The organism is Nocardia sp. BSTN01, from assembly GCF_015354405.1.
GTDB lineage: Bacteria > Actinomycetota > Actinomycetes > Mycobacteriales > Mycobacteriaceae > Nocardia.
In genome coordinates, this window is the sequence record NZ_JADKYP010000002.1 from 1 (window position 1) to 228373 (window position 228373).

Annotated in this window: 212 protein-coding genes, 1 tRNA gene, 3 pseudogenes and 1 riboswitch; of the genes and pseudogenes, 115 read left to right on the forward strand and 101 right to left on the reverse strand. The window is 68.5% G+C overall.

Going from position 1 to position 228373, the window contains the following annotated elements:
• The first annotated feature begins 402 nt into the window (after positions 1-402).
• On the forward strand, positions 403-1398 hold the full coding sequence (locus tag IRT45_RS01640) for an SMP-30/gluconolactonase/LRE family protein (protein WP_228533342.1): 996 nt from the start codon (positions 403-405) through the stop codon (positions 1396-1398).
• Between the two features lie 36 nt (positions 1399-1434).
• Here IRT45_RS01640 and IRT45_RS01645 read toward each other — a convergent pair whose 3' ends face one another.
• Positions 1435-3198 (reverse strand): serine/threonine-protein kinase, encoded by a 1764-nt coding sequence (locus IRT45_RS01645; protein WP_194804103.1) that lies wholly within the window; start codon positions 3196-3198, stop codon positions 1435-1437.
• Between the two features lie 105 nt (positions 3199-3303).
• Entirely contained in the window at positions 3304-4566 is a 1263-nt protein-coding gene (locus tag IRT45_RS01650; RefSeq protein WP_194804388.1) for an MFS transporter, read from the reverse strand.
• 520 nt (positions 4567-5086) lie between these two features.
• Between IRT45_RS01650 and IRT45_RS01655 the strand changes: the two genes are divergently transcribed.
• The 3 genes from IRT45_RS01655 (at position 5087) to IRT45_RS01665 (ending at position 12854) form a co-directional block, all read left to right on the forward strand.
• Positions 5087-6958 (forward strand): amino acid transporter, encoded by a 1872-nt coding sequence (locus tag IRT45_RS01655; RefSeq protein ID WP_228533392.1) that lies wholly within the window; start codon positions 5087-5089, stop codon positions 6956-6958.
• 543 nt (positions 6959-7501) lie between these two features.
• Positions 7502-11482, forward strand: a complete 3981-nt coding sequence (locus IRT45_RS01660; RefSeq protein WP_194804105.1) for a Pls/PosA family non-ribosomal peptide synthetase — start codon at positions 7502-7504, stop codon at positions 11480-11482.
• Positions 11483-11495: 13 nt separating this feature from the next.
• Positions 11496-12854 carry a M1 family metallopeptidase gene (locus IRT45_RS01665; RefSeq protein ID WP_194804106.1) on the forward strand — a complete coding sequence of 453 codons (1359 nt, stop codon included), beginning with the start codon at positions 11496-11498 and terminating at the stop codon, positions 12852-12854.
• Positions 12855-12900: 46 nt separating this feature from the next.
• On the opposite strand, the gene IRT45_RS01670 is transcribed toward IRT45_RS01665, so the two are convergent.
• Entirely contained in the window at positions 12901-13740 is an 840-nt protein-coding gene (locus tag IRT45_RS01670) for a patatin-like phospholipase family protein (protein ID WP_194804107.1), read from the reverse strand.
• Between the two features lie 110 nt (positions 13741-13850).
• On the opposite strand from IRT45_RS01670, the gene IRT45_RS01675 reads away from it, so the two are divergent.
• Both IRT45_RS01675 and IRT45_RS01680 read left to right on the forward strand, forming a co-directional pair.
• Positions 13851-14471, forward strand: coding sequence for a TetR/AcrR family transcriptional regulator (locus IRT45_RS01675; RefSeq protein ID WP_194804108.1), 621 nt, complete (start codon positions 13851-13853; stop codon positions 14469-14471).
• A 43-nt stretch (positions 14472-14514) separates the two neighbouring features.
• The gene (locus IRT45_RS01680; protein WP_194804109.1) at positions 14515-15168 is read left to right on the forward strand and encodes an enoyl-CoA hydratase-related protein; all 654 of its coding nucleotides are present in this window, start codon (positions 14515-14517) and stop codon (positions 15166-15168) included.
• Between the two features lie 50 nt (positions 15169-15218).
• Here the strand turns inward: IRT45_RS01680 and IRT45_RS01685 are convergent, their stop codons facing one another.
• Positions 15219-18194 (reverse strand): crotonase/enoyl-CoA hydratase family protein, encoded by a 2976-nt coding sequence (locus tag IRT45_RS01685; RefSeq protein WP_309240753.1) that lies wholly within the window; start codon positions 18192-18194, stop codon positions 15219-15221.
• Between the two features lie 99 nt (positions 18195-18293).
• Between IRT45_RS01685 and IRT45_RS01690 the strand changes: the two genes are divergently transcribed.
• The 3 genes from IRT45_RS01690 to IRT45_RS01700 all read left to right on the forward strand — a co-directional run bounded on the left by IRT45_RS01690 (position 18294) and on the right by IRT45_RS01700 (position 19749).
• On the forward strand, positions 18294-18665 hold the full coding sequence (locus IRT45_RS01690) for a helix-turn-helix transcriptional regulator (RefSeq protein ID WP_194804110.1): 372 nt from the start codon (positions 18294-18296) through the stop codon (positions 18663-18665).
• Positions 18662-19147 (forward strand): SRPBCC family protein, encoded by a 486-nt coding sequence (locus IRT45_RS01695; RefSeq protein ID WP_194804111.1) that lies wholly within the window; start codon positions 18662-18664, stop codon positions 19145-19147. The genes IRT45_RS01690 and IRT45_RS01695 overlap by 4 nt, the downstream gene beginning before the upstream one ends.
• 284 nt (positions 19148-19431) lie before the next feature.
• Positions 19432-19749, forward strand: coding sequence for a hypothetical protein (locus IRT45_RS01700; RefSeq protein ID WP_228533345.1), 318 nt, complete (start codon positions 19432-19434; stop codon positions 19747-19749).
• A 182-nt stretch (positions 19750-19931) separates the two neighbouring features.
• On the opposite strand, the gene mshC is transcribed toward IRT45_RS01700, so the two are convergent.
• From mshC to IRT45_RS01720, 4 genes are all read right to left on the reverse strand, one after another.
• Entirely contained in the window at positions 19932-21170 is a 1239-nt protein-coding gene (mshC, locus tag IRT45_RS01705) for a cysteine--1-D-myo-inosityl 2-amino-2-deoxy-alpha-D-glucopyranoside ligase (RefSeq protein ID WP_194804112.1), read from the reverse strand.
• A 189-nt stretch (positions 21171-21359) separates the two neighbouring features.
• A complete protein-coding gene (locus IRT45_RS01710; RefSeq protein WP_194804113.1) occupies positions 21360-22202 on the reverse strand; it encodes an SCO1664 family protein in 843 nt (280 codons plus the stop codon).
• A 6-nt stretch (positions 22203-22208) separates the two neighbouring features.
• Entirely contained in the window at positions 22209-22793 is a 585-nt protein-coding gene (locus tag IRT45_RS01715) for a DUF3090 domain-containing protein (RefSeq protein ID WP_036505610.1), read from the reverse strand.
• Positions 22794-22817: 24 nt separating this feature from the next.
• Positions 22818-23567 (reverse strand): histidine phosphatase family protein, encoded by a 750-nt coding sequence (locus IRT45_RS01720; RefSeq protein WP_194804114.1) that lies wholly within the window; start codon positions 23565-23567, stop codon positions 22818-22820.
• Between the two features lie 269 nt (positions 23568-23836).
• Here IRT45_RS01720 and IRT45_RS01725 point away from each other — a divergent pair, with 269 nt between their 5' ends.
• From IRT45_RS01725 to IRT45_RS01740, 4 genes are all read left to right on the forward strand, one after another.
• Positions 23837-24799, forward strand: coding sequence for an aldo/keto reductase (locus IRT45_RS01725; protein ID WP_194804115.1), 963 nt, complete (start codon positions 23837-23839; stop codon positions 24797-24799).
• A 73-nt stretch (positions 24800-24872) separates the two neighbouring features.
• Entirely contained in the window at positions 24873-26036 is a 1164-nt protein-coding gene (locus IRT45_RS01730) for a hemin ABC transporter substrate-binding protein (protein WP_194804116.1), read from the forward strand.
• A 317-nt stretch (positions 26037-26353) separates the two neighbouring features.
• Positions 26354-27457: a FecCD family ABC transporter permease gene (locus IRT45_RS01735; protein ID WP_375540052.1), complete on the forward strand. Its 1104-nt coding sequence runs from the start codon at positions 26354-26356 to the stop codon at positions 27455-27457.
• On the forward strand, positions 27454-28311 hold the full coding sequence (locus IRT45_RS01740; RefSeq protein ID WP_194804117.1) for a heme ABC transporter ATP-binding protein: 858 nt from the start codon (positions 27454-27456) through the stop codon (positions 28309-28311). The genes IRT45_RS01735 and IRT45_RS01740 overlap by 4 nt, the downstream gene beginning before the upstream one ends.
• Before the next feature lie 7 nt (positions 28312-28318).
• Here the strand turns inward: IRT45_RS01740 and IRT45_RS01745 are convergent, their stop codons facing one another.
• Both IRT45_RS01745 and IRT45_RS01750 read right to left on the reverse strand, forming a co-directional pair.
• Complete coding sequence (locus IRT45_RS01745) at positions 28319-29311, reverse strand: RNA polymerase subunit sigma-70 (protein ID WP_194804118.1); 993 nt, start codon at positions 29309-29311, stop codon at positions 28319-28321.
• Positions 29312-29334: 23 nt separating this feature from the next.
• Complete coding sequence (locus IRT45_RS01750; protein ID WP_309240754.1) at positions 29335-30327, reverse strand: NADPH:quinone oxidoreductase family protein; 993 nt, start codon at positions 30325-30327, stop codon at positions 29335-29337.
• 138 nt (positions 30328-30465) lie between these two features.
• Here IRT45_RS01750 and IRT45_RS01755 point away from each other — a divergent pair, with 138 nt between their 5' ends.
• Positions 30466-30741, forward strand: a complete 276-nt coding sequence (locus IRT45_RS01755) for a pentapeptide repeat-containing protein (RefSeq protein ID WP_194804393.1) — start codon at positions 30466-30468, stop codon at positions 30739-30741.
• On the opposite strand, the gene IRT45_RS01760 is transcribed toward IRT45_RS01755, so the two are convergent.
• On the reverse strand, positions 30674-31915 hold the full coding sequence (locus IRT45_RS01760) for an epoxide hydrolase family protein (RefSeq protein ID WP_194804119.1): 1242 nt from the start codon (positions 31913-31915) through the stop codon (positions 30674-30676). The genes IRT45_RS01755 and IRT45_RS01760 overlap by 68 nt on opposite strands.
• Before the next feature lie 85 nt (positions 31916-32000).
• On the opposite strand from IRT45_RS01760, the gene IRT45_RS01765 reads away from it, so the two are divergent.
• Positions 32001-32438, forward strand: coding sequence for a MarR family winged helix-turn-helix transcriptional regulator (locus tag IRT45_RS01765; RefSeq protein WP_194804120.1), 438 nt, complete (start codon positions 32001-32003; stop codon positions 32436-32438).
• A gap of 156 nt (positions 32439-32594) precedes the next feature.
• Here IRT45_RS01765 and IRT45_RS01770 read toward each other — a convergent pair whose 3' ends face one another.
• From IRT45_RS01770 to IRT45_RS01785, 4 genes are read right to left on the reverse strand one after another with little or no spacing between them, the layout of a single operon-like run.
• Complete coding sequence (locus IRT45_RS01770) at positions 32595-32783, reverse strand: hypothetical protein (protein WP_228533348.1); 189 nt, start codon at positions 32781-32783, stop codon at positions 32595-32597.
• Complete coding sequence (locus tag IRT45_RS01775) at positions 32780-34873, reverse strand: MMPL family transporter (RefSeq protein ID WP_194804121.1); 2094 nt, start codon at positions 34871-34873, stop codon at positions 32780-32782. The genes IRT45_RS01770 and IRT45_RS01775 overlap by 4 nt, the downstream gene beginning before the upstream one ends.
• An 8-nt stretch (positions 34874-34881) precedes the next feature.
• Positions 34882-35415 (reverse strand): hypothetical protein, encoded by a 534-nt coding sequence (locus IRT45_RS01780; protein WP_194804122.1) that lies wholly within the window; start codon positions 35413-35415, stop codon positions 34882-34884.
• Between the two features lie 56 nt (positions 35416-35471).
• Complete coding sequence (locus IRT45_RS01785; RefSeq protein ID WP_228533350.1) at positions 35472-35717, reverse strand: hypothetical protein; 246 nt, start codon at positions 35715-35717, stop codon at positions 35472-35474.
• A 259-nt stretch (positions 35718-35976) separates the two neighbouring features.
• On the opposite strand from IRT45_RS01785, the gene IRT45_RS37625 reads away from it, so the two are divergent.
• From IRT45_RS37625 to IRT45_RS01805, 4 genes are all read left to right on the forward strand, one after another.
• Positions 35977-36999 carry a YncE family protein gene (locus IRT45_RS37625; protein ID WP_194804124.1) on the forward strand — a complete coding sequence of 341 codons (1023 nt, stop codon included), beginning with the start codon at positions 35977-35979 and terminating at the stop codon, positions 36997-36999.
• The gene (locus IRT45_RS01795; RefSeq protein ID WP_051024622.1) at positions 36999-37289 is read left to right on the forward strand and encodes a DUF5703 family protein; all 291 of its coding nucleotides are present in this window, start codon (positions 36999-37001) and stop codon (positions 37287-37289) included. The genes IRT45_RS37625 and IRT45_RS01795 overlap by 1 nt, the downstream gene beginning before the upstream one ends.
• A 3-nt stretch (positions 37290-37292) precedes the next feature.
• Positions 37293-38387: a quinone-dependent dihydroorotate dehydrogenase gene (locus IRT45_RS01800; RefSeq protein WP_194804125.1), complete on the forward strand. Its 1095-nt coding sequence runs from the start codon at positions 37293-37295 to the stop codon at positions 38385-38387.
• 191 nt (positions 38388-38578) lie between these two features.
• Complete coding sequence (locus IRT45_RS01805) at positions 38579-40411, forward strand: long-chain fatty acid--CoA ligase (RefSeq protein WP_194804126.1); 1833 nt, start codon at positions 38579-38581, stop codon at positions 40409-40411.
• A gap of 80 nt (positions 40412-40491) precedes the next feature.
• Here IRT45_RS01805 and IRT45_RS01810 read toward each other — a convergent pair whose 3' ends face one another.
• Positions 40492-41043, reverse strand: coding sequence for a YbhB/YbcL family Raf kinase inhibitor-like protein (locus IRT45_RS01810; RefSeq protein WP_194804127.1), 552 nt, complete (start codon positions 41041-41043; stop codon positions 40492-40494).
• A 33-nt stretch (positions 41044-41076) separates the two neighbouring features.
• Positions 41077-42426: a M20/M25/M40 family metallo-hydrolase gene (locus IRT45_RS01815; protein WP_194804128.1), complete on the reverse strand. Its 1350-nt coding sequence runs from the start codon at positions 42424-42426 to the stop codon at positions 41077-41079.
• Positions 42427-42715: 289 nt separating this feature from the next.
• On the opposite strand from IRT45_RS01815, the gene IRT45_RS01820 reads away from it, so the two are divergent.
• Positions 42716-43369: a hypothetical protein gene (locus IRT45_RS01820; RefSeq protein WP_194804129.1), complete on the forward strand. Its 654-nt coding sequence runs from the start codon at positions 42716-42718 to the stop codon at positions 43367-43369.
• Between the two features lie 3 nt (positions 43370-43372).
• Complete coding sequence (locus tag IRT45_RS01825; RefSeq protein WP_194804130.1) at positions 43373-43738, forward strand: hypothetical protein; 366 nt, start codon at positions 43373-43375, stop codon at positions 43736-43738.
• Positions 43739-43784: 46 nt separating this feature from the next.
• On the opposite strand, the gene IRT45_RS01830 is transcribed toward IRT45_RS01825, so the two are convergent.
• Positions 43785-44690 carry a sterol desaturase family protein gene (locus IRT45_RS01830; protein ID WP_194804131.1) on the reverse strand — a complete coding sequence of 302 codons (906 nt, stop codon included), beginning with the start codon at positions 44688-44690 and terminating at the stop codon, positions 43785-43787.
• A gap of 178 nt (positions 44691-44868) precedes the next feature.
• On the opposite strand from IRT45_RS01830, the gene IRT45_RS01835 reads away from it, so the two are divergent.
• The 5 genes from IRT45_RS01835 (at position 44869) to IRT45_RS01855 (ending at position 48488) form a co-directional block, all read left to right on the forward strand.
• Entirely contained in the window at positions 44869-46341 is a 1473-nt protein-coding gene (locus tag IRT45_RS01835; protein WP_309240755.1) for a histidine kinase, read from the forward strand.
• Complete coding sequence (locus tag IRT45_RS01840) at positions 46338-46994, forward strand: response regulator transcription factor (RefSeq protein ID WP_194804133.1); 657 nt, start codon at positions 46338-46340, stop codon at positions 46992-46994. Before IRT45_RS01835 ends, IRT45_RS01840 begins: the two co-directional genes overlap by 4 nt.
• A 186-nt stretch (positions 46995-47180) precedes the next feature.
• Positions 47181-47495, forward strand: coding sequence for an integration host factor, actinobacterial type (gene mihF / locus IRT45_RS01845; RefSeq protein ID WP_194804134.1), 315 nt, complete (start codon positions 47181-47183; stop codon positions 47493-47495).
• Positions 47496-47602: 107 nt separating this feature from the next.
• A tRNA-Leu gene (locus IRT45_RS01850) sits at positions 47603-47688 on the forward strand.
• Positions 47689-47876: 188 nt separating this feature from the next.
• Positions 47877-48488, forward strand: a complete 612-nt coding sequence (locus IRT45_RS01855; protein ID WP_194804135.1) for a Uma2 family endonuclease — start codon at positions 47877-47879, stop codon at positions 48486-48488.
• Between the two features lie 199 nt (positions 48489-48687).
• Here IRT45_RS01855 and IRT45_RS01860 read toward each other — a convergent pair whose 3' ends face one another.
• Positions 48688-51285: a hypothetical protein gene (locus IRT45_RS01860; RefSeq protein ID WP_194804136.1), complete on the reverse strand. Its 2598-nt coding sequence runs from the start codon at positions 51283-51285 to the stop codon at positions 48688-48690.
• A gap of 215 nt (positions 51286-51500) precedes the next feature.
• Positions 51501-52940, reverse strand: coding sequence for a GH25 family lysozyme (locus tag IRT45_RS01865; protein ID WP_194804137.1), 1440 nt, complete (start codon positions 52938-52940; stop codon positions 51501-51503).
• A gap of 649 nt (positions 52941-53589) precedes the next feature.
• Between IRT45_RS01865 and IRT45_RS01870 the strand changes: the two genes are divergently transcribed.
• Positions 53590-55044, forward strand: a complete 1455-nt coding sequence (locus tag IRT45_RS01870; RefSeq protein ID WP_194804138.1) for a S8 family peptidase — start codon at positions 53590-53592, stop codon at positions 55042-55044.
• A gap of 52 nt (positions 55045-55096) precedes the next feature.
• The gene (locus IRT45_RS01875; protein WP_194804139.1) at positions 55097-56422 is read left to right on the forward strand and encodes an alpha/beta fold hydrolase; all 1326 of its coding nucleotides are present in this window, start codon (positions 55097-55099) and stop codon (positions 56420-56422) included.
• A 69-nt stretch (positions 56423-56491) separates the two neighbouring features.
• On the opposite strand, the gene IRT45_RS01880 is transcribed toward IRT45_RS01875, so the two are convergent.
• The 6 genes and pseudogenes from IRT45_RS01880 to IRT45_RS01905 all read right to left on the reverse strand — a co-directional run.
• Complete coding sequence (locus IRT45_RS01880) at positions 56492-58207, reverse strand: SulP family inorganic anion transporter (protein WP_309240756.1); 1716 nt, start codon at positions 58205-58207, stop codon at positions 56492-56494.
• Positions 58208-58332: 125 nt separating this feature from the next.
• Positions 58333-59145 carry an SAM-dependent methyltransferase gene (locus IRT45_RS01885; RefSeq protein WP_309240757.1) on the reverse strand — a complete coding sequence of 271 codons (813 nt, stop codon included), beginning with the start codon at positions 59143-59145 and terminating at the stop codon, positions 58333-58335.
• A 90-nt stretch (positions 59146-59235) separates the two neighbouring features.
• Positions 59236-59520, reverse strand: a complete 285-nt coding sequence (locus IRT45_RS01890) for a hypothetical protein (RefSeq protein WP_194804140.1) — start codon at positions 59518-59520, stop codon at positions 59236-59238.
• A 9-nt stretch (positions 59521-59529) separates the two neighbouring features.
• Positions 59530-60834: a S8 family serine peptidase gene (locus tag IRT45_RS01895; protein ID WP_194804141.1), complete on the reverse strand. Its 1305-nt coding sequence runs from the start codon at positions 60832-60834 to the stop codon at positions 59530-59532.
• A gap of 252 nt (positions 60835-61086) precedes the next feature.
• Positions 61087-61611, reverse strand: coding sequence for a hypothetical protein (locus IRT45_RS01900; RefSeq protein WP_194804142.1), 525 nt, complete (start codon positions 61609-61611; stop codon positions 61087-61089).
• 205 nt (positions 61612-61816) lie between these two features.
• A pseudogene (locus tag IRT45_RS01905) lies at positions 61817-62056 on the reverse strand (L,D-transpeptidase); the annotation flags it as partial.
• A 138-nt stretch (positions 62057-62194) separates the two neighbouring features.
• Between IRT45_RS01905 and IRT45_RS01910 the strand changes: the two are divergent.
• Complete coding sequence (locus tag IRT45_RS01910; RefSeq protein WP_309240758.1) at positions 62195-62641, forward strand: nuclear transport factor 2 family protein; 447 nt, start codon at positions 62195-62197, stop codon at positions 62639-62641.
• On the opposite strand, the gene hrpB is transcribed toward IRT45_RS01910, so the two are convergent.
• Genes hrpB through IRT45_RS01925 form a run of 3 tightly spaced genes read right to left on the reverse strand, consistent with a single transcriptional unit; the run spans position 62638 to position 66886 of the window.
• Positions 62638-65079, reverse strand: a complete 2442-nt coding sequence (gene hrpB / locus IRT45_RS01915) for an ATP-dependent helicase HrpB (protein WP_194804144.1) — start codon at positions 65077-65079, stop codon at positions 62638-62640. The two genes, IRT45_RS01910 and hrpB, sit on opposite strands and share 4 nt — an antisense overlap.
• A complete protein-coding gene (locus IRT45_RS01920; protein WP_309240759.1) occupies positions 65076-66716 on the reverse strand; it encodes a class I adenylate-forming enzyme family protein in 1641 nt (546 codons plus the stop codon). Before IRT45_RS01920 ends, hrpB begins: the two co-directional genes overlap by 4 nt.
• 23 nt (positions 66717-66739) lie before the next feature.
• The gene (locus IRT45_RS01925) at positions 66740-66886 is read right to left on the reverse strand and encodes a hypothetical protein (protein ID WP_194804145.1); all 147 of its coding nucleotides are present in this window, start codon (positions 66884-66886) and stop codon (positions 66740-66742) included.
• Positions 66887-66931: 45 nt separating this feature from the next.
• Here IRT45_RS01925 and IRT45_RS01930 point away from each other — a divergent pair, with 45 nt between their 5' ends.
• The 3 genes from IRT45_RS01930 to IRT45_RS01940 all read left to right on the forward strand — a co-directional run bounded on the left by IRT45_RS01930 (position 66932) and on the right by IRT45_RS01940 (position 70065).
• Positions 66932-68134 (forward strand): hypothetical protein, encoded by a 1203-nt coding sequence (locus IRT45_RS01930; RefSeq protein ID WP_194804146.1) that lies wholly within the window; start codon positions 66932-66934, stop codon positions 68132-68134.
• A 113-nt stretch (positions 68135-68247) separates the two neighbouring features.
• On the forward strand, positions 68248-68919 hold the full coding sequence (locus IRT45_RS01935) for a class I SAM-dependent methyltransferase (protein ID WP_309240760.1): 672 nt from the start codon (positions 68248-68250) through the stop codon (positions 68917-68919).
• 384 nt (positions 68920-69303) lie between these two features.
• Complete coding sequence (locus IRT45_RS01940) at positions 69304-70065, forward strand: dienelactone hydrolase family protein (protein WP_194804147.1); 762 nt, start codon at positions 69304-69306, stop codon at positions 70063-70065.
• Positions 70066-70183: 118 nt separating this feature from the next.
• On the opposite strand, the gene IRT45_RS01945 is transcribed toward IRT45_RS01940, so the two are convergent.
• The 6 genes from IRT45_RS01945 to IRT45_RS01965 all read right to left on the reverse strand — a co-directional run bounded on the left by IRT45_RS01945 (position 70184) and on the right by IRT45_RS01965 (position 73763).
• On the reverse strand, positions 70184-70597 hold the full coding sequence (locus IRT45_RS01945; protein WP_194804148.1) for a VOC family protein: 414 nt from the start codon (positions 70595-70597) through the stop codon (positions 70184-70186).
• Positions 70598-70671: 74 nt separating this feature from the next.
• Positions 70672-71091, reverse strand: a complete 420-nt coding sequence (locus tag IRT45_RS36585) for a hypothetical protein (RefSeq protein ID WP_228533354.1) — start codon at positions 71089-71091, stop codon at positions 70672-70674.
• Entirely contained in the window at positions 71088-71675 is a 588-nt protein-coding gene (locus IRT45_RS36590; RefSeq protein WP_228533356.1) for a hypothetical protein, read from the reverse strand. The genes IRT45_RS36585 and IRT45_RS36590 overlap by 4 nt, the downstream gene beginning before the upstream one ends.
• Positions 71676-71766: 91 nt before the next feature.
• Positions 71767-72054: a malate:quinone oxidoreductase gene (locus tag IRT45_RS01955; RefSeq protein ID WP_194804149.1), complete on the reverse strand. Its 288-nt coding sequence runs from the start codon at positions 72052-72054 to the stop codon at positions 71767-71769.
• Between the two features lie 44 nt (positions 72055-72098).
• Positions 72099-72536: an META domain-containing protein gene (locus IRT45_RS01960; protein ID WP_228533358.1), complete on the reverse strand. Its 438-nt coding sequence runs from the start codon at positions 72534-72536 to the stop codon at positions 72099-72101.
• A 30-nt stretch (positions 72537-72566) separates the two neighbouring features.
• Positions 72567-73763, reverse strand: coding sequence for an Ig-like domain-containing protein (locus IRT45_RS01965; protein ID WP_309240761.1), 1197 nt, complete (start codon positions 73761-73763; stop codon positions 72567-72569).
• A 273-nt stretch (positions 73764-74036) separates the two neighbouring features.
• Here IRT45_RS01965 and IRT45_RS01970 point away from each other — a divergent pair, with 273 nt between their 5' ends.
• The 6 genes and pseudogenes from IRT45_RS01970 to IRT45_RS01995 all read left to right on the forward strand — a co-directional run bounded on the left by IRT45_RS01970 (position 74037) and on the right by IRT45_RS01995 (position 80660).
• A complete protein-coding gene (locus IRT45_RS01970) occupies positions 74037-74723 on the forward strand; it encodes a rhomboid-like protein (RefSeq protein ID WP_194804151.1) in 687 nt (228 codons plus the stop codon).
• Between the two features lie 91 nt (positions 74724-74814).
• Positions 74815-74905, forward strand: a riboswitch (SAM riboswitch).
• Positions 74899-75375 (forward strand): annotated as a pseudogene (locus IRT45_RS01975) (GNAT family N-acetyltransferase); the annotation flags it as partial. Its footprint overlaps the riboswitch before it by 7 nt.
• 163 nt (positions 75376-75538) lie before the next feature.
• A complete protein-coding gene (locus IRT45_RS01980) occupies positions 75539-77143 on the forward strand; it encodes an ABC transporter substrate-binding protein (protein WP_194804153.1) in 1605 nt (534 codons plus the stop codon).
• Positions 77144-77151: 8 nt separating this feature from the next.
• Positions 77152-78108 (forward strand): ABC transporter permease, encoded by a 957-nt coding sequence (locus IRT45_RS01985; protein WP_194804399.1) that lies wholly within the window; start codon positions 77152-77154, stop codon positions 78106-78108.
• Complete coding sequence (locus tag IRT45_RS01990; RefSeq protein WP_194804154.1) at positions 78101-78976, forward strand: ABC transporter permease; 876 nt, start codon at positions 78101-78103, stop codon at positions 78974-78976. Before IRT45_RS01985 ends, IRT45_RS01990 begins: the two co-directional genes overlap by 8 nt.
• 70 nt (positions 78977-79046) lie before the next feature.
• The gene (locus tag IRT45_RS01995) at positions 79047-80660 is read left to right on the forward strand and encodes an ABC transporter ATP-binding protein (protein ID WP_194804155.1); all 1614 of its coding nucleotides are present in this window, start codon (positions 79047-79049) and stop codon (positions 80658-80660) included.
• Between the two features lie 9 nt (positions 80661-80669).
• Here IRT45_RS01995 and IRT45_RS02000 read toward each other — a convergent pair whose 3' ends face one another.
• Positions 80670-81740, reverse strand: coding sequence for an ABC transporter permease (locus IRT45_RS02000; protein ID WP_194804156.1), 1071 nt, complete (start codon positions 81738-81740; stop codon positions 80670-80672).
• Positions 81741-82007: 267 nt separating this feature from the next.
• Here IRT45_RS02000 and IRT45_RS02005 point away from each other — a divergent pair, with 267 nt between their 5' ends.
• The 7 genes from IRT45_RS02005 (at position 82008) to IRT45_RS02035 (ending at position 89354) form a co-directional block, all read left to right on the forward strand.
• Entirely contained in the window at positions 82008-83090 is a 1083-nt protein-coding gene (locus IRT45_RS02005; RefSeq protein WP_194804157.1) for an LLM class flavin-dependent oxidoreductase, read from the forward strand.
• A gap of 2 nt (positions 83091-83092) precedes the next feature.
• Complete coding sequence (locus tag IRT45_RS02010; protein WP_194804158.1) at positions 83093-84457, forward strand: NtaA/DmoA family FMN-dependent monooxygenase; 1365 nt, start codon at positions 83093-83095, stop codon at positions 84455-84457.
• Positions 84454-85587: an LLM class flavin-dependent oxidoreductase gene (locus IRT45_RS02015; protein ID WP_194804159.1), complete on the forward strand. Its 1134-nt coding sequence runs from the start codon at positions 84454-84456 to the stop codon at positions 85585-85587. The genes IRT45_RS02010 and IRT45_RS02015 overlap by 4 nt, the downstream gene beginning before the upstream one ends.
• A 90-nt stretch (positions 85588-85677) precedes the next feature.
• Positions 85678-86286, forward strand: a complete 609-nt coding sequence (locus IRT45_RS02020; RefSeq protein ID WP_194804160.1) for a TetR/AcrR family transcriptional regulator — start codon at positions 85678-85680, stop codon at positions 86284-86286.
• A 16-nt stretch (positions 86287-86302) separates the two neighbouring features.
• Positions 86303-86872, forward strand: coding sequence for an isochorismatase family protein (locus IRT45_RS02025; RefSeq protein WP_194804161.1), 570 nt, complete (start codon positions 86303-86305; stop codon positions 86870-86872).
• A 225-nt stretch (positions 86873-87097) separates the two neighbouring features.
• Entirely contained in the window at positions 87098-88078 is a 981-nt protein-coding gene (locus IRT45_RS02030) for a terpene synthase family protein (RefSeq protein WP_194804162.1), read from the forward strand.
• Between the two features lie 142 nt (positions 88079-88220).
• The gene (locus IRT45_RS02035) at positions 88221-89354 is read left to right on the forward strand and encodes a polyprenyl synthetase family protein (protein WP_194804163.1); all 1134 of its coding nucleotides are present in this window, start codon (positions 88221-88223) and stop codon (positions 89352-89354) included.
• 73 nt (positions 89355-89427) lie between these two features.
• Here IRT45_RS02035 and IRT45_RS02040 read toward each other — a convergent pair whose 3' ends face one another.
• Entirely contained in the window at positions 89428-91341 is a 1914-nt protein-coding gene (locus tag IRT45_RS02040; protein ID WP_194804164.1) for a VWA domain-containing protein, read from the reverse strand.
• 143 nt (positions 91342-91484) lie between these two features.
• On the opposite strand from IRT45_RS02040, the gene IRT45_RS02045 reads away from it, so the two are divergent.
• The 5 genes from IRT45_RS02045 to IRT45_RS02065 all read left to right on the forward strand — a co-directional run bounded on the left by IRT45_RS02045 (position 91485) and on the right by IRT45_RS02065 (position 96143).
• The gene (locus IRT45_RS02045) at positions 91485-92123 is read left to right on the forward strand and encodes a TetR/AcrR family transcriptional regulator (RefSeq protein ID WP_194804165.1); all 639 of its coding nucleotides are present in this window, start codon (positions 91485-91487) and stop codon (positions 92121-92123) included.
• Positions 92124-92260: 137 nt separating this feature from the next.
• A complete protein-coding gene (locus tag IRT45_RS02050; RefSeq protein WP_194804166.1) occupies positions 92261-93079 on the forward strand; it encodes an SDR family oxidoreductase in 819 nt (272 codons plus the stop codon).
• A gap of 37 nt (positions 93080-93116) precedes the next feature.
• Positions 93117-94340 (forward strand): acyl-CoA dehydrogenase family protein, encoded by a 1224-nt coding sequence (locus IRT45_RS02055; RefSeq protein WP_194804167.1) that lies wholly within the window; start codon positions 93117-93119, stop codon positions 94338-94340.
• Between the two features lies 1 nt (position 94341).
• Positions 94342-95112 carry an SDR family oxidoreductase gene (locus IRT45_RS02060; protein ID WP_194804168.1) on the forward strand — a complete coding sequence of 257 codons (771 nt, stop codon included), beginning with the start codon at positions 94342-94344 and terminating at the stop codon, positions 95110-95112.
• Entirely contained in the window at positions 95109-96143 is a 1035-nt protein-coding gene (locus IRT45_RS02065; RefSeq protein ID WP_309240762.1) for a phosphotransferase family protein, read from the forward strand. Before IRT45_RS02060 ends, IRT45_RS02065 begins: the two co-directional genes overlap by 4 nt.
• A gap of 10 nt (positions 96144-96153) precedes the next feature.
• On the opposite strand, the gene IRT45_RS02070 is transcribed toward IRT45_RS02065, so the two are convergent.
• Both IRT45_RS02070 and IRT45_RS37680 read right to left on the reverse strand, forming a co-directional pair.
• Positions 96154-97134, reverse strand: a complete 981-nt coding sequence (locus tag IRT45_RS02070; RefSeq protein ID WP_194804169.1) for an Acg family FMN-binding oxidoreductase — start codon at positions 97132-97134, stop codon at positions 96154-96156.
• 162 nt (positions 97135-97296) lie between these two features.
• Positions 97297-98451 (reverse strand): helix-turn-helix domain-containing protein, encoded by a 1155-nt coding sequence (locus IRT45_RS37680; protein WP_309240763.1) that lies wholly within the window; start codon positions 98449-98451, stop codon positions 97297-97299.
• 439 nt (positions 98452-98890) lie between these two features.
• Between IRT45_RS37680 and IRT45_RS02080 the strand changes: the two genes are divergently transcribed.
• From IRT45_RS02080 to IRT45_RS02090, 3 genes are all read left to right on the forward strand, one after another.
• Positions 98891-99433 (forward strand): hypothetical protein, encoded by a 543-nt coding sequence (locus IRT45_RS02080; protein ID WP_063007544.1) that lies wholly within the window; start codon positions 98891-98893, stop codon positions 99431-99433.
• 460 nt (positions 99434-99893) lie between these two features.
• Complete coding sequence (locus IRT45_RS02085) at positions 99894-100100, forward strand: hypothetical protein (RefSeq protein WP_194804171.1); 207 nt, start codon at positions 99894-99896, stop codon at positions 100098-100100.
• A 94-nt stretch (positions 100101-100194) separates the two neighbouring features.
• Complete coding sequence (locus tag IRT45_RS02090) at positions 100195-100986, forward strand: tetratricopeptide repeat protein (RefSeq protein ID WP_194804172.1); 792 nt, start codon at positions 100195-100197, stop codon at positions 100984-100986.
• Here IRT45_RS02090 and IRT45_RS02095 read toward each other — a convergent pair.
• Positions 100974-101702, reverse strand: coding sequence for a M50 family metallopeptidase (locus IRT45_RS02095; protein ID WP_309240764.1), 729 nt, complete (start codon positions 101700-101702; stop codon positions 100974-100976). The two genes, IRT45_RS02090 and IRT45_RS02095, sit on opposite strands and share 13 nt — an antisense overlap.
• A 123-nt stretch (positions 101703-101825) precedes the next feature.
• Between IRT45_RS02095 and IRT45_RS02100 the strand changes: the two genes are divergently transcribed.
• Positions 101826-102161 (forward strand): hypothetical protein, encoded by a 336-nt coding sequence (locus IRT45_RS02100; protein WP_228533360.1) that lies wholly within the window; start codon positions 101826-101828, stop codon positions 102159-102161.
• A gap of 45 nt (positions 102162-102206) precedes the next feature.
• On the opposite strand, the gene IRT45_RS02105 is transcribed toward IRT45_RS02100, so the two are convergent.
• The 7 genes and pseudogenes from IRT45_RS02105 to IRT45_RS02130 all read right to left on the reverse strand — a co-directional run bounded on the left by IRT45_RS02105 (position 102207) and on the right by IRT45_RS02130 (position 106988).
• Positions 102207-103760, reverse strand: a complete 1554-nt coding sequence (locus IRT45_RS02105) for a succinic semialdehyde dehydrogenase (protein WP_194804173.1) — start codon at positions 103758-103760, stop codon at positions 102207-102209.
• A gap of 126 nt (positions 103761-103886) precedes the next feature.
• Positions 103887-104041: pseudogene (locus IRT45_RS36600) on the reverse strand (IMP dehydrogenase); the annotation flags it as partial.
• Between the two features lie 96 nt (positions 104042-104137).
• Positions 104138-104704, reverse strand: a complete 567-nt coding sequence (gene cyaB, locus IRT45_RS02110; RefSeq protein WP_194804174.1) for a class IV adenylate cyclase — start codon at positions 104702-104704, stop codon at positions 104138-104140.
• A 6-nt stretch (positions 104705-104710) separates the two neighbouring features.
• Positions 104711-106081, reverse strand: coding sequence for a hypothetical protein (locus IRT45_RS02115; protein ID WP_194804175.1), 1371 nt, complete (start codon positions 106079-106081; stop codon positions 104711-104713).
• A gap of 46 nt (positions 106082-106127) precedes the next feature.
• Positions 106128-106283, reverse strand: a complete 156-nt coding sequence (locus tag IRT45_RS02120) for a hypothetical protein (RefSeq protein ID WP_194804176.1) — start codon at positions 106281-106283, stop codon at positions 106128-106130.
• Complete coding sequence (locus IRT45_RS02125; RefSeq protein ID WP_194804177.1) at positions 106280-106510, reverse strand: hypothetical protein; 231 nt, start codon at positions 106508-106510, stop codon at positions 106280-106282. Before IRT45_RS02125 ends, IRT45_RS02120 begins: the two co-directional genes overlap by 4 nt.
• 175 nt (positions 106511-106685) lie before the next feature.
• Complete coding sequence (locus IRT45_RS02130; RefSeq protein WP_194804432.1) at positions 106686-106988, reverse strand: hypothetical protein; 303 nt, start codon at positions 106986-106988, stop codon at positions 106686-106688.
• A 239-nt stretch (positions 106989-107227) separates the two neighbouring features.
• Here IRT45_RS02130 and IRT45_RS02135 point away from each other — a divergent pair, with 239 nt between their 5' ends.
• From IRT45_RS02135 to IRT45_RS02165, 7 genes are all read left to right on the forward strand, one after another.
• A complete protein-coding gene (locus tag IRT45_RS02135; RefSeq protein WP_194804178.1) occupies positions 107228-108661 on the forward strand; it encodes a DNA-binding transcriptional regulator in 1434 nt (477 codons plus the stop codon).
• A 9-nt stretch (positions 108662-108670) separates the two neighbouring features.
• A complete protein-coding gene (locus tag IRT45_RS02140) occupies positions 108671-109150 on the forward strand; it encodes a hypothetical protein (protein WP_194804179.1) in 480 nt (159 codons plus the stop codon).
• A 205-nt stretch (positions 109151-109355) separates the two neighbouring features.
• Entirely contained in the window at positions 109356-110567 is a 1212-nt protein-coding gene (locus tag IRT45_RS02145) for an MFS transporter (RefSeq protein WP_194804180.1), read from the forward strand.
• A gap of 215 nt (positions 110568-110782) precedes the next feature.
• Positions 110783-113227 carry a sensor histidine kinase gene (locus IRT45_RS02150; RefSeq protein ID WP_194804181.1) on the forward strand — a complete coding sequence of 815 codons (2445 nt, stop codon included), beginning with the start codon at positions 110783-110785 and terminating at the stop codon, positions 113225-113227.
• Positions 113205-113630, forward strand: coding sequence for a roadblock/LC7 domain-containing protein (locus IRT45_RS02155; RefSeq protein ID WP_030514365.1), 426 nt, complete (start codon positions 113205-113207; stop codon positions 113628-113630). Before IRT45_RS02150 ends, IRT45_RS02155 begins: the two co-directional genes overlap by 23 nt.
• Positions 113627-114010 (forward strand): DUF742 domain-containing protein, encoded by a 384-nt coding sequence (locus tag IRT45_RS02160; protein WP_030514366.1) that lies wholly within the window; start codon positions 113627-113629, stop codon positions 114008-114010. The genes IRT45_RS02155 and IRT45_RS02160 overlap by 4 nt, the downstream gene beginning before the upstream one ends.
• 6 nt (positions 114011-114016) lie before the next feature.
• The gene (locus IRT45_RS02165; RefSeq protein WP_030514367.1) at positions 114017-114598 is read left to right on the forward strand and encodes an ATP/GTP-binding protein; all 582 of its coding nucleotides are present in this window, start codon (positions 114017-114019) and stop codon (positions 114596-114598) included.
• Positions 114599-114635: 37 nt separating this feature from the next.
• Here the strand turns inward: IRT45_RS02165 and mtnC are convergent, their stop codons facing one another.
• The 4 genes from mtnC to IRT45_RS02185 all read right to left on the reverse strand — a co-directional run bounded on the left by mtnC (position 114636) and on the right by IRT45_RS02185 (position 119356).
• On the reverse strand, positions 114636-115364 hold the full coding sequence (mtnC, locus tag IRT45_RS02170; protein ID WP_194804182.1) for an acireductone synthase: 729 nt from the start codon (positions 115362-115364) through the stop codon (positions 114636-114638).
• Entirely contained in the window at positions 115361-115933 is a 573-nt protein-coding gene (locus IRT45_RS02175; protein WP_194804183.1) for an acireductone dioxygenase, read from the reverse strand. Before IRT45_RS02175 ends, mtnC begins: the two co-directional genes overlap by 4 nt.
• Positions 115930-117609: an S-methyl-5-thioribose-1-phosphate isomerase gene (gene mtnA, locus IRT45_RS02180; RefSeq protein ID WP_194804184.1), complete on the reverse strand. Its 1680-nt coding sequence runs from the start codon at positions 117607-117609 to the stop codon at positions 115930-115932. Before mtnA ends, IRT45_RS02175 begins: the two co-directional genes overlap by 4 nt.
• A 502-nt stretch (positions 117610-118111) precedes the next feature.
• A complete protein-coding gene (locus IRT45_RS02185) occupies positions 118112-119356 on the reverse strand; it encodes a KasA/KasB family beta-ketoacyl-ACP synthase (protein WP_194804185.1) in 1245 nt (414 codons plus the stop codon).
• Positions 119357-119395: 39 nt separating this feature from the next.
• Here IRT45_RS02185 and IRT45_RS02190 point away from each other — a divergent pair, with 39 nt between their 5' ends.
• Positions 119396-119980: a TetR/AcrR family transcriptional regulator gene (locus IRT45_RS02190; protein ID WP_194804186.1), complete on the forward strand. Its 585-nt coding sequence runs from the start codon at positions 119396-119398 to the stop codon at positions 119978-119980.
• A gap of 49 nt (positions 119981-120029) precedes the next feature.
• Positions 120030-120470 carry an SRPBCC domain-containing protein gene (locus tag IRT45_RS02195; RefSeq protein WP_194804187.1) on the forward strand — a complete coding sequence of 147 codons (441 nt, stop codon included), beginning with the start codon at positions 120030-120032 and terminating at the stop codon, positions 120468-120470.
• Positions 120471-120504: 34 nt separating this feature from the next.
• Here the strand turns inward: IRT45_RS02195 and IRT45_RS02200 are convergent, their stop codons facing one another.
• The 4 genes from IRT45_RS02200 to IRT45_RS02215 all read right to left on the reverse strand — a co-directional run bounded on the left by IRT45_RS02200 (position 120505) and on the right by IRT45_RS02215 (position 123563).
• Positions 120505-120729, reverse strand: coding sequence for a hypothetical protein (locus IRT45_RS02200; RefSeq protein ID WP_194804188.1), 225 nt, complete (start codon positions 120727-120729; stop codon positions 120505-120507).
• 35 nt (positions 120730-120764) lie between these two features.
• Positions 120765-121520, reverse strand: a complete 756-nt coding sequence (locus IRT45_RS02205) for an HNH endonuclease family protein (protein WP_194804189.1) — start codon at positions 121518-121520, stop codon at positions 120765-120767.
• A 304-nt stretch (positions 121521-121824) separates the two neighbouring features.
• Positions 121825-122943: a nitronate monooxygenase family protein gene (locus IRT45_RS02210; protein WP_194804190.1), complete on the reverse strand. Its 1119-nt coding sequence runs from the start codon at positions 122941-122943 to the stop codon at positions 121825-121827.
• Between the two features lie 236 nt (positions 122944-123179).
• On the reverse strand, positions 123180-123563 hold the full coding sequence (locus tag IRT45_RS02215) for a hotdog domain-containing protein (protein ID WP_194804191.1): 384 nt from the start codon (positions 123561-123563) through the stop codon (positions 123180-123182).
• A gap of 148 nt (positions 123564-123711) precedes the next feature.
• On the opposite strand from IRT45_RS02215, the gene IRT45_RS02220 reads away from it, so the two are divergent.
• Positions 123712-124161, forward strand: coding sequence for an SRPBCC domain-containing protein (locus IRT45_RS02220; protein WP_194804192.1), 450 nt, complete (start codon positions 123712-123714; stop codon positions 124159-124161).
• Positions 124162-124183: 22 nt separating this feature from the next.
• On the opposite strand, the gene IRT45_RS02225 is transcribed toward IRT45_RS02220, so the two are convergent.
• The 4 genes from IRT45_RS02225 to IRT45_RS02240 all read right to left on the reverse strand — a co-directional run bounded on the left by IRT45_RS02225 (position 124184) and on the right by IRT45_RS02240 (position 128384).
• Complete coding sequence (locus IRT45_RS02225; RefSeq protein ID WP_194804193.1) at positions 124184-125527, reverse strand: aldehyde dehydrogenase; 1344 nt, start codon at positions 125525-125527, stop codon at positions 124184-124186.
• An 83-nt stretch (positions 125528-125610) separates the two neighbouring features.
• The gene (locus IRT45_RS02230; protein ID WP_194804194.1) at positions 125611-126630 is read right to left on the reverse strand and encodes a DNA topoisomerase IB; all 1020 of its coding nucleotides are present in this window, start codon (positions 126628-126630) and stop codon (positions 125611-125613) included.
• Positions 126631-126681: 51 nt separating this feature from the next.
• Positions 126682-127713 carry a MerR family transcriptional regulator gene (locus IRT45_RS02235; protein WP_194804195.1) on the reverse strand — a complete coding sequence of 344 codons (1032 nt, stop codon included), beginning with the start codon at positions 127711-127713 and terminating at the stop codon, positions 126682-126684.
• Positions 127707-128384 carry a HEAT repeat domain-containing protein gene (locus IRT45_RS02240; protein ID WP_194804196.1) on the reverse strand — a complete coding sequence of 226 codons (678 nt, stop codon included), beginning with the start codon at positions 128382-128384 and terminating at the stop codon, positions 127707-127709. The genes IRT45_RS02235 and IRT45_RS02240 overlap by 7 nt, the downstream gene beginning before the upstream one ends.
• A gap of 86 nt (positions 128385-128470) precedes the next feature.
• On the opposite strand from IRT45_RS02240, the gene IRT45_RS02245 reads away from it, so the two are divergent.
• Positions 128471-129085 carry a bifunctional 2-polyprenyl-6-hydroxyphenol methylase/3-demethylubiquinol 3-O-methyltransferase UbiG gene (locus IRT45_RS02245; RefSeq protein ID WP_194804197.1) on the forward strand — a complete coding sequence of 205 codons (615 nt, stop codon included), beginning with the start codon at positions 128471-128473 and terminating at the stop codon, positions 129083-129085.
• A gap of 71 nt (positions 129086-129156) precedes the next feature.
• On the forward strand, positions 129157-129618 hold the full coding sequence (locus tag IRT45_RS02250) for a phage tail protein (protein ID WP_194804198.1): 462 nt from the start codon (positions 129157-129159) through the stop codon (positions 129616-129618).
• A 22-nt stretch (positions 129619-129640) separates the two neighbouring features.
• Here the strand turns inward: IRT45_RS02250 and IRT45_RS02255 are convergent, their stop codons facing one another.
• From IRT45_RS02255 to IRT45_RS02280, 6 genes are all read right to left on the reverse strand, one after another.
• A complete protein-coding gene (locus IRT45_RS02255) occupies positions 129641-130684 on the reverse strand; it encodes a fused (3R)-hydroxyacyl-ACP dehydratase subunits HadA/HadB (protein WP_194804199.1) in 1044 nt (347 codons plus the stop codon).
• Between the two features lie 76 nt (positions 130685-130760).
• Positions 130761-131936: an RNA polymerase sigma factor gene (locus IRT45_RS02260; protein WP_194804200.1), complete on the reverse strand. Its 1176-nt coding sequence runs from the start codon at positions 131934-131936 to the stop codon at positions 130761-130763.
• Positions 131933-132340, reverse strand: a complete 408-nt coding sequence (locus IRT45_RS02265) for a YciI family protein (protein ID WP_194804201.1) — start codon at positions 132338-132340, stop codon at positions 131933-131935. Before IRT45_RS02265 ends, IRT45_RS02260 begins: the two co-directional genes overlap by 4 nt.
• 42 nt (positions 132341-132382) lie before the next feature.
• Positions 132383-132880: a pyridoxamine 5'-phosphate oxidase family protein gene (locus IRT45_RS02270; RefSeq protein ID WP_194804202.1), complete on the reverse strand. Its 498-nt coding sequence runs from the start codon at positions 132878-132880 to the stop codon at positions 132383-132385.
• Between the two features lie 127 nt (positions 132881-133007).
• Positions 133008-133313 (reverse strand): meromycolate extension acyl carrier protein AcpM, encoded by a 306-nt coding sequence (acpM, locus tag IRT45_RS02275; RefSeq protein ID WP_194804203.1) that lies wholly within the window; start codon positions 133311-133313, stop codon positions 133008-133010.
• 289 nt (positions 133314-133602) lie between these two features.
• Positions 133603-134115: a nitroreductase/quinone reductase family protein gene (locus tag IRT45_RS02280; RefSeq protein ID WP_194804204.1), complete on the reverse strand. Its 513-nt coding sequence runs from the start codon at positions 134113-134115 to the stop codon at positions 133603-133605.
• A gap of 358 nt (positions 134116-134473) precedes the next feature.
• Here IRT45_RS02280 and IRT45_RS02285 point away from each other — a divergent pair, with 358 nt between their 5' ends.
• On the forward strand, positions 134474-134857 hold the full coding sequence (locus IRT45_RS02285) for a hypothetical protein (protein ID WP_228533364.1): 384 nt from the start codon (positions 134474-134476) through the stop codon (positions 134855-134857).
• A gap of 195 nt (positions 134858-135052) precedes the next feature.
• Here the strand turns inward: IRT45_RS02285 and IRT45_RS37940 are convergent, their stop codons facing one another.
• Positions 135053-135382, reverse strand: a complete 330-nt coding sequence (locus IRT45_RS37940) for a GNAT family N-acetyltransferase (RefSeq protein ID WP_194804402.1) — start codon at positions 135380-135382, stop codon at positions 135053-135055.
• A 422-nt stretch (positions 135383-135804) separates the two neighbouring features.
• Here IRT45_RS37940 and IRT45_RS02295 point away from each other — a divergent pair, with 422 nt between their 5' ends.
• The 3 genes from IRT45_RS02295 to IRT45_RS02305 all read left to right on the forward strand — a co-directional run bounded on the left by IRT45_RS02295 (position 135805) and on the right by IRT45_RS02305 (position 139057).
• Complete coding sequence (locus tag IRT45_RS02295) at positions 135805-136155, forward strand: hypothetical protein (RefSeq protein WP_194804206.1); 351 nt, start codon at positions 135805-135807, stop codon at positions 136153-136155.
• Complete coding sequence (locus tag IRT45_RS02300) at positions 136152-137339, forward strand: caspase family protein (RefSeq protein WP_194804207.1); 1188 nt, start codon at positions 136152-136154, stop codon at positions 137337-137339. The genes IRT45_RS02295 and IRT45_RS02300 overlap by 4 nt, the downstream gene beginning before the upstream one ends.
• A 392-nt stretch (positions 137340-137731) precedes the next feature.
• Positions 137732-139057, forward strand: a complete 1326-nt coding sequence (locus IRT45_RS02305) for an FAD-binding protein (RefSeq protein WP_375540050.1) — start codon at positions 137732-137734, stop codon at positions 139055-139057.
• Between the two features lie 133 nt (positions 139058-139190).
• On the opposite strand, the gene IRT45_RS02310 is transcribed toward IRT45_RS02305, so the two are convergent.
• A complete protein-coding gene (locus IRT45_RS02310) occupies positions 139191-140375 on the reverse strand; it encodes a macrolide family glycosyltransferase (protein ID WP_228533366.1) in 1185 nt (394 codons plus the stop codon).
• A gap of 532 nt (positions 140376-140907) precedes the next feature.
• Here IRT45_RS02310 and dinB point away from each other — a divergent pair.
• Positions 140908-142131 (forward strand): DNA polymerase IV, encoded by a 1224-nt coding sequence (gene dinB, locus IRT45_RS02315; RefSeq protein ID WP_194804209.1) that lies wholly within the window; start codon positions 140908-140910, stop codon positions 142129-142131.
• Positions 142132-142149: 18 nt separating this feature from the next.
• Here dinB and IRT45_RS02320 read toward each other — a convergent pair whose 3' ends face one another.
• A complete protein-coding gene (locus IRT45_RS02320) occupies positions 142150-142569 on the reverse strand; it encodes an NUDIX domain-containing protein (protein WP_194804210.1) in 420 nt (139 codons plus the stop codon).
• Between the two features lie 105 nt (positions 142570-142674).
• Between IRT45_RS02320 and IRT45_RS02325 the strand changes: the two genes are divergently transcribed.
• Positions 142675-143634: a patatin family protein gene (locus IRT45_RS02325; protein WP_194804211.1), complete on the forward strand. Its 960-nt coding sequence runs from the start codon at positions 142675-142677 to the stop codon at positions 143632-143634.
• Between the two features lie 69 nt (positions 143635-143703).
• On the opposite strand, the gene IRT45_RS02330 is transcribed toward IRT45_RS02325, so the two are convergent.
• The gene (locus IRT45_RS02330; RefSeq protein WP_194804212.1) at positions 143704-144807 is read right to left on the reverse strand and encodes a winged helix DNA-binding domain-containing protein; all 1104 of its coding nucleotides are present in this window, start codon (positions 144805-144807) and stop codon (positions 143704-143706) included.
• Between the two features lie 143 nt (positions 144808-144950).
• Here IRT45_RS02330 and IRT45_RS02335 point away from each other — a divergent pair, with 143 nt between their 5' ends.
• From IRT45_RS02335 to IRT45_RS02350, 4 genes are all read left to right on the forward strand, one after another.
• Positions 144951-145661, forward strand: coding sequence for a YoaK family protein (locus IRT45_RS02335; protein ID WP_194804213.1), 711 nt, complete (start codon positions 144951-144953; stop codon positions 145659-145661).
• Between the two features lie 251 nt (positions 145662-145912).
• On the forward strand, positions 145913-146338 hold the full coding sequence (locus tag IRT45_RS02340; RefSeq protein WP_194804404.1) for a DUF6325 family protein: 426 nt from the start codon (positions 145913-145915) through the stop codon (positions 146336-146338).
• Positions 146339-146352: 14 nt separating this feature from the next.
• A complete protein-coding gene (locus IRT45_RS02345) occupies positions 146353-146640 on the forward strand; it encodes an SHOCT domain-containing protein (RefSeq protein ID WP_194804214.1) in 288 nt (95 codons plus the stop codon).
• Positions 146641-146678: 38 nt separating this feature from the next.
• Positions 146679-147215 (forward strand): OmpA family protein, encoded by a 537-nt coding sequence (locus tag IRT45_RS02350; protein ID WP_194804215.1) that lies wholly within the window; start codon positions 146679-146681, stop codon positions 147213-147215.
• Positions 147216-147261: 46 nt separating this feature from the next.
• Here the strand turns inward: IRT45_RS02350 and IRT45_RS02355 are convergent, their stop codons facing one another.
• The 6 genes from IRT45_RS02355 to IRT45_RS02380 all read right to left on the reverse strand — a co-directional run bounded on the left by IRT45_RS02355 (position 147262) and on the right by IRT45_RS02380 (position 153091).
• On the reverse strand, positions 147262-148083 hold the full coding sequence (locus tag IRT45_RS02355) for a hypothetical protein (RefSeq protein WP_194804216.1): 822 nt from the start codon (positions 148081-148083) through the stop codon (positions 147262-147264).
• A 78-nt stretch (positions 148084-148161) separates the two neighbouring features.
• On the reverse strand, positions 148162-149040 hold the full coding sequence (locus IRT45_RS02360) for a phosphoribulokinase (RefSeq protein ID WP_063014763.1): 879 nt from the start codon (positions 149038-149040) through the stop codon (positions 148162-148164).
• A 26-nt stretch (positions 149041-149066) separates the two neighbouring features.
• Positions 149067-150143, reverse strand: coding sequence for a class 1 fructose-bisphosphatase (locus tag IRT45_RS02365; protein WP_194804217.1), 1077 nt, complete (start codon positions 150141-150143; stop codon positions 149067-149069).
• Positions 150128-151189: an AAA family ATPase gene (locus IRT45_RS02370; protein ID WP_228533369.1), complete on the reverse strand. Its 1062-nt coding sequence runs from the start codon at positions 151187-151189 to the stop codon at positions 150128-150130. The genes IRT45_RS02365 and IRT45_RS02370 overlap by 16 nt, the downstream gene beginning before the upstream one ends.
• Before the next feature lie 4 nt (positions 151190-151193).
• Entirely contained in the window at positions 151194-151616 is a 423-nt protein-coding gene (locus IRT45_RS02375) for a ribulose bisphosphate carboxylase small subunit (RefSeq protein ID WP_036501265.1), read from the reverse strand.
• A gap of 32 nt (positions 151617-151648) precedes the next feature.
• Positions 151649-153091 carry a form I ribulose bisphosphate carboxylase large subunit gene (locus IRT45_RS02380; protein ID WP_194804218.1) on the reverse strand — a complete coding sequence of 481 codons (1443 nt, stop codon included), beginning with the start codon at positions 153089-153091 and terminating at the stop codon, positions 151649-151651.
• Positions 153092-153283: 192 nt separating this feature from the next.
• On the opposite strand from IRT45_RS02380, the gene IRT45_RS02385 reads away from it, so the two are divergent.
• From IRT45_RS02385 to IRT45_RS02395, 3 genes are all read left to right on the forward strand, one after another.
• Positions 153284-154255, forward strand: coding sequence for a LysR family transcriptional regulator (locus tag IRT45_RS02385; protein WP_228533371.1), 972 nt, complete (start codon positions 153284-153286; stop codon positions 154253-154255).
• Positions 154256-154446: 191 nt separating this feature from the next.
• Positions 154447-154905: a MarR family winged helix-turn-helix transcriptional regulator gene (locus IRT45_RS02390; RefSeq protein WP_194804219.1), complete on the forward strand. Its 459-nt coding sequence runs from the start codon at positions 154447-154449 to the stop codon at positions 154903-154905.
• A gap of 98 nt (positions 154906-155003) precedes the next feature.
• Positions 155004-155987: an aldo/keto reductase gene (locus tag IRT45_RS02395; protein WP_194804220.1), complete on the forward strand. Its 984-nt coding sequence runs from the start codon at positions 155004-155006 to the stop codon at positions 155985-155987.
• A gap of 3 nt (positions 155988-155990) precedes the next feature.
• Here IRT45_RS02395 and IRT45_RS02400 read toward each other — a convergent pair whose 3' ends face one another.
• Complete coding sequence (locus IRT45_RS02400; protein WP_194804221.1) at positions 155991-156383, reverse strand: PASTA domain-containing protein; 393 nt, start codon at positions 156381-156383, stop codon at positions 155991-155993.
• A 722-nt stretch (positions 156384-157105) separates the two neighbouring features.
• Positions 157106-157534: a CBS domain-containing protein gene (locus IRT45_RS02405; RefSeq protein WP_194804222.1), complete on the reverse strand. Its 429-nt coding sequence runs from the start codon at positions 157532-157534 to the stop codon at positions 157106-157108.
• Between the two features lie 231 nt (positions 157535-157765).
• On the opposite strand from IRT45_RS02405, the gene IRT45_RS02410 reads away from it, so the two are divergent.
• From IRT45_RS02410 to IRT45_RS02480, 15 genes are all read left to right on the forward strand, one after another.
• Entirely contained in the window at positions 157766-158173 is a 408-nt protein-coding gene (locus IRT45_RS02410; RefSeq protein ID WP_157104089.1) for a hypothetical protein, read from the forward strand.
• Between the two features lie 343 nt (positions 158174-158516).
• The gene (locus IRT45_RS02415) at positions 158517-158897 is read left to right on the forward strand and encodes an NADH-quinone oxidoreductase subunit A (protein ID WP_036501258.1); all 381 of its coding nucleotides are present in this window, start codon (positions 158517-158519) and stop codon (positions 158895-158897) included.
• Between the two features lie 103 nt (positions 158898-159000).
• Positions 159001-159555, forward strand: coding sequence for an NADH-quinone oxidoreductase subunit B family protein (locus IRT45_RS02420; RefSeq protein WP_030514408.1), 555 nt, complete (start codon positions 159001-159003; stop codon positions 159553-159555).
• A gap of 170 nt (positions 159556-159725) precedes the next feature.
• Positions 159726-160352, forward strand: a complete 627-nt coding sequence (locus tag IRT45_RS02425; RefSeq protein ID WP_375540053.1) for an NADH-quinone oxidoreductase subunit C — start codon at positions 159726-159728, stop codon at positions 160350-160352.
• Entirely contained in the window at positions 160352-161683 is a 1332-nt protein-coding gene (gene nuoD, locus IRT45_RS02430) for an NADH dehydrogenase (quinone) subunit D (RefSeq protein ID WP_194804224.1), read from the forward strand. Before IRT45_RS02425 ends, nuoD begins: the two co-directional genes overlap by 1 nt.
• Positions 161680-162441 carry an NADH-quinone oxidoreductase subunit NuoE gene (gene nuoE, locus IRT45_RS02435; protein ID WP_194804225.1) on the forward strand — a complete coding sequence of 254 codons (762 nt, stop codon included), beginning with the start codon at positions 161680-161682 and terminating at the stop codon, positions 162439-162441. The genes nuoD and nuoE overlap by 4 nt, the downstream gene beginning before the upstream one ends.
• Positions 162441-163790, forward strand: coding sequence for an NADH-quinone oxidoreductase subunit NuoF (nuoF, locus tag IRT45_RS02440; RefSeq protein ID WP_194804226.1), 1350 nt, complete (start codon positions 162441-162443; stop codon positions 163788-163790). The genes nuoE and nuoF overlap by 1 nt, the downstream gene beginning before the upstream one ends.
• A complete protein-coding gene (locus IRT45_RS02445; RefSeq protein ID WP_194804227.1) occupies positions 163787-166255 on the forward strand; it encodes an NADH-quinone oxidoreductase subunit G in 2469 nt (822 codons plus the stop codon). Before nuoF ends, IRT45_RS02445 begins: the two co-directional genes overlap by 4 nt.
• A gap of 1 nt (position 166256) precedes the next feature.
• A complete protein-coding gene (gene nuoH / locus IRT45_RS02450; RefSeq protein ID WP_194804407.1) occupies positions 166257-168116 on the forward strand; it encodes an NADH-quinone oxidoreductase subunit NuoH in 1860 nt (619 codons plus the stop codon).
• A 14-nt stretch (positions 168117-168130) separates the two neighbouring features.
• The gene (locus IRT45_RS02455) at positions 168131-169012 is read left to right on the forward strand and encodes an NADH-quinone oxidoreductase subunit J (RefSeq protein ID WP_194804408.1); all 882 of its coding nucleotides are present in this window, start codon (positions 168131-168133) and stop codon (positions 169010-169012) included.
• Positions 169009-169308, forward strand: a complete 300-nt coding sequence (gene nuoK, locus IRT45_RS02460) for an NADH-quinone oxidoreductase subunit NuoK (protein WP_025350204.1) — start codon at positions 169009-169011, stop codon at positions 169306-169308. Before IRT45_RS02455 ends, nuoK begins: the two co-directional genes overlap by 4 nt.
• Position 169309: 1 nt before the next feature.
• A complete protein-coding gene (nuoL, locus tag IRT45_RS02465) occupies positions 169310-171214 on the forward strand; it encodes an NADH-quinone oxidoreductase subunit L (RefSeq protein ID WP_194804228.1) in 1905 nt (634 codons plus the stop codon).
• A complete protein-coding gene (locus IRT45_RS02470) occupies positions 171211-172860 on the forward strand; it encodes an NADH-quinone oxidoreductase subunit M (protein WP_194804229.1) in 1650 nt (549 codons plus the stop codon). The genes nuoL and IRT45_RS02470 overlap by 4 nt, the downstream gene beginning before the upstream one ends.
• Positions 172857-174482: an NADH-quinone oxidoreductase subunit NuoN gene (nuoN, locus tag IRT45_RS02475; RefSeq protein WP_194804230.1), complete on the forward strand. Its 1626-nt coding sequence runs from the start codon at positions 172857-172859 to the stop codon at positions 174480-174482. The genes IRT45_RS02470 and nuoN overlap by 4 nt, the downstream gene beginning before the upstream one ends.
• Before the next feature lie 110 nt (positions 174483-174592).
• Positions 174593-175417 (forward strand): SAM-dependent methyltransferase, encoded by an 825-nt coding sequence (locus IRT45_RS02480; protein ID WP_194804231.1) that lies wholly within the window; start codon positions 174593-174595, stop codon positions 175415-175417.
• Positions 175418-175432: 15 nt separating this feature from the next.
• On the opposite strand, the gene IRT45_RS02485 is transcribed toward IRT45_RS02480, so the two are convergent.
• Positions 175433-176005 carry a TetR/AcrR family transcriptional regulator gene (locus tag IRT45_RS02485; RefSeq protein ID WP_194804232.1) on the reverse strand — a complete coding sequence of 191 codons (573 nt, stop codon included), beginning with the start codon at positions 176003-176005 and terminating at the stop codon, positions 175433-175435.
• A 73-nt stretch (positions 176006-176078) separates the two neighbouring features.
• Between IRT45_RS02485 and IRT45_RS02490 the strand changes: the two genes are divergently transcribed.
• Positions 176079-176963, forward strand: a complete 885-nt coding sequence (locus tag IRT45_RS02490) for an SDR family oxidoreductase (RefSeq protein ID WP_194804233.1) — start codon at positions 176079-176081, stop codon at positions 176961-176963.
• Positions 176964-177020: 57 nt separating this feature from the next.
• Complete coding sequence (locus IRT45_RS02495) at positions 177021-177842, forward strand: cyclase family protein (protein WP_194804234.1); 822 nt, start codon at positions 177021-177023, stop codon at positions 177840-177842.
• Between the two features lie 26 nt (positions 177843-177868).
• On the opposite strand, the gene IRT45_RS02500 is transcribed toward IRT45_RS02495, so the two are convergent.
• The 3 genes from IRT45_RS02500 to IRT45_RS02510 are packed head-to-tail and all read right to left on the reverse strand — an operon-like array spanning position 177869 to position 179711.
• Entirely contained in the window at positions 177869-178480 is a 612-nt protein-coding gene (locus tag IRT45_RS02500; protein ID WP_309240765.1) for a DUF4232 domain-containing protein, read from the reverse strand.
• A gap of 31 nt (positions 178481-178511) precedes the next feature.
• Positions 178512-179075, reverse strand: a complete 564-nt coding sequence (locus tag IRT45_RS02505) for a 1,4-alpha-glucan branching protein (protein ID WP_194804235.1) — start codon at positions 179073-179075, stop codon at positions 178512-178514.
• A gap of 9 nt (positions 179076-179084) precedes the next feature.
• A complete protein-coding gene (locus tag IRT45_RS02510) occupies positions 179085-179711 on the reverse strand; it encodes an HdeD family acid-resistance protein (RefSeq protein ID WP_194804236.1) in 627 nt (208 codons plus the stop codon).
• 184 nt (positions 179712-179895) lie between these two features.
• Between IRT45_RS02510 and IRT45_RS02515 the strand changes: the two genes are divergently transcribed.
• Entirely contained in the window at positions 179896-181209 is a 1314-nt protein-coding gene (locus IRT45_RS02515) for a cytochrome P450 (RefSeq protein ID WP_194804237.1), read from the forward strand.
• 34 nt (positions 181210-181243) lie between these two features.
• Here the strand turns inward: IRT45_RS02515 and narI are convergent, their stop codons facing one another.
• The 4 genes from narI to IRT45_RS02535 are packed head-to-tail and all read right to left on the reverse strand — an operon-like array spanning position 181244 to position 187957.
• Positions 181244-181978, reverse strand: coding sequence for a respiratory nitrate reductase subunit gamma (gene narI / locus IRT45_RS02520; protein ID WP_194804238.1), 735 nt, complete (start codon positions 181976-181978; stop codon positions 181244-181246).
• Positions 181975-182610, reverse strand: a complete 636-nt coding sequence (gene narJ / locus IRT45_RS02525; protein ID WP_194804239.1) for a nitrate reductase molybdenum cofactor assembly chaperone — start codon at positions 182608-182610, stop codon at positions 181975-181977. The genes narI and narJ overlap by 4 nt, the downstream gene beginning before the upstream one ends.
• Positions 182607-184265, reverse strand: a complete 1659-nt coding sequence (gene narH / locus IRT45_RS02530; RefSeq protein WP_194804240.1) for a nitrate reductase subunit beta — start codon at positions 184263-184265, stop codon at positions 182607-182609. Before narH ends, narJ begins: the two co-directional genes overlap by 4 nt.
• The gene (locus IRT45_RS02535) at positions 184262-187957 is read right to left on the reverse strand and encodes a nitrate reductase subunit alpha (RefSeq protein ID WP_194804241.1); all 3696 of its coding nucleotides are present in this window, start codon (positions 187955-187957) and stop codon (positions 184262-184264) included. Before IRT45_RS02535 ends, narH begins: the two co-directional genes overlap by 4 nt.
• Before the next feature lie 250 nt (positions 187958-188207).
• Between IRT45_RS02535 and IRT45_RS02540 the strand changes: the two genes are divergently transcribed.
• Positions 188208-188876, forward strand: coding sequence for an NAD(P)H-binding protein (locus IRT45_RS02540; protein ID WP_194804242.1), 669 nt, complete (start codon positions 188208-188210; stop codon positions 188874-188876).
• Positions 188873-189124, forward strand: coding sequence for a hypothetical protein (locus tag IRT45_RS02545; protein WP_194804243.1), 252 nt, complete (start codon positions 188873-188875; stop codon positions 189122-189124). The genes IRT45_RS02540 and IRT45_RS02545 overlap by 4 nt, the downstream gene beginning before the upstream one ends.
• Positions 189125-189217: 93 nt before the next feature.
• Here IRT45_RS02545 and IRT45_RS02550 read toward each other — a convergent pair whose 3' ends face one another.
• Both IRT45_RS02550 and IRT45_RS02555 read right to left on the reverse strand, forming a co-directional pair.
• Positions 189218-189976, reverse strand: a complete 759-nt coding sequence (locus IRT45_RS02550) for a MerR family transcriptional regulator (protein ID WP_194804244.1) — start codon at positions 189974-189976, stop codon at positions 189218-189220.
• 74 nt (positions 189977-190050) lie between these two features.
• The gene (locus tag IRT45_RS02555; protein WP_194804245.1) at positions 190051-190680 is read right to left on the reverse strand and encodes a TetR/AcrR family transcriptional regulator; all 630 of its coding nucleotides are present in this window, start codon (positions 190678-190680) and stop codon (positions 190051-190053) included.
• Positions 190681-190728: 48 nt separating this feature from the next.
• Here IRT45_RS02555 and IRT45_RS02560 point away from each other — a divergent pair, with 48 nt between their 5' ends.
• Positions 190729-193899, forward strand: a complete 3171-nt coding sequence (locus tag IRT45_RS02560) for a carboxyl transferase domain-containing protein (protein WP_194804246.1) — start codon at positions 190729-190731, stop codon at positions 193897-193899.
• Positions 193900-193924: 25 nt separating this feature from the next.
• Here the strand turns inward: IRT45_RS02560 and IRT45_RS02565 are convergent, their stop codons facing one another.
• Both IRT45_RS02565 and IRT45_RS02570 read right to left on the reverse strand, forming a co-directional pair.
• A complete protein-coding gene (locus IRT45_RS02565; RefSeq protein ID WP_194804410.1) occupies positions 193925-194722 on the reverse strand; it encodes an SAM-dependent methyltransferase in 798 nt (265 codons plus the stop codon).
• A gap of 168 nt (positions 194723-194890) precedes the next feature.
• Positions 194891-196033, reverse strand: coding sequence for a hypothetical protein (locus tag IRT45_RS02570; protein WP_309240766.1), 1143 nt, complete (start codon positions 196031-196033; stop codon positions 194891-194893).
• 568 nt (positions 196034-196601) lie between these two features.
• Here IRT45_RS02570 and IRT45_RS02575 point away from each other — a divergent pair.
• On the forward strand, positions 196602-197180 hold the full coding sequence (locus IRT45_RS02575; RefSeq protein ID WP_194804247.1) for a DinB family protein: 579 nt from the start codon (positions 196602-196604) through the stop codon (positions 197178-197180).
• A gap of 66 nt (positions 197181-197246) precedes the next feature.
• On the opposite strand, the gene IRT45_RS02580 is transcribed toward IRT45_RS02575, so the two are convergent.
• Positions 197247-197720, reverse strand: a complete 474-nt coding sequence (locus tag IRT45_RS02580; RefSeq protein ID WP_194804248.1) for a flavodoxin family protein — start codon at positions 197718-197720, stop codon at positions 197247-197249.
• A 75-nt stretch (positions 197721-197795) separates the two neighbouring features.
• Between IRT45_RS02580 and IRT45_RS02585 the strand changes: the two genes are divergently transcribed.
• Together IRT45_RS02585 and IRT45_RS02590 are read left to right on the forward strand one after the other, a co-directional pair.
• Positions 197796-198557, forward strand: a complete 762-nt coding sequence (locus IRT45_RS02585; protein ID WP_194804249.1) for an enoyl-CoA hydratase — start codon at positions 197796-197798, stop codon at positions 198555-198557.
• 85 nt (positions 198558-198642) lie between these two features.
• The gene (locus IRT45_RS02590) at positions 198643-199419 is read left to right on the forward strand and encodes a PaaI family thioesterase (RefSeq protein WP_194804250.1); all 777 of its coding nucleotides are present in this window, start codon (positions 198643-198645) and stop codon (positions 199417-199419) included.
• 13 nt (positions 199420-199432) lie between these two features.
• Here the strand turns inward: IRT45_RS02590 and rox are convergent, their stop codons facing one another.
• Both rox and IRT45_RS02600 read right to left on the reverse strand, forming a co-directional pair.
• Positions 199433-200851: a rifampin monooxygenase gene (rox, locus tag IRT45_RS02595; RefSeq protein WP_194804251.1), complete on the reverse strand. Its 1419-nt coding sequence runs from the start codon at positions 200849-200851 to the stop codon at positions 199433-199435.
• Positions 200852-201030: 179 nt separating this feature from the next.
• Positions 201031-201486, reverse strand: coding sequence for a GNAT family N-acetyltransferase (locus IRT45_RS02600; protein ID WP_194804252.1), 456 nt, complete (start codon positions 201484-201486; stop codon positions 201031-201033).
• A 74-nt stretch (positions 201487-201560) separates the two neighbouring features.
• Here IRT45_RS02600 and IRT45_RS02605 point away from each other — a divergent pair, with 74 nt between their 5' ends.
• A complete protein-coding gene (locus tag IRT45_RS02605; RefSeq protein WP_194804253.1) occupies positions 201561-202775 on the forward strand; it encodes a site-specific integrase in 1215 nt (404 codons plus the stop codon).
• Between the two features lie 410 nt (positions 202776-203185).
• Entirely contained in the window at positions 203186-204634 is a 1449-nt protein-coding gene (locus IRT45_RS02610) for an amidase (RefSeq protein WP_194804254.1), read from the forward strand.
• Here the strand turns inward: IRT45_RS02610 and IRT45_RS02615 are convergent.
• Complete coding sequence (locus IRT45_RS02615) at positions 204631-205206, reverse strand: TetR family transcriptional regulator (protein WP_194804255.1); 576 nt, start codon at positions 205204-205206, stop codon at positions 204631-204633. The genes IRT45_RS02610 and IRT45_RS02615 overlap by 4 nt on opposite strands.
• 124 nt (positions 205207-205330) lie before the next feature.
• On the opposite strand from IRT45_RS02615, the gene IRT45_RS02620 reads away from it, so the two are divergent.
• The 4 genes from IRT45_RS02620 (at position 205331) to IRT45_RS02635 (ending at position 208192) form a co-directional block, all read left to right on the forward strand.
• Complete coding sequence (locus IRT45_RS02620; protein ID WP_194804256.1) at positions 205331-206296, forward strand: SDR family oxidoreductase; 966 nt, start codon at positions 205331-205333, stop codon at positions 206294-206296.
• Between the two features lie 153 nt (positions 206297-206449).
• Positions 206450-207127: a DNA polymerase beta superfamily protein gene (locus tag IRT45_RS02625; protein ID WP_194804257.1), complete on the forward strand. Its 678-nt coding sequence runs from the start codon at positions 206450-206452 to the stop codon at positions 207125-207127.
• Positions 207124-207717, forward strand: a complete 594-nt coding sequence (locus IRT45_RS02630; protein ID WP_194804258.1) for a metallophosphoesterase — start codon at positions 207124-207126, stop codon at positions 207715-207717. The genes IRT45_RS02625 and IRT45_RS02630 overlap by 4 nt, the downstream gene beginning before the upstream one ends.
• Positions 207718-207763: 46 nt before the next feature.
• Entirely contained in the window at positions 207764-208192 is a 429-nt protein-coding gene (locus tag IRT45_RS02635; RefSeq protein WP_228533373.1) for a hypothetical protein, read from the forward strand.
• Here IRT45_RS02635 and IRT45_RS02640 read toward each other — a convergent pair.
• The gene (locus IRT45_RS02640) at positions 208123-210423 is read right to left on the reverse strand and encodes a molybdopterin-dependent oxidoreductase (protein WP_194804260.1); all 2301 of its coding nucleotides are present in this window, start codon (positions 210421-210423) and stop codon (positions 208123-208125) included. The two genes, IRT45_RS02635 and IRT45_RS02640, sit on opposite strands and share 70 nt — an antisense overlap.
• Before the next feature lie 170 nt (positions 210424-210593).
• Between IRT45_RS02640 and IRT45_RS02645 the strand changes: the two genes are divergently transcribed.
• On the forward strand, positions 210594-211928 hold the full coding sequence (locus tag IRT45_RS02645; RefSeq protein ID WP_194804261.1) for a family 1 glycosylhydrolase: 1335 nt from the start codon (positions 210594-210596) through the stop codon (positions 211926-211928).
• 105 nt (positions 211929-212033) lie between these two features.
• Positions 212034-213728, forward strand: a complete 1695-nt coding sequence (locus tag IRT45_RS02650; protein WP_194804262.1) for a hydrogenase maturation protein — start codon at positions 212034-212036, stop codon at positions 213726-213728.
• 77 nt (positions 213729-213805) lie between these two features.
• On the opposite strand, the gene IRT45_RS02655 is transcribed toward IRT45_RS02650, so the two are convergent.
• Positions 213806-215305, reverse strand: a complete 1500-nt coding sequence (locus IRT45_RS02655) for an NAD(P)/FAD-dependent oxidoreductase (protein WP_194804263.1) — start codon at positions 215303-215305, stop codon at positions 213806-213808.
• A gap of 108 nt (positions 215306-215413) precedes the next feature.
• Positions 215414-215695, reverse strand: coding sequence for a hypothetical protein (locus IRT45_RS36605; protein ID WP_157121518.1), 282 nt, complete (start codon positions 215693-215695; stop codon positions 215414-215416).
• Positions 215696-215956: 261 nt separating this feature from the next.
• On the opposite strand from IRT45_RS36605, the gene IRT45_RS02665 reads away from it, so the two are divergent.
• From IRT45_RS02665 to IRT45_RS02675, 3 genes are all read left to right on the forward strand, one after another.
• Positions 215957-217219, forward strand: a complete 1263-nt coding sequence (locus tag IRT45_RS02665; RefSeq protein ID WP_309240767.1) for a KasA/KasB family beta-ketoacyl-ACP synthase — start codon at positions 215957-215959, stop codon at positions 217217-217219.
• A 104-nt stretch (positions 217220-217323) separates the two neighbouring features.
• Positions 217324-219354 carry a glycosyltransferase family 39 protein gene (locus IRT45_RS02670; protein ID WP_194804266.1) on the forward strand — a complete coding sequence of 677 codons (2031 nt, stop codon included), beginning with the start codon at positions 217324-217326 and terminating at the stop codon, positions 219352-219354.
• Positions 219355-219436: 82 nt separating this feature from the next.
• The gene (locus IRT45_RS02675) at positions 219437-220795 is read left to right on the forward strand and encodes a family 1 glycosylhydrolase (RefSeq protein WP_194804267.1); all 1359 of its coding nucleotides are present in this window, start codon (positions 219437-219439) and stop codon (positions 220793-220795) included.
• A 57-nt stretch (positions 220796-220852) separates the two neighbouring features.
• Here IRT45_RS02675 and IRT45_RS02680 read toward each other — a convergent pair whose 3' ends face one another.
• The 4 genes from IRT45_RS02680 to IRT45_RS02695 all read right to left on the reverse strand — a co-directional run bounded on the left by IRT45_RS02680 (position 220853) and on the right by IRT45_RS02695 (position 225551).
• Positions 220853-221848: an alpha/beta hydrolase family protein gene (locus IRT45_RS02680; RefSeq protein ID WP_194804412.1), complete on the reverse strand. Its 996-nt coding sequence runs from the start codon at positions 221846-221848 to the stop codon at positions 220853-220855.
• Between the two features lie 217 nt (positions 221849-222065).
• Positions 222066-222722, reverse strand: coding sequence for a transcriptional repressor LexA (gene lexA / locus IRT45_RS02685; protein WP_194804268.1), 657 nt, complete (start codon positions 222720-222722; stop codon positions 222066-222068).
• A gap of 33 nt (positions 222723-222755) precedes the next feature.
• Positions 222756-224360, reverse strand: a complete 1605-nt coding sequence (locus tag IRT45_RS02690; protein WP_375540054.1) for an LCP family protein — start codon at positions 224358-224360, stop codon at positions 222756-222758.
• 483 nt (positions 224361-224843) lie between these two features.
• Complete coding sequence (locus IRT45_RS02695) at positions 224844-225551, reverse strand: TetR/AcrR family transcriptional regulator (protein WP_194804270.1); 708 nt, start codon at positions 225549-225551, stop codon at positions 224844-224846.
• 425 nt (positions 225552-225976) lie between these two features.
• Between IRT45_RS02695 and IRT45_RS02700 the strand changes: the two genes are divergently transcribed.
• The gene (locus IRT45_RS02700; protein WP_194804271.1) at positions 225977-227692 is read left to right on the forward strand and encodes a GMC oxidoreductase; all 1716 of its coding nucleotides are present in this window, start codon (positions 225977-225979) and stop codon (positions 227690-227692) included.
• Between the two features lie 57 nt (positions 227693-227749).
• On the opposite strand, the gene IRT45_RS02705 is transcribed toward IRT45_RS02700, so the two are convergent.
• Complete coding sequence (locus IRT45_RS02705) at positions 227750-228229, reverse strand: hypothetical protein (RefSeq protein WP_228533375.1); 480 nt, start codon at positions 228227-228229, stop codon at positions 227750-227752.
• Between the last annotated feature and the right edge of the window lie 144 nt (positions 228230-228373).

The window sequence follows — 228373 nt, forward strand, 5'->3', positions numbered from 1 at the left end:
CTCGCGCCGAGCCACCGCGCCCCGCGCCGGACCACGACCGCGGGCCGCCACCGCGCCGCATCCCAGAAATCGCCATCCGCACCGCTTCGCTCCGGAGCCCTGACACTCGTCACACCACTATCCCGTCGAAACCGAAACCAGGACCGGCGGAATCACGCGCCGGCGCCGCCACATGCCGACAGCGCATCGACGTGTTCGCCGGCGCTGATGATCACCGGGCACTGTACGGCCGGCCGGGAAGGCCGTAACCCGTTGCGCTCGAGGTGATTCCATCGACTCGCTCGGCGCGGCGACTACTGTGCACCACCGATCGTCGGCCTGCCTGCCGACACCGGGGTGATCACCCGCCTACGCCGAAGGTGGTGACGCCTCGGGGCCGCCGCTCGGTGGATAAGGTGAGTCATGTCTTTCCAGCCGACCCGTTGGACTCCCCCGCCGGCGCCCGCCCGGGCCCGCGCCCCGCACAGCGAACCGGCCATGCCCGAGCTGCGGCTGCTCGAACTGCCCGGCGCCGGTCCCGAGGATGTGGTGCTCGCACCCGACGGGCGGATCCTCACCGGCATCGCCGACGGCGCCGTCCTGGCCGTCGACCCGGCCACCGGCGCGGTCGAGCAGATCGCCCACACCGGTGGCCGGCCACTGGGCCTGCACGCCGGGGCCGACGGATCGCTGCTGATCTGCGACGCCGACCGCGGACTGCTGCGCCTGGACCGCCCGCACGGCACCCTGGAAATCCTCTGCGACCGCGTCGAGGGTGTGCCGCTGAACTTCGCCAGCAACGTCGTCGCCGACACCGACGGCACCGTGTACTTCTCCGAATCCACCTGCCGCTATCCGCTCGACGACTACATGGGCGACATCCTCGAACACTCCGGCACCGGCCGGCTGTTGCGCCGCAACCCCGACGGACGCGTCGACACCCTCGTGGACGGACTGCAATTCGCCAACGGCATCGTCGTGGCCCCCGACCGCTCCTGCGTGCTGGTCGCCGAAACTGGCGGCTACCGCATCGCCCGCCACCACCTCACCGGACCCCGCGCCGGCCACACCGACTACCTCGTGGAGAACCTGCCCGGCTGCCCCGACAATCTCGGACTCGGCAGCGACGGTCACATCTGGGCCGCGCTCGTCACACCGCGCAACCCGATCCTGGACAGGCTGCTTCCCCTGCCTGGCGTGCTGCGCCGTATCGTGCGCGCCGTCCCGCCCGCACTGCAGCCGAAACCCGCCCGCACCGTCTGGGTACAGGCCTACGACTTCGACGGCGCCCTCGTCCACGACCTGCAACGCGAAGCGGACCGGTACGCGATGGTCACCGGCGTCGCCGAATCCGGCGGCACCCTCTACCTGGGCAGCCTCAGCGAACCGGCGATCGCGGTGGTGCACCTGCCGTCATGAGACGGCCGAGGCTAATCGCTTGTGCCGCAACAGATGTCACTGACGTCGCAGGGTTCCGGTGATCGCGCCGATCGGGCCGGTCATCGAGTAGGCGGCGGTGTGGTCCGGGTTCAGCGTGAGGGTGGAGGACTGGCCGTCGTCCATGCAGGTCGCCCCCGACACCAAGCGGGCGCGCAGCGTGATCGTGGACTCGCTCGCCGAGGTGAGGGTCTCGGCGCGCCGGCAGGTGAGACGACTGGTCCGGCCGGTATTGCTCGCACTGCCCAGTTCTGTGCCCACCGCGCCCGCGCGCAGGGTGACGACGATGTCGTAGGTGGCCAGCCCGTCGGTCGCGGTGCCCTTCCAGGTGCCCACGTAATCGGCGGGCAGCGCCGACAAGTCGCCCGCCGCCGCCGTCGTCTCCGGCGCCGACGTCTCCTCGGATACGCCGGTCTCGACCGTGGTTTCGGTGCCGGCGGCCGATCCCGCACCATCCGATGACGCGCTGCGGAAGGCGAGCGTGGCACTGATCACCGCCGCGGCCACCAACAGCACCGCCACACACCCGACCACGACCACCCGGCGCCGCGACGAATCCCTCTGTGCGGGCGGGCTTTCACTGTGCCCTGCGCCCGGGATGGCGCCGTGCGGAGCCCAGGGCGCGGGCGATGACGACGGCGCACCGGGCCACGGAGCCGTCCGCCCGGGCATGCCGGTATTCACGGGTCGTCCCGGCGTATCGGGCCACGGCCGGCCCGTATCGTGCGGACGTGATGCCCGCACAGTCGATGGGGAAGCCTCGCTCGGCGGCACGGATGTGTTCGCGTGCCCGGCAGCACCGGTCCGGCCCGCCGAACCGATCAGCGTCGAGGGAAGCTCGGGAGCTGCGGTCCTCGATGACGGAATGTGCGGTGACGAAATGTGCGGCGCCGGATCGGAATCCAGATCCAGCAGCATCACCGCCTGGCGGCTGATGGCCTCCAGGATCGGGCCCGGCAACCAGCCCGACCGGGCCTCACCCAAAGCCACACACTGTCTTTCGATATCGGCGGGCGTCGGGCGATCGCCGGGCTGTTTGTCCAGACACGCCCCCGCGATCGGACGTAACGCCGCCGGCAGGCCGTCGAGGCGTGCCGGTTCCTGCATCACCCGCCACAGCATCGGAATCGAATCACCCGAACCGAACGGCCCGCTGCCGCTGGCGGCGTACACCAGCACGCCGCCGAGCGCGAACACATCCGCCGCGGGCCCCACCGGCGCATCGCCCGAAATATGTTCCGGCGCCATATATCCCGGCGAACCGATCACCTTGCCGGTCGTGGTGAGCGAGTCGTCGTCGACCGCGCGGGCGATGCCGAAATCGATCAGCCGCGGCCCGTCGAGGGTCAGCAGCACGTTGGACGGTTTCAGATCGCGGTGCACCACCCCGGCCGCGTGCACATCGGCCAGCGCCCGCGCCAAACCCGCCGCCAGCGCGACCAGCGCCGATTCCGGCAGCGGCCCGAACGAGTCCACCGCCTCGCGCAACGACAACCCCGCCACATATCCGGTGGCCAGCCACGGCCGCTGCGCCTCCACATCGGCGTCCAGAACCGGGACCGCGTGGGCCCCCGTCACCTGCCGCGCGGCGGCCACCTCCCGCCGGAATCGGGTGCGGAATTCGGGATCGCCGGACAGATCCGGGCGCACCACCTTCACCGCGACCGTGCGGCCACCGGCGTTGCGGCCCAGATAAACTCGGCCCATCCCGCCGGCGCCGAGCACCCCGAGCAGACGATACGGGCCGATGGTCGCCGGATCACCGGACTCCAGTGGGAGCATCTGGGCTCGTCGTTCCTTCCCGGCCGTGCCTGCCGCGTGCCGGCTCGCTCGATCACACACGAGCGCGGCATCCGCCGCAAGCCGTGGGGCTCGGGCCGGAGGGGCTCAGGTCGGTTGCGGAACCGGTTCCTCGTCGGCCGCGTCGGGAACCTCGGTACCGGCCAGCGAAACCCCCGCGGTCTCCCGCAGGAAGAACCACGCCACCAGACCCACCAGGCACGCTCCGACCATGTAATAGGCGGGGAACAGATGCCAGCCGGTGGCGTCGATGATCGACTCGTTGATCAGCGGTGCGGTACCACCGAACGCGGCGGTGGAGATGTTGTAGCCCAACGCGAATCCCGCGTACCGCACCTGCGTCGGGAAGATCGCCGGGAACGTCGCCGAGATCGTCGACAACTGCGGAACGTAGAGCAGACCGAGCACGACGAAGCCGACGATCGCCCACGCCGCGCCCTGACCCATCAGCCAATACATGGGGATCGCCAGCAGCGCCAGCCCCACCAGCGACACCAGCCACATCGGCCGCCGCCCCACCCGGTCGGAGACCGCACCCGAGAGCGGCAGCACCAGCGCCATCACGATCTGACCGATCAGCACCATCGCCGTGGTCTCGGAATCGCCCATGCCCAGCGTGTTGTGCAGGTAGGTCGGCTGATACGCCAGCAGCGTGTAGTTGACGACGTTGAGCGCGACCACCAGCCCGGCGATGGTCAGCAGTTCACGCCGGTAGTCGCGCAGCAGGATCCGCAACCCGCCCTGAGCCTTCTGATGCTCGGCGACCTCGGTGAACACCGGCGATTCGTCGAGCTTGCTGCGCAGATACCACCCGATCAGGCCCAGCGGCACCGCCAGCAGGAACGGGATGCGCCAGCCCCACGATTCCATCGCGTCGTCGGAGAGCAGAACCTGCAGGATCAGTACCACCGTGGAGCCACCGACGAATCCGCACAGCGTGCCGAATTCGAGGAAGCTGCCGAGGAATCCGCGGCGGCGCTCATCGGTCGATTCCGCGATGTAGGTGGCCGCGCCACCGTATTCGCCGCCGGTCGAGAAACCCTGCACGACGCGCAGCAGAATCAGCAGGATCGGCGCGGCGATACCCACCGCCGAATGGGTGGGCAGGATGCCGATACAGCCCGTGGCCGCGGCCATCAGCAGGATCGTGGTGGCCAGCACGATCTTGCGGCCCACCCGGTCGCCGAGCGGACCCCACACCATGCCGCCGATCGGGCGCAGCACGAACGAGATGGCGAAACCGAGCAGTGTGCCCAGGGTGCCCAGCGAGCCGGGGAAGAACGCGTCGGTCAGATAGGAGGCCGTGGCCGCGTAGACGCCGTAGTCGTACCACTCGGTGGCGTTACCCATGGCCGCGGCGGCCACCGAACGTCGTTGCTGGGCGTGCGGCAGGCTGGTGCTCACGCGCGCTCCTCCTCACCTGATTTCGGTTGCTGCGCGCCCAGCCGCGAAACTGCGACGGGGGACACGAAGTACACGGGTACCCGGTGGGCGGTCCGGCAAACCGGGCGCGCGCGGCGCGGCCGGCTCGAGCGGTGGGATCCACCTGCGATGATATCGGGGTGGGTGACTCCGCTCACAGCGCGACGTGGCCGGTGAACGGGAGTCACCGGCCGGTACCGCGCCGGATTTGCCGGATATGGTGTCTGATTTGCCGTTTTGTGCTGCGGGGCACGGCATCCGGTCCGCGTGACTCCGGTGGCGGCCCACGTACATTGACCCGGATATCGCTGGACTCCGGGATGCCCGGACAGATGCTCCCGAGGGGGACCACGTGACCGCCACCGCCACCGGACGACCGCGTTCGGCTTTGACGGAATGGTTGCTGCAGGGCGCCGACGAGGACCGCTACTCCCACCATCCCGGCCCGATGGTGAAGCAGGCCGAAGAACAGCACCAACGGTCGTGGTGGCAGGTGATGTGCCTGACCGGCGTCGACTACTTCTCCACCCTCGGCTACCAGCCCGGCATCGCCGCCCTGGCCGCCGGTGTGCTCTCGCCGCTGGCGACCCTGGTCCTGGTCGCGCTGACGTTGCTCGGCGCGCTGCCGGTGTATCGGCGGGTGGCCCGCGAATCCCCGCACGGCGGTGGGTCGCTGGCCATGTTCGCCGATATCCTGCCCCGCTGGACCGGCAAACTGTTCATCCTCGTCCTGCTCGGCTTCGCCGCCACCGACTTCGTGATCACGATGACCCTGTCGGCGGCCGACGGCGCCGCTCACATCGTCGAGAACCCGTTCGTGCCGCATGCGCTGCGCGGACACGCGCTCGCGATCACCCTCGCCCTGCTGGCGCTGCTGGCGGCGATCTTCCTCAAGGGATTCGCCGAGGCCATCCGGATCGCGATCGGGCTGGTCGGGGCCTATCTGGCCTTGAACCTGGTCGTCGCGGTCGTCGGCGTGTGGAAGGTCGCCACCGCCTCGCACCTGGTCGTGGACTGGGGCCACGCCATGACCGCCCAGCACGGCAGCGTCGTCGCGATGGTGGGCATCTCGCTGCTCGTGTTCCCCAAACTCGCGCTCGGACTGTCGGGATTCGAAACCGGAGTGGCGGTGATGCCGCAGATCAAGGGCGGCCCCGACGACACCGAGGAGCACCCGGAACGCCGCATCCTCGGCGCGCGCAAATTGCTGACCACCGCCGCGCTGATCATGAGCGCATTCCTCATCGTCACCAGCTTCATCACCGTGGTGCTGATCCCGGAGCACGAATTCGAATCCGGCGGATCCGCCAACGGCCGCGCGCTCGCCTATCTGGCCCACCAGTATCTGGGCAACGGCTTCGGCACCGTCTACGACATCTCCACCATCGCCATCCTGTGGTTCGCCGGCGCCTCGGCCATGGCCGGACTGCTGAACCTCGTCCCGCGCTATCTGCCCCGCTACGGCATGGCCCCGGAATGGGCGCGCGCCACCCGGCCGCTGGTGCTCGTGTTCGCGGTGATCGCCTTCGGCATCACCTGGTACTTCGACGCCGACGTCGACGCCCAGGGCGGCGCCTACGCCACCGGCGTGCTGGTGCTGATCACCTCCGCCGCCGTCGCCGTCACCCTGTCCGCGGCACGAAAACACCAGCGCGGCAAAGCTTTCGGATTCGGCGCCGTGGCGGCCGTATTCGTCTACACCACCATCGCCAATATCGTGGAACGGCCCGAAGGCGTGCAGCTGGCCTCGCTGTTCATCATCGCCATCATCGTGGTGTCGTTCGTCTCACGGGCGCGGCGCGCCTTCGAACTGCGGGCCATCGAGGTCGACTTCGACGACAAGGCCGCCTGGCTGATCGACAAGATCGCCGCCTCGGGCACCATCCGCATCGTCACCCACGACCTCGACGACGTCGACGCCCGCCGGCCCGACGACTACCGGCAGAAGGAAGCCGAACAGCGGATCGAGAGCCACATCCCCGCCAAGGAGCCCATCCTGTTCCTCGAGGTGATCGTCAAGGACGCCTCGGAATTCTCCACCGACCTCAACGTCAGCGCCGTCGAAATCGATTGCTACAAGATCCTTTCCGTCGAAGCCGCCGCGGTGCCCAACTCGATCGCCGCGATCCTGCTCGCGATACGCGACCGCACCGGCATGAATCCACACGTGTATTTCGAATGGACCGAAGGTAATCCGCTGCTCAACCTGCTGAAATTCCTGTTCGTCGGGGAGGGCGAGGTGGCGCCGGTGACCCGGGAGATCCTGCGCCGCGCCGTCGCCGACCCCAATCAGCGCCCGCACGTCCACGTCGACAGCTGACCGTCCGGCCGCGACCCGGCACACGGGGGCGGTTCGCGGCAATCGGGTTCTGGCATATCGCGGGCGAACACGCCCATCGCCCCCGCGGACGCGAACGCGCGGTTGTGTTGGGACAATAGGGCGGGCCGACGGTGCGACTGTCGGGGGCTGCGGCGGCCCGGACGCGCGTGAACCGGACAGCTGGTGTTTGCGCAACGGTAACCCCAATGTGAGACAACCGGACGTCCGATAGCCGGAACGGGAGAGGCAGGCAGAAACGTGATCGTCGGTTCGCAGTCGGGTGCGGGCGCTACCGATGCGCCGCCCACCGCGCCCTCGGGCAGCGACACGAATGGTGAGCCCCCCGAAGCCCTGACAGACTCCGAAGCTCTGACGGACGCAGAAGCCGCGATCGGCTCCGAAGCCGCGACGGCCCCTGAAGCCGCGACGCACTCCGAAGCCGCGACAGACTCCGAACCCCGCACGGACTCCGAGACCGCGGCCGACTCCCAGACGACGACCGACTCCCGAACCGGCACAGATGTCGGCCCCTCCGGCCCGACGGTGACCGGCACCGACGGACAATCGGCCCTCGAGGCCCGCGACTCGGACTCCGGGCAGCGCACGGCGCACGCTCCGACCTCGCCGCTGCTGCGCGGAGCCGCGGCGGCGCAGCCCCGGACACTGGTCGACATCCTCGCCGAAACAGCACACGCGTACCCCGATGCCGATGCCGTCGACGACGGCACCGAGGTGCTGACGTACCAGGAGTTGCTCGCGGCGATCGACACGTCGGTGGCCGAGCTGCGGGCGGCGGGCATCCGCCGCGGCGACCGGGTCGGCGTGCGGATCCCGTCGGGCACCGCGCGGCTGTATGTGACCATCCTCGCCGTCCTGCACGCCGGGGCCGCCTACGTGCCCGTCGACGCCGACGATCCGGAGGAACGCGCCGAGCTCGTCTTCGGCGAGGCCGCGGTCGCCGCGGTCGTCACCGGCGAGGGCATCACCGCCACCCGGCGAGACGACACCGCCGCCGGGCCGCAAGGCACCACCCCGCGCCGCGAGGGCGACCGTGTGGCAGCCGACCCCGACCCGACCGGCCCCACCGTCGACGACGACGCCTGGATCATCTTCACCTCCGGCTCCACCGGAACCCCCAAAGGTGTCGCGGTCACCCACCGCAACGCCGCCGCCTTCGTCGACGCCGAAGCGCGAATGTTCCTGCAGCAGGAGCCGATCGGGCCCGGCGACCGGGTCCTGGCCGGACTGTCGGTGGCCTTCGACGCCTCCTGCGAGGAAATGTGGCTGGCATGGCGGCACGGCGCATGCCTGGTCCCCGCGCCGCGCGCGCTGGTGCGCAGCGGGATGGACCTCGGGCCGTGGCTGGTACGCCGCGAGATCAGCATCGTGTCCACCGTGCCCACCCTGGCCGCCATGTGGCCACCCGAGGCGCTCGACGCGGTGCGGCTGCTGATCTTCGGCGGCGAAGCGGTCCCCCCGGAACTGGCCGAACGGCTCGCCGGCAGCGACGACCGCGAGGTGTGGAACACCTACGGGCCCACCGAGGCCACCGTGGTGGCGTGCGCGGCGCAGCTCACCGGCACCCCGCCGGTGCGCATCGGATTACCGTTGGACGGCTGGGATCTGGCCGTCGTCGACGCCGACGGCACCCCGGTCGCCGCCGGGGAATCCGGTGAACTGGTCATCGGCGGCGTCGGACTCGCCCGCTACCTCGACCCGGCCAAGGACGCGGAGAAATACGCGCCGATGCCGACCCTCGGATGGCAACGCGCCTACCGCTCCGGCGATATGGTGCGCAACGACCCCGCCGGTCTGATCTTCCTCGGCCGCGCCGACGACCAGGTCAAAGTCGGCGGACGGCGGATCGAACTCGGCGAGCTCGACGCCGCGCTGCAACATCTGCCCGGCGTCACCGCCGCCGCGGCCGCCGTGCGCACCACCGCCACCGGCACCCCGATCCTCGTCGGCTACCTGTCCACCGGCGACGACGACATCGACCTGCCGCGCGCGCGGGAACTGCTCGCCGAACGACTGCCCGCCGCCCTGGTACCGCGCCTCGCCGTTCTCGACGAATTGCCCACGCGCACATCGGGAAAGGTCGACCGTGACGCACTGCCGTGGCCACTGCCCGGCGCCGACGGCGAACCCGGCGCGGGACTGGACGGCACCGCGTATTGGCTTGCGGGACTGTGGCATTCGGTGCTCGGCGCCGACATCGACGGCCTGGATTCGGACTTCTTCGACCTCGGTGGCGGTTCGCTGTCGGCGGCGCAACTGGTCACCGCGCTGCGCGAACGACTGCCGCAGATCACCGTCGCCGACCTCTACGACCATCCGCGCCTGGGCGCGCTGGCCGAATTCATCGACGCCGCCGCACCGTCGGAACAGGCGCCCACCCGCCACGTCATCCCGACACCACGGCGCGCGCAATGGATCCAGGTGCTGGCCTCCGTGCCGCTGACCACCCTCACCGGCCTGCAATGGCTGACCTGGCTCGGCGTGGTCACCAACATCGCCTCCCGCTTCGGCGCGCTGCCCTGGATGCCGGGACTGTCGTGGTGGTGGGCGCTGGCCGGATTCGTCCTGTTCATCTCACCGCCCGGCCGGATGGCGATCTGTGTGGCCGGTGCCCGGCTCCTGCTGCGCGGCGTGCGCCCCGGCAGCTACCCGCGCGGCGGCTCGGTCCACCTGCGCCTGTGGACGGCGGTGCGGATGGCCGAGGCCGCGGGCGCGGAAAACCTCTCCGGCGCACCGTGGATGGTGCCGTTCGCCCGCGCGCTGGGCGCCCGCATCGGACGCGGCGTCGACCTGCACACGCTGCCGCCGGTCACCGGGATGCTCGAACTCGGCGACGGGTGCAGCGTCGAACCGGAAGTGGACCTGGCCGGATACTGGATCGACGGTGACCTCGTGCACATCGGGGAGATCCGCATCGGCCCCGGTGCGGTGGTCGGTTCCCGCTCCACGGTGATGCCCGGCGCGGTGATCGGCAAGAACGCCGTCATCGAACCCGGCTCGGCCGTGTTCGGGAAGGTGAAAGCCGGACAGAGCTGGGCCGGATCGCCCGCGGTGAAAGTCGGTCCCGCCGAACATCGCTGGCCCGCTACCACACCGCCGCGCGCGCTGCACTGGGTGCTCGCCTTCGGGGTGACCTCGATGCTGCTGTCGGCGCTGCCGGTGATCGCCCTCGCCGCGGGCGGGCTGCTGCTGGCCTGGTGGATCCGCGACGAAACCACCCTGACCGGGGCGCTGGCGCACGCGATGCTGATGCTTCCGGTGGCCGCGCTGATCGTGCTCGCCGTGTTCGCCGCCGTGACCGTGGTCGCGATCCGGGTGCTGTCGATCGGATTGACCGAGGGCTACCATCCGGTGCGCAGCCGCGTCGGCTGGCAGGCCTGGGCCACCGAACGGCTCACCGACTCCGCGCGCACCTTCTTGTTCCCGCTGTATGCCAGTCTGCTCACCCCGCTGTGGCTGCGGCTGCTCGGCGCCGACGTCGGCAAGGGCGTCGAGGCGTCGACGGTGCTGCTGCTGCCGAAATTCACCAAGGTCGCCGACGGGGCCTTCCTCGCCGACGACACCATGATCGCCGGTTACGAACTCGGCGGCGGCTGGATGCACATCGGCGGCGCCAAGGTGGGAAAGCGGGCCTTTCTGGGTAACTCCGGTATGACCGCGCCCGGACGGCGGGTGCCCAAGAACGGTTTGGTGGCGGTGTTGTCGGCGGCTCCGGAGAAGGCGAAAGCGGGTTCGTCGTGGCTGGGCAGCCCGCCGGTGCGGTTGCGCCGCACCGCCGGCGATTCCGACACCGCCCGCACCTTCGACCCGCCACTGAAACTCAAACTGGCCCGCGCGCTGGTGGAAACCTGCCGGCTCCTCCCGGTGATCCTGAGCTTCGGCATCGGGCTCGGGGTGCTGTTCGCGCTGGCCTGGCTGGCATCCGGGCCCGGATACTGGCTGGCCGCCCTGTGTTCCGGTGTGGTGCTGCTGATCGCCGGTGCGGTCGCCGGAGCGTGCGCGGTGGCGGCGAAGTGGCTGATCGTCGGCCGCATCCAGAAGGTGGAACATCCGCTGTGGAGTTCGTTCGTGTGGCGCAACGAGGTATGCGACGCGTTCGTGGAAACCGTTGCCGCGCCGTGGTTCGCGCGCGCGGCCACCGGCACCGCGGTGATGAACATCTGGCTGCGGGGGCTCGGCGCGCGCATCGGACGCGGAGTGTGGTGCGAATCGTACTGGCTGCCCGAGGCCGATCTGGTCAGCCTCGGTGACGGGGCGACCGTGGAACGCGGCTGTGTCGTGCAAACACATCTGTTCCATGATCGGATCATGTCCATGGACAGTGTGACCCTCGACGCCGGTGCCACCCTCGGCCCGCACTGTGTGGCACTGCCGGCGGCCCGCATCTGCGCCGGTGCGACCGTGGGCCCGGCATCACTGGTGATGCGCGGGGACACCGTCCCGCCCTCGACCCGGTGGCAGGGCAATCCGATTGCGCCGTGGCCGGATACCCGGCGCGGCAAGTGAAGGCAGGTCGTCGATGAAGCTGGGTAGAGGTGGCGCCGAGGCGCCGATCGACGACTATCTGCCGCAGAACGGCAACCGCGGCTACCGGGTCTCGCGCTACGAACTGGATCTGGTGTACAAGGTCGCCGCCAACCGGCTGACCGGCCGGGCCACCATCACGGCGGTGACCACCGCGGTGCAGCCGCGATTCGCGCTGGATCTGTCGCAGACACTGAGTGTGGCGAAGGTTTTCGTCGACGGCGCCAAACCCGCCAAATACACCCACAGTCGCGGGAAGCTGACGATCACACCCGCCCGGCACGTGCCCGCGGGCGCGGCACTGTCGATCGTGGTGCACTACGGCGGCACCCCGAAACCCGTGCGCGGGCCGTGGGGTGAGGTCGGCTGGGAGGAACTCACCGACGGTGTGCTCGTGGCGAGCCAGCCCAACGGCGCGGCGTCCTGGTTCCCGTGCGACGATCACCCCAGTTCCAAGGCGAGCTACCGGATTTCGCTCACCACCGACTCTCCGTACCACGCGCTCGCCAACGGCGTGCTGACCGCTCGCACCACCAAATCCAGCCAGACCACCTGGGTGTACGAGCAGTCCGAGCCGATGGCCTCCTACCTGGCCACCATCCAGATCGGGCCCTACCGGTCGCACCGCATCGACGCCGGACGCGCCACGAAGGTGCCGATGACCGCGGTGCTGCCGCCGAGGCTGCGCACCGCCTTCGACCACGACTTCGCCCGCCAACCACAGATGATGGCCGAATTCGAGCGCCGGTTCGGGCCCTACCCGTTCCAGGGCTACACCGTGGTCGTCACCGATGACGACCTCGAAATCCCCATCGAGGCACAGGGATTGTCGATCTTCGGCGCCAACCACTGCGACGGGCAGCGCGGCGCGGAACGGCTCATCGCGCACGAACTGGCCCACCAGTGGTTCGGCAACAGTCTCACCGTGCGGCAGTGGCGCGACATCTGGCTGCACGAGGGGTTCGCCTGCTACGCCGAATGGATCTGGTCCCAGGCCGGCGGCGGACCCAGCGCCGACCAACTGGCCCGCGCCGCCCGCCAGAACCTCGCCCGGGCCCCGCAGGACCTCGTGATCGGCGACCCCGGGCCGGCATCGATGTTCGACGACCGCGTCTACAAACGCGGCGCCCTCACCCTGCACGCGCTGCGCCTGCGCCTCGGCGACGACGCCTTCTTCGCCCTGCTGCGCGACTGGACCGCCCGGCACCGCTACGGCACCGTCGCCGCCGAGGACTTCACCGACCTCGCCGGCCACTACAGCCCCGCACCCCTGCGCGAGCTGTGGGACAGCTGGCTCTACCGCACCGCGCTGCCCGAACTGCCGCAGCACGGATTGGGTGCGGTCGGCAGCTGAGCCGATATCCCAGGCCCGGTACGAGGCGTTGGTTCAGGCGCCGGTCTCAGGCATCGAAGCCCACGGCGGCCAATTGCTTTGCCGCATCCGCTGATTGGCGCAACCCGGCCTCGTAGGCGGGAGTCAAGGCGGCCGGGTTGAACACGTCGAAGCCGAACACCGCCACCGCGTCGGCGTCGGGGGCGAGCGAGATCTCGGTCGCCGCACCGTGTGCGCCGTCGGCGCGGGTACGGGGGAACATGTGCGCGAGCGGTTCCATGATCACCACGTTCTCCGCACCGGCGGCCAGGTCGGCGTTGAGGGCCGAGCGCACCCCGCCGTCGAAATAGCGGGATTCGCCGATCGGGATCGGCGGGAAGACACCGGGCACCGCGGTACTCGCGGCCAGCGCCTGCGGCAACGTCGCCGCCGTGTCGCGCGTCCACACCTGCAGTTCGCCGGTGCCGATATCAATTGTGGTGACGTGCAGGTCGGCCTCGGGCCATTCGGCGACACCGGCCAGCCGGGCGATCCGTTCGACGTGATCGCCGGGATCACCGGCCTCGGCGGCCAGAGCCAATTCGCCCATGCGGCGGCGGATTTCGCGGGCGTCGCCACCCGAGGTCCGCAGCGAGAAGATCTCGGCGAGCCGGCGCGGATCCGGCGCGAACGATTCACCGCCGGGTGACCGGGTGGTCCCCAGGTGTTCCAGATCGCCGCCCGCCGCCAGCACCACACCGACCACCGACCCCGCCGATGTGCCCACGATCCGGTCGGCGCGTGCGGGATCGATCCCGGCGGCACGCAATCCGACCATCACCCCCGCCATCCACGCGATCCCGACGGGGCCGCCACCGCCCAGTACCAATGCGGTGCGGAATCGGTCGGGCGAAAGTGCAGCACACATGATCGCGACACTACCGGCGCGTCCTGCGGCGCGCAGCGCCTCGGCCGCATCACGGACCGCGAGAACGGGGGTACCCGATAATAGAGCAGTTGCTCTGTTATGGTGAGGTCGTGCCCCGCCCCCGCATTCACGACCTCGACGTCGTTCTCGACCACGCCGAAGCGCTCGCCGTGGCCGCCGGTGTGCCGGCGGTGACCATCCGCGCGGTCGCGGCTGCCAGCGGGATGTCGAACGGGGCGATCTACCACAGTTTCGGCTCGCGCGCGGAACTGGTGGCGCGCATGTGGATTCGCGCCGCGCGCCGGTTCCTGGACGTACAGAACGAACTCGTCGACGCGGCGCTGGCCGGCGGTTCCGGCAGCGATGCCGCCGTGCAGGCGGTCGTGCGCGCGGCCGAGGCGCCCGCGGAGTTCGCCGAACGGTATCCGGCCTCCTCGCGTCTGGTGACGATGCTGCGCCACGACGAGGTCCTGGCCGCGGAGCTGCCCGAGAGTGTGGCCGCCGAGGTGCGGTCACAACACCGCGCGCTCGTCGCGGTGATGCGGAGGCTGTCGGCGCACCTGTGGCACCGGGAGGACCGGCGCGCCGTCGAGGTGGTCACCGCCTGCATCGTCGATCTGCCCACCGCGCTGTTGCTGTCGCGCGACCGCCTCGCCGATGCCGACACCCGCATGCGGTTGCGGGCGGCCGTCCGGGCCGCCGTCACCGCCGGGCCACCACCGAAACACTGACCCGCACGAACACCGGTCATCACCGAAAACCGAAGGAGACCCGATGTCCCCCACTCTCACCTACCGTGACAGCGTCGCCGTCCTCGACCTCGGCACGGGCGAAAACCGTTTCTCACCCGAGTTCCTCGCCGCCGTGGACGCTCATCTCGACACCGTCCTCGCCGACGGTGCCGGCGGATTGATCACGACCGCGAGCGGCAAGTTCTACTCCAACGGACTCGACCTGGACTGGTTGAGCGCCCACGGCGACCGCGCACCCTGGTACGTCGAACAGGTGCAAGGTCTGCTGGCGCGCGTGCTCACCCTGCCGGTGCCGAGTGTGGCGGCCCTGCCCGGCCATGCCTTCGGCGCCGGTGCCATGCTCGCCCTCGCGCACGATCAGCGCGTCATGCGCGCCGATCGCGGCTATTTCTGCTTCCCCGAGGTCGACATCCGCGTGCCGTTCACCCCGGCGCTGGCCGCGCTCGTGCAGGCGAAGCTGTCGGCCGAGGCCGTCACCGCCGCCGTACTCACCGGCCGCCGATTCGGCGGGCTCGAGGCGCACGAGTACGGCCTGGTCGACGCCACCGCCGCCGCGGGCGCGGAGGTCGAGACCGCGGCCGCGCTCCTGGCCCCGCTGGGCGCCAAGGATCAAGGCTCCCTGGGTTCGATCAAGTCGGTGTTCTACGCGGACGCCTACACCGCTCTCACCGCGTGAACCTCACGGCCGCAACCGGTGCCGGGTCGCGGCCGTGCGCGCGGCGCTGCTCAGCGGCCCTTCCATTCCGGCGTGCGCTTCTGCGCGAACGCCAGCACACCCTCGGCCGCATCCTCCGACGACAGCGCATTGCCCGACACCTCGAACTGGCGGGTGAACGCGACATCGGTGGACCAGTCCGGTGATTCGTCGATGATGCGTTTGCTCGCCGCCAGACTCAACGGCGCGTTCACCGCGATCCGCTGCGCCAGCTCCAATGCGGCGTCGAGCGCCTTCCCCGATTCGGTCACCTGATTGACCAGTCCCAGCGCCGCCGCACGGTCGGCGGAGATCGGATCACCGGTCAGCGCCAGCTCCATCGCCACCGCCCGCGGCAACCGCTGCGCCAGCCGTAACACGCCACCGCCGACGGCCACCAGTCCGCGTTTGACCTCCGGGATCCCGAACGTCGAATCCTCGGCCGCCACCACCAGATCCGCGGCCAGCGCCAGCTCGCAGCCACCGGCCAGGGCGGGCCCCTCGACCGCCGCGATCAACGGCTTCACCGGTGGCTGCGCGGTGACACCGAGCGGTCCGCGCTTCTCGGTCATCGGTGTCTCACCGCGCGAGGCGGCCTTGAGATCCATTCCGGCGCAGAAATAGCCACCCGCGCCGGTGATGATCGCGACCTGCGCCGACGGATCGGCCTCGTAGGCGTCCAGGGCCCGTTCCAGCGCGAGGGCGGTGGCCAGATTCACGGCATTGCGCACTTGCGGGCGGTTCAGGGTGATGATCGTGATCGGGCCGCGCCGCTCCACCAGCACCGGTGGTGCGGGCGGGGCCGGCAATTCCACCCGTTCGCGGCCCTCGACCTTGATGTCGTGGCCGGACACCGTCACCGGCAGACCCAGCAGATCGCCGTCGACCAGTTCCGCGATCAATTCGGAGTCGGTGTTGCGCAGCAGGATTCGACCGCCTGAGGGTTCGATCAGGCTCAGAATCGCCGCTTCCGGCTGTCCGTCGCGGGCATAGGCGACGGTTAAGGCCTCCACCACCGCCGGACCGTCGTGGGTGCCGCGGGCCGGGCGCGCCGGCGGATTCTCGATGATCGGGCGCAGATGCCGGTAGGGCTGGGCGGGCGGCAGCGAGGAATACACGCCCAGTGCGTGTTTGGTGACATACCAGCCCAGCGAACTCGCCAGGCCGAAGGTGCCCGGCTCCGCGCGCAACCGCCCCACCATCGTCGCCACCGCGTGACCGCCGTAGTTGTTGCCCGGACCGCCGCCGAAGGTCAGCCCGCCGGTCACCGACAGTGGACGTGCCGGATCGTCGATCGCCAGCCCCAATTCGCGCGCGGCGATCTGCACGGCCACCGGGAAACACGCGTAGAGATCCACATGGGTCAGCGCGTCGACACCGATACCGCTGTGTTCGAGCACCGCCCGGCCCAATGTCGCGATCGCCGGTGAGGCGGCCAGTTCGGCGCGTTCACTGGTGAACCACTCGTCGTGCCCGGAGGCGCCGGCGTGGATGAAAATCCATTTGTCCTGCGCGATTCCGGCCTCCTGCGCGGCCGCGGCGCTGCACATCACGATGGCGCTGGCCATATCGACGGTCAGATTCGCGCATTCCAGCTTCGTGTAGGGCGTGGAGACCATGCGATTGTCCGGACCGGGAGTGGCGATCCGATCGGCATCGAATTCCTCGGGCTGCCAGGCGAACTCGTTGCGCGCCGCCACCGCCGACAGTCGTGACCAGAGTTCGGCCACCGCCTCGGCGTGATCGCCGGGACTGCGGCCCAGCCGATGCCGGTTCGCCGACTCCATCAGGGCATACATATTGATCGGCGCGATCAGGCCGGCCGCGGTCTCGGCCGGATTGTTGGCCGGCTTGTCGATACCGATCGAACGGGTCGGCGCGACCTCGGAACCCTGCTGCGGCCAGGACAGTTCGATACCGGCGCGCTGCGCGGCGGCTTGCGTCGCTCCGGCCTCCGCGCCGGTGACCAGCACCATGTCGTAGTCACCGGCCGCGATCGCCGCCGCGGCCTCGTTGATCACCAGCTGACCGCCGTCGCCGCCGAAGGGACTCGACTGCGCGGTGTCGACACCGGCTACGCCCAATCGCTGCGCGACCACCGCGCCCATATCGCGGTACTGCCACGACGTGCACGCCACCGCGAACACCGCGTCCGCACGGCGCAGCAGATCCTCCCCGGCGCCGCTGTCGGCCGCGGCGCGGCGCAACGCGGTCACCGCGAGCGCGGCCGGATCGCCGTACCCGGAATCCGGTGTGCGCTGGGTGATCTGCCCGACGCCCACCAGCACGGGGGTGCGCGGATCGATCTCGGTGCCCGAGGCGCGGTGCCGGATGGGCTGCGCGGCACGCTTTTTCACCGGCCCGGCCGCGGCGATCGCTTCGGGCAGGCGGGCCAGGGACTGCTCCATCGCCTCGCCGAGACTGCGAGCCACCGACGCGCCCAGCGGGCCTTCGACGGGCGGGCCACCCAGTCCGGCATCGAAATACACCGTCGCCTGATCGCCGGAACCGGCGACGGTCAGCCAATACCCCAGCCGCACGCCCTGCGGCCCCTCCCCGGCCAGCGCGAAACCGCGCTCACCGGCCTCGACGACCGTCCAGCGCAACTCGGCGGGGATGCCCATCACCAGCGCCTGCTGCGTGAACGTCAAACCCTCCCGCACGGCGCCGGGCGCCTGTCCACGCCAGCCGGCGTGCAGGGTGAACCAGTCGGCCAGCCGGCTCAGATCCGACAGATAGGCCGCCACCGTATCGGGTGCCACGGTGATGCTACGGCGGGCATGCGCGGATTTGGCGTAGTCGCTCACCCCGGCGGGCGTGAGGTAACCGTCCGCCTCTTCGGCGTGCGCGGCCAGGGGGGCGGACTGTGATCGGGCGGCGCCGACCAGGCCGGTGATCAGGTCACGGGCGATGCGCGGATCCTTGCGTACCGCCGCGAACAGGGCATTTCCCGCCTCGAGCTTGGTACGTGCGGCGCGGATTCGATCCGATCCCGGCAATGGCGACACCGACAACCTCCTTGTTGCGTCTCGAGACAATTAATCACCCGCTCTTTCGAGGCGTCAAAGACTTGTGACCTGCATTACGTAAGTGTAGGCTTACGGTTCGTGGGGACTTACCAAGATGGGGCGCTCGACGCGCTCGGGGACCCGACCCGGCGAGCGATCTTCGAACGACTCGGGCGCGGACCCTGCGCGGTCGGCGAACTGGCCGCCGAACTCCCGGTCAGCCGTCCGGCGGTCTCCCAGCACCTGAAGGTGCTCAAACAGGCGGGGCTGGTACTCGACGAGGCGATCGGCACCCGCCGGATCTACCGGCTCGACCCGAACGGCATCGACGCACTGCGCGACTACTTCACCCGGTTCTGGACCACGGCGATGTCGTCGTTCCGCGACCGGGCCGAGGCGGCGGCACGCGCCGGACAAGCGCTTTCGATCGAAACACCCAGCGGCACAATCACATCCGAGGAGAAGTCATGACACAGCAAACCAGCGACACCCAGGTCCACGTCGAACTCACCGTCGAGGCGCCGATCGACACCGCCTTCGACGTCTTCACCACCGGCATGGACAGCTGGTGGCCCCGTGAACATCACATCGGCGCCGGGCCGCTGGCGGAAGTGGTGGTCGAACCCCGCGTCGGCGGACGGCTGCTCGGCCGCGAGGCCGACGGCACCGAATGCCCGTGGGGCCGTGTCCTCGTCTGGGACCGTCCCGGCCACTTCGCCTTCTCCTGGGACATCTCCCTGGACTGGAAATACCAGCCCGACCCGGCGCTGACCAGCCGCGTCGACGTCACCTTCACCCCCGTCGACTCCACCCACACGGCCGTCACCCTCGTGCACGGCGACTTCGGCAACCACGGCGAGGGCTGGGAATCCATGCGCGACGCGGTCGGCTCGCCGGGCGGCTGGCCCGGACTGGCGGACACCTACGCCCGCGCCGCCGCGGCCGCTGCCTGAACTGCTGCGCATAACTCCGCGCCCCACCGCGAACGGCGGCGGCCCCGCCGACGTGTGGTGAACCGGCTCAGCGCTGAGATGGACCGGACGCGGTCGTGAGGCCCAGGCGGGCGCGACCTGGAAACATCCTGCGGATCGATGCCGTCCGTGCCGGCATGCATCGACTGCCTCCAGCCGGTCCCGGCGCGCGGTGAACAATGGGCCGTGGCCGGATTCGCGCCCTGTGGTGTATTCGTCCGGCCGCTGTCCCGATTCGGGTTGATGTGTGGTGGAGGTTTCTGAGTATGGCCGGAATTTCTTCGGTGCCGACGTCGGCGCTGGCCGCCGGTGGGCTGCTCGGCGGGTTCGCGCTCGCGCAGGCGACCAAGCAGCGGCAACTCGGTGGGGTGGTCTTCGCCGCGGCTACCGCGGCCGCGGTCCCGCGCTGGCGTGCGGCGGTGGGCACCCCCGGGGCGGCCGCGCTGACCGGGCTCTCGGTGGGCGCCATGGGCGCCTCGCATCCGCTGGCCAAGAAGATCGGCGCGTGGCCGTCGGTGGCGGTGGTCTCCGGCGCGGTGGCGATCACCTCGTGGGTGCTCGCTGACCGCCGCGCCGAACGGTAGAGCCGGCTCGCATCTCCGTGCCCGGTGCCGGGCACGGAGATGCCACTTCGGTCGGCAGCCGGGCATCCAGCTGATCCGCAGGTGCGACACGTGTGGATCAGCTGACCGGCCCGCAGTTCCGATGGCCTGAAACTACATTCGCCGCGAATATGCAGCGCGTGCGCCCTGCGCCCAGGCTGCGCTCAGAGGGTGACGCCCAGCAGTGCGTCGACCGCGGTGCGGACCAGACCCGGCGCCGCGGTGTCCGGCCCGCCGTACTCCAGCGCCTGCTGCACCCAGCTGTCCACGGCCGCAAGGGCTTTCGGGGTGTCCAGATCGTCGGCCAGATGCTGACGCAACCGCGCGACCGTGTCCTCGGCCGCCGGACCCGACGCCAGCGCCGCCGCCTGCCGCCAGCGCACGAGTCGCTGCTGCGCCTGCTCCAGCACCGCATTCGACCACTGCCGATCGGTGCGGTAGTGGTCGGCGAACAGGCCCAGCCGGATCGCGGACGGATCCACACCCGCGCGCCGCAACTTCGACACGAACACCAAATTGCCCCGCGACTTGGACATCTTCTCGCCGTCCAGGCCGATCAGCCCGGCATGTACGTAGTGGCGGGCGAAGCGCCGATGCGACACCAGCGCCTCGGCGTGCGCGGCCGAATACTCGTGATGCGGATAGATCAGATCGCTGCCGCCGCCCTGAATATCGAATTCGGGGCCGAGCCGGTTCAACGCGATCGCCGCACACTCGATATGCCAGCCCGGACGGCCCTCGCCGAACGGCGCCGGCCACGACGGCTCACCCGGCCGCGCCGCCCGCCACAGCAGCGCGTCGATCGGGTCGCGCTTACCCGGGCGCTCCGGATCGCCGCCGCGTTCGGCGAACAGCCGCTCCATCGTGGACCGGTCGTAGCCCGACTCGTAGCCGAACTGTTCGGTGGCGTCGTGGCGGAAGTAGATGTCGCGGTATTCGGCGTCGTCGACCACATACGCCGCCCCGGCGGCCAGCAGCTTGTCCACCAGCTCCACGACCTCGCCGACCGATTCGATCGCGCCGATGTAATCGCGCGGCGGCAGCACCCGCAGCTGCGCCATATCCTCGCGGAACAACTCGATCTCGCCGGTGCCGAGTTCGCGCCAGTCCACCCCGTCGCGTTCGGCCCGCTCGAACAGCGGATCGTCGACGTCGGTGATGTTCTGCACGTAGTGCACCTGGTGGCCGCCGTCGCGCAGGATCCGGTTGATCAGATCGAAGGCCAGATAGGTCGCCGCATGCCCCAGATGCGTGGCGTCGTAGGGTGTGATGCCGCAGACGTACATCGTGGCGGTCGCTCCGGGCGACACCGGGCGCACCTGCCGGTCGGCGGTATCGAACAACCGCAACGGCGGTCCGGATCCGGGGACGGCGGGAACGGAGATTTCGGACCAGGACTGCATGATTCGAGGGTAAGGGTCCGGGCGGGCACCTCGCCCGCCGACCCCGGCAACCGGGCCCGTCGCGGGGTGTTCGCCACCACATCCGACCTCGGCCGAGGCGAGCGATCCGGCGAAGTCAACCGTTGCGCGCCGCGCGCACCGAATGCGGCCCGCACGTCGGCGGATCGACGCGACCGGGCTCGCCGAGGATCAGAACGCCGGCCAAGGAATGGGGCGAGAGCTGATCGGTTGCGGCAGCACCGGATCGTTCAGCAGCTCACGTGCCCGCGCCTCGAGGGCCTCGATCTCGTCGTCGGTGATGTGCTCGGCCAGCGCCGCCCCGATCGGACCCGGGAGCCGGTCGGCGAATTCGGCGATATCGCCGAGCAGTTCCTCTCCCACCGGTTCTCCCGCCCAGCCCCACAGCACCGTGCGCAATTTCGGTTCGCTGTGCAGGCAGATGCCGTGGTCGACACCGTAGACGCCGCCGTCCACGCCCTCCAGGGCATGCCCGCCCTTGCGGTCGGCATTGTTGAGCAACACGTCCAGCACCGCCATCCGGCGCAGCCGCGGATCGTCGGCATGAACCAGCGACACCCGCGCACCCGTGCCGTCCACCGCCCGCAGCACCTCGCGGAATCCGGCGGGCACCGCACCGGCGGGCACCAGATCCACCAGATCCAGGCGCTGCGGCGCCGACTCACCCGGGTCGACGGTCTCGATCCAGCGCTGCACCATGCCGGGGCCCAGCGGTCCCTCCCGCAGGATCGTCTCCGGAATCACCGACCAGCCCAGCGCCGCCGATACCAGATACGAGGCCACCTCACGTCCGGCCAGCGTGCCGTCGGGAAAATCCCACAGCGGCCGCTCACCGCGGACCGGCTTGTAGACCACCCGCAGCGGTTCCCCGCCTCCGTCGACCGCTGGAGCGTCGATCTCGCAGACCAGGGTCAGGTTGCTGGCCGTGGTCACCCGCCCGATGATCGACAATTCACCGCTGTAGAGGCCGTCGCGGGCCGCGCCCTCGTCTGCGGCCGCCGCGCGCGTGGTCACCGGTCCTCAGTCCTCCAGATCGGTCGCGCCGAAGATGTCGCCGCGCTTGTAACCGTTGGTGCGCACACACATGTGCCCCTTGGGCGAGAGCGGTTCCCCGCACAGCGGGCAGGGCGGGCGCCCCGCCGCGATCACCTTCGCCGACCGCAACGCGAACTCGCGGGCCTGCTCCGGGGTCAGGAACACCCGCACCGCGTCGGGACCCTCCTCGGTGTCGTCGAGCACCACCGATTCGTCGACCTCGGTCTCGGTGATCGCCAGCAGTTCCACCACCACCGCGCCGGCGTCGGCGTCCCAGCCCAAACCCATTGTCCCGACCCGGAATTCGGTGTCGATCGGCATCTGGAGCGGAGCCGTGTCATTGACGTCCTCGGCCTGCGGTGGCACCGTCGCGCCGAACCGCCGGGCCACCTCGTCCAGGAGCAGGCCCATCCGATCGGCGAGAACCTTCACCTGCTGCTTCTCGAGCAGCACGCTCACCACGCGGGGCTCCTGCACGGCCTGTAGATAGAAGGCGCGATCCCCTGGCTCACCGACGGTTCCGGCGACGAAACGGTCGGGGGTGCGAAACACATGGATTGCTCGGGCCATCTGCACCTCCTGAAACCGACTGCATCACTGATTACGCTCGTTCCCCGAATCGGGGGGATCCGCAATATTCCCATTATCCGCCCGCGACGCGGCGCCCACCTCACCGCCGGGTACGGGCCCGGCCCGCTGCTCGGACGGTTGTGCGACCGCCGCCAGCGCCGACAGGTCCGAACCGGTGTCGTTGACCCGCCACACGTAGGGGGCGGCCGGGGTGTAGCGCACGACGCTGATCGAGGCCGGTTCCACCACGATGCGCTGGAACCCGTCGAGATGGATGCCGAACGCGTCGGCCAGCAGCGACTTGATCACATCCCCGTGCGTGCAGGCCACCCACAGCACGTCGCGGCCGTGGCGTCCGGCCAACTCGGCGTCGATCGCCCGCACCGCGGCCACCGCCCGGTACTGCACCTGGGCCAGGCCCTCACCGCCGGGGAACACCGCACCCGAGGCGTGCTGCTGCACGACCTTCCACAGCGGTTCCTTGACCAGCTCCGACAGCAGGCGACCGGTCCACTCGCCGTAGTCGACCTCGAGCAGGCGCTCGTCGGGTTCGGGTTCGAGGCCGAGTTTGTCGGCCAGCGGCGAGACCGTGCGCGTGCAGCGCAGCAGCGGGGAGTGCACGATGTGCTCGATCGGTAACGGTGCCAGGCGTTCTGCCACCGCCAGTGCCTGGTCGGTGCCGCGCTCGGTGAGCTCGACGCCCGGGCTGCGGCCGGCCAGCGTGCGCGCGGTGTTGGAGGTCGACACCCCGTGCCGCAGCAGGATCACCGTCATGGGACCAGACTAGGCGATCACCGCCGCCGCGCTCGCGCCGTCACCGGCCCGCGACCTCGCACGCAGCGCCCGGCGATGCGGAACCCGCTGGTATGCAACCTGTTTCGCTGTCGGAGGAATCGGCGTCCGGGATCCGGGCCGGCCTCCCCGCACCGGCGGGCGCTGTGGTGCGCCTCGCATCTTCCGGCGGTTCGCGAGTGGTATCCGTTTCCGGGACCGGTTGTGGCCCTAGGCTCGGACACTGTGACGAGAGCTGGGGCGGTGTGGTGATGGAACAGCGGGCGGTGGGTCGTAGTGGCCTGCGGGTATCGCGGATGGGGCTGGCCACCCACACCTGGGGCCGGGAAACCGATGCCGAGGACGCGGCAGCGCAGCTGGTGGCCTTCGTGGAGGCCGGCGGGACGCTGGTCGACACCTCACCGGTGTATCAGGGCGGGGCCGCCCAACGCATGCTCGGTGAGCTCGTGGGTGAGCTGGTGCCGCGCGACGACCTGGTGATCAGCGGATGCGCGGGCCTGGTGCCGGTGCCCGGCGTCACCGATCCCGACGGCGGGCCCGCGGCGGGCATCCACTGGAGTGTGGACGCCTCGCGCCGCACCCTGATGCGTCAACTCGACCGCACCCTCGCCGAACTGGGCACCAACTACCTCGACATCTGGAGTGTCGCGGCTTGGGATCGGCACACCCCGCTCGACGAGATCGCGGCCACTCTCGACCACGCCGTGCGCTCGGGCAAGGTGCGCTACGCGGGTGCGCGCGGCCTCAGCGCGTGGCAGCTGGCGACCCTGGCCTCGGCCGCCCCGATCGTCGCCGCGCAGTCGCCCTATTCGCTGCTGGCACGGGGCGCGGAAAGTGAACTGCTGCCGGCGGCCGGACACCACGGCGTCGGATTGATCGCGGCCTCGCCGCTGGCCGGTGGCATCCTCACCGGCAAATACCGCGACGGTGTGCCCGCCGACTCGCGCGGCGCCGACGAGGCGACCGCCGCCGAGATCCGCGACCGCCTCGACGAACACGCCACCCGGGTCGTGGACGCGGTGGTCACCGCCGCCGACGGACTGGGCACCTCACCGCTCGCGGTGGCGGCGGCCTGGCTGCGCGACCGGCCCGGCGTCGCGTCGATGATCGTCGGCGCCCGCGATATCGGCCAGCTCACCGGCGTCCTCGCCGCCGAAACGCTGGAACTTCCGCGCGCGATCGCGGCCGCCCTCGACGACGTCAGCGGCATCTGACCGGCCGGGCCGGCGGATCGTGCGGGGACAGGGCGATGACAACCCGTTCGCGCGACCACTTAGGCTTGCCTACATGAGGTGTCTCGACGTCCGATCGGCCCGCGCCGCCTCCGCCGCACCGGCGGGGCCCACCGGGACGCGCGATGCGGCAGCGCCGGCGCTGCGGGCGGCGAAGACCGCGCAGAACCGTTCGGCATCACCGGAGCCGGGTGTGTGGCGGCGGCCGGCCGGCACCCGGTGGTTGCTCCTGGTGCTCGGGGTCGTGCTCCTCGCCGGAGTCACCACCGCGTGCGGCGGCACCGGCACCTCGGGCGGGCAGCAGGGCGCGGCCACCGCCACCCTCGCGAATCTGGATCCGACGCCGATCGGCCCCGCGCCGACACCGGCGCTGCCGGTCACGGTGCACTCGTTCGACGGCGCCGAGGTCACCGTCACCTCCGTGGAACGGATCGTGGCCGTCGACCGCTACGGCACCCTCGCCCAGACCGTGTGGGCGCTGGGTTTGGGTTCGAAACTGGTGGGCCGGTCGACGTCGGCGTCCTTCCCCGCGGTGCGTGATGTGCCCAACGTCGCGGGCGGCAACGGCAGCATCAACATCGAAGCCGTTGCCGCGCAACGGCCCACGGTCTTCCTCACCGACACCACCAGCGCCACCCCCACCATGCGTGATCAGCTGCGTGCGCTGGGCATCACGGTCGTCTACTTCGATCCGCAGCGCACCATCGACGGTGTCGGCCCGCAGATCCGGTCGGTCGCCGACGCGCTGGGCGTCCACGACCAAGGGGTGAAACTGGCCGACCGCACCCACGCCGAAATCACCGCCGCCACGGCCGCGGTGCCGAAACACCAGCCGCCGTTGAAGATCGGATTCGTGTATCTGCGCAGCACCGCGATCACCATGCTCGCCGGGCCCGGCTCGGGCGCCGATTCGCTGGTCACCGCGTTGGGCGGCGTCGACGCCGGAACCGCGGCGGGACTGACCGAACCGTTCACCACCATCACCAGTGAGGCGATGATCAGTGCCGCGCCGGATGTGCTGCTGGTGATGTCGGACGGGCTGAAATCGGTCGGTGGCGTCGACGGCCTGGAGAAGGTGCCCGGTGTCGCGCAGACGCCGGCCGGTCGCAATCACCGCATCGTCGACATGTCCGATGCGGTGTTGCTCAGCTTCGGACCCGAGACCGGTCACGTGCTCGAAGCGCTGTCGAAGGCCGTCTACGGCGCCCAGCCCGCATGACCCCCGGCGATTCGCCCGGCGAGGAGTCCGCCGATTCCCGTCTTCGGCCCACGGCGTCGAATCCGGAACCGCCCACAGAATCGGTTGGGGCGCAAGAGGTTTCGACCGGATCGGGTGAGAGTGGCGCGCACGACCCGGGGCGCGCGGGCGCAGCCGAGCACGATACGAACAGCGGCGAAGATGCCGAACGATCGGGCCCAGCTCTTGCGCGGGGCTCGGGGATCGGTGCCGATGTGGCGTCGAGTGCGGAACGGACTGCCGCGCACTCGGCGCGTCCACGAACTGCGACCGGGTCGAATACCGCTGCGGAGCCGCTGATTTCGGCGCCTCCGAGTCCAGACGGTCCCGCTGCCGCGGAAGCGGTCGTCGGTCCGCGCGCACCGCGTCGCTGGTCCCGCATCACCGTCGTCTTCGCGGTCTCGATCGCCTTGCTGGTGATCCTGGCGCTGATCTCGGCCGCTGTCGGACAGGTTCCCACGACCCCGCTCGAGGTGGCCGGCAGTGTGCTGCACCGGATCGGGCTGGATTGGGGTCCGATGCCGCACCACCCCGCCGGTGAGGTCACACTGTGGGAGGTCCGGTTCCCGCGCGTGGTGCTGGCGATGCTGGTCGGTGCGGCGTTGGCGACCGCCGGTGCGCTGCTGCAGGGGGTGTTCGCCAATCCCCTCGCCGAACCCGGCGTGATCGGTGTGTCCGCGGGTGCGGCCGTCGGTGCCGGTGTGGTGATCGTGGTCGGTGGCGCGTTCGCGGCGGCCTGGTCGGTCGCCGGTGGCGCCTTCGTCGCCGGACTCGGGACCACGCTGGCGGTGTATCTGCTGTCGCGTTCGGGCGGGCGCACCGAAACCGTGACGCTGGTGCTGACCGGTGTCGCGGTCAACGCATTCGCCGGCGGTCTGATGTCGTTTCTGCTGTTCACCGCCTCCCCCGCCGCCCGCGATCAGATCGTGTTCTGGCAGATGGGCAGCCTGAACGGCGCCACCTGGCAGGCGGTGGCCGTGGTCGCGCCGCTGGCCGCGGTGGGCGTGGCGGCGGCGGTCGTGATGGCTCCGCGCCTGGATCTGCTCGCTCTCGGGGAATCGGCGGCGCGCCACCTCGGTGTCGACGTGGAACGATTGCGGCGCAACGTGATCGTCGTCGTCGCGATCCTGGCCACCGCCGGGGTGGCCTTCACCGGCATCATCCTGTTCGTCGGACTGATCGTCCCGCATGTGGTGCGCATGCTCGTCGGTCCCGCGCACCGGGTGCTGATCCCGCTGTCGGCGATTCTCGGCGCGGTGGTGCTGCTGGCCGCCGACATCGGCGCCCGCACCCTGGTCCACAACGCCGATCTGCCCTTGGGCATGCTGACCTCGCTGGTCGGCGGGCCGTTCTTCTTCTGGCTGCTGCGGCGCACCCGCGCCCGATCGGGAGGCTGGGCATGAGCGGCACGGGCACGGCACGGGTGCGCGCGCTGATCCGCACACTCCGTCCCCCACACGGCCTTCCGCAGCCGACACCCCGCGGCGCGGTCACGCTGCGGGCACGCGGCATCGATATCGCGCGCGGCGGGCGAGCGGTGCTCGAAGCGGTCGACATCGACGTCGTCGCCGGGCAGATCCTGGCCCTGGTGGGCCCCAACGGGGCGGGCAAGTCCACCCTGCTGGCCGCGCTGTCGGGCGAGCTCGAACCGGCAAGCGGCACAGTCGAACTCGACGGCCGGCCGGTCGCCGACTGGACCCCCACCGATATGGCGCGCCGCCGCGCGGTGCTGCCGCAGAACCATACCGTCGGATTCCCGTTCACGGTCCGCGAGGTCGTCGCCATGGGCCGCTCCCCCTGGGCTCGCACCCCGCGCCAGGATGTCGACGATCAGGCGATCGCCGCCGCGCTGGCCGCCACCGATATCGAACATCTCGCCGCGCGGCCGTTCCCGGCGCTGTCCGGCGGCGAGCGTGCCCGCGCGGCGCTGGCCCGGGTGCTGGCCCAGGACACCGAGACGTTGCTGCTCGACGAGCCCACGGCCGCACTGGATCTCGGCCATCAGGAACAGGTCCTGCGCCTGGCCGCGGCCCGTGCCGCCGAGGGTGCGGCGGTGGTGGTCGTGCTCCACGATCTCGGTCTGGCCGCCGCCTACGCCGACCGCGTCGCCGTGCTCGACAACGGCCGCCTGGCCGCGGTCGGCCACCCCCGCGACATTCTCACCACCGACCTGCTGACCACCGTCTACCGCCACCCGGTCGAGGTCATCGACCACCCCGTCACCGGCGCCCAGTTGATCCTGCCCGTGCGCCGCTGACCTCGGCTCAGCCCGCGATCGAATCCGCATGGCCGAACAGTGCGACCAAGTCCGGATCGTGGAACTTCACCACACGCGACACCCCGCCGGCGGTCGCCGCCAGCACCACGATCCCGTCCGCCCGCAGCACCCCGTCCGCCGAACGGTGATAGACGACGGCGGCGGGCTGGCCGTTGGCGGTGGTGGCGACCATCCGCCACTCGCCGGGCACACCCAGCACAGCGGTGCGCAGCATCCGGATGCAGTGTTCACGCCCGGCCTGCCACTCGCGGAACGGGGTCGCCTCCAGCGTGGCATCGGTGCGCAGCACCTGTTCCAGCAGGGCGGCATCGGATCGCTCGAAGGCCGCGATGTAGCCGTCGAGCAGCGCTCGTGCGCGCCGGTCGGTCGGCTCCAGGAGTGCCTCGGGGGCGGGGTCCAGTTCGTCGAGGCGGGCGCGGGCGCGCTGCAGGCCGCTCTTCACCGCCGCCGTGGTGGTGCCGAGAATCTCCGCGGTCTCGGCGGCGGAGAAGGCCAGCACCTCGCGCAGCAGGAGGATGGCGCGCTGGCGGGCGGGCAGGTGCTGCAGGCTCGCGACCAGCGCCAGGCGCAGCGATTCTCGTGCGACCACCACCGCCGCCGGATCGCCGGCGTCCGCCGCGATCCAGCCGTCCGGCAACGGTTCCAGCCACGAAACCTCCTCTGCCGCATTGTCTCTCGGTGGCCGACCGGGCTCGCTGTCCGGGCCGTTGAGGCCCGAGGGCAACACCCGCGTGCGGCGCGCCGTGCGCGCGGTGAGGCAGACGTTGGTGGCGATCGTGTACAGCCACGACCGCATCGACGCCCGGCCCTCGAACCCGGCGTAGGAGCGCCAGGCACGAAGGAAGGTCTCCTGCACCAGATCCTCGGCATCCTGCGCCGAACCGGCCATGCGGTAGCAGTGCGCCAGCAGCTCCCGGCGGTAGCGCTCGGAGTCGGCGGCGAACCGGTCCCGGTCCGCCGCCCGTGGCCGCGCCGTCATATCGCCGAGTGTAGGAGTGGTGGTCACGGCCGCAGTGCCAGTTTGCCGACAGTCGTGCGGTTCTCCAGTTCGGCCAGCACCTTCGGGCCGTCGGCCAGGTCGTGGACCGTGGGCCGTGCGGGTGCGACCACGCCGGCGGCGACGAGGGCGGACAACTCCGCCATGACGGCGCCGAAGATCTCCGGCGCCGCCTGGATCAGCACGCCGATGTTGAGGCCGATGAGCTGGATCTGGTGTTCGTAGATCATTTGCCGGTTGCTGATCGCGGCATCGCCACCGGCCGCGCCGAAGACGACCACCCGGCCGGTGACGCGCTTGGCCGCTGCCAAGCTGTCCGCGAATCCAGGGCCGCCTGCGGACTCGAGCACCAGATCGACGCCGGTACCACCGGTCAGGTCCCGCACCTCGGCGGCCAGGCTCGCATCGCGTGAGTCCACGACATGGTCGGCGCCGAGCCCGCGCACGATGTCGTGTTTGCCCGGCGCGGCGGCGGCGATAACCGTCGCCCCGTAATGCTTGGCCAGGGTCACCGCGACCTGTCCGGTCGCACCCGCCGCGGCCTGGATCAGCACGGTTTCACCGGCTACGAGCCGGCCCAGCGGCTTCAGCGCGGCGAGTGCGGTCGGATGGTTGACGGTCAGGCCCAGGGCTTGTTCGGCGGTCCAGCCCTCCGGCACCGGGACGGCCGCGACGGCCGGGAGGACCAGGTATTCGGCGAAGGCTCCGTCTCCCACCCCGGCCACGTGCGCTCCCGGCACGGGGTCGATCACGCCCTCACCCACCGCCACGACCTCGCCGGCGGCTTCGAACCCCGCCAGGTACGGCGGCCGCGGCCCGCCGCCGAACGTCCCGCGGCTGCGCGAGATGTCGGCGAAGTTGACCCCGGCCGCGGTCACGCGGATAAGGATCTGGCCCGGGCCGGGGTGGGGTACCGGCGCGTCGGTGATCAAACGGGTGTCCTGCGGCCCCAGCAGCGACGTCTGCTGCAGGGCCCGCATGGTCGCGGGAACGGTCACGGCACTCAACTCTCTCTCGGCTCGTCGCGGCCCACCGGTTCGGCGCCGCCGACCATGTAGACCTCGGGTGCCGCGAAAAGGAATCGGTGGCCCGGCGCCAGATCGCGGAGCGAACGGCTTTGACGACTCCGGCCGAGTCTGGACAGCGCCCGGCTCGCGGGTGCGGATCTGACCGGCGTGCGCCTGACCGGCACGAAGCTCGCCGACCTCGTCGGCGCGAATCTGACCGGCGCACTGCTCACCGGCGCCGACCTGACGGGTGTGAAATACGACGACCGCACCGCGTGGCCTGCCGGGTTCGCTCCCCCGCCTCGGTGGCCGGCCGGCCCGACCGTTCCGGTGCCGGTCAGCGCCGCCCGCGGAAGGTGCGGCGCAGGTCATCGATCCACAGATCCGGGATCTCCCAGGGTATGAAGTGGCCGCCGCGATCGTGGGCGGTGAGATTGACGTGGTTGTACCACTGGGCGCGGTCGCCGGTGCGGAAGTTCTCGACGCGGCCGTCGGTATCGACTCCGGGTGGGTTCTCGTAGCCGACGAAGGTGATACCGGTGGGCGCTTCGACGACCGGGATCCGGTCGTGCGCGGGTGTCCAGGGGTAGCGATTGTTGTTGGCGTAGAGGCGGATCGAGGTGCCGATGGTGTCGGTGACCCAGTAGATCGTCGCGTGCGTGAGCAGATCGTCTCTGCTGAACACGGTTTCGACGTCACCGCCGTTGTCGCTCCACGTCGACCACCGCTCCAGGATCCATGCCAGCATCCCCGCCGGAGAATCGGACAGCGCGTGGGCGAGGGTGCTGGGGGCGAGTAGATGTGCCGCCAGATGGACGGCGAAACGCCTGTCCAGCTCCACGAATCGCGCGTGCACTGCGGCGGGCAGATCGTCGGGAATCGGCCGACCGCCACTGAAGTCCCAGGCGCGGTCGCCGTTGAACAGGGTCAGTTTCAGCCCGGACCCGATGTGGATGGCATACAACTCGTCGGCGTATTTGTGACCGAGCTGCGCGGTGACCAGCGCGCCGACGTCACAGCCCGCGGCGGCGTACTTCGCGTGGCCCAGCACCTCGGTCATCAGCGTGTGCCAGAGGTCGGCGACCTTCCAGAAGTTCAGATCCGGGCGGTCGGCCAGCGGGCTGGAGAACCCGAACCCGGGAAACGACGGCACGATCACGTCGAACGCCTCCCCCGGATCGCCGCCGTGCGCACCCGGATCGGCCAGCGGGCCGGCGACCTTGGACCAGTGCCAGAACGTCCAGGGCCAGCCGTGCGTCAGGATCAGCGGCGTCGGATTCGGTCCGACGCCCGGCTTGCGCATGAAATGAATCGGCACCCCGTCGATGTCGAGCCGGTAGTGCTGGAAGGTGTTGATCTCGGCTTCGGCTGCGCGCCAGTCGTATCCGCTGCGCCAGTAGTCGACCAGCTCCCGCAGATAACCACCGGGCACGCCGTAGTAGCCGTCGTCGTTGCCGTCGTCGTCGGGCAGACGGGTCAGTTCCAGGCGCTGCCGCAGGTCGGCGAGCGCACTGTCGGGGACGTGAATCGTCGTGGGAGTCAAGGGAAACGGTCGGACATCGTGGGTGGTGTCGCTCATGTGGCCTCCTGCGCCGTGTGGTCGCCACACTTACATAAGCAACTTATTTAAGCAACTTGTATAAGTTCCGGATATAGTTACCCGTGTGAACGATATCGACGAGTTCGACGTGGACGGGTTCGCCGCGGTGATCGAGGACTTCAACCGCGTCTACATCCGCATCCCGGTCCGGGAGAAACTGCCGTTCACCACGCTGTCGGTGCTCGACACCCTGGCTCAGCGCGGCCCGATGCGGCTTACGGAGCTGACCGACACCGAGCAGATGACCCAGCCGGGCATGACGCAACTCGTCGCGCGCCTGGAACGCGACGGCCTGGTGCTGCGCCGCCGTGACCCGGGCGACGGACGAGCCGTGCTCGTCCACCTCACCGAGGCGGGCCGGCACATCCGCCGCAGCCGCCACGACGACCAAGTCCGCTACCTGGTACCGCTGATCGGTGACCTCAGTCCCGCGCAGCGCCGGGCCCTGGCGGCCGCACTACCCGCGCTCTCCCGGCTGGCGCAGCTGGAACGAGAGCGCTGACACCGCGAATCCACGTCGCCCGCTGCTGTGGCGCGAACGGTTTCCGACAATTCAGGCCGGGTTCCGCAACGCCCGCAGTAGCAGCGCCCAGCTCCGTGCGGCCGACCGCGCGGCGCTGCTCGGCAGGAGTCTTGTGCAGCAGGGCGGCCAGCATGCTCACCGCGACGAAAATCTCCTCGACGGTGAGATCGGCCCGCAGATCCCCCCGCGTCGTCGGACCCCCGCGCGCTGGGCGATCACCCACAGGGGGGCATCGGCGCCGTACGCGGCGAACACCTCGCGCGCCGCGGCCAGCAGCGCGGCCCGGTTCTCGGCGGCTGCGGCCGGACCACGATTGACGCTCACCGCCACACCAGTTTCAGCACCGCGGGGGTCAGCAGCATGCGAATCACCGTGGCATCGAGGATCAGCGCCGCGATCATGCCGTAGGCGATGTACTTCATCAGCACCAGATCCGAGAATCCGAACGCGCCGGTGACCACGATGAGAATCGCGGCAGCCGAGGTGATCACTCCGCCGGTGTGGGCGATGCCGTAGCGGATCGCCTCCGCCGGTGGCGCCCCGTCTGCGCGGGCCTCGGCCATGCGCGACTGCAGGAACACCTCGTAGTCGGTGGACAATCCGAACAGCACCGTGACGATCAGCACCAGCACCGCGAACATCAGCGGCCCCGGCGTGAAACCGAGCAGGCCCGCGCCGTGGCCCTCTACGAAAATCCACGTCAGAATGCCCAGTGCCGCACCGAGACTCAGCGCGCTCATGAGTACGGCCTTCAACGCCAGCACGATCGAGCGGAAGGCGATGTACATCAGCACCAGCGCCGCGGTCGCCAGAATCGTTGCCAGCAACGGCAATCCGTCGATGAGGCCGTGGATGGCGTCGCGTTCCAGGGCCGGCACCCCGGCCACCATCACCTGCACCCCGGGCGGATGCGGAATCGCACGCAGCGCGGCGATGGCGGCGTCGGCGTCGGATTTGTGCACCAGACCGGTGGACAGCACGTTGATACCGTTGGTCGTCGGCGCCGCCGCCTCGAACGGACCCGTCAGACCGGGCGCGAAATTGGCTTGGAAGCGGATATCGGATAGCTGCTGCGGATCGGCCCCGACCACCACCAATTTCAACGGCTCGGTGCGGAATTCGGGAAACAGCGTGTCGAACTTCTCCTGCGCCACGCGGGCCGGATTGTCGGCCGCCAGATACCGCTCCGACAGGCCGCCGAATTCGATGTTGCGGAACGGGATCAGCAGGAACAGCAGCCCGGCCACCACCGGCACGATCACCCGCGCGGGATGGCGCATCGCGAACAGGGCCAGCTTGGAGAAGAATCCGTTGTCGATCTCCTGGGCGCTGCGGATTCCGGCGAACCGGTGCCAGCCCCACAGATCGATGCGCCGCCCGACGATGCTCAGCGCCGCCGGCAGCGCGGTCACCGACAGCAACGCCGCCAGCAGCACCGAACTGATTCCGCCGTAGGGCACCGAGCGCAGCACCCCGTTGGGGTAGATGAACAGCGCCGCCAGGCTCACCGCGATGATCGCCGCGGAGAACAGCACCGTGCGCCCGGCCGTGGCGACGGTGCGCGCGGTCGCCTCCTCCACACTGCGCCCCGCCGCCAATTCCTCCCGGAAACGGGTCACCGCGAACAGGCCGTAGTCGATCGCCAGCCCCAGGCTGACGAGGGTGACCACGGCACTGGCGAAGACGTTGACGTCGATGTGGTCGGTGAGCAGGCGCATCATGCCTTGACTGCCCAGAATCGTCATCCCGCCGATGAGCACCGGCAGCAGCGCGCCCACCACGCCGCCGAACACGAAATACAGCAGCACCGCCACCACCGGCAGCGCGATCAGCTCGGCCCGATGGATATCGTCCTGCATCCCGATGTTGATGCCCTCGACCACCGGCTGCAGACCCGCCAGCTGCACCGTCGTGCCGCCCGGCCCGCGCCCGGAACCGCCTGCGCCCAAATCCTTCTGGATGGCGAGGTAGTTGTCGACCGTGGCGGTATCCGAGCCGTGCAGGCCGATGCTGGCGAACGCGTGGGTGCGGGAGGCGTCGGCGAACTGCCCCATCATCGAGCCGTCGAAATAGCTGTCGATCTTCTTGATCCGGTCCGGATACCGGTCGTGCAGATCCTTCAGTGCCGAGCCGATCGCCGCGCGGATCGGTGGATCGTCGACGGTATGGCCGGGCGGTGCGGTGTAGAGCACGATGACGTCGGCGTCGGTGTCGCGGCCGAAGGTCTGGTCGGCGAGTTTGGAGGCGACCACCGATTCGCTGTGTTCGTCGAACCATCCGCCCTGGGTCAGCCGCGAGCCCAGATCACGGCCGTAGAACCCCGAGACGGCCACGATCAGGACGAAGACCGCGAACACCAGATACCGATGGCGATGGACGAATCGGCCCCACCGCAGGAGAAACCCCTCGAGCATGCCGGGGGTCAGCCGCAGGCCGCGGTGCGATAGTCGGCCGAACGCAGGATTCCGCACAGGTCGGTGCGCGAGATCTTCCACTTCCCGTCGATATCGACGAAATGCACGATGGTGGTGCGCACGTTCTCGCCGCTGCCGTCCTTGTCCAGGCGCATCGTGGCGGTCAGGGTGCCGTCGTGATTGTCGAAGACGGGATCGACCACGCCGTACACGGCGCGCGGATTGTCGTGCAGCGCCTTGTACATATCGGGAATGGCGTCCTTGAACGCCGCGCCGTCCTCGATCAGGTCGGTGCGCTCACTGTCGGGCAGCGACGGATCCAGTGCGCGCTTGATCTGCGAGTCCAGCTGCGCGGCGGACGGCAATGGCGGCCGGTTGGCGCTGCTGACCGCGGCCGCCTCCGAGGAGGAGGTGAGCGCGGCGTAGGCCGACGAGCGCGCCGCCGCCACCGAAGCCTCGTCGGGACCGCTGTCGCAGGCGGCGATCACCAGCGCGAGCATCGTGATTCCGAATGCGCCGTGGACCGTGCGTCGCAATGCCATTACGTCCTCGAATGTGTCGAAAGTAACCGGTGGTTCCTACAGTCTGGCACGTGGGATCAGCGGCCCTCGATGACCGCGCTCAACCGGTTCAGCAAGGCGCGCACCGTCGTGGTCGCACTGCGCTGTTCGGATACCGGGACCGCGGTCGGCACCAGATCACGGACCAGGGCGCGCACGCTGCGGGCGTCGTCGAGGTCGATATCGGTGACGGCGGCCTCGATCACGGCCACCACATCCTCGGGGCCGGGCACGTCGGTGGTGGCGTCGGCGCGGTAGATCTCGAGGGTGAGGGTGGACCGCACCGTGCGGAAGGCGAACGGCTGTCCCTCGGCCGTTCGGCCGAACCCGTGCGCGAACGGACCAACGGTTAAATCTTCAAGCGTGAATTCAGACGTGCGGTCTGTTTCCAACCGAGACTCCCCTGGTTCGACGTCCGATGCGAGGAATCCACGGTAACGGGTGAGGCGCGTGCCACGCCGGAACCACCCCGGTGACCGGGCCGCGTGTCCGATCATGGTCAGATGAAGCAGTACGCATGAGTCACACGAAGGAGTTCGGAGCATGCGGGGTAACCGGTCGGCACTGAGTGCCGTCCTCGCGGCCGCCGGCGCCGTCGTGCTCGTCGCGGGTTGTTCCTCCCACGGCGACGACGCGACCTCCCCCGCGGCCGGCGCTCCCGGCACCGCCGCCACCGCACCGGCGACGACGGCCGCACCCGCCGGAACCGTCTCGGCCTTCGGGCCGGTGGGGTCGCTGGTCGCCGAACCCGCCACCGGCCGGGTCGTGGCACTCGACCCCAACGGACTCGGATTGCGCCTGGTCGACCCGGCGAATCCCGCTGCCGCGCACTCGGTCACCCTGCCCGCGCACGCCACCGGTCTCGCCCTCGGTGCCCCCGGTGAGGTGCTCGTCGCGGCCGGGCGCGAGGTGTTGCGCGTCGATATCGCCACCGCCGCGGTCCGCCCGGTGTCCGTCGACGGCGACGTGCGCGCGATCGCCCGCCGCGGCGACGGCAGCCTGGTCGCCGGGCTCGACGGCGGCCGCGTGCAGATCCTCGACGCCGACGGGCACCCGAACCGCACCGTCAGCGGCCTGGGCACCGTCGATGCCGTGGCCGCGACGGCGAAGGCGGTGGCCACGCTGGATCTGGACCAGACCACCCTCACCGAACTCGACCTCGATCGCGACCGCCCGGGTCTGGCCCTGCGCGCCGGTCTCGGGGCCACCCACCTCATCAGCGATCACTACGGCCGCCTGCTCGCGACCGACACCTCCGGCGGCGCGCTGCTGGTCTACACGGCCGATCCGCTGCTGCTGCGCCAGCGCTTCCCGGTCGGGCCCTCCCCCTACGCGCTGGCCTACGATGAACGGTCCGACACCGTATGGCTCACCCTGAGCGGAAGCAACGAGGTGGTCGGTTTCGATCTGTCGACCGGTATACCGGAAGAAGTGGGTCGCTTCGCGACGGTGCGCCAGCCCAATTCGCTGACGATCGACAGCCGCACCGGCGACATGTTCGTCGGGTCGGCAACCGGAGACGGTCTGCAACGCATCGGTGCGGACCAGAGGAAGAGAGGTCAGTGATGGCTCGAGCGCCTCGATACGAGTCGGCGTCCGGCGCCGCACACCATGACCGGCGCAGACGGTCGATTCCCGCGGGATGGGAGGAGACCAGCGAAGAAGGAGAATACGAGTACGTGCCGCTACGACTACCCCCGGACGTGAATCGGGTCACCGCGTCCATGCGCCTGGCCATCCAGGCCGAATTCGGCGGCTGGGAGCTCTCGCGAGTGCGGGCCTACACCGACGGCAGCCGGCGAGTGTTGTTGCGGCGGCGCAAAACCAGCTTCCCCGTGACCGAAACGGGGATGTGAGGGATGTATTCCTTATTCCTGCGGTTGCTGTTCCTGGTGCCGCCCGAGCGTATCCACCACCTCGTGTTCACCGTCATCCGGCTCACGACCGCTTTCCCGCCGACCCGATGGCTGGCCCGCAGACTCACCGCGGCCGGTGATCCGATCCTCTCCACCACCGTCTTCGGCGTCGACTTCCCGGCGCCGCTGGGCTTGGCCGCCGGGTTCGACAAGGATGCCGCCGGTGTGAATGCTTGGGGCGCACTGGGTTTCGGCTTCGCCGAGATCGGCACCGTCACCGCGCAGGCGCAGCCGGGCAATCCGGCGCCGCGACTGTTCCGGCTGCCGGCCGACCACGCGCTGATCAACCGGATGGGTTTCAACAACCACGGGGCGGCCGCGGCCGCGGGACGACTGGCCGCCCGCCGCAGCGGTGGCGTGCCGATCGGCGCCAACATCGGCAAGACCAAGGTCGTGGAGCCCGAACACGCCGCCGAGGACTATGCCCTCAGCGCCCGCCTGCTGGGGCCGCTCGCGGACTTCGTCGTGGTCAACGTCAGCTCACCCAACACCCCCGGCCTGCGCGATCTGCAGGCCGTGGAATCGCTGCGCCCGCTGCTGCGCGCGGTGCTCGACAGTGTCGCGTCCGGCGCCGAACCCAAACCGGTGCTGGTCAAGATCGCCCCCGACCTGTCCGACGAGGACATCGACGCCGTCGCCGACCTGGCCGTCGAACTCGGGCTCGCCGGAATCGTGGCCACCAACACCACCATTCGCCGTGACGGACTGGCGACCGCGACCGCGAAGGTCACCGCGATGGGCGCGGGCGGACTGTCCGGACCGCCGGTCGCCGAACGCTCGCTCGAGGTGCTGCGCCGCCTCTACGCCCGCGTCGGGGACCGGCTGGTGCTGATCTCGGTCGGCGGCATCGAGAACGCCGACCAGGCCTACGAACGCATCCTCGCGGGAGCCTCGCTGCTACAGGGCTACACCGGGTTCATCTACGGCGGGCCGTTCTGGACGCGGACCGTGCACCGCGGCATCGCGGCCCGCCTGCGCGCGGACGGATACCGCAGTCTCGCCGAGGCCGTCGGCGCGGCGCACACCGCCCGCACCTGAGCCGAGCAGATCCCACCCGCTCGTCCGATCCCGCCCGCTCGCCGATTCCGCTGCCGCGGCCCGTTTCCGGTGCGCGGAGCCGGTTGCTACCGGCCGGAAGCGCCCCCCGAATGTCCGATTTCACGTTTAGGATGGGTGATCCGCATCACGTCCCAGACGTGATGTTCGTGCACTGACCGGGAACAAGGGATATGACCACAGCAGAGATCGGCTACACCCACCACACCGGCGCCACGGTCCGCACCGTGCCCGAGGCCTTCCAGCAGACGGCGACACTACGCCCGAACCAGGTCGCGTTGCGGACCGTCGGCGGCACCCAGCAGATCACCTGGGCCGACTACGCGCGCCGGGTGCGCGCGATCGCGTCCGGGCTGGCGAAACTCGGTGTCGCGCACGGTGACACGGTCGGGATCATGCTCACCAACCGGCCCGAGTTCAACCTGGTCGACACCGCCATCCTGCATCTGGGCGCCACCCCGTTCTCGGTGTACAACACCAGCTCCCCCGAACAGATCGCGCACGTGTTCGGCAACGCCGAGAACGGTGTGGTCGTCACCGAACAGGCGTTCCTGGCGCCGATCACCGCCTCCGGGGCGAAACTCGAGCACGTGATCGTCGTCGACGGCGCCGCACCCGAGGGCGGGCTGACCCTGGAGCAGGTCGAAAACGATCCGGCCGCGGATTTCGATTTCGACGCCGCCTGGCAGGCGGTGCGGCCCGACGATCTGGCCACCCTGATCTACACCTCCGGCACCACCGGGCCGTCGAAGGGCGTGGAGATCACTCACGCCAACGTCGTCGCCCAGATCGTCGCGCTCACCAACGGCGCCCTCGTGGCCGATATCGACGCCCGGGCGGTGTCGTACCTGCCGGCCGCTCATGTCGCCGACCGCATCTCCGGGCACTGCCTCACTCTGTTCACCGGTGTCACCATCACCTGCGTGCCGGATCCGCGTGAGATCGCCGCCGCCCTGCCCGACGCCCGGCCGACCTTCTTCTTCGGCGTGCCGCGGGTGTGGCAGAAGATCAAGGCCGGTGTCGACGCCGCGATCGCCACCGAATCCAGCCCCGTCAAGAAGGCGTTGGCGCAGTGGGCGATCGGCGTCGGCGTGGCCACCGCACGGGCGCGACTGGCCGGCGGCAACGGCGGCCCGCTGCTGGCCGTCCAGCACAAACTCGCCGATGCGCTGGTGCTGTCGAAGTTGCGTGCCACTCTCGGCCTGGACGAGTTGAAGGTCGCCTCCTCCGGCGCCGCCGCGATCCCGCCCGAGACGCTGGAATTCCTGCTGGGATTGGGTTTCACGGTCAGCGAGGTGTGGGGGATGTCGGAGACCACCGGCGTCGGCACCTTCACCGAACTCGAGAAGCCGCGCCCCGGATCGGTGGGCCGGGCCGTCGACGGAGTGGAGATCCGCCTCGACAGCGACGGCGAACTGCTCATCCGCGGCGGCATCGTCACCCACGGCTACCGCAAGATGCCCGAGAAGACCAGCGAGGCGATCGATGCCGACGGCTGGCTGCACACCGGCGATATCGCGACCATCGACGGCGACGGCTACGTCACCATCGTGGACCGCAAGAAGGAATTGATCATCACCGAGGCCGGGAAGAACATCTCCCCCACCAATATCGAGAATTCGGTGAAGGCCGCCTCGTCGCTGATCGGCCAGATCGTCGCCATCGGCGACTCCCGCCCCTACATCGCCGCGCTGGTCGTGCTCGACCCCGACACCGCCGCCGTGCGGGCGAACGCGCTGGGCATCCCCGACGCCGATCTCGACGCTCTCGCCACCCATCCGCAGATCCTGGAGGAAGTGCGCGGCGCCATCGTCGCCGGCAACGCGAAACTGTCGCGCGTGGAGCAGATCAAGCGCTTCCGCATCCTCGCGCGAGCCTGGGAACCCGGCGGCGTCGAACTCACCCCCACACTGAAGTTGAAGCGCTCGCCGATCGCCGCCGAATACGCCGCCGACATCGCCGAGCTCTACACCGACCCGGTCCCCGAGGGCGTGCACAACCTCTAGCCGAACAGCTTCGGGCACAGGCTGTTTCACGGCGGAGGGGTCTTCGGTAGCACCGAAGACCCCTCCGCCCGCTCGACCGGCTACTTCTGTTCGTAGGTGCCGACGAGGGTCGCGCGCGCGATGGCGTGCGAGAACAGGTTGAAGCCCAGGTAGGCCGGGGTCGCGTCCGCGCCGACACCCAGCGATTCGACATCCACGGCGTGCACCACGATGAAGTAGCGGTGGTAGCCGTGTCCGGGCGGCGGGCCGGCGCCGACGAAACCGGCGAAACCGCCGTCGTTGCGCAACTGCACCGCGCCGCTCGGCAGTGCGCCGCCTTCGCTGCCCTCACCGGCACTGCCCGCACCGGATTCCAGCGAGGTCACCGACGCCGGGATGTCGGCCACGGCCCAGTGCCAGAAGCCGGAGCCGGTCGGTGCGTCGGGGTCGTAGACGGTGACCGCGAAACTCTTGGTCTCCGCCGGGAATCCGCTCCACGACAACTGCGGGGAGATATCCCGGCCGCCCGCCCCGAACACCCCACTGACCTGTTCGTTACCCAGCGGCTGTCCGTCGGTGACGTCGGTGGAGGTGAGGGTGAACTCGGGCAGCTGCGGCAGTGCCGCATAGGGATTGTAGGAATAGTCGGGCACGAGGACCGTCCTTTCTGCTAGTCGAGCGGATCGTCAGCTGTGCAACAGGAAATGCTCCATGACGCGAGCGCCGAATTCCAGCGCCGACACCGGCACCCGTTCGTCCACGCCGTGGAACAGTGCGGAGAAATCCAGGTCCGGCGGCAACTGCAGCGGCGCGAAGCCGAAACACCGAATTCCCAAGCGCGCGAACGCTTTCGCGTCCGTGCCGCCGGACAGCATGTAGGGCACGGTGCGGCCGTCGGGATCGTGGGCCAGGATCGCGTCGTTCATCGCGTCGACCAGATGCCCGTCGAAGGTGGTCTCGTAGGAGTCGAGTTTGGTGATCCACTCCCGCTCCACGTCCGGGCCGATCAGTTCGTCGACTTCGCGTTCGAAGGCCGCCTGCCTGCCGGGCACCACCCGGCAGTCCACCGTCGCCTCGGCGGTCTGCGGAATCACATTCGCTTTGTACCCGGCGCGCAGCATGGTCGGGTTGGCGGTATCGCGCAAGGTCGCGCCGATGATGCGCGAGATGGTGCCCAGCTTCGCGAGCTGACCTTCGATATCCGGGCTGTCCGGATCGAAGTCGATGCCGGTCTCCTCGCTGACCGCGGCCAGGAATTCGGCCACCGAATCCGACAGCACCAGCGGGAACGTGTGCTTACCCAGCCGCGCCACCGCCTCGGCCAGAATCGTCACCGCGTTGTCGTCGTGCAGGAACGAACCGTGGCCCGCGCGGGCCTTGGCGCGCAACCGCATCCAGCCCAGACCCTTCTCCGCGGTCTCCACCAGATACAGCCGCCGCTCGGTGCCGTCGCGGCGCGGCACTGTGAGTGAGAAACCGCCGACCTCACCGACCGCCTCGGTGACTCCCTCGAACAGATCCGGCCGGTTGTCGGCCAGCCACTGCGAGCCCCACTTGCCGCCGTTCTCCTCGTCGGCGAGGAAGGCGAACACCAGATCGCGCGGCGGCACCGTGCCCTCGATCTTGAACTGGCGGGCCACCGCCAGCATCATGCCGACCATATCCTTCATGTCGATCGCGCCGCGGCCCCACACGTAGCCGTCGCGGATCGCACCCGAGAACGGATGCACACTCCAGTCCGCGGCCTCGGCCGGGACCACGTCCAGATGCCCGTGGATCATCAGCGCACCGCGGCTGGGATCGGCTCCGGGCAAGCGCGCGAACACATTTCCGCGCCCGGGCGCACCCGACTCCACGTACTCGGTGGTGTACCCGGCCTGCTGCAACTGATCGGCCACCCAGTGCGCACACTCGCGTTCGCCCTTGGTGGTTTCCAACACCCCGGTGTTGGAGGTGTCGAAACGGATCAGCGTGCTGACCAACTCGACCACTTCGGCTTCCGCCCGGGAGCGGGACTCGCGCTGCACACCTGTCACGCCCCTTTCCTACCACGCGCCGCGCAGGGGCGAATGCCGCCCGACCCGGCCGGGCTCGTGAAACCCCGCACCCACGTGCGCCCGGGCACGCTCACATCGCAGCGGGCTCCCCGCGCCTGCTCGGGCAACACCGACCGCATTGTGATCTCGCTGATCGAATTGCCCGTCCGCGTCGCCGAAGATCGGCGGCGACGCCCCTCCCGTGCCGGCCGCACAACTCCGCTCGGCTCGACGAGATACTTCGCGAATCGGGCGCGCGGATTCCGCCAGTGACACTTATCATTCCGGCATGCGCCGTCTTAGGTGGCTTCGGGCCGCGGTGTGCTCGGTCGTGTTGATCGCCTGTGGCTGCGTCGGCGCGGTGGAACGCGACGCCTTCGAGCAGCAGATCCGGGCTCGTGGCGGCGGCCTCGTCGACGGGCTGCCCGCCGCGGCGTTCGATGCGGTGCGAAACCGGCTGGGCACCGGCGACATTCAGGCCGATGTGATGATGTTCGTCGCTCCCGAGTCGACGCAGTTCCGGCTCGTCCTGGCCGACCAGCCCGAACAGGTGACCCGATTCCTGGCCGACCACGACGATCTGAGTACCCGCGAACCGGTCGTCCACCTGCGCGTGCGAACCCCGCAGCGCCCACGCGAACTCGACGACTACTCCTATCGCCTCGGCGCCGTGAGCGCACCGCGGCCGGTGCGCGTCTCGGCCTTCGACGACCTGGACGGCGAATGCTTCACCCTCGGCGACGTACCCGGCCTCACCCGGCTCGAGTCGATCGTCGACACCGCCCGCGCCCGCAGCGCCCTCGCCGACGGTGTCGTTCCGGTGATCGTCGTGAGCCGATTCGGACGCGACATCCGCATCGTCGCCGACGTGACGTCGCCCCGGTCGGACATGATCGCCGAATTCGATTCCGCCGGAACCTTTCTCCGCATCCGGCAGGTGTGAACAGTGCCCAGACCGATCGTTTCCGCATTCGGCACAGGCGTCACCGCCGGAAGTATCGTCAGCTTCGTCCTGCCGCTGGCGATCTGGCCCGGGGAAGCCCGGCTCACCGCGCCGCTGTTCTGCCGGGCCCCCTACCTGAATCCGAGGGTGGTGTCGGACACCTTCCACGATTCGGAGGGCACATCGGTGAACTACACCCTCTATTGCGTGAGCGAACGCGGCGCACTGACCGACGAGGGCTTCGTGTTGCCGTTCCTCACGCTGTTCGCGGCCCATATCGTCCTGATCACCGCGGTGGCCCTGGTAGCGATGTCGTGGACGCGTACGCCGTCGGCCCCGCCGGCGGACAGCGGCGCCGTGGAACTATGAATCCGTGGAACCGTGACGCCCCGACGGTGCGGTCCACGCGGAGCCGCTAACCGGTCGTGACGACGGTGCTGCTCGGTTCCGGCAGCTGTCCGAGCGGCGTTCCCGTCGCGTTCTCGCGCCAGCCGGGCGGGCCGAAGACATAACCCAGCCGCCCACGCCAGGATCGGGCGTGGCGCACGTCGCGCAGCAACGCGGCGAATTCGTGGTAATTGACCTTCAGGGGATTCCCGGTGCAGATGTCGTGGGTGAGCCCGTAACGGATCGGTTCGGATTCGGCGGCGAAACTGCCGAACATGCGATCCCAGACGATGAACACGCCGCCGTAGTTGGTGTCGAGGTAGGGCTGGTTGGAGCCGTGGTGCACGCGGTGATGGGCCGGGGTGTTGAACACGAATTCGACCGGGCGCCACAGGTTTCGGATGCGCTGGGTGTGGATCGGGAACTGATAGAGCAGACCGAGGGTGTTGAGCAGGAAGATCATCCACGCGGGGAAACCCAGCAGCGCGGCCGGCACCCACGCCAGGCTGCGCGCCATCGAGGCGATCGGGTTGAGCCAGGGCAATCGGATCGCGGTCGTCAGATTGAAGTGAGTGCTCGAGTGGTGCACCGAATGCGCCGTCCACAGCAACCGGATGCGGTGATCGGCCCGGTGCGCCCAGTAATAGCAGAAGTCGGTGACTACCAGCCCCAGCAGCCAGACCCACCAGTCGCGCGGCGACAGATGCAGCGGTGTCCACGAGGCGGCCAGCACGATGGTGGAGAACGGCAGCACGTACTGGAGCAGGGGCTTGGTGAGCTGGCCGATCGCGTAGGTGGCCCAGTTGGTGGCCGCCTCCCGCCCGTACCGGCCGCTGGGCGCGCGATCGGGATCGCGGCGCGCGTCCCACCACTCCACACCCATCATCGCGATGAAGGCCGGCACCGCGTACAGCGCCAGGTCCGCATTGTTCATCCGAACTCCTGTCCCGATCCGTGATCCGGCCGCCCGCGGGAACCCGAAGCGTCGTCGCGCGCGGCGTGCCACAGCGACGCTAATGCCGCCGACCAGCCCGAACATCGGGCCCGAGAGGGACCGCGGATCCCCCGGCCGAGGGACTCGCCGTCCCGCTCCGCGCCGGTATGGTCGCGGTGTGTTGTGGGAGCGAGCGGTGTCGCCGAGTCCGTGGGCGCTGCTGCGGCGTACTCCAGGGCAGTCGGGGGCCGACAGCGCGGCGGGGCCGCCGGGCGGCGAACTGCGCGCGGTTCGCCGGTCGCTGACCAGGCAATCGGTGGCGGTCGCGGTGGTCGCGGCGCTGGTTGACGCGGTCGTCTTCGCGCTCTCCGGCATCTTCGCGGTGGCGCCCGGCCCGGCGAGCGCGGTCCTGGTGGCCATCGTGGCGGCCGATCTGGCTTTCGCCGCGCCACCGGCAACGGCCGCGGTCGTCGCCGTGGTCCAGGTCGCGATCCGGCTGGTGGTCACGGCGCTGCTGCACCGGCACGGACTGCCCGTCCGTGTGGCCGACGTCGGCTTCCTCGTCGCCGGCTATCGAGCCGGGGCCTGGTTGTCGGGCCGGGCGTCGCTGGTCACGGTGCCCGTCCTGGTACTGGGTGCGTGCGGTGCGCCGTTGATCGCGGGCGGCGCGCCGGCGGCGGACTGGCGCCTGCTGCTCACCTCGGCGATCTCCGGCGGCGTCGTGCCGTGGCTGGTCGGCCGTTACACCGCAGGTCGCGGCGCCTATATCGCGGAACTGGAGCAGCGCGAACGGCTCGCCCGCCAGCAACAACGGACGGCGCTGGAACGGGCGCTCACCGACGAACGCGAGGCGATCGCCCGCGATCTGCACGACGTCATCTCCCATCACGTCAGCGCGATCGGCATCCATGCGGGTGCGGCGCGCCTGGCGCTGCACGGAAGTGGCCCCGCGACCGCCGCGGCGACACGCTCACTGTCGGCGGTGGAATCGGAGAGTCGCGCGGCGATGGTGGATCTGCGCCGTCAGCTCGATCTGCTGCACGGCCGCGAGGACGCCGCCCGCCAGCCCGGTATGGCCGATATCGACGATCTGGTCGACCGCGTGCGCGGTGCCGGTCTGGATCTGACCGTCACCACCGGCGGCGCCGAACTACCCCGTTCGCTCGACATCACCGTCTACCGGATCGTCCAGGAACTGCTCACCAACGCCCTGCGCCACGGCGCCGGCAGTGCGCGGCTGACGGTCCGCAACGACGGCACCGGAGTCGAGATCGACCAGTCCAATCCGCTTGCCGGCGAGGAGGTTTCGTACGCCGCCGCACCGTGTGCACCGGTGCGGGCATCGGGGCCGCTCGATTCGGTAGCGACTCCGTACGAGCCCGATGCGGTCCGCTTCCCGGTGGACGCGTGCGCGACCGTCCGCGCCACCACACCGGCCACGGTCAGGTTCCGCTCCGGCCGGCGAGCCCCGGTGCGGGAACGCGGGCCCGCAGCCCGGCCGGGCGGCGCCGCACCGGAGGCGACCACGGGCATGCATCGGGGACTCGACGGCATCCGCCGGCGCGCGGAGCTCTTCGGCGGCAGCGTGGACCACGGCGTCGCCGGCGGCCACTGGCGCATCCTCGTCCGGCTCCCGGGCGGCCGGTCGTGACCGCCCCGGTCCGGGTCCTCATCGCCGACGACCACGCGATGTTTCGATCCGGGCTGCGAGCTGTCCTCGATGCGGCCCCGGACCTCGAATGCGTCGGCGAGGCGGGCGACGGCCGCACCGCCGTCGCCGAGACCGCGCGGCTACGGCCCGACGTGGCGATCCTCGACATCCGGATGCCGAAACTCGACGGTCTGGCGGCCACCGGGGCCATCGTGGCGGCCGGCGGCACCCGCGTGCTGGTGCTGACCACCTACGACAGCGAGGCGAGCCTGGCGCGTGCCCTTCAGGCCGGTGCCAGCGGATTCCTGCTCAAGACGCTGCCGCCGGAGGAGCTGATCGCGGCGATCCGGGTGGCGGTGCGTGGTGACGCGATCATCGACCCGTCGATGACGCGCCGCCTGGCCGCGCGCCTCGCCGACACCCTGGCCCCCGCGCCGCCGCCCGATCACGCCCTGACCGCCCGGGAACAGCAGGTTCTCCTCCTGCTCGCCGATGCCCGCAGCAACAGCGAAATCGCGGCCGCTCTCGGTGTCGGCGAGGAGACCGTGAAGACCCACGTATCCCGGATTCTGGCGAAACTGCAAGTGCGCGACCGCATTCAGGCGGTCGTCTACGCCTACCGGCACGGCCTGGTGCGTTCGCCGGGCCGTTAGCCGTCCGCCGAGCACCCCGGCGACGTGGGCGAATCGTGGCAAATTTCCCGCATCTCGGGTGTCCGAACCCCCGCCACCACCGCCGAACCGGGATTATCCTCGCGGTGTGTCGACCCATCACCGGGCTGCCGGTGATGTTCAATCGGTGCCGTTGAGGTTCCAGCGAACGAGTGAAAGGTTAGAGACATGGCACTTCCCACCATGACCGCCGAGCAACGCTCCGAAGCGCTGGCCAAGGCGGCCGCGGTCCGTAAGGCGCGGTCGGAACTGATCGAGCAGATCCGCAAGGGCTCGGTCTCGTTGGCCCAGGTGCTCGAGCGCGCCGACAAAGAGGACTTGGTCAAGAAGACGAAGGTCGCCGCGGTCATCAAGGCTCTGCCCGGTATCGGGCCGGTCAAGGCGGCAAAGCTGATGGACGAAGCCGATATTCCGGTCGAACGCCGTATCGGTGGCCTGGGGTCCCGTCAGCGTGCCGCACTGCTCGAGGCGTTGACGAACTAGCCCTCCCGAAGGCGGCGCTCAGCAGTCACCCGCGAGTCCGGGACCTGCACGGACACCCGTGATTTGGACCTTGCGGAGAGATCCGTTAACCTTGCTGAGCACCACCGGTCCGGGTGGCGGAATGGCAGACGCGCTAGCTTGAGGTGCTAGTGCCCTATTAACGGGCGTGGGGGTTCAAGTCCCCCTCCGGACACTGTGTGTAACTCGGAGTTACAGATAACCCCCGGCTTCGGCCGGGGGTTATCTGTTTTCCGTGATTCTATCGAGTCGGACGGACTCCGTGGGGCGATCCGCTCATCTCGTCGCCTGCCGTCGCGCATCGTCCTTCACTGCGTCGGGTGTCGTAGGCTCGAGCGGACGAATCACCCGGAGGAGTTGACTGTGACGGTATCGAATCCCGGCGCGCATCCGCGGATCTCGGCCGAGGAGTTTCTGGGGACCGAGCCCGACGCCTTCAGCAGTACATTCGGCGACGTCGAGATCATCGACGGCACCGTCGTACGGCTGATGGCCCAGAGCGAGGCGCGCAGCCGCGTCGTTCGCCGACTGGGAGCAGCACTGGAAGACGCTCGCGACCCCGCCGGTCCGTGCCTGCGGGTCGGCTCCGACGTCGCCGTCCGGTTCCCCGACGCGGACGATCGCCGATCCGACCACCGGCTCAACGTCCGCTATCCGGACATCTTCGTCCGCGATTGCGAACCGTATGACGTCAACACCGTGCGCGACCACATCGCCCTCATTGTTGAAGTCGTCTCCAAGACCACCATCGACACGGACACGAGCGACAAACACAAGCTCTACGCACGCTCCGGAATACCCGCATACCTGATCGTCCACTTCGACAAGAGCTGGGAGACCATCGACCGCATCGAGGAGTACCGCCTCGACTGGTCCGGACTGCGATACATGCCTCATAAGGTCCATCGCACGGCGCTGGTTCTCGACACCCCGGTCATACTCGCCATCACCTTCGACGCACTCCACCGCCCCTGACCCCGGCCACAGACGGAAAGCCACATCCCGCGCCCGCGAAATCATCGGCGATGCCGTTCGTCACCTGCCGCGCCTGCACGCCGTCGTCACCCGGCCACGAAACCACCGGCGTCCCGGTTGGCGGGGTGCATGACGAAATTCCAGTTCGAGGGCGGGGTGCCGCGGGCCGAATGATGTACGCGACGTTGGGTTTTCGTGATCAGACCGCGGACAGAAGGACGTCGTCGAACTTGTCGACGGCCTCGTTGTATCGGATCTCGAAGCCTTTCATCACGGCTGCCTCGAGCACGGTGGTCTCGACGTCCTGCGGCTTGCGGGGCGACGGATTTCCCGGCGAATTCTCGTAGTAGAAGACGATGACGTCGAGGTAGACGGGTTTGCGCAGACGGCGTGGGCCGAGCCGGGCGATCAGCGCGGCGGCCACTGCCGGGTACGGAGTGAACTCCGGATCCTCGAGCCATTGGACGAGGTCGTCTCTCGGCACGCTGAAGTCCACGCCGACGGCTTCGAGGGTCGTGATCAGATGGGGCGCGTGTGGCACGGGGGCCTCACCCGCGGCCGTGATCGCGAACGGTGCGTGGTTCCACCCCTGATCCGGAGCTGCGTCCCACCACTGTGTGGCGATCGCTCCGTCCGGGCGTACCCAGAACACGTCGAGGTGGCGAGCGAGACGAGCGGCGCAGGTGATCGGTGATGCCGGATCGGCGGAGCCCGGGGGTGCGACCGGAAAGGCGCTGTGATCGGCCCAACCGTGCGCCGGGGCTCCGTGCCACCACTGAGTTCCGATGGACCCGTCCGGAGCCACCCAGAACACATCGAGGTTGATCGGCGTGCGCGCCGTCGCCGTGATACCGCCCTCTGCGACCGCACCCGCGGAAGTGATCGCGAACGAACCGTGGTCGGCCCAGCTGTGCCCGGGTGCCGCGTGCCACCACTGGCTGCGAATCGATCCGTCCGGTCCGACCCAGTACACATCCAGGTTGTCCGGAGTGCGTGCCACGACAGCGAGCGGGGATCCCGCTCGGGCGGACCCGGCCGGCGCGACGGCGAAGGCCCCGTGATCGGCCCAGCTGTGGCCCGGCGCCACATGCCACCACTGGCTGCGAATCGATCCGTCGGGTCCGATCCAGTACACGTCGAGGTTGTCCGGAGTGCGGGCGACGACCGCCAGAGCCGACCCGGGCTCTGCCGAGCCGGCCGGCACGATCGGGAAGGCTCCGTGATCGGCCCAGCTGTGGCCCGGCGCCGCATGCCACCACTGAGTACATACGGCACCGTCCGGGGCGACCCAGAACACGTCGAGGTTGTCGGCGGTGCGCGCGAGCGCCGCCACCGGACCGCCGGGCCGCATGGCGCCGGCGGGCGTGATCGGGAACGACCCGTGGCTGCCCCAGGCTGCGTCGGGTGCCGACCACTGAGTCGTGACGGCGCCGTCCGCGCCACCCCAGAAGGCGTCGAGGTGGTTCGGCTCACGTGCTACTGCCGCGACGGCCGACCCTGCCGGCGCGGCACCCGCCCCCGCGATGTTCACCACACCATGGTCGCCCCAACTCTCGTGCGGCGCGATGTCCCACCACTGCCATCCGACCGCTCCGTCACGGCGCGGCCAGAACACGTCCAGCCGATTGCTTTCGGGCGCAAGCACACTCAGCCCGGACGACGCCGCAGCCCGAAGGTTCGCCGGCGGATCGTCGGTCGGATTGCGGCCGAGTACGTCGTTCCAGATATAGCGGTAGTACGGGTTCTCCTGGTCCATCGCCATATAGCGAGCGCTGCGGTCGGTGCCGCCGAACCATTGGTCCACGATGGCGCCCTGTTGCTCGGCGTTGAACGCCGACCAGTCCGGACCTACCGAGCCATACTGATAGACGTTGTCGCCCATGGTGTACTGCGCTTGGTTGACCATGCCACTGCACATGAGTGCCGGCAGAAAGCCGGTGTGTGCGATCTGCCAGGCATGTGCGAGCTCGTGGATGAGGAGCTGCCCCGGCTTCGGATAGGACTTGCCGCCGGGGCCGAGCGGGTTGTCGTAGCCGTTGCCCAGGTTGCAGTAGGTCTTGCCATCGATGCCGGGCGCGGTGAAGGCGCGTCCGCCCAGGCCGGCAAGGTTGGTGATGAGCACCTTGTCGTACGGCATCGAGTTGCCGTAGACCTGACGGGCGAACCTGATCTCGGCGTCGTTGAGCGGCCGGTACTTGATGAGCGCGTTGGTGACCGCGCCGACGGCGACGCCCGCGACGATGCCGAGGACGATCGCGCCGCCGATCCCGGCACCGGCGGCGGCCGCGACCGCGAACACGACGACTCCCCCGACGACACCGAGGGTGCCGCCGGGTCCGAGTGTCGCGCCCAGCCAGTCGATCGCCTCCCTGGTCGCACCGATCACGACACCGAGCGCGGCGCCGGCGACACCGGCCGCGACATCGACCACATCTTCGACCAAGTCTTCGAGTGTTCCGACGACGCCGCCCCACTTGTAGTCCTTGGCGACGCCGTAGGTGGGTGCGGCCTGTAGCTGCAGCCAGTACAGCGCGAGCAGAGGGTTGTGGCCGTGTTCTTCGCGGTCCCAGCTGTCGACTCCGGAGACGTGTCCGCTCTGTACGAATGCCATCGTGGGAAAGCCGGGCGCCGTGAGATAGGCGCGCAGGTTGAAGTCGAAGTTCCCGAGAATGCTGCTCGAGTGGGTGTGGAATTTGACGAAGTAATCGCCGTTGTCGCTGACTTCTACATGGACCGAACCACCGAGCGGCGTGCCCGGCGGCGTGATGATGGGGCGGTCGAAAGTGAGAGTTGCCATCTCGTGTACCTCCGTAACGGTGAGCCCGAGGCCGAGCCCCCGGGAAGGGCTATCGGCCAAGGCTGCACCGTCGCGCAGGATCCGGATAGAGTAGGCGTCTACTCGTTCCTGTGCGGCGCTGACCAGCACCTACACGGATTCACTGCCTTCCGCCCCATCGCTACCGGAATCCTCCATTTCTCCGGCCGCAGCGACATCGCCTGTTCATCGATCTCCTACTTCGGACTCGTCGCCGCCTTGTCCGTCTGCGGAGCCAGCTTGCGCATCAGTTCGAGTAGTTCACGTTGCTCGGCGTCGGTGAGCGGCTCCGAGGCGTCCCTCGGCATGCCATCGGAAGCGCTGCCGCCCGTGAGTCCGATCGGCTGGACGGCGCTCACGCTCAGGGGTGCGCCGGCCTCGGCGGGCCGCAGTGCGGCGATGTCCGCGGCGGTGAGCGTGCTGTCGACGTGCGCGGGTTCGCGGCCGCACAGCCGGATGAGCTGGTGCAGATCACCGTCGAATTTGTCGACGCAGGAGGTGTGCTGAGTGCCGACGACGGCATCCGAGGCGAACTGCAGTACCTTCGGCTTCCGCCCGGACATGGATTTCCAGCCTGCCTGGAAGTCGGTCACGCCCTGGTATTGCTCCTTGAAGGGGCGGGGAGCGCCGGATCCGCCGTAGTTGCTGTTCCAGATGTCGTAATCGCCGGTGAGCGTGTCTCCGTAGAGCCACCTCGGCGCATACGCGATGACGTAGCCGACGGCGTTGTGTGCCGTCATCCGTGTCCGCAGTGCTTCCACCGCGCGGCGTATCTCATCGGGGTTGGGTGGGCGGGGCATCGGCTGGGATCGCTCGGCGTCGATCTGCCAGATCCACGGGACGTCTTTCCACCACGGGGTTTTCTCATCGACGTAGTCCATCCAGAAATTCACCTGCCGCTCGATATTGTCGGGCCACAGGAAGTGATACGCGCCGAGGACGGGAATCTCGGCACCGCGTGCCCGTTCCAGCGCGTCCTGGAAGTGTGCGGCCCGCCAATCGCTGCCCTCTGTCGATTTGTGGGTGAAGAACGAGATGCCGTCGCGGCGGGCGGCAACGAGGTTCATGGGACCGCGATCCCAGTCGTAGTCCGAGGCGTCCCATCCCCAGACCGGGGCGGTGTTCGCCACGCCGACGGGCGTGGCGGCCGCGCCTCCGACGACATCCGGATGGACCCGATCCGGCGCGGATTCGCCCGCTCGCTGTTCCAGTCGTGTCATCAGATCCGCCGAGGTCGCCCAATGGACGTGGTCGAAGTGCCCGATGGCCTGTGGACCGCCATACACGCTGCCACCCGGATTTTTGACCTGGTTCTTGACGTAGAAGCCGTTGTCGTCGCTGAACGGTGTCGAGTGGATCAACTCGACGGTGAAGTCCGCGTAATTGTCGTAGAGCCATTTGGCGAAGTCGCGCATCTTCACGGCTCCCGCCGGCGTGAGACCACCGGCCCCGATGTCCAGGGCCGCGGTGGGCGAACCGGAGTATGTCAGACCGTAGTGATGTGACACGGCTCCGTGGTCACCGTCCATTCCGCTGGTGATGTAGATGTCGTCGGCGTGGGGGTAGCGCTCCAGGAACTTCGCCATCCGGTTCCCGAGCGGACCGGTGACGACACCTTGCCATCGCGCAATAGCCATACTCGGCCTCCTCCGTGAGAAGTGACGGGTTGTGGTCGACGACTCGGGTGATCGGATGTGTCGATACCGATGCGTCGCGTGCCGTCGGGGAATTAATTGCCGCACTGTTTTCGATGTGAACCGGGAATACGCCCGGCATGGGATTGGATATGCCGGTTTCGGTCGGAATTCGCCCAGGATCTGAATGGATCACACGCGATACGGCGAGCCCTACGTCGCTCGCCCGGTATTCTCCGATCCCCGTACCATCGGGATCCGATACGCAAAGGTAGTCCGACGACCTCCGTCGTCGACTTGCCCGCTCATCCTCGTTTGAAATGAGGACCGCAGCCACAATTGTAGGCGAACCGCATGAGGCGGCGCGCGGAGTTGGAGCAATCCAGAAGTCCCGTCTACGCATGGCATTTCGCCCGTCATCGGGGCCCAGACCGTATGCGCTGGAGATTCCCCTGGCGTGGGACGGCTGGTCCCTGTCGACCCTGCGAGGGCGTTTGAATTCGTTGCGCTAAGTATTGATCAGGGTCGGCCCATGGCATTTCTCGATTTCGAGTAGGCGACTACTCGCGCAATTGCATACTTGTGTGAATAGATTCGTCTCTCTGAGGGCCTGTTCGGTCGGCCGGTCGGCGAAAAGAGGAGGGCGGTGACGATGGACCCGCAGCGACCCCGTTTCGATCCGAGGGATCTCTACGGATCGGTGATCGCCGCCCCATTGCTCGCGGACATGCGCGAGCAGCCCGCGTCCACCCTTCACCGGGTGGTGATCGACCTGCATTACGGTTACCCGGCGGGGCGGCCGGCCGCGGCGCGGGCTGTGCGCGGCTACATCGGGCGCGCCACCGACACGTCCGACGACCAGTCGGGAGTGGATGACGGGCTCGCCCAGTACGTGCTCGCCCGCCTGTCCGCGGACGCCATCCGCGAGGTGGTACGCCTCGACCGCGCGGCTGCGGATGCCGGGACCGGGCGTGCCATCTATCGAATCTGGCCGGATTTCGGAATCGGCCCGCTGATGAACCGATCAGCGGCCACGGTCAAGGCCGACGCCGCCCATGCGTCGTTCACCGCGCGCGGGGCCGACATCGTGTGGGCGGTGATCGACTCCGGAATCGACGGCCGTCATGGGCATTTCCGGACGCACGGAACGCTCGAGGTGTCTCCGCCGGTGCGGCACCTGGATTGCACCGGAGGCAATTCGCCCCTGACCGACGAGTTCGGGCACGGGACACACGTCGCGGGCATCATCGCCGGCGAGGGCATCGGAACCACCGCACAACCGCTGAAGGCGGTACGCGCCGAGATCGACGGCAACGATGACGTGCACTACCGCGCCGAACCGGTCACCCGCATGTCCGCGATGGCGCCCCTGTGCCGCCTGGTCAGCTACAAGGTCCTCGACAGCGACGGCGACGGTCAGACCAGCTCGATCATGGCCGCCCTCAAGGATATTCAGGAAATCAACAACCACGGCCGCGACATCAAGATCCACGGCGTGAACTTGTCGGTCGGCTACCCGTTCGACCCGAAATGGTTCGCCTGCGGCGAAAGTCCGGTGTGCCAGGAGGTGACGCGGCTCGTCCAGTCGGGAGTGGTGGTCGTCGTCGCGGCCGGAAATACCGGATACGGATACAACCTCGACTTCGTGAAGGGAAATGTCGCCGCGGGACTGGACCTGACGATCAACGACCCCGGCAACGCGGAGATGGCGATCACCGTCGGTTCCACCCACCGCGATATGCCACATCGTTACGGGATCTCGTACTTCTCCTCGAAGGGGCCGACCGGCGACGGGCGCGCCAAACCCGACCTCGTCGCACCGGGCGAGCGGATCCTCTCGTGCGCGACCGGCCGGGCGCTTGCCGACATCGAGGCCAAGGGCGATGTCACCGGACCTGTCGACTACGTCGAGGACAGCGGAACGAGCATGGCCGCGGCCCACGTCTCCGGGGTCGTCGCCGCATTCCTGTCGGTGCGGCGGGAATACATCGGAGAACCGGGGGCGATGAAAACCATCTTCACCGGCACCGCCACCGATCTGGGCCGGATGACGAACTTCCAGGGACACGGCCTGATCGATCTGATGCGGGCCATCCAATCCGTGTAGCGGCGAGCGGCGCCGACCGCCTTCGACCGCCAGAGCAGAAGGGGCCACGACGATGAACGACCTATCCGGCTTTCCGAGTGCGGAAGTGCAGTTCGACCGCGATGCCGGAGTGGTCGGCAGCACCGACAACCTGCTCGGCCTCGCCACCGACCCGGCGGTGACCGACCTGATGGTCGTCAGCCACGGGTGGAACAACGACATGAGCGAGGCGCGACAGCTCTACAGCAGACTCGCCGCGTCGTTGCGCACCGTCCTCGACTCCGGCGCCGTCGCCGGACTCGCGGACCGTTCGATCGGGATCGCGGGGGTGCTCTGGCCGTCGAAGAAGTTCGCCGAGACCGACCTCGTCCCCGGTGGAGCCGCCGCGGCCGCCTCCCCGATCGATGGCGGACGTCTGCTCGCCCAGATCGAGGATCTGCGGGATCTGTTCCCCGACGCCGCGGCGCAGCAGACTCTCGACGCCGTCTCCGCACTCGTTCCCACCTTGCAGGACAAGAGCAGCGCCCGTACGGCCTTTGCCGATCACCTGCGGTCACTGCTCGACCGGGCCGCCGCCGATCCCGAGGACGCCTCCACCGATCTGTTCACTCAGCCGGGCGGCATCATCATGGATCGGCTGGCGGTCCCGGTGTCCCTGGCACCGCCGCGGCAGGTGACCGGTGGGGCCGCCGCGCTGGGCCCGGCCGCCGACGCGCGTCGTGGCACAGTCGGCGGCGCCGCCGGTCTCGGCAGCCTGCTCGGCGGGGTCATGGGAGCGGCTCGCAATCTGCTGAACTTCACCACCTACTACGAGATGAAGACCCGATCGGGCCGCATCGGCGAACACGGTCTCGCCCCGGTGATCGCCCACGCCCACAAGACACGTCCCGAACTACGTGTGCACCTGGTGGGCCACAGCTTCGGTGGCCGCTTGGTCTCCGCCACCGCCAAGGCGCTGCCCGACGAGGACACCTTGTCGACGCTGACCCTGCTCCAGGCGGCGTTCTCGCACTACGGATTCGCCGAGAACTGGACACCCGGGCAATCCGGATTCTTCCGGAATGTCGTCAGCGACAAGAAGGTCACCGGTCCGGTCCTGATCACCGACACCGCCAACGACCGGGCCGTCGGCATTGCCTACGCCATCGCCTCACGGATCGCCGGTCAGGTCGCGGCCGCGGTCGGCGACGCCGACGACATCTACGGCGGCCTCGGCCGAAACGGTGCCCAGAAGACCCCGGAGGCGATTTCCGCACAGCTCCTGGACACGGGAGGCCGGTACGCCTGGAACGCCCGTGCCCTGCACAATCTGCTCGCCGACCGCTTCATCACCAGCCACTCCGACGTCACCGGCCTTCAGGTCGCCTACGCACTACTGTCCGCCCTCTCAACCACGTGAGTGGCGAACGTACAGCGCGGGTGGGGCCGAGGACGGCCGGACTGTGGCCGAATCGCACGTGAAACTCGCCTATCGCGTCGGCTCGGTGCCGTCGGAGTGTTCGTCCACATCGGGGAGGTCCGCGACCGCCGCCGTCACGGTCGGATACAGCCCGACCGGTGTCGCCTGCGCTTGCGCGGTGCCGAGCGTGTCACCGAACTGGCCGATCGAGCGGGCGATGCGGAAGTCGATGTGGCGCCGGCCCAGATCGTCGCGCAGGTCCGCCAGCATCGCCGCGGCGGTGACGTCGATACTCGGCGAGGTCTCGGCGTCGAGCACGACCAGCCGGGTCCGGTCGGTGCACAATTGCTCGATCCGTCCGCGCACATAGTCGGCGTTGGCGAAGAACAGGCCCGACTCGACCCGCACCACCACGAGGTCGGGGCGCTGGGTCAATTCCGGATGCCGGTCCGCGTCCAGCCACAGCGTGCCCGACCGCACCACGGGCGCCACATGCGGACGGGACGTGCGATACACCAGCAGCAGCATGGAGATGCCGATGCCGATCAGCAGGCCCGGCAGCGTATCGAACAGCAGGACGCCGATCATCGCCGCGACGGCTGCGGCGAAGTCGGCGCGGGCGGCCTTACCGTAGATTCCGCCGAGTCGCTGCGTCCACACCCGATACAGCCGGCGCAGCGCCGCGAAGTCGACCAGCTCGATCACCGCCGCGATCACCACACCCGCCAGCGTCGCCTCGGGCAGGTTCTCGAACAGACCGGTGAGGAAAAGAAGGGTCAGCACGGTCAGCGCCGCCACCACCAGCCCACTGCCCTGTGATTTGGCCCCCGCCGAGCCGTTGACGGCGGTTTTGGACAGGCTGCCGTTCACGACCATGCCCGACGCCAGCCCGGCGCCCAGATTCGCCGCGCCCAGTCCGAGCAGTTCGCGGTTGACGTCGATCTGGTAACCCGCTTGGGCCGCATAGGTTTTCGCCGCGCCGAGGCCCTCGGCGAAGCCGATCAGCAGCACGCCGACCGCGGGCCCCAGCAGATCGATGTAGTCGCTGACATCGAGTCCGTCCGGAAGCCCCAGCGCCGGCAGGCCCGAGTCGATGTGGCCGACGATGGCCACGCCACGCTCGTCCAGATCGAGCACGGCGACCGCGCCGATCCCGACCAGCACGGCGAGCAGCGAACCGGGTACCAGCGGCAGCCAGCGCTTCACAACCAGCACGATCGCCAGGCTCACGACACCGACCACCACGGTCCGCCATTGCGCATCGCCGAGATGACGCAGCACATCCCAGGCCTGTTCGAAGAAATTGCCCTCATGTTTAGGGATGCCGAGCAGTTTCGGTACCTGGCCGATGATGATCGTCAACGCCAGCCCGATGATGAAACCCTTCAGCACCGGTTCGGAGATGAACGCCGCGACGAAGCCGAGCCGGATCGCGCCCGCGATCAGGCCCACGATTCCGGTGGCGATGGCGAGCCCCGCCGACAACGCGATATAGCGGCCGCCGTCGGCACCCGCCATCGGCGTCACGATCGCCGCCGACAATGCCGCGGTCGCCGACATGGGCCCGACCACCAGATGGCGGGAGCTGCCCGCCAGCGCGTACAGCACCAGCGACGGCACGGCGGCGTAGAGACCCACCACCGGCGGCACACCCGCGATCGACGCGTAGGCGAGTGCTTCCGGCACCAGAACCGCCCATACCGTGAGGCCGGCGACGACATCGGCACGCAACCATTGCGGGCGATATCCCGCCAAGGACTCGAATATCACCCAGCGTGCCGCCACCTGTCCTCCACCCGTCCACCGGACCGGTCTCCCGATCACAGACCGTCGTTGCCACTCGGCAGCGACGCTAACGACGGTGGCGGCGGGCGCGCGTCACACGTGGCGGGTGAATTCGCGGTCGGCGCTCACACCTTCCTGCCGACCGCGCCGTACAGCGAGACCTTCTTGTCGTGGTCGGCGGGATGTTCGATGCCCTCCTGCCGCCACCGGTGAATCACCTCGACACCCGGCTCGACGAGTTCGAGGCCGTCGAAGAAGCGGGCGACCTCGTCGCGGCTGCGCGGGCGCACCGGAATGCCCTGATCCGAATACACCTGCAGCAGGCGGCCCATCCCGTCGGGATCGTTGGCGCCGTTGTCGAAATCCGTGGTGACATGGCTCATCGCGAGATACGAGCCGGGGGCCAGCGCGTCCATCAGCGTGTTCACCATGGCGTAGACGTCGCCTGGGACGAAGTGGACCACCGCCATGAGCGAAATCGCCACCGGCTGTGACAGATCCAGGGTGTCGCGGAGTTCGCGGGAGCCGAGGATCGCCTCGGGGTTCGCGGCGTCGGCCTGCACATAGGTGGTGCGGCCTTCGGGCGCGCTCACCAGCAGGGCCCGCGCGTGCGCGAGCACGATCGGATCGTTGTCGACGTACACCACCCGCGATTCGCACGCCTGTTCCTGCGCGACCTGGTGCAGATTGGGTTCGGTCGGGATCCCGGTGCCGATGTCGAGGAACTGGCGCACGCCCTGCTCGGCGAGATAACGCGTCGCGGTGCGCATGAATTCGCGGTTGGTGCGTGCGGTCAGGCGGACCGCCGGGAAGTTCGCGAGAGCGGTCTCGGCGGCACGGCGGTCGGCCTCGTAGTGGTCCTTGCCGCCGAGAAAGTAGTCGTACATACGGGCGGGGTGTGCCACATCGGTGCGGAGGTCGACCGGATGATCGGACACGGGAAGGCTCCTCGCGGGGTCGGAAACGTATCGCCGATATATAGCGCATACGGGCCAATTCGGCAGCGGGACGGCGTAATTCGTGCGCGATCAGGCCGGAGCGGAGTCGTCGGGCGGGAGCCGGGGCGACCGCGCATCCGGCCCGGCGTCGTGCGCCGGGCCGATGCGCGGGTCGGCGAAGATCTCGGCGGTATCCGAGACCGCCGCCGCTCGCGTCGCGGCCGCATCGCTCACCCGCAGCGCGTACAGGTGCTGCTCCGGGTCCACCGCGACGAGGCCGTAGTCGAGGTCGACCTCGGCCTCGGTGAGGTGCAGTTCGCGCAGCGCCGCCGCCAAGGTGGGGTCGTTGGCGAGCCGGACGGTGAGCAGCGGCATGGTTCCACGCTACGCGCGGATCTCGGTGTTCTTCAGCTCCGCCAGCAGGGCGGCGGCGTCGACCACACCGAATCCGTAGTCGTAGTCGAATCCGCCGGGCTGCGCGGTCGCGGTGCGCCGCAACAGATCTCGCAGCTGCGCCGGGGCCAGCTTGCTCGCCGGGTAGACGGTCCGGATCGCCGCGACCAGTCCCGCGGCGACCGGGCAGGCGGCCGACGTGCCGGTATCGGGTTCCTTCGCGCCGAACACCGTGGACCCGAGGAAGTGGGTGTAGCTGCAGATGTCGGGTTTGCGATCGGACAGCCGGCCCGGCCCCTGCGAGGAGTAGCCGACGCGCTGCCCCTTGGTGTCCGCGCCGCCGATGCTCAGCACACTCGGATGCGAATTCGCGCCGCCTATCGGCCGATCCTGGTAGGCGCACCGCCCATCCGGGCAGTCGCGGCCGCAGTTGCCCGCGGCGAACAGGATGTCGGCCCCGGCCGATTCGAGCGAGCCGACGATCACATTGAACGGGTGGGACGGATTGTCGGAGTAGTTGCCGGGCTGCCCCACCGGGAAGTCCCAGTCCGGGGAGAACGCGCCCCAGCTGTTGCTGATCACCAGCGTGCGGGTGGCCTCCGGCTGATCGGTGAGCACGGTGCGCAGATGGGCGTAGGCGGCCAGCGCGTCCGAGAGCAGCCCGTCCATGGTGGAGCCGCCGCGAGTCTTGCTCTGCAACACCGGAATATCGAGCAGGGTGGCGTTCGGCGCGCCGATGAGGGTGTCGAACGCGCACATCGATCCGTGGTCGACCGGGAACTGTCCGGCGGTGCCGCTCACTCCCGGCGGATTCCAGCTGCGCGTCGCGTCGACGGTCACCGGCCCGCCCCGCGCCTGCTCGACGCGGGCGGCGTTGATCCCGGTGTCGACGATCGCCACCGCGACGGATTTTCCGTCCATTCCCCCGGCGGCCAGATCGCCGGTGTGCAACAGGGTTTGGACGTCGTGCCAGGTGCCGACCGCCGGATCGCCGCCGCAGGTGAGGTTCGTCTCGATCCGCGGGTCCGCGAAAACGCCTGCCACGCCGCGGGTTCCGGTCAGGCGCGCCACCGTGGCGTCGAGGTCGCCGTCGGGGATCTGCCCGCGCACCACCACCGAACCCGCGCCCGCCTGTTCGGCGGCCGCCGTATCGGGGACGGACAGCGGTGCGAAGTCGTGGTCGAGGTCGAATTCCGGCAAATCCCCGGCGACATCGGCCGGGGCCACCGCAACGGCCGGATCGGCAACTGCGGCAATCAGTTCGGCGGAGGGACGGAGTTGGATGAGTGCGCGCATACCAGCCATCCTGCCGTCAACCGCCGCGAATTTCTCGCCGATTGCCGGAACGGACTGTTCACCGGGCCGGCGAGCGCCCGAATCCACGTCCACGAGAGCTCGCAAACCCGCCCGCCGCCGGCCACGGCCGAAAACCATCTGCCTCACCCGTCGATGCGGACTCGGTTCCGGCAGATGATTTCCGGCTGCTTCGACGACCGAAATCGTGGCGTTCAACCCGGCGGATGCGCGAGGCAGGCCGGCGCGGGATCGTCAGTTGAAATTGTTGGAGAAGCCGAAGGCGAAGCTGTGGCCTTTCGCGGTGCAGGTGACCTCGGCACGCATGCTGCCTGCGACGCAGGTGGTCCCCGCGTAGGTGATGCTGCCGTCCTCGCCGTAGGCCTGGCCAGGGCCGGGGCTGGTGCCGCTGAGTTGGAGGCTGCCGGGTTGCCCGTGCGTGCCGAGCGGGCCGAGGGCCGGGTGGGCGGGCAGGAACGGTAGATCGATCGAGACGTTGGTCACCGGGATGCCGAACCAGGTGATCGGCGCGCCGATCGAATCGCAGCCGACGTTGCCGTTCGACTCGATGGCGCAGTTGGCCATGTTGTTGTAGCTGAAATACACCGTCCCGTTGGTCAGATAGCCCGACGGATCCACCGGAACAGCAGCATTCGCCACGCCGGTACCGGACGTCGACACCGCAACGGCAGCCACGGCGGTCGCGGCGAGCGCGGCACCGGCGCGGACAAGGCCACCCGGAGACAACCGTCGGCGAGACACTGCCAGCTCGTCCATCATTTCTTACCTCCCTCAATTCGGCCTGACCAGCGCAGACCGATTGTGCGAGTGAAAAATTCATTGCCGACGTTACGGCGGACACAGTCGGCCGGGCATACTCTACGCTCGGCCCGGGAAGTCGCCCCGCGAGCACTGGATCGAGCGGGCCGGGCAGCCTGAACGCAAGGTCGACATCCCGGTATTCGTCGCCCTCGTCCAGGCCGGATCAGCTGCTCGCGTTACCGGCCTGCCACGTGTTCCACGGGACCTCCCAGTCGCCGTAGGTGTCCCACACGGGTAGTGGTTGGCCGCCCGAATTGGTGATCTCCACGACGTCGCCGACGCCGAAGTGGTCGAAGAACCACTGGGCGTTGTCGGGTGAGAGGTTCACACAGCCGTGCGACACTTTGCTCGACCCCTGCTGCCCGACCGACCAGGGCGCCGAGTGGACGAATTCGCCGTCGTTGTGGTTCTCCTCTGCCGTTCGCGGGTGTCGCGATACGTCGTTCGCACGTTAGCGGTGTCCACCGGCCCGATGACCGGCGAGGTCCCACCCACCGGAAAACGCTGTTCCCGCGCCGGGTTCAGCGGCGAGGATAAGGAGGTGGAATCGGACCGACTCGCCATCACCACACTCACGGCACGATATGCGCGCGCCGTCGACCGCCGGGACAGTGCGGCGCTCTCCGCGCTGTTCACGCCCGACGCGGTCCTCGTGCTACCGCCCGTCCTGAACGCGACGGAGACGACCGTCGAGCTGGCGGGCAGGCAGCGCGTGGTCTCGTCGGTGATGGACGCGGTGTCCCGTTTCGTGCTCACCCGCCACGTCATGGAACAGCATGTGCTCGAGCCGCTTTCACCCGACCACGTCCGGGGTGAGGTCTACTGCACGGCACACCACATCTCACGGCGTGACGACGGCTACCGAGACCGGCGGGTCGCCCTCCGCTACCAGGACACCTTCGCCCGCACCGGGGAGAACTGGTTGTTTTCGCGGCGGGAACTGGTGGTCGACTTCATCGAGAACGTCGCGGTTCGCGTGCCGGACTAACCGCGGCCTGCGTTGCGAGCGGTCCCGCGGTGGGCGGGCACGGTGGTGGGGTCTTCCGGCCAGGCGTGTTTGGGGTAGCGGCCGCGCAGATCGGCGCGGACGCGAGGCCAGCCGGTGCGCCAGAACGAGGCGAGATCCGCGGTCACCGCGACCGGTCGCTGAGCGGGTGAGAGCAGATGCAGGACGATCGGGACGCGACCGTCGGCGAGGCGCGGCGCGTCCGTCCAGCCGAAGATCTCCTGCACCTTGATCGCCAGCACCGGCGGATCGGCCGAGTAGTCGATCCGGGGGCGGCTGCCGGACGGGACCGGCACACGTTCGGGTGCGAGTTCGTCCATGCGGGCCGCATCCGGCCAGGGCAGCACGCGACGCAAGGCTTGTCCGGTGTCGATGCGTTCGAGATCGGCGCGGCGGCGCGCGCCGGCGAGTTCGGGGCCGAGCCAGGTGTCGGCGGCGGCGAGCAGTGCCTCGTCGTCGACCGCCGGCCACGGGTCGCCGAGGGTGCGGTGCAGGAAGTCGAGGCGCTGACGCAGGGCGGTCGCCTCGGCGGGCCAGCACAGCAGGCCGAGTCCGGACGAGCTCAGCCCTCGGCGCACGGCGGCGGCGAGCACACTCGGGTCCGGGTCGCGAAGTGCCTTCTCCGACAGGGTGATCGCGCCCAGCCGTTCGATGCGCCGCGCCACCACATCGCCGTCGGCCCACTCGACCTCGTCGACGGTCGTCAGCAGATCCGAGGCGGCGCGGCGAGCGAGGCGTTCGTCCGCGACCGCGGCCAGCCGGATAGAGCCCTCGGAACGACCGGGGTCGCGGGTGGCGACACCCACCGCCAGCCATTCCGGATCGCCGGTTCCGGAGGCCGGTGGCAGCGTGACCGCGGTGCCGCCGGCCATGAGATAGCTCGCCGAGCCCGGGGCGCGCCGCCGCGCGAGCCGTTCCGGATATGCCAGCGCCACCACGTAAGCGGGATCGTCGGTACCCTCCGGCCCGTCGACCGTCCGGGCCAGCCGCTCGGCCTCGCGTCGCCAGCGCGCCGGCTGTTCGCGGCGGAGCCGACGCAGGCCGGCCGTGAGATCGACACCCGAGATCAGGGTGTCGTCGTCGAGGACGGCGACGACTTCCGCGGCCGTTCGTGCCCCCACCTCGGCCGCTCCGTCGAGCAACGCGCGTGCCAGTCGCGGGTGCAGCCCGATGCGGGCCATCCGCCGCCCGCGGTCGGTCACGGCACCGTCGGCGTCCACGGCACCCAACGCCTGCAACACATTCCGGCCCGCGGTCAGCCCACCGGCCGGCGGCGGATCCCACCAACTGAGACCGTGCCCGTCCGCCGTGCCCCAGCAGGCCAGTTCCAAGGCCAGCCGGGTCAGATCGGCGGTGCGGATCTCCGGCTCGGGATAGGCGGGCAGAGTGGTGTGCTCGTGTTCCGGCCAGCATCGCCACACCCGGCCCGGGGCCTCGCGCCCGGCCCGCCCGGCCCGTTGGTCGGCGACGGCCGCCGAGACACGAACCGTGGCCAACCCGGACAGCCCACGCGCCCGATCGATGCGTGGCACACGAGCGAGACCCGAATCGACCACAGCACGCACGCCGGGCACCGTCAGGCTCGACTCCGCCACCGCCGTGGCGAGCACCACACGCCGCCGCGGCCCGGGCCGCAACGCCGTGTCCTGGCTCGCCGCGCTCAGTCTGCCGTGCAGCGCGACGATATCCACCTCGTCCTGATCGTTCAGAAGTGCTGCTACTCTGCGTATTTCGGCCGCGCCGGGCAGGAAGACCAGGATGTCGCCCGCGGTTTCGGCCAGTGCGGTCCGGGTGGCGCGTGCGACCTGTGCGTCGATCCGCTCCCGGGGCAAGGGCGGGACGTAGGTCGTGTCCACGGGAAAGGCCTGCGCTTCGACCCGCACCACCGGAGCCGCGTCGTCGGCACTCAACAGGGCCGAAAGTCGTTCGGCGGCAACGGTCGCCGAGGTGGCGAGGACCCGCAGGTCGGGCCGCAATCCGGCGCGGGCGTCCAGCAACAGCGCCAACAGCAGATCGGCGTCGAGATGGCGCTCGTGACATTCGTCGAGCACGACCACGTCGACACCCGCCAACTCCGGATCGTCCTGGAGGCGGCGCACCAGTAAGCCGGAGGTCACGACCTCGATGCGGGTCCGCCGCCCGACTCGTCGATCCCCGCGGACCGAGTAGCCCACGGTTTCGCCCACCTGCTCGCCGAGCAGCGCGGCCATCCGCCCGGCCGCGGCCCGAGCGGCCAGCCGCCGTGGCTCGGCCACGAGCACACGACCGGAGTTGTTCTGCGCCAGCGCCAACGGCACCAGCGTCGTCTTCCCGGTGCCCGGAGGCGCGACCAGCACCGCGGTCTGCCGGTCGGCCAATGTCGCGACGAGATGGTCGAGGGCGGCCCGGACCGGCAGATCGGGAAGTTCGAGTCCGGTCACCGCAGCCCCAGCATGCGCATCGCGGCCTCCCGAGCGGCCCCGCGGTCGGTCTTGCCGCCCGGGGCGAGCCGCAGCCGGTCCACCACCACGACATATTCGGGCGTGTATTCCTTGGTGACCCCGCGAGATCGGAGCCGGCTCGACAGGCCCGCCGCGTCCAGGGTCGCGTCGTCGGCGAGAACGACCACGGCACAGACGCGTTCGCCGTAGACGTCGTCGGGAACGCCGACGACGGCCACGGCGATGACCGCCTCGTGCTCGCGCACGAGTTCCTCGATTTCGGCGATCGATACGTTCTTGCCGCCCCGGATGACGAAATCCGATGTCCGTCCGACCACCCGCACCCGGTCGGTCTCGTCGATCTCCACGATGTCGCCGAGCAGTGTCCACCCGTCGGGCGTGTGCAGCTCGGCGTCGGCGGCCGGATCGTCCCAATAACCCGCCGAGACCAGTGGCCCGCGCACCGCAGGCCGGCCGCGACGGACCGCGCCTCGTACGTCGGCGCCGGCCTCGTCGAGCACGCGGACGTTCATCGCGGGGAGTGTGCGCCCGCAGGTGCGCAGCCTGGTGTCGGTGTCGTCGTCGAGGGTGGTCCGGCTCACCGCGCCGCTCTCGTTGGAGCCGTAGAACTGCAGGACCTTGGCGCCGGTTCGTTCCTCGAACGCGCGGGCATCGCGATACGGCACGGCTTCCCCACCGGTGTACAGCACCCGCAGGCTGGACATGTCACGGCGCTCGAGCGCCCCCGAACGCAACAGCATCTTGAATTGCGTACTGACACAGCACAATACGGTGACCCGCTCGCGCTCGATGAGCATCGCGGTCTCCTCGGCGTCGAAGCGGCCGGTGACGACGACCGGGACGCCCAGCAGTGCGGGCAGGAAATGCGCCGACCACAGGCCGAATCCGTACGGCGCCGGAACCACCGAGCAGATGACGTCCTGGGGTCCGATCCGGGCGCCCAGCATCGCTTCGCGCGCGAAGGCCGTCCATCGGCTTTCGGTGTGCGCGACGATCTTCGGTGTCCCGGTGGTTCCCGAGGTCGAGTTGAGAACGGAAACGTCCGACGGCGTGAAAGGCACACCGGCAGAATGGGTTTCGTTCGTGCGCCGCGCGCCGATGTGATGGTGTGCGAGGGCGCCCGACTGCTCGTCGACAACCAAAACGTCGCCCGGCGTCACACCCTCGGCCGCCAGTTCCCGCACCAGCGTCTGCCACGTTCTGCCGCGAATCTCGGGCACGGTGATCAGTGTCGACGCGTCGGTCCGCCGCATCACGTGCGCGATCTCGCGCACCCCTGACCGCACACCGACAGCCGCGGCTATACGACCCGCGCGCGAGCATCCGCACAGCGCCGCGTGGACGGCGGCGGTATCGGGCAACAGCAGCGCGACCCGCGAACGCGGACCGCCGGGAACAGCGCGCACCTGGTCGCAGATCGTGTCCGCCCACCGGTCGTATTCGCTCCAATTGGTCGACCCGCCGACGGTGACGAAAGCCGCCCGATGCGGGATGTGCTGCGCCCAGATGCGAACGATGTCGCCGATCGAGTGATCCGCGTAGGACTCCGGAGCGGTCGCGAAGCTCCCCGGGACGATCGGATCCGCCGCGCGGTTCCCCATGACCACCTCACTCACCTACCGCCACCGATGCCGCGTCCTCAACCGTAGCCACCGCGCCCCGGCGCGCCGGTGCTGGCGGCGCTCTGCCACATATTCGACTGCACCCCAGCCGATTTTATCGCCACCAGAGCCGAGAACGTCGCGCCCCGCAAGACCGCGGCCGCCGGCGCGAACGTCGTCGACATGGCCGCCACGATCCGGCCCAAACGAGCCCGCGTCCGGCCCGACCAATGAGCCTGCCGCCCAGCCGCGAACAGCTCGAACGCTGGCAGAAACGCGGCTGCGTCCGCTGCGGCCGGCACGCCTACGTCGCAGCCTACTGGCCGGGCGGCCCGTGCTGCCGCACCTGCAGCGACCGCGCTCTGCGGGTCCGAGGCTGCTGCCCGGGCTGCGGCCGGGACCGCACCCTGCCCGGGCTGACACCGCAGCGGACCCCGATCTGCACCGGATGCGCCGGCTTCCGGCCCTGGCGGGCGGCCGCGCACCTGCGCGAACTGCTGATGAGCTGCGGCCTGCTGCCGGAGGTCGACAAGCAGCTGCTGTTCTTCCAGCGCTGGCTGCCTGGTCACCTCGCCTCGATCGGCAATCGCCATCATCGCCGGGTCGTGAGAGAGTTCGCCACCTGGAAGGTTCAGCCCTGGCTGCGAGCGCGGGCTGACCGCGGACCACTGACCCCGAGCAGTCGTCGCAACGCCGGCGCCAAGATCATGCGGGCCACCGAGTTCCTGGCCTGGCTCAGCGAATCCGACTTGACCCTGCGCCGCTGCGACCAGGCCGCGCTCGACCGCTGGCACGCCAGCCACCTGGTCCACCAGCGCGCCAGCTGCAAGCCGTTCTTCGACTGGGCGAAGTCCTCCGGCCGCATGCCCAGGCTGGATATCCCGGCCTCACCAGCCCGGCCCGGACAGCCGCTCACGCAGCATCGGCGCTTGCAGATCCTGCGGAAACTCCTCACCGACAACGAGATCGACCTCCGGTTGCGGGTCGCGTTCACGCTGCTGCTGCTCTACGGGCAGCCACTCAGCAGGATCATCCGGCTCGCCGTCGATGACGTCGTCACCAGTGACGACGGTGTCTCGATCCGGTTCGGAGAACCACCGACGCCGGTTCCCGAGCCCTTCGCCGGCCTGGTCCTCGACCTGATCGACCAGCGCACGAACATGCGGACCGCGACGAACCCGAACTCCCGCTGGCTGTTTCCAGGCCGCCGCGCCGGCCAACCGCTCCGACCCGAAACCCTCGGCCAGCAGTCCGCCAAGACTGGCGTTCCCACCATCACCGGCCGTGTCTCCGCGCTGCGCCAACTGGTCCTGCAGGCCCCGGCTCCGGTCGTCGCCGACGCCCTCGGCATCCACTACACCACCGCCCACCGCCACCGCGAGCATGCTGGCGGCACCTGGAGTCGCTACGCACCCGGCGACCATAGCCGCTGACCGCACCGGCCCCACGGACCAGAATGCCGAATACCTGAATACCGGCCTCTGCCAGTCCGGAACGGCCGGTAGTGCTTGACCGGTCCGCTCGGACCCTCGAGTAGCCTTCGGCTGTGGGAACAGGACTGAACGCTGACGGCTGGCTTGATGAGACGCGGAGGTCGTACGACACCGTCGCGACCAACTATGCAGACCTCACCCGTCACCTTCTGGACGAAACACCCGAAGAGCGCGCAGCCTTGGCCTCGTTCGCAGATGTCGTGCACACCCAGGGCGGGGGGCTGGTTGCGGATGTGGGTTGCGGGGCCGGGCGGATCACCGCCCACCTGCGTCAACTAGATGTGGACGCATTCGGAATCGACCTGTCGCCCAGGATGATCGAAGTGGCCCGCCGCGAGCACCCCGACCTCCGGTTCGAAGTCGGCTCTATGACAAACCTCGCCCTCACGGACGCCTCGATGGCCGGCCTGGTCGCGTGGTATTCACTGATCCACGTCCCCGATGACGAACTCAGTTCTGTGTTCGAACACTTCCACAGAGTGCTCCGCCCAGGCGGACCGCTGCTACTCGGCTTCCACGTCGGAGACGAGTCGCAGTTGAAAACCCAAGGCTACGGCGGGCACCCGATGCACCTCTACGTCTATCGCCGCCAGCACAACCGAATGCGCGCGTGGCTGGACGATGCCGGCTTCGTCGTCGAAGCCGACAGAACTCTGACCTCGGCCGAAAGTCCACTCGGCGGGATCATTCTCGCTCGCCGCGAGATCGCCGCCCCCGAAGACTGAATCACTGTTTCGGCGGCATTGGGTCCCTCCCAGCCCCGATCATCAACGCAGGGTGCCGAGGCGTCCTGCCCTCGGTCCTGGCTCGAATACCGACTACTCGAATAACAGTTCCTGCCAGTCCGGAACACCCTACCGGGATGTGCCGGACGTTCGCGCCGGATCGTCAGGTGCCGACGGTTCGACATCGGCGCGGTGGGCTATGGTGTGAGCCGATGTCTACCGGGACGGCTTCGCGCCACACACGGATGGGTTACCCGGTGCTCTTCTGAGCGCCGTTCGGGCCGGTACGGGCTCGCGTATCGATCGGGTCCGCCGTCATGCCGCCCGTGCTCCGCCTTCGTCGTGTCGATCACGAAAACCCGACTACGACAGAAGGATTCGACGATGACTGCAACGCACGGTATGTCGGTCGACGTGCAGACACCCCACGGTGTCGCCGACGCCCACCTCACCTCCCCCGCCGACGGCGCCGCCCATCCGGGAGTGCTGGTGATCCAGGACGGTTTCGGGCTGCGGCCCAGCCTGCGGGCACTGGCCGACCGGATCGCCGCCGACGGCTACACCGTCCTGCTTCCCAACGCCTACTACCGCCACGGCCGGGCACCGGTGATCGAGTTGCCGGACTTCATCGACCCGGCGCAGCGACCCGAGATCTTCCAGCAGGTCTTCCCCATGATCCGCGACCTGACACCGGAGCTCTGGCGCTCCGATGCCGGCGCCTACCTCGACTGGCTCACGGCGTCGCCGAAGGTCATCGCAGGCAAGGTCGGCGTCACCGGCTATTGCATGGGTGCACGCCTTGCGATACTGACCGCCGCCATGTTTCCCGATCGGGTCGCGGCGGTGGCCGGATTCCACGGCGGACCGCTCGTCACCGACGCCGCGGACAGTCCGCACCGCAGCGTCGGAAACATCACGGGCGATCTGTATTTCGCTCACGCCGGCGAGGACGACCACATGACCGCCGAACACATCGGCGCGTTCGACAAGGCACTCGCCGACGCCGGCGTTCGCCACCGCACCGAGGTCTACGCGGGTGCCCACCACGGGTTCACCCAGGCCGACACCTCCGCCTACGACGCCGAAGCCGCCGAACGGCACTACCGCGAACTCTTGAATCTGTTCGACCGCACCCTGCGCCCGTAGGTCGGGGCGGCGCACGGACCTCGCGTCCGGGCACGACGCCGGATGCCGGGCTCGGTCGTGCGGCGGCGACGCCGGCCATACCGAGCCCGGCTATCGCCGCCGTCCACGCACCCGACGACTACTTGGGCGCGACCAACTCCAGGGCGATGTTGTCCGGATCCCGGAACTCCAATATGTAACTGATACCGATGTCCTTGATGTCCTCATGCGCGACTCCGCACGCGTCCAGATGTGCTGCGGCGGCTTCCAATTCGGCAAGTGAGGCGACAGTGAAGGCAAGATGGTCGAGACCGACACGATTCTCGTCGAACCGGTCGGAACCGACCGGCCGCAGCCCGATCAAACCATGTTCCATCCGGTAGATCACCCCGCCGAAGAGGAAACCGAGACGCTCACGCGTCTCCTCATCAGCATCGGCCGGGACCTCCAGCGCCACAGGCCAGCCGAAAACCTGCTCGTAGAAGGCCCGCGACCGGCCGATATCGCACACCGTAAGACGGACGTGAGCAACAGATCCCGTAGCAATCGCCATATCGACCATGTTTGCACGCCGTTTCCCTACCCGCAGGTTCCCAGCAAACGACCGGGCGCATCGACCCATCGCCCTCAGATATCGGGATAGTCCGTGTGGAGGTCGCCGCCGAACAGTTTCCAGTAGAAGGCGTTCATTCTCGCGGCGGCGGGTGCGTGCCGGGTCAAGATCTCGGCGACCGTCGGTGGCACGTCATCCGGGATGTGCCCCGCGGCGCAACGGAGTACGTACTCGTTACGAGCGACAGGACCGCCGCTGGGCGGTGTCGGTACCCCGCAGATATCGGTCACCAGCCAGTTGACCAGTCGCATGGCGGCGTAGGCGGCATCGTGAGTGGCGTGTTGTTCGACGAAGTCCCGCTCGGCGGGTGACAGGTCGAATTTCGGCGATGTGCCCAGGCCGAAGTCGGTCAGGTAGATCCGCTCCATATCGGTGCGCAGGTTGCCGAAGTGTCCGTCCATATGCAGCAACTCCCGATTCCGGAGAAACGTCACAACCTCTGAAAGCTGCCGCTCGAGTGTGACGGCCTTGTTTGCCGGGTCCTCCCGCAACCAGTCCTCCAACGGATAGGGGATGTACTGCAGAACAGCACTAGGCTGCATTGAGCGGCGGCCAGCGCTTCGAGACAGGCCCGCACGGCTGGGCTGCCGCCCTGGGCGGCGACCACGGCGTCGATGTCGGCGTGGTCGACTGCGACCGGCGACCGGCCGGGTAGCACCCGCCAGTGATAGAGGATCGGGAAGGATTGCGTCTCGCCGGCCAGAACCGCATCCGTGACGATGATGTTCGCCGCCAGTTCGCGCCAGGCGTTGAAACTCGGTCCGCCGATACCGTATTGGCAGAACATCGGCAGATCGAACAGATTCGCCGTGGAGCCGGAGTTGGCGACCTCCCGGTCGGTCAGCGGGATCCGCTTGGTGAACACCGGCACACTGTCGACGTCGACCAGCGCCGCGCCACCACCGACACCCACGCTGACGACTCGACCGGTACTCACCAACTCGGCGAGTTCGACATCGCTGCGGTACGCCAGCGATGCCGAAATCTTCTGGTGGCGGACACTTCTGGCAGCCGTCATCACACGATTGTGTCAGCGACCAAGCGCCTCGAGCGATCGTGCTGTGTCGTCGGCCGCATGGCTTTCCGACCCCTCGGCGCCACTGAAACCTCTACCGGGCCAGACCGAGAACCCGGCCTGTCCGGGCAAGGTTGTGGTCCACGGCTTGCTGGTCGATACCCACCGGTGCTGTCCTCGCCGGCATCATCTTGTGAAGCATCGGTTCCCACCGGCTTTGCTCCTCAGGAAAGCATCGCGCGAGAAGGTCGAGCATGATCGCGGGGGCCGTCGATGCACCGGGGGAGGCGCCGAGCAGTCCCGCGATAGTGCCGTCGGCGCCGGTCACCAGTTCGGTACCGAAGGTGAGAACGCCGACGCGATCGGGGTCGGGTTTGACCAACTGGGGCTTGGGCTTTCACGGTGCGCTGATCGGATCGCGGGGCGTTAACCGGCGGGTTCGGACTCACGCAGTGTCACGGCGCGGTCGGCGGTCTTCAACGTCAATGTCGTCCCGTCGAGACTCCATGCCGGGGTTGCCTGCAGGAGCGAGGTCGCCCATTCGTCGGCGCCGGCGCGGTCGCCCACACAGGCCATGCGGGTGCCGGCGAGAGGGCCGGTGTGCAGGGCGTTTCCGGTCAGGTCGGCGGAGCCCATGAGGGTGTTGCAGCCGGCGGTGGCGCTGAGACGGCCCTCGGTGAAGGTCAGGCGGAGGGGGCCGTCGCCGGGGATTCGCGGGCCCTGGACGTCGGTGGAGACGTAGGTGTGGCCGACCGGGGTGGCGGGTGTGGAATCCATTGGGGTGGAATCGTTTCCGGAGGAGCAGGCGACGCCGGCCGCCAGGACGGCCAGAGCCGGAACGATTCGCAGGATATTCGCCGACATTATCCGATGGTAGCGGCCGGGTGGGCCGGATCAGCTGCTCGCGTTACCGGCCTGCCACGTGTTCCACGGGACCTCCCAGTCGCCGTAGGTGTCCCATACGGGCAGTGGCTGGCCGCCCGAGCTGGTGATCTCCACGACGTCGCCGACGCCGAAGTGGTCGAAGAACCACTGGGCGTTGTCGGGTGAGAGGTTCACGCAACCGTGTGACACGTTGCTGGCCCCCTGCTGTCCGACCGACCAGGGCGCCGAGTGGACGAATTCGCCGTCGTTGGAGATGCGTTCGTCCAGGTCCACCTTCTCGCGGTAGTACCCGGGCTGGCCGGCGCAGACCCCGTAACTGCAGGAGTCCATGATGATCGACGGTGATTTCTCCGAAATCACATGCGGCCCTTCGTGGGACGGGAAACCGGGCGAGCCGAGACTCATCGGCATCTGGTTCACCTGCGCACCGTTGTGCAGGATCGTCAGCTGTTCGGTGTTGCCGTCGGCCTGCGCGATCCAGGAGTCGTGGACCGTGTAGTCGGCGCTGTTGTTCTCGGCGCCGAACACCCCGTCGCCGAGGTCGACACCGAAGACGTTGGCTTCGATGTGGATCTTGGTGCCCGGCTGCCAGTACTGCGCCGCGCGGTAGTGCACATCCTTGTCGTCGACCCAGTACCACGCGCCCGGCTGCGGCGGGGTGACGGTGACCTTCAGATGCTTCTGCACTTCCGCCTTGTTCGCCACCGGTGCGGTGAACTGGAACACCATCGGCTGCCCCACCCCGATACCGGTCTGGGCGACCAGGTCCGGCGCGGGCACCACGTTCGCGTAGGCCTTGTGGCCGGCGTCGATCGTGGTGACGGTGACGGTCTTGTCGGTCGCGACCTGGGCGAGGTTGACCGCTTGGGCATCGACGCGGTAGGTGGCCCCGTAGTTCAGCGGATCCTTCGAGGTCCAGCTGTGATGGTCGGCGCCGAAATCACCGGCGACCGCTTTGCCGTCCCCGTCGGTGACGGTGACCTTGGTGAGCATGCCGTCGGCGGAGTTCACCACGAGGGGCGTCGCCGGATTGAGTGGTCCGTGGCCGGCCGCGGGCACATCGATCGCCGCGGGGGCGGTGATATCGGGCCCCTTGGACACCGGCGCCGAGGAGGTGCCGCCACCCGAGCCGCCACATCCGCCGACGAGCACGACGATCGCCGTCAGTACCGCCGACACCACCAGTAGAGATCGACGCCTGCGCACGTCCTCACCGCCTCTGTCTCGCACCTCGCATGCACAGCGCCCACCCGGGACACAGCACCCTCCAGTCCACACCATGAATCCGGTGTCGCACCGCAGCAGAGAGTACGTGTCGTCGCCGTTCGGCGCGCGCCCGGCATGGCCGGACCAGGCGTTTTGCCGTATTCGGGGCATTCGGCGGGGTGTGGCGCCGGCTCACCCGCCATGGGTGAGTGCAACGGCAGCGCGAGGACTCATAGTGGAGCGATCTTCGATGTCCGTCGAGGAAGGTGACCGATGTCCAGGCGAGAGCGTTCCCGGTGGCGGACCGCCGCGGCCGCGATCGGCGACTACATCCGGCACGCGCCCGGCACCTATATCTGGCTGGCCATCCTGCTCGTGTCCACCCTCGTGATCCGGCACCTGTCCCCCGATCAGGCCGAAATCCTGCTGGGCAACCGCTCGACCAATCTGCACCACCTGCGCGAGGACCCGGTGCACGTGCTGATTACCAGCGCTTTCTGGCTCGCCGGCGGCGGCTGGTTCGGCTATGCGGTCAGCTACAGCATCTTCCACGCCCAGGCCGAACGCTGGCTGGGGACGCTGCGCTGGCTGGCGGTTGTGGTCATCGCGCACGTCGGCGCGACCTACCTCAGCGAAGGCGTGCTGTATTGGGCGATTCATCACGGTTACGCACCCGAATCCGCGGTGAACACCCTCGACTACGGCGTGAGCTACGCCTTGGCGGGTGTGATCGCCGTCCTGGTGTATCGGATCGCGAAGCCGTGGCGGTACGGGTATCTGCTGGGGGTGGTCGTCTTCTACGCGATTCCGGTGTTCACGAACCGAACCTTCACCGACATAGGACATTTCAGTGCGATGGTGCTCGGTTTGGCCTGCTATCCACTGACCCTCGGGCGGCCGGGTGTGTGGGATCCGGAGATGGCGGTGCGTGGGCTCGCAGGGTCGGTGCGACACCGGTAATCACACCGCCGGGCGGGCGCCGCGGCAAGGATTGGATTCAGTGCGATCCAGAGTGCTGACCCCGCACCGGAATTCCCCTAGCGTGACGTTTCGCCCATCCAGAGCGATCGAGAGACCCGGCTCCACGACGTCGCAGCAACCCCCAGACTGGGTGTGGGTGCTACCGCCGGGACCGATGGAGGAAACCATGGTACGCAGCGTCTTTCACGTCGGCCAGGACGATCCGATGGCCGCGCCGCTGCTGGCGGAGCTGGCCATCGAATACAGCAGCCGCTACGGCGGGAGCGTCGGTGAGGTCCACGCCGATCTGGTGAACTACCCGGCCGCCGATTTCGCGGCCCCGCACGGCGATCTGCTGGTGGTGGTCGAGGACGGCGAACCCGTCGCCGGCGGCGCGTTCCGCCGTTACGACGAGCGGACCGCCGAATTGAAACGCATCTGGACCGCGCGCGAACACCGCCGCCGCGGCCTGGCGACCTTCGTGCTGGCCGAACTCGAGGCGGAAGCGCTGCGCCGCGGCTATCGGCGGATCTTCCTGACCACCGGTCCGCGGCAACCCGAAGCGGTCGCCCTGTACCTGTCGGCGGGGTACACACCGCTCGAACGCATCCCGTCCGTTCAGCCGGGTCTGCTCGCGCATCCGTTCGAGAAGTATCCGACGCGTGTGGCGAACGCCCAGCGGCGCAATCGTTTCGCCCGCGAGCGCGACGCCGTGTACACCCCGGTGCGGTCCGGATTCCGCTCTCCGCCGGTGCGCGGCGAGGCCGGTGCCGTCCACGTATGAAATCTCGCATCGATCCACCCGGAGTCACCGAATGAAACGAATCCTCTCGCCGGCGCTCGCGCTCACCGCGACGCTGGCGATCGCCGCGTGCGCGAACACCACCGGTGGTGGCGGCGACGCCGGTCCCCCGCAGCCGGGCGGCACCCTGCGTTACGGCCTGTCGCAGGCGCCGACCTGCTCGGATCCGGCCCAGGCCGCCACCAACCAGACCTTGTACGTGGCACGCCAGATCGTGGATTCGCTCACCGACCAGGATCCCGCCAGCGGGGAGATCAAGCCGTGGCTGGCCACGTCCTGGCAGGTGAGCCCGGACGCGAAGACCTTCACCTTCCATCTGCGGCCCGACGTCACGTTCAGCGACGGCACGCCGCTGACCGCCACGTCGGTGCAGAAGAACTTCGACGCCATCGTGCACACCCTCACCGCGGCGAAAGCACCGCTGGGAGCGAGCTATCTGGCCGGGTACGCGGGCACCACGGCGGTCGATCCGCTCACCGCCGAGGTTCGATTCGACGCGCCCAACGCCCAGTTCCTGCAGGCCTCCTCGACACCGCAGCTCGGCATTCTCGCGGACGCGACCACCGCGAAACCGGCCGAACAGCGCTGCCTCGGCGACAACATCGGCAGCGGTCCGTTCGTCTACGCCGGCTATCGCCAGGACGCGTCGGCCACGCTGGTGAAGCGCCCCGGCTATCGGTGGGGTTCGGCGGTATTCGCTCATTCCGGCGAGGCGTATCTGGATCGCATCGAATTCACGGTCGTCCCCGAGGCCGGAGTACGGACCGGCAGCCTGTCGTCGAATCAGCTCGACGCCGTCAGTGACGCGCTGCCCCAGGACATTCCACAGCTCGAGGCCGCCGGCGCCAAGGTGCAGTTCGACTCGAACCCCGGCGTTCCCTTCGGGCTGCAGCCGAATGTGAGTCGCGCGCCGCTGTCGGATTCCGCCGTGCGCCAGGCCCTGTTGCACGGAATCGACCGCAAGCAGCTGGTGGATACGGTGCTGGGGCCGCAGTTCCTGCCCGCCACCGGACCGCTGGCCTCGAAAACACCTGGCTACGTGGATCTTTCGACGTCGATAGCCTACGACCCCGACCAGGCGCGCCGCATTCTGGATCAGGCCGGATGGGTGCCCGGCGGCGACGGGATCCGCGTGAAGGACGGGCGGCGGCTGTCGTTCGGTGTTCTGTTCGGTGCGCAGTTCGCCGCGAATCAGGCGACCTTGGAACTGGTGCAGCAACAACTGCGCAAGATCGGGGTCGACATCCGGCTCGAGTTGACGCCCGTCGCCGACTACACCGCGCGGCAGAACTCCGGTGACTTCGACGCCACCTACTTCAACACCACCCGCGCCGACGGCGACATCCTGCGCACCACATTCGGGCGCGGTCAGCGAAACCTCAACCAGCGCGGGCCGATTCCGGCGCTGGACCAGGCGCTCGCCGACCAGCTCTCGACCACCGATCCGGCGGCACGGGCGGGGATCATCGGGCAGGCGCAGCGATCGGTGATCGAGAACGGATTGTGGCTGCCGACGATCGAATTGTCACAGGCGATCGGGGTATCCGGCGTGGTGCACGATCTGAAGTTCGAGGCCTCGGCGCGCCTGCAGTTCTACGACACCTGGTTGAGCAAGTGATCAATCCGATGACCCGGTATGTGATCGTGCGGGTGCTGCAGGCGATCGGGGTGCTGTGGGCGGCGTTCACCATCTCCTTCGCCGTGTTGTTCCTGCTGCCGTCGGATCCGGTGCAGATGGCCGTCGACGCCGATCCGGGCGTACCTCCGGATCCGGCCGCCATCGCGGAACTGAGGGCCAGATACGGGCTGGATCGCTCGGTGCCGGAACAGTATTGGACCGCGCTCACCCATGCCGTCCGCGGTGATCTCGGACGCTCCCTGAACACCGGGCAGTCCGTCACCGGCGCGCTGGCGCAGTCGATTCCCTCGACGCTGGCGCTGGCCGGTCTCGCGCTGCTGCTGGCGATCGTCTTCGGCACCGCGCTGGCCGTGGCCGCGTCCTACACCCGGCGGCCGTGGTTGCGGAATCTGCTGACGGCGCTGCCGCCGATCGGTGCGGCGATGCCCACGTTCTGGGTGGGACTGCTTCTGCTGCAACTGTTCTCGTTCCGGCTCCGGCTCGTCCCCGCGTTCGGCGGGACGGGCCTGCACGGCACGATCCTGCCCGCGATCACACTGGCCGTGCCGGTCGGCGCGGTGATCGCGCAGGTGTTCTACAGCGGTCTGGCCGCCACGTGGCGGCAGCCGTTCGTCGATGTGGCCTTCGCCAAGGGTGCCTCGCGGCTGTGGGTGCAGTGGCGGCATGTGCTGCGCGCCGCGGCCGGGCCGGCGCTCACCGTCGCGGGATTGTGGGTCGGCACGGTGCTGGCGGGTTCGGTGGTGGTCGAAACCGTGTTCTCGCGCGGCGGCCTGGGCCGGCTCACCCAGAACGCGGTGCTGCATCAAGACATTCCAGTGGTGCAGGGCATCGTTTTGATTGCCGCCCTGGCCTTCGTGGTGGTGAACCTGGCGGTGGATCTGATCTATCCGCTGCTGGATCCTCGCGTCGCCGTCGCCCGGGAGAAGGTGGGCGCTCATGTCTGACACACTGCTCATCGCCGACCACGCGGCCGCACGGACCACGGAACTGCGGCGGGCGCTCGCGCCCAAACGTCTGCGTGCCTCCGCCGGACTCGCGGTGTCGATTCTCGTGCTGGTCGTGGTCCTCGGCTGGGCGGTCGCGCCCTCGCTTCTCGCCGGGAACGATCCGCGCGCGGGAGTGCCGGAGGAGAAGTTCCGCGGCCCGAGCCTGCAGCACTGGTTCGGCACCGACAACCTCGGCCGCGACCTGTACACCAGGGTGGCGCACGGGGCGGCACTGACACTGTCGGCGACCGTGTGTGCCGTGCTGCTGGGATTGGTGATCGGTTCGGCGATCGGTCTCGTTTCGGGCACTCTCGGCGGCACCGTCGATGCCGTCGTGATGCGCGGAGTCGATGTGCTGCTGGCGATTCCGGAGCTGCTGTCGGCACTGGTACTCATCACCGTGCTCGGGCTGGGTACCCGGAATGTGGCCATCGCGGTGGGAGTGGCGCTGATCGCCCGCTTCGCGCGGGTGATGCGCGCGGAAGTGCTGCGGGTGCGTCGCGCACCCTACGTGGAGGCGGCGTTCGCGTCCGGGGTGCGCTGGCACACCGTGCTGCTGCGCCACATCCTGCGCACCGCGTACGCGCCGGTCGCCGCGCTGGCCGCGGTCGAATTCGGCGTTGCGGTACTGGCGATTTCGTCGCTCAGTTTCCTCGGCTACGGTGCGACGCCACCCACCCCGGAGTGGGGTTCGCTGATCTCGGAGGGACGCAACTACCTCGTGCTCGCCTGGTGGATGACCACCCTGCCCGGCCTGGTGATCGTCGCGGTGGTGCTGGCCGCCCAGCGCATCGGCCGCGCGATCGGGACCACGGAGGGTCGATGAGACACACCGGCGCAGCTGCTCGTCGGTCCGACCGGGTGCGGGTGTCCGGCAAGGCACAGGAGGTTCGACAATGAGTGAGGACACCTTGTTGCGGGTCGACGAACTGCACGTTCGCTACGGCGGCACATCGGTGGACGCGGTGTCCGGTGCGGCGCTGGAGATCGCGCGCGGGGAGACCGTCGCGCTGGTCGGCGAATCGGGTTCGGGCAAATCCACCCTCGCCCATGCCGTGATCGGCCTGCTGCCGCAGTCGGCGGAAGTAACCGGCGGCGGAATCGTTTTCGACGGCCACCGGCTCGACACCGCGTCCGAACGCACTCTGCGCGGCCTGCGGGGTGCGCGTATCGGACTCGTCCCGCAGGACCCCGGAACGTCGCTGAACCCGGTGCAGCGCATCGGCGATCAGGTGGCGGAGGTGTTGCGCATCCATCGGCGGGCCGATCGTCGCACGGCGCGGCTGGAGGCCGTGCGGTTGCTCACCGAGGCGGGCCTGGACCGGCCGGAGGTGCGGGCGCGGCAGTACCCGCAGGATCTGTCCGGCGGGCAACGCCAGCGGGTGCTGATCGCGATCGCGCTGGCCTGCGAACCGGAACTGGTGATCGCCGACGAGCCGACCAGCGCCCTGGACGTCACCGTGCAGCGCCGCATCCTCGACCACCTCGCCGACCGCACCGCACAACTCGGCACCGCGGTACTGCTGATCACCCACGACCTCGCGGTGGCCGCCGACCGCGCCGATCGGATCGTGGTGATGCGGCACGGCCGGATCGTCGAAAGCGGCACCACCACAGCCGTTCTCACCGATCCGCAGCACGAATACACCGCCGAGCTGCTCGCCGCCGCGCCGAGCGCCGAGACTCCGGTGCGCCGGGCGCGCCCGCGTGCCGAACAACCGCTGCTGGTGGCGACCGGTCTGCGCAAGAGTTTCCGGATCGCGCGGGGCGTGCGCACGGATGCGGTCGACGACGTGTCACTGAATCTCGATCGCGGCGAAACACTAGCGCTGGTCGGCGAATCCGGCTCCGGCAAGACCACCACCGCTCGCATCCTCGCGAGGCTGTCCGCACCCGATGCGGGCAGTATCCGCTTCGACGGGCGCGATGTCGCCGGGTTGCGCGGCGCCGGGCTACGGGAGTTTCGCCGCCGCGTCCAGGTGGTGTACCAGAACCCGTACACCTCGCTCAATCCCACGCTCAGTGTCGCGAAGATCGTGGGAGAACCGTTGCAGGCCTTCGGTATCGGCGATCGCAGTGAACGCCGTGCCCGGGTCGCCGAACTGCTCGAACAGGTCGCTCTGCCCGGCGAGGTCGCGGACCGGCGCCCGGAGCGGCTCTCGGGTGGGCAGCGGCAGCGTGTCGCGATCGCGCGGGCGCTGGCACTGCGCCCGGATGTGCTGGTGCTGGACGAGCCGGTGTCGGCACTCGATGTCGGGGTGCAGGCGCAGATCCTGGCGCTGCTGGAGCGGCTGCAGTCCGAACTGGAGCTGAGCTATCTGTTCATCTCCCACGATCTGGCCGTGGTGCGCCAGATCAGCGACCGCGTCGCGGTGATGCGGCAGGGGCGGATCGTCGAAACAGCGACCACCGCAACGCTGTTCGACAACCCCGGGCACGAATACACACGCGAACTGCTCGCCGCGGTGCCGGGCGGGTTCGCACGGCCGGTGATCGAGCGGTCCGCCTGAGGTCGCGAACTATTGGCCGGAATCGGCCGGGCGGGGGGCGCCGGCCTGCCGGTCCCGCCACACCCAGAACACCGCGGAGGCGACCAGCGCCCACCCGGCGAGCACCAGATACGGGAATATGTGCTGGTGGCCCGAGAAATACACCGCGGTGTGCTGGGCGTTCACCGAGGCGCCCGGCGGCAGCCAGCGGCCGATCGCGCCGAGTACCGACGGCAGCAGCGGCCATGACACCGCGCCGCCCGAGGACGGGTTGCCCAGCAGCACCATCACACCCCAGGTCGGGATCATCGCCCAGCGGCCGAACAGCGCGCTGAACATCGAGAAGATCATGCCCGAGGTGAACATCGTGAACGCGAGAATTCCCCACGACTGCAGGAACGGCAGCGTCAGCGCGCCCAGCCACCAATCCACCACGGCGGCGATCGCGAATCCGCCCAGCAGGGCGTAGGCGACGGTGAAGGCGATCCGCTGCACCGCGCTCAACGCACCGGCGTGCACACTGAGCTGGATCGCGCCGACGAAGCCGATGATCACCGCCGCCAGGGTGATGTAGAAGATGGCCAATCCGCGCGGATCGCCCGGCTGCAGCGGATTGATATCGGTCACCGCGATCGGTATCCGGGTCTGGCGGCTCGCCTCGGCGGCCGCGGTGACGACCACCTGGGCCACCGACGATCCGGACGCACCCGAAATTTCGACCGGGATCCGCTCCGCGGTGCGCACATCGAGGATCGCGAACACCCGCTGCGATTCGACGGCTTCGCGCGCCGCCGCCGGAGTGTCGTAGTGCAGCGGATGCAGGGAGCCGTTCAGAGCCTGATCCATGGTGTCGAGGAAGCGCTGGTCGGGCGCCGGCACCGCGGTGCCCGCATCGACAACCGCGACGGGGATCCGGTGCGGTGTCGGATTGGCGAGGATATAGGTGTAGGAGCCGGCGAACAGTCCGGCCGCGATCGCCAGAATGAACACCAGCACCGTCGCCGGCAGATACGGCGAGTGCCGGAATCGATGCCAGTGGCCGCGCCACCCGGTCGGGGCCACCGGCACCGCGGCCGGGGTATTCCGCTCGTTGTCGGACATGCCGCCACCTTAGGAGCCCGCGGCTTCGGAATTCCGGAAGCGGTCACGAACGCCGGCCCGCAGTATCCGAGCCCTCCTTGCCGTCGCGGCTCCCCCGCCGATGCCGCCCGCCGCAAGAATAGAATTCACCGCGATCGAGAGTGCTGACGCCGCAGGCGATTTCTCATAGTTTGAGCTTCTGCCCATCCGGCGATCGCGGGACATCTCCGCTTCCCGTGAACCGCGATCCGGCGGTGTCTCTCCTGTCGATCGAAAGGACGCTTTCGTATGTCGTCGTTCCCGCCTCTGCTCGGGGTGGAATTGTTCGGCACGGGTACCCACCCGGCGTCGTGGCGGCGGGCCGACTCCCGCGCCGAGGAGCTGTTCACGCCCGGCTATTGGCTCGACGCGATCACCGCCGCCGACCGGGCCGGACTCGACTTCGTCTTCCTCCCGGACACCTTCGGTGTGGACGCGCACGGTTACGGCCCGCTCGACGCGATCGCGCTCGCCGCCCGCGCCGCCGCCGCGACCCGCAGCATCGGGCTGATCCCGCGGGCGACGGTCACCCACACCGAACCGTTCCATGTGTCCAAGGCGATCGCCGCACTCGACTACGCCGGCTACGGCCGAGCCGGTTGGGAGGTCGCCGTCTCCGCGGACGCCGAACAGACGACCCTGTTCGGCCGCAAACAGCCGCAGGACGACGCCTCGTTGTGGCGCGAGGCGGACGAGGCGATCGAGGTGGTGACCCGGCTGTGGGACAGCTGGGAGGACGACGCCGAGATCCGCGATCTCGCGACCGGCCGCTTCATCGACCGCGATCGGCTGCACTACATCGACTTCGAGGGCGAGAACTTCTCGGTCAAGGGCCCCTCGATCACGCCGCGCCCGCCGCAGGGGCAGCCGCCGATCGCGGTGCGCGCCGAGTCGCCCGCGAGCACCCGCGTCGCGGTCCACCGCGCCGATCTGATCCGGGTCGGCGCCCCCGACCTCGACGAAGCGGCCGCCCTGCGCACCCGGCTGCGCTCCGCGGTCGCCGCGGCCGGGCGGTCCCCCGACGAGGTGCGGATCCTGCTGGACGTCGAGGTGCATCTGGCCGCGACCGAGGACCGGGCGCATGCCGAACTCGACCAGTTGGACGCCTGGGGCCCGGCGGCCCCGCCCGCGACCGTGCGCCATCTCGGCACCGCCGACGGTCTGCGCGCGCTGCTGGACCGGGCCCAGCGCGAGTGCGCCGCCGACGGTCTGGTGTTGCGGCCCCTGGCGGTGCCCGCGTTCACCGCGGCGCTCGACCGGCCGGCACGCAGCCTGCGCGCCCGCATCGGATTGACGCGCCCCGCCAACCGTTACGCACTCGCCCGAGGATGAGGATGCCGAAACAACAGGTACGCAAGCAGGTTCATCTGGCCGCCCACTTTCCGGGGGTGAACAACACCACGGTGTGGAGCGTGCCGGAATCGGGCAGCCAGATCGAGTTCGACTCCTTCGTCCACCTGGCGCGCACCGCCGAGCGCGGACTGTTCGACTTCTTCTTCCTCGCCGAGGGCTTGCGCCTGCGCGAACACCGCGGCCGGATCTTCGACCTCGACGTGGTCGGCCGTCCCGACACCTTCACCGTGCTCGACGCGCTCGCCGGGGTCACGACCCATCTCGGCCTGGCCGGCACGATCAACACCACGTTCAACGAACCCTTCGAACTCGCACGGCAATTCGCCAGCCTGGACCACCTGTCGGGTGGGCGGGCCGCCTGGAACGCCGTCACCTCGTCCGACGCCTTCACCGGTGAGAATTTCCGGCGTGGTGGCTATCTGGACCACTCGCAGCGCTACGTGCGCGCGGCGGAAGTGGTCGACGCGACCCGCGCGATCTGGGACAGTCGCGCCGGCGGGGCGCCGGTCGTCGACCGCGAACGCGGTGTGTTCGGCGGCCCGGCGCCCCGATTCAGTTATCGCGGCACGCAATTCGATATCGAGGGCGTCTACGGATTGCCGGCGAGCCCGCAGGGGTATCCGGTGCAGATCCAAGCCGGTGATTCCGAGGAGGGCCGCGAATTCGCCGCCGCGAAGGCCGATGCGATCTTCAGCCGCCACGGCGAACTCGAGGACGGGCGCCAGTTCTACACCGACATCAAGACCCGGCTCGCGAAGTACGGTCGCCGGCGCGACGATCTGAAGATCCTGCCCGCCGCGACCTTCGTGCTCGGTGACAGTGACGCCGACGCGCAGGAGCGGGCGCGGGAGATCCGGCTGCAGCAGGTCGGACCCCAGACGGCGATCGCCTTCCTCGAACAGGTCTGGGGCCGTGACCTTTCCGGCTACGACCCCGACGGCCCGCTGCCCGAGATCGATCCGGTCGACAACGCGAACATCACCCGTGGACGTGTCCGGCACGCCAAGGACCCGCGCGCGATCGCCGAGGCCTGGCGTGCCAAGGCGGAGGCCGAGAAGCTGAGCATCCGGGAACTGATCATCGAGGTGACCGCGCGCCAGCAGTTCGTCGGCACGCCCGCGCAGGTCGCCGCGGAGATCGATCGATACGTGCAGTCCGACGCCGCCGACGGATTCGTACTCGTCCCCCATCTCACGCCCGCCGGACTCGACGAATTCGTCGACAAGGTCGTTCCCGAACTTCAGGACCTGGGCAGTTTCCGAACCGAATACACCGGTGTGACCCTGCGCGAACATCTGGGGCTGCGCCATCCGCATCGCGACAGCGAAGGAGTGCGAGCGTCATGACCGTGCCGTTGTCGATTCTGGATCTCTCCCCCGTCAGTGCCGGGTCCACCCCGCGGCAGGCGCTGCGTAACACCGTCGATCTGGCCCGCCACGCCGAGTCGTGGGGTTATCGCCGATTCTGGGTCGCCGAACACCATTTCGTCGCGGTGGCCTCGTCCGCACCGACCACGCTCATCGCCTTGATCGCGGCCGCCACCGACACCATCCGGGTCGGCTCGGCCGCCGTGCAAGCCGGCCACCACACCTCCGCGGCGGTGGTCGAGGCGTTCGGCACCATCGACGCGCTGTATCCGGGCCGGCTGGATCTGGGCCTGGGGCGCTCGGCGCATCGGATCGCCGAGGTGCGCTCGGCGGGGGTGAAACCGGTGCCGGCGCCCGAGCGCCCGACCCGGGTGCGCGACGGTGTGGTGATCCCGCCGCCGTTCAGTTCCGGACGGCTGCTCGATACCGCCCGGCTGGCGGCGAGTTTCGAGGCGCTGCAACTGCCCGGGACCCAGCCGCTGGACTACGGCCGTCAGGTCCGCGAGATCCGCGATCTGCTGACCGGGAACTACCGCAGCTCGGAAGGTATTGCGCTGCATGCCGTTCCGGGCGAGGGCGCCGAGGTGCAGCTGTGGCTGTTCGGTAGTTCCGGCGGTGAGAGCGCGCAGCTCGCGGGCCGGCTCGGACTGCCGTTCGCGGCCAACTACCACGTCTCCCCCGGCACGATCGTGGAGACGGTGGAGGCGTATCGCGCCGCCTTCCGGCCGTCGGCGGTTCTCGACCGGCCGTATCTGATCGTGTCGGCGGACGTGGTCGTCGCCGACGACGACGCGACCGCCGCCCACCTGGCCTCGACCTACGGGCATTGGGTCTACAGCATCCGCAGCGGCGCCGGCGCCGCCGAATACCTCGACCCCGACACCGCGCCCGCGCTGACCGAACAGCAGCAGCGCCTGGTGCACGATCGCGTCACCACCCAATTCGTCGGCGCACCGGGTTCGGTGGCCGAACGGCTCTCGGCGCTGCAGCAGTTGACCGGCGCCGACGAACTCGTCGTCACCAGCGTCACCTACCGGCACGAGGACCGCTTGCGCTCACACGAACTGCTCGCCGCCGAATGGGGATTACCGCAGATCCGCGCCGCCTGACTGTGACAGCTCTCACTCGTGCTGGCTCGGCAGCGCAGCCGGGTCTACGGTTAGGAAAGGAAACACTTTCCCTTCCTAATTGAGGCGGCGATGAGAGAAACCCAGGCGGCTACCGTCGGCCGGCCACCGAGTCATGAGCGGGAGGCGGCGCTGCTCGACGCGGCGCTCGAGGTGTTGTCGCAGGTTGGGTACGACAGGTTCACCGTCGGCGCTGTGTGCGAGGCGGCCGGAGCCAGCACGAAGACCGCCTACCGGCGATGGGCCAACAAGGACGAACTCATGACAGCCGCCCTTCAGCGAGCGGTCGAGCAAGAGTTGATGGCATCCGTCACCCTGGCGAACACCGGAACACTGCGCGGCGACCTGATCGCCAATTTGGAGAGCCAAGCGGCGTCCGAGAAGGCGTCGCCCAATCTCGTGGTGGGTCTTCTCGTCGCGTCGCGGATCGCGGGAGACCTCGGTGCGTTCGCGCGAGAGCTCATCAGGCGGCACGAGACTGCCTACTGCACAGACCTTCTCGCCGCTGCGGCTCAACGGGGAGAGATCGGGATCGGCGTCGACGCGGAATATGTCGCGGACGTGGCGCGATCGTTCTACCTACACGAGATCCTGGTGTGCGGCGTTCCTCCCGACCGAGCCCGGATCGCCCGTTTCGTCGACCGCGTACTTCTGCCCCTCTGCCACGAGCAGTGGACCTGAGAAAGGAACAAACATCATGCCTGTGACGACGCTCGATGAGCGCACCGCCCTGGTGGTTGTCGACCTGCAGGCCGGCACCACCGGCTACCCCACGGCCCATCCGATCGCCGACGTGATCGCCAACGCCGCGGCTCTGGCGGCACAATTCCGCGCCGCCGGTCTGCCCGTCGTGCTGGTCCGGTTCGATCCCGCGCAGGCGCCCACCGGACGCAGCGAGGTCTCTGCTCCCCGTGTCGAGCAGACCCCGGATGGGTTCCTGGACATCGTGCCCGAGCTGAATCAGCAGGCCGGCGATCTCGTTGTCACCAAGCGCGGCTGGAGTGGTCTGTCGGGCACCGATTTGGCCGCTGCGCTCCAGCGGCGGGACGTGACCCAGATAGTGGTCACCGGTATCGCCACCAGCCTCGGTGTGGAGTCCACCGTCCGCCACGCATACGACGCCGGTTTCAGTGTCACGATCGCCACCGACGCCGTGACCGACATCAACGCGGAGGCGCACAAGAACTCGATAGGAACGATCTTCCCGCTCCTCGCCGAAAACGGCACCACCGCCGAGATCCTCGCCCTGTTGCCGGCGCACGTCTGAACGCCGCACCGCCACCCACATCCGAAAGGCCGTGCGGTGGCGGTGCGTGACGATATCGCCACCTTCGCACAGCGTGCCGGTGTCGGCGCTCGGGCGTGAGTGCCCTCGCGATCCGAATCCGTTGTGGCACTGCGCCTTGTCTCCGGCCGCGTCGTCTCGAAATCGCCAACCGAACCCCCGGATTTTCGCCCTCGCGCTAAACTGCTTGGGAGATAGGGGGTTTCGATGCATGCAACCGGCTTCTTGATGCCGTTCGATTCGGAGGGGGCCAATCCCGCCGAATCGGAGGCCGAGCAGGTCATGTGGGCCTGGCTCGAACGTTGTGATCTGGTTCCCTCGGAGCCGACTCGCCGGCGCATGCGCCGGACCCGGCCGGCTCGTATGTACGCGCTGTGGTGCCCGTACGCCGGGGTGGACGCGCTGGGATTGCTGAGCCGATTCACCGCGTGGGCTTTCATCGTCGACGATCAGTTCGACATCGAAGTTCCCGACCCGGCACGGACCTTGGCGACCATCACCGAACTGGAGGAGGTGTTCGAAGACGGTACGCGACCGCGCGGGGTGCTCGCGGTGGCCTTCGCCGAACTCTGGCGCGAACTGTGCGCCGGACGTTCCAGCCAGTGGCGCCATGCCGTGCGCACCGAACTCTCGGCATGGCTGTGGACCTACTACACCGAGAGCATCGGGCGGCTCACCGATCGCTATCCCGATCTGGACGACTATCGGGCCCATCGGCGAGATTCCGTGGCGCTGTATGTATTTCTCGATATCAGCGAGATCGCGGAGGGCGTCGACCTGTGCGCGGCAGCGCGCGGCCTGCCGGCGTTTCGTGCGATACGGGAGGCGTCCGTCGAACATATGGGATTGTTCAACGACATCCTGTCCATCGACTCCGACGAGGCCTCGGAGTACCTGTACAACTCGGTGCTGCTGGCCGAACGGCAGCAGGGCCTCGACCGGAAACAGGCGGTGGAGGTGGTCGACCGGATGCTCACCGGATGTGTGCGCCGGATGCTGACAGGCATCGATGCACTGCCCGCCGAACTCGACGCGGCGGGCCTGTCCGGCCACGAGCGCGCCGATATCCTCAGCACCGCAACCTGTTACACCCGATACGTACGAGCCAACTTCGACTACCACTATCAGGCCGCGCGCTACACCAGTGCACCGCGCGAGGCACTCGAACACGGCGCACCCCTGGCCTGACGGCGACCCGCGGGCGTTGCGCAAACGCAACCCGGGCCACCGCCCGGCCCGCGGGTTCCGGTGCGACGATGAATACTTCACGCACCGCCGACCGCGACGCGGAGCGGGCGCGGCGGCTGTGCCCTAGCGAGCGGGGCCGGTCATGCGATCATCCAAACCCACCACCTCCCCTCCGGAACAACGTCTTCCCGCACCGGACCGCAAGGACTGCGCGCTCCCCCGCGAACCCGGGCGCCGCCCCCGCGCCACCAGCGATGCCACACCGGGTACGCGCTCTGCGGGGGCCTTGCTCGCCGATGCCCACACGGCGATCGCACCGGTCCTGCGGGCCGTTGTCGCGACGCTCGGTCACCCTCTGGACCGGATGGCCGGTTACCACTTCGGCTGGTGCGACGCCGAGGGCAATCCGCGCACCGGTGCGCACGGCAAGGGTCTGCGCCCGGCACTGACCCTGGCCGCCGCGGCCGCCTGCGGCGCACCGGTCGCCGATGCCGTCCACGCCGGTGCCGCGGTCGAGCTGCTGCACAACTTCTCCCTCGTGCACGACGACGTGATGGACGCCGATCCGTTGCGCCACGGCCGGCCCACGGTCTGGCGGGTGTGGGGCACCACCAATGCCACGCTGCTCGGCGACGCGTTGCAGGCGTTGGCATTCGCCGTGCTCTCCGACGGCGGAGTGCCGGAGGAAACCGGCGCCGCCGCGGTGATCCGGCTGGCCCGCACCGCCGCAACGCTGTGCCACGGCCAATATCAGGACTGTGATTTCGAGACCCGGCCGGATGTGACCGTCGAGGACTATCTGTCCATGGCAGCGGGCAAAACCGCTGTGCTGCTGGGTTGTTCGTGCGCCCTGGGCGCGTTGTGCGCGGGTGCGGATTCGCGGACGGTGGCCGCGTTCAACACCTTCGGCCGCAATCTGGGGCTCGCGTTCCAACTGGTCGACGACGCCATCGACATCTGGGGCGATCCGGCGGTGACCGGCAAACCCGCGCTCAGCGACCTGGCCGCACGGAAGCGGTCGTTTCCGGTGGTGTGCGCCCTGGCCTCCGATACCGACGCGGGCCGCGAACTGGCCCGGCTGTACAGCGACCCACGGCCGATGACGACGGCCGACGTAGCGCGCGCGGCCGAACTGATCGCTGCCGCCGGTGGCCGTGAACTCACCCGCGACTACGCCGACCGGGCGTTGCGTTCCGCACTGGCCGGGCTGCCGTCAGGTGTCGCCCGCGGCGATCTCGAAACCCTGGCACACGTGGTGGTCCGGCGAAACAGATGAGCCGGTCCGTGATCACTCGCAAGTAATCACGGACCGGCCCTCGAATTCCGGCGGCCGCCTAGGTAGCGGTGTCCTAGGGGCGCGTTTCCTTGCGGCGGCTTCGTAACACCACCAGCGCGCCGAGGAGCAGTCCGAGGAGGACGACACCGGCGATGACGGCCACGAGGACCGTCGGCGAAACTCCGTCGCCGGCTTCGGAGGCGGCCGAGGCCGGCGATCGACCGCCGCTGTCCGCCGAGGGCGATGCGTCCGGTGTGTGCCTCGCGTGCTCACCGAATATGCCCTGGGCCGTGGCGGATTCGTAATGCGGTCCGGGTTCGGCAGCCCCGCCGACGGTCACATCCAGGCGAATCGGGACCGGCGCACCGAGCCCGTCGACATTCGAGGCGCTGACGGAGACGGCGATGTAGTACCAACCGGCCAGGCTCTGCGCGGCGCCCTTGCCGGCCCCGGCCGTGCGGTTGCTGTAGCGCACCGGCAGCGTGGCCAGCGGATCGCCGGCCGGCATCGTCGCGGATTCTCCGTTGTAGCTGGCGAAGTCGTGGTCGATCTCGGTGCGAATCGGCGAGTACAGCGTGGTCGTGACCCGCGACAGCCCGTCGAGTCCGTGCTTGTCGGAATCCAGGAAATTCACCCGATAGGCGAGACCCTGACCCCATTCGAGCGGGACCCGATAGAACACCGACTCGCCACGCTGCAGGGTGTCGGAATAGCTGCCGGAACCTTCCACTGTGGTTGCGGCATTGAACGATCCGCCGCCCGTCACCGCGACGGCACTGCCGGCCGTCGGGGTGAACGCCGTCGGTGTGGTCGACGCGGGCGGGCCGGGGTCGCCGGCCGCCGGCTCGATGCCGAACAGCAACTCCATCGGCATCTGCTGCGGCATGTTGTCGGCGACGCCGTGCCACTCGGGTGCGAAGTAGTAGCGCCCGCCGCCGCGGCACGCGTTCGCGGCGCTGTCGGATCCGGAATCGGTCTTGGTCGCGCCGTCCCACGACTTGGTGACGGTCAGGGCCACACCGTCACTGGTGTTCACGACCTGCTCGAACTCGAAGACGTTGCAGTCCTTGCCGTCGTCGCCGTAGACCCGCAGGTACAACACGCTGTTGTCGTTGCCGGACTGTTTCTGCCGGACGTGCGGGAAGGCGACCGTCGCACTGAAGTAGGCCATCGCGCCCTGCGGCACGTCCAGGGCGTAGTACTTCGTCTCGTGCTGGGCGATCGTGTCCAGATATTGGCCCGGCGCCGCGATCGGCGCATCTCGATAGGTCGCGGCGCCGGTGATCGGTGCGCCGATCGGCGTGTAGGTGCGCAACGCCGCCTGGCTCACCCTGGGCAGGACGCGTTCGAGCGCGGTGCCGTCGGCGGCGTCGGTATACGTACCGCCGGTCTGCTGCGCGATACACGTGAGCTGTGTACGGGCAGGCCCGTCGACACCGAATCCTATGGCGTGCACCACGATTCGGGCGCCCTGGCGCTCGAGTTCCCGGGCGACCGCACAGGGATCCGGTGGCGCGCAGGTGTCTTCGCCGTCGGAGACGAGGACGATCGCACGCGGCCCCTCCTTCGGAAGTGCCTCTGCCGCCGCCCGCAGCGCGGCGCCGATCGGGGTATATCCACTGGCCTCGATACCGTCGACGGCGGTGTTCACGGCGGCCCTGTCGATGATGTCGGCGCCGCGCAGCGTGCGCACATCCGCACATCCGGCGGTCTTCTCCGCGTCCGAGGATCCGGTTCCGGTCCCGTACACCGTCAGTCCCACCTTCGACCGCGGTGGGGCCGCGGCGACGAAACTGTGCACGGCGGCCTTGGCCGCATCCAGTTTCGTGCCGCCGCCGGGATCCGGGGCCCGCATGGATCCCGAGGCGTCCAGCACCAGCATGGTGGGCGTGTACTCGGGTTGCTGCTGCGCCTGCACCGGCACCGTGGTGAGCGCAACCGCCGCCACTGCCGCCCCGAGCGTCAGCAGCTTCCTCAATCTCGACATACTCTCCACTCCGATGACTTCCGAGATCAACAGACCCTAATACGACAAATCCGGCTGCCTGCTATCGAATCGGCCGCGTCGGCTATAACTGCTGCATGGGAAAGTTCGGCGAGGATGGTCGCAGTACGGACACGGCGCCGTCGATGGCCCGAACTTCCCTGCTGCGGGAATTGCCCACTACCGAACGCGGGTTGCGTACCCGCTCGGCGTTGATCGCCGCCGCCCGCCGGGTCTTCGAGACCAGTGGCTATCTCGACACCCGGCTGGTCGACATCACGACCGCGGCCCATTGTTCCTCCGGCACGTTCTATACCTATTTCTCCAGCAAGGAGGAGATCTTCGCGGCGGTGCTGGAGATCGCTCAGGAGGACATGTTGCATCCGGGGATGCCGCATGTGCCCGAGGCCGACGATCCGGCCGCGGTCGTCGCCGCGAGCAACCGCGCCTACTTCGAGGCCTACCAGCGCAACGCCAAACTCATGGGCCTGCTGGAACAGGTCGCCAATATCGACCCCGAATTCCGGGTGCTGCGCCAGCGCCGCGCCGAGGCGTTCATCGACCGCAACGCGCGCAGTATCGAATCGCTGCAACGCCGGGGACTGGCCGATCCCGAGCTCGATCCGCTGCTCGCCTCGCGCGCCCTGTCCGGGATGGTGAGCCGCTTGGCCTTCGGGCATTTCGTGGGCGATGACGACACCGGCCGTCCGGTCGACCTGGACGAGCTGACCTACACCGCGACCCGGTTGTGGGTCAACGCGCTGCGTATCCCGGCCAAGTCCTGACTCGCCGTTTCGCCCTCCGGCACGGCGCAGACCTGCTACAACAGCGGAGTGTGGCGTGCGCGCACACCCGCAATTGAACTTGACGTCGACCTCAATTACGGTGAGGTGACATCACGGACAGGGACAGGGGTACGGCAGTGCAGGTTGCGCAGAAAGTGGCCATCGTGACCGGCGGCGGAGGCGGTATCGGTGGTGCGCTCGCCGCCCGCCTCGCCGCCGCGGGCGCGCGAGTCGTCGTCGCCGATCTCGACGAGGCCGCCGCGAAGAGCGTCGCCGACGCGGTGGCGGCCGAGCATCCCGGCGCATGCGTGAGCGCGGGTGCCGACGTCAGCGATCCCGAGGCGATCGCAAGCCTGATCGCGCTGGCGGAGAAGACGTTCGGCCCGGTCGACCTGTATTTCGCGAACGCCGGCATCGCCGGTGCGGTCGGGCTCGAGGTCGCCGAGGCCGACTGGGACCGGTCCTTCGACGTCAACGTGCGCGCGCACATCCGCGCCGCCACCCAACTGGTCCCCCGGTGGCTCGAGCGCGGCGAGGGGTACTTCGTCAGCACCGCCTCGGCGGCCGGACTGCTCACCCAGATCGGGTCGGCCACCTACTCGGTGACCAAACACGCCGCCGTCGGCTTCGCCGAATGGTTGTCGGTTACCTACGGCGACAAGGGAATTCGAGTCAGCTGCCTGTGCCCCATGGGAGTCGACACGCCCCTGCTGTACGCCGGGCGCGACTCCGGCGACCGCCTCGGCGCGGCCTCGACCCGGGCGGTGACCGCCGCGGGCGAGGTACTCGAACCCGCGCAGGTCGCCGACGCGGTGCTGGCCGCGATCGACACCGAGCAGTTCCTGATCCTGCCGCATCCCAATGTGCTCGAGATGTACCGGCACAAGGGATCCGACTACGACCGCTGGCTGGCCGGCATGCGCCGTTACCAGCACGGTCTGCTCGACGAGAACTGAAGCCGCACACCAGATTTCACAACAACCAGGAGATCACATGTCGATGTTCGGCATCTCCGAGCGGGCCGAGAAGTATCGCGCTCAGCTGCTGGAGTTCATGGATTCGCACGTCTACCCCGCCGAGGCCGTCTACGACGAGCAGATGCGCGCCGCCGGTGATCCGCACTTCCAGCCGCCGATCCTCGAAGAGCTGAAGGCCGAGGCGCAGCGGCGCGGTCTGTGGAATCTGTTCCACCCCTACGCGGAATGGGGTCCGGGCCTGACCAACCTCGAGTACGCACCGCTGGCCGAGATCATGGGCCGCAGCCACCTGGCGCCGGAGGCGTGCAACTGCAATGCCCCGGACACCGGAAATATGGAGGTCTTCACGCTCTTCGGCACCGACGAGCACAAGGAGAAGTACCTGAAGCCGTTGCTGGCCGGCACGATCCGCTCGGCGTTCGCGATGACCGAACCCGCGGTCGCCAGCTCCGACGCCACCAATGTGGAACTGTCGATGGTGCGCGACGGCGACGAGTACGTCCTCAACGGCCGCAAGTGGTTCGCCTCCAACGCGCTGCATCCGAACTGCACCGTGCTGATCGTGATGGGCAAGACCGATCCCGACGCCGCGCCGCACCGCCAGCAGTCGATGATGGTGGTCCCCATCGACGCCCCGGGCGTGACCGTGCTGCGCGGCCTGCCGGTCTTCGGCTATCAGGACCGCGAAGGGCATGCCGAAATCGACTTCGAGAATGTCCGGGTACCGCTGAAAGACGTGCTGAAGGGCGAGGGCGAGGGCTTCGCGATCAGCCAGGCCCGGCTCGGCCCCGGCCGCATCCACCACTGTATGCGGGCCATCGGAATGGCCGAGCGCGCACTGGAATTGATGTGCCGGCGGGCGAGCACGCGCATCACCTTCGGCAAGCCGATCGCCGCCAATGCCAACATCCAGGACTGGATCGCCGAGGCGCGCATCGATATCGAGATGATCCGGCTGCTGACCCTGAAAGCGGCCTATCTGATGGATACCGTCGGCAACAAGGAGGCGCGCACCGAGATCGCCGCGATCAAGGTCGCCGCGCCCAATATCGCGCTGAAGATCGTCGATCGGGCCATCCAGGTCCACGGCGGCGCCGGTGTCACCGACGACTTCCCGCTCGCGATGGCCTGGGCGCACCTGCGCACGCTGCGGCTGGCCGACGGGCCCGACGAGGTGCACAAGCGCACGCTGGCCCGGCAGGAACTGCGCAAGTATCGAGATGTGAAGGCGGCCAACTGATATGGCGAATGCGGATCTGACCGGCCGCACCGCGATCGTCACCGGCGCCTCGCGCGGTATCGGCCTCGCGACCGCGCAGGCCCTCGCGGCGGCCGGGGCCGATGTGGTGCTGACCTCGCGAGATCAGGAATCGGCCGACGCCGCGGCCGCGCAGGTGCAGGGCAACGCGCTCGGCATCGCCGCGCACGCCGTCGACGAGGATGCCGCGCGCGCCTGCATCGACCGCACCCTCGAGCGGTTCGGCAGCGTCGACATCCTGGTCAACAACGCCGGCACCAATCCGGCGTTCGGCCCGGTGATCGACCAGGACTACGGCCGGTTCGCCAAGATCTTCGACGTCAACCTGTGGGCGCCGATTCTGTGGACCTCGCTGGCGACCAAGGCGTGGATGGGTGAACACGGCGGCGCGGTCGTGAACACCGCCTCGATCGGCGGTATGGGTTTCGAGGCGAATCTCGGCCTCTACAACGCCTCCAAGGCGGCGCTCATCCACCTCACCAAACAGATGGCGCTGGAGCTGTCCCCACGGGTCCGGGTCAACGCCGTCGCGCCCGGCGTGGTGCGGACGAAACTCGCCGAAGCGCTGTGGCGTGAACACGAGAATCTGGTGGCCGAGGCGACCGCCCTGGACCGGATCGGCGAACCCGACGATATCGGGTCGGCCATCGCGTTCCTGGTATCCGATGCGGCGCAGTGGATCACCGGTGAGGTGATGGTCATCGACGGCGGCCAGCGACTCGGCCACCCGGCGGCATTCCGGACGGCACCGTGACGCCGGAGCAGCCCCGCGGAATCGACACCGCGGCGATCACCCGATGGATCGGCGGACTGGGCGTCGGGCTGACCGGCGCTCCGACCTTCACCCGGATCGGTCTCGGCCAGTCCAATCTCACCTATCTGGTGCGCGACGACGTCGGGCACCGCTGGGTGCTGCGGCGCCCGCCGCTCGGCCGGCTGCTGGCCTCCGCGCACGATGTGGTGCGCGAATCGCGGATCATGTCCGCGCTGGCCGGTACCGATGTCCCGGTGCCCGGAATCATCTCCGTCTCCACCGATTCCGAGGTCTGTGACGCACCGGTGGTGCTGATGGAATACGTCGACGGGCAGGTCGTGGACACCATGGAGGTCGCGGAGTCGCTGACCCCGCAGCGGCGCCTGGCCATCGCCGAATCCCTGACCCACACGCTGGCGCGTATCCACGCGGTCGATCTCGAGGCGGTGGGGCTGGCGGATCTGGCCAGTCACAAACCGTATGCGCAGCGGCAGCTGAATCGGTGGTCGCGGCAGTGGGAGCAGTCGCGCACCCGCGAGGTGCCCGAACTCGACGACCTGACCCGCCGGCTCGCCGAATCGATTCCGCCGCAACGGGAAACGACGCTGGTGCATGGTGACTTCCACCTGCGCAACGTGATCACCTCGCGGGACAGCGGCGCGGTGGTGGCCGCACTGGACTGGGAGTTGTCCACCCTCGGCGACCCCCTCGCCGATATGGGGAGTCTGCTCGCCTACTGGGTCCAGCCCGGCGAGGACATCGGCGGCGACTTCCCGGCCTCGGCACTGCCGGGCTTCCCGAGTCGAGCCGAGATGGCGCGCGCCTACCTCGACGAGACCGGGCGCGACCGCGACGCCCTCACCTTCTGGCACGTGCTCGGATTGTGGAAACTGGCGATCATCGCCGAGGGCGTGATGCGGCGGGCGGCCGATACGCCGGGCAACAAGGCCGCCGCGGGCACGCCGACCGTCGAACGCATCGACGCGATCATCGCCCACGCCCGCGAGATCGCCGCCGACGCCGGTCTCTGACGCGCGTCGATCAGTACGCGACGGCGGTCGCGATCACCTCGGTGACCGGCCGCCGTGGCGTATGCGGCAGCGGTGCCGCGCCGGAAGGCAGCCAGCCCAGCCGCACCATCGTCTGCGGATACGCGCACTCGGCAAGCACGTGGCGGCGCATTTCCGCACGCAGATCGGGCATGGCCAGCGGCTCGGACTGCAGACTCGACGACAGGCCCAGTGTGGTCGCCGACAACAGCAGCGCGCTCACCGCTTCCCCGGCGTGCAGCCGCGCGAGGCGATCGTCGCCGGTCGTGCACACCACCAGCCATTCGGCGGCCTCCGGGTCGGTGGCCGGATCGGCCAGCTCCGGCGACTCGAACCGGCGTTTGGCGATCTCGTCGTCGGGCCGCGGCGCGGGGGTGTTCGCGGCCGGGACACCGTCGGAGGTCCCGTGCCGCCCACTCCAGACCGCCAGTTCGTGCAGATAGGCCGGGTCGGCGGCGTGCCGCAGGGACGCGATCCGGGCGGCGTCGGCCAGTTCCGGGCGCAACTCCGGCGGCACCTGCCGCGCCGCGGCGCCGTAGGCGCGGGCATCGGCGGACACCTCACGCACGAGCGCCTGCGGCACCGGGCGGGTGCTGTAGCGGCGGCGATCGGACTGCCGGTGGGCGATCGCCGCGGCCAGGTCGATATCGCGTGCCGACGGTGGGCGCGGGCGCATCGTGATCGCCGCGAGGTGGTCGGGATCGGTGTCGTCGGGAAGGTAGGTGACCTGCGCGGACCAGCCGAGCATCGCCAGTGCCACCCGCATGTGGTGCAGCGCCGCGCCGCAGCTCAGCAGCAAGGCGCGCTGGGCCGGATCGGTCACGGTCAGTTGCCGGGCCTCGTCGGCCTGCAGGTGGATGGTCTCCTCGCGCAGCGACCACCGCCACGGCTGGGTGTTGTGCACCGACGGTGCACGCACGGCCATCTCCACGGCGTCGGCGAAGACGGCGGTGAACGGATCGGCGAATGTCATGATGCCGGTTCTGCCTTTCGAGCGTCGCACGGACATGTCGGGACGGTGACCGGCGGATATCGGCCGCCACCTCGAGTCCCTGTATCGATCAACCGCCGGCACGGCCGGTTGGTTTCGTAATAGTTCACAAAATCCGGGGGCGCGGACTTGTGACCCTTGCGGTCAGGATTCCGCGGCGCCGGAATTCAGCTCCCGATAGCGCAGCGCCCACCACACCTGCTGCGCCACGTGCGGATCCTTCAGCGACGCCCCGGTCAGCTCCTCGAATCGGGACAATCGATAGCGGACCGTGTTGTGGTGCAGATACAGCCGATGTCCGGTTTCGCTGGCATTGAGGCCCGCCGCGAGATAGGCATCGACGGTGTCGAGTATCGAGCCGGCCTCGGCATCGTCGAGCGGAGTGATGTAGCGGAGCAGCAGGGCGCCGCCCACATCGCTGTCGCCGACCACGGCCGGTAGGAGGCCCAGATCGGTGAGGGTGTGGCGGCCCGGCCGACCGAACAGCCGCGCGGTCTCGGCGACCCGGCCCGCGACACGCAGGGAATGCGGAACCCCCTCGAGCGGACAGGCAGGACCGACGCCGAGGAATACTCCGGCCGAGGGCGCCGAATCGTCGTGCGGATCGCAGATGCCGACCACATCGCGGTCGAGGATCGCCACCACGCCGCGCGGCGGACGAAACCCCCGCCGCTGCCGCAACTCCCATTCGGTGTGCTCGGGTTCATCGGTGATCGCGCGGAAGGCCGCGTACGCAGCGTCGAGGCGCAGCCCGATGTATTGCGCGCGGCGGCGCAGTTCCCCGGCGGGCAGTGCGCCCTCGGCCAGTGCGCGCACCATATCGTCGCGCCGGGTGTCGAGACGGCGTGTGATCTGTGCCTCGGCCTCGCGATGGCCGGAGCTGTAGGCGACCGTGGCCGCGTCCGAAGCGCGCAACAGGGCTGCCAGCACCGACATCAGTGCCGCGCCCGGCCGGGTCGCCCAATGTTCGGAAGTGCCGATGCGTTCGATCATCTCCCCGACCACGATCTGCCATCCGCGCAGCATCGCCTCGAGCGGCACACCCAGTTCGGCGCGCAGTGCGCCGTACTCACGGAAATCCGCGAGTTCTCGTTCGTCGAGTGGCCGGTCGGCCGAAATGGCGCTGATCAGACGATCCACCGCGTCCGCGATCGAGGGCACCAGGGCCGATACGGCAATCCCCCGGTAGGCGGGAATCTCGCGCTGGAGCCGGGTGCAGACGTGTTCGGCGAACGCGCCGGGATCGCCGATCGCGGAGGGCCGCAATCGCGGGCGCGTCGCACCGTCGTCGTCGCTCACATCGGTCGACGATACGGGGAGCGGAGGTGGAAACGGTGGTGGTCGCGGTCCGGCGGCCGAGTCGGAGGGCCGGCATCGGCGCAGTTCCGAGCCTTCTCGACGCCGGCCCGGGTGGCGGCAAGTCACCTCGGCAGGTGCGGATGAAGGCGTATGGCGAAGTCGGCCGAGCCGGCGGCGAAGGCGGTGGAGATCGGCGGGCAGGAACATCGCAGTATCCAGCCGGCAATCGGAGCGATCGGATGTCGCCGTCCGAAACGAGTGCCGGCAGTGCGGTTTCTCGGCGAACGGCAAGCAAACCCATTGTGCCGGAGCACGTTTCGGCGCGCACGAATCGGAAATCGAACACCGGCGCGGTATCTGGGTAAGAATGAAAGCGGCCGAGATCCGGCCACAGGGGACATGTCGGCCCGGCCGGGCCGACGGAATGTGGGGAAAGATCATGAGAGCCAAGAAATTCGCCGCCACCGCGCTGCTGGCCGTCGGCGCCACCACCGCGGCCGCCGGTGTCGTGCAGGCCGCACCGGCCACGGCCTCCGAGATCGCGGTGCGCGGTGTCGAACAGGGCGTCGGCTTCGTCACCGCGCCGACCGCCGACCACACCGGTCTGACGACCACTGTCGACGCCGGATCCTTCACCGTCACCGGTGACTCGGTCACTCTCACCGATGCGGCCGGCCGTGCCGTCGCCTCGGTTCCGCTCGGCCTGCGCACGGCCTCCGGAACCGTCGGCCTCACACCGCGCATCGAGAATGCCGGCCGCACGCTGACGCTGACACCGCAGTCGGCGACCGAGCGCACCGCGCAGGCGATCGACGAAGCCTCCGACACCCTCGCCCGCAAGCAGTACAACGCGGGTGTCGGTGCAGCGGTCGGTGCCGGAATCGGTGCGGTCCTGGGCTTCTTCCTCGGTGGCGTCGGCGCCCTGATCACCATCCCGATCGGCGCCGGGATCGGAGCCCTGATCGGCTACTCCACGCCGTAACCGGTACCTCGCGCGGCCGTGCGGCCCCTCGCCCGGCGAACCCGCACGGCCCGCGGTGGGCCGCATGATCGCGAGCTGCCACGACCGGCGCATCCGGCTCGCCGCATCGAGCAATGGCCTCGACGCATATGAGACCTTCGGCCCTGACACGACGCCGGGCGCTGATACTCACGGCCGTCGGCGCGGGCGCGTTCGCTGTGACCCGATCACCACTGGCTCCCGCCGACGGACCCACAACGCACGCGACGGCGGATATTCCGCGCAGGACCGCGCCGAGCCGTATGCCCATTTCATGACCGAACACCGCCCCGCCGTAGTCGGCGGTCCCGGCGTACGCGGGCTCGAAACCGGTCACGGGCACCCGATTCCGGAATCGTCTGGGTGGCGGTGCGGACCGAGATGCCGCGGTGACGGCCCGCCATGTGCGACCGGTGGTTCGGGTTGCCGTCACAATGGTGAGGTGACCGATTCGCCGACCTCCCCCGCCGTCGCCGCGCTGATCCGCTGGCAGGACAGCGGTGGCGTCTGGCGAGTGCTGGGCCGGCGCGGTGCGCACGTGACCATCGGACTGTTCGAATGCACCGGCGGCGATGAGGTCGACCGCATCGTCTCCGCGGACCCGGCCTTGCGGGCGTTCGTGGGGCAGCGCGCCGGCAGCGAGGACTGAAACCGACAGTTCGCCACCATTTTCCGGTCGCAGGGACTACGGTGTGCGCGGCAATGCATCGATTCCCCCTACAGCTACGGCGAAAGGCGGCGCGATGGCCGATACCGGTGAGGCGAATCGTCCCCTGGCCGAGCGATATCCGGGCAACGAGCCGGTCGGCTGGCGTGGTGTCACGGTGCACCCGATGTACTCGCAGCGCCTGGGCGCCGAAACGACGGTGGTGCGGTTGGTGTTGCACGCCGCGGCACCGCCGCCGGGATTGCTCGGACTGGGCATCGGGGTATCGGTGATCGACGGATATGTGACGTTGCGCGAGCAGCGGTTGCCGGGCGTCGATGTGTGGAGCGATGCCCTCGCCGAGGGAGCCGATCTCCATCTGTCGGGAACCGGCCCGGCCGCCGCGTACACCCTCACCCCGGTGTGGATGACGGCCGCGGGCGCGGTCGAATCCTGGACGGGCAACTACGGACTCGTCATCGAACGCGCCGCGGGTGGATCGATGCTGCTGCGCTGCAGTACAGGAGTCGGGAAACCCGATTTCGATGAATTGGTGGTCGCGATGACCGTCACCGTCGACGCCGGCGGTGAGCAGGACCGCTTCCGCTCCGCGCTCTACCACCTCGGAGTGGAGGCGCACACTCGCGGCGATGTCGACCAGGCCCGGCGGATGTGGCGGCAGGCGGCCGATCTCGGACATACCGGAGCGGCCTACGATCTGGGCGTACTCGGTTATCGGACAAGGGAATTCGACGAGGCGCAACGCTGGTGGCGCCTGGCGGCCGAACAGGGTGATTCACGCGCGATGGCCGGTCTCGCGGAAGTGCTCGAGCGCCGGGGTGATCCGGATGCGGCCCGGCGGTGGCGTGCGCAGGCTCAGGACGGCTGAAGCCCGAGCAGCTGTCCCGCGCCCAGCACCAGTGCCGCGAGGGTGAGCAGGCCGAACACGACGACCCACAGCCGCGCCGGAATGCGGGTGAGCCACGCCAGCTGGTCGGCATCGGACCCGTCGCCGCGCACCGACACCTGCCACAGTTCGATCACCGCGCGCACCCCGCCGAACAGCAGGAACCAGGTCACCACATAACCGAAGACGCCCTGCCACACCGCCGTCCCGTACCAGGACACAGCGAAGGCGGCGCCGCCCGCGCAGATCACGGCGAGAAAGCCGAACAGGTTGCGGATCACCACGATCAGCACCACCAGCGCCGCGATGAGAATCCACAGCATCATCGTCTGGCGTCCGGTGCCGAGCAGGATCGCGAACCCGAGCCCGACCGCCGAGGGAGCCGGATAGCCGGCCAGGGTGGTCAGCACCATCCCGAAACCGCGTGGCTTGCCACGGGATACGGTCACACCCGAGGTGTCCGAATGCAGCCGGATACCGCTCAGGGTGCGGCCCGTGCAGACCGCGACCACCGCGTGGCCGATCTCGTGGGCGATCGTCACACATGTCCGCAGCACTCGCCACACCGGCCGATAGAGCACCACCGCCACCGCCACCGCAGCCGTCGCCAGCACCACCCAGACCGGCGGCTGCGGAGATATCGTCGTCAATCTATCGGTTACCGACGACACCGCATCGGCCGTTCGAGACAGCTGCACCGCCGTAGGGTAGCGGTCCGCCCGATTCGGCCGGATACGACGGGGTATTCGGCCGGTGAACGCTTAGGCTTGCGGTCGAATTGCCGGGATCGGCCCGGCACGCGGCCTCGACGAGGAGAACAGATGACATCCAGGGCCCATCGCAGCATCGCCGCGCTGTTCGGCACCATCGCAGCGGCCACGGTGACCGCGGGCCTGCTGAGTGGATGCTCGGACGTGCAGCGCGCGATCAACAAGGGTGGCGACACCCCATGCAGCGACTATGTCAAACAGGACGCCGACACCAAGCGGGTCACGATCACCAAATTCGTGAAACAGCAGACGAACAACGATCACGAACCCGCCGGCACCCAGGTCGACGCCACCATGGCGGCGGTCGACTTCCTGTGCGCCAACCAGCGCAACGCCGATACTCCGATCAAGAACGCGAATCTGACCGGAATCTTCTTCAATCAGTGAGGCGCGCGGGTCGGTCACCGCTGCCCGGTGACCGACCCGTCCAGCTCAGCGTCCGGGCAGGAAGCGGAAGCTGCGCGCCAGCAACATCAGCAACGCCTGCCACTTCGACTGCGGAATGCCCAGCGGCGCATCCAGATTCATTCCGCGAGTGACGACCACCGTCTGCGGTTCGGTGAACTTCAGCAGTCCGTCGGGACCGTGGCGGCGACCGACTCCGGAGATCCCCATACCGCCCATCGGGGCGCCGGTGCTCCCCCACGCCGGTGCGTAACCCTCGTCGACACAGACGGTTCCGGTGCGCAACCGGGCCGCGATGGCCTGGCCCTCGGACGCACTGCTCGCCCACACACTGGCGTTGAGCCCGTATTCGGTGTCGTTGGCGCGGGCGATCGCCTCCTCCACGTCGGCGACCGGATAGATCGAGACCAGCGGGCCGAAGGTTTCGTTGCGGCCGCATTCCATCTCGTCGGTGACCTCGCTCAGGACAGTCGGCTCGAAGAACAGCGGACCCAGGTCGGGCCGGGCATTGCCGCCGGCGAGAATGTCGGCGCCCTTGGACGTGGCGTCGGCGACGTGCTTGGTGACCGTCTCGAGTTGCGCCGGTGAGATCAGGCTGCCGATATCGGTCGAGAAGTCGTAGGCCGCACCGAGTTTCGCGGCCCCGACCGCCTTCACGAACTTCTCGCTGAATTCCGCCGCGATCGACTGCTCGACATAGATCCGCTCGATCGAGATACACAGCTGACCGGCGTTGGAGAAGCACGCGCGCACCGCGGCCTTGGCGACCTTGTCCAGATTCGCCCCGCGAGCCACGATCATCGGATTCTTACCGCCGAGTTCGGCCGAGAATCCGATCAGCCGCTTACCGCACTGCTGGGCCAGTTCGCGCCCGGTGGCCGAGGAGCCGGTGAACATCAGGTAGTCGCACTGGTCGACGATCGCGGTGCCGACCACGCCGCCCGGGCCCGGAATCACCTGCAGCACGTCGCGGGGCAGACCCGCGCGCAGCAGCAATTCCACGCTCGCCAGCGACGAGAACGGGGTCTGGCTGTCGGGTTTGACGACGACCGCGTTGCCGGCCAGCAGCGCCGGAATCGCATCGCCGATCGACAGCACCATCGGATAGTTCCACGGCGCGATGACGCCGACCACGCCCTTGGGCTGGGTGCGCACCTGCGCGCGGTTCAGCACCGGGAACGCTCCGGGCACCGAATGCGGCGCCAGCAGCTTCGGCGCCACGCGCGAGAAGTAGCGGACCGCGAACATCATGCCCAGGATCTCTTCCTGCGCCGCCCACCGAGCCTTACCGGTCTCGGCCTGGATGACGTCCATCAGGTAGTCCCGTTCGCTGATGATCAGTTCGCGGAAACGTTCCAGCACCGCCGCCCGCTCCTTCGGCGTGCGTTTCGCCCAGTCCGACTGGGCGGCGCGGGCGCGGGTGAACGCGGCGCTCACATCGTCGGCGGTCCCCACCGGCACCTCGCCCAGCGGCCGCCCGGTGAACGTCTCGGCGATGGTCTTGTTCGCGTGCTCACGGGAACCGTCGACGGACGCGAACGCCCGCAGACGCTCGAACACCGCAGCTTCCGGCACGGGCATCGTCGCCTCCTACTTGTGAGTAATGTAACCCTCCGATACACATAATCTACCGCGCACCGCGCAGGCATATCTCCGCCCTGGGACGGATATTGTGCGACGTCCTCGAGCCCGGCGGCTCACAGGGGCAGCGCGGCGTTCGTCCATGGCCCGGTAGCCCTTGGCGGCGTCGCCGAGCGGAAGCGTGAGGTCGAAGACCTTGCCTGGGGCGATGGTGCGGTCCTAGATCAGCCGGTCGGTTCGGGCAGGAAGCGCCGCACCGGGGCGGGTCCACCGTGCAGGTGCTTCCTCGCCGCTCATCGGGGTGATCTTCCCGCTGGCGCGCTGGCAATGCGAACGACAGCGATGGGCCGGCCGTGGGGAGATGGTCCGGTCAACCGTCATCGCGCAGCCATCATCACCAGGTCGCGGTATGGCAGCGTGACAACGGGCAATGTATCGATGCTCAGCTCGAGCTCGACCTGTTCTAGGTGAGTGGCTGCGTCGTGCGGGTCGCTCGCGCAGACTTCGGTTTCGACGAATTCGCCTGCGCCGGTGACACTGTCGAGAGCGACCACTGTGTCCTCACGATCGGGGTGACGGAATACGTACCGATTCTTCTCCACAACCGCGAGTTCTCGCATCCCGACAGCCTCGAGCAGTGCACGTGCCGCCTCGCTGTCCGCGATTCCTGCAAGAGCGACACTGATTTCATGTTTGGCGATGATGTGGCTCGCGCCGTGAGTGCCGGGATCCGACGGCGGTTTGTAGGTGATTTCGCAGAAGTCGCCACGGCGGCGTACTCGAAGGCATTCGACGGTCTGCATGTAATCCACATCGGGCCTGCTGTAGTAGATGTCGGTCTCGGTGACTCGGGCATTCTCGCGGTAGCCCAGCGCGATGAGCCGGTCGCGCAGGGAAGGAGCGTCGGTGAGGGCGCGTTTGCGCTCGACCTCGATCAAATGCATTGGGGTTCAGCCTTTCCAATGGATGGCAGTGTGCAGCCGGGCGACGTTGGACTTGGAGCACAGCTGTTGCAGCGTGGCCAGCGCTCGTTGCATGGTGTGGGTGTCGTGCGTCGGGATGTTTTGAAACAAGATCAGCTGTTTCGCGTCGACCAGCGGGTTCGCAAGCCGCTTGGCGAGAAAACGATTGTAGTAGAGGCGATCTCGCGTGAACACGTCCTCGACGGAGACCGGTATCAACACCGTGTCTTGATCCGGCCGACCTTCCAGCGAGTTCACGGCGAACGCGGTGAGTAGGTCGTCTGCGGTCAGGTACGCATAGGTCTCGTGGCCTTCGCGTGCCAGCCATCCGCGCCATGTCGGTTCGCATCGGGGGTCGGCGAGTTCGGCACCGCAGAGGAATGCCATGAGAGCGGCGTCGGTGACCGCATCGAAGATGTCGCCGTCGATCACGTAATGATCGCTGTACCGTTCACTGACCGCGAGCAGCGCGTCCGGATGCGGTGAGACCATTTCCGAGTCGGTGAGGGTGTAGTGAACGCGCTTGTGACCGGAACGGAAATCAACCCAGTCCATCGACAGCTCGCCGTCCAGTATCGGCTTGAACCCGAGTATCCCGGACCTCCAGACATGGTCGCGCAGGGTGATGTAGTGGCGCTGCGCCTCCCGGAACACCCCGACCGGTGCCTCGATGACAGCGCAGACGTGGGTATCGAGGTCGGCGACGGGCACTATCCGCGAGTTCTGTCGCGCGACGACCTCGTCGTCGTGGTGATGGTAGGGATGCGCGCCTTCGGCGAGGTAGTGAGGTACGAACATCCGCAGGAACTGCAGCCAGGATTGCGAGCTGTAGCAATGCACGACGCGTTCGTGCAGGGTCGGCGCGTCGACGGCGTAAACGTCACGGTAGACGAAGAATCCGTAGTGCCGGATCACGGTCGGCAGCACCCGCATCATCGTGTGAAGCCCCGTGTACGCACCCCCATAGGAATACACCTCGTGCATGAGCGCCGAGGCGCTGATCACATCTACAGAGTCGGTGATCAGTGTAGAAAGGTCCTTTGCCCAGCCTTGGACAAGATGACAGGTGCCGACAGCCGCGAACGCTTCCATAGCCTCTCCCAGCGAATGCGATATCACTCCAGGGGCCTCGATCAACGTGAGCCGTACCTGACTGGCGGCGGTGAGTCTCGAGGCGAGGTATCGCACGGCCGCGCCTCCACCAGGTCCGATTTCGACCAGGTCAGGATCGGCCGTCTGCAGACGTGTGAGGGCATGGTGGACGAGTGCGCCTTTCTCGTCGCCGTGATCGTTCGCGGCGATGTCGAGGTAGACAGCATCCGATTTCTGTTGATGGGCAAACGTATTCACTGTAGTCATCGGCTCTTCCTGAACTGAGAATGTGCAAGGGAATCTCTCGGCGGAGCTACGGCTCCTGCGGCCGGGATTCGTGGCGGTCGCCTTCGCTCCATTCATCCAGCCCTTGTGCGACGCGGATCAGCAGCGCTGCGGACGCCAGCGTGGTGGGGTAGCGAAGGAACCCGGATTCACCGGGCTTGCGGCGTGGAAGTTGCTCGGTCATCGCGACGGCCCCTCGGCCTCCAACCGTGCCAAACTGTCAGCAGTTTCGGAGCTGGCACCCGGGCTGCGACGCTGCGGCATGTCGATCACGGAGGACGAGTCGGAACCATTGCGGTATGCGCCGAGACACATTGGGGTGCAGAAGACGCGACCGTCCACGCGAAGCGGTGCGCCTGGGATCTCGAGCGCGCACCAGTCACACCAGTCGTCGTCGGTGGTGGCGTTCACGCCGTCACCTCCGATGCCCACGACAGGGCGGCCAGGTACTGCGGGCATTGCGTCCCATGACCGGCATGAACGGTCAGAACCCGACGAGCCTCTTCCAGACTGTCGATCGGGGCGAGGCAGTCTTCGCAGAACCGGTGAAGGACCGACTGCCGGCGCTGGTGCGCGGCACTCGGGCTCACCGGATGCCTCCGATGACGGGCACACGCGGATGGATGCGGCCCGCGTCGACGAGGACCATCCAAGCCGCGTCCTTGCGTGCACAATCACCACGGCGGCACTCGCGGTGGAGTTGCATCTCCCGATGCGCTTGGGCCTCGGTGAACAGCATCAGCGGTGCGTGGTGTGGAGACTCCGGACCCCGCGGGTTGTCGCGGGCGGATGTGATGGGACGCGGTCGTGCCGGCATGAGGTAGGCAGCAGCGGCCAGCCCTATCAGTACGGCGGCGAGACCGCCGATCAGGAGCGATGTCGTCAGCATCGGAACCTTCGGTTTGTGTGTCGGCCGGATGGACTCTCCCGATACCGGCCCGCCGACCGGTTCAAAGCTATGGACTCGATCGGCGCCGGAACCCTTGTGGAGCTGAGGCATTGGGCATCGGAAGCTGAAATCAAGGGTGGCTCGGGGAATTCCGCGACAGAAGGTGCACGCGGTACATGGCGGTATACGCTGGGTTCACGGTCGTATACGCACCTAGCACCAAGGGGCCAGGATTGGGTATGCATGTCACGTGGACAGGTGCCGACGCAACCGCGTTGCGGAAGGCCTTGGGACTTCCGCAGAAGCGATTCGCCGACCGGCTCGGGATTCATGTACAGACAGTTAAAAAATGGGCCAACCGAGGGACAACAATCCGACTGGACGAGTTTTACGCGGGCTTGATGACGACACTGCTGGACGGCGCTACCCCGGAACAACGCGGGCAGTTTTATGCGAGACGCCAACAGGTTGCAACCCCTGAACTTGGCTTTGCCGGAAAGAGCATGGATGTCGCCGAGTGGGATCCGACGTCGTGGAGTACTGATTGCGCCACCGTGACGGCAGAACTGACCAGGAGAGATTTGATGTTGGACCGACGCCAGGCAACCCGCGCCCTGATCGGCGTGGTGGTCGGTGCGAAGCTGATCGAACCGCTGGAACAGTGGCTACAGCGAGTAAGCGACGAGCCGGTGGCCGCCATTGGCCGCGGCAATATCGGCCTACAAGAGGTCGAGCAGCTGGAGAACGCGGCGCAGATGTTTCGTGAGTGGGACGACCAATTCGGCGGCGGGTTGCGCCGTAAGGCTGTGATCGGCCAATTGAGCGAGGTCAACGAACTGCTGCAAGACAGCCATCCAGCAGAGATCCGGCGCCGACTGCGGCGTGTGTTGGCATTGCTTGCCGAAACGGCAGCGACGATGTCCTGGGATTCAGGGCTGCAGACGGCGGCCCAGGAGTACTACATGCTGGCCGTGGGGGCAGCGAAAGCTGCGGGCGATCCGGCTCTGTGCGCGAACGCGATGGCAGGCATGGCCAGGCAGCTTCTGTCTCTGAACCATTACGGCACAGTGTCCAGGCGCAAGGATCTCGAACATCAGCGCGCGATGGATGCGCTGGAGATAATCCGGCTGGCGCAGGACGAATTCGGTGATGTGGTGACGCCAAGGGTGCAGGCGATGCTTTACACCCGCGAGGCGTGGGCCTACGGGAAACTCGAGCGACCGTCGGCGTTCCGCCGGACATGCGATAAGGCGTATGGAGCATTTGCCCGCGCCGACGCTGACAGTGATCCGTATTGGATTCGGTACTTCGATGCGGCCGAGCTTTCCGGGACGTTGGGCGGAAGGCTGCTCGAGATGGCTCGCCACGACTCGAGTTTCGCTGCAGAGGCCGCGTGTGAAATCGAGCATGCAATCGAGTTGAGGGTGCCAGGACGGTTGCGAAGCTCAGCTCTGGACAAACTGGGGATTGTGGAGGCGCGCCTACTCCAAGGCGAGTTGGACGAGGCGGCACGGCTCGGGCACGAGGCTTTGAACATGGTAGAGCAGACCGCGTCCGATCGCGTCCGGAAGAAGCTGTCGAATGTGTACAGCCGCACCGACCAGCTCGCAGGGGTACGGTCCGTCGCAGAGCTGAGGGATCGAGTGCGTCCACTGATCATCGACACGGTGTAGAACTCTTGCATGGTTCGAATCGGGGTCACCGGACATATGGACATCACTCACGACACTCGGCGTCTGGTGTACGAAAAGATCACCCGCCTACTGGCTCGCTGGGATGATGTGACGGGCATCAGTTGCATTGCGAGGGGCGCGGATTCCGTATTTGCCCAGGCGGTTTTGGACTCGGGCGGCCGGCTGGAAGTGGTGATACCGTCGCGAAACTATCGCGAGAAGAAGGTTGGACCCGACCACGCACCGGTGTTCGATGAGTTGTCCGAGCGCGCAGAAGTGGTGAACGTGATGCCGTTCGATAACACAGGACCGGAAGCTTATGGGGCCGCCAATGAGGCCGTGGTGGGGACATGCGATCGTCTCGTGGCGGTGTGGGACGGTCAACCTGGCGAGCGCAGCGGAACTGGTTCTGTGGTGAAGTTCGCGCGGGAGAGAGGTGTGCCGGTGGACGTGGTGTGGCCCGAAGGCGCACGACGCGTAGGCCGGTAGCCTCGAGCCGGGCAGCCCGTCCGCGGATGCGCTGAGCCTGCTCGCGAGCTGGACGGCCACCCATCTGGGTACCGCACAGAATTCTTCGCTGCCCTCCGCCCCGCGCTGACCGTACTTCCGGGCGTTCGCCTGCTCCGGCCGCATTCCGATGCGATCATGGAGCCGTTCGGGGCGGCGGCAGATCGGCGACGACCGGAGGCGGTTCATGGCGACTCGGCGGGCGGCACGAGACGCGCCTGCGCCGCTGAGCGCCTGGGGTTTCGTCGTCCGGTTCGGCATCGTCAGCTTGCTGGCGGATTTCGTGTACGAGGGCGCGCGGTCGATCACCGGGCCGCTCCTCGGGTCGCTGGGGGCGTCCGGATTCGTCGTGGGTGTGGTGACCGGGGTGGGTGAGGCGGCCGCGCTGGTGCTGCGTCTGGTGTCCGGCCCGCTCACCGACCGGACGCGGCGGTTCTGGGCGTGGACCATCTCGGGCTATGTACTCACCGTGGTCAGCGTCCCGCTGCTGGGTGTGGCGGGGGTGCTGTGGGTGGCGGCCGCCTTGGTGATCGCCGAACGGGTCGGCAAGGCGGTGCGCAGTCCGGCCAAGGACACGTTGCTCTCGCATGCGACGGCGGTCACCGGGCGTGGTCGTGGCTTCGCCGTCCACGAGGCGCTCGATCAGGTCGGCGCGGTCGCCGGGCCGCTGACCGTCGCGGCGGTTCTCGCCGCGACCGGCGACGATTTCACTCCCGCCCTCACGATGCTCGCCATACCGGGTGCCGCGACGCTGCTGTTGTTGGTGCGCATCCGCGTTCGCGTGCCCGATCCGGCGCGATACGAACCGGCCACGGCGCCCCGGCCCGGAATCGCGAGAGTTCCACTGCCCCGGCAGTTCTGGCTGTATTGTCTGTTCACCGCCGTCTCGATGGTCGGCGCGACCACTTACGGCGTGCTGTCGCTGCACATGGTGGCGGCCGGGGTGTTCACGACGGCCGCGGTGCCGGTGGTGTATGCCGCGGCCATGGCCGCCGACGCCCTGGCCGCGCTCGCCTCCGGCTGGCTGTACGACCGCGTGGGTGCGAAAACGCTCCTCGTTCTGCCGGTTTCGACGGCACTGGTGCCGGTCTTCGGTTTCGCCGGCGGGATGGGCGCGGTGCTGGCGGGAGCGCTGCTGTGGGGCGCGACGGTCGGCGTGCAGGAGTCCACGCTGCGCGCCGTGGTGGCCGACCTGGTGCCGGCCGATCGCCGTGCCACCGCCTACGGCATCTACGCCGCCGTTCTCGGCGCCGCGACCGCGGCCGGCGGCGCGATCACCGGATACCTGTCCGACACATCGTATTCGGCACTGGTCGTCACGGTGGTCGCGGTCGAGTGCGCGGCCGTGGTCGTCCTGTTCGTCCTCGCCGCACGCGGGCGCGCACCGACCGGCCGGTGACCGAACGCGCTGCTTCACAGCAGGATTCGAGCCCGGCTATACCTAACACTGTTCAAACGTGTGACTTGCCACAATCGTTCAGTGGCCGTCACCTTCACCACATCCACCAATCACGCCCTGAACTGCAAACTCATATCGGACACCGAAAGTCAACACGGGTCTCGCTCAGTGGTATCAGACCTGAAGTTTGAAACATCGCCCGTTATGTTGTGCCGATGTTGAGAGCGAGGCTCGGTATCCGGACCCGCATCCTGGCCATCGCAGTGATTCCGAGCCTGACGTTGCTCGGAATCGGTGTGGGCACAGCGGGTTATCTGGTACGGGAGGGGCAACACGCCAAGGACTGGGCATCGATCCTGGGCAACGCCAATGTGCACACTCGCGAGATGATCGCCGCGGTGGAACAGGAGCGGATGCTGTCACTGTGGCATCTGGCCGGTGAGCACGGCGACCCGGCCGCTCTCGGCGCGGCCCGCACGCGAGTGGACAACGCCCTGCAGGCCCTGGCCGCCACCGAGAACAAACTGATGACCAGCGGTTCGAATCCGATGGGCGACGACACCGGCGGATTCGAAACCCTCAAGAAGCAGCTTCCGGCCATCCGCGGCGGAATCGACGCCGGCGCGCTGCCGATTCCCGAGACCTACGCCATCTACAACCGCATTCTGGATGCCGTCGTCGTCGGCACCAATCTCACCATCCCGACCGCGCCCGACGCGGCGGTCGCCCAGCAGCTGGCCGGTGGTCTGCGCACACTGCACGCGATGGAGGGCATGTCGCGCAGCGCCGCCCTGACCGCCGCCGAACTCAACGGCCAGATCCTCGCCGGGCAGATGCGCGACGACTACCGCAACCTGGTCGGCTACTACCGCACCGAACTCCCCCAGCTCGCCGCCGATCTCACCGGTCCCCCGGCGGACAAGATCAAGACCGTTCTCGCCTCCGCGGCCTGGCAGCAACTGGCCGCGATGGAGAACTACCTCATCCATCCGCCCGCGCCGAACAAGAACGGCGAATTGCCGCCGCCCCCCATGAGTTTCGCGGACTGGCGCACCTCGGCCGAACAGCTCGGCGACCAGTTGCTCGCCGCCTGGCAGTACCAGAACGACCACGCCAACCAGACCGCCGTCGACGACGGCGACCGCACCGCGACCAATTCGCTGTGGGCCGGTGCCGGCGTGCTGGCGATCGCGATCATCGCCTTCCTGCTGTCGCTGTGGCTGGCCAACCGGTTGATCGGGCGGCTCAAGCGGCTGCGCACCGAAACCCTCGCACTGGCCGAGGTCCGCCTGCCCGAGACGATGCGCCGCCTGAGCGAGGGCGAGAACATCGACGCCGAAACCGAGGCGGCCCGGCTGGACTTCGGTCACGACGAGATCGGTTCGGTGGCCAACGCGTTCAACCGCGCCCACACCGCGGCCGTCTCCGCCGCCGTCACCGAGGCGCGCACCCGCGAGGGTGTGCGCGCGGTATTCCTCAACATCGCGCACCGCAGCCAGATCGTGGTGCACCGCCAGCTCGAAATCCTCGACGAAGCCGAACAGCGCCAGGAGGATCCGGCCCTGCTCGAGACCTTCTTCCGGCTCGACCACCTGGCCACCCGCGAACGCCGCAACGCCGAGAACCTGATCATCCTCGGCGGCGGCGAACCGGGCCGGCAGTGGCGACGTCCGGTGCCGCTGGTCGAACTGGTGCGCAGCGCGATCGGTGAGACCCTCGACTACGCGCGGGTTCGCGCGCATCGGATGCCACAGGTGTTCATCGTCGGCAACGTCGTCGCCGACCTCATCCACCTGCTCGCCGAACTGGTCGACAACGCCACCTCCTTCTCTCCCCCGCAGTCGCGGGTCGAGGTGAGCAGCAACGTGGTCGGCAAGGGTGTGGCGATCGAGATCAGCGATCAGGGTATGGGCATGCCCGCCGACGAACTCGAACGCGCCAACGAGATGCTGCGCAACCCACCGGATTTCGGTGTCGCCACCCTGTCGGCCAATTCCCGTCTGGGCCTGTTCGTGGTCGCCCAGCTGGGCGCCCGCCACGGCATCTCGGTGCGGCTGTCGGAATCCGACTACGGCGGCATCCGCGCCATCGTGCTGGTGCCGACCGCCGTCGTCGCCGCCGATGCGCCGCTGGCCGACCACCTGCCCGAACGGTTCGGCGGCCGCCGTCCCGAGCCCGCGATGACCGGTGAGATGCCGGCGATCTCGGCGGCCGAGACGACCTCGGCGGCAACGTCGCTGGCGACCCTGACCTCGCCGCAACCGCAGGCCTGGTCCGATTACCGACGCACCGACAGCGCGCCGCGCACCGACGAGCGGAACTGGGCCGACACCCCGGCGCGACGCGAAGCGCCGCCGCGCCACGAACTGCCCACGACACCCACCGACCAACCGGCGCGTCGCAGCCCGCAGCGTCCGTCCTACACTGGCAGCGATGCTCGCCCACCGTTGCCCCGCCGTCGCCGACAGGCCAGTCTGGCACCGGAATTGGCGCACGACCCCCAACCCGACGCTGCGTCCCCGCAGCGGCCGCGCTCGGCGGAACAGGCACGAGACCTGATGTCCGCCATCGAGAACGGAACCAGGCAGGGGCGGCGATCGCAGCCCGGCCACACCCCGGACGAACAGGAAGGCGAAGGTGACTTCTTCCAACGCAGGTGATCTGAACTGGCTGCTCGACGATCTGGTCGATCGCCTGGCCGGGGTGCGCTACGCGGTGGTGCATTCCACCGACGGGCTGCTGCTGGGCCGCTCCACATCGATGAGCCGCGAGGACGCCGAACACTTCGGCGCCATGTCGGCCACCCTCTACGGGCTGGCGCGCAGCGCCGGAAACCGATTCGACGGTGGTGGCGTGCGCCAGGCGGTGATCGAACTCGACCGTGCGGTATTGTTCGTCACCGCGGCCGGTGACAACGCATGTATCGCATTGCAGGCCAACGAGAACGCGAATCTGGGTATGGTGGCCTACGAAATGAACCTGACCGTGCAGCGAGTCGGCGGTTACCTGTCCACCGATCCGCGTAACGGTCTGGCCGAGCACGTGGAGCATAGATTGTCATGACGCGCTTCGGTCAACCGTGGTTCGACGATGCGGCCGGTCCCCTGGTCCGTCCGTACGCCGTAACTCGGGGCCGCACGATGGGGGCGGGACACGATCTGGACATGCTCACCCTGGTGGTGACCGTGTCACCGGGTCCGCCGCTGCGGCGTGTCGAACCCGAATACGCGGAAATCGTTCGGCTGTGCCGGACCCCGCAATCGGTAGCCGAAGTCTCGGCGAGACTCAAGCTACCGTTGGCGGTGACCAAGATCCTCGTCGGTGATCTGATCGGCGAGGGTCTGCTGAACTTCCGGGCCCCCGCCCGGACCGACACCGATACCGGCGGGACCGGCGAACTGAACATTTTGCGAGCAGTACTCGATGGAATCCGAAAGCTGTAGAACACCGTGCCTGATATTTCGTCCTCGGCCGACCTGGCTGCCTCGGTCAAAATCCTCGTAGCCGGCGGTTTCGGCGTCGGGAAGACCACGATGGTGTCCTCGATCAGCGAGATCACGCCGCTGCGTACCGAGGAACTGATCACCGAATTGTCCACCGGCATCGACGATCTGTCGGGCGTGGAGGGCAAGACCACCACCACCGTGGCGCTGGACTTCGGTCGCATCACCATCGACCAGAACCTGGTGCTGTACCTGTTCGGCACGCCCGGCCAGGACAGATTCTGGTTCCTGTGGGACGAATTGGCGCGCGGTGCCCTCGGAGCGGTGGTCATCGCCGACACCCGCCGGCTGGAGAACTCCTTCGCCGCCATCGACTTCTTCGAACGGCGCGGACTCTCGTTCGCGGTCGCGGTGAACTGCTTCGACAACGCCCCGGTCTACACCACCGAGGAAGTGCGCGACGCGCTCGACCTCGACGCCCACATCCCGGTGGTGCTCTGCGATGCGCGCGACCGCAGCTCCTGCAAGACGGTGCTGATGACGCTGGTCGAACATCTCATCGCCCGCGCCACCAGCTCGGTCGCCTGACCGCCGATGTTCTGAGCAGAGGATCCGGCGCGGCCGCTCAGCGGGCCGCCGCGACCGGATCCAGCTCGGCGAAGCTGCCGATCCAGCGGTGCGGCGGTCGCGGCGAATTCGGCTCACCGGCGCGGGTGACGCCGATGGCCTGCCAGCCCGCGGCCACCGCGGCGTCCAGTTCGTCGGGATGGTCGGACAGGAACAGGATCTCGCCCGCCGGCACGCCGATCTGAGCCGCGATGCGGCGATACGACTGCTCCTCGCGCTTGGGACCGGCATTGACCAGGTCGAACCAGCCCCCGATCAGCGATGCCAGCTCGCCTGCGCGCGCGTGGGCGAACCAATCCTGTTGATTGCGAACCGAACCCGACGAATACACCCACAGGGTGAGTCCGGCGGCGTGCCAGGCACGCAGCGCCGCGGGCGCGTCGGGGAAGAATTCGCCGAACAGAGCGCCCTCGCGGAATCCCTGAGCGCAGATGACGCCCTGCGCGGTCTTCAGCGGTGTCGCCTTGACGTCGGAATCCAGCCAGCCACGCAAGATCTCGGCGATCTCGTCGAGATCGGCGTCGGGCCGCCCGGCCAGTTCGCGCGTCTGCTCGATCACGGTCTCGGCGGCGCCGTCGGACTCGTCGGCCAGCCACTGCGGCAGCCGTCGGCGGGTGTAGCCGTAGAGATCTTCGCGGACCGAGCTGGTGGGGCTGGTGGTGCCCTCGATATCCACGACGACCGCGAGGATCGCCAGGGCCTCGCTCGCTCGCTGTCGCTCGCTCATGCGGCGACGAGCTCGTCCAGCGTCGGAAAGCCCTGCGCGATGGGATCGCCGGTGAAATCGCCGATCCAGCCGTCGGCCTCTTCGAAGAACCGGATCGCCACGAAGTCCGGGCGGGTGCCCATGTCGAACCAGTGCCGCGTCCCCGCGGGCACCGACACCAGATCGCCGCCTTCGCACACCACCGCGACCACCTCCGGTTCCAGGTGCAGGTAGAAGCAGCCGCGCCCGGAGACGAAGAAGCGCACCTCGTCCTCGGCGTGGCGGTGTTCGGACAGGAACTTCTGCCGCGCCGCGCTCGCCTGCTCGGGCCAGTGCGGATCGCTGTCGTCCGGATGCAGCCGCGCCAGATCGATATGCCGGTAACGGCCGTCGGCGTTGAGATCGCCGATCCGGTCCCGGTATCGGCCGAGGATCTCCTCGGACGCGATGTCCGCGGTCACGGCCTCGGCGGGCCAGCGGTCGAATTCGATGCCGCGCGTGGCCAGTTCGGCCGCGATGCGCTCCGGATCGGTGGTGTGCAGGCGCACGTCGGCCGGATCGGTATCGGCCGCGATATGCAACAGGGTCACTGCGGTTGCTCCTCGAGAATGTGGTCGGTGGCGATGTCGCGGCGTCCGGTGAGCGACACCAGTTCGCACAGAGCCTCCAGGCATTCCGCACGGTCGCGGGCCTGAGCCAGGTCGGCGCCCCAGGCGGTGATGCCGTGCCCGGCGATGAACAGCACCGGCGGGGCCGCCGGATGCGCGCGCAGATACTGTTCGATCTCCGCGCCGATCAGCGACACATCGGCGTGATTGGGAAAGACCGGAATGTCGATGGTATCGCCGGAGCGCAGACCCTTGATCAATTCGAAACCGGTGAACCGCAGCGGATTCGGGGCGCCGACGGAGGTTGCGGTGGCCCGCGGTGAATGCACGTGCACCACCGCCGCGGCCTCGGTGGTGCGGTAGATCGCGGTGTGGATCGCGGTCTCCGCGGAGGGCCGGCGGTCTCCGGCAACGGGTTCGGAGTTCTCGATCCGCACCCGGACCATATCGGCGGCGGTCAGCTCGCCTTTGGACAGACCGCTGCCGGTGACCACCGCGGTCGGTCCGCCGTCACGCACGGAGATGTTGCCGGCGGTCCCCGGCATCCAGCCGCGACCGTAGAGGTCTCGGGCCAGACCTGCGATCGCGGCGGCGTCCGGAGAGTCGGTGGGGTCCTGCGCGCCGGCATCGGCGAGCGGATCGGCGACGGAGATCGCCGTCGCCGCAAGCGGATTCGCCTCGTCGACCAACCCGTTCTCGGTCACCACGGCCGTCACCAGTTCCGGCGGTGTGACATCGAAGGCCGGGTTGAAGACCGCCGTGCCCTCCGGGGCGGCCGCATAGTCGCCGAAGTGAGTGATCTCGGCCGACCCGCGCTGTTCGACGACGATATCGGCGCCGGAGGCGGTCGCCGCATCGCGCGTGGATTCGGGTGCCACCACGATGAACGGGATGCCGTGGTGGCGGGCGGCCAATGCCAGTCCGTACGTGCCGATCTTGTTGGCCACCGAACCGTCGGCGGTGATGCGGTCCGCGCCGACGATCACGCAGTCCACCTGCCCGGTCGCCATCGCCCAGGCGGCGGCGGAGTCGACGGTGAGCCGATGCGGAATGCCGGCCTCGGCCAGTTCCCACGTCGTCAGGCGCGCACCCTGCAGCAGCGGGCGGGTTTCGTCGACCAGGACGCTGTCGACGACACCGCGGGCGTGCAGGACTCGCAGTGCCCCGATCGCCGTGCCGAAGGCGGTGGTGGCCAAGCGGCCGGTATTGCAGTGGGTGAGCATCCGCAACGGACGCCCCGGACACAGCCGCTGAACCAGGTCGGCCGCGTGTTCGGCGGCGGCCCGGTTGACCCGGCCGTCCTCGGCGAGCAGTGCCTGTGCCTCGGCCAGCACCCCCGGCGCACCGCCGTCGGCGAATTTCGCCAGGGCTCGCCGCACGCCCCAGGACAGATTCACCGCGGTGGGCCGGGCGGCCTCGATACGTGCGGCCTCGGCCTGGACCCGCGCGGGTTCGCCGGGATGGGCGAGCGCGGCCAGCGCGACCCCGAAGGCCCCGGTCACGCCGATCGCGGGGGCGCCGCGCACGGCCAGGGTGGCGATCGCGTCGATCACCTGATCCACCGTCGCCAGCCGCAGCGTGCGCACCTCGTGCGGCAGCGCGCGCTGATCGATCGTCACCACGGCGCCGTCGACCCACGCGATCGAACTTTCACCCATTACGCGCACAACCCTCACCACTCGACCCGGTTGACCCCTCATCTCAAACGGTAGCGAATCAGAGGTCACCGGCTCGCACCAGGTTTACCCTCGCCGGGATCCGATCCCGCACCTGCGGGCGATGGTGGTGGATACCTCCTGAAACGGCAGTGTGTGCACACATGCACCGCGCGCAGCATTGCGCGGCCTCGGCCCTGTGCTGCGCGGTGAGGCCACAGATCGCCACACAACGGCAGGCGCCGGTACGACTCCGCTGAGGCGCCCCTCGTTGCGAGCGGACAGGTGCGTACAGCCGGGCGCGGCCCGGGTGCCGTCCGTGTGGTCGATACTCGCTCGAAGCCACTGCCGGTCAGAGTTTTCCGCCGCCATATGGGTGAAATGTCCTGTCGTTACCGCAGTTCCGGGACGTTTTTCCACAGTCGGCGTGTCATCCACAGCGACCGGTGGACAAGCGTGAACAGAGGCTGTTCCACATCTTCGGAGACAGCTGGGGAAGAAGACCTCAGGCCCGCCCGAATGCGAGTGTGACGTTGTGTCCTCCGAAGCCGAAGGAATTGCTCAGCGCCTGTGAGATTCGCTGTGGACGTGCGATCCCGTGCACGACGTCGAGGTCGACACCAGGGTCCGGATTGTCGAAATTCAGTGTGGGAGGCACGGTCTGGTCGCGCAGTGTGCACAGGGTGAGGATGGCCTCGAGCGCGCCCACCGCACCGATGGAATGGCCGAGCGCGGATTTCGGCGCGTACACCGAGGCGTGCTTCGCCACGGCCGCAATGGCATTGGCCTCCGAGGCGTCACCGATCGGGGTCGAGGTGGCGTGGGCGTCGATGTGGTCGATGTCGGCGGCGGTGAGATCCGCGGCGTCGATGGCCTTGCACATCGCCCGGGCGGCGCCCGCGCCGTCGGGATCGGTGCCGGTGATGTGGTAGCCGTCGGAAGTGATTCCGGCGCCGAGGATCCGGCCGTGCACGGCGGCCCCGCGGGCGCGGGCGAACTCCTCCGATTCCAGCACCAGCAGCGCACCCGCCTCGCCGAAGACGAACCCGTCGCGGTCGCGGTCGAAAGGCCGTGAGGCCAGCGCGGGTTCGTCGTTGCGAGTGCTCATCGCCCGCATCATGGCGAAGCTGGCGATCGGGATGGCTTCGATATATCCTTCCACGCCACCGGCGATCACGACATCGGCCTCACCCGTGCGAATCAGCCGCCACGCGTGCGCGATCGCTTCGGCACCCGACGAACACGCCGAGGTCGGCGCGTAAACACCCGCCTTCGCGCCGAATTCGAGTCCCACCCGGGCGGCCGGCCCGTTCGGCATCACCATCGGCACCGTCAGCGGCGCCACCTTGCGATACCCGCCCTCGCGCATCGCGTCGACCGCCGTGAGAAAGGCGTCGCCGCCGCCGAGTCCGGTGCCGATCGCTACGGCGAGGCGTTCGGCGTCGACCTCCGGTGTCCCGGCCTGCGACCACACCTGGCGGCCCAGCACCAGCGCCAACTGCTGCACATAGGAGTGCCGGCGCTGTTCGATGCGGGTCAGTCGAGTGCCCGGATGTTCGGTCAGCCGCCCGCCGATCCGCACGGGCAGGTCGTAGCGAGTCACGAACTCGTCGGTGAGCGGTCCGATCCCACTCTTGCCCGCCAGCAGCGCCGACCAGGTGCTGTCGAGGTCGGGGCCGAGACAGGTGGTGGCTGCCATGGCGGTGACGACGACATTCCGCGACGTTTGTGTAGCAGTCGTTACACTCATGCGAATATGGATACCCGTAGCGACCGCTACAGTCAACACGTGCCTCGACCACTCGACCAGGCCCGGCGCGCGGAACTACTCGCCGGGGTGATCGCCTACATCGGCGAATACGGATTGACCGAACTGTCGCTGCGTCCGCTGGCGGACTATCTCGGAACCAGCTCGCGGATGCTGATCCACTATTTCGGGACCAAGGAGCAGATGCTGATCGCGGCGCTCGAGACCCAGCGCCCCGACATCCCGGGGATGTTCGCCGACGTTGCCGACCTCCCGGCGCTGCGTCGCCGTCTCATCGAGTCGTTCAGCGTCAACATCACGACCGAGTGGGTGTCGAGCACGCGTGTGCTGCTGCAGGTGATGGGGGTGGCCGCGGTACCCGGAAGTCCGTTCCGTTCCTACGGCGAGGACGCCGTGCACGTCCTGGTCACCGCCCTCACCGATGTGCTGAAGAGTTTCGAGCCCACCGTCGCCGATCCGGAATCGACCGCCACGCTGCTCGTTTCGGGGGTGCGCGGTTTGCTGCAGGATCGGTTCGTCACCGGGGACACCGCCCGCGTCTCGCGCGCGGCGCGGTTGCTGATCACCCAATCGCTCACCCTGCCCGAGCTCGGCGCCGGCCGATGAGCGGGCCCGCGGTATCGCCGATGGAACAAGTTTCAGTATTGTGGCCGCCATGGCTTTCGTGATCGATGACACCGTAGAGATCGACGCACCCGCCGAGGTTGTGTGGAAGGTGCTGACCGACTTGGGCAGCTACGGTGAGTGGAATCCGTTCGTCGCCGAATGCCGCAGCACGCTCGAACCCGGCGATCCGATCGAAATGCACGTGCGGCTGGGTTCGCCGAAGCCGCGCAAGCAGGTCGAATACATCCGGACCCACACACCCGGAACCGAATTCAGCTACAGCATGAAGCCGGTGCCGCTGGGGATCCTGCACAGCCTGCGCTCGCACACCGTGACGCCCCTCGACAACGGCCGCACCCGGTACCGGTCGCATTTCGAACTGGGTGGCCTGCTGCGGCCGGTCGTGACGCTGGCGCTCGGCAAGGCGCTGCATTCCGGCTTCGGCGGCATGACCGCGGCGGTCAAGGAGCGCGCGGAATCATTGCGCTGAGCGACGCGGCGCCCGCATCCTCGTGCCGGGTCGCTCACGCCTCGAACGGGATCACGTTCCCCGCGGCGTCTCGGTTACCGCGACCGGCGTCGATCGCGCTGACGAGTTCGGCGACGCCGGTCCAGGTGCGGGCGGGTTCACCATCGAGATTGCCGATGTGATACCAGGTCTCGGTATCCCGATAGCGAACCAGTCCCCTGCCCTGCTCGTCGACGGTGACATCGAGTTCGCCGGACACCGTCCCTTCCTCGTCGGTCATGACGGCGGCCTTACCGGTGATTTCGATGATGTCGCCTATGTGAACTCTCCTCGATGGAGGCAGTCGTCGACCGCGGTGCGCAATGCGGTCTGTTCCGCCGTGTCGATGGTCAAACTGTATTTTACCTTGATGCGAATGTAACGCTGAACGTACTCGCAGCGAAACACGCCGGGCGGCAGATAATTCGCCGCATCCTGATCACCCTTGGACCGGTTCGCCGACGGATCGGAGGCGACCAGATTGATCGCGTCGTTGGCGATATTGCGGCGCGTATCGGTGTCGACGGATTGCGCGCCGGAACGCCAGGCCTCGGCCAGCGGAACGATATGTTCGGCGTCGACTCCGGCGGGATCGGTGATCCATTTGTAAGGCTTGAGTTTTCCGGTTTTCGCGTCGAGTACGCCGTAGCGGTCGCGCCAGCCGCCGTCCTTGCCGAGACTCAGTTTGCAGGTCGCGGCATCGAGCGTCACCGAGCCGGTGGCATCGCGCAGCATCATCACATCGCGGGTGGTGCATTTCGCGTACTGGGCGTATTTGTCGCCGAATCCGTGTTCGGGAGTGTTCTGATCCCAGTGCGGGAATTGTTCGCGGCTGTACCCGGTCATCGGCGCTTCCGGTGCGACCACGAGCTTCCCCAGCAGCGCGTTGACCTCTTTACCGGAAAAGGTCGCGGCGGCAGCGGAATCGGGTTTCGGATCGTTCTTCTTGCCCCCTTCGTCGATGAAGCTGTACACCACCGCGAGAACGACGGCGAGGAGGACGGGCGCCACGATCGCGACCAACCGGCGCATGCCGGGAGAGGATATCTTCACCGCCGCGCCCCGATCGTGTCGCCGGGCGCGCACCGGGGACCACGGAGTGCCCGAGACCGGAATCCGGTGCCTTCGAGCGCAATCCGAGCAAACATCCGGACGCTGGGGTACTGATCAACTTGCCGGCCGCATTCGGGCCGTTCACCATATGTACTTCTCATCGCGAATACAGGGTGTCAACCGGCACCGGCAAACCGCAAGTGCACCAGCCGCTTCCGTATCCGCTTCGATACCTGGACAGAACTGTCCGGCAGGGCGCGGTGGCCCTGCCGGACAGGCGTTCTCAGCTGTTGAGCTTGTTCAGCCGCTCGCAGGCTTCCAGGTACTCCTCCATCAGGCGCTGCATGACATCGGAGGTCCGCTCGACCTTGTTCATCATGCCGACGACCTGGCCGACCGGGTTGAAGTTGACGTCCTTGGCCGCCTCGGGATAGCGGTGGCCGCGCTTGACGCCGTCGAGGGCGACCATCATCTGCAGCGGCATGCCCAGCGGATCCGGGGTGTCCGAGCGCTCCCACGCCTCGGTCCAGTCGTTGCGCAGCATCCGGGCCGGCTTACCCGTCCACGCCCGCGAGCGCACGGTGTCGTGGCTGGTGGCATCGATGTAGGTCTGCATCTGCGCGGGCGGCACATTGGCCTCCTCGACGGTCAGCCAGATCGAGCCGGTCCACGCACCCGCGGCACCCATCGACATGGCGGCGGCGACCTGGCGACCGTTGCCGATACCACCGGCGGCGAGCACCGGCAGGTCGCCCACCGCGTCGATCACCTGCGGCCACAGCACCAGCGAGGAGATCTCCCCGCAGTGGCCGCCACCCTCGGTTCCCTGGCAGACCACGAAATCCAGGCCCGCGCGCTTGTGGTTGAGCGCATGCTTCACCGAACCGCACAGTGCGCCGATCAAACGACCGGAATCCTGGACCTTCTTGATGATGTCGTCGGGCGGGGTGCCGAGCGCGTTGGCGACCAGCTTCGCCTTGGGGTGCTTCAGGATGACGTCGACCTGCGGACCGGCCGTGGTGGCGGTCCAGCCCAGCAGTTGCTCGTGATGTTCATCCTCGGGCAGCTTCGGCACGCCGTGGTCGGCGAGGATCTTCTCGGCGAAATCGCGGTGACCCTGCGGAACCAGCTTGGCCAGTTCGGCTTCCAGCTGCGCGGGGCTCAGGCCGTCGATGCCCTTGCCCTCGTACTTGGACGGGATGACGAGGTCGACACCGTACACGCCGTGCACATGTTCGTCGAGCCAGGCCAGTTCGACCTCCAGCTCCTCGGCGGTGAAACCGACCGCACCCAGGACGCCGAGCCCGCCGGCGTTGCTCACCGCGGCGGCCACGTCGCGGCAATGGGTGAAAGCGAAGATGGGGACATCGATGCCCAGTCGTTCGCAGATCTCGGTATGCATGGCGGGGTGACTCCTCTGGTCTTCCGGCGCTGGAACTTCGCCACAACACTAGAACACGTTTCATATTCAGACTAGTGACTCATCGGTCAGGAAGCGAGAGAAGTACCGAAATTGCCGGTCGATGGGGGTAACACGCCATCACGTCCGACAGCGGCGTCGACCCGTCTTCACCATTCAGCGTGGGCAACATGTTCTAGTTGGCATGGGTGTTCCGATGGCAGATCCCGCGCGACGAGTCAGCGTTCGCCGGCGCGGGCGAGAAACGACGCGCGGTCGACGATCGTGCGCCGGATGGTGCCGTCGGCCACGAGCAGATCGCCGTCGTGCACGACGACACGGAACGCCAGCCGCGGCCCGTCGACCTCGGCCAGCCGCGCCGCGACGGTCAGCACCGTTCCCGGCGGGCTCGGCCGCCGGTGCCGCACCGACACCTCGATCCCCACCGATGTCTGCCCCGACGACAGCTTGCCCCGCAATGCCAGCACGGTCGCTTCTTCGGCCAGCGCCACCACCCGCGGCGTGGCGAGCACCTCCACGTCACCGCTGCCCACGGCGACCGCGGTATCGGCGGCGCCGACCTCGACACTGAATTCCGCCGACAGACCCGGCTGTACCTTCACGGTCGTTACGGTAACGCCGCGCGCATCACCGCGACGTGAAAGCGGACGCCCGGCCCCCGCCCGAACGCTGGAAGGCCCGTTCCGCCTCCGCCGCCCGCCGACGTGGAATGCTCGTCGGCATGGATGTGCTCGGGCCGGGGGTGTGCCGGTGACCTACGAATCGGAATTGGATCCGGCCGCGGTCGAGATCGGCGGATTCTTCCCGCATCCGCCGTCGCTGCTGTGGCGGGCGCTGACCGAACCGGATCTTGTCGAACGCTGGCTGATGCGGTCGATCGGGCTCGAACCCGTGGTGGGCACGCATTTCATCTTCGCCGTCCCGACCGAGCCGAGCGCGGAGATCGCGTGTGAGGTGCTGGCGGCCCGCGCGGGTGAACAACTGACGTATACCTGGATCGACCTGCGGGCGAAGTTCCCGGCCCGGTGGGTGGTCGACTGGGTGCTCGAGGCGCAGGGACGCGGGACGCGAGTGTTGTTGACCCAGACCGGTTTCGACATCGGTGATCGGCGGCAGAAGATGGCCCGCAATGCGATGGAGCGGGGATGGCGGGGCACCTTGAACCGCTTGCGCGAGGTGCTCGACGAGGTCGAATCCTGACCCGCGCGGGCGCGGGGAACGATCAGCGGCGCGGCGGCGCGGGCTCCATGTGCACCACCTTGGTGGTGGTCATCTCGTCGAGAAGTTCGGGGCCGTAACCGAATCCGGTGCCGGATGTACCGCGCGGCTGGGCCGCACCGCCGGGTGCGCCACCGAAGACCGAGTTGATCTTCACCGTGCCCACCGGAAGGGTGCGCCACGCCTGCTGCATATGGGTCATCGAGCCGGTGAGCACCGTCGCCGCCAAGCCGTAGTCGTCGCGGCACGCGGCATCGAGTCCCGTCGCGAAATCCGAGACCACCTGAACGGGTGCGATCGGCCCGAAGGTTTCCTCGCGGACCACCCGCATCCCCGGCCGGCAGTCGGTGAGTACCGTGGCCGGGTACATCGTGCCGGGGCCCTCCGGAATTTGCCCGCCCACCAGCGCTTTCGCGCCGGCCGAAATCGCCTCCCGCACCTGGGCGTGCACCTGCGTGCGCAGCCGCTCGTCGACCAGCGGTTGCGGATCGCGATTCCACCGCTGCGCCTGTTCGCACAGTGCGGACACGAACGCGTCCGTGACGTCGCGGTGGACGTAGATCCGTTCCACGGATACGCAGATCTGCCCGGCGTTGGCGAAGGCGCCCAGCGCGGCCTGCTCGGCGGCCCATACCGGGTCCACGTCGGCGTCGATGATCAGCGGATCGTTCCCGCCGTTCTCCAACAGCACCTTGGCGCCGGTGCGCGCGCCGGCCGCGGCGATGGTGCGCCCGGTGGCGGTACCGCCGACGTGCGCCACCACATCCACGCCGGGCAGTCCGGCCAGTGCCGCACCCACTCGGCCGTCGCCGCGCACGGTCTGCAGCACACCGTCGGGGCAGTGTTGTTCGAGGAGCCGCCCGAACAGCGCACCGGTGCGCGGGCACCGCTCACTGGGCTTGTGCACCACCGCGTTTCCGGTGGCCAGTGCGGCGCCGACCAGTCCCGCCGCGATGGCGACCGGATCGTTCCACGGCGTCAGGGCGACGACAACGCCGCGCGGCTGGGCGATCATGAAATCCGTTGCGTCCCAGCTGCCCTGCAGGGTGTGACCGCGATGGACCGGCCCCAGCTCGGCGTACTGGTCGAGAGTGCCGGCGCCGGCCAGCACCCCTTCTCGCCCCGAGTTCGCGGGGCGGCCGGTCTCCGCTTCGAGCGTGGCGGCGAGTTCGTCCGCGTGCTCGCGCAATGCGGCCGCCCCGGCACGCAGCGCCTCGGCTCGGCTCGCCGCGGGCGTGCGCGCCCAGCTCGACTGCGCGGCGTGCGCGGCGCCCACGATCGTCATGAGGTCCAGGTTTCCCGTCACCGAGTCGGCCTCGATGCGGGTCGCGTTGTCGATCTCGGTCATGGGCTCCGAGTACCCCGGCGTTCTCGGGCAAACTTGTCCGGACGACATTGTTCTCGGTCCGGCATCGCGGTGCGGCGCGCGGATCACTTCCCGTTCGCGGCCGAGCGCAGCAGGCGCAGCACCGCCCGCTCGACGATGGCCCGGCGCTCGTCCTCGCTGGACGTGCGCCGAGCCCGCTGCGCGGCCGCCGCGATGGTCCGTCCCCGCTCCCACGCCTCGATCACGCGGGGGTCGACATAGGAGTCGCGGGCCACGGTCGGGGTGTTGCCCAGTGCCTCGGCCACCTCGGTCATCACCTGCCGCACGGCGCTGTTGCGACGCCGCTGCGAGTTCGGGCAGTCGGTGGCCGCCAACCCCGCGGCGGCCAGCACCGTCGCCTGCCAGGTACGAAAGTCCTTCGCGCTGTACTCGTCTCCGACCAGCGCTTTGAACCGGGCGTTGATATCGCCGGAATGCAGTTCGCTCGCGTGCCGGTGTTCGCGGTAGACCAGCAGCCGCCCGCTGGGGCTGCGATTGCGCCGCAACGACCGCACGGCCCGCGCGAGGTCCGGTTCGACGATGCGCACCTGCCGGCGGATTCCGCCCTTGGCCACGTAGTCGAACCGCATCTCCTCCCCCGAGACCCGGACCTGTTCGCGCAGCAGGGTGGCGACACCGCGGGTGCCGTTCTCCTCCGCGTATTCTTCGCCGCCGATGCGGAAGACACCGCGGTCGAGCAGTCCGATCGCCACCGCCTCCACGCGCCGCCGGTCCAACGCCGAACGCCGCAGGTCGGCGCTCACCTGCTCGCGCAGGCTCGGCAGTTGCGCCGCCACCTCGAGCATGCGGTCGAACTTCTCTTCGTCGCGTTCTCGCCGCCACTGTTCGTGATACAGATACTGCCGCCGCCCCGCCGCATCCACACCGACCGCTTGGATGTGCCCCTGGGCATCCGGGCAGATCCACACCTTCCGCCAGGCGGGCGGGATCACCAGTGCGTCGATGCGTTGTGTCACTTCGGGATCCGTGACCGCGACGCCGTTCTCGTCGGTATAGGAAAAGCCTCTGCCCCGTCGCACCCGGCGTATTCCGGCGCCGTAGGGCGTGCTGCGCCGCAACCGCATCACGTCACTCCTCTCGCCCCGCGCATCGGGTGATACCCGCGCGGGGCGCGTTCATGCGGGTTCGGTGGACCCGGGAGCCGCCGGTGGCCCGTGTTCGAGCGTGCGGACGAGCGCCGCGGCCAGCAGCGCGAGGGCCCGATCGTCGTCGTATACCAAGGGCCGCAACGTATTCAGCGCGAGGGAGCCGGGCAGCTCCGCCAGCGCTTGGGTCAACCGGAGCCGCACCGGTGAACCCGGTGGGTGGGCGGCCAGCTCGCCCGCCAGTGCGCCCAGGATGCGATCCGACCACTGCGTGTCCCGGGCCAGCGATCCCAGCAGTTCGGCCGCCTCGACATCGTTCGGGCCCTCGATCACGGTGGCGACGAGTTCCGGCACCGCGCGGGTCTCCCCGCGGGCGCCGAGGGCGAGCGCGGAGATCCTGCGGACGGTCGCGTCCGCGTCGGCGAGTGCGTCCAGCAGCACCGCGGTCGACTCCTCCCCGGCTATCTCGGCGAGTGCCGACGCCGCCCGCCGCCGCACCTCGACATCCGCGGAGTCCAGTCCGGAGACCACGTTCAGCACTCCGTCCGCACCGGTACGGGCCAGAGCCCAGCGCAGCGCCCCCGCCACATACGGATCGGATTCGGCGAGCACCGCCTCGGCGAGCAGTTCGACCGGCATCTCCTCCGCCGGAGCGAGGACGGCCTGCTGCCGCCGGGCGGCATCGGATGAACCGAGTCCGCGCAAAAGTTCGATGATACGCAGCGCGTCCTGCCAGCCGGAGGGTTCGGCCGCCTCGACCGCACGCAGCCGTTCGAGCAACTCGCGGTCTCGGCTCAGCCGTTCCTCGGTCGCTCGCACGAGGTCGCCCACCAGCGCGGACGGCGTGAAGCCGGGATCGTCGAGGGCGCGCCCGATCTGGGTCAGCGACAGGCCCAGCGATCGCAGACCCTCGACGTGGAAGATCCGCCGGATGTCCTGGACGGAATACTCCCGATAGCCGCCGTTGGTGCGGCCGGTCGGCCGCACCAACCCCAGGGAGTCGTAGTGCCGGAGCATCCGGGCGCTCACCCCCGAGTAGCGGGCCACCTCGCCGATCAGCACGCGGTCGACTCCTCTCGGTCCGGTCCGAGGGCGCGAACCCGCCTGGCCTCGCCGATCGCGAGGTCGAAACCGGCGTCCGGATCGCGCAGCAGCACGTCGGTGGCGCGCGCATGGGCGCGCACCACCGGGTCCGGGTTGGTCATGGCCGTCTCCAGGACCGGCTCGATGAGCTCACCCAGGGCGACCAGAGCGCGGCTCAAACTCAGCCGCACCTCGCGGTCGCCGCGCCCGAATTGGGTAGCCAGCGCCTCGGCGAGGGCTTCCTTCTCGCCGTCGGGCACCAGGACGACGGCGGCACGCCACGCGCTGCGCGCGACGTCGTCGTCGGCGTGGTGCAGCAACGACCGGGTGATCGCGGGCCACGCGCTGCGGTCCCCGATCTTGGACAGGGTGTGCAGCGCCTGGCTGCGCGCCTGGGGACGGTCCGAACCCAGTTGCGCACGCAGTTTCGGCACCGTGACCTGCGCCGGGAGCCGGGTGAGCGCCCAGGTCAGCATGTCGCGCACGAAGAAGTCGGGCTCGATCCCGCACCGCTCGATCAGCGCATCGGTGAAGTCGGGCTCGGGACGGGTGCCGAGCGCCAACGCCGCCTCGAGCCGTGTCGACGAGTCGTTCGCCGCCAGCGCGTCGAGTAGTCGCATGTCCTGTGGGTTCCTGTGTGTCGAGTTCATCGGGACCACCTCCGGCAGTCAGTGAAGACCTTGTCACGATGGCAAGGTCAAATACACGCACCGGACCGAGAGAAGAGGAACAGACCATGAGCGGACGCACGCCCAGCCAGTGGGAAGAGATCACCGCCGCCGATCCCGCGCATTCGACGTGGTACGTCGAGCGCTTCCGGACGATGGCGGCCGAAGGCGCGGACATCGTCGGTGAAGCGCGCCTGATCGATGCGATGGTCGGGCGCGGTAGCCGAATCCTGGACGCCGGATGTGGTCCGGGGCGGCTGGGCGGCTACCTGTACCGGGCCGGTCATGTCGTCGTCGGCGTCGACGTCGATCCGGTGTTGATCGCTGCGGCGGAACAGGACCATCCCGGCCCGACCTGGCTGGTCGGCGACCTGGCCGAACTGGATCTGCCGAGCCGCGGGATCGCCGGCGACTTCGATGTGATCGTGTGCGCGGGCAACGTGATGACATTCCTGGCACCCTCCACCCGCGGCGCGGTGCTGTCCGGTTTCGCCCGCCACCTGGCTCCGGCCGGCCGGGTGGTGGTCGGGTTCGGCGCCGACCGGGGTTACGAATTCCCGCAGTTCCTGGCCGACGCCGAACAGGCCGGACTCACGGTGGATCTGCGGCTTTCGACGTGGGACCTGCGCCCGTACACCGACGAGTCGGACTTTCTGGTGGCGGTGTTCTCGCGCGCGGAGTGAGGCCGAGCCTGCCCGATTCGCGACACACGACGTTGTACAGTTCGACCGACCCACTCGCAGAGGAGTTCGCCATGACCTACGCCGTGGACTTCACTACGGTATCGACCCAAGGCCTCGAATCGTCGCCCGTCGCGCAGGCTTTGGCCGGTCTGCGGGCCAACGAGGCCCGGTACTTCAAGAACAAGTACGACCACGTCTTCACCGTGGAGCCCGCGAAGGAGGCCCAGTCGACGGTCGACTGGGTCGGCCGGATCCTCGAAAACGAGCGCGACATCGTCATCTCCTCCCGCCCGCTCGAGGCCACGGCCTTCGAAACGGACGGGATTCGCTTCGCCTACGTCTTCTACGAGAGCGGCCTGTCGATCAACGTGATGTACTCGATCGACGATTCCGGTAAGCGTGCCGTGGGTTTCAAGCTGTCCGACGGGATGGACATCCCGACCGAACTGTCGTCGTTCAAGTTCGCGCGGCAGAAGTCGAAGCTGGCGGGCACGATTCGCGGCTCCTACTTCGTCATCAAGAACCAGTACTGATCGCCCGGCGGTCGTGGCGAGGTCAGGCCAGGCGAACATCGGCCGTGGCGAGGCCGAAAACCTTGCGACCGGCCGACTTCGCGACGATGACGACGACGGCGGTCCTGGTCTCGGGTTCGACCGACTTGATGCGCCCGCTGAACTCCACTGTTCCCGCGGATGCGGCCTCGATGACGGTGTAGTTCGACAGCCGCACGCTGTATCTGGTCATCGCGCCCGGGTCCCCGAGCCATCCGGTGACGAAGCCGGCTCCCAAGCCCATCGTGAGCATGCCGTGGGCGATCACGTCGGGAAGTCCGGCGAGCGCGGCGATCTCGGCGTGCCAATGGATGGGATTCACGTCCCCGGAAACCCCGGCATAGTTGACCAGATCGCCGCGGGTGAGGTTCACCGACCGTGCGGGAAGTTCGTCACCGACGGTGATGTCGTCGAATCGGAGCGCCGTCCGCGGGGTGCGTGTGCGTGAGATCGGCGAAAGAGGCACAGTGGTGCCGGGTTTCGCATCTGCAGGCGACTGGATGCTCGCCTCGGCGGCAGATGCCGTGGTTCGAGGAGTGGTGTCGAGGCCGCTCATGACGACTCGCTCGATCGTGTCGCTGATCTCGGCGTCGACGTCTGCGCCGGTGAGACCGAGGACGGTCGTGTGCATGATCTGCACGACGTCACCGCTCCGGTCGGTGAACGTGTTGGTGATGGTGAGCAGGTCCCTGCCGCCGATACGACGCACCGACGACAGCTCCACATCGCTGATCAACCGGTCGCCGGTGAGCACCGGCTTGTACATCTCGAAGACCTGATCGGTCTGCACGACGACGGCGTAGCCGGTCATGACGGTTTCCATCAGTCTGCGATTGGCCAGCATCGCGACGGTGGAGATGAAGGTGGTCGGTGCGACCAGGCCGGCGTACCCGAGCTCACCGGCGGCATCCTCACTCCAGTGCACCGGGTGGAAGTCCTGTACCGCTCGCGCGTACTCGCGGATCTTCTCCCGCCCCACCTCGTAGAAGTCCTCCGTGCGATAACGATGCCCCACCAGCCCGGTCACATCGAACGTCGCCTCCACCAAGACCTCTCCTCTGTCCGATTCACAAGTGCGACTTCACCTTCTCATACGACACCCGTTTCGGCGCCGATCGAAAACCTCACTCGGTGCATGTCGTCGGCTGCTCGGTGCGGCGGCGCAGCGACTCCCGCACCCGTGCGGCCTCGCGGGTGAGGTGGTCGCGCTCCGGCACGCTGGTGGCGGTGCGGGATGCCGCGGCGTAGCGGTCGGCGGCCTGTTCGAGGTCGCCGGCGCGTTCGAGGAGGTAGGCGTGGACCGCGGCGAACCGGGGCAGATCGGGGTCCACCGTGGTCAATTCCGCCAGGCCGGCCCGAGGGCCGTCGGCTTCGCCGACCGCGACCGCGCGATTGAGTCGAACCACCGGGCTGCCCGTGAGATGCAGCAGTTCGTCGTACCACTCCACGATCTGTACCCAATCCGTCTCGGCGGCGGTCGGGGCGTCGGCGTGCAGGGCGGCGATCGCCGCTTGCGCCTGGTATTCGCCCAGTCGGTCACGAGCCAATGCCGCTTGCAGAATCGTGACTCCCTCGGAGATGAGCGTTGTGTCCCAACGAGTTCGGTCCTGTTCGGCCAGTGGCACCAGGCGCCCGTCCGGGCCGGTGCGGGAACTGCGGCGGGCATGGTGCAGCAGCATGAGGGCGAGCAGTCCCGCGACCTCCGGCTCGTCGGTCGCCGCGGCCAGCTGGCGGGTGAGGCGGATCGCCTCGGCCGCCAGATCGACATCGCCGCTGTAGCCCTCGTTGAACACGAGATAGAGAACCCGCAGCACCGTCGCCGGATCGCCCGGCCGATCCAGCGGCAGTCCGGCGAGACGCCGCTTGGCACGGCTGATCCGTTGCGCCATGGTCGCTTCCGGGACGAGGTAGGCCGTCGCGATCTGCCTCGTCGTCAGGCCGCCGACCGCGCGCAGCGTCAACGCGACGGCAGAACCGGGTGACAGCGACGGATGCGCACACAGGAAATAGAGCCACAGCGAGTCGTCGACGCGTGGTACCGGTCCTGTCGGCCGCTCGTGCTCGACCGCGAGTTCTCGTTCCCGCCTCGATGTTTCGACTCGTGTGGCATCGAGGAACTTTCGCCACGCGGCCGCGACGAGCCAGCCTTTCGGATCGCGCGGTGGGTCGTCCGGCCAGGTTTGCAGGGCGCGGATCACAGCCTCCTGCACCGCATCCTCGGCCGACGCGAAGTCCGCGCCGCGCCGGACGAGGACACCGATCACCGCCGGCACCAACTCCCGCAGCAGCGATTCGTTCACTCGGTCACCGTGGGCATCGCGGTGAGTAGCGGGCGCAGTTCGAGCCACTCCCGGATCGGTTTCCCGCCCGCACCGGGCGCCTCGGACAGCTCGCCGGCCAGTTCGATCGCCCGCTCGTAGGTCTCGACATCGATCAGCATCCAGCCGGCGATCAGGTCCTTGGTCTCCGCGAACGGACCGTCGGTGATCGGCGGGCGGCCCTCCCCGTCGGACCGGACGAACGTGCCCTGCGGTGAGAGCGCCCGATGGTCGACGTACTCGCCGCTGGTCTGCAGCCGCGCGGCGAAGTCCTCCATGTACTGCACATGGGCGGTGATCTCCTCCGGTGTCCACTGATCCATGGGCACGTCGTTGACCGCCGCGGGCGCACCCCGATAGTGCTTGAGCAACAGGTATTTCGGCATCATCGTCTCCTCGATATCGGCGGCACGGAACCGGCGTGGTGATCAGGCCCGCTGACGTTCGGCCCGCTGCCGGACCAGCTCCTCGACCGCGGTGGGCAGGGTGGTGTCGAAGTCGATGAGCTTCGCCCAGGTCGGGGTGATGACGATCCGGACCATGCCGTCGTAGAGCGAGCGGACTTCCGCCTCCCACTCCACGCGCTGTTCGGGCGTCATCTCGTAGCTGCCGTTCATCTGCAGGTATTCCTCCGGGATGCCGTCGACGACGTCCAGCTCGGCACGCCCGCGCAGGAGCAGGATCTTCGGCGGATGGACCTCGGTGTCGATCGTCAGCGCGACCTGAGGATTGTGCCGCAGGGCGTGCAGTTTCGGGGCATTCTTCGTGGTGCAGAGCACGATCTGCGAGCCGTTCCAGGTGAACGCGATCGGGATGTTGCGCGGCGTGCCGTCCTTGGCGACGTAGGCCAGGCGCAGCAGGTCACGGGCCAGCAACTCCCGACTGATCGGGCGGTTGAGGATTTCGGTGATCGTGTGCTGTTGCATTGCTGTCGCTCCTGTGTCGATGTCCGCGAGCGTGCCGTTCTCGGTTGCTCGTACTCCTGGGACGGAGCCGGTTCGCCGTTCTCGACATCGGCGGAGATCTTTTTCCGAAACTTTCCGCCGCAGCTGCTCAATCCGCCGGGCCTTCCTTGAATTTTGCTTCCATTTCTGCCGTGAGCTGCGGCTGCTCGGCCTCCATCTTCTGGACGTAGGCGACCGCATCACCGACGGTGCGCAGGCTCGCCAGGTCTTCGTCGGGGATTTTCACCTCGTACTTGTCCTCCGGCTGGACCGCGATCTCGACCAGCGACAGCGAGTCGATCTCCAGATCGTCGACGAACGATTTCCCGAGGGTCACCTCCGCGGGGTCGATACCGGTCACCTCCTCGATGATCTCCGCGATGCCGGCGACGATCTCTTCCTGCGTAGTAGCCACGAGTCACCCTTCTGATGCGGTCATGTCTCCGCGTCGACCCGAGGCCCTGTGCCGCCGGAGCCGAGCGGCAGTGCCAGTACGCCGACCGCGCCACCGAACGACTACTCGTGACACGGCGGCTCCGCACTCTGGGGCTCGGCCTCGAATCGATAACCGCTGTCTTGCGCGAGGAACGGTCGCTGACGGAAGCCGTCGCCGCCGAAAGCGCGCAGTGGTGTCTCGAGTCGAGATCTCAGGATCTGGCCCGATCACGTGGTTGATGCCACGGCTGCGAGGTTCCCGGGAACGCTCAGCTCTCGTCGTCGAGGGTCAGCACGACCAGGGGAATCGGCCGGTCGACCTTGGACTGGAAATCCGCCAGCAGCGGGTTGTTCGCCAGCACCCAGGCCGCGAACTCGGCGTACTCCTCGGCTTCGAGCACCTTGCCGGTCGCCTGGTGGGTCTTGTCCCGGAACTCGATGGTGACCTGCGGGTTTGCCTTGATGTTGTACCACCAGGCCGGGTACTTGTCCTCGATGAACGAACTCACGTACATGATGTCTTCCCGGTACAGGGGCCCCAGCGGAGTCGTATGCCGCTTGCCGCTCCTGGCTCCGGTGGTGGTGAGCAGGATGAGGTCCCCGCCCGCGTAAGCGCCGCCCACCTTGCCCGAGTTCTCCCGGAACTCCTTGATCACATCGTCATTCCAGTTGGCGATGCCGCCCTGTTGGTCCCACGCCTGGTTCCACGGCGCGTTCGGATCGTTGTAGTCGGTGATGTCGGCCTGGTCCCGCTGTCCCGCAGTCGATTCGATATCGCTCATGATTCGAGTATGTCGGCGAAGTAGGACAATCTCCGTCCCAGTTCAGGGAGAAATCTCGAGGCAGTCAGCAAGCAGCCGCCTTCCTGGCGCGATGCACCCGGGACGTGAACGGGGGGGCCGGGAACATTGACCAGAAAAGTCACGCTAAGGAGTTACCGCAGATAGCCGCGCACTATGTGCGGTAACTTCCGAGTCGTCCTGGCGCGATACACTGTTCGAGCGGGGGCGACTCGGGAAACTATCTGCGGTAGTGCGTGGATCCACGCCGCCACCTCCGGCTCAGATCAGCGAAGGGCCGTCCACCGCGGCCGGGCGCGTGGGGCGGCGACAGACCCGACGTTCGGGCATGCTCGCCGATGTGACCGAAGTCGAACCGGGGCGCCTGCGCGGCGTCCTCATTATCGAAAGTCTCCGCTCCGACGCGGAATTGACCGACCTCGCCATCACGGTGAGCACCATCTCCCGCATCCGGCCCGAGAATCGGGGCGCGGATCAACCCGCCAGGTGGACACTGCTTCACTTCGAAGCGGCCGACACGACCGCCGACAGGCTCGCTACGGCCCTCGCCGACACCCTGGAAGCTGGGCCCTGGTACGTCGACTTCCACACCACGACAACGACCTACGTGGTCTTCTCGGACCGGATCTTCACCTACAGGCGGGATGAGCCGAACGGCCGCGACAACGCCATCGCACATGCTCGAGCAGTCGGCGTTCCCGAAACCCAGCTCGACTGGGCCTGACCCTGAACGACTCCCATTGCAGGCCCCAGCGGATTTACGACACGATTGATCGACACGCTCACGCCTCGGTGACCTGGGCTTGTGACTCCCAGCAGCAAGTGGCGGTGTTCTCGCGGTGTTGTGTGGCGGTCCGGTAAGCACGGTCGAATGGCTGGGTACGGTCGGGGAGCCCTTCGTTCGCTGTGTCTCGTCTGTCTATGGGACGGGATCGGTCGGCAGTAGGCTGAAAAGCAGCGAGTCGCGGCGCTGTCCTTTGAACGGGATGTGTGACCGTAGCAGCGCTTCGTGTGTGAATCCGCAGCGTTCCGCGACCCTTCGAGATGCGAGGTTGTCGGGGGCGCAGGTCAGTTCCAGTCGCGCGATGGCGAGGTCGTCGAAGGCCCATCGGGTCAGCAGCCGCAAGCTTCGTGTGGCGATGCCGCGGCCGCGGGCGCGGCCGGCCAGCCAGTATCCGACCGCCGCCCGACCCTCGGCGATGCACTGACTGACCGTTTGAGCGCGCCACCGTTCGCGACACCCCGCCAGCTATCCGCTGATCGTCCCGATACCCACTGAGCGCGGCCAGACCGTCACGACGACACCGGCGAGCTCGCACAACTCCCGCGTGCGGGCAACCTGCGAGTGCAGGCCGTGAACACTGGCCAGATTCCCTCGTAGCACAGCTCGACGGCCACGGTGCGCGGTAGCACGTCACACAGCTTGTCCCGCAACGAGTCCCCGCTCTGGCCGGGAGCATCGAGCCCCCAATGTCAGATGCTGACTCGCGTGCGGGACCGGCGCCAGGATCCGACGCCAGTCCGGGCACCACAGGCCCAGCCATTGGGATCCGCTCCCGCCATCTCCTTCACTAGGGATACCGAACAGCCAGTTACCGACCTTCGACGCATACGCTACCCCCCGGCGCGCCACTAGGGCAGTATGTGACTGTGTCAGAGGGGAATCCGGAGTTGACGATCCAGGCCGAGGGCGGCCCGGATGAGTTGTTCGCGCTGTCAGACTGGTTCGGTCGCGACGATGCTCTACGCGGTCGGGTACGCCAGGTGCAGGTGCCCGGTCCTGAAGGGCATATGTCTGGGGTGCTGCTCACGGCGCTGGCGGTGGCGGTCGGTGCAGGTGGAGTTGGTCCTGCGCTGGCGAAGTCGCTGACCGCTTGGCTGACTCACCGTCGCTCGGATGTGAAGCTCACCCTTACTCGTAGCGACGGCACCCAGCTCAAGATCGACGCCTATCGGGTTGATTCCCCGCAGGTACTACGCGAGCTGCGGGATCTGCTCGGCGGCACAGATACTGAGCAATGACCGGCCCTATCGCCGAGAAGGATTCCCGGGCAGTGTTGATCGGCGCAAGCCGCTATGACCGTCTAGCCCCGATCCCCGCCACTCTTGCGAATGTCGCAGACCTCGCTGACATCTTCACTGCGCCTGATGGTGCGTTCATCGCAGAACATTGCGTGACGGTGACCGATGCCGGCCGTGACGATATCGGCGTTGCTGTCGCTCAGGCTGCGCGTGAGGCCACCGGGGTGCTGTTGGTGTACTACGCTGGCCACGGACTGCTCGACCGTCGCGGCCGTCTGCATCTCAGCGTCCCTGCCAGCGACCCCGACGCGGTCCGTTGGACCACAGTGCCTTTCGAGACTTTGAGGGAAGAGATTCTCGAAAGCCAGGCACGGGCACGAGTCCTGATCCTGGACTGCTGCTTCGCTGGCCGTGCGTTCGAAGCGATGGCAGATCTGCCTGGGCTGGTCGCTGGTCAGACCGATGTCCGTGGCACGTACACGATTACCTCGAGTTCGGCGAACGAACCGTCTTTCGCCCCGGTAGGGCACCGCCACACCGCGTTCACCGCTGCCCTGCTGGCCGCAGTTGCCGCGATACCCGGCGGCACGCTTGACGAGCTGTATCACCGCACCGACCTGGCGCTGTTGCGCGATGGGAATCCTCGCCCTCAACGACGCAACATCGACATCGCTGGGGAACTACGTCTGTTCGGACAGCCGAAACGAGAACGCACCCATCACCTTGCCGACCATGACCTCGACGCGGTGAACAGTCCGGAGACCGTGCCGGATCACCATGGTGACGTGGCAGAGGATCCCTCCGCTGTAGCGCACGCGCCGACGCCTCCGCCACAGAAGGTATCGGCACGCCGAAACACTGACACCACACTAGAAACGCGCGAGACCGGCGCCGGTGAGAGCGCGAAGACCTATCTTCAGTCGTGGGTTGATAACCAGATGAAGGACTTCGGCGGTCTGCGGGCATGCAGCGTGCAGGCCCTCATCGGTGCTGTCGTCGCGGCGATCTCGCTCTGGCTGGCGGTGCCGGCTTACGAGGCGCACGGTGAACGCATCGACAACGCGCTCATCGGTGTAGGTCTAGGCCTCGGCAGTATGGGGATGGCTTGGGCGGCGGTCTGCCTTCTCTTTCTTGCCGCAAATCTCGTCGTAGTACTCATCGAGTGGTGTAGACGTCGCCTTTGACGCACCGTCACCTGGCTGCAGCAACGCACCGGCTTCCTCGCTCATCGCATCATACGGAACTCTTACTCACCGTATTGCCCGATTCCGCCCGCTTATCGGAGGCCAGGCCCCTGGGGGCACGTCTGACCGCCGAACCACGTGTCCTGGCGCGATCGATCTGATTCGGGATCAATTGATCTGATGCCGGTGGACTTTTACCTGATGCCGGCTCAATAGATGTGAGGTCGGCGCCTTGTACCGGCTTGATGACCTCGACGGGCGGGAGTCCTGGACGTCACGACCGTGATGGATGCAGCCGCTACGGTGGCGGAGTGCATTTCACGAATGGGGGATCGGTGATCGATCAACGTCCACTGACCGGCTGGAGCCGTACCGCACCGACTGTCGCGCAAGTGCTGCGCAGTCCCGACATCGAAACTGTGGCGAAGGCCGTGCGCGAGGCAGGGCCGCGCGGTGTCATTGCGCGCGGGCTGGGACGCAGCTACGGCGATCCGGCCCAGAACGGTGGCGGCCTCGTCGTCGATATGACCGTGTTCGATCGAATCCACGCGATCGACCCGGACAGTGGTGTCGTCGACGTCGACGCCGGTGTCAGCCTCGACACGTTGATGCGGATAGTGCTGCCGCAGGGCCTGTGGGTTCCGGTGCTTCCAGGAACTCGGCAGGTCACCGTGGGCGGCGCGATCGCTTCGGATATCCACGGCAAAAACCACCATTCCCAGGGCAGTTTCGGCAACCATGTGGTGTCGATGGATCTGCTGACGGCGGATGGCACAGTGCGGACGATCGGCCCGGACGGTGCCCACGCGGAGCTGTTCTGGGCGACGATCGGCGGTATGGGGTTGACCGGGATCGTGGTGCGGGCCCGGATCAGGATGAAGCACACCGAGACCGCGTACTTCATCGTCGATTGCGACCGCACCCGCAACCTCGACGAGACGATGGAGTTGCTGACCGGCGGATCCGATGAAGGCTACGAGTACTCGGTCGCTGTGCCGGACACGATCAGCACCGGCGCGAAGCTGGGGCGTGCGGGGTTCAGCCGCGGAGACCTGGCCAAACTCGATCAGCTCCCAGCGAAGCTGCGCCGGAATCCGCTGCATTTCGCTGCGCCGCAACTGCTTACCGTGCCGGATGTCTTCCCGAGCGGGATGGTGAACAACCTGACCAATCGGATCGCTGGCGAGGTGACCTACCGTGTCTTTGGCAAGCAGGGGCGCGGCATGATCCAGAACATCACGCAGTTCCTGCATCCGCTGGATGTGCTCGGAGAGTGGAATCGTGCCTACGGTCGCCGCGGCTTTCTGCAGTATCAGTTTTCGATGCCTTATGGCGCTGAGGACCAGCTGGCCGATGCGGTGCGGGCCATCGCACACTCGGGACACCGGTCGTTCCTGAACGTGTTCAAACGCATGGGCCCGAGCAGCCGGGCGCCGCTGTCGTGGCCGCATCCGGGATACATGCTCAGCCTGGACTTCCCGCTCAATCCGGGGGTGAACGAGTTCTGCGCTGATCTCGATCAGCGGGTTCTGGGCGCTGGTGGCCGCCTCTACTTTGCGAAAGAGTCGCGCACCACTGCGGAAATGATTCGAGCGATGTATCCGCGGCTCGAGGAGTGGCGCAAGATCCGTGACGCGGCGGACCCCGAGCGCGTGTTCGTCTCGGACCTCGCTCGTCGGCTTCAGCTGGTGGACGACGAGATGGCCCCCGCGCGCTGACCAGCGGCCCGCACCCTTCGAAAGAAGCATGGTCTCCCGAATCTGATGCGGGCCCATGCGATGTTGCCGATGGGGTCCATATCGTCGTAGCTACAGAGATTGCCAGGCTGTGGCCTGTTCGATCGCGGCAAGCTCAGGCCAGCATGTTCTCGATGAGGTCGGCAGCGCGCGGAGTACCGCCCTCGGCTTGCGCGTCGGCGCGCAGTAGCGCCGAGTGGCGGGCAACCTCCGCGTCGGTGACCAGTTCGTGCAGGGCCGCCCGCAGGGTCGCAGCGGTGGCTTGCGGGGTGTCGATGCGGCGGGCAACGCCCAGTTCCACGAGCCGGTCGGCGTTCATGAACTGCTCGGCGGCCTGCGGCACGGCGATCATCGGGACGCCTGCCAGCAGGCCCTCACCGCAGCCGCCCATGCCGGCGTGGGTGAGGAAGGCGTCCGCGTGTTCGAGGATCGCCCGCTGCGGAACCCAGGAATGCACCTCGACGTTCGGTGGGATGTCGCCCAGTTCCCGCGGGTCGGTGTACTTCCCGATCTGCAGGACGACGTGCCAGCCCGGCAGGTCGCCGTAGGCCGCCAGGCACTGGCGGTAGAACTCCGGTTGCCGGGTATACGCCGAGCCCAGGGAGATCAGCAGCACGTTCTCCGCATCCGCCGGACGGGTCCAGCCGTCTCCGCCTCGACGTGCGTCGAAGCACGGCCCGACGAACGTCACCGTGTCGATGTCGACCCGGTCGGCGTGCGGCTGCATCGCCCGGGTGATCAGCGCGAGGACTCGTGGCGGCCGACCGGAGAAGGTGTCCACGTCGGTGGTGACCGCCCCGCAGTCAGCGAGCCACTGCGCGAACTTCGTGCGGTGGGCGCCAGCGCCCGGCAGTTGCCACAGCTGTGCCGCGACGTCCTGGTTGTAGCCGTCCCACGCTACGAACGTCGGAGACAGCTGCATGATTGGCCGGTTCTGCGATTCGGCGAGGGCGCGCCCAGCGTAGGCACCGATGTCGTACAGGTACAGGTCCGCCGGGTCGTGGTCGTATGCGGCACGCAACTGGGGAAGTGCCTGGATGGCATCGTCGAGGAACAAGTCCATCGCGGCGATCGGGTCGTCGGGCCAGTCGTTGTCGGCGACCGGCAGTCCGGACGTGCAGGGAACGAGTTCGGCGCCGGTGGGCGCGATGAGGTCGGCTGCCACTGGGTCGTTGGCGTAGGTCACACGGTGGCCGCGAGCCACCAACTCGCGGATGATCTCGAGGCTCGGCAAGACATGGCTGACGGCGGGAATGCCGACCATCGCGATGTGGGTGCGGTGAGGGGATACAGAAGACATGGAAGATCACTCATTTCAGGTCTACGGCGAACAGGACACAAAAGCCCGCGCGCCGGCCTCTTCGAGAAAGGCTCGTAGGGTGCGCACACGGACGTGTGAGGGGGAAGCCGGGGCGCTGCCCCGCCCCTGTCAGCCGTAGATCTGATGGAAGTACATTTCCGCGACTCTAGCCATGATCGAGCTTCCAGACACCGCAATTACCGTCGATACCACCCCCACGACAGGCCGATACGACACCCGCGCGTGCTCGGTAGTGCCGCTCCAGCTCGGGGCGCACAGGAGCCTCGAGGTACGTCGCCTGTACTTCCGGACCTCCGGATAGTCCATGATCATCACGACTGTCGAAGGCTCCGCCCGCGCCAAAGCCCTGGTCAAGGCGCTCCCAGGCTCGCGAATGACATAGCGCCGGTTCTCGTTCCGATGTTCCTCGGCCACCTTATCGTGACCTTTTTTCGTCACTGGACCCCATGGGCCTGAACCGAGCGACCCTGCCAGAAAGTTCGACGTGACAGAATGGTCTATTATCGAACATATGTTCGCATCGGATGAGGGGTCGACAGAGGGAAGGTCGGGGCGGGCGGCGATTCTGCATGCGGATCTGGATTCGTTCTATGCGTCGGTGGAGCAGCGGGACGCGCCGGAGTTGCGGGGTAGACCGGTGATCGTCGGGGGTGGGGTGGTGCTGGCGGCGAGTTATGAGGCGAAGGCGTACGGGGTGCGGACGCCGATGAACGCGCGGCAAGCGTTGCGGTTGTGTCCGCACGCGGTCGTGGTGCCGCCGCGGATGTCGGCCTATGCGCAGGCGAGCCGGGACGTGTTCGCGATCTTCCGCGACACCACTCCGGAAGTGGAAGGTATTTCCATCGACGAGGCCTTTCTCGACGTCGGTGGGCTGCACCGCATTTCCGGCGCGCCGATCGACATCGCGGCCGGATTGCGGGCACGGGTGCGCGCCGAGGTCGGACTGCCGATCTCGGTCGGCGTGGCGCGGAGCAAATTTCTCGCCAAGGTGGCCAGTGCGGTCTGCAAACCCGACGGCCTGCTGCTGGTGCAACCCGACGCCGAACTCGAATTCCTGCATCCACTGCCGGTCGAACGGCTCTGGGGCGTGGGTGAGGTGACGGCGCGGACATTGCGCGAACACGGCATCACCCGGATCGGGCAATTGGCCGACACCGATCCGATGGAGTTGTGCGGTCTGCTCGGTCGCGCCGCCGGACGGCATCTGCACGCCCTGGCCTGGGCGCGTGATCCGCGCCGGGTCGACACCGGCCGGCGACGCCGCTCGATCGGTGCGCAACGCGCGTTGGGCAATCGGCCCCGCACCGATGCCGAGATCGAGGCCTACCTGCACGGCCTGGCGGATCGGCTCGGGCACCGCTTGCGGGCCGCATCACGGATCTGCCGAACGGTGGTGCTGCGCTTGCGCTTCGCCGATTTCGGGCGCGCGACCCGATCGCACACTCTGCCGACCGCCACCGACGACGGTGCGACGATCCTGCACGCCGCCCGCACCCTGCTCGCGGCCGCCCGCCCACTGATCGAGGAACGCGGCATCACCCTCATCGGCCTCGCCCTGACGAATCTGCAGAACACGGACCCCAGACAGCTGATGCTGCCGTTGGACGCCGGCCGGGACACCACGCTGGACGCGGCGCTGGATGCGGTGCGCGACCGCTTCGGTGCCGGAACCGTCACCCGGGCCGCACTGCTCGGACGCGGTGAAGGGTTGTCGGTGCCGCTACTGCCCGACTGATTCGCCCGAGCCCGGAAGTCATTGCGCCGGTAGCAGTCCCCGCGCCACCAGATCATCGAAGAGCACCTGGTCGACAGGCGGCACCGCGGCCCGGTCGGCATAGCTGAACCAGGCGATTTCGGCGATTTCGCTGCTGGGTTCGATCGTTCCGGCGTAGTCGGCGGTGTAACAGCTCATACGCACCGAAATCTCGGCGGCGCCGGGCAATTCGGCCTCGTAGGTGCCGACGTGCGCGATCGATTCCGGAATCAGCACCACGGTGAGCTCCTCGGAGATCTCCCGAATCAGCGTCTGCCGATCGGTCTCCTCGCCCTCGCGCTTGCCGCCGGGAATATAGAACTCGTCCTTGCCGTCCGGGCGGGCGCACAGGATCCGTCCGTCCTCGATCAGCACCCAGGCCACGGTGTCGATGAGGCGCCGCGACGATTCGATCCGCATCCGCGCAGCCTACCCGGGCGCTTCCCGACCGCCCGAGCCTCGGGCGAGGCGTCCGGCGAGGCGTGATAGACAGAGCCGAACGCAGTGATCGGAAGGTGTGGTGCGATGCCGGACAGTACGCGGCCGACGAGCCCGGTGGAGCTGATCGCGCAACGCTTCCACCGCGGCGGCGCTGCCGGTGAGCATGGTGACGGTTTCCGGCTGGCGCTGGTCATCGAGGGTGGCTCGGCACGCGGGGTCTACTCGCACGGCATGGTGACCGGCCTGGAAGAACTCGGGGTGCTGCGCTGTTTCGACGCCGTCTACGGCGCGTCGGCCGGGGCGCTGAACGGGGCGTGGCTGTTGTGCGGGCGCGCGGCGCGGGCCCGGCGGGCCTGGCATTCGGATGTGGTGCGGCGGGTGATCTCACCGGCCCGGGCGCTGCGCGGCGGTCTGGTCGTGGACACCCGGTATCTGGTGCACACCGTCTACGAGCGCATCGTGCCGATGGATTTCGCCGCGATCCTCGGCAATTCGGTCACCTTCCACCCGATCGGCACCGATATCGCCGACGGCAGCGCTGTCGATCTGCGCCCGCACATCAGCGATATCCCGTCTCTGCAGCGTGCGCTGCGCGCCAGCACCTGCATGCCGGTTCTGGCGGGGCGTCCGGTGACGGTGGGCGGCGGGCGCTACGTCGACGCCGGCTTGTCCGAATCGGTGCCGGTCACCACCGCCCGCGCCCAGGGCGCCACCCACATCGTGGTGCTGCGCACCCGGCGGGTCGACGAAAAGCCCAGCGTCCCCTCGGATTTCGAACGGCGTGTGGTCGCACGGGTGCTCGGCGCCTCGGGCCCGACGGTGGCAGAGAGCTGGTCCGCTCGTGCGGCGCAGTTCGCCGCCGACGAACACCATATGGTGAGCGACCCGTCGATTCTCCAGATCCGCCCACCGCTGGGCGCACCCACGATCGGCCGGGTCGCGCGGGATTCCGCGGTGCTGTTGCGCGCCCTGGATCTGGGCCGCGCCGCCAGCCTGGCGGCGCTCGGCGAGGCTGTTCGATCAGCGGGAGACGTCGCAATCTGAATCGGTTGTGGTGCAAAGAAATTCGATTGGGCCCCTATGTATCGGCCTCGGTGACAACTATCGGTGGTCTCAACCGAGGTTCAGGTGGTCCCGGCCGGTGGCGCGGGCGAGGTGGACGGCTTCGGGTCGGAGCAGCTCCGGGTCGACATGCTCGTCGTCGAACATACTGACCATGAGGGTGTCGTCGACGGTTTCCCACGTCCCGGCGATCCGGCCGCCGACGAGGACCAGGGGCGAGATCCAACCGGCGGTCCGGCTGACCTTGGTGCGGTGAGCCGGGGGCAGCAGGACCGGATCGGTGGTGCCGGGGCCGAGAACGTATTGATCGAAGGGACCGAGCAGGCGGACGGTGTCGGTGGGATCGGTGGTCGCCAGTTCGTCGGCGTCCTCGGTGCGGATCCAGGTCCGCCGGCCCTCGACGTCGACTTCGGTGAGTTCGGCACCCAGTTCGGAGAACCATTGGCGGACAGTGGTCTTGCGCAACACTCCGCGCAGGAGCCAGGCATTGAACGCCTCCGGCGTGCCCGGGCCGTAGACGCCGAGATAGGCGCGGATCAGCTGTGCGGCCGCCACATCGGTCGGCGGCAGGCCGGTCCACCCGGTCACCGCACGCGCGGGAGCGGTGAACGTCACCGACGATCCGCGGGCGGGCCCGTGGCACAGCACTCCCTGCCAGGCCAGCGGTTTCAACAGCGCGCCCCAGCCGGAGCGCAACTGCTCGCCCATGGTCGCGAAGCGGCGGTCGCGCAGTAGTTCATCCACCAGTTCCGACCGGCTCAGCACGGCACCGCCGTCGAGCAGTTCGGCCACCGCGTCGGTCAGCGCCTTCACTTCGCCGGGATCGGCGCCGAAATTGCGTTGCCACGCCGGCTTCTCCCACGTCCGCGCCGAGGCGATCAGGGCCAGTGCGGCGGCCGCGGTATCGGGCGTCATCGCATGCAAGGTTCCGCGCATCGCCCACGTCTTCATGAGTTCACCGGCGTCGAGCGCGCGGACCAGCTCACCCGGCGCTCCCCCGTGCCGTACCGCCACCGCGGTCTCCGCCGCGGATGTCACCTGTGCCTGTACTCCGGCCAGTCGCCGCGCCACCGCCACCGCGCTGCCGCCGTCACGCGCGTCGACGAAACCCCTGCGCAGGCGCCACGCGAATACCTGACCCCACGTGACCTCCACCGCACCTCCCGTATCCGGACACCCGCCGCTCCGGGCGCTCACCTTACGGCTCGTCCCCGACAACTCCCGTAGCCAGCGGTGACCGTTCGCACACCACAAGGCCAATACATGCGTATTTATGCATGTATTGCTAGGCTGTTGCGGTGACTCCGAAATCCGAAGACTCCCTCGAGCCGTTCTGGACGCTGGAGGCCCGGCTGGCCTCGGCCCTGCTGATCCTGGCCGGATTCGTGGGCGCCGCCGCCTACACCCACTCCGAGGGCTACTTCGTCACCTTCATGACCGGCAATACCGAGCGCGCCGTCATCGGCGGATTCCTCGGCGACTACACCCTGGCGGCCGGCGCCTTCGCCCTGATCGTGTTCTTTCTCGCCGGCGTCCTGGTGGCCTCGCTCTGTCGCCGCCACTGGTGGCGCAATCACCCGCACGGCGCGACCATGCTCGCCACCGCCGCTCTGACCGTGGCGGCCGTTTTCGACACGATTCTCTACCGGCACGACGCCGATCTGGGCCTGGTGCCGATCCTGCTCGTCTCGTTCGCGATGGGTTCGCTCAACACCTCCTTCGTCAAGAAGGGTGAGGTATCCATCCCGGTCACCTATGTCACCGGAACCCTGGTGAAATTCGCCCAGGGCGTGGAGCGGCACATGGCCGGTGGCACCCATCGCGAATGGCTGGGCTACGCGGTGCAATGGCTGTCGTTCGCCGCCGGCGCCCTGATCGGCGGTCTGGTCTCGCTGGTCGTGGACGGCGCGGACATGCTCTACACCGCCGTCATCGCCTCCGCCATCGTGGCCACCTACACCTGGCGCGCCGACCTCAGTTGGGCGCAGCACCACCCTTCCTCGGAGTAGCGGGCGGGATTTCGCCGAGCGTCCGGTGTCCGATGCGGAAATCCGGATCGGCGCGGCATTCACTCCGATACGGCGGCCGCGATATCTGCGGGACCGGCGGCACCGAATCATAAGGTGTCAGGTCGTCTCGTCGGCCGCGTTCGCGCTGTCGCCGACCCGCCCGGGCCTGGGTTGCAGTGGATGGTCGTGTCAGAGCGTCAGGCGTCGGAGAAAAGGGGTGTCCGGTGAACAGTGCTGCCGATATCGACGAGATGGGGCCGATCGACTATCTCGTCATCGAATTTCCCGCCGACCGCCAACCGGACGGCTCCGCCTTGCCGATGCTGCGGGATCTGGTGGACCGCGGCGTCATCCGGGTCCTGGATCTGGCCTTCGTGCACAAGGATGTGGACGGATCACTGACCGGGATCGACATCGCCGATGTCGGGTTGACCGGCGACCTGGATGTGACCCTGTTCGCCGAGGCGGCGACCGGGCTGCTCGACGAGGGGGATCTGCGCGAGGCCGGGGGCGCCTTGGAGCCCGGCCATTCCGCCGCCGTCCTTCTCTACGAGAACACGTGGGCGGCACCGCTCGCGGTCGCCTTGCGGCGCAACGGCGCCGAACTCGTCGCATCCGGTCGCATTCCGGTTCAAGCCATCCTCTCGACCCTCGACAGCCTCGAGGCCGATACCTGAAAAGGAGCAGCAGCATGCCCGGGTTACTACGTGGCGTCGCCCGTACCGCGGTGGTCGCCGGAACGGCCACGGCCGTATCCAATCGCGTCTCACGACGCCAAGGCCAGCGCTGGGCGGCGCAGGAGGAATATCAGTACCAGCAACAGCCGCCCCAATACGAGCAGCAACCGCCGCCGCCCGCCCCGGCCGGTGGGGGAACCGACCGCATCGCGGCGCTGAAACAGTTGGGCGAGTTGAAGGCTCAGGGGGTGCTCACGGAGCAGGAGTTCGAATCGGAGAAGGCGCGCATTCTCGCGTCGTGACCACCGGGCGCATCCGCACGAAGATCAGGAGAAGCAGCATGAAACTCGTCAAGGCGGTAGCGGTGCTGGCAACGGGTGCGGCAGCGCTGATTCCGATCGCCGCATGTTCCTCGGACAACAACAGTGGCCCGGTCGCGGTCACGACGACCACGGCGCACGGTGGCGAGCACACCGATATGCGCAGCAGTCTCGCCACCACGGCCTCGTCGGTGGTGGGTTCGGCCCTCAACTCCGCGCAGCAGGCCGTGCAGAATGCGATCAACAGTGTGCTGTCGGCGGCGCCGATCACCTTCGACAAGAACAGCTCCGACCTGAGCCCGACCGATGTCGCCACGATCAAGGCGGTGGCGCTCCCGCTCAAGGGCAACGACACCGCGATCAAGATCGAAACCTACGCCGTCGACTCGAACTCCGGCGCGGCCGACTCGCTCGCCGAGGCGCGGGGCAACAACGTCGCCACGGCCCTGCAGGACGAGGGGATCGACAAGGCGCGCATCACCGTCCACGCGGAGGGCAATCCGAGCGAGTCCAACGTGCAGATCGATCAGGCGACGATCTCGGTCACCATGAAATAGCGCGGTGTCGCCATGAAACAGCGCGGTGGCGGGAGGGGATTACCCGTCACCGTTCGGCGTCCGGCTCGGCGCCCTCCGCCTCGGTGGGCATCGGGCCGGGAACCAGCACCTTGGCGATCGTCGCCGCCCCGACCACGACGACCGACAGCACGAAAAGCCAACTGATCGCGGTGAACACCGGACCGAGCAGGCCGAACTTCGCCTGCGCGGAGGCGGTGATCTTCGGCAGCACCAGGCGTCCTCCGGCCCGGACCGAGGTCAATCCGACGGCCGTCAGCGCCCCGGTCACCCACAGTGCCCGCCCGCGCAGCTTCCCCATCGTGAGCAGATAGGCGCAGAGGGTCCAGACGATCATCCACACCAGCAACTCGCCGGCCAGGGTGAGCGGCAGTCCGAAATAGCGGAGGCCGGCCAGTTCGCGCACGGCCCCGATCGTCGCGGCCGAGAATGCGACGACGAGCAGAACCACCGGCCAGCGCCATGCGTCGCGCAGGCCGATCGCCGGCACATCCCAGAGCTTTCCGTAGATCCGCGCGAGTGTTTTGGCGAACGACGCGCCACTGATCACGACCATCAGCAGCCCGACCACCCCGAACGCCGCGAAGGTCGGATCGGTCGACGCGACGGCTCCGAAGGCGGATCGGAACGTCGTCCGGTCCAGCCCGAGCTGGTCGTCGATAGCGTGGGTCGCGAGATCCAAATGGGAGAACACGGACCCCGCGATGATCACGGGCAGCACGCACGTGAAGATCTTGGCCGCCAGCGTCATCGATCGGTCCACGATTTCGATATCGGCGAATTCCTCGACCACCTGCCGGAGCGGCCCGGATCCGGCATCCCGGCGCGCCGCGGCCCACGTGGCGCTCATATTCATCGACCACATAGCGTCGATTCAACTCCGCGAGGTCGCGGTGCGCGAGCGTCGAAACACCCGTTGTCGTGACGGTTATGCGCGCGGGCCGGGGCGTTTGTCCATCAATCGCAGAATGAGCGGTGTGAAGATCAGCTGCATCGCCAGATCCATTTTGCCGCCCGGCACCACGATGCAGTTCGGACGCGACATGAACGAATCGTGCAGCATCGACAGCAGATACGGGAAATCGATCACCTTCGGATCGGCGAAGCGGATCACGACGAAGCTTTCGTCGGCGGTCGGAATGCTGCGGGCGGTGAACGGATTCGAGGTGTCCACCGTCGGCACCCGCTGGAAATTGACGTAGGTGCGCGAGAACTGCGGGCAGATGTACTTCACGTAGTCGGGCATGCGACGCAGGATCGTATCGATCACCGCTTCGCTGGAATAGCCGCGCTCGGTCTTGTCGCGGATGACCTTCTGAATCCATTCCAGATTCACGATCGGCACCACGCCCACCAGCAGATCCGCGTAACGCGCCACATCGACCGTGCCGGTGACCGCGGCGCCGTGCAGGCCCTCGTAGAACAGCAGGTCGCTGCCGGGGGCGAGTTCTTCCCACGGCGTGAAGGTGCCCGGTTCCAGCCCGTAGGGTTTGGCCTCGGTCTCGTCGTGCAGATATTTGCGTACCAGCCCGACCCCGGATTGCCCGTAATCGCGGAACAGGCTCTCCAGTTCGGTGAGCAGATTGGCCTCCGGGCCGAAATGCGAGAAATGCAGGTTCAGATCGGCTTCGGCTTCGGCCATCGCCGCCTGCATTTGGCCGCGATCGTAGCGGTGGAACGAATCTCCCTCCACGATCGCGGCATTGATGCCCTCCCGCCGGAAGATTTCCTGGAAGGTCCGGGTGACGCTGGTCGTTCCGGCGCCGGAGGAACCGGTGATGGCGACCACGGGATGTTTGCGCGACATGACATCTCGATTCGATCAGCCGGCGTTCAATGGCGCGCCGGTCGGAACAGGGTGCGGGTACCGAACAACGACGCGTCGAACGGCGGCCCGGCATCGGGTTCACGGTGATAGCGCTCGATCCGGCGCACCTCGTTGCGCGATCCGAAAACCAGCGGGATCTGTTGATGCGGATGCTCGGGAACCACCTCGAGCACCCGTTCGTGGCCGGTGGTCGCGGCACCGCCGGCCTGTTCGATCACGAAGGCGATGGGATTGGCGCCGTACAGCAGCGACACCCGGCCCGGCCGGCCGGGATCACGGGTGTCGTACGGATACAGATAGACCCCGCCGCGGGTGAGGATGTGAAAGGCGTCGGCGACCAGTGACGCCACCCAGCGCATATTGAAATCGCGCGATCGCGGCCCGTCGACCCCATCGAGACATTCGTGCACATAACGGCGCACCGGGCGCTGCCAGAACCGCTCGTTGGCGGCATTGATCGCGAATCCCGAGGTGTCCTCGGGAATGCGCATGCGGGGGTGGGTGAGGACGAACGCGCCGATCTCCCGATCGAGGGTGAAACCGTCGACCCCGCTGCCGGTGGTGAGGACCAGCATCGTCGCCGGGCCGTAGAGGGTGAATCCCGCACAGACCTGCCGCACCCCCGGCTGCAGGAAATCCGCCGCCTGCGGCGCCCGCCCGTCCTCCGGCGCGCGCAACACACTGAATATGGTGCCCACGGGCAGATTCACATCGATATTCGAGGAGCCGTCCAGCGGATCGAAGGCCAGCATGTATTTGCCACGCCGCACCTCCCCCACCACCGGATGAAATCCGTTCATCTGCTCCGACAGCAGCGCCGACAACGGCCCGCTGGATTCGGATTGCTCCACCATGATGTCGTTGGCGATGGCGTCCATGCGCCGATGCAGGCTCAGCGGTGGGTCCGCGCCGTCCGATTCACCCAGCGCACCCACGATGCGGCCACGGGTCACCTGATTGGCGATGATCTTCGCCGCGGTGGACACCACATTGAGCAGCGCGGAGAATTCTCCCGAGGAACCGGGATGCCGATGTTCCTGTTCGATCGTGTAGCGGGTGAGGGTTTTCATTCCGTCGGGCATGCCGGCGCCTCCTCCGCGGCGCCGACTCGGTCGCCGAAAACGCTGCTGCCGTAGATGTCTTCGGTCGTCAGCGTCATCAGATCGTCCTTGCCGAGCGGGCGATGCTCCTGCACCAGGCGATTCGCCTGCCGCAGCCGGCACCGGTCCACGGCATTGCGGACACTGCGCGCGTTCGCGAAACGCGGCCGCGCCATTCGCACCGCCAGATATTCGCCGAAGGCCGCCGCCGCCGAATCGCCGAAGCGGAAATTCTGCTGTGTCACCATCACGTCGGCGATGGCCAGCAGTTCCTCGCGCGTGTAGTCCGGGAATTCGATGTGGTGGGCCACCCGTGAGGACAACCCGGGATTGGCGGAGAAGAACGTCTCCATCCGGTCCGGATATCCGGCGCAGATCACCACCAGGCTGGAACGTTCGGTCTCCATCTCCTGCAGCAGGATCTCGATCACCTCCTGTCCGTAGTCCCGCTCGTTCTCGGGCCGGAACAGGTAGTACGCCTCGTCGATGAACAACACTCCGCCCGCGGCCTTGGCCAGCGCCTCCTTGGTCTTGGGCGCGGTGTGGCCGATGAACTGACCCACCAGGTCGTCGCGGGTTACCGTGTGCACCTTCGGTTTCCGGATGTAGCCGAGGGCGTGCAACATCTCCGCCATCCGCAACGCGACCGTCGTCTTCCCGGTGCCGGGCCCGCCGGTGAAACTCATATGCATGGTGGGACGGTCGGCCTGCAATCCGAACCGCTGCCGGGCCCGGTCGATCAGCAGCAGCGCCGCGATCTCGCGCACCCGCGTCTTGACCGTGGCCAGCCCGATCAGCTCCGCATCGAGCCGGGCGAGGGTGTCCTCGACGTTCTTGCCGGCCAGATCCGTCGACAGATCGACCGTCGCGTCGTCCGGCAACGCGATCTCCGACGGATCGGAATCCGCGTGCGGCTCGGTGTGGTTCGCACCCGGACTCGCGGACCCGCTCGCTCCCGGCCGGTACATCCGAAACCCCGATCCGCTGCCCTGCGCGCCGCCCGGCCTCGCCTGCCTCCCGTCCACCATCGCCTCAGTCCCGGTAGCGCGCGCCCGCGCGCACATCGGTGGCGTAGGACCGCAGGCCGTAGTGCTGCCGTCGATCCTCGGTCTCGGTGCGGACCACCAGGAAGCCCGGTTCGTCGGCGGGCCGCTGCACCAGGAAACTCAGCGCGGTCGTCTGCCGGCCGTAGCTCGCGTCGTAGGCGTTGACGCGGATGTAGTGGTGCGGGAACGTCGAACGGCAGGCGTTCACCTCGGCGAGCACGCCGTCGGGTTCGTCGAGGTCGAACAGCGGCAGCCCCCACATCTCCCAGTAGACGTTGCGTGGATGCGGATCGTCGGTGTACTCGATCGAGACCGGCCAATTGTTGAGCAGCGCGTAGCGGATCTGCGCGCCGATTTCGGTGTCGGACAGGTCGGGCAGATGGGAGAACGTCCCTTGCCGCAGATGCATTGCGTCTCCTTGTGTGTCGTCGGGGCGGCCGGTCAGGCGGTGACCGTCGGTACGGCGTCGGGGGCGTCGGTGGAGGTGTAGTCGAAGGTGACATCACCCCAGGTCGCGAGCGCCACATCGAGCGCCGGGCAGATCCGGGCCGCGGCACGCAGGGCGTCGGGGCCCTCCTTCAGCAGATCGCGGCCTTCGTTGCGTGCCTTGACCATCGCCTCCAGGGCGACCCGATTGGCCTCGGCACCCGCGGCGATGCCCATCGGATGTCCGATGGTTCCACCGCCGAATTGCAGGATCGCGTCGTCACCGAAGAGATCCAGCAGTTGATGCATCTGGCCCGCGTGGATTCCCCCGGATGCCACCGGCATCACCCCGGGCAGACTCGCCCACTCCTGGTCGAAGAAGATACCGTTGCGGGGATTGGCCGGAATGTGATTGTCGCGCAACGTATCGTAGAAACCCTTGACCGTGTGCGGGTCGCCTTCGAGCTTGCCGATGACGGTGCCCGCGTGCAGGTGGTCGACACCGATGAGCCGGCACCACTTGGCCAGCACCCGGAAGCTGACGCCGTGGGTCTTCTGCCGGGTGAAGGTCGAATGCCCGGCCCGGTGCAGATGCAACAGCATGCCGTTGCGCCGCGCCCACTTCGACATCGACTGCATCGCCGTGTAGCCGACGGTGAGGTCCATCATCACGATCACGCTGCCGAGCGATTTCGCGAACTCCGCGCGCTCGTACATATCCTCCATCGTGGCGGCCGTGATATTGAGATAATGACCCTTCAATTCTCCCGTTTCAGCGGTCGCGCGATTCACGCCCTCCATGGCGAACAGATAGCGATCGCGCCATCGCATGAACGGTTGCGAGTTGATGTTCTCGTCGTCCTTGGTGAAATCCAGGCCGCCTTTACACGCCTCGTATACCACCCGCCCGTAGTTGCGCGCCGAGAGACCGAGTTTCGGCTTCACGGTCGCCCCCAGCAACGGCCGGCCGTACTTGTTCAGATACTCCCGTTCCATAACGATTCCGTGCGGCGGGCCCTGAAAGGTCTTGACATAGGCCACCGGAATACGCATGTCCTCGAGCCGCAACGCCTGCAGCGGTTTGAAACCGAAGACATTGCCGATCACCGAGGAGGTGAGATTGGTGATCGAGCCCTCTTCGAAAAGGTCCAGGTCGTAGGCGATATAGGCGAAATACTCCCCCGGCCGCCCCGGCACCTCCTCGACCCGGTAGCACTTGGCACGGTAGCGGTCGTGCGCGGTGAGCCGGTCGGTCCACACGACAGTCCATGTGGCAGTGGAAGATTCGCCTGCCACCGCGGCGGCCGCCTCGATCGGGTCCACCCCCGGTTGCGGCGTCACCCGGAACACCGCCAGCACATCGGTATCGCGGGGTTGGTAATCCGCGTCGTAATAGCCCATCGACGCATACGAGTGCACGCCCGGATCCCAGCGGTCACGAGTGGATTCGTCGGTCATCGGTCCTCCTGTATCTTGCGGGACACCCGCAACCGGTCGGCGTCGCGAGCCGCTGCGCGATTCTCGTCCGCCACACCTCCCGGGACGGTGCGGCGAGTGCGCAGATTCAGGATGCGGGCACCGCCCGGTGGGGACAATTCGATTGTTTCCGGTCTCGCTCAACCGAATCGTTGAGTTTGCTACCGTCTGTAGATGGGAACGGTGAGTGCTGTCCGAATGGAAACGTTTCTGGTTGTGGCCCGGCACAACAGCATTCGGCGCGCGGCCGCGCAACTGCACATCACCGAGGCGGCCGCGTCGGCGGCGGTGGCGCATATCGAAAAGCAGCTCGGCGCGAAATTGATCGCGAAATCCGGACGCGGTATCGCACTCACCGAGGCGGGCCGGGTCTATGCCGAATACTGCCGCAGCATCCTGGGTTTGATGAAAGAGGCGCATGCCGCGGTCCGCCGTGCCGAAACGGGCCGGTTGCGGATCGGGGTGGTGGCGACCGCCGGGGAATACGTGCTGCTGCGGCTGCTGGTGTCGTTTCGCGACCGCTACCCCGAGATCGAACTGGGCCTGTCGATCCACCCGCGCGATCTGCTGTTCATCGAATTACAGCACCACGAAACCGATCTCGTGATCGCCGGCCGCCCCCCGCGCGACACCGGGCTGGTGGTGCGGGCGCGCCGGCCCAGCCGCCTGGTCGTGGTGGGAGCTCCGGGACGATCCCACGATCCACGCACCACGACCTGGCTGCTGCGCGGCCCCGGCTCGGGCACCAGAGACACCACGCTGGCACTGCTGGACCGGCTGCAGATCCGCCCGCCCGCGCTCACCCTCGGCACCCACGGCGCCGTCCTCGCCGCCGCGCGAGAGGGGCTGGGGATCACGCTGATCCACAGCGACGCGGTGGAAGCCGATGTGGCGCAAGGCAATCTGGTCGTCGTCCCGGTCGAGGGCACGCCGCTGGACCGGCCGTGGCATGCGGTGACGACCGGCACGCCGACGCCAGCCGCGCGCCTGTTCGTCGCGCATATGGTCGACCCGGCTCGGGTGGGCGATCGAGCCTTCCGCCCGGTGACGGACCATCCCACCGGGCCATTGCCGACAATCCCTGCAGCGGACACCGACGCGGCGCCGAAGCCCGGTCCGGCCACACGGCGCACCGGCACCGCATAGGGCGTTCGGCGATACGACCGTCCCGCCAGACCGGTCGTGTTCCCGTCGAGCGCACCTGTCGACCCCACCGCGGCGCCGATGAGCAGGCCGAACGCTTCCCGATCGACGGGGAGGGCATACTTACTGAATCGGATATCGCCGACGGTGCGGCTGCCGACGGTCCCAGCACACGCGTAGGAGCGACAACGCCCATGATCCAGCAGGAGCGCGCACGTAGCGCGGAGGAGCTCGCCGAGGCGGCGGATCTGTACTTCGCGCTCGGCCGGATCACTCGCCTGCTGCGGCGCTCCGGTGACCTGGGTTCGCTGAGTCCCGGCTCGGCGGCGGCGCTGGGCACGCTGGTACGCAGCGGCCCGATGCGCCTGGGCGATCTGGCCGCCGCCGAACACGTCACCGCCCCCACGATGTCGCGCATCGTGTCGGGCCTGGAGAAGTACGGATATCTCGAACGCACCGCCGACCCGGCCGACGGCAGAGCCCAGTTACTGACCGCCACCGAACAGGCGAAATCGCTGGTCAACGGCCTCACGTCGGCCCGCATCCAACGCTTCGCCGCCGCCCTCGACGATATCGATGCGCAGCAGCGTCGCACCCTGGGCGACGCACTGGGCGTGCTGGTCGCACGGCTCGACGACGACGGTTCCCGCTGACGGCTTGACTTGGAGCGCACTCCAAGTCGTAGCGTCGGCGCCGTGAGTTGATAGGGACTCATCATTCGAACCGATGGCACCTCAGGAGGACCGCTCGCATGATCGCGACCAGGAAACTCGGCGAATTGAGCGTCGGCGCACAGGGACTCGGCTGCATGGGAATGAGTCAGGCCTACGGTGTGCGCGACAACGACGCGGAGTCGATCGCCACCATCCACCGCGCCCTCGACCTCGGGGTGACCCTGCTCGACACCGCGAACGTCTACGGCGCCGGCGACAACGAGGAGCTGGTGGGCCGGGCCATCGCCGATCGGCGTGACCAGGTGATCCTCGCGACCAAATTCGGCATCGTGTGGGGCGAGGGCGGCAGCATGGGCGCCCGGGGCGACGCCGCCTACGTCGCGCAGTCCTGCGATGAATCGCTGAAGCGGCTCGGCGTCGACCACATCGACCTGTACTACCAGCACCGCGTCGACCCGAACGTTCCGGTCGAGGAGACCTGGGGCGCGCTGTCGGAGCTGGTCACCGCGGGTAAGGTCCGCTACCTCGGTATCTCCGAGGCCTCGCCCGAGACCATCCGGCGCGCGCATGCCGTGCACCCGGTGACCGCGCTGCAGAGCGAATGGTCGCTGTGGACGCGCGGCATCGAAGAGGAAGTTCTGCCCACCTGCCGTGAACTCGGCATCGGGATCGTGCCATTCTCCCCGCTCGGCCGCGGCTTCCTCACCGGCTCGATCACCTCGACCGCCGATCTGCCCGCCGACGACCTGCGCCGCGCGCTGCCCCGATTCGCCGACGACAACATCGACCGCAACCTCGCCGTCGTCGCCGAACTGCGCACGATGGCGGAGGAAAAGGGCGTGACCGCAGGGCAATTGGCGCTGGCCTGGGTCCAGTCACATGGTGACGACGTGGTCCCGATCCCGGGCACCAAGCGCCGCTCCTACCTCGAGCAGAACGTGGCGGCCACCGAGATCGCGCTCAGCGCCGAGGATCTGGCGCGGATCGAGGCCGCCGCCCCGGCCGAGGCCTTCGCCGGGGCGCGCTACCCGGAGCACCTGGCCCGCGCCGCCGGCAAGTAGCGATCAGTGCGGGACGTCGACCGTCAGCGTGACGGCGGTGTCCGCGGCGACCGGCGTCCCCGCCGCGGGCTGCTGAGCGGTGACCGTCCAGGGTGTCGTCGCGGCGCCCGGATCGCCCATCACGTCGCGGCCGTCCGCGGTGGCGATACCGGTGATGTCGAAGCACAGCGCCGCACCGACGACGGTCTGTCCCAGTGGCTTCCCGCGGAAGTCGGGTAGCGGGCGGGGCCAGGGCTGCGCGCCACAGTCCTGACCGCCCGCCGCGGCGACCGAACTCGATTGCGCCGCAGCGGATGTCGTGGACGTGCTCGCCGCGTGGTCGTCGGAGGATCCGCCGCAGGCCCCGACGGTGCAGGCGACAGCGAGCAGGGACGCGGTGAATGCGATGCGGCGCATGAATGTCCTTCGGATCGAGCGGCGTGTTCGGCGCCGCCGACCAGCGATCCGGCGCGCGTGCCACGCACCCTAATACGCGATCGGCCGCCGATCGAATCGGCTTGATCCACCATCCGGAATGCGGCGTGGTCGGCGGCCGTTCGGAACGCTCCACAGCGCGAACGCCGGGCAGTGAGTTCCGAGGGACAGCGCACGTCTCGAACCCCACCCGATACACCCGATTCCGGCATCGGCGACCTCGTGGTTCCGAACGAACCGCCCGAGAGAATTCTGCTCCGAAAACGTCGCTTACCTATGGGTTTCACGGTTACGAAGCGGTGAATATCCAATCACCGTGCGGCAATGGCGGATTCGGCGGGCGGCGTCATCCATACTACCCGAAAGGCTCGGTAGGACAGCCGAATCGGCCGCGGTCGCATATGAGCCACTCGGTATGCGGACGCCTCCACGACGTTGTCGGTCCGGTCGTGCGGCTCTACCGTCGATGAGGATTTGTTCCCGCAGAAGGGAGTTGTTTCGTGCCGATCCTCGACGCCGGTTCCGCCGTATTGAATCTGGCCAATACGGTGACCTCGCTCGCCGCCAACGTCACCTACCTGCTGCAGGCGTGGGGCCTGGCCTGATTCACCGGCATCGACCGTGCCCGGGTCCCTCCGGACACGGGCACGGTCATGTCACGGCTCGTCACGGGTACCGCCCGCCGGCCGGATCGAGCCGAATGCTCAGCCCTGCAGATAGTGCTCGAGGTGTTCGCGTTCGTCCTGCAATTCCGAGATCGCGCTCTTGACCACATCGCCGATACTCACGATTCCGACCATTCGCCCCTGATCGACGACCGGCAGATGCCGGATCCGGTGTTCGGTCATCGTCGCGCGCAAACTCTCCACCCGATCCTCCGGCGAACAGATGTGCACGATCGCGGTCATGATGTCGGACACCGGCCGGGTCAGCAGCTGGGCGCCCTGTCTGTGCAGGCAGCGGACCACATCCCGCTCCGACACGATCCCGTCCAGTGCGCCGCCCGCACCACACACCACCACCGCGCCGACGTTGTGTTCGGCCAGCACCGCCAATAATCGGCCGACCGACGCCTCCGGCGCGATCGTCACCACATCGGCGCCCTTGTTGCGCAAAACCTCCGAAATTCGCATCGTCCACCGCCCTGTCGAGCCTGTCGTTGTTACGCCCTGCCGGGACAGTTCTGCCGCCGAACTGCCGCCGCTTATAAGGATCGCGCGTTTTCTCCGCGGTGACCAGCAACGATTCCGATCGGCACGATCAACCTCGCGGTGAAGTCGCCGTGCGGGCGCCACGCCCGGCGCGGGGACCATTGCCGCCGAAGCTGCCACCGCACCCGGCCGGATGGACGTAGCATCCGAAAGGTGGCCGATGCGAACCGTCCCGCGCTGCGGGTTCTCGTATACAGCAGCGATGCCGACACCCGCCGTCAGGTGATGCTGGCGCTGGGTAAGCATCCGCATCCCGACCTGCCGCCGTTCGACTACCGAGAGACCGCCACCGCGCCGGTGGTGATCGAGCAGCTCGACGCCGGTGGCATCGACCTGGCCATTCTCGACGGTGAGGCCACGCCCACCGGTGGGATGGGACTGGCCAAGCAGCTCAAGGACGAGATCGCCGACTGCCCGCCGATCGTGGTACTGACCGGCAGGGCCGACGATGCCTGGCTCGCCGCCTGGTCCCGCGCCGAGGCCGCGGCCGCCCATCCGCTGGATCCGTTCCAGCTCACCTCGGCGGTCACCACAGCCCTGAACGCTCGCCCCGCCGCCTGATCAGCGCTTTTCACGGTCGGCCGACATCTCGTCGGCCGGCCTTTGTCGTGCGCTCGGGCAGGCGCGGCGCGCCCGGCCACGGGGCGGCCATTGCGCTGGTTCGGTCATAAGTGACAGTTCCGAATTCGATCAAACACCGGGGCGGAACCGCGAGTATTCAGAAAGAGCGGTTGTAGGCTGTGCTGTAGCTCACACGAGCGTGGCTGTTGATATGAATGGCGCCCTGCCTGCCCTGTCGTTCCGCGTTCGCGCTCGAGCTGCGCTTCGGGGTGAGACTGGCCCGGCAGACGACGACGTCAGCCCCGCCTCGGCAGTTGCCGGCGAGGGAGAGGGGTTGTGCGTTGTGAATACCCAGGTGCCGACTCTTGTACTCGGTGCGATCGCTGCCGCGTTCGCACTGGGATCGGTGTTGCTGGCGGCCGTGATCGGGCCCAAACGCTACAACCGCGCCAAACTTGAAGCCTACGAATGCGGTATCGAACCCACCCCGCACGCCATCGCCGGCGGGCCGGGAAATGCTGCGGGACAACGTTTTCCGGTGAAGTACTACCTCACCGCGATGCTGTTCATCATCTTCGACATCGAGATCGTATTCCTCTATCCGTGGGCGGTGCACTTCGATGCCCTCGGCGTCTTCGGGTTGGCGGCCATGGCGCTGTTCATTTTCAACGTCTCGGTTGCCTACGCCTACGAGTGGAGGCGCGGCGGCCTGAGCTGGGACTGAACGCGGGCGGGCCGATCGGCCCGTCGGCACCGCATACCCAACCCGTCGTCCCGGCGTCCGCCGGGACCGAGGATTCGCACACGGAAGTGAGAGTTGATCCGAGATGGGGCTCGAGGAGAAATTGCCCAGCGGCTTCCTGCTGAGCACGGTCGAACAGTTCGCCGGATACCTGCGTAAGGGCTCGCTGTGGCCCGCGACGTTCGGGCTGGCCTGCTGCGCGATCGAGATGATGGCGACGGGAGCCGGTCGCTTCGACAGCGCCCGCTTCGGGATGGAGGTCTTCCGCGCCTCCCCCCGGCAGGCGGATCTGATGATCGTCGCCGGCCGGGTCAGCCAGAAGATGGCGCCCGTGCTGCGGCAGGTCTACGACCAGATGACCGAACCCAAATGGGTGCTGGCGATGGGGGTGTGCGCCTCCTCCGGCGGCATGTTCAACAACTACGCCATCGTGCAGGGCGTCGATCATGTTGTGCCCGTGGACATCTACCTGCCCGGCTGTCCGCCGCGCCCGGAGATGCTGTTGCACGCGATCTTGAAACTGCACGAGAAGATCCAGGAGATGCCGCTGGGTGTCGACCGCGCCGAGGCCGTACGCGCGGCCGAGGCCGCCGCACTCGCCTCCACCCCCACGATCCGGATGGAGGGGCTGCTGCGATGAGCCTGGACGCACCCCGCAGCGCCGGCGATCCCCCCGACAGCCCCGCGGATATCGAATCCTCCTCCGGCACAGGCGCACCCGGCCCGGCCGACGAACCGGCGATCGAACCCGAATCGCGCAGCCCCTCGCCCGACCGGCCCGACGACGAGGTCATCGGCGTGCGCCGCGGCATGTTCGGCGTCCGGGGCACCGGTGACACCTCCGGATACGGGCGGCTGGTGCGGACGGTCACGCTGCCCGGAAGCACCCCCGCGCCCTACGGCTCCTATTTCGACGAGGTGGTCGCCGCGCTGGCGGAGTCGGTGGGAGAGCGGGTGTTTCGCGCCGCGATCGAGAAAATCGTGGTCTTCGCCGGAGAACTGACTCTGCACGTGCGGCGCGATCGGGTCGTCGAGGTGGCACGTGCGCTGCGCGACGACGCCGCGTTGCGCTTCGAACTGTGTCTCGGAGTGAACGGCGTGCACTACCCCGACGACACGGACCGCGAACTGCACGCCGCCTACCACCTGCTGTCGATCACACACAACCGCCGGGTGCGGATCGAGGTGTCGGTACCGGATTCCGATCCGCATATGCCCTCGCTGTTCTCGGTGTACCCGACCACCGACTGGCACGAGCGCGAAACCTACGACTTCTTCGGCATCGTCTTCGACGGTCACCCCTCGCTGACACGGATCATGATGCCCGACGACTGGCGTGGACATCCGCAGCGCAAGGACTACCCGCTCGGCGGGATCCCGGTCGAATACAAGGGCGCGCGTATTCCGCCGCCGGACCAGCGGAGGACCTACAGCTGATGAACAACACCGACATCACCGGCGCCACAACGGATCCGGTGGCCGAAAGCCCGGCGGTCACGGTCGTCGGACAGGATTGGGACGATGTGCGCGAGGCCCTCGACGGCGCCGCGGAGGAGCGGATCGTCGTCAATATGGGACCGCAGCATCCCTCCACGCACGGCGTGCTGCGGCTGATCCTCGAGATCGAGGGCGAGACGGTCACCGAGGCACGCTGCGGAATCGGCTACCTGCACACCGGGATCGAGAAGAATCTCGAATTCCGCAACTGGGTGCAGGGTGTCACGTTCGTGACCCGGATGGACTACCTGTCCCCGCTGTTCAACGAGACCGCCTACTGCCTGGCCGTGGAGAAGCTGCTCGGCATCACCGGCGATATTCCCGAACGAGTGAACATCGTTCGCGTCATGCTGATGGAGCTCAACCGCATCTCCTCCCATCTGGTGGCGCTGGCCACCGGCGGTATGGAACTCGGCGCGCTGACACCGATGCTGTTCGGCTTCCGCGAACGCGAACTGATCCTCGACATCTTCGAAAACGTCACCGGACTGCGGATGAACCACGCCTACATCCGCCCCGGCGGGCTGGCGCAGGATCTGCCGCCCGACGCGGTGGGCAAGATCCGGGATCTGCTGGCGCTCATGCCGAAACGGCTGCGCGATATGGAGTTGCTGCTCAACGAGAACCCGATCTTCAAGGCCCGCACCCGCGGCATCGGTTATCTCGACCTCGCTGGGTGTATGGCACTGGGAGTGACCGGACCGGTCCTGCGCTCCACCGGGCTGCCGCACGATCTGCGCAAATCGCAGCCGTACTGCGGCTACGAGGACTACGAGTTCGATGTCATGACCGACACCGGATGCGACTGCTACGGCCGCTACCTGATCCGCATCAAGGAGATGAAGGAGTCGCTCAAGATCGTCGAGCAGTGCCTCGACAAACTCCGTCCCGGCCCGGTCATGGTGGCGGACAAGAAGATCGCGTGGCCGGCGGATCTGAAACTCGGGCCCGACGGACTCGGCAATTCCGCCGAACATATCGGCACCATCATGGGCACCTCGATGGAGGGGCTGATCCACCATTTCAAACTCGTCACCGAGGGCATGCGGGTGCCGCCCGGCCAGGTGTACGCCTCGGTGGAGTCCCCGCGCGGCGAACTGGGTGTCCACATGGTCTCCGACGGCGGAACCCGGCCCTACCGTGTGCATTTCCGCGATCCCTCGTTCACGAATCTGCAGGCCGTGGCGGCGATGTGCGAAGGCGGCATGGTCGCCGACGTGATCGCCTCCGTGGCCAGCATCGACCCGGTGATGGGTGGTGTCGACCGATGACAGCCGAACCGATTCCCGCGACCGCGACCGGTCGCGACCCGATCCTGCTGCAGTTGTCGCAGCGTCCCGTTCCCTATCCGCCGCAGGTGGAGGAAAATCTGCGAGCGGAGGCCCGCGAGATCATCGACCGCTATCCGCATTCGCGCTCGGCGCTGCTCCCGTTGCTGCATCTCGTGCAGAGCGTCGAAGGTTATGTCAGCGGCACCGGGATAGCGTTCTGTGCCGAACAACTCGGGCTCACCGACGCCGAAGTGACCGCGGTCGCCACCTTCTACTCGATGTATCGGCGCACGCCGACCGGCGACTATCACGTAGGAGTCTGCACCAATACGTTGTGCGCGGTCATGGGCGGCGACGAGATCCTGGCCGCACTGACCCGGCATCTGGAGATCGCCGCCGGCGAAACGACCGCCGACGGGACGATCACGCTCGAACATCTCGAGTGCAACGCCGCCTGCGATTACGCCCCGGTCGTCATGGTGAACTGGGAATTCTTCGACAACCAGACCCCGGAGTCGGCCCGCGCGCTCGCCGACGCGCTGCGATCCGGACGCGAGGTCACCGGCACGCGCAGCGGCGCGCCCCTGTGCAGTTTCCGCGACACCGCCCGCATTCTCGCCGGATTCCCGGACCGGCGGCCCGATGCCAACGACGGCGCCCCCGGAGAACCCACGCTCGCCGGAGTTCGCGTGTCGTCCGAACCATCGACACCAACTGCGCCACAGCATGATTCGGACACCGAACAGGGGGAACGGTGATGACGCTGGCGCCCGTCCTCACCCGCTACTGGGATCAGCCGCGGTCGTGGACCCTCGACACCTACCGGGCACACGACGGTTATCGTGGCCTCTCCCGTGCGCTGGGCATGCATCCCGACGAGGTCATCGCCACGGTGAAGGACGCCGGACTGCGCGGCCGCGGCGGCGCCGGATTTCCCACCGGCATGAAATGGGGGTTTATCCCGCAGGATCCCGAAGGGTCACCGGCAGCGGGAAAGCCGCACTACCTGGTCGTCAACGCCGACGAATCCGAACCCGGTACCTGCAAGGACATCCCGTTGATGCTGGCGACCCCGCATGTGCTGGTCGAGGGCGCCATCATCGCCGCCTATGCCATCCGCGCCGCCCACGCGTTCATCTATCTGCGCGGCGAAGTCGTGCCGGTCCTGCGCCGGCTCCAGACCGCGGTCGAAGAGGCCTATGCCGCAGGCTATCTGGGCCGCGACATCCTCGGCTCCGGCTTCGATCTCGACCTGATCGTGCACGCCGGGGCCGGCGCCTACATCTGCGGTGAGGAAACCGCCCTGCTGGATTCGCTCGAGGGCCGTCGCGGCCAGCCTCGCCTGCGCCCGCCCTTCCCCGCCGTCGCGGGCCTGTACGCATGCCCGACGGTGGTCAACAATGTGGAGTCGATCGCGAGTGTGCCGGCGATCATGACCAACGGCGTCGAATGGTTTCGTTCGATGGGGTCGGAGAAATCGCCCGGCTTCACCCTGTATTCGCTGTCCGGACACGTCACCCGGCCGGGCCAGTACGAGGCGCCCCTCGGTGTGACGCTGCGCAAACTTCTCGGCCACGCCGGCGGTGTGCGCGCCGGGCACACCCTGAAGTTCTGGACCCCCGGCGGCTCCTCCACTCCCCTGTTCACCGCCGAACACCTCGATGTGCCCCTCGACTACGAGAACGTGGGCGCGGCCGGATCCATGCTGGGCACCAAGGCATTACAGATCTTCGACGACACCACCTGCGTAGTGCGCGCGGTGCTGCGCTGGACCGAGTTCTACGCCCACGAATCCTGCGGAAAATGCACACCCTGCCGAGAAGGCACCTACTGGCTGGTGCAACTGCTGCAGCGACTGGAGTCCGGCGGCGGAACCGAGGCCGACCTGGACACCCTGCTCGATATCGCCGACAACATCAACGGCAAGTCGTTCTGCGCCCTCGGCGACGGTGCGGCGAGCCCGATCGTGTCCTCCCTCAAATATTTTCGCGACGAATACACCGAACACCTCCGGCTGGGCCGGTGCCCGTTCGATCCCGCTCGCTCGACCGCCTGGGCCGCCGCCACGCCCGGCGAGCCGGCGGCGTCTGCCGAAGGAGTGCGATGACCGCGACAGTCAGCCACGACAGCAGTGGCGTCATCCCCCAGGACCTGGTCACCGTCACCATCGACGGCACGACGATCGCCGTGCCCGCCGGGACGTTGCTGATCCGCGCGGCCGAACTCGTCGGCATCCAGATCCCCCGGTTCTGCGATCATCCGCTGCTCGATCCGGTCGGTGCCTGCCGGCAGTGCCTGGTCGAGGTGGAGGGGCAACGCAAACCCGTCGCCTCCTGCACGATGGCCGTCACCGACGGCATGATCGCCCACACCCAGATCAGTTCGCCGGCCGCGCAGAAGGCGCAAACCGGGGTCATGGAACTGCTGCTGATCAACCATCCGCTGGACTGCCCGGTGTGCGACAAGGGCGGTGAATGCCCGCTGCAGAACCAGGCGATATCCAGCGGACGGCCCGAATCGCGCTTCGAGGGCGTGAAACGCACCTACCCCAAACCGATTCCGCTCTCGCCCGCGGTACTGCTGGATCGGGAGCGGTGTGTCCTGTGCGCACGCTGCACCCGGTTCTCGCAGCAGATCGCCGGTGATCCGTTCATCGAACTGATGGACCGAGGCGCGCTACAGCAGGTCGGGATCGCCGCCGGCGAGCCGATGGACTCCTACTTCTCCGGCAACACCGTCCAGATCTGCCCGGTCGGCGCCCTCACCGGCACCACCTACCGCTTCCGCGCGCGTCCCTTCGATCTGGTGTCGAGCCCGGCGGTATGCGAGCACTGCGCCGCCGGATGCGCTCAGCGCACCGACCACCGCCGCGGAAAAGTGTTGCGCCGCTTGGCAGGTGACGATCCGCAGGTCAACGAGGAATGGAATTGTGACAAGGGGCGATGGGCCTTCACCTACGCGACCGAATCCGACCGCATCACCACTCCCCTGATCCGCGACGACAGCGGCGCACTCGTCCCCGCCTCGTGGTCGGAGGCGCTCGCGCGAGCCGGTGCGGGCCTGACCGCCGCCCGCGGAAACGCCGGAGTGCTGGTGGGTGGGCGCGCCACCGTCGAGGACGCCTACGCGTACGCCAAATTCGCGCGTATCGCGTTGGGCACCAACGACATCGACTTCCGCGCCCGCGCCCATTCCGCGGAGGAGGCCGAATTCCTGGCAGCGGCCATCGCCGGACAGGGCGTGCGGCTGGACTACGGCGCACTGGATTCGGCGCCGGTCGTCCTGCTCGCCGGACTCGAACCCGAAGAGGAATGCCCGATCCTGCATCTGCGGCTGCGCAAGGCCGCCCGCACATCCGCGACCGCGATCTATTCGCTGGCCGCCTATGCGAGCCGGGGCCTGAACCGGATATCGGGCCGGTTGATCCCCACCGTGCCGGGCGACGAAGCGCGGCTGCTGCAGGCGCTGGCGGTCGCGGGCGCCGGATACGAATGCCCGCCCGATCCGCCGGGACTGGACGAGCTCGCCCGCGCGCTGCGCCGTCGCGGTGCGGTGATCCTGGCCGGGGAGCGGCTGGCCGCGCTGCCCGGCGCGCTGTCGGCGGTGGCGGCGTTGGCCGAGACCACCGGCGCCGCACTCGCCTGGGTGCCGCGCCGAGCCGGCGAACGTGGCGCGCTCGAGGCGGGTGCGCTGCCCGATCTGCTGCCGGGCGGACGTCCGATCGCCAATGCCCGCGCACGCCAACAGGTTCAGCGAATCTGGCAGGTCGACGAACTGCCGACCGCGCCGGGACGCGATACCACCGCGATTCTCGACGCGAGCCGCCACCCGGGCGCGCTGCTGGTCGGCGGTGTGGAGATCGCCGATCTGCCCGACCCCCGCACCGCCCTGGCCGCCGTCGAGGCCGCCGCCTTCGTGGTCAGTCTGGAATTGCGGCACAGCGAAGTCACCGAGCACGCCGATGTGGTGTTCCCGGTCGCCTCCGCCATGGAGAAATCGGGAACGTACCTCACCTGGGAGGGCAGGCCGCGGCCGTTCGGCGCCGCCCTCGGCGATGCGGCCGTGCGGCGGCAGGCGGCGCCGTTGGCCGATCATCGCGTGCTGCATTCACTGGCCGACGAGATGGGTGTGCGACTGGGCTTGCCGACGGTCGACGCAGCCCGCGCGGAACTCGATGCCCTGGGCGTCTGGGACGGGCCCCGGCCGCAGCCGCCGGCGTATCCGTCGGCCGCGCTCCCGGAGACCGAAACCGGCACCGCCGTCCTGGCCGGTTGGCGCATGCTGCTCGACAACGGTCGCATGCAGGACGGCGAACCGAATCTCGCCGGCACCGCCCGCCGCCCGGTGCTGCGGCTCTCGCCGGCCACCGCGGCCGAAATCGGCGCGGCCACCGGCGATTCGGTGCGGATCAGCACCGGTCACGGCCGCATCGTGCTGCCGCTCGACATCACCGAGATGCCCGATCGTGTCGCCTGGCTGCCGTGGAATTCGGCGGGATCGACGGTCAACGAGCGGCTCACCACCGCCCTCGGTCACCGCGTGCGCATCCAACGGGAGGAACCCCATGAGTGAGATGTCGCCGGCCGTGCTGGTCGCCGCCCCGGCCGATCTGTCCGCCTTCGGCCACGATCCCTGGTGGCTGGTCGTGGTGAAATCCATCGGCATCTTCATCTTCCTGCTGCTCATCCCGCTGCTCGCGGTGGTGATCGAACGCAAGGTGGTGGCCTGGATGCAGATGCGAGTCGGCCCCAACCGGGTCGGGCCGCGGGGCTCGCTGCAATCCATCGCCGACGGGGTCAAGATGCTCCTCAAGGAGGACATCGTCCCGGCGATGGTCGACAAGCCGATCTATATTCTGGCACCGATCGTCGCGCTGATTCCGGCGGTGATGGCGTTCGCGGTGATACCGCTCGGACCGGAGGTGTCGATCTTCGGCACCCGCACACCACTGCAGTTGACCGATATGCCGGTGGGAGTGCTCTACATCCTCGCGATGACCTCGATCGGGGTCTACGGCATCGTGCTGGCGGGGTGGTCGTCGGGATCGACCTATCCGCTGCTCGGCGGTCTGCGCTCGACCGCGCAGGTTATCTCCTACGAGATCGCGATGGCGGCCTGTTTCGCGGCGGTGTTCCTGCTGGCCGGAACCATGTCCACCTCCGGCATCGTGGACCGGCAGTGGGGCACCTGGAACGTGTGGCTGCTGCTGCCGTCGTTCCTCGTCTACGCGGTGGCGATGGTCGGCGAAACCAACCGCGCCCCCTTCGATCTGCCCGAGGCCGAGGGTGAACTCGTCGGCGGATTCCACACCGAATACTCGTCGCTGAAATTCGCGATGTTCATGATGGCGGAATACATCAACATGGGTACCGTCTCGGCGCTGGCCACCACACTGTTCTTCGGCGGCTGGCACGCACCTTTCCCGCTGAATCTGTGGGACGGCGCGAATTCGGGCTGGTGGCCGCTGCTGTGGTTCACGCTCAAGGTCTGGACATTCCTGTTCGTCTTCATCTGGTTGCGCGGGACGCTGCCGCGGCTGCGCTACGACCAGTTCATGAATCTCGGCTGGAAGCTGCTCATTCCGGTGTCGCTGCTGTGGGTGATGATCGTGGCGGCGCTGAAGGTGGTGCAGGACAACGGCCACGACGTGCAAACCGCGGGCCTGGTGATCGCCGGGGTGATCATCTCGGTGGGCCTGCTGGCGATGATGCTGCGCGCCGGGCGGGCCGGTGACAATCCGGCACCGGAAACTTCCGGTACGCAACAGTTCTCGGACTTCCCGGTCCCGCCGATGCCCGACACCGCGCCGCCGGCGACCAAAGCCGGTCTGCTGGAACCGATCGGCGGATTCTGGGTCACCTTCGTCACGATGTTCAAGAAGAAGAACACCGAGTTCTATCCCGAGGAGAAGGTGCCCACCGCACCGCGTTACCACGGCCGCCACCAGCTCAACCGGCATCCCGACGGCCTGGAGAAGTGCATCGGCTGCGAACTGTGCGCCTGGGCCTGCCCCGCCGACGCGATCTACGTCGAGGGCGCCGACAACACCGACAGCGAGCGCTACTCCCCCGGCGAACGCTACGGCCGCGTGTACCAGATCAACTATCTGCGCTGCATCGGCTGCGGATTGTGCATCGAGGCATGCCCGACCCGGGCATTGACGATGACCAACGAATACGAGCTGGCCGACGACAATCGCGCCGATCTGATCTACGAGAAGGATCGGCTGCTCGCCCCGCTGGGCGACGGGATGATCGCGCCGCCGCACGCCGCCTACCCGGGCGCCACCGAGGAGGACTACTACCTCGGCGCCGTTCCCGCGGCCCCCGGCACCGACCGCGATACGGGCCTCGGCTCCACCGGAATCACCGTGCCGCGGCAAACCGGTACCCGCGGTGCGGATCTCGCGGGCGCCCAGGGAGGTGCGCAGTGAGTCCGGGAGTGAATATGCTTGCCGCCGAGGCGGTTACGCGAACATCCACCGGTGAGGCCGTGCTGTTCTGGGTGCTCGCGGTGGTCGCGGTGGCGGGTGGTCTCGGCATGGTGTGTGCCCGCAAGGCCGTGCATTCCGCGCTGTGCCTGGCGGCCACCATGATCACCCTGTCGGTGTTCTACATCGCCCAGGACGCGCTGTTCCTCGGCGTGGTGCAGATCGTGGTGTACACGGGCGCGGTCATGATGCTGTTCCTGTTCGTCCTGATGCTCGTCGGCGTCGATTCGTCGGAATCGCTGCGCGAGACGTTGCGCGGGCACCGCATCGCCGTCGTCGTGGTGGGCGTCGGATTCGGTCTGCTGCTGATCGCGGCGATCGCCCGCGGGGTGCGCGACGATTCGGTGGCGGCCACCGGGCCCGGATTCGGCGCCGACCCGATCGCGGCGCTGGCCGAACTGATCTTCGTGCGCTACGTATGGGCCTTCGAACTCACCGGCGCGCTGCTGATCACCGCCACCATCGGCGCGATGATCCTCGCGCACCGGGAACGGTTCGGTCCGCGCACCGGGCAGCGCGAACAATCGCAGCGCCGCCTGCGCGAAGGCCACCGCATCACTCCCCTGCCCACCCCCGGTGTCTATGCCCGCCACAACGCCGTCGACGTGCCGGCCCGGCTGCCCGACGGTTCGTTCGCCGAACTGTCGGTGAGCACGATTCTGCGCCATCGCCGCCGCCGCGCCCACACCGAGGACGCGGTGATCGGTATGCGAGAAGGCAACGGCGGCAACGGCAGTGGCCAGAACGGCAGTGGCCAGAACGGCAGTGGCGAGAACGGGCACAGCGACAGCAACGGCGCCCACGCGACCGGCGACAACGAGAGGAAGGCTCCGCGGTGAATCCGGACAACTACCTGTATCTGTCCGCCCTGCTGTTCACCATCGGCGCGGCCGGGGTGCTGGTGCGGCGCAACGCGATCGTGGTGTTCATGTGCATCGAGTTGATGCTCAACGCGGTCAATCTCGCCTTCGTCACCTTCGCCCGGCAGCACCACAACCTCGACGGGCAGGTCTTCGCATTCTTCACGATGGTCGTCGCCGCCGCGGAGGTCGTCGTGGGCCTGGCGATCATCATGACCATCTTCCGCACCCGCCGCTCGACCTCGGTCGACGACGCCAACCTGCTGAAGTACTGACGTGGGTACCGGGAATCTGCTCTGGCTGCTGCCGGCCCTGCCCGCCGCCGGTGCACTGATCCTGCTGCTGGCCGGACGCACGAGCGACCGCTGGGGGCATTGGCTGGGCTGCGCGACCGCGGTGGCCTCGTTCGGCGTGGCGGTGTGGGCGTTCGCCGAGATGCTCGGCCGCGCCGGCGCCGATCGCGCGGTGTCGCACAACTTCTTCAGCTGGGTGCCGGTGGCCGGGCTGCAGGCGGAGTTCTCACTGCAACTCGATCAGCTGACGATGTGTTTCGTCCTGCTGATCACCGGTGTCGGCTCGCTGATCCACATCTACTCGGTCGGCTACATGGCACACGATCCGGCGCGGCGGCGGTTCTTCGCCTACCTCAACCTGTTCCTGGCCGCGATGCTGACCCTGGTCATGGCCGACAACTATCTGGTGCTCTACCTCGGCTGGGAGGGTGTGGGCCTGGCCTCGTACCTGCTGATCGGGTTCTGGCACGAGAAGCCGTCGGCGGCCGCGGCGGCGAAGAAGGCCTTCGTGGTCAACCGCGTCGGCGACATGGGTCTGGCGATCGCACTGTTCCTGATGTTCGCCACCTTCGGCTCGGTCGATTTCGGGCACGTGTTCGCCGGTGTCCCGCAGGCCGGCGAAGGCACCCTGACCGCCCTGGGCCTGCTGTTGCTGCTCGGCGCGTGCGGTAAGTCCGCCCAGGTGCCGCTGCAGTCCTGGCTCGGTGACGCGATGGAAGGCCCGACGCCGGTGTCGGCGCTCATCCACGCCGCCACCATGGTGACCGCCGGTGTGTATCTGATCGCGCGCTCGAACGCGATCTTCGACGCCGCGCCGGCGGCACGCGCCGGCGTGCTGGTGGTCGGTGCGGTGACGCTGCTGTTCGGCGCCGTCATCGGTTGCGCGAAGGACGACATCAAGAAGGCGCTGGCCGCATCGACGATGAGTCAGATCGGCTATATGGTGCTGGCCGCCGGATTGGGCCCGGCCGGATACGCCGTGGCGATCATGCATCTGCTCACCCACGGCTTCTTCAAGGCCGGATTGTTCCTCGGCGCCGGATCGGTCATGCACGCGATGAACGACGAAACGGATATGCGCCGCTACGGCGGGCTGCGCACGTATCTGCCGATCACGTTCGTCACCTTCGGGCTCGGCTACCTGGCGATCATCGGGGTGCCGCCGTTCGCGGGGTTCTTCTCCAAGGACCGGATCATCGAGGCCGCGTTCGGGTACGGCGGGGCGAACGGCATCACCCTCGGCGCCGCCGCGCTGCTCGGCGCCGGAATCACCGCCTTCTATATGACGCGCGTGATGTTGCTGACGTTCTTCGGTGAAAAGCGCTGGGCTGCACGCGAACCCGAGTCGCAGCCGCATCCGCACGAGGCGCCGGCGGTGATGACCGGCCCGATGATCGTGCTGGCGCTCGGCTCGGTGTTCTCCGGCGGGGTGTTCGTCTTCGGATCGTCGCTGCAGAACTGGCTCGCGCCGGTGGTCGGGACCGAACACGCCGAAAGCGCCGTGCCGGCCTGGGCGGTCACCGTGGCGGCGCTGGTCGTGGTCGCGATCGGGATCGCGGTCGCCTACCGCCAGTACGCGCGGCGGCCGGTGCCACGCACCGCCCCGCAGGACGTCACGCCGCTGACCGTCGCGGCTCGGCGCGATCTGTACGGCGACGCGTTCAACGAGGCCGCGTTCATGCGTCCGGGCACCCACCTGACCCGCTCGCTGGTCTTCCTCGACAACCGCGGAATCGACGGCATCGTCAACACCACGGCCGCGGTGATCGGCGGCCTGTCGGCGCGAATCCGGCGCGTGCAAACGGGTTTCGTGCGCTCGTACGCCCTGTCCATGTTCACCGGCGCGGCCCTGGTGGTCGCGGCCCTGCTGGCGGTGAGGTTGCTGTGACGGAGTTTCCCTGGCTGACCACACTGTGGGTGCTGCCCCTGGCCGGCGCCGTCGTGGTGCTGGCCGTCCCGGCCGGCCGGCGCACGCTGGCCCGGGTGACCGGACTCGTGTTGTCGCTGGCAACCCTGGGCGTCGCGATCGTCGTCGCGGTGCGTTTCGATCCGGGCGGCCCGCAGTATCAACTCATCGAATCACACCGCTGGATACCGGCTTTCGGCGCCGGCTACACCCTCGGCGTCGACGGGATCGCCCTGGTGCTGCTGCTGTTGACCGCCGCACTGGTGCCGCTGCTGATCCTCGCCGGATGGAAGGACGACCGCGAGGCGGGCAGCGGGCGGCGGGTCGCGCACATCTACGTGGCGCTGACTTTGATCGTCGAGGCGATGGTGCTGATTTCGTTCGTCTCGCTCGACATCCTGCTGTTCTACGTGTTCTTCGAGGTCATGCTCATCCCGATGTACTTCCTCATCGGCGGATTCGGGCCCCGCAGCACCGGCGGCGAATCGGCGGCCGTGGAATTGGTACTGCGGCAGCAACGTTCGCGCGCGGCGGTGAAGTTCCTGCTGTACAACCTGTTCGGCGGCCTGATCATGCTGGCCGCGGTGATCGGGCTGTACGTGCTCACCGCGCGGGCCCATCTCGGCGGCGAGGGCGGGACCTTCGACTTCCGGGCGGTCACGGCGGCGGCGAATTCCGGGCAGCTCGGCGCCGGGCCGGCCGTGCTCAACGCGCTGTTCCTCGGCTTCATGTTCGCCTTCGCGGTGAAAGCGCCGCTGTGGCCGCTGCACACCTGGCTGCCGGGCGCCGCGGTCTCGGCCACACCCGCGAGCGCGGTGCTCATGATGGCGGTGGTCGACAAGGTCGGCACCTTCGGCATGCTGCGCTACTGCCTGCTGCTGTTCCCGGCCGCCTCGACCACCTACGCGCCGATGATCAGCGTGCTGGCGGTGATCGGCATCCTCTACGGCGCGCTGCTGGCCATCGGGCAGACCGATGTGATGCGCCTGATCGCCTACACCTCGATCTCGCATTTCGGCTTAATCATTCTCGGCATCTTCGCGATGACCAATCAGGGTGGTGCGGGCGCGACGCTGTACATGGTCAATCACGGCATCTCGACCGCGGCGCTGTTCCTCATCGCGGGATTCCTGGTGTCGCGCCGCGGAACTCGGGCGATCGCCGATTTCGGCGGCGTACAGAAGGTGGCGCCGATATTGGCGGGCACCTTCCTGATCGCGGGTCTGGCGACGCTCTCACTACCCGGACTGGCGCCGTTCGTCAGCGAATTCCTCGTGCTCGTCGGCACGTTCACGAGATATCCGGTGGCGGCGGTGTTCGCCACGGGCGCGTTGGTGCTTGCGGCGCTCTACGTGCTGTGGATGTACCAGCGGATGATGACCGGGCCGGTCCGCAAGGGCAACGAGCGCTTGCCGGATCTGCTGCCGCGCGAACTGGTCGTGGTCGTGCCGTTGCTGGCGGCGTTGCTGGTCCTCGGCGCCTATCCGAAACCGGTTCTGGACCGGATCAATCCGGCGGTGGCCGGCACCCTCACCACCATCGGCAAACACGATCCGGCGCCCACGGTCGCGCCGGATGCGGCGACCGTACCGGCCGCGACCACTCCGAGCGGAGGTAACCACCGGTGAATCAGTATCTGGCCGCGACGGTTCCGGCTCCCTCGATCGAATATCACGCCCTGTCACCGATGCTCGTCGTCTTCGGCGTGGCCGTCGCCGGGGTGCTCGCCGAGGCGTTCCTGCCGCGGTCGTGGCGTTACCCGGTTCATCTCGTGCTCGCGCTGGGCGGTTTGGTGGCGGCACTGGTGGCGGTGATCGCACTCGCGGGCACCCACGCCACGGTGGCCGTCGGCGCGGTCGCCGTCGACAACGTGACGCTGATGCTGCAGGGCACCATCCTGGTGGTCGCGATCCTCGCGGTCGCGCTGATGGCCGAACGCGGTATCGAACCGCGGTTGGCGCGCGAAAGCCGGGAGGGTCCCGGGACCTGGAGCCGGGCGGCCGCGGTGGCCTCCGGCGCGGTCGTGGTCGATGCGTTCACCCCGCAGGCGGCGGCGGTGCCGGGCAGTTCGGACGAGATCGCCGCCGCGCGGGCGGGTATCGCCACCACCGAGGTCTTTCCCCTGACACTGTTCGCGGTCGGCGGCATGCTGCTGTTTCCCGCCTCCAACGATCTGCTGTCGATGTTCGTCGCGCTCGAGGTGCTGTCGCTGCCGCTGTATCTGCTGTGCGGGCTGGCGCGGCGGCGTCGGCTGCTGTCGCAGGAGGCGGCGCTGAAGTACTTCCTGCTGGGCGCGTTCGCCTCGGCCTTCTTCCTGTACGGGATGGCTCTGTTGTACGGCTACGCCGGTACGGTTCGGCTCTCCGGCATCGCCGACGCGGTGGCCCGGGACTCCGGCTCGAAAACGCTTGCGGTGCTGGGTGTGGCGATGCTGGTGGTCGGGTTGCTGTTCAAGATCGGCGCGGTGCCGTTCCAGTCGTGGGTGCCCGATGTGTATCAGGGCGCGCCGACCGCGGTCACCGCGTTCATGGCGGCGGCGACCAAGATCGCGGCAGTGGGCACACTGCTGCGCATCCTGCAGGTCGCGGTGCCGGGACTGAGTGCGGATTGGCGTCCGATCCTGGGAGCCGTGGCGGTGGCCACGATGGTGCTGGGCGCCATTCTCGCCGTGACCCAGACCGATGTGAAGCGCATGCTCGCCTACTCCTCGATCGCGCACGCCGGGTTCATCCTCACCGCGCTGGTGGCGGCCAACTCCGACGGGGTGTCATCGGTGCTGTTCTATCTCGCCGTCTACGGCGTGAGCACGGTCGGCGCGTTCGCGGTGGTCACGCTGGTGCGCGACCGTGTCGGAGACGAGGCCACCGCACTGTCGGCGTGGGCCGGGCTCGGCCGCCGGTCCCCTTGGCTGGCAACGGTTTTCGCGCTGTTTCTGCTGTCGTTCGCGGGCATTCCGCTGACCAGTGGTTTCGTCGGGAAATTCGCCGTGTTCTCGGCGGCCGCCTCCGGACACGCGGCGTATCTGGTGATCGTCGGTGTGATCTCCAGTGCGATCGCGGTGTTCTTCTACATTCGCGTCATCGTGCAGATGTTCTTCACCGATCCGCCGGAGGCGCCGCCCGCCGTGGTCACCGCGCCGGTGACCACGATGGTCGTCATCGTCACCGGCGCCGCCACGCTGGCCCTGGGTATCGTGCCGCAGCCGCTGCTCGACCTGGCGAACCGCGCGGTCGGATTCGTCTCCGGGTGATGCCGGGAAATGCTTCGCAGACAACGGTTCTCGGCGACACGGCTCCGAAAAGCCAACGGTGGCCCTAGGATCGAGCCCGACGACGACCTCCGCGCACAGAAACAGGTGTCATGACCGACAGCGCCGCACAGGTGGATCAATCCAAGCCGAGTATCGCCCGCGTGTACGACTATCTGCTGGGCGGGCGCGACAACTACGCCGTCGACCGCAAGGTCGGCGACTACTTCATCAACGATCTGCCCGGCTCGGTCGCCATCGCCTATGCCAACCGGCAGGCCATGATTCGCGCGGTCGCCGATATCGCGGACTCCGGTGTGCGCCAGTTCATCGATATGGGCAGCGGGCTGCCGACCGTCGACAATGTGCATCAAGTCGCGCAGCGTCACCTCGACGCGCCGCGCGTGGTGTACGTGGACAACGATCCGATCGTGCTGGCCCATGGTCGCGCACTGTTGTCCGCCGACGACCACACCACGGTCATCCACGCCGATCTGCGTGATCCGGAGGCCATCTTCTCCCATCCGGATCTGCAGCGGCTGATCGATTTCGACGAGCCGGTGGCGGTGATCTTCAGCGCGATCCTGCACCACCTCAACAACGACGAGAATCCCGCCGAACTGGTGCGGTGGTGGACCGACCGGATCCCGGTCGGCTCGCAGATCTACATCTCGCACTTTCGTTCCGGCTTCAACGAGGAGACGCAGGCCGCCGAGGAGAAACTGCAGGCGACGTTCGGGCGGGGGCGCTGGCGTTCGGACGAGGAGATCCTCGACCTGTTCGGCGATCTCGAGGTGCTCGAGCCCGGGCTCGAGATCTGCGCCCGCTGGCGGCCCGCCGAAGCCGACGCCTCGGTCGCACGCATCGGTCCCGCCGAGCGCGAACCGACCCTGTGGGAACAACTGATCGCGTGCGCCCTGGCCCGGAAGACCCACTGAGGCGCCCACTCCGGCTCACGCGAACAGGCCGGTCCGCGCCACCGCGACGAGGCGTTGCGCGTGGTCCGCGCCGGCCTGCTCGCGCGTCCAGGCCGCGGCGTTGATCAGGGTGGCGATGTCCGCGGCCGTCACCTCGGTGCGCAGCGCGCCCGTATCCCGCGCACGCTCGGTCAGGCGTTCGGTGATGCGATCCATCCTCGCGCAGTCGGCGTGCAGTTCGTGGTCGTCGTCGTGCGCTCCCTCGGCGAGCAGGGCGGCCAATCCCTGATAGGTGGCGGCGTGCTCGACCACGAGCGCGACCCATGCCGCCAGATTCTCGGCGGGTTCCTCCTGCCGATCGCAGAGGTTCTCCCCGCGATCGAACAGTGTCGCGTTGCGTTCCGACAACAGCGCGGCGATCAGCGCGCGGCGCGTGGCGAAATGGCCGTACAGGGTTCCGATTCCGACGCCGGCTCGCCGCGCCACCTGCTCGAGCGGCGCGTCGACGCCGCCTTCCGCGAAGACGGTATCGGCGGCCGCCAGCAGGGCCTGCCGGTTGCGGCGGGCGTCGGCGCGCGGCTTGCGCCGGGTGGACGGGGTGTCGTTCACAACCAACCCTTCTAAGTCGAGGCAGCCTCGAGTTAATATTTCGAGGGTCCCTCGAGTTTAGTAGGAGTTGCGCATGATCCTGGTCTTCGGCGCCACGGGTTCGATCGGCCGCCACGTGGTTCGTCACCTACGGCGCGAACAGGTCCCGTTTCGAGCGTTCGTGCGGGATGCGGACCGCGGGCGGGAATTGGGTGGGGACGTCGCGGTCGGCGACCTCGACGAGCCGGAAACACTGACGGCCGCGATAGCGGGCGTCGATCGGATATTCCTGTGTTCGCCGGGCGCCGTGCCGGTCTCGGGACCGCAACCGATGATCGCTCAGCAGAACGCGGTGATCGACGCGGCCGTTCGCGCGGGCGTGCGGATCGTGGTGAAGGTGTCGGTGTGGGGCGCGCGGATCGGCGGCCTGCTGGCCGAGGGTGCACACGGCGAGATCGAGGCTCATCTCGAGGCTTCCGGCCTGGAGTGGTCGGTGTTGCAGCCGAGCGGGTTCATGCAAAACTTTCTCACCGGCACCGGTTCCTTCACCAGCAGCGGCGATCTCATCGGCGCATACGGTGACGCCGGGGTCTCCTATGTGGATTGTGCCGATATCGCCGCGTGCGCGGTGGCGCTGCTGACCGACGGGCGCGGCGCGGGCGAACGGTTCGTGGTGACCGGCCCGCAGGCGCTGTCGCATAGCGAGATCGCCGCCGAATTGTCGACGGTGGTCGGCCGGACCGTGTCGTATGTGGATCTGCCGGTGCGCGAGTTCGCCGAGCGTCTGGTCGCCCAGGGGCTTCCCGCCGAATTCGCCGACGACGTCGCCCACCTCTATCGCGAGGTGGCGGCAGGCACACTGTCCGAAACCACCTCGGCGGTGGCCGATCTCACCGGGCGACCGGCCACGACATTCGCCGAATTTCTCGCTCGGGAACGAAAAGCATTGCGGCACTGGCTACCTCGCATCGCGGGCTGAGTGCGACTCGCTGTCCCCTGCCGGGCCGCCCCGGCAGCGACTAAGCTGCCGGTCACCATGTGCGCCCCTCGGATCGTCCGGATCGCCCACGACAGCGCCGATTTCCCGGCGGCCTCGTCGCGGCGCGCCTTGTCGGGCGCCGCGGGCCTGGCGGCACTGGCGGCGGCCACCGCACCCATCGCACGCGCTCGCACGGGAACCGTCGTCGACCTCACGCATCCAGTGGGGCCGAATACACCGATGTGGCCGGGCAATCCACCGTTCGCGATGGTTCCGGTGGGATGGCATGCGCTGGGAGGTTTCGATCAGAACGCGATCGCGCTGTGGGAGCACACCGGAACACATGTCGACGCACCACTGCGCCGCGCGTCCGGCGGGGCGGCGCCCGGCACCTTCCCGGTGCGCGATCTGGTGGCGCCGCTCATCGTGATCGACATCAGCGCGAAGGCGGCGTTCGACGTCGACGCGACGGTCACGATCGACGACATCGATGCCTTCGAGCGGATCTACGGCCGCATTCCACCGCGCGCCTTCGTCGCCATGTACTCCGGGTGGGAGCGTCGGCTCGCCCATCCGGCGGCCTTCGTCAACCTCGACGCCGAGGGCACCCCGCATGCCCCCGGCTTCTGCGCCGAGGCCGCGGAATACCTTGTGCGCCAGCGCGATATCGCCGGTGCGGGGGTGGATACTCTCAGCCTCGACCACGCGGCCGACCTCGACTACGGCGCTCACACGGCATTCCTCGGCGGCGGGCGCTACGGCGTGGAGATGGTGGCCAACCTCGGCTCGGTCCCGCCGACCGGTGCCACCGTCGTGGTCGGCGGACCCGAACATATCGGCGGCACCGGCGGGCCGTGCCGGATGCTCGCCCTCACCTGAGATCCGGCACCCCGCGGCGGGCCGGCTCAGCCGGTGACCGGATGTACTTGCAGAGCGCAGGTGTCGATGGTGGTGTGCACGGTGTGGGTGTCGGTCGAATCGGGGGCTGTCACAGCCAGACTCGTGTACAGCGGGCAGTCCTCGCCGGCCGGGCCCGTCGCGGACCCTTCCACGACCGCACGGGCGGGGCGGCCGGGCAGCACGGTGACGGTGGGCGGAGTGTCGTCGTCGCTGGGCAGGCCGCCCATATAGCCGCGGGGGGTGCGTTGGGCGTGCAGGACCGGGCCGCCCTCGCCGGTGTCGACGCCGGGATAGCCGCCGATCGTGCAGGGCGGGGTGTCGGCGGCGAGGGTGAAGGTCAGTTCGACGCCGCGATGCATCATGCCCGGCGAAAGGGTGTGAGCGGCGATGTCGAGTTGACGCGGCCGGCACGCGGCGACGGCCGACCCGGTGGTGGTGGGCGCCGCCGTGGGGCTTGCCTGTGGCGAAGGCGCCTCGGCGGCGGAGGTTTCGGTGGCCGGGCGTGCCGATGTGGCGGTTGCGGAGTCGTGCCGCGCACAACCGGCGAGCGCCGTGGCGGCGGCCGCGCCGACCACCACCGCCGCTGCCGTCCGAGTTCCGTATCTGCCGATCAGCACCTCGACTCCTTCCGGCCGCACGCGTGCACACTCAGTTCACCGCTGCCTCCAGCACGACCCCCGCGGCCGTCGCGCCCTCCGCATCGGTCCAGCCCACTCGGACCCACCCGTGCGCGGATGCGGCCGACCGCGACGGAATCCGGTTGACGCGCACCGCGTTCGCTGTTTCCGCAGCGACGGCGGACACTTCGACGGTGCGGGCGGCGGTGTCGCTGCGGTTCTGGTCCTGGGCCACCGCGCGCCCGGTGAGCAGCGCCGCCATCTGCGCGAGTGCCACCGGATCGTGCGCGGCGTCGTAGATCCACCTGGTCCCGAGCACACCGTGTTGGGAGGTGCCGATCAGCGCCGCGTCGGCGCCGGGAAGCGGGGCGCCCCGGTAGGTCATCGGCACGTGGTAGACGGGCCGGCGGGCATCGGCGGTGTCGACCACGAGCATGTGTTCGATGCCCACCTCGCCGTCGGGGTCGTCGAGGCGGAAACCGCCCGCCTTGTGCAGGTGCGGCGTTGTGCCGGTGAACCATTCGCGCGTCGGCAGCCATGCGGTGAGGAGGTCGAGTTTGCCCGGCTCGAGGGTGGTGTGGTGTACGACAGCCATAAGCCGACCCTAATCCGCGGCCCGGACCGGGGTGTGCGCGCGCGGACCGAGCAGGCCGCGCACCCCCACCTGGTCGCCGCCGCGTTCCGGACGGCGGATGCGCACAGCCATGCGGATCTCCATCGCGCCGAGCAGGATCAGGCAGACACCGACCAGAACCGACAGGGCCGCGACGGTGTCGATCGGCCACACCAGCACGACCAGCCCGGCCAGCAGCGTCGCCACGCCGTAGCCTTCGCGCCGGCCCGGCTTCGGCAGATCTTCCGACCAGGCCGCGACGATCGCCTGCACGATGCCACGGATCATCCATCCCATCCCGACCCACATGGCCAGCAACGCCACCCAGTCTCCGCTGCGCATGCACCACAGAGCCAGCAGTACCGACAGGGCCCCGCTCACCAATTCCAGCGCCTTGAGCCCGCCGCGGATGCGCGCCCGGAACGCCACCGTGAATTGCCAGGCGGCGGTCAACAGCAGCGTCGTGCCGAGCAATAGCTCCGCTACCTGAACGGACTTATCGGGCCAAACGAGCAGAACCACCCCGACGACGACCGACGCGCAACCGATCGCGCACGCCAGGTGCCAGGCATCACCAGCGAAGACATCCCTGCGTCCGGCCGCTCGGAAGGTGGGCATGGCCCCGATGATATGGCCCCGGACGGTGCGCACTGCGCAATTTCACAGGTTCGGCCCAGCCGATCCAGCTATCGGACAGCCGCACACCCGCGTGTAGAACGTGTGTGGTTCGGTAACGGCTACCGGGCTACCGTAGGTGGGATATCGGATCTCGCATCGCCGCGGACCGCCGGGAGGTTACCTCATGAGCACTGTGTTTCCGCCGGGTCCCCGGCTGCCGCGAGTGGCGCAGACGCTGCTGCACGCGAAATGGCGGGGCTGGTTCGCCGGGGTGGCGTCGCGCCGCTACGGCGATGTCTACACGATGCGCATGATCGCACCGTATGCCGAGAATCTGGTGGTGTTCTCGCGGCCGGAGCACATCCGCGAAATCTTCGCCGGTGCCCCGGCGGATCTGCATGCCGGCGAGGGTAATCGGGTGCTGGAGCCGGTGATGGGACAGCATTCGCTGTTGCTCACCGACGAGGACGAACACGCCCGCGCCCGCCGGTTGCTGATGCCGGCGTTCACCGGCTCGGCGCTGCGCGGCTATCGCGACCTGGTCGAGGCCATCGCCAAACATCACATCGACCAATGGCAGCCGGATACCACCCTCGTGACGTTGCCGCGGATGAACGAACTGACACTCGATGTGATCATGCAGGTGGTGTTCGGTATCAGCGAGCAGCGCGGACGTGCCGAACTCGCACCGCGGCTGCGGTATCTGGTCGATGTGGGCCCGCTGATCTTCCTGGGCTGGAAATGGCATCGGCTGCAGCGTTTCGGCCCGTGGAAACGGTTCGCCGACAACAAGGACGCGATCGACGCGCTGCTCTACGAGGAGATCGCGCGCCGGCGCGGCGAGCCCGATCCCGGCGACCGCGCCGATGTGCTGGCCCGGTTGCTCGCGGTGGGCGCGGAGGCCGGTGACGAGCCGCTCTCGGATGCCGAACTCCGCGATCAGCTGGTGACCCTGTTGCTGGCCGGGCACGAGACCACCGCGTCGGCGCTGTCGTGGGCGATGTTCGAATTGGCCGCCCATCCCGACGTGCAGCAGCGGGCGCGGCGCGCGGCCGCCGAGGGTGACGACAAATATCTGGAAGCGGTGCTGAAGGAGGCGATGCGCCGCCATCCCGTCATCGGCGGCACCTTGCGCCGGCTGACGCGCGAAACCACGATCGGCGGGTACACGCTGCCGCGCGGCACCGTCGTGCAGACCTCGATCGTGCTGGCGCATGCGAATCCCGACAATCATCCCGAACCCGAAAGTTTCCGTCCCGAACGCTTTCTCGACGGCAGTGTCGCCGCCAATACCTGGCTGCCGTTCGGTGGTGGTGTGCGCCGCTGTATCGGCGCCGGATTCTCACTGATGGAGGGCACGGCGGTGCTGTCGGAGGTGCTGGGCCGATTCGCCCTGGCTCCGGTGCGCACCCGCGAACGCGGGCGCATCCGCAACATCACCAACGTGCCCGCCCACGGGGCGCCGGTACTGCTGCGACCCCATCCGGGCACGCTCTGATCCGGCAGAACCCATCCCGGAGGGTTCCGGCCCGCTACCGCACCCGTTCCCAGCCGCGCGGCGGCCGGTGCGCCCCGAGCGACCCGTCCCGGCTGCGATAGACCAGGTAGGGCCGCGTCAGATAGCCGACGGGCGCGGAGAATACGTGGACCAGACGGCTGAACGGCCAGAACGCGAACAGCGCACAGGCCGAGAGCGCGTGCAGCCGAAAGCCCAACGGCGCTCCGGCCATCAGCTCGGGGTGCGGGTCGAGAAACAACAGCGACCGGAACCACGGCGACACGTCGGTGCGGTAGTTGTGCGGATCGCCGGTCGCGTTGCCGTAGACGGTGGCGGCGAGCCCGAGCGCCAGCGTCAGGCCCAGCAGCACATACATGATCTTGTCGTTGCGGGTGGTCGCGGAGAACACCGAGCCGACGGTGCGGCGGCGGTAGATCAGGATGCCCAGCCCGGCCACCGTCGCGATGCCGGCGACGGCGCCGAGGCTGAACGACACGATGTGATAGGCGGTTTCGCTGATACCGATCGCCTCGGTCCACGACTGCGGGATGACCAGTCCCAGGACGTGTCCGAGGAACACGAACACGATGCCGTAGTGGAACAGCGGGCTGCCCAGCCGCAGCAGCCGGTTCTCGTACAGCTGCGAGGAGCGGGTGGTCCAGCCGAATTTGTCGTAGCGGTAACGCCAGATCAGCCCCACCACGCAGACCGCCAGCGCCGCGTACGGCACCGCCACCCACAGCAGCACGTCGATCGCGCTCACGGTCATCGGCGGCCTCCGATCGGTGTCGGCATGTAGGTGGGCGGTGCGAACGGCTCGGTGCCGACCTCCTCACCGGGCGGTCCGGCGGCGATGAGCCGGGCGACGGCCTCGCTGTCGGTGCCACGCAGTGGTGGCAATGTGGCAGACACCGAATCCAAAACCCCCGCCCACGGAGATCCGTACTCGCGCAGGGCTGCTCGCATGACCTCGACGCCGGCGCGGTGGTCGGTCAGCACCCGCAGCCCGGCTTCCGGTTCGGTGGCGGCGAATTCGAGGACGACGGCCAGATGGTCGGGTAGTTCCGCGTCGTCGAGTTGCCACCCGGCACGGCGGTAGAGCTGCTTGAGGCGCAGCAACGCCATCCCGCGTTTGCGGGTGTCGCCGTGGGAAAAGTAGGTGAGATAGGGGCTGAACCGCTTGCGGTGGTCGAAGGTATCGACGTATTCGCTGCCCAGCAGCATCGGCGGAGTGCTCGCCAGGTGCGACAGCAACGGACGCACGGGTGTGCCGACCGCGACCGGCAGCGCCGCCGTCGCCCGGGTGAGCAGCGGCAGCGAATCCAGCAGCGCCGCATCGGGATAGCCGAGCAGCAGCGACTGGATCTGCCATGCCGCGCAGCGCGTCGCCGTGCGGGTCATGGTCGATGCCTCCCGCCCCGCCGCCGCGGTAACAGGCCCGCCGGCCGCCCGCGCCCGTCCCAGTTGAGCAGGTTCACCCGCGTCGGCTCCGAGGTGGGCGCGTCGGCGGTCTGGCGGTCCTGCAACATGCGGAAGTTCTCCACCGCGACCGGCGTGGGCCCGCCGGAGCTTTCGCCGAACGGACCCCAGCCGCCCATCCCCGGGCCGCCGTCACGGTCCAGATCGCATTCGGTGGCGAGTTCCTCGAGCCCGTGCGCCTGTTCGGCATGAGCCGTCGGGACGACGTAGCGTTCGTCGTATTTCGCCAGTGCCAGCAGCCGATACATGTCGTAGAGCTGTTCCTCGGACATGTCGACGGCGGCGGCGATCTGCGGGCGCGGCGGACGGCCGAGATTGACATCGCGCATGTAGCTGCGCATCGCCGCCATGCGCCGCAGCACCGCCTCGACCGGTGCGGTGTCGCCCGCGGTGAACAGTTGCGCCAGATAGTCGACCGGGATACGCAGGGCCTCGATCGCGGCGAACAGGTTGCCGTGATCTTCGGCGTCGTGGCCGGTATCGCGCAGCACATCCACCACCGGCGACAGCGGCGGGATGTACCAGACCATCGGCACGGTGCGGTATTCCGGATGCAGCGGCAGCGCGACCCGATAGGTGCGGATCAGCGCGTAGACCGGCGAGCGCTGCGCGGCCTGCACCCAGTCGCGCGGAATTCCGGCGCGTTCACACGCCGCGATCACCTGCGGATCGAACGGATCGAGAAAGGCGTCGCGTTGCGCCGCGTACAGATCGCGTTCGTCCGGGGTGGACGCGATATCGGTGACGGTGTCGGCGTCGTAGAGCAGCACGCCGATATAGCGCAGCCGCCCCACACACGTTTCCGCGCACACCGTCGGCAGGCCGACTTCGAGCCGCGGGAAGCAGAAGGTGCATTTCTCCGCCTTACCGGTGCGGTGGTTGAAATACACCTTCTTGTACGGGCATCCCGACACACACATGCGCCAGCCGCGGCACCGGTCCTGATCGACCAGGACGATGCCGTCCTCGGCGCGCTTGTAGATCGCCCCCGACGGACACGCCGCCATACACGCCGGGTTCAGACAGTGTTCGCAGATGCGCGGCAGATAGAACATGAAGGTCTGCTCGAACTCGAATCTGACCTTGTCGCCGACCTTGTCCAGCAGCGGGTCGCCCGCGGCGAGTTCGGGCGCGCCGCCCAGATTGTCGTCCCAGTTGGCCGACCAGGTGATGGCGGTGTCGCGGCCGGTGATCAGCGAGCGCGGCCGCGCCACCGGTGAATGCCGTTGCAGCGGAGCGGTGGTCAGCGTGTCGTAGTCGTAGGTCCACGGCTCGTAGTAGTCCGACAGTTCGGGCAGGGTCGGATTGTCGAAGATCGTGAACAGTGTCCGCATGCGACCGCCGCGCCGCAGCCGCAACCGGCCCTTGCGGTCGAGGACCCAGCCGCCTTTCCAGCGGCTCTGATTCTCGTAGGTGCGCGGATACCCTTGTCCTGGACGGGTTTCCACATTGTTGAACCAGACGTATTCGACTCCGGCGCGGTTGGTCCAGGTTTGTTTGCAGGTCACCGAGCAGGTGTGGCAGCCGATGCATTTGTCGAGGTTCATCACCATCGCCAGGTGCGCCATGGGCCTCATCGGTAGGTCACCTCCTGGCCCCGGCGGCGGATCACGGTCACTTCGTCGCGTTGATTCCCGGTGGGGCCGAGATAGTTGAAGGCGAACGACAATTGCGCGTAGCCACCGATGAGATGTGTGGGTTTGATCAGCAGCCGGGTGAGCGAATTGTGGATGCCGCCGCGCCTGCCGGAGGTTTCGGCCAGCGGCACATCGATCAATCGGTCCTGGGCGTGATGCATGTACACCGTGCCTTCCGGCATGCGATGCGAGACGACGGCACGGGCCACCACCACACCGTTGCGGTTGACCGCCTCGATCCATTCGTTGTCGCGCACACCGAGTTTCGCCGCGTCCCGATCGGAGAGCCATATCGTCGGGCCGCCGCGCGACAGGCTCAGCATCAACAAGTTGTCCTGATATTCGGAGTGGATGGACCACTTCGAATGCGGGGTCAGATAGCGCAGCGACAGTCCGCGCTCGCCGTGCTCACCCAATCGAGGTTCGTCGAACAGGGCCGACATGTCCAGCGGCGGCCGGAAGACCGGCAATTGTTCACCGACCTCGGCCATCCAGTCGTGATCGAGATAGAAGTGCTGGCGTCCGGTGAGGGTGTGCCACGGTTTGGCGCGTTCGACATTGACGGTGAACGGCGAATATCGCCGCCCGCCGCTTTCGGATCCGGACCATTCCGGTGAGGTGATCACCGGCACCGGCGCGACCTGGGTGTCGGCGAAGGTGATGCGCTTGCCGGCGTGTTCGGCGGCCAGATCGGCCAGCGGGGTGCCGGTGCGCTGTTCGAGGGTGTGAAAGCCCTGCACCGCGAGGCGGCCGTTGGTGGTACCGGACAGCGCCAGGATCGCCTCGCAGGCGTCGATATCGCGTTCGAGACTGGGACGCCCGGCGGCCGGTCCCCCGCGCACGATGCCGTTGCGCGCGGCCAGGTCCGACACCTCCTGGCCCACGTCGAAGGTGACGCCCTTGGTCGCCGCACCGAGCCGGTCGACCAGTGGCCCGAGTGCGCCCATCTTCGCGCGGACCGCGCCGTAGTCGCGTTCGACGACGGTCAGCCGCGGCATCGTCAGACCTGGAACGGGTGGGCAGGCACCGGTTTTCCAGTCCCGCACCGCGCCGTGCGGGGTGGCGAGTTCGTCGGGGGTGTCGTGCAGCAGTGGTGTCGCGACGATATCGGTGCGTACCCCCAGGTGTCGGCGCGCCAAGCGGCTGAATTCGGCGCCGATACTCGCGAACGCGTCCCAGTCGGTGCGGGTCTGCCACGGCGGTGCGATCGCGGGACTGAACGAATGCACGAACGGGTGCATATCGGTGGAGGACAGATCGTATTTCTCGTACCAGGTCGCGGCCGGCAGCACCACATCCGAGTACATGGTGGTGCTGGTCATCCGGAAATCCAGCGTCAGCAGCAGATCGAGCTTCCCCTCCGGGGCCTGCTCGTGCCACACCACGTCGCGCGGCCGGGCCTCCGGCGGGGCTTGCTCGGCTCGCAGCGAGGAGTCCGCGCCGAGCAGATGACGCAGGAAGTATTCGTTGCCCTTGGCGGAGGAACCCAGCAGATTGGATCGCCAGATCGACAGCACGCGAGGGAAATTCGCCGGGTTGTCGGGGTCCTCGCAGGCGAACCGCAGCTTTCCCCTCGTCAGCTGGTCGACGATATGCTCCGCGGGAGTGCGGCCCGCGCGTTCGGCCTCGTCGGCCAGGTCGAGGGGGTTGCGGTCGAAGGTCGGATACGACGGGGTCCAGCCCATGCGGGCCGCCTGCGCGATGAGGTCGGCGGTGCTGCGCCCGGATAGGTCGCCCGGACCGGTGGTCGTGGTGAGGGTGTCGGCGGCGAAGGGGTCGTAGCGGAACTGATCGGTGTGCAGGTACCAGTAGACGGTCTGGTTCATGTGCCGTGGCGGGCGGGTCCAGTCGGTGGCGTTGGCCACCGTCGCCCAGCCCGTGACGGGCCGGCACTTCTCCTGGCCCACGTAGTGCGCCCAGCCGCCGCCGTTGCGCCCCTGGCAGCCGGTCAGTGTCGTGAGGGCCAGGAAGGTGCGATACATGGTGTCGGAGTGGAACCAGTGGTTGGTGCCTGCGCCGAGGATGATCATCGAACGGCCCTGGGTCTGTTCGGCATTGGCGGCGAATTCGCGGCCGATGCGCGCCGCGGCGGCGGCCGGTACCCCGGTGATCGCCTCTTGCCACGCCGGTGTTCCGGGATGGGCGGCGTCGTCGTAACCGGTGGGCCATTCCCCGGGCAGTCGCTCGCGCCGCACGCCGTAGCGGGCCAGCATCAGATCGAACACCGTGGTGACGAGATGGCCGCCGACCGTGCGCACCGGAACGCCGCGTCGCACGACGGCGGCGGCGCCGTCGGCGGTGTCGAAGCGAGGCAGTTCCACCACCACCGCCCTGTCGCCGGCGGCCGACAGCGCCGGCTCCACACCGCCCAGTTCCAGATTCCAGCGTCCGGCGCCTTCGGCGCCGTAGCGGAATCCCAGAGATCCGTTGGGTACCACCGGTTTTCCTTGCCGGTCCAGCAGCACGGTCTTGAATTCGGCGTGTTCGGTGCGGGCGAATTCGTCGAGATCGGCGGCGGTGAGGAATTTGCCGGGGCGGTGCACGCCGTCGCGTTCCTCCAGTCGCACCAGGAACGGTAGATCGGTGAACCGGCGCACGTAGTCCTCGAAATACGGCACCTGCCGGTCGACGAAGAATTCCCGCAGGATCACATGTCCCATCGCCATCGCCAGGGCTGCGTCGGTGCCCGGATGCGGGGCGAGCCATTCGTCGGCGAATTTCACGTTGTCGGCGTAGTCGGGCGCGATCGCGATCACCTTCTGGCCGCGATAGCGGGCCTCGGTCATCCAGTGCGCATCCGGCGTGCGGGTCACCGGGACGTTCGAACCCCACATCATGAGATAGCCCGCGTCCCACCAATCTCCGGACTCGGGCACATCGGTCTGGTCGCCGAAGACCTGCGGGGAGGCGACGGGCAGATCGGCGTAGAAGTCGTAGAACGACAGCATCGACCCGCCGATCAGCGAGATGAACCGCGAACCGGCCGCGAACGACACCATCGACATGGCGGGGATCGGTGAAAATCCCGCGACCCGGTCGGGTCCGAAGGTTTTGATGGTGTGCACATGGGCCGCGGCCACCAACTCGACCGCCTCCTCCCAGCCGGCGCGGACCAGTCCGCCGCGACCACGGGCGCTCTTGTAGCGCCGCGCCGCCTCGGGATCGGAGACGATCGATTCCCAGGCGGTGACCGGATCGCCGGTGCGCGCCTTGGCTTCCCGATACATGTCGAGCAGCACACCGCGGATGTACGGGTAGCGGATGCGGGTGGGTGAATAGGTGTACCAGGAGAACGCCGCGCCGCGCGGGCAGCCGCGGGGCTCGTATTCGGGGCGGTCGGGACCGACGGACGGATAGTCGGTGGCCTGGGTCTCCCAGGTGATGATGCCGTCCTTGACATACACCTTCCACGAACACGATCCGGTGCAGTTGACGCCGTGCGTGGAGCGCACCACCTTGTCGTGGGCCCAGCGTTCGCGGTAGAACTCGTCGGCCTGGCGGCCGCCGCGCACGTATTCGGTGCGCAGATCCGCGGATACGGTGGCGCGGGTGAAGAACCGCCGACTGCGAATCAGCGCTGCCGTCACGTCGGAATCCAGGGCCGCGTCGTTCCCGCGTGCGGTACGTGCCATCTGCCCGCCTCTCGCCCGGATCGCGGCGTCCCGCGCGATCGCCTCACACCGTCACACGAACACTGGCACCGTAATCGCTAACCATTGGCAATCGGCGTATTTCGGCGGCAACGGATACGGAGTCGACATCGGCGGTTTCCAGCGATCACGTAGCACTCACAGGTCGCAACCACACCCGGACGCGGGCCGTGTCGGCGCGAAGTCCACAATCGGCAGTGGACCGCACTCGCCGACAGAGAGGTGATCACTCGTGAAGGTGTTCCAGATCGGCGCGGCGGGCGGCGTGGGCCGCCGCCTCGCGCAACGGCTGACGGACCGCGGTGACCGGGTCACCGGTATGCATCGCAATCCCGAACAAGCCGAAACCGTCGCGGCGACCGGGGCGACGCCGGTGGCCGGCGACCTGATCCACGACACCGTCGAGGATTTGGCGGCCAAGATCGCCGGGCACGACGCCGTGGTGTTCTCCGCGGGCGCCCACGGCACCGGCCCCGACAAGACCACGGCGATCGACGGCACCGGATTGGAGAAGGCGGCCGCCGCCGCGGCGCAGGCAGGTGTCTCGCGCTTCGTGCTGGTATCGGTATTCCCCGACGCCGGCCGCGACCGCGAAACCTCCGAGGGGTTCGAACATTACATGCGGGTGAAGAAGTCCGCGGACGTCCATCTGACCCACACCGCGCTCGACTGGATCATCGTGCGCCCGGGCACGCTGCTCGACGATCCGGGTTCGGGCACCGTCACCGCCGGCCTGGCCATCGAATACGGGTCGGTCGCCCGCGACGACGTCGCCGCCTTCATCGACGCGGCCCTGCACGAACCGGCGCTGAACCGGGTCATCGTCGAACTCACCGGCGGCAGCACCCCGGTCGCCGACGCGGTGGCCGAGCTGGTCGCCGCGACGACGAAAATCATGTGACCGCCCGGCGTCGCCGGCTGTGGCTGCGTCACCACCAACGGCCGGCGGTGCCGACGGTGGTCGGTGCGTGCCTCGGCCTGGCCGGTCTGGTGCCGGTGATCGATCCGCGTTCGGGTGCCGCAGCCGATCGGATCGGCATCGCGTGGGCCCTTCTCGCCATGGCCTGCGGGGTCGCCTATTTCCTGCTCTCCGCCCGCGGTGACGGCACGCTGCCGGGAACAGCACTGGCCGTGGGCACTGCTCGGTGAGGCCCCGCACCCGGTCCAGCTTCTCGGCGGGGTGCGGGGCCTCACCGGCGTGCTCGTCGTGCGCCGCGGCGAGGCGGCCACCGCCGGCGCCGATCAGTCGGTGAGCCGCTGCTCGGCGTAGACGGCCATGGCCTCGCGCTGGTATTCGGCCAGGCCGGCCGCGATCCGGTCGTAGTTCGCCTTGAACCGCTCGTCATCGACGTACATCTGGCCGAGGCAGATGTAGGCGCTGCGGTTCGGGGTCCAGAAACGGCGGATCCCCTCGTACTGAGTGTGGATTTCGGCTTGGACCGCCGCATCCTCGACCGGTGTCCCGGCGGCCATGAACTCGGCCATCCGGATCATCGTCGCGGTCAGCTCCCGCTGCATGCGCTCGACATCCTCGGCGGTCATCTCGGCGGTCGCCTGCCGGGACCGCTCGAATTCTTCGGGCCAGCGCTCCCGGGCCTCGTCGTCGTACTGCGTGTGATCGAAGCCCGCGAACAGGTTCTCCGGGCGGTTGATCTGCACTGACATCTCCTTCTTCCCTTCGAGTTCGGCGATGGTGCGCGCCACGGTCTCGACCATTCGTCCCAGCCGATCGCGTTCGGCGAGCAGCCGGGCGTACTGGCGTTTGAGCGCCGCCAGCGTGTCCGGTTCGGAGTCGACCGCCTCGGCGATCTCGGCCAGACCGAGACCCAGCTCCCGCAGCACGAGGATCTGCTGCAGCCGCAGCAGGCTGTGCTCGTCGTAGTAGCGATAGCCGTTGCTGCCCACGTGGGCCGGGGTGAGCAGGCCGATGTCGTCGTAGTGGCGCAAGGTGCGAGCGGTGACTCCCGACATCTTCGCCACCTCCGCGATCGACCAGCTCATGGTGCTTCCCATCTGTCCTGAGGCCGGCCGCTCCGGCCTCGTCTTCGACGGTAGAAGTTGCCGCAACGTGAAGGTCAAGCCGAATTCTCGGCGGCCGGGCGCAGCCCGAGCAGGGTTTCGGCGATGCGCCGCATCTGTTCGAGATACCGGGCGCGCGCGGGCGGCGGTTCGGCCCGGCGGTCGAGTATGCCGCGGGTCAGTGCGTAGCCGACGGTTTCGGCGACGACTCGGACCGGTGCCGCGGGGGTGATGGTTCCGGCGCGGTGTTCGCGGTCCAGGTAGCGCGTGAAGCGGCGGATGGGGCGTTCGGAGATTTCGGCGGCCAGCTCGCCGATCCGGGGGTCCACGGTGCCGCGCTCGTCGATCAATCGCAGCAGCGGCCCGGCGTGCAGCACCGCTTCGGCGAACGATTCGATGGTGGCGCGCAACATCTCTCGCGGATCGGAGTCGGTCAGATCGGGTTCCTGGGCGGCGAGGAATTCGTCGCGCACCCTCGTGGCGAGGGCGTAAAAGATCTCGTCCTTGGAGGCGAAGTACACGTACAGCGTCGCGCGGGAGACGCCGGCCCGTGCGGTGATCGCGGCCACCGTGGTCGCCGCGTAGCCGCGTTCGATGAAGACGTCGGCCGCGGCATCGAGCAGGCCGCGATACCGGTCGGTCTCCGAGCGTTCCCGGGCCGCGCGCACACTCCACGCCGACGTCATACCGTCCAGCATATTGACGTTGACGTCAATGTCAATCAGACTGGCGGCATGCAGGTGGTGGTGGCGAACCGGGGTGAAGTGGCGGTCCGGGTGTTGCGTACGGCGCGAGAGCGCGGCTACGGCACCCGGGTGTTGTCGACGGCGGACGAACCGGACGCGATGCCGGTGCGACTGTCCGGCGAGGCGGTCCGGCTCCCCGGCGCGGGAGCCGCGGCCTACCTGGACATCGACGCCGTCGTCGCGGCCGCCGGCAGTGCGGGACCGGGTGCGCTGGTCCATCCGGGATACGGATTCCTCAGCGAGAGCGCCGATTTCGCGGCCGCGTGCGCGGCGGCGGGTCTGGTGTTCGTCGGGCCCGCTCCGGAGGTGCTGCGGATTTTCGGTGACAAGGTCGCCGCGCGGCGCGCCGCGGAACAGGCCGGTGTCGCGGTCGTGCCCGCCACCTCCGGTGTCGCCGGGCCCGAGCAGATCGAGGCGCTGCTCACCGCCCACCCCGAGGGCGTGATGATCAAGGCGACCGCCGGTGGCGGCGGCCGCGGCATGCGGGTGGTGCGCCGGCGCGAGGAACTGGCGCAGGCCTATGCGCACTGCCGGGCCGAGGCCCGCGCGGGTTTCGGTGACGACACCGTCTACGCCGAGGCGCTGGTCGAACACGCCCGCCACATCGAGGTGCAGATCGTCGCCGACGGTTCGCGCGCGGTCGCGGTCGGCGATCGCGATTGCAGCGTGCAGCGGCGCCGCCAGAAACTGATCGAGATCGCGCCCGCACCCTCCCTCGCGCCGGATCTGCGCGAGCGCCTGCACGCCGAGGCGGTACGACTGGCCGAAACGGTCGGCTGCCGGGGCGTGATCACCGTCGAATTCCTGGTGCGCGACGACACCGCCTGGTTCCTGGAGGTCAATCCGCGGTTGCAGGTCGAGCACACCGTGACCGAGGAGGTGACGGGCCTGGATCTGGTGGCCGTGCAGTTCGATCTCGCGCAGGGCCGCACCCTCGACGATCTCGAGCTGCCCTCCACCACCCGCGGATATGCGGTGCAGGTGCGTGTCAATGCCGAAATCCTCAGCGCGACAGGCGATGTCCTGCCCAGCACCGGCGTGCTCACCCGGTTCACCCCGCCGAGCGGATCAGGTGTGCGCGTCGACACCGCCGCCTACAGCGGTATGCGCCAAGGCGCCGGTTTCGATTCCCTGCTGGCCAAGATCATCGCGCGCGGACCGACCTGTGCGGCGGCGCTGCGGCGCGCCGCCGACGCCCTGGCCGAAACCACGATCGACGGCGTCGACACCACCGTCGCCCTGCAGCGTGCCGTCCTGGACGCCTTGCCCGGCGACACCACGGTCGACACGCTGTGGTTCGAGCGCCACAGCGCCGAATTGGTTACCCGGGCCGAGGAATCGGCTCCCCCGCCGGCGCCGCCGGTCGACGCTGCGCCGTCGGCGGACCGGTACGACGGCGACGAGCAGGTGCTGCGCTCACCGCTGGGTGGCACGGTGATCAGTGTCGTCGAACCGGGCACGGTGGTGGCCGCGGGTGCCGAGGTCGCCGTCGTCGAGGCGATGAAGATGCATCACGTGGTCCGCGCGGGACAGTCGTTGCGGGTGGTGCGGGTGCTGGCCGAGCCCGCGACGGTGGTGGATCCGCATGCGCCGCTGCTGGTGTGGGACGACGCGGATCACGACGGCGCGGACGCCGACATCGCGGCCGTCGATCTGGATGCCGAACGCGACGATCTGGCGCAGGTGCGGGCCCGCCACCGCGCCGGACTCGACGAGGCACGCCCGGAGGCGGTCGCCAAACGGCACCGGCTGGGGCGTCGCACCGCCCGCGAGAACATCGCGGATCTGGTCGACGACGACAGTTTCGTCGAATACGGAGCGTTGGCGGTGGCGGCGCAGCGTTCCCGGCGCAGCATCGAGGATCTCATCGCGAATACGCCGGCCGACGGGCTCGTCGCCGGGGTCGCGACCGTCAACGCCGCCCGATTCGGTCACGACCGCGCGCGGGCGGTGGTGATGTCCTACGACTACACGGTGCTGGCCGGCACCCAGGGCATGCGCAATCACGCCAAGACCGACCGAATGCTGGAACTGGCACGCGAACAACGACTTCCGGTGGTGTTCTTCACCGAGGGCGGCGGCGGCAGACCCGGCGACACCGATCACTCGGGCATCTCGGGCCTGGACGTGACGACCTTCCGCGCGATGGCCGCGCTGTCGGGCACGGTCCCGCTGATCGGCATCGTGTCCGGACGCTGCTTCGCCGGTAACGCGGCGCTGCTCGGCATGTGCGACGTCGTCATCGCCACCCCCGACGCCAATATCGGCATGGGCGGGCCCGCGATGATCGAGGGCGGCGGACTGGGTGTCTACGCGCCGGAGGAGATCGGCCCCGTGCGGGTGCAGCGCCGCAACGGTGTGGTGCACATCGTCGCGGCCGACGAGGCCGAGGCGGTGGCGATCGCCCGCGACTATCTCGGCTATTTCCAAGGGACCGTGGACATGTGGGAGGAGCCGGACCCGCGATCGGCCCGCCATGTGGTGCCCGAGGATCGGCTGCGGGCCTACGACATCCGCGCGGTCGTGGCCGCGATCGCCGACACCGGTTCGGTCCTGGAAGTGCGCCGCGACTGGGGCGTGGGTGTGGTCACCGCCTTCATCCGCGTGCAGGGCAGACCCTTCGGGCTCATCGCCAACGACTGCCATCACCTCGGCGGCGCGATCGACGCCCCCGCCGCCGACAAACTCAGCGCCTTCCTGCGCCTGTGCGACGCACACGGTCTCCCCATCGTGTCGCTGTGTGACACACCGGGTTTCATGGTCGGTCCGGAGGCCGAAACCCATGCCACGGTCACGAAGTTCAGCCGCCTGTTCATCGACGCGGCCGCCATGTCGGTGCCGTGGGGCACCGTCATCCTGCGCAAGGGCTACGGATTGGGTGCACAGGCGATGGCGGCCGGCTCGTTCCGCGCCCCGCGGTTCGTCGTCGCCTGGCCGACGGGGGAAATCGGCGGGATGGGTCTCGAGGGAGCGGTGCGCCTGGGCTTCGCGAAGGAACTGGCGGCGATCGAGGATCCGGTGCAGCGCAGCGCCGCGTTCGACAATCTGGTGCGCGCGGCCTACGAGAGCGGGAAGGCGCTCACCGCCGCGACGGTGCTCGAACTCGACGATGTGATCGATCCGGCGCAGACCCGCCGCTGGATCGGCACCCTGCGCTGAGCGCGGGCGCCGATCCTTGTGCGGTTCAGGCGGATTTGCGGGCCAGCCCCGCGACGATCAACTGCTCCCACACGCTGAGTTCGCGGCCACTGCCGGAATCGTCGGCGGCCGATTCGGGCCACCAGCGCGCGCACGGCTGCAGACCCGGATCGATCAGTTCCAGGTCGCCGAACAGTGCCTCGATCTCGTCGTCGTTGCGCCAGCGGCCGCGCCCGAAAGCGTCGAGTACCTTCCGTTCGGTGGTGTTGGTCTCACGGTTGTGCCCGGAACGGAAATGCGAGATGTAGACCTGGCTGCCGGCCGGAACCCGGGCAGCCCAGTCGCCGACCACACCGACCGGATTCTCGTTGTCCTCCACGAAGGCCAGCACGACACCGAACAGCAGGCCCACCGGTTCGTCGAAGTTGATCAGCCGCTTCACATCGGCGTGCTCGGCGATATCCGAGACCTGGCACAGGTCGCGACCGAGCACCGCGATCCGATCGTCGACCGACAGCAACGCGCGGCCGTGGGCGACGACGAACGGATCGTTGTCGACGTAGACGATCGGCGCGTCGGGATGCTGGCGGCGCACCACGTCGTGCACGTTCTCGGTGGTGGGCAGTCCGCATCCCAGATCGATGAACTGGCGAATTCCGTTGGCGCACATACTGCGTACGGCGCGGAGCGTGGCCGCCCGGGCGGTGATCGCCACCTGCTCGGAACCGGGCAGGAAGTCGATGAAGTAATCGGCGAGGTTCTGGTCGACGCCGTAGTTGTCGCGCCCGCCGAGAATGTAGTCGTATACCCGTGCCACGCTCGGCCTTGCTTGCCGCGCTCGCATGGCGTCGTCGTTCACTAGTCACCTCTCGATTCCCACGACGCCCGTCGCGGCCGTGGCTGATTCAGTTGTCGAGCATAGCGGTCGGCCCCCGCCGAAGCCGACGATCGACTCGGTCTCGGCGTGGTTTTCGAGACCTGTCGCCGGTTGATTGCGTGAATGTTCACCACATCAGCGGGGATCGGCCACTTCTGGTGCGCCAGTGCCGGATTCGCTCGCATCGGCGGTCCGCGTGCCGGTACGCCGCGACAGTTCGGCATCGAGTTGCGCCTCGGCGCGTTCGGCTCGGGCCAGGGTCTGCCGGCGCGCGTCCTCGACCGCCGCCAGCCGGGCCGCGGTCTGCTGTGCGACGTGTTCGGCGGCCGCGGCGGCTTCGGCGCGCACGGCGGCGATATCGTCGGCGGCGCGCTGGTGCGCCGCGGTCGCCTCCGCGCGCATCCGGTCGATGTCGCCGCGAGCGCGGACCAATTCCGCCCTGACCTCGTCGAGGGTCCGGTTGCGTTCGGCCACAGCCGATTCGGCGCGCTCGATGGTGCGTTCGGCGTCGGCGGCGCGCTGGACGGCCAGGTCGCGTTCGGCGCCGGCGGCCGTGATGCGCTGGGCACTGTCGCGGCGCACCTGTTCGAGCTCGGCGGTGAACGTGGTGCGCGCCAGCTCCGTCTGTTCGGCGGCCTGCCGCCGCGCCTCCTCGATGTCGTCGGCACACTGGGCGCGAATCGCGCGGATTTCGGCGTCGGCCTCGGTGCGTGCGGCGAAGATGTCGTCGGCCGCCTGTTTGCTGACGCGCTGCACTTCCCGCAGTGCGTCGTCGCGTGCGGTGAGCGCCTCCGCGATGCGCGCTTCGGCGGACTCGGCGGCTGCGGCGGCGTCCTCGGCCGCGGATTCCGCTGCGGCGCGTGCTTCCTCGGCCTCGCGCCGCGCCTTCTCCGCCGCCACCGTCGCCACCTCGGCTTCGGCGATGCGCCGCGCGGCATCGGCCTGCACGGCCTGGACCTGCGCCTCCGCCACCGAGGGGTCGGCCAGAGTCGACAATTCGGCCACGGCTACCGACAACGTGTTACTCAGCTGATCGGCCAGGGTCCGGAACTGGGTGAGCATCTCGTCGGCCCGCAGCCGGGCGGCGGTCACCGGACCCGGTTGCGTCACAGTGACGTTCGTCTCCGGCTCCTCACCCTCCTGCTGACGACGCTGTCGCTCCCGCCATGCCCGCCATCGGGTGTGGTCGGGGTGGTCGCAATATTCCGAGGGCCGTCCCGGCGTTCCGCCGCGAGTGATGGTGCGCGTACAGCCCGGGTAGTTACAGATGCTCGACACCAGGGAAGCGTAGCGTTTGTTTCGTCGCACACAACGGAATGACACGAAACGAAAGAGATTGGACGCCACTCGGTTCCGCGTGGGTCTGACCTCCGATAAGTGAACCTTATCGGAGGTCAGACCCACACTTCTCCGTCGTATCCGCCCTGGCTATTACGTTTACGTTTGGTCGCATCCAACTAAACGTAATCCCAACGCAACTGACGAAAAGTGTGCCCGGTGGTACGGCCGTGCCAATCGACTCGCAGGCCGCGCCCGCAGCCTCGGGCGCGGCACGCGCAACAGCGGATCGTGCGGGTGACTCACGGATTGCCGGATCGCGGCGGCCTCGCATCTCGTCAGCGGCAGGCCGGGCGCCATCTAGGCAGCGGCAGGCCGGGGCACATCTCGTCAACGCCGGGCCGGGCGACCAGGATGAAGTGGTGACCGGTAGCTGTCGCCATCGCCCGCGTACGAGCGGTGGATGCCCCGAGCCGTGAATTTCTTCCAGCGGCGATAAGCGGACATGATCCGACCTAGTTCCCTGCGATCGTCGGTGCCGAATCGACAACAACCCGAAAGGACCACGATGACCATCGAGAACACCCCGGCACCCGCACTCGACGGCGAACGGGCCGATCTGCTCGCCCAGCTCGCCGCCGCGCGCACCGCCTTGCGCAGCACGGTCGACGGGTTGACCGATGAGCAGGCCGGCGCGCACCCCACCGTCAGCGCGCTGAGCCTGGGCGGGCTGGTCAAACATGTGGCGGCGATGGAGGACAACTGGCAGCGGTTCGTCGTGGAAGGACCCTCGGCCATGAAATACGAGCTGCCCGAGGGAGTCACCTGGGCGGACTTCGCCTCCGGCACCGCGCGGGAGTTCCCGCAGTGGGCCATCGACCACCGCAACACCTTCGTGATGCTGCCCGGCGAAACACTCGCCGGCATCCTCGCCCGCTACGAGCAGATCGCCGCGCGTACGGAGGAGATCATCGCCGCGGTACCCGATCTCGCCGCGACACACCCGCTCCCCGACGCGCCGTGGCACGAGGCGGGGGCGGTTCGCAGCGTGCGCCGGGTGCTGATGCACCTGATCCACGAGACCGCGCAGCACGCCGGCCACGCCGACATCATCCGCGAGTCACTGGACGGCCGCACCGCGGGCTGACCGGCCGGTCGCCGCGGCGGGCCGGTGCTGTCGGCCCGCCGGGCGAATGATCGGGGTGCGGAAGCGTCAGGACCCGGCCGTGATGCGGGCGCGTAATCCTTCGGCGAAGCGACGCGCAGCGTGGAGGTCGGCGGCGTCGGGATGGCCCTTGCTTACCCCGCCGACTATCCGCATCGGCAGCCAGGTATCGAGCCCGCGGCAGGTGAACGTGTCGACCACCGTGAAGCCGCGATCGGTGAGAAGTGTTGCGAGGGAACGGGTGTAGCGGCGCAGGGGCGTTTCCGGCATGCCGCTGGTGGCGTAGACGAAGGCCTTGGTGCCGGACTGCGCCGGCAGCGCCCGGATCAGCTCGCGCAAACGGGGATGGAAGTTCATGGTGAAGATTCCGGACCCGAATCCTACGAGGTCGCAGGAGGCCAGTTCGGCGGGATCGAGTTCGTCGGGCCCGACGACCCGGGCGCCGAGCACCTCGCCCAGCGCATCGGCGATACGCCGGGTATTGCCGTGCGATACCGAGACACAGACGATGACGGTCTTCATGCGGTCTCCCTTGCTCGTCCGGTTCGACCGGGATTCCCGGATCGTATCGACCGCACACTCCCTTACGATGACGCCATGGCGGAGATCACGGTGGAGCGGCGCGATACGGTCGCGGTGGTGACGGTATCGGATCCGCAGCGCCGAAATGCGTTGACACTCGGGATGTCCGAGCAGCTGGCGGCGGCGATCGCGGAGGCGGAGGCCGATGCTGGAGTGTATGCGGTGGTGATCACCGGGGCTCCCCCGGCATTCTGCGCGGGCGCCGACCTCAGCGCACTGGGCGAGGCGGCGGAGGAGGGACTGCGGGCCATCTACGCCGGATTCCTCGCCGTGGCCGAGTGTTCGCTGCCCACTGTCGCGGCGGTGGGCGGGGCGGCGGTCGGCGCGGGCTTGAACCTGGCTCTGGCCGCGGATGTACGCCTCGCCGGGCCGCGCGCCCGGTTCGATGCGCGGTTCCTGCGGCTGGGTATCCATCCGGGCGGCGGCATGACGTGGATGTTGCAGCGCGCCGTCGGTGCCCAGCGGGCCGCGGCCATGACGCTGCTGGGCGAGATCCTCGATGCCGACGCGGCACACAGCGCGGGCCTGGTGCATCGTGTCGTGCTGGGCGATCACGACGACTTGGTGGCCGCCGCAGTCGAATTGGCGGCCGGCGCGGCCGAGGCGCCGCGCGAGCTGCTGATCACCACCAAACGCACCATGCGCCACACCCGCACACTGGACTCACATGCCGAGGCCGTCGATGCGGAGATCGTGCCGCAGGTGGCATCGCTGGATTCCGCGGAATTCGCCGCCCGGCTCGCCGCGATGAAGGCGCGCATCAGCGCCCCGCGATAGCCGACGAGAATGCGATTCTCCTTGAAGTAGAATCAAACCGCTCGTGTGTGGCCCGGCCGGGACGCACCGGACCGGAGGAGATGCCGTGAGTGTCGAAAGCAGATTGTCCCCTCGCCGCCACGTGCTGCTCGAACTCGGCTTCGCCACCCGGCGCGCCGGCGACGAGGTGCACGGATCCGCGACCATCGTGCCCGAACTGCACGCGCCGGGAACCACGCATCTGCGCACCTCCATCCTCGCCACCTGGGCCGATACCGTGGCCGGACTACTGGCGTCGCTGGTGATGCATCCACGGGTCCCGGTCACCCTCGAACTCGACGTCCACCTCTACCGGCCCGCGCCCGCGGCTGGGCAACTCGAGGCGATCGGCCGCACCGTGAAGGTGGGCCGGTCGGTCTTCGTGGCCGAGATCGACTTCGCGGTCGACGGCGAACCGCTGGCCTTGGCCGGTGCCTCCTTCATGGTCGCACCCGACCCGGACCTGCAACTTCCCCGCGCACTCAGCCTCGATATGCCGGCCGGGCGCGACCGGCTCACCGCGGACCTGGCCGAACGCCTGGGCTGCGAACGCGTGCGCCCCGGCGTGGCCGTTCTTCCGCGCACCGACGAGGTGCTCAACGCCGCGGGCAGCGTCAACGGCGGCCTCATCGCCGTCGCGGCCGAGGAAGCCGTGCTGTCCCTGGCTCCGGGCGACAGCCTCTGCTTCCTCGGTCTGCGCTATCTGCAACCGGCCAAGGTGGGTCCGGTGACCGCCACCGCGACGGTGCGGGGCGGCGTCGGGCGGGTCGATCTGCGCGACACCGGCAGCGACGACCGACTCGCCGCCATCGCCACCGCCCGCACCTTCGGTGTCGCGATCTAGCTCCGGTGCGTGATCAGGCCGCGCCGAACCACGTCGGCAGATGGGCGAGCAGATCGTCCTGATCGCTGCCGACCCAGGCGACATGCCCATCCGGCCGCAGCAGCACCGCGGGCGCATCCAATTCCTCGCTGACGTCGACGACGTGATCGATCCGATCGGCCCATCCCGCCACCGACAGCCGGCCGGTCTGATCCAGCAGCAGTCCGCGGCCGGCGTGCATCAGCTCGTAGAGGCGCCCGTCTTTCAGCCGCACGTCCCGCAGGCGCCGGCCCAGCAGTTCGTGCCCCGCACCGAAGTCGTAGCGGATCGCGGTGGCGGTGATCTTCTCGGTCAGCCGCCGGTTGACCTCCTCGATATCGATGAGGTCCGTGAGCAGCCGGCGCACCGCCCGCGGGCCCGGCTCGAGCGACATCAGCTCCATCTGGGCGCGCGTGTTGTCCAGCACGTCGGCGGCGACCGGGTGCCGTTCGGACTCGTAGCTGTCCAGCAGGCCCTCCGGGGCCCAGCCGACGATTTCGGCGGCCAGCTTCCATCCCAGATTGAACGCGTCCTGGATGCCGAGGTTGAGGCCCTGACCGCCGACCGGCGGATGGATGTGCGCGGCATCCCCGGCCAGCAGCACCCGCCCGGATCGATACCGCTCGGCCAGCCGGGTCGCGTCGCCGAAACGCGACAGCCAGCGCGGTGAATGCACGCCGAAGTCGGTGCCGGCGGTGGCCACCAGCTGCCGCTTCACCTCGTCCATCGTCGGCGGCACCGTGCGGTCCTCCGACAGTCCCTCGGCCGGCACCACGAATCGGAATGTCCCGTTGCCCGACGGCCCGACCCCGAAGCGCCGCTGTGTCTTGCGGACCTCGGTCACCACCGCGGTCACGGTCTCCAGGGGCGCGTCCAGTTCGACCTCCCCCAGCAGCGTCTCCACCCGCGACGGTTCACCGGGAAAATCGATTCCGGCGAGTTTGCGCACGGTGCTGCGCCCGCCGTCGCAGCCGACGAGATACTGCGCGCGCAGCCGGGTGCCGTCGGCCAGTTCGACGGTCACGCCGTCCGCGTCCTGGGTGGCGCCGACCACCTCGCGGCCGCGCCGGATGTCGACGCCGAGTTCGGCCGCATGTTCGGCGAGCAGCCGATCGGTGACGGTCTGCGGAATGCCGAGCACATAGGCGTGCGCCGAGTCCAGCTCCGGCTGCGGTGCGGTGATACCGGCGAAGAACCCGCCGACCGGATACTTCGTGCCCAGCGCGAGAAACCGCTCCAGCAGCCCGCGCTGATCCATCACTTCGATACTGCGCGCGTGCAGGCCCAGCGCGCGGACCACCTTCGTCGGCTCGGTCTCCTTCTCCAGCACGACCGGGTTCAGGCCGTGCAACCGCAACTCGCACGCCAGCATCAGACCGGTAGGTCCGGCACCGGCAACGATCACGTCAATCATGAAACCCCATTCGACACGGTGAGCGCACAGCCCGCGGAACAGCCGATTTCCGCAGGTCATGGCGTTGGCCCGACGATTGTGCAGCACACCCCCGGTCTTGCCGCAAGACCCCCTGTGCGCTATATATTGAAGTGGGAGGGAATGTCTTTCCGTTCTCCTGCTTCCGTTTCGCCCGGCGCTCACACCGTGCGAGTCATGAACGCACTCGTCCCGGTGTCGAGATAGTCACCGAAGGCGCCGCAGGCGACGAATCCACACCGCGCGTACAACGTCCGTGCGGGCCGAAACGCTTCGCCCACACCGGTTTCCAGGCTCACCCGCGCCCAGCCGCGGGCGCGTGCCACCGCGAGCAGACGCATGACGATCGCGGTGCCGACGCCGTGTCCGCGCGCCGCTTCGTCGGTGTGCATCGATTTCAGTTCCCCGTGCCCGGCACCGAGATCGCGCACCGCGCCCATACCCAGTAGCACCCCGTCGCGGCGGGCGGTGACCAGGGTGAGCACTGGATCGGCCCACGCGTCCAGGTCGAGCGCGAACACGGCGTCGGCCGGGGTGTGTGCCCGCGCGAAAGCCAGATGGCGGGCGGCCAGCGCTCGGACATCGACGCGGGCGGGATCATCGACGGCAACTGTCACGGGCGGCACGGTCGATCATTCTTCCCGGCGCGGACGGGCGCGGCGAACGTCGTTGCCCGGTAACCTGACTCGCGATGAGCGTCTCACCGGATCCCGTGGTCGTCGATATCGCCGTACCGGAGGCGGTTCGCACCGAATTACGGCGCGGAGTGCGCAGCGTACTCGTCGACACGGTCGCCCTGCGGATGGTGCGGGAGCGCTTCGACACCGAGCAGGCCGGCGCGCTGGGCCGCTATCTGGAGGCCTCGCAGTCGCCGAACACGGTGCGCGCCTACCGGTCCGACTGGATCGGGTGGTCGGCGTGGTGTGCGGCCGAGGCGCGGTGCGCATTGCCGGCGGACGCCCTCGATGTCGCGGTGTATCTGGCCGCGGCCGCGGATGCGCGAAAAGCCTCCGGCGAGTGGGCATTCGGGCCGGCCACGCTGGAACGCAAGAGCGCCGCCATCGCCGCGGTCCATGCCGCGAACGGGCTGCCCTCCCCGACCCGATCGGATGTGGTGCGGTTGACCCTGCGAGGCATCCGCCGCACGCGTCGCAGCGTGCCCAACCGGAAACGTCCCGTGCTGCTGCACACGCTGGCGCAACTGCTGGACGGACTGCCGGCCCCGGGCTGGCCGACCGAGCCGGCCCGCCGCCGCGACCGGCTGATGCTGCTCGTCGGATTCGCCGGGGCGCTGCGCCGCAGCGAACTCGCCGGACTCCGCGTCGGCGATGTGGCGGTCACTCTTGATCACCGCACCGGCGAACCCGTGCTGCTGGTGCGGTTGCCGGCGACCAAAACCGATCCGACCGGCGCGGGCGCCCAGTCGGTCGCCCTGCCGCGCGGGGCGCGACCCTCGACGTGCCCGGTATGCGCATTCGCCGAGTGGATCGACCTGCGCGAGATCCACGCCGCGGGCGGCACCGACGATCTGCGGTCCTGGACCGAGCGCGCCGGCGCCGCCGGCGACATCCACCGCTGCCACGGCTTCACCGGCGCCACCCGGGTGGATGCGCAGGCCCCATTGTTCCCGCCGGTGTCGCGGCACGGCGGGATCGGCGCGCAGCCGATCTCGGGACGCGCGGTGGCGGAGCTGGTGAAACGCTACGCCGCACGGGCGGGACTGGATCCCGCCCTGTTCTCCGGACATTCGTTGCGCGCCGGATTCGCCACCCAGGCCGCACTCGGCGGCGCCAGCGACCGCGAGATCATGCGCCAGGGCCGCTGGTCCAACCCGCGCACCGTGCACGGATACATCCGCACCGCGAATCCCTTGGAGGACAACGCGGTAACCAAACTCGGTTTGTGAATCCGGACCTGAACAGAACTGCATTCGATGCAACACTGCGAATTGCCGCGCACGAAGGCAGACCCGCAGGTCTCGGAGAATTCATCCTCCGGCGAGTAGTCGTGAATTCATGTTCGGCCCGAGTAATTCGGGCGTTCCCGCAAGACGGATTCGTTTGTCCGTCGTCACCGGTCTCCGGTCGAACGGCCGGCGGCCGGAGTGGAGACACCGTGGCGGTTGTGACATCTGTCTTGTTGTGTGAAACGGCATTTCATGGCCTGGTGGCCTCCCGTCGCGCACTGCCGACGCGGTGACCTGGGATATGACGGAACGCATGCGTCGATTCGCCCCGAAGGTCGCTCCATTCGAATTTGCGCTTTGCTTGCAGAGGCGTTTTATGCCCCCTGCGGCCGGCCCATACCTTCGGATTCATGGAGTGGAACTTTCAGTCGGCCCAAGAAATCGTGGCGGCATTGCGTGCGGGTGATGTGACCTCAATGGAACTGACCGAGGATGCGATCGCTCGTATCGAGCGCGAGGACAAGGTGATCAACGCGATCTGTGTGCCGACCTTCGACCGTGCGCGGGCGGCCGCGCAGCGCGCCGATCAGGCGCGCGCCCGCGGCGAGGACCGGCCGTTGCTCGGTGTACCGGTGACCGTCAAGGAGTCCTACGACGTCGCCGGGCTGCCCACGACCTGGGGCATGCCGCAGCACGCGAACTATGTGCCGACCGAGGACGCGGTGCAGGTATCGCGGCTGGAGGCCGCCGGCGCGGTGATCCTCGGTAAGACCAATGTGCCGGTGATGCTGCGAGATATCCAGAGCTTCAACGAGATCTACGGCACCACCAACAATCCGTGGGACCACGACCGCACGTCGGGTGGGTCGTCCGGTGGGTCGGCGGCGGCCCTGGCGTGCGGATTCGGCGCGCTGTCGATCGGTTCGGATCTCGCCGGTTCGCTGCGCACCCCCGCGCATTTCTGCGGCATCTACGCGCACAAGCCGACACTCGGGCTGGCGCCGACCCGCGGAATGGTGGCGCCGTCCGCACCGGCCTTGCCGGTCGATCTCGACCTGGCCGTCGTCGGTCCGATGGCGCGCACCGCCCGCGATCTCACGCTGCTGCTCGATGTGATGGCCGGACCGGATCCGCTGACCCACGGTCTCGCCTACGACCTCGCGTTGCCGCCCGCGCGCCACGATCGGCTGGCCGACTTCCGGGTGCTGGTCCTCGAGGAGCATCCGCTCATTCCGACCGGGTCGGCGGTGCGGGCGGGCGTGAACCGGGTCGCCGCGGCGCTCGTCGAGGAGGGCGCCCGCGTCGAACGGCACAGCCCGCTGCTGCCCGATCCGGCCGAAGCGGCGACGCTCTACATGCAACTGATGCTGTCGAATGCCGCCGCGGGTCTTCCGCTCGAGGTGTACCGAGAGCTGCAGATCCGAGCCGCCGCGCTATCTGCCGGCGACGGGAGTCTCGATGCGGCGCGGTTGCGCGGCATGGTGCTCAGCCATCGAGATTGGGTGGCGGCGAACAACGGTCGCGAACTCCACCGCCACGGCTGGCGGCAGCTGTTCGCCGAATTCGATGCCGTGGTCTGTCCCATCACGCCCACTCCCGCCTATCCGCACAACCACGACGGAGGTCTGGAGGACCGGCGCATCGACATCGACGGCGTCGAGTACCCGTACTTCGACCAGCTCGTCTGGGCCGGTATGGCCACCATGCCCGGTCTGCCCGCCACCGCTGTACCGGCGGGCCGCTCCCCCGAGGGCCTGCCGGTGGGAGTGCAGCTCATCGGACCGATGTTCGAGGACCGCACGCCGCTGCGGCTGGCCGAACTGCTCGAGGAGAAGATCGGCGGCTTCCAGGCGCCCTAGTACGCGCACGAACCGCCGGCCGCGAGGCCGCGCAGGTCGTCGAAGGCCCGGCAGAGATGCGCGTCCAGACTGTCCGCGGGGTCGTCGATCCAGGCTTGGACCGCGTGTTGATAAGCGGCCCAACCGGTTCGGGCGGCCAGCCCGGCCGGACCGGCATCGATACCGCGTTCTCGCAGCGCCTCCGCCACGGCATCGGTGAGCCCTGCGTGTTTGGCCAGTTCGCGTTCGCGCAGTGCCGGTGTCATGGCGATGACCTTCCACCGTGGATCGGAGAACGGGCGGGTGCGTTCCAAGTTCCGAGCCGATTCCCGGAAGGCGCGCAGCAGTACCTCGAACGGGCGCAGTCCCTGGGGTGCTTCGACAACTGCCTGCCTCAGGGTGGCGCGCAGGTCGGCTTCGCCGTCGAAGAGCACCTCGCGTTTGTCGGGGAAGTGCCGGAAGAAGGTGCGCTCGTTGACCCCGGCGGAGGCGGCGATCTCCGCGGCGGTGGTCTGGTCGAACCCTCGTTCCCGGTACAGCTCGAGGGCCGCCTGCTGCAGGCGGCGACGCACCTCTGCTCCGCTTCGTGGCATTGGCCGAGCCTACCGCGATGCGTCAGTGACTGGCATCACGTTGTGTCAGTCACTGACGCTACGCGTAGAGTCAGTGACTGACACTACTTAGCGCCAGTCACTGGCGTAAAAATGGGAGGGTTCCATGCATGTCTTCGTCACCGGCGGCTCCGGTCAGACCGGACCCGCTGTCGTCGCCGAACTCATCGCGGCCGGTCACACCGTGACCGGTCTGGCCCGCTCGGAGGCAGCGGCCGCCCGGCTGCGATCGTTGGGCGCGACACCGCATCGCGGCTCCCTGGACGACCTCGACAGCCTGCGTAGCGGCGCGGCGGCCGCCGACGGCGTCCTGCATATGGCCTACGGGGGCGACTACGCGGATCCGGATGACTTGATCCGCCGCGACTGCGCCGCGATCGAGGCGCTCGGGCAGCCGCTGGCCGGCTCCGGCAAGCCACTGGTCAGCACGTCGGGCACCTTGGTGACCAGGGCCGGGCAGCTCAGCACCGAGCACGAGGCGCCGGACACCGAGTCGGTCGCCGCTTTCCGCATCGCGGGCGAGCAGAGCTGTCTGAGTCTCGCCGGGTCGGGGGTGCGCGCCAGCGTGGTCCGACTGGCGCCGACCGTGCATGGACCCGGCGATTACGGGTTCGTTCCGGCGCTCATCGCGGCCGCGCGCAGAGCGGGCGTCTCGGCCTACATCGGCGACGGCGCCAATCGGTGGCCCGCGGTCCACCGCGCCGACGCCGCGGTCTTGTTCCGGTTGGCGCTGGAGAAGGCTCCCGCCGGCAGCGTGCTGCACGGCGTCGGCGAAAGCGCTGTCACGATCGGAAGTATCGCGGAGCAGATCGCGGATGTGCTCGACATCCCGACTGCTTCGCTGACCCTCGAACAGGCCGCCGCGCATCTGGGGAACCCGTTCCTGGCCCGGTTCTTCTCCCTCGACGTCCCCGTTTCCAGCGAACACACCCGAGCGCTGCTGGGGTGGGCTCCCGAACACGCGACATTGCTCGACGACCTGCGGACCGGCCACTACTTCACGCCACAGGCCGCCCTCCGCGCCGAACAGGTGTGGCTGTCGCACGACTCGCACCAGCCCAGCCACAGCTGACCTTTCTCCCCTACGCAGATCGGCCGCCGGAAATTCGTGTGCGCACCGCAGTTCGCCCACACTATCGTTGCCTCTCCGGTGATCGTGCCGATGCGCTTCGGGTAGCGGTGTCGCCGCAGCGGGGCGTCAGGGCATACGGACGGGGGTGGGCAGGTGCGCAATCTGCTGTTGGAGGGAGTGGTCGGGTCGCAGGCATACGGATTGGCGACCGTAGGTAGCGATACCGACTACGCCGGCATCTACGCGGAACCGACGACTGTGCTGCTGGGTCTGCATCCGCCGGCGCGAACCAGCCGCACCGGCCGCGGTGGTGACGACGCCGTCTACCACGAGATCGGCAAGGCGATGACGCTGATGCTGTCGTGCAATCCGACCGCCTACGAACTGCTGTGGCTCGACACCTACACCGTCGCCACGGCCTTCGGGCGTGAACTCGTCTCGCTGCGTGGATGTTTCGCGTCGGCGAGCCGGGTCCGTCGTGCGTATGTCGGGTACGCCGCCGCACAACTGCGCGATCTGGAGCAGCGCCCGCACCCGTCGCCGCAACGGCGCGCCAAGCAGGCCCGCCACACGATGCGGCTGCTGTGGCAGGGATATCAGCTCTACACCACCGGTTATCTGCCGGTCCGGGTGCCGGATCCGCAGCGCTATCTGAATTTCGGGCAGCGCGTGGCGGTCGACGGCGCGACTCCGGTGCGGGCGGTGTTCGCCGAGTACGAGGCGGCTTTCGCGGAGGCGACCTCGGCCCTGCCGCAGGAGCCCGACGAGGAGCCGATCGAGTCGTTGCTGCAACGCATCCGGCGCGCCCATCTGGAGGAGGAGACACTGTGAGCGAGGTGTGGTTCCTCGCCGACCCGCACGTGGGACATCGTCTCGTGTCGGGTCTGCGTGGATTCGATACGCCGGAAGAGCACGATGCCGAGCTGGCGGAGCGGTGGGACAGCCGGGTCGGCGCCGAGGATCAGGTCTGGGTGCTCGGTGACATCTCGGTCGGCGGGACCAGGGCGCAGATGGCCGCGCTGGAGTGGCTGTCGCGGCGGCCCGGGGAGAAGCATCTGGTCGCGGGCAATCACGACGGCTGCCATCCGATGCGCAGCCGGGCCCATCGGTGGCAGCGGATCTATCTGGAGGTGTTCGCCTCGGTGCAGCAGTCCGCGGTCCGCAGGATCGACGGTCACCGGGTGCTGTTGTCGCACTTCCCGTTTCACGGCGTCGCGGACGGTGATCACACCGCGGAGAGTCGATTCGAGGAGTGGCGGCTGCCCGCGACCGGCGACAATGCCGGGCGCTGGCTGCTGCACGGCCACACCCACAGTTCGGTGCGGGTCCGCGGCCGCATGATCCACGTGGGTCTCGACGCGCACGATCTGGCGCCGGTGCCGGTGGACTGGGTGCGCGAGGTCATCTCGGACACGGGCTGAGGGACCTCTCGCGGACAGCGGTGGCCGGCCTCGTCTTCGGATCGTTATGGTCGTCGCATTGGCCACCGCGTTCACCGCGGTCAAACTGCTGGGCGCGTCCTACCTGATCTATCTGGGTGTCCAGGCGATCCGCCGTCGCGGCGGGCTGGCCGAGGCTTTCACCACGGCGGCGCCCGCCAGCCGGCGTGGCACCGTCTCCATGCTGCGCGACGGCCTCGTCGTCGGTTCGGCACGCGCCTGGTTCGCGCGTTCGCCACGGCGACTGGCCGCCGTCGGGGGCGCCGGTGGGCTCGTGATGATCGGACTGGGTACCAGTTTGGCGTTGACCGGCCGCAAGGACCGACACCGGATCATCGGCACCGGACGGGTCGACCTGCAGAGCGAATATGCTTGCCCGCCAGCCGGTTACAAGCTGTCGTGGTCTGCCGCGATCTGTGGTGGGGTGAGTACGGTCAGGTCCGGCACCGTGCCGTGACAGGCCTCGATCTGCACGAGCGCCAGTTGTCCGGTACTGCCCTGGCTCAGCGTCGAGGAGGGGCGGTCGGCGGTGAGCACGTTCGGGTTGCCGTGCCGACAGAACGACGGATCGTCCGGATCCGGGTCGTACCAGGCCCCGGTGGACAACTGCGCGATACCCGGTGCGACCGCGTCGTCGACGACGAGCCCGGCGAGGCAGGAGCCGCGGTCGTTGAACAGTCGCACGATGTCGCCGTCGGCCACTCCCCGCGCCCGGGCTTCCGACGGGTGCAGCCGCACCGGTTCGCGGTCGCGGATCTTCACCGATCGGCTGTGCGCGCCGACGTCGAGCTGGCTGTGCAGTTTGGTACGTGGCTGGTTGGCGACCAGCTGCAGCGGAAAGCGTTGCGCCGCAGCACTTCCCAGCCATTCGTCGGGTTCGAGCCAGACCGGGTGGCCGGGGCAGTCGGGGTAGCCGTAGCCGGCGATGGTCTCGGAGAAGATCTCGACGCGGCCGGAGGGTGTCGGCAGCGGATGCGCGCCGGGGTCGGCACGAAAGTCCGCGAATACCACCTGCGGCGGGTCGGCGACGGGCAGTTCGATACCGGCACCGGACCAGAACCGGTCGAAGTCCGGAAAGTCTCGTCCCCGTTCGCCCAGGTCGGACAACCACTGCTCATACAGGTGCCGCAGCCAGTCGCCGGTGGTGCGTCCTTCGGTGAATTCCTTTCCGGTGCCGAGTCGTTCGGACAAGGCGGCGAGGATGTCGTAGTCGTCGCGGGCCTGTCCGTGCGGCCGGGTGAGGGCGGGCATCGGGAACAGGATGCCGTCGTTGTCGCCGGTGCCGTAGTCGTCGCGTTCGATGGTCATGGTGGCCGGCAGCACGATATCGGCGTGGCGGGCGGTGGCGGTCCAGAACGAGTCGTGGACGACGATGGTCTGGGGCCGATCGAACGCGCGGCGCAGACGGGCCAGGTCCTGATGGTGGTGGAAGGGGTTGCCGCCGGCCCAGTACACCAGCCGGATATCGGGATAGCGCAGCTCGCGCCCGTCGTACCGGAACGCTGTGCCCGGCGCGAGCAGCATATCGGCGATGCGCGCGACGGGGATGAAGCGGTCGATGGGGTTGGCGCCCTGTGGAAGTCGCGGCAACGGCAGGGTGCGGGTGGGTTCGCCGATGCTCGCCGAGGAGCCGTAGCCGTGGCCGAAACCGCCTCCGGGCAAGCCGATCTGCCCCAGCATGGCGGCCAGCACGACGCCCAGCCAGGTCGGTTGCTCCCCGTACTGCGCTCGCTGCAGCGACCAGCTCACCGTCACAAGGGTGCGCGCCGCGGCCATCTCGTGTGCCAGGGCACGGATACGTTCGGCCGGCACCCCGGTGATCGCGGCGGCCCACGCGGGATCCTTCACGACGCCGTCGGCCGTGCCGCGCAGATATCGCGCGAAGTGCTCGTAGCCGACGGTGTGGGAGTTCAGGAAGGCGGTGTCGGCCAGGTCGTCGGCGTCGAGAACCTGGGCCAGCGCGAGCATCAGGGCGGCGTCGGTGCCCGGTCGCGGGGTGATCCATTCCGCCTCGGCGATATCGGCGGTGTCATCGCGCAGCGGGGAGACGGTGACGAACCGGCAGCCGCGCCGCCGGGCCCGCTCGATCCAGTCCCTGTTGTGGTGGCGGGAGACACCGCCCGGATTGACCGCGGCGTTCTTCGGCGAGATTCCGCCGAAGGCGACCACCAGTTCGGTGTGGTCGGCGATCACCGATTTGGCGGTGAAGCGGCCCAGCAGCGCGAACAGATCCCCCACGACATAGGGCAGCAATACCGTGGAGGTGCCCAGGCTGTAGCTGTTGACGTGGCGGACGTAGCCACCCAGGCAGTTCAGGAACCGGTGCAGCTGGCTCTGGGCGTGGTGGAAACGTCCCGCGCTGGCCCAGCCGTAGGAGCCGCCGTAGACGGCTTCGGGACCGAATTCGGTGTAGACGCGGCGCAATTCGCCGCTGAGCAGATCGAGTGCCCGGTCCCAGCTCACCGGGACATACGCATCGCGGCCGCGTCCGGGCGCCCCCGGCCCGTGCTCGAGCCACGATTTCCGGACGTAGGGCCGATCGATGCGGGTCGGATGATGTTGTGCCGAAGCCACATTGCCGATCAGCGGGGTGGGCTCCGGATCGCCGGGCCAGGGCCGCACCGCGGTCAGCCGCTCACCGTCGCTGACGGCGTCGAACGCTCCCCAATGCGTCATATGCGTGACCATGGCCGCCACCCTAGCCGCGCACACCGACAGTGTTCGACCGAATTCCGCAACATCTGGACACTCGACCAATTACGGGTGAGAATGACTGCGCCGCGTCCGGCACCGCGGAAGCGGTGACCGGGGTTACCGTTGCCGGACCGTACCTACCCCACCGGATATCGAGGAGTTCGATGCGCACTCTCAGCCGTCGCCAGGCTTTCGGTCTGCTCGCCGCCGGGACCGCCGCCGCCGTCGCCGGTCCCGCCGCCTTCGCCCAGGCCCGCCCGGCCGCACCGGCCACCGTGCCGAATCTGGGCGCCGATTTCCTGTGGGGTGTGGCCAGCGCCGGATTCCAATGCGAAGGCCATGCGCCCGACAGCAACTGGCTGCGGTATGTGGCCACGCATCCCGACTACGACCGCTACCACGATGCGGTCGACTTCTTCACCGGCTACCGCTCCGATATCGGCCTGGCCGCCGGGCTCGGCGTCGGCGTGTACCGCATCAGCGTCGAATGGGCACGGGTGCAGCCGCGACCGGGCGAATGGGACGAGGCCGGATTCGCCTTCTACGACAGCGTTCTCGACACGATGGCCGCACACGGCATCCGCCCGATGCTGACGCTGGATCATTGGGTGTATCCCGGCTGGGCCGCCGACCGCGGCGGCTGGGCGCATCCGGCGATGCTCGACGACTGGCTGGCCAACGCGCGGACAGTGGTGCAGCGCTACGCCTCTCGCAACCCGCTGTGGGTCACGTTCAACGAACCGGCGTTCTACATCGTCAACGAAACCCGCAACGGCGGGCTGTCGCCGGCGGACGTCCCGGCGATGCAGCAGCGACTGATCCAGGCACACAACACCATCTACGACGACATCCACCGGGCGCAGCCGGGCGCCATGGTGACCAGTAACCTGGCCTACATCGTCGGCACGGCGGAACCGGTGGTCAACGGCCCCATGATCGATGCCATCGCCGCGAAACTCGACTATGTCGGCATCGATTACTACTACGGTCACACCCCGCAGGACCTGGCCCGGCTGTCGCCGGACGACCTCGACCGGTTGTGGAAGATGCCGCTGCAACCCGAGGGCGTCTACTATGCGCTGGAATACTATTCGCGCCGATTCCCCGGTAAGCCGCTGTACGTGGTGGAGAACGGCATGCCGACCGAGAACGGCGCGCCGCGGCCCGACGGCTACACCCGCGGCGACGATTTGCGCGACACCGTGTACTGGCTGCAGCGCGCCAAGGCCGACGGCATCGACGTGATCGGCTACAACTACTGGTCGATCACCGACAACTACGAATGGGGCAGCTACACACCGCGCTTCGGTTTGTACACCGTCGACGTGCTGACCGACCCCGCCCTGACCCGCCGTCCCACCGACGCCGTGGACGCCTATCGCGCGATCACCAGGGCCGGCGGTGTGCCCGCGGACTACCGTCCCACGCGCGGCCCGGTGGCCTGTTCGCTGGTCGACATCCCCGGCAGCTGCGCCGATCCGGTGACCGTGCCGCACTGATCTCCCCCGCCGGGTATACGGGCACCGGGTGCTGGGCTAGTTTCGGAGGGGCACATGTTGCGGTCCGGTCACGGACCGACGAAACACCCTGATGGAGGACAGCTCGTGCGCATCCTGTTGGTCGCCAGCGCATTCAACAGTCTCACCCAGCGAGTGCATGCCGAATTGCGGGAACGCGATCACGAGGTCGGAGTCGAGCTGGCTCTCGGCGACGATCTGCTCCGCGCCCGGGTCGCACGCTTCCGGCCGGATCTGATTCTGGCGCCGATGCTCACCACGGCGATTCCCGAGGATGTGTGGACCGAACATCCGGTGTTCATCGTGCATCCGGGGCCGATGGGTGATCGGGGACCGTCGTCGCTGGACTGGGCCATCACCGAGGGGGCGGCCCGATGGGGTGTGACGGTGCTGCAGGCGGTGGCGGAGATGGACGCCGGTCCGATCTGGGCGTCGGCGGGATTCGATGTGGCGCCGTGCGGTAAGAGCGAGTTGTATCGCAACGAGGTGTCCGACGCGGCGGTCGAGGCGGTGCTGACCGCGGTGCGCCGCTTCGCATCCGGCGACTACGTGCCCGAACCGCTGGACTACGACCGTCCCGACGTCACCGGCCGGCTGCGGCCGTTCCTGACCCAGCAGGTGCGCCGCATCGATTGGGCCACCGCCGATACCGCCACCGTGATCCGCACGCTGCGCGCGGCCGATTCCCAGCCGGGTGTGCTCGACGAACTGTTCGGCCGCGAATACTTCGTCCACGGCGGTCATTACGAGGACCGGCTGCGGGGTGAGCCGGGTGCGGTGATCGCCACCCGCGACGGCGCGATCTGCCGGGCCACCGTCGACGGTGCGGTGTGGTTGCCGCAGCTGCGCCCGCGTCGCGTGCCGGGCGGGCCGGTGACGTTCAAGATGCCGGCCACCGACGCATTGGGCGCCGATCTGCCCGCCGGCGTCCCCGAAGTCTCGGTCTCCCCCGTGGAGGCGGCGGTGCGCGACACCTGGTCGGAGCTGCGCTACCACGAGGACGCGGGCGTCGGATATCTCGAATTCGCCCATCCCGGTGGCGCGATGGACACCCGGCAGTGCCGGCGGCTGCTGGCCGCCTATCGCGAGGCCTGCGATCGGCCGGTGGATGTGCTGGTGCTGGGACCGCGGCGCGACTTCTTCTCCAACGGCATCCATCTCAACGTGATCGATGCGGCCGGCGATCCGGCCGAGGAGTCGTGGCGCAACATCAACGCGATCGACGATGTGGTGGAGGCGATTCTCACCACCACCGACAAACTGGTGATCGCGGCACTGTCGGGCAATGCCGCCGCGGGTGGGGTGATGCTGGCCCTGGCCGCCGATCACGTGTGGTGCCGGGAATCGGTGGTGCTCAATCCGCACTACCGGCTCATGGGCCTGCACGGTTCGGAGTACTGGACCTATACGCTGCCGCAACGGGTGGGCCCGGAGGTCGCCGCGCAGTTGACCAGCCGGACCCTGCCGGTCGGCGCGCGGGCCGCGGCGCGAGTGGGCTTGGTGGACAAGGTGTTCGAAGGCTGCACCGAGCGGTTCCGGGCACAGGTTCGCCGCGAGGCCGAAATTCTCGCGGCCGCCCCAGAATTGCAGAATCTGCTGCTGGCGAAGAAGCAGCGCCGCGCGGCCGACGAGGCGGTGCGGCCGCTGGCGCGGTATCGGGCCGAAGAGCTCGCGCATATGCATCGCAACTTCTTCGGCGACGGCGAGTCGTATCACCGGTTGCGGCGCGAATTCGTCGCCAACACCAAGCCGCCCGCGACTCCCCCGTATCTGCTGGGCTGAGGTCCCCGCCGTCCGGTCCCAGCCGTCCGGTCGTGGCCGTGCGCTGCCGCGACCGGACGGGTTCCGCCGGAACAGGTTCAGGCGGAACGGGATTCGACGACCGGGCGAGCGGCCGCCGAACGGGTGCCGAAGCGCAGGATGCCGTCCTCGAGATCGGCTTTGCGAAGCAGCGCGCGGTCGCGGTAGTAGTTGTTGATCACCTTCCACGGGCCGCGGCGGCCCTGGCGCGGCATCACCGCGTCACCGCGGGCGATGTAGCCGGAGGTCAGCGCGCCGCCCATCATCGACTCGGGCGCCCGGTCGGCGTCCTCGGCTTCGGCGACGAAGGTCGAATACCCCTTCGCCTTCATGTGATTGAGCAGCCGGCAGAAGTATTCGGCGGCCAGATCGGCCTTCAACGTCCAGGAGGCGTTGGTGTAGCCGATGATCATCATGGCGTTGGGTAGTCCGCTCATCAGCGCGCCCTTGTAGGCGACCAGATCGCGGGTCGCGATCGAGGTGCCGTCGACATCGATCGCCGCGCCGCCGAGCATCTGGATGTTGAGCCCGGTCGCGCTGATGATGATGTCGGCGGGCAGTTCCTCACCGGATTCCAGGCGGATACCGGTCTCGGTGAAGGTCGCGATGCGGTCGGTGACGATGGAGGCGCGTCCGCTGCGCAGCACCTTGAACAGGTCGCCGTTGGGCACGATGCACAGCCGCTGATCCCACGGGTTGTAGCTGGGGCTGAAGTGACGCATGTCCACGTCGGGCCCGACGGCCACCCGCACGGCCTGCAGCAGCAGTTTCCGGGACAGGGCGGGGTTGCTGCGGGAGAGGGCGAAGCTGGCGCGCTGCAGCGCGATATTGCGGGCGCGACCGGTCTTGTAGGCCAGCGCGGCGGGCAGTTTGGCCTTCTTCATGCCGACCGCGACGGGGTCCTCGGCGGGCAGCGGCGCGATGTAGGTGGGCGAGCGCTGCAGCATGGTCACGTGCGCGGCGTCCTCGCTCATGGCCGGGACCAGCGTGATCGCGGTGGCGCCGCTGCCGATGACGACGACGCGTTTGCCGCGGTAGTCCAGATCTTCGGGCCAGTGCTGAGGGTGCACGATCTGCCCGGCGAAGTTCTGCTCACCGGGGAACTGCGGGCGGAAACCCTTGTCGTAGTCGTAGTAACCGGTGCAGCCGACCAGGAAGTTGCTGGTGTAGGTCTCGGTGTCGCCGGTCTGTTCGTCGACGGCCTCGGTGGTCCACAGTTGCTCGGCACTCGACCAGCTCGACTTCACGACCTTGCGGCCGAAGCGGATGTGGCGGGTGACGCCGTATTCCTCGGCGGTGTCGGCGATGTACTGGCGGATATGCGGTCCGTCGGCGAGCACCTTGGTGCCGATCCAGGGGCGGAAGCCGTAGCCGAAGGTCAGCATGTCGGAGTCCGAGCGAATGCCCGGGTAGCGGAACAGGTCCCAGGTGCCGCCGATCGCGCTGCGCCGTTCGAGGATCGCGTAGCTGCGTCCGGTGTTCTCCCGGCTGAGATGGCAGGCCATCCCGATCCCGGACAGGCCCGCACCGATGATCAACACGTCGACATGCCGCGTCATTGAGGTATCCGTTTCGTCCGAATGTCAGCCCGGACCTCGCCGTCCGGATACCCGAAGATTACGTGTTATTTCTGGTTACGTCTAGTCGCGGGGTGGTCGGCGGCGCGGTCAGTGCATGGCCGCGCCGAGGATTTCCCCCGCTCCCGCGGTGGCCAGCCCGATCGCGACGACGCCGACGGCCACGCGGGAGACCGTGGCTCGCGCGACCCCGCGCCGGTTCGCCAGATGGATCCAGCAACCGACCGCGATCGCCGTCGCCAGCAAATGCAACCAGATCAGATTTCGCAGCAGCGCCGTCGTCACCCCCGCGCCCGGTGGAGCCTGCGGCCCCACATTGTCCAGCTGGGCCGTGAACATGTCGTGAACAGCGTTGACAGTCATCTCGGGCACGCCCTTCCCCTCGCCCGTCCGGTCGGGCGCACCGCTGCGGACGCACCCATCCGTGATTCTCAACGGTACCCCGTCGGCAAATTTCTGGCATCTTCGTTTCTCGCACCGTGCGAGCGGTGGGAGGGCTACGCTGACCCCGGCGCACCCACCGCCCGCGCGGCGGGACGGGCGGCCGATGACAGCGAGGTCATCGGCGGTCGCGGGTGCTGCCGAGTTTCGTGTCCGGGGAAACGAGGGACCGACAGTGAGGAATCGACGACCGTGCGCACGCTCGATACCAGTTTCAACACCCGCAGCGGCGGCTTCCGCGAGGTAGTCGTCACCGCGCTGGAGATCACCACCTCCATCGGCGCAGATACCGAAAGTACGTGGCAGGCGCTGCTTTCCGGGGCCAGCGGGATCAAGGTCCTCACCGACGAGGAGATCCTGCGTCACGATCTACCGAATGCCATCGGCGGCAAACTGATCCACGATCCCACCACCGATCTGGACCGGGTGCGCAAGCGCCGCATGTGCTACGTCCAGCAGATGTCGTACGCGATGGGTAACCGGCTGTGGGAGACCGCGGGCGCGCCCGAGGTCGACAAGGACCGTCTCGGCGTGTGCATCGGCACCGGCCTGGGCGGCGCCGACGTCATCGTCGACGCCAACGACACCATGCGCGACCACGGCTACCGCAAGGTGTCGCCGTTCGCGGTGCCGATGAGCATGCCCAACGGCGTCTCGGGCGTGGTCGGACTCGAGATCGGCGCGCGCGCGAGCCTGATGACCCCGGTGTCGGCGTGCGCCTCGGGCAACGAGGCGCTGGTGCACGCGTGGCGCTCGATCGTGCTGGGCGAGGCCGACATGGTCGTCGCCGGCGGGGTCGAGGGATACATCAATCCGATGGCGATCGCCGGATTCACCATGGCGCGCGCGCTCAGTTCCCGCGTCGACGAACCCGAACGGGCGTCGCGGCCGTTCGACCGCGATCGAGACGGTTTCGTCTTCGGTGAGGCGGCCGCGCTGCTGCTGGTCGAATCGGAGGAGCATGCGCGGGCACGCGGGGCGACACCGCTGGCCCGGCTGCTCGGCGCCGGATTGACCGCGGACGGCTATCACATGGTCGCCCCCGACCCGGAGGGCCTGGGGTGTGCGCGGGCGATGCGCCGGGCGATCGAGACCGCGGGCGTGGCCGCCGCCGATGTCGATCACGTCAACGCCCACGCCACCGGCACCTCGATCGGCGATCTGGCCGAGGCCAAGGGCGTCGCCGCCGCCATCGGCACCCATCCGGCGGTGTACGCGCCGAAGTCGGCGCTCGGGCATTCGGTGGGCGCGGTGGGTGCGCTGGAGGCCGCGATCTCGGTGCTGACACTGCGTGATCAGGTCATTCCGCCCACGCTCAACCTCGACAATCAGGATCCCGAGATCGACCTCGACATCGTGCGCGACAAACCGCGGCACACCGATGTGGAGTTCGCGATGAACAACTCGTTCGGATTCGGCGGGCACAACGCGGCGGTGCTGTTCGGCCGGTACTGACCGCGCCGGGTTTCGGCGTCCGATTCGCCCGATCGCACCGGACTCACAGCAAGCTCCAAGGATTCGGACAGGGTGGTCACCGGATCGGCTGAGACGCTCCCGCGGTGACAGTGACGACCGCCGACACCGCCGTGCCCGTATCGCCCGAATCGGCGCGTCCGCCGGATCCGGATCTGCCGCCGCCACGGCGCCGGGACCGGATCGCGCTCGCGCTGCTGCTGGTCGCCACCGCGGCCGCGTATCTGTGGAACATCACCGTCAACGCGATGGGCAACGGGTTCTACGCGGCGGCGGCCTGGTCGGGGGCGCGCGACTGGAAGGCGCTGCTGTTCGGTTCGCTGGACCCGGGCAACTTCATCACCGTCGACAAACCGCCGGTCTCCCAGTGGGTGATGGGGTTGTCCGGGCAGCTGTTCGGCTTCTCCAGCGCCTCCATGCTGATTCCGCAGGCGTTGATGGCGGTCGCGGCGGTCGCGCTGATGTACGGCGCGATCGTCCGCGCCACCGGCAGCCGCGGCGCGGGCCTGCTGGCGGGTCTGCTGCTGGCGCTGACACCGGTGGTGGCGTTGATGTTCCGGTTCAACAATCCGGATGCGGTGATGGTGCTGCTGATGACCGCGGCCGCGTACTGCACGGTGCGCGCGTTGCGCCACGCGAGCCCGCGCTGGCTGGTATTGGCCGGTGTCGCACTGGGTTTCGCGTTCCTGGCGAAAATGCTCGAGGGGCTGATGGTACTGCCCGCGCTCGGTGCGGCGTATCTGGTGGCGGCGCCCGCGGGTTTCGGCAAACGAATCGTGCATCTGCTGGCCGCGGCGGTAGCGCTCCTGGTCTCGGCGGGCTGGTATGTGCTGCTGACGATTCTGTGGCCCGCCGACTCCCGGCCCTATCTGGCCGGTTCCAAGGACAACACGTTCATGGATCTGGTGCTGGGATACAACGGTTTCGCCCGCTACCTCGGACACAACCACACCGGACGCAAACCCTTCGAACTGCCGGCGGGCTACGAGTTGCCGCATATGGGCGGCGGGAGCGGCGGGTTCGGGTCGGGCCCGGACCGGTTGTTCACCGGCGAGATCGGATTCGAGATCTCGTGGCTGCTGCCCGCGGCCGTGCTCGGTTTCGTCGTCGTGCTCGTCACGCGGTGGACATCGCCGCGGACCGATATCGTGCGCGGGGCGGCACTGGTTTTCGGGCTGTGGCTGCTGATCGACGGGGTGGCGTTCTCGGCGATGCAGGGCGGCATGCACGCCTACTACACCCTGGCCATCGCGCCCGCGGTGGTCGGCAGTTTCGTCCTGGGACTGGCCGAGGTGTGGCGGTGCCGGGATCGGGCGTGGGGCCGGGCAGGGGCGGCGGGACTCGTGCTGGCCGGCGGTGTCTGGGGTTTCGTGCTGCTCGACCGGAATCCGGACTGGCAGTCGTGGCTACGGTGGTCGATCCTCGCGGTGACCGTCGCGGCGGCCGCCGCACTGCTGCTGACGGCGCTGCCGGCGGTATCGCGGCGGGCACCCGCCCGCGCGGTGGCGGTGGCCGTGGGCGCCGGTGTACTCGCCGCGACAGCCGGATCGAGCGCCTACGCGGTGACGACGCTGCCGCGGTCGCATACCGGCGGCAGCCCGGTCGTCGGGCCGTCGCGTCCGGAGCTGCCGCAGGCGCTCAATCCGTTCCGCCGCCAGATCGGCATGCTGATGGGCGGCACCGACACCGATCCGCGCCTGGTGGAGATGTTGCGGGCGACGCAGACGACGTGGTCGGCGGCCATCGACCGCTCGGGACCGGCGGCCGGGCTCGAACTGGCCAGCCGCACACCGGTGATCGCCATCGGCGGATTCACCTCCGAGGACCCGGTCCCCACCGTCGCGGGATTCCAGGAACTGGTCCGCGACCACCGGATCACCTACTATCTGGCGCCCGAGATGAAACTGCCGGACTCGTGGCGAACCCGCGACCAGCACCGTTCCCCCGGCGCCACGCCCACCCCGGCGACCGCGCCGAGCCCGTCGGCAGCCGGCAAAGAGCCGCAGATGTGGCATCCGGTCGGCAACACCGACATCTATGCCTGGGTGGCCGCGCATTACACACCGCAACACCTCAGCGGCCTCGAGGTTTACGACCTCACCGCACCGCCGCACTGATCCCGGTGTCGAGCGGCTGATCGCCCGCTCGACACGCCCTTCGCACACCGGAATTGAGCAATCTCGCAGCTACGATTGCTGGATGCGAGAGCCGAACCGCCGCCAGGTGCTGGCCACCGGCCTGGCAGCCGCAGCCGCGCTGCTGCTGCCCGGCCGCGCCGGCGCCGACCCCGTCCGCCGGGCGGCGTCGGCCCTCGCTCCCCTGGGCCCCGACTTCGTGTGGGGGGTGGCCACATCCGGGTTCCAGACCGAAGGCCGTGCCCCCGACAGCAACTGGACCCGCTACATCGCGACCGGCGCGGCCGAACCGTATCGGGATTCGGTGCGCTTCCTCGACACCTACGCCGACGATATCGCGCGCGCCGCGCAGCTGGGAGCGAAGAGCTTCCGGATGAGTATCGAATGGGCCCGGGTGCAGCCGCATCCCGACGCATGGGACGACGAGGCGTTCGCCGGCTACGACCGGATCGTCGACGCCGTCTACGCGGCCGGCATGACGCCGATGCTGACCCTGGATCACTGGGTGTATCCGGGCTGGGCGGCCGACCGCGGCGGCTGGCGCGACCAGGGCATGGTCGACGACTGGCTGGCGAATGCGCGGAAAGTGGTGCAGCGCTATGGTTCTCGCGATCCGATCTGGGTCACCGTCAACGAACCGGCCGCCTATCTCGGCACCGAGATCCGCATCGGCGCCCTCTCCCACGAGCAGTGGCCGGCGGCGATGGACCGGCTCGCGCAGGCCCACAACCGGATCTACGACGATATCCACGCCGCCTATCCGAAGGCGATGGTCACCAGCAACATCGGCTATGTGCCCGGCGCCGACACCGAGGTGAATCAGCCGTATATCGACCAGGTGCGCGACAAACTCGACTTCGTCGGCGTCGACTACTACTTCGGCCCCACCCCGGCCGCGGACGGCGCGGCGGCGACCTCGGCCGGTGCGCCCGCGATGTGGGAGTTGCCGCTGCAGACCGAGGGCGTCTACTACGCGCTGCGCCGCTACGCCCGCCAGTTCCCCGGCAAGCCACTGTATGTGGTGGAGAACGGGATGCCGACCGAGGACGGCAAACCCCGCCCGGACGGCTACACCCGTGCCGACCAGTTGCGCGACACCGTGTACTGGATCCAGCGCGCGAAGGCCGACGGTATCGATGTGCGCGGCTACAACTACTGGAGCCTCACCGACAACTACGAATGGGGCAGCTACACACCGCGTTTCGGCCTCTACACCGTCGATGTCACCTCGGATCCGGATCTGGTTCGCCGGCCCACCGACGCGGTCGAGGCGTTCGCGGCGCTGGTCCGCGCGGGCGGCGTGGCCGCCGATTACCGGCCCACCCGCGCCCCCGTCGCGTGTTCTCAGGTCGATCCGCCCGCCAGTTGCGACGAGCCGGTGATGCTGCCCGGCACGGATCCGGCTGCCACACCGTCGCCGTAATCACCGGCCGCCGGGTCCGGCCGTCCGTGGGGGACGGCCGGACCCGGCGGTTGCCCCTCAGGCGGGAAGTTGCAGCCCGGCCGCGAGGACCGGCCACGACTGGATCAGCGCGTCGTGCCAGTAACCCCAGGAATGGGTTCCGGTGGGCGTGAAGTCGTAGGTCGCCGGAATGCCGAGACCGTTGAGCTTGGCCTGCAGGTTGTGGCTGCAGTAGTTGACCGCGGCTTCGATCACGCCGCCGATGACCAGCTGATTGGCCAGTCCGCCCGGTCCGGGCAGCGTGTACGGCCCGTTGAGGGTGTCCCACTGTCCGGGCAGCCCGGATCCGCTGGAGATGAACAGGTTCAGTCCGCGCAGCTGATCGGCGTGCACGTAGGGATCGTTGGCCGCCCACATCGGATCGTTCTGCGGCCCGTACATGTTCACGGTGTTGCCGCCGCCCCACACGTTGACCGCGAGATTGACCGCGGTGTAGCCCACCGGATCGCTGATCTGGGCGCACCCGCTGTAGGCGGCCACCGACTTGTACAGCCCGGGTTTGGCGATGGGCAACTGCAGCACCGAGGTGCCGGAGGTGGACAGCCCGGCGATGGCGTTGAGGCCGTTGGTGCCCAGGGCGCCGTCGATGATGGGCGGCAGTTCCTCGGTGAAGAACGTCCGCCACTTGTTGACGCCCAGCTTCGGATCCGGCGCGCGCCAGTCGGTGTAGTAGCTCCAGGCGCCGCCGACGGGCTGGACGACGTTGACGTCCTTGTCGGCGAGGAACTTCAGCGCGTCGGGTGCCTTGTTGTCCCAGGTGGCGCTGTCCTCACCGCCGCCGGCGCCGTTGAGCAGGTACAGCACCGGACGCGGTGTGGAGGCGTCGGCGGGTCGCTGCACGTCGATCGTGATCGGTTTGTCCATGGCCGCGGAGTACACCTGCAGGGTGACGTTGCGGCCGTCGACGACGGAGAAGCCGACGATCTTCGATCCGTCGGCGGACACCGGATGTGCCAGTGGCGCACCGGAATCGACGACCGGATCGCCCGCGGCGGCGGCCGGTCCTGCCGCCATGCTCGCCGATACCGCGGCCAGAACTGCCGCGGCCGCCACCGTCGCGACCCGGGTGCGCCGACGCACCCGGTATCGCCCCGCAAATCTGCCCGCCCGATTACTGCTCGCCACGTGCACCTCCGAATCCCGTTCGGTCTTGCGCGGTTCCCCTGCCTGGGCAGACTAATTCAGTGGCAACCGTTTGGCGATCGGTCCGGCGGGCGCGTCGAGCAGGTCGTCACATTCGCCGCATCACCGACACGACCTTGCCGAGGACGACCGCGCGGTCACCGTCGATGACGTCGTAGGCCGGGTTGCGGGGTTCGAGGTAGACGTGGCCGTTGCGGCGGCGATACACCTTCACGGTGGCCTCGTCGTCGATCATGGCGGCCACGATGTCGCCGGAGTGGGCCTCGTGTTGCTGCCGCACGACCACGATGTCGCCGTCGCAGATCGCGGCGTCGATCATCGAGTCACCGCGCACCCGCAGCCCGAACACGGTCCCGCGCCCGACCAGTTGCCGCGACAGGGTGAGCTGGTCGTCGGTGTGTTCCTCGGCGAGGATCGGGGTCCCGGCGGCGATATCGCCGACCACGGGCACGGTTACCGAATCCTGTTCGCGGCCACGGTTTTCGGCGGGGGCGAGGAACAGGCGCACATCGATGGGCCGGGAGACACTCGCGCTGCGCCGCAGAAATCCCTTGTCCTCGAGGTCTTTCAGATGCTTGGACACCGACGAGCCCGATTTCAGTCCGACAGCGACGGCGATCTCCCGCGACGACGGCGCATACCCGTTGCGCTGCACCGCATCCCGGATCACACCGAGGATGCGCCGCTGCCGCTCGGGCAGCCGGGAAGTGTCGAGGTGGTCGTATGCGTCGTCGTATCCGGTCACCCGGGAATCGTAGACGGCCGCACCGGCGGCGCCTCAGTTCACGCAGGGTATGTCGGATCCGATGCTGGTGGTGACCGGTTTACCGGAGTCGGGGCGGTCGTCGGTGGTGGCGGTGGTCGACGCCGAGCTGCCGCCGCTGGTGGTCGTGGTGAGCCCGGTCGTGGGGTCGGTGGTGGTGACTGTAGAGGACGAGGTGAGGCTGTCGGGGAGGCTGAAATCGCTGCCGATGACGATCTTCACCGTCCCCGGATCGAGGGATTTCGATGCGGCTGTGGGTAATCCGCCCAGCATGTCGGCGGCCTGGGTGGCGTCGGTGTCGGCGCCGGAGCCGAAGTACACGACCGAACTGGATCCGTCGCTGTAGGTGGCGTTGCCGACGGTGCCCTTGCGGAAGCCCTTGTCCACCAGCGCCGTGGACACCTTGGCCGCCATTCCGCCGGCTCCGCCGGCGTTGACGACGTCGACGGTGCTGGTGGGTGTGGTGGTCGGGGCGCTGGATTGTGGTTCGGCCACCCCGAAGGCGGTGCGCACGGTCTTCTTGATCGCGGCCGGGTCTACGATGTTGACGTCCTGGCCGTCGACGGTGTCGTAGGCCTTCACCGGCAGGGTCTGGAATTCGATCGGGATGGATCCGGCGCGGCCGAGGGTCTGGGCGAAGTCGAGCAGGTTCCAGCCCTGGGAGAGCACGATGTCGTTCTGCGCCGCAGTGATCAGGTCCTGGAGTTTGCCGATATTGGTCAGCGTCCCCGAATCCTTGAGCTGTTTGGCGACCGAGGTCAGGAATGCCTGCTGGCGGTGGGTGCGGTCGAGGTCGCCGTTGTCGAGGCCGTGGCGCTGGCGCACGAACGACAGCGCGTTGGCGGCGTCGAGATGCTGGCGGCCCGCGGGGAACACCGCCCCGGAGTAGTACTCGTCGTCGACGGCGTGGTTGAGGCACACGTCGACGCCGCCGAGGATGTTGGCCAGATCGTAGAAACCGACCAGCGAGATCTCGGCGAATCGGTTGATCGGTACTCCGGTGAGCTGTTTGACCGTCTGCACGATCGATTCGCGCCCGGCCTCGCGGCCCTGGCGTTCGAGTTCGACCTTGTCCTTGACGCCCTGATTCTCCAGCTTCTGTTCCACCGAGGCCTTTTTCAGCCCGTAGGCCTCCTTGATCTTGGCGTGGTCGTAACCGGGGATGCCCGAAACCGAGACGTAGTCGTCACGCGGGATGGAGAAGGCGGTGACCTTCTTCAGATCCTTCGGAATATGAACCAGGATCAGCGAATTGGCGTTGTAGCCGCCTTCGCTGCCGTCACCGGCGTGCAACTGGTCGAGGATGTTCTTGGGCAGGTCGTTGCCGTTCTGGTCCTTGCGGGTGTCCAGGCCGATCAGCAGGATGTTCAGATCGCCGTCGAGCGCGGCCGCATCGGCCTCGCTGATCGCGTTGGACCGGGTGAAACCCTGATCGACGCTGCGTTCGGTGTAGTAGGCCAGGCCGGTACCGCTGACCACGACCACGGCCGTCACCGCGGCCAGCAGGCGACCACCGACCCGCACGGCCCTCCCGCCGCGGTTCGGGCGTGGTGGCGGTGCGGTGCGGGCGCGGCGGGCCCGCCGGTTCGGCGGTGGCGCGGCACCTTCGGCGACGTCCACGGTTTCCGCGGCCGCGGCCGCTGGGGTCGCGGCCGGCGTGGGCCGCCGGCGTGGCTCGGTGTCGCCGCGTTCGGGCGCGGGTGGCTGAGCGGGGGCGGGACGACGCCGGGCGCTCGGTTCGGCGGCGGCGGGCGGTTCACGTCGTGCCGGATGTTGCGCGGGGGGTGGCGTCGCTCGCCGGGTGCGCTCGCTGTCGCGCTGGTCGGCGGGTGTGGCGATGCCGCGACTCCAGGGCGGGGTGCCCGCCCGGACGGTACGCGGGCTATGTCGACCGGACCGATCCGCCGGCGCCTCGTCGTCGGGCCGCGCGTGCCGCGATCGGCCGCTGCCGGGGCGGGGATCCACCACCGGGATCGGTTCGGTTTCGTCGTTCATTTCGCCGTTCAGTCTTTCATTCCCGGGTATGGGAAAGCTGAGAATGAGCTTTATCGGGTTGTGACATCCTGCACGATGGCGGCCACGAATGCCTACCCGCCGCGCGGGCTAGTCCGCTGCGGCAGCGGGGAATCCGAGGATCGCGCACAGGTTGTCGAGGTGGATGTCGAAGACCTGGGCGCGGTCGGTGAAGGTCTGCGCGCCGTACATGTCGAACACGTCGAAGCTGACCGCCCCGAACAGGCCCGTCCATACCGTCAGGGTGCGCGCCATCGCCCAGTTCGGCATGTCCAGCCCGAATTCGGCGCGGATGCGTTCGATGTCGGCGGCCAGTTCGGCCGGCACCGACGGGACGGGCTCAGGGGTGGCGAGTTCGCCGGTGCGCCAGGCGGTTTCGACGATGGTCAGCAGGGAGCCGATCACCCGGGTGCCGGGGGCGGTGGTCTCCTGGGCGGGTGCGTCGTAGCCGGGGACGGGGGTGCCGAACAACAGGCCGTAGCGGGCCGGTTCGGCCAGCGCCCAGTCGCGCACGGCGTGGGCCAGTACCCGCAGCCTGGTGGCGCCGTCGGCGGGTGCGGCGGCCAGGGCGGCGTCGACGGCGTCGGCCAGTTCGGTGTAGCCGTCGACGACGAGCATGGTCAGCAGTTCGTCGCGGCTGCGCACGTAGCGGTACACCGCCGAGGAGACCACGCCGAGATCGCGGGCGACGGCACGCAGCGACAGCGCCGCGGCGCCGTGCACCGCGAGATGTTCACGGCCGATGCGCACGATTTCGTCCATCGTGCGGGCCCGGGCGCGGGATCGGGGTGTGCTCATGCTTTCAGACTGCCATATAGAGAGCGGTGCTTACCAGAGTGATCGGCGATCTGGCGATTCCGGTCACCCTTGCCACGAATCGTGATGCGGATTACTGTTACCCGCCGGTAATGAGCGCGAGCGGCGACGGACCGGCGACACCACGCGAGGAGATCGATACCCGATCGACTCGAGATCGCCGCCCGGACGCCGCCGCCACCGAGGCCGGCCGCCACCCCGGCCGGCCTCGCCGATTTCCCCCGAACCCGCACGCCCACCAGGCCGGAAGCATTTAGGGGTACCGAGAGACACACCTAAAATACTCGGTAGTAGCGTTGATATTCGTCACCGGCGACACACACTCACGGAGGCCCGATGAGACACCATGCGCAGCCCGTTCCCGGGGCCGACCGGTTGCGGGTGGCCCGCACCCCGCAGGAGCGGCCATGACCGCACACGACACCGATTTCGACGTCCTCATCGTCGGCTCCGGATTCGGCGGCAGCGTCACCGCGCTGCGGCTGGTCGAAAAGGGCTACCGGGTCGGCATTCTCGAAGCAGGTCGCCGCTTCGCCGACGACGAACTGCCCGAAACCAGTTGGGACCTGCGCAAATTCCTGTGGGCCCCCGCGCTGGGCTGCTACGGCATCCAGCGCATCCACCTGCTGCGCGATGTGCTGATCCTCGGCGGCGCGGGCGTCGGCGGCGGCTCGCTCAACTACGCCAACACCCTCTACGTCCCGCCGGAGCCGTTCTTCCAGGACAACCAGTGGCGCGACATCACCGATTGGCGCGCCGAGCTGACCCCCTACTACGAGCAGGCCACCAAAATGCTGGGCGTGGTGCGCAACCCGCACATCACCCCCGCCGACGAGGTGTTCAAACAGGTCGCCGACGACATGGGTGTCGGTGACACCTTCGTGCAGACCCCGGTCGGGGTGTTCTTCGGCGAGCCCGGCAAGACCGTGGCCGACCCGTATTTCGGCGGTGTCGGCCCGCAGCGCACCGGCTGCCTGGAATGCGGCGAATGTATGACCGGCTGCCGCCACGGCGCCAAGAACACCCTGGTGAAGAACTACCTGTATCTGGCCGAGCAGGCCGGAGCGCAGGTGCTGCCGCTGACCACGGTGACCGCGGTGCGCCCGCTGCCCGACGGCGGCTGGCAGGTCGACACCCGCCGCACCGGCGCGAAGATCCGGCGCTCACCGGCCTCCTACACCGCCGGGCACGTCGTCCTCGCCGCCGGCACCCGCGGCACCCAGAAGCTGCTGTTCGACATGCGCGACAAGGGAATTCTGCCGCGGTTGTCGCCGCGGCTGGGCGAGCTGACCCGCACCAACTCCGAATCCATCCTCGGCGCGGCCACCCCGACCGTGGATCCCGACCGCGACTTCACCCGCGGTGTCGCGATCACCTCCTCCATCCACCCCACCCCCGACACCCACATCGAACCGGTCCGCTACGGCAAGGGATCCAATTCGATGGGCCTGCTGCAGACGCTGATGGTCGACGGCGGCGGCCGGATCCCGCGCTGGCTGCGTTTCCTGCTGGAGGTGCTGCGCCATCCGCTGACCCTGCTGCGCATGCTCAGCGTGCGCAACTGGAGCGAACGAACGGTCATCTCGCTGGTGATGCAGCATCTGGACAACTCCATCACCACCTACACCAAGCGGGGCGTGTTCGGCCGCAAGCTGACCTCCAAACAGGGCCACGGCGAACCGAATCCGACCTGGATCCCGGCCGGTAACGATGTGACCCGACGCGTGGCGGAGAAGATCGGCGGCACCGCGGGCGGCACCTGGGGCGAGGTGTTCAACATCCCGCTGACCGCCCACTTCCTGGGCGGTGCGGCGATCGGCGCCGACCCCGAACACGGTGTCATCGACCCCTACCACCGCGTCTACGGCTATCCGACGCTCAGTGTGGTCGACGGCGCGGCGGTGTCGGCGAACCTGGGTGTGAACCCGTCGCTGACGATCACCGCGCAGGCCGAACGCGCGGCCGCGCTGTGGCCGAACAAGGGCGAAAACGACACCCGCCCTTCGCAGGACAGCCCCTACCAGCGTATTTCCCCGGTCGCGCCGCGGCAGCCGGTGGTTCCGGCCTCGGCACCGGCGGCGTTGGTGTTGCCGATCGTCGAAATCAATCGCGACAGCGCCTGATTCATCCGCGCGCCCTCGATCCGGCCGCCGTGGCGATATCTCGCCGCGGCGGCCGGATCAGTTCGCGGAGATGTGAGCGAAACCCATCGGGGAGGTCGGCGGCGGCGCGGACGTCAGCGGCGCCCGGAATTCCTGCAGCGCGGCGAGCACATCGACGTGCCGCCCGGCATAGCAGCGCACCTGCGGCAGCGCGTGGGCGACCTCGCTGCGTTCCATCGCCTCGGCGTCGATATAGCCGATCGCGTCGAGTTCGATCCGCAACTGGGCCGCGATCCGGGTGATCGCCGCCGATTTGCGGCCCCACCCGACCTCGACGGCGGCGAACAGCCCGTGCAGGCCGTGACGTTCCAATTTGTCGGTAGTCCAGGACCATTCGCCACGGCTGGCCACGGCGTGCATCACACCCCGGCCGGTCAGGGTGTGCATCGCCCGCACCGCCTCCGGGCGCAGCGCACCACTGGTCGAATCGCAGACCACACCGTCCCACATGGTGTTGTCCAGTTCCCAGACAAGACATTTCACTGCCGGTGCTGTCATCTCGCCCCTACGGTCCACTCTCCTCAACACCCACGTCGGCCACGCCCGCGGGCACAGCCGATGGGTACACCGCCACCATCCAGGTACCGATTGTGCCGGACAAGCCCCCGCTTTCCTGGGCCGGTCCCGCGAGAGGTCATAGTA

What these genes read in the sequence shown, in the direction of transcription:
- IRT45_RS02200 (WP_194804188.1), bottom strand. Translation starts at nt 120,729, where the DNA reads ATGACCGACGAGGAAGGGACGGTGTCCGGCGAACTCGATGTCACCGTC.
- IRT45_RS02350 (WP_194804215.1), top strand. Translation starts at nt 146,679, where the DNA reads ATGAAACTCGTCAAGGCGGTAGCGGTGCTGGCAACGGGTGCGGCAGCG.
- IRT45_RS02605 (WP_194804253.1), top strand. Translation starts at nt 201,561, where the DNA reads ATGAGCGTCTCACCGGATCCCGTGGTCGTCGATATCGCCGTACCGGAG.
- IRT45_RS01800 (WP_194804125.1), top strand. Translation starts at nt 37,293, where the DNA reads ATGTATTCCTTATTCCTGCGGTTGCTGTTCCTGGTGCCGCCCGAGCGT.
- IRT45_RS02620 (WP_194804256.1), top strand. Translation starts at nt 205,331, where the DNA reads ATGCATGTCTTCGTCACCGGCGGCTCCGGTCAGACCGGACCCGCTGTC.
- IRT45_RS01725 (WP_194804115.1), top strand. Translation starts at nt 23,837, where the DNA reads ATGGAACAGCGGGCGGTGGGTCGTAGTGGCCTGCGGGTATCGCGGATG.
- IRT45_RS02405 (WP_194804222.1), bottom strand. Translation starts at nt 157,534, where the DNA reads ATGCGAATTTCGGAGGTTTTGCGCAACAAGGGCGCCGATGTGGTGACG.
- mtnC (WP_194804182.1), bottom strand. Translation starts at nt 115,364, where the DNA reads ATGAGCGAGCGACAGCGAGCGAGCGAGGCCCTGGCGATCCTCGCGGTC.
- IRT45_RS02265 (WP_194804201.1), bottom strand. Translation starts at nt 132,340, where the DNA reads ATGCCGAAATACCTGTTGCTCAAGCACTATCGGGGTGCGCCCGCGGCG.
- IRT45_RS01830 (WP_194804131.1), bottom strand. Translation starts at nt 44,690, where the DNA reads ATGAACAATGCGGACCTGGCGCTGTACGCGGTGCCGGCCTTCATCGCG.
- IRT45_RS02345 (WP_194804214.1), top strand. Translation starts at nt 146,353, where the DNA reads ATGCCCGGGTTACTACGTGGCGTCGCCCGTACCGCGGTGGTCGCCGGA.
- IRT45_RS02445 (WP_194804227.1), top strand. Translation starts at nt 163,787, where the DNA reads ATGACCGCGACAGTCAGCCACGACAGCAGTGGCGTCATCCCCCAGGAC.
- IRT45_RS01780 (WP_194804122.1), bottom strand. Translation starts at nt 35,415, where the DNA reads ATGGCATTGCGACGCACGGTCCACGGCGCATTCGGAATCACGATGCTC.
- mshC (WP_194804112.1), bottom strand. Translation starts at nt 21,170, where the DNA reads ATGCAGTCCTGGTCCGAAATCTCCGTTCCCGCCGTCCCCGGATCCGGA.
- IRT45_RS02160 (WP_030514366.1), top strand. Translation starts at nt 113,627, where the DNA reads ATGACGCGCTTCGGTCAACCGTGGTTCGACGATGCGGCCGGTCCCCTG.
- IRT45_RS02635 (WP_228533373.1), top strand. Translation starts at nt 207,764, where the DNA reads ATGGTCGTCGCATTGGCCACCGCGTTCACCGCGGTCAAACTGCTGGGC.
- IRT45_RS36590 (WP_228533356.1), bottom strand. Translation starts at nt 71,675, where the DNA reads ATGACGGCTGCCAGAAGTGTCCGCCACCAGAAGATTTCGGCATCGCTG.
- IRT45_RS01730 (WP_194804116.1), top strand. Translation starts at nt 24,873, where the DNA reads ATGAGGTGTCTCGACGTCCGATCGGCCCGCGCCGCCTCCGCCGCACCG.
- IRT45_RS02640 (WP_194804260.1), bottom strand. Translation starts at nt 210,423, where the DNA reads ATGGTCACGCATATGACGCATTGGGGAGCGTTCGACGCCGTCAGCGAC.
- IRT45_RS02380 (WP_194804218.1), bottom strand. Translation starts at nt 153,091, where the DNA reads ATGACCGACGAATCCACTCGTGACCGCTGGGATCCGGGCGTGCACTCG.
- nuoD (WP_194804224.1), top strand. Translation starts at nt 160,352, where the DNA reads ATGAACAACACCGACATCACCGGCGCCACAACGGATCCGGTGGCCGAA.
- IRT45_RS02375 (WP_036501265.1), bottom strand. Translation starts at nt 151,616, where the DNA reads ATGCATCTGCGGCAAGGGACGTTCTCCCATCTGCCCGACCTGTCCGAC.
- IRT45_RS02035 (WP_194804163.1), top strand. Translation starts at nt 88,221, where the DNA reads ATGCGATCATCCAAACCCACCACCTCCCCTCCGGAACAACGTCTTCCC.
- IRT45_RS02365 (WP_194804217.1), bottom strand. Translation starts at nt 150,143, where the DNA reads ATGCCCGACGGAATGAAAACCCTCACCCGCTACACGATCGAACAGGAA.
- IRT45_RS02015 (WP_194804159.1), top strand. Translation starts at nt 84,454, where the DNA reads ATGACCGTGCCGTTGTCGATTCTGGATCTCTCCCCCGTCAGTGCCGGG.
- IRT45_RS02510 (WP_194804236.1), bottom strand. Translation starts at nt 179,711, where the DNA reads ATGCCCACCTTCCGAGCGGCCGGACGCAGGGATGTCTTCGCTGGTGAT.
- mtnA (WP_194804184.1), bottom strand. Translation starts at nt 117,609, where the DNA reads ATGGGTGAAAGTTCGATCGCGTGGGTCGACGGCGCCGTGGTGACGATC.
- IRT45_RS02115 (WP_194804175.1), bottom strand. Translation starts at nt 106,081, where the DNA reads ATGACTACAGTGAATACGTTTGCCCATCAACAGAAATCGGATGCTGTC.
- IRT45_RS01700 (WP_228533345.1), top strand. Translation starts at nt 19,432, where the DNA reads ATGGCCGGAATTTCTTCGGTGCCGACGTCGGCGCTGGCCGCCGGTGGG.
- IRT45_RS02550 (WP_194804244.1), bottom strand. Translation starts at nt 189,976, where the DNA reads ATGAGCTGGTCGATCGCGGAGGTGGCGAAGATGTCGGGAGTCACCGCT.
- IRT45_RS02135 (WP_194804178.1), top strand. Translation starts at nt 107,228, where the DNA reads ATGCATGTCACGTGGACAGGTGCCGACGCAACCGCGTTGCGGAAGGCC.
- IRT45_RS02695 (WP_194804270.1), bottom strand. Translation starts at nt 225,551, where the DNA reads ATGAGCACACCCCGATCCCGCGCCCGGGCCCGCACGATGGACGAAATC.
- IRT45_RS02080 (WP_063007544.1), top strand. Translation starts at nt 98,891, where the DNA reads ATGAGAGCCAAGAAATTCGCCGCCACCGCGCTGCTGGCCGTCGGCGCC.
- IRT45_RS02705 (WP_228533375.1), bottom strand. Translation starts at nt 228,229, where the DNA reads ATGACAGCACCGGCAGTGAAATGTCTTGTCTGGGAACTGGACAACACC.
- IRT45_RS02210 (WP_194804190.1), bottom strand. Translation starts at nt 122,943, where the DNA reads ATGCATACCGAGATCTGCGAACGACTGGGCATCGATGTCCCCATCTTC.
- IRT45_RS02370 (WP_228533369.1), bottom strand. Translation starts at nt 151,189, where the DNA reads ATGGTGGACGGGAGGCAGGCGAGGCCGGGCGGCGCGCAGGGCAGCGGA.
- IRT45_RS02615 (WP_194804255.1), bottom strand. Translation starts at nt 205,206, where the DNA reads ATGCCACGAAGCGGAGCAGAGGTGCGTCGCCGCCTGCAGCAGGCGGCC.
- IRT45_RS01695 (WP_194804111.1), top strand. Translation starts at nt 18,662, where the DNA reads ATGACACAGCAAACCAGCGACACCCAGGTCCACGTCGAACTCACCGTC.
- IRT45_RS01650 (WP_194804388.1), bottom strand. Translation starts at nt 4,566, where the DNA reads ATGGGTAACGCCACCGAGTGGTACGACTACGGCGTCTACGCGGCCACG.
- IRT45_RS02140 (WP_194804179.1), top strand. Translation starts at nt 108,671, where the DNA reads ATGGTTCGAATCGGGGTCACCGGACATATGGACATCACTCACGACACT.
- IRT45_RS02150 (WP_194804181.1), top strand. Translation starts at nt 110,783, where the DNA reads ATGTTGAGAGCGAGGCTCGGTATCCGGACCCGCATCCTGGCCATCGCA.
- IRT45_RS02515 (WP_194804237.1), top strand. Translation starts at nt 179,896, where the DNA reads ATGAGCACTGTGTTTCCGCCGGGTCCCCGGCTGCCGCGAGTGGCGCAG.
- IRT45_RS02120 (WP_194804176.1), bottom strand. Translation starts at nt 106,283, where the DNA reads ATGACCGAGCAACTTCCACGCCGCAAGCCCGGTGAATCCGGGTTCCTT.
- IRT45_RS02205 (WP_194804189.1), bottom strand. Translation starts at nt 121,520, where the DNA reads ATGCGCCGGTTGGTCGCGATCGTGGCGCCCGTCCTCCTCGCCGTCGTT.
- IRT45_RS02010 (WP_194804158.1), top strand. Translation starts at nt 83,093, where the DNA reads ATGCCGAAACAACAGGTACGCAAGCAGGTTCATCTGGCCGCCCACTTT.
- narH (WP_194804240.1), bottom strand. Translation starts at nt 184,265, where the DNA reads ATGAGGCCCATGGCGCACCTGGCGATGGTGATGAACCTCGACAAATGC.
- IRT45_RS01760 (WP_194804119.1), bottom strand. Translation starts at nt 31,915, where the DNA reads ATGAGCGACACCACCCACGATGTCCGACCGTTTCCCTTGACTCCCACG.
- IRT45_RS01895 (WP_194804141.1), bottom strand. Translation starts at nt 60,834, where the DNA reads ATGCGCGCACTCATCCAACTCCGTCCCTCCGCCGAACTGATTGCCGCA.
- IRT45_RS02030 (WP_194804162.1), top strand. Translation starts at nt 87,098, where the DNA reads ATGCATGCAACCGGCTTCTTGATGCCGTTCGATTCGGAGGGGGCCAAT.
- IRT45_RS01805 (WP_194804126.1), top strand. Translation starts at nt 38,579, where the DNA reads ATGACCACAGCAGAGATCGGCTACACCCACCACACCGGCGCCACGGTC.
- IRT45_RS01670 (WP_194804107.1), bottom strand. Translation starts at nt 13,740, where the DNA reads ATGTGTGCTGCACTTTCGCCCGACCGATTCCGCACCGCATTGGTACTG.
- IRT45_RS02645 (WP_194804261.1), top strand. Translation starts at nt 210,594, where the DNA reads ATGCGCACTCTCAGCCGTCGCCAGGCTTTCGGTCTGCTCGCCGCCGGG.
- IRT45_RS02105 (WP_194804173.1), bottom strand. Translation starts at nt 103,760, where the DNA reads ATGCCCGTGCCGGAAGCTGCGGTGTTCGAGCGTCTGCGGGCGTTCGCG.
- IRT45_RS02340 (WP_194804404.1), top strand. Translation starts at nt 145,913, where the DNA reads ATGGGGCCGATCGACTATCTCGTCATCGAATTTCCCGCCGACCGCCAA.
- IRT45_RS02585 (WP_194804249.1), top strand. Translation starts at nt 197,796, where the DNA reads ATGGCGGAGATCACGGTGGAGCGGCGCGATACGGTCGCGGTGGTGACG.
- IRT45_RS02300 (WP_194804207.1), top strand. Translation starts at nt 136,152, where the DNA reads ATGACCGGCCCTATCGCCGAGAAGGATTCCCGGGCAGTGTTGATCGGC.
- narI (WP_194804238.1), bottom strand. Translation starts at nt 181,978, where the DNA reads ATGACCGTGAGCGCGATCGACGTGCTGCTGTGGGTGGCGGTGCCGTAC.
- IRT45_RS01865 (WP_194804137.1), bottom strand. Translation starts at nt 52,940, where the DNA reads ATGGCTATTGCGCGATGGCAAGGTGTCGTCACCGGTCCGCTCGGGAAC.
- IRT45_RS02230 (WP_194804194.1), bottom strand. Translation starts at nt 126,630, where the DNA reads ATGCGGTTGCGGCGCAGCACGCCCTACGGCGCCGGAATACGCCGGGTG.
- IRT45_RS01740 (WP_194804117.1), top strand. Translation starts at nt 27,454, where the DNA reads ATGAGCGGCACGGGCACGGCACGGGTGCGCGCGCTGATCCGCACACTC.
- nuoH (WP_194804407.1), top strand. Translation starts at nt 166,257, where the DNA reads ATGTCGCCGGCCGTGCTGGTCGCCGCCCCGGCCGATCTGTCCGCCTTC.
- IRT45_RS02390 (WP_194804219.1), top strand. Translation starts at nt 154,447, where the DNA reads ATGATCCAGCAGGAGCGCGCACGTAGCGCGGAGGAGCTCGCCGAGGCG.
- IRT45_RS01820 (WP_194804129.1), top strand. Translation starts at nt 42,716, where the DNA reads ATGCGCCGTCTTAGGTGGCTTCGGGCCGCGGTGTGCTCGGTCGTGTTG.
- IRT45_RS02680 (WP_194804412.1), bottom strand. Translation starts at nt 221,848, where the DNA reads ATGGCGGCAGGACCGGCCGCCGCCGCGGGCGATCCGGTCGTCGATTCC.
- IRT45_RS02195 (WP_194804187.1), top strand. Translation starts at nt 120,030, where the DNA reads ATGGCTTTCGTGATCGATGACACCGTAGAGATCGACGCACCCGCCGAG.
- narJ (WP_194804239.1), bottom strand. Translation starts at nt 182,610, where the DNA reads ATGACCCGCACGGCGACGCGCTGCGCGGCATGGCAGATCCAGTCGCTG.
- IRT45_RS02675 (WP_194804267.1), top strand. Translation starts at nt 219,437, where the DNA reads ATGCGAGAGCCGAACCGCCGCCAGGTGCTGGCCACCGGCCTGGCAGCC.
- IRT45_RS02505 (WP_194804235.1), bottom strand. Translation starts at nt 179,075, where the DNA reads ATGGCTGTCGTACACCACACCACCCTCGAGCCGGGCAAACTCGACCTC.
- IRT45_RS02310 (WP_228533366.1), bottom strand. Translation starts at nt 140,375, where the DNA reads ATGTCTTCTGTATCCCCTCACCGCACCCACATCGCGATGGTCGGCATT.
- IRT45_RS02055 (WP_194804167.1), top strand. Translation starts at nt 93,117, where the DNA reads ATGTCGATGTTCGGCATCTCCGAGCGGGCCGAGAAGTATCGCGCTCAG.
- IRT45_RS02480 (WP_194804231.1), top strand. Translation starts at nt 174,593, where the DNA reads ATGACCGACAGCGCCGCACAGGTGGATCAATCCAAGCCGAGTATCGCC.
- IRT45_RS02560 (WP_194804246.1), top strand. Translation starts at nt 190,729, where the DNA reads ATGCAGGTGGTGGTGGCGAACCGGGGTGAAGTGGCGGTCCGGGTGTTG.
- IRT45_RS01890 (WP_194804140.1), bottom strand. Translation starts at nt 59,520, where the DNA reads ATGCCGCTGCTCACCGTCCGGCTCGCCAACGACCCCACCTTGGCGGCG.
- IRT45_RS02245 (WP_194804197.1), top strand. Translation starts at nt 128,471, where the DNA reads ATGAGCGGACGCACGCCCAGCCAGTGGGAAGAGATCACCGCCGCCGAT.
- cyaB (WP_194804174.1), bottom strand. Translation starts at nt 104,704, where the DNA reads ATGCATTTGATCGAGGTCGAGCGCAAACGCGCCCTCACCGACGCTCCT.
- IRT45_RS01870 (WP_194804138.1), top strand. Translation starts at nt 53,590, where the DNA reads ATGGACCCGCAGCGACCCCGTTTCGATCCGAGGGATCTCTACGGATCG.
- IRT45_RS01900 (WP_194804142.1), bottom strand. Translation starts at nt 61,611, where the DNA reads ATGATGGACGAGCTGGCAGTGTCTCGCCGACGGTTGTCTCCGGGTGGC.
- IRT45_RS01940 (WP_194804147.1), top strand. Translation starts at nt 69,304, where the DNA reads ATGACTGCAACGCACGGTATGTCGGTCGACGTGCAGACACCCCACGGT.
- IRT45_RS02270 (WP_194804202.1), bottom strand. Translation starts at nt 132,880, where the DNA reads ATGCAACAGCACACGATCACCGAAATCCTCAACCGCCCGATCAGTCGG.
- IRT45_RS02280 (WP_194804204.1), bottom strand. Translation starts at nt 134,115, where the DNA reads ATGAGCGATATCGAATCGACTGCGGGACAGCGGGACCAGGCCGACATC.
- IRT45_RS01860 (WP_194804136.1), bottom strand. Translation starts at nt 51,285, where the DNA reads ATGGCAACTCTCACTTTCGACCGCCCCATCATCACGCCGCCGGGCACG.
- IRT45_RS01655 (WP_228533392.1), top strand. Translation starts at nt 5,087, where the DNA reads ATGGTGAAGCAGGCCGAAGAACAGCACCAACGGTCGTGGTGGCAGGTG.
- IRT45_RS01985 (WP_194804399.1), top strand. Translation starts at nt 77,152, where the DNA reads ATGACCCGGTATGTGATCGTGCGGGTGCTGCAGGCGATCGGGGTGCTG.
- IRT45_RS01945 (WP_194804148.1), bottom strand. Translation starts at nt 70,597, where the DNA reads ATGGCGATTGCTACGGGATCTGTTGCTCACGTCCGTCTTACGGTGTGC.
- IRT45_RS02385 (WP_228533371.1), top strand. Translation starts at nt 153,284, where the DNA reads ATGGGAACGGTGAGTGCTGTCCGAATGGAAACGTTTCTGGTTGTGGCC.
- IRT45_RS01960 (WP_228533358.1), bottom strand. Translation starts at nt 72,536, where the DNA reads ATGTCGGCGAATATCCTGCGAATCGTTCCGGCTCTGGCCGTCCTGGCG.
- IRT45_RS02240 (WP_194804196.1), bottom strand. Translation starts at nt 128,384, where the DNA reads ATGAACTCGACACACAGGAACCCACAGGACATGCGACTACTCGACGCG.
- IRT45_RS01775 (WP_194804121.1), bottom strand. Translation starts at nt 34,873, where the DNA reads ATGCTCGAGGGGTTTCTCCTGCGGTGGGGCCGATTCGTCCATCGCCAT.
- IRT45_RS02575 (WP_194804247.1), top strand. Translation starts at nt 196,602, where the DNA reads ATGACCATCGAGAACACCCCGGCACCCGCACTCGACGGCGAACGGGCC.
- IRT45_RS01980 (WP_194804153.1), top strand. Translation starts at nt 75,539, where the DNA reads ATGAAACGAATCCTCTCGCCGGCGCTCGCGCTCACCGCGACGCTGGCG.
- IRT45_RS01680 (WP_194804109.1), top strand. Translation starts at nt 14,515, where the DNA reads ATGTCCCCCACTCTCACCTACCGTGACAGCGTCGCCGTCCTCGACCTC.
- IRT45_RS02020 (WP_194804160.1), top strand. Translation starts at nt 85,678, where the DNA reads ATGAGAGAAACCCAGGCGGCTACCGTCGGCCGGCCACCGAGTCATGAG.
- IRT45_RS02100 (WP_228533360.1), top strand. Translation starts at nt 101,826, where the DNA reads ATGACATCCAGGGCCCATCGCAGCATCGCCGCGCTGTTCGGCACCATC.
- IRT45_RS01720 (WP_194804114.1), bottom strand. Translation starts at nt 23,567, where the DNA reads ATGACGGTGATCCTGCTGCGGCACGGGGTGTCGACCTCCAACACCGCG.
- IRT45_RS02185 (WP_194804185.1), bottom strand. Translation starts at nt 119,356, where the DNA reads ATGAGTGTAACGACTGCTACACAAACGTCGCGGAATGTCGTCGTCACC.
- IRT45_RS01795 (WP_051024622.1), top strand. Translation starts at nt 36,999, where the DNA reads ATGGCTCGAGCGCCTCGATACGAGTCGGCGTCCGGCGCCGCACACCAT.
- dinB (WP_194804209.1), top strand. Translation starts at nt 140,908, where the DNA reads ATGTTCGCATCGGATGAGGGGTCGACAGAGGGAAGGTCGGGGCGGGCG.
- IRT45_RS02060 (WP_194804168.1), top strand. Translation starts at nt 94,342, where the DNA reads ATGGCGAATGCGGATCTGACCGGCCGCACCGCGATCGTCACCGGCGCC.
- IRT45_RS01875 (WP_194804139.1), top strand. Translation starts at nt 55,097, where the DNA reads ATGAACGACCTATCCGGCTTTCCGAGTGCGGAAGTGCAGTTCGACCGC.
- IRT45_RS02580 (WP_194804248.1), bottom strand. Translation starts at nt 197,720, where the DNA reads ATGAAGACCGTCATCGTCTGTGTCTCGGTATCGCACGGCAATACCCGG.
- IRT45_RS02325 (WP_194804211.1), top strand. Translation starts at nt 142,675, where the DNA reads ATGCCGGACAGTACGCGGCCGACGAGCCCGGTGGAGCTGATCGCGCAA.
- IRT45_RS02090 (WP_194804172.1), top strand. Translation starts at nt 100,195, where the DNA reads ATGGCCGATACCGGTGAGGCGAATCGTCCCCTGGCCGAGCGATATCCG.
- nuoF (WP_194804226.1), top strand. Translation starts at nt 162,441, where the DNA reads ATGACGCTGGCGCCCGTCCTCACCCGCTACTGGGATCAGCCGCGGTCG.
- IRT45_RS02555 (WP_194804245.1), bottom strand. Translation starts at nt 190,680, where the DNA reads ATGACGTCGGCGTGGAGTGTGCGCGCGGCCCGGGAACGCTCGGAGACC.
- IRT45_RS01990 (WP_194804154.1), top strand. Translation starts at nt 78,101, where the DNA reads ATGTCTGACACACTGCTCATCGCCGACCACGCGGCCGCACGGACCACG.
- IRT45_RS01930 (WP_194804146.1), top strand. Translation starts at nt 66,932, where the DNA reads ATGAGCCTGCCGCCCAGCCGCGAACAGCTCGAACGCTGGCAGAAACGC.
- IRT45_RS02495 (WP_194804234.1), top strand. Translation starts at nt 177,021, where the DNA reads ATGTGCGCCCCTCGGATCGTCCGGATCGCCCACGACAGCGCCGATTTC.
- IRT45_RS02045 (WP_194804165.1), top strand. Translation starts at nt 91,485, where the DNA reads ATGGCCCGAACTTCCCTGCTGCGGGAATTGCCCACTACCGAACGCGGG.
- IRT45_RS02250 (WP_194804198.1), top strand. Translation starts at nt 129,157, where the DNA reads ATGACCTACGCCGTGGACTTCACTACGGTATCGACCCAAGGCCTCGAA.
- IRT45_RS02355 (WP_194804216.1), bottom strand. Translation starts at nt 148,083, where the DNA reads ATGAGCGCCACGTGGGCCGCGGCGCGCCGGGATGCCGGATCCGGGCCG.
- IRT45_RS01715 (WP_036505610.1), bottom strand. Translation starts at nt 22,793, where the DNA reads ATGGCCCGAGCAATCCATGTGTTTCGCACCCCCGACCGTTTCGTCGCC.
- IRT45_RS02655 (WP_194804263.1), bottom strand. Translation starts at nt 215,305, where the DNA reads ATGACGCGGCATGTCGACGTGTTGATCATCGGTGCGGGCCTGTCCGGG.
- IRT45_RS02225 (WP_194804193.1), bottom strand. Translation starts at nt 125,527, where the DNA reads ATGACCGAGATCGACAACGCGACCCGCATCGAGGCCGACTCGGTGACG.
- nuoE (WP_194804225.1), top strand. Translation starts at nt 161,680, where the DNA reads ATGACAGCCGAACCGATTCCCGCGACCGCGACCGGTCGCGACCCGATC.
- IRT45_RS01745 (WP_194804118.1), bottom strand. Translation starts at nt 29,311, where the DNA reads ATGACGGCGCGGCCACGGGCGGCGGACCGGGACCGGTTCGCCGCCGAC.
- IRT45_RS02395 (WP_194804220.1), top strand. Translation starts at nt 155,004, where the DNA reads ATGATCGCGACCAGGAAACTCGGCGAATTGAGCGTCGGCGCACAGGGA.
- IRT45_RS01665 (WP_194804106.1), top strand. Translation starts at nt 11,496, where the DNA reads ATGAAGCTGGGTAGAGGTGGCGCCGAGGCGCCGATCGACGACTATCTG.
- IRT45_RS01970 (WP_194804151.1), top strand. Translation starts at nt 74,037, where the DNA reads ATGTCCAGGCGAGAGCGTTCCCGGTGGCGGACCGCCGCGGCCGCGATC.
- IRT45_RS37625 (WP_194804124.1), top strand. Translation starts at nt 35,977, where the DNA reads ATGCGGGGTAACCGGTCGGCACTGAGTGCCGTCCTCGCGGCCGCCGGC.
- IRT45_RS02455 (WP_194804408.1), top strand. Translation starts at nt 168,131, where the DNA reads ATGCTTGCCGCCGAGGCGGTTACGCGAACATCCACCGGTGAGGCCGTG.
- IRT45_RS02700 (WP_194804271.1), top strand. Translation starts at nt 225,977, where the DNA reads ATGACCGCACACGACACCGATTTCGACGTCCTCATCGTCGGCTCCGGA.
- IRT45_RS02535 (WP_194804241.1), bottom strand. Translation starts at nt 187,957, where the DNA reads ATGGCACGTACCGCACGCGGGAACGACGCGGCCCTGGATTCCGACGTG.
- IRT45_RS02145 (WP_194804180.1), top strand. Translation starts at nt 109,356, where the DNA reads ATGGCGACTCGGCGGGCGGCACGAGACGCGCCTGCGCCGCTGAGCGCC.
- IRT45_RS02025 (WP_194804161.1), top strand. Translation starts at nt 86,303, where the DNA reads ATGCCTGTGACGACGCTCGATGAGCGCACCGCCCTGGTGGTTGTCGAC.
- IRT45_RS01925 (WP_194804145.1), bottom strand. Translation starts at nt 66,886, where the DNA reads ATGTCGACGACGTTCGCGCCGGCGGCCGCGGTCTTGCGGGGCGCGACG.
- IRT45_RS02400 (WP_194804221.1), bottom strand. Translation starts at nt 156,383, where the DNA reads ATGCGCCGCATCGCATTCACCGCGTCCCTGCTCGCTGTCGCCTGCACC.
- IRT45_RS01995 (WP_194804155.1), top strand. Translation starts at nt 79,047, where the DNA reads ATGAGTGAGGACACCTTGTTGCGGGTCGACGAACTGCACGTTCGCTAC.
- IRT45_RS02070 (WP_194804169.1), bottom strand. Translation starts at nt 97,134, where the DNA reads ATGACATTCGCCGATCCGTTCACCGCCGTCTTCGCCGACGCCGTGGAG.
- IRT45_RS01645 (WP_194804103.1), bottom strand. Translation starts at nt 3,198, where the DNA reads ATGCTCCCACTGGAGTCCGGTGATCCGGCGACCATCGGCCCGTATCGT.
- IRT45_RS02420 (WP_030514408.1), top strand. Translation starts at nt 159,001, where the DNA reads ATGGGGCTCGAGGAGAAATTGCCCAGCGGCTTCCTGCTGAGCACGGTC.
- IRT45_RS01640 (WP_228533342.1), top strand. Translation starts at nt 403, where the DNA reads ATGTCTTTCCAGCCGACCCGTTGGACTCCCCCGCCGGCGCCCGCCCGG.
- rox (WP_194804251.1), bottom strand. Translation starts at nt 200,851, where the DNA reads ATGATTGACGTGATCGTTGCCGGTGCCGGACCTACCGGTCTGATGCTG.
- IRT45_RS02610 (WP_194804254.1), top strand. Translation starts at nt 203,186, where the DNA reads ATGGAGTGGAACTTTCAGTCGGCCCAAGAAATCGTGGCGGCATTGCGT.
- IRT45_RS02040 (WP_194804164.1), bottom strand. Translation starts at nt 91,341, where the DNA reads ATGTCGAGATTGAGGAAGCTGCTGACGCTCGGGGCGGCAGTGGCGGCG.
- IRT45_RS02425 (WP_375540053.1), top strand. Translation starts at nt 159,726, where the DNA reads ATGTTCGGCGTCCGGGGCACCGGTGACACCTCCGGATACGGGCGGCTG.
- IRT45_RS02360 (WP_063014763.1), bottom strand. Translation starts at nt 149,040, where the DNA reads ATGTCGCGCAAACATCCCGTGGTCGCCATCACCGGTTCCTCCGGCGCC.
- mihF (WP_194804134.1), top strand. Translation starts at nt 47,181, where the DNA reads ATGGCACTTCCCACCATGACCGCCGAGCAACGCTCCGAAGCGCTGGCC.
- IRT45_RS02565 (WP_194804410.1), bottom strand. Translation starts at nt 194,722, where the DNA reads ATGCGAGCGCGGCAAGCAAGGCCGAGCGTGGCACGGGTATACGACTAC.
- IRT45_RS02000 (WP_194804156.1), bottom strand. Translation starts at nt 81,740, where the DNA reads ATGTCCGACAACGAGCGGAATACCCCGGCCGCGGTGCCGGTGGCCCCG.
- IRT45_RS02490 (WP_194804233.1), top strand. Translation starts at nt 176,079, where the DNA reads ATGATCCTGGTCTTCGGCGCCACGGGTTCGATCGGCCGCCACGTGGTT.
- IRT45_RS02130 (WP_194804432.1), bottom strand. Translation starts at nt 106,988, where the DNA reads ATGCTGACGACATCGCTCCTGATCGGCGGTCTCGCCGCCGTACTGATA.
- IRT45_RS02320 (WP_194804210.1), bottom strand. Translation starts at nt 142,569, where the DNA reads ATGCGGATCGAATCGTCGCGGCGCCTCATCGACACCGTGGCCTGGGTG.
- IRT45_RS02005 (WP_194804157.1), top strand. Translation starts at nt 82,008, where the DNA reads ATGTCGTCGTTCCCGCCTCTGCTCGGGGTGGAATTGTTCGGCACGGGT.